This is a genomic window from Clostridium sp. CTA-17 (genome assembly GCF_054767895.1).
Map to the genome: position 1 here is coordinate 115,343 of NZ_BAAABF010000001.1, position 230,686 is coordinate 346,028.

191 protein-coding genes, 1 tRNA gene, 1 pseudogene and 2 other annotated features are annotated in these 230,686 nt (G+C 27.2%); of the genes and pseudogenes, 158 read left to right on the plus strand and 35 right to left on the minus strand.

Going from position 1 to position 230,686, the window contains the following annotated elements:
* Positions 1-67: 67 nt before the first annotated feature.
* From thiC to purD, 9 genes are all read left to right on the plus strand, one after another.
* Positions 68-1,378 (plus strand): phosphomethylpyrimidine synthase ThiC, encoded by a 1,311-nt coding sequence (gene thiC, locus ACYUCG_RS00500; RefSeq protein WP_460267835.1) that lies wholly within the window; start codon positions 68-70, stop codon positions 1,376-1,378.
* A 237-nt stretch (positions 1,379-1,615) separates the two neighbouring features.
* Entirely contained in the window at positions 1,616-5,416 is a 3,801-nt protein-coding gene (locus ACYUCG_RS00505) for a phosphoribosylformylglycinamidine synthase (protein ID WP_460267836.1), read from the plus strand.
* A gap of 310 nt (positions 5,417-5,726) precedes the next feature.
* Positions 5,727-6,206 carry a 5-(carboxyamino)imidazole ribonucleotide mutase gene (purE, locus tag ACYUCG_RS00510; RefSeq protein ID WP_003453078.1) on the plus strand — a complete coding sequence of 160 codons (480 nt, stop codon included), beginning with the start codon at positions 5,727-5,729 and terminating at the stop codon, positions 6,204-6,206.
* Positions 6,206-6,913 (plus strand): phosphoribosylaminoimidazolesuccinocarboxamide synthase, encoded by a 708-nt coding sequence (gene purC, locus ACYUCG_RS00515; RefSeq protein ID WP_060797059.1) that lies wholly within the window; start codon positions 6,206-6,208, stop codon positions 6,911-6,913. The genes purE and purC overlap by 1 nt, the downstream gene beginning before the upstream one ends.
* A 318-nt stretch (positions 6,914-7,231) precedes the next feature.
* On the plus strand, positions 7,232-8,677 hold the full coding sequence (gene purF / locus ACYUCG_RS00520; RefSeq protein WP_283678541.1) for an amidophosphoribosyltransferase: 1,446 nt from the start codon (positions 7,232-7,234) through the stop codon (positions 8,675-8,677).
* Positions 8,678-9,679 carry a phosphoribosylformylglycinamidine cyclo-ligase gene (gene purM / locus ACYUCG_RS00525; RefSeq protein ID WP_004460005.1) on the plus strand — a complete coding sequence of 334 codons (1,002 nt, stop codon included), beginning with the start codon at positions 8,678-8,680 and terminating at the stop codon, positions 9,677-9,679.
* Positions 9,667-10,281, plus strand: a complete 615-nt coding sequence (purN, locus tag ACYUCG_RS00530) for a phosphoribosylglycinamide formyltransferase (protein ID WP_460267837.1) — start codon at positions 9,667-9,669, stop codon at positions 10,279-10,281. Before purM ends, purN begins: the two co-directional genes overlap by 13 nt.
* A 12-nt stretch (positions 10,282-10,293) precedes the next feature.
* Positions 10,294-11,799: a bifunctional phosphoribosylaminoimidazolecarboxamide formyltransferase/IMP cyclohydrolase gene (purH, locus tag ACYUCG_RS00535; protein ID WP_460267838.1), complete on the plus strand. Its 1,506-nt coding sequence runs from the start codon at positions 10,294-10,296 to the stop codon at positions 11,797-11,799.
* A gap of 115 nt (positions 11,800-11,914) precedes the next feature.
* Positions 11,915-13,165 carry a phosphoribosylamine--glycine ligase gene (gene purD / locus ACYUCG_RS00540; RefSeq protein ID WP_460267839.1) on the plus strand — a complete coding sequence of 417 codons (1,251 nt, stop codon included), beginning with the start codon at positions 11,915-11,917 and terminating at the stop codon, positions 13,163-13,165.
* A 435-nt stretch (positions 13,166-13,600) separates the two neighbouring features.
* On the opposite strand, the gene ACYUCG_RS00545 is transcribed toward purD, so the two are convergent.
* Positions 13,601-13,689 (minus strand) — tRNA-Leu (locus tag ACYUCG_RS00545).
* A gap of 389 nt (positions 13,690-14,078) precedes the next feature.
* On the opposite strand from ACYUCG_RS00545, the gene ACYUCG_RS00550 reads away from it, so the two are divergent.
* Positions 14,079-14,441 (plus strand): YccF domain-containing protein, encoded by a 363-nt coding sequence (locus ACYUCG_RS00550; protein ID WP_003456973.1) that lies wholly within the window; start codon positions 14,079-14,081, stop codon positions 14,439-14,441.
* A 540-nt stretch (positions 14,442-14,981) separates the two neighbouring features.
* The gene (locus ACYUCG_RS00555; protein WP_003457010.1) at positions 14,982-15,524 is read left to right on the plus strand and encodes an NADH peroxidase; all 543 of its coding nucleotides are present in this window, start codon (positions 14,982-14,984) and stop codon (positions 15,522-15,524) included.
* Between the two features lie 137 nt (positions 15,525-15,661).
* On the opposite strand, the gene argH is transcribed toward ACYUCG_RS00555, so the two are convergent.
* Positions 15,662-17,062: an argininosuccinate lyase gene (gene argH, locus ACYUCG_RS00560; protein ID WP_460267840.1), complete on the minus strand. Its 1,401-nt coding sequence runs from the start codon at positions 17,060-17,062 to the stop codon at positions 15,662-15,664.
* A 93-nt stretch (positions 17,063-17,155) separates the two neighbouring features.
* Positions 17,156-18,367, minus strand: coding sequence for an argininosuccinate synthase (locus ACYUCG_RS00565; protein ID WP_283683979.1), 1,212 nt, complete (start codon positions 18,365-18,367; stop codon positions 17,156-17,158).
* Between the two features lie 595 nt (positions 18,368-18,962).
* Here ACYUCG_RS00565 and fsa point away from each other — a divergent pair.
* From fsa to ACYUCG_RS00670, 21 genes are all read left to right on the plus strand, one after another.
* Positions 18,963-19,610 (plus strand): fructose-6-phosphate aldolase, encoded by a 648-nt coding sequence (gene fsa, locus ACYUCG_RS00570; RefSeq protein WP_003453088.1) that lies wholly within the window; start codon positions 18,963-18,965, stop codon positions 19,608-19,610.
* A 410-nt stretch (positions 19,611-20,020) separates the two neighbouring features.
* Positions 20,021-25,081, plus strand: coding sequence for an endo-alpha-N-acetylgalactosaminidase family protein (locus ACYUCG_RS00575; RefSeq protein WP_460267841.1), 5,061 nt, complete (start codon positions 20,021-20,023; stop codon positions 25,079-25,081).
* Between the two features lie 165 nt (positions 25,082-25,246).
* Entirely contained in the window at positions 25,247-25,378 is a 132-nt protein-coding gene (locus ACYUCG_RS00580) for a hypothetical protein (protein ID WP_003452864.1), read from the plus strand.
* Positions 25,379-25,543: 165 nt separating this feature from the next.
* Positions 25,544-26,557 carry a 3-deoxy-7-phosphoheptulonate synthase gene (gene aroF, locus ACYUCG_RS00585; RefSeq protein ID WP_460267842.1) on the plus strand — a complete coding sequence of 338 codons (1,014 nt, stop codon included), beginning with the start codon at positions 25,544-25,546 and terminating at the stop codon, positions 26,555-26,557.
* A 120-nt stretch (positions 26,558-26,677) separates the two neighbouring features.
* Positions 26,678-27,730 (plus strand): 3-dehydroquinate synthase, encoded by a 1,053-nt coding sequence (gene aroB, locus ACYUCG_RS00590; RefSeq protein WP_003461393.1) that lies wholly within the window; start codon positions 26,678-26,680, stop codon positions 27,728-27,730.
* Between the two features lie 248 nt (positions 27,731-27,978).
* A complete protein-coding gene (gene aroA / locus ACYUCG_RS00595) occupies positions 27,979-29,253 on the plus strand; it encodes a 3-phosphoshikimate 1-carboxyvinyltransferase (protein WP_460267843.1) in 1,275 nt (424 codons plus the stop codon).
* A 63-nt stretch (positions 29,254-29,316) separates the two neighbouring features.
* The gene (aroC, locus tag ACYUCG_RS00600) at positions 29,317-30,390 is read left to right on the plus strand and encodes a chorismate synthase (RefSeq protein WP_460267844.1); all 1,074 of its coding nucleotides are present in this window, start codon (positions 29,317-29,319) and stop codon (positions 30,388-30,390) included.
* Between the two features lie 168 nt (positions 30,391-30,558).
* Positions 30,559-30,852 carry a chorismate mutase gene (locus tag ACYUCG_RS00605; RefSeq protein WP_003457089.1) on the plus strand — a complete coding sequence of 98 codons (294 nt, stop codon included), beginning with the start codon at positions 30,559-30,561 and terminating at the stop codon, positions 30,850-30,852.
* A 755-nt stretch (positions 30,853-31,607) separates the two neighbouring features.
* Positions 31,608-32,423 carry a shikimate dehydrogenase gene (gene aroE, locus ACYUCG_RS00610; protein ID WP_460267845.1) on the plus strand — a complete coding sequence of 272 codons (816 nt, stop codon included), beginning with the start codon at positions 31,608-31,610 and terminating at the stop codon, positions 32,421-32,423.
* A gap of 255 nt (positions 32,424-32,678) precedes the next feature.
* Positions 32,679-33,194 carry a shikimate kinase gene (locus ACYUCG_RS00615; RefSeq protein ID WP_460267846.1) on the plus strand — a complete coding sequence of 172 codons (516 nt, stop codon included), beginning with the start codon at positions 32,679-32,681 and terminating at the stop codon, positions 33,192-33,194.
* Between the two features lie 195 nt (positions 33,195-33,389).
* On the plus strand, positions 33,390-33,830 hold the full coding sequence (gene aroQ, locus ACYUCG_RS00620; RefSeq protein WP_060797068.1) for a type II 3-dehydroquinate dehydratase: 441 nt from the start codon (positions 33,390-33,392) through the stop codon (positions 33,828-33,830).
* Positions 33,831-33,908: 78 nt separating this feature from the next.
* Entirely contained in the window at positions 33,909-34,424 is a 516-nt protein-coding gene (locus ACYUCG_RS00625) for a hypothetical protein (protein ID WP_283704066.1), read from the plus strand.
* 125 nt (positions 34,425-34,549) lie between these two features.
* Positions 34,550-34,882: a PadR family transcriptional regulator gene (locus ACYUCG_RS00630; protein ID WP_139932938.1), complete on the plus strand. Its 333-nt coding sequence runs from the start codon at positions 34,550-34,552 to the stop codon at positions 34,880-34,882.
* Position 34,883: 1 nt separating this feature from the next.
* Positions 34,884-35,741: a permease prefix domain 1-containing protein gene (locus tag ACYUCG_RS00635; protein WP_460267847.1), complete on the plus strand. Its 858-nt coding sequence runs from the start codon at positions 34,884-34,886 to the stop codon at positions 35,739-35,741.
* 226 nt (positions 35,742-35,967) lie between these two features.
* Positions 35,968-36,810, plus strand: coding sequence for a hypothetical protein (locus ACYUCG_RS00640; protein WP_460267848.1), 843 nt, complete (start codon positions 35,968-35,970; stop codon positions 36,808-36,810).
* 126 nt (positions 36,811-36,936) lie between these two features.
* On the plus strand, positions 36,937-37,827 hold the full coding sequence (locus tag ACYUCG_RS00645) for an ABC transporter ATP-binding protein (RefSeq protein ID WP_060797039.1): 891 nt from the start codon (positions 36,937-36,939) through the stop codon (positions 37,825-37,827).
* Between the two features lies 1 nt (position 37,828).
* Positions 37,829-39,040 carry an ABC transporter permease gene (locus ACYUCG_RS00650; RefSeq protein WP_240297766.1) on the plus strand — a complete coding sequence of 404 codons (1,212 nt, stop codon included), beginning with the start codon at positions 37,829-37,831 and terminating at the stop codon, positions 39,038-39,040.
* Positions 39,041-39,154: 114 nt separating this feature from the next.
* Complete coding sequence (bsh, locus tag ACYUCG_RS00655; RefSeq protein ID WP_415341420.1) at positions 39,155-40,144, plus strand: choloylglycine hydrolase; 990 nt, start codon at positions 39,155-39,157, stop codon at positions 40,142-40,144.
* Positions 40,145-40,285: 141 nt separating this feature from the next.
* Positions 40,286-40,627: a binding site (T-box leader), on the plus strand.
* A 92-nt stretch (positions 40,628-40,719) separates the two neighbouring features.
* Complete coding sequence (locus ACYUCG_RS00660; protein ID WP_060797036.1) at positions 40,720-41,202, plus strand: Lrp/AsnC family transcriptional regulator; 483 nt, start codon at positions 40,720-40,722, stop codon at positions 41,200-41,202.
* Entirely contained in the window at positions 41,199-42,377 is a 1,179-nt protein-coding gene (locus tag ACYUCG_RS00665) for an aminotransferase class I/II-fold pyridoxal phosphate-dependent enzyme (protein ID WP_283678649.1), read from the plus strand. Before ACYUCG_RS00660 ends, ACYUCG_RS00665 begins: the two co-directional genes overlap by 4 nt.
* Positions 42,378-42,491: 114 nt before the next feature.
* On the plus strand, positions 42,492-43,517 hold the full coding sequence (locus ACYUCG_RS00670; protein ID WP_060797034.1) for a phospholipase C: 1,026 nt from the start codon (positions 42,492-42,494) through the stop codon (positions 43,515-43,517).
* A gap of 56 nt (positions 43,518-43,573) precedes the next feature.
* On the opposite strand, the gene ACYUCG_RS00675 is transcribed toward ACYUCG_RS00670, so the two are convergent.
* Both ACYUCG_RS00675 and ACYUCG_RS00680 read right to left on the minus strand, forming a co-directional pair.
* Positions 43,574-44,047, minus strand: coding sequence for a hypothetical protein (locus ACYUCG_RS00675; protein WP_460267849.1), 474 nt, complete (start codon positions 44,045-44,047; stop codon positions 43,574-43,576).
* A gap of 49 nt (positions 44,048-44,096) precedes the next feature.
* Complete coding sequence (locus tag ACYUCG_RS00680; protein WP_460267850.1) at positions 44,097-45,239, minus strand: MGDG synthase family glycosyltransferase; 1,143 nt, start codon at positions 45,237-45,239, stop codon at positions 44,097-44,099.
* A gap of 491 nt (positions 45,240-45,730) precedes the next feature.
* On the opposite strand from ACYUCG_RS00680, the gene ACYUCG_RS00685 reads away from it, so the two are divergent.
* From ACYUCG_RS00685 to ACYUCG_RS00770, 18 genes are all read left to right on the plus strand, one after another.
* Positions 45,731-46,234, plus strand: coding sequence for a GNAT family N-acetyltransferase (locus ACYUCG_RS00685; protein WP_060797031.1), 504 nt, complete (start codon positions 45,731-45,733; stop codon positions 46,232-46,234).
* Between the two features lie 214 nt (positions 46,235-46,448).
* Complete coding sequence (locus tag ACYUCG_RS00690; protein WP_240297771.1) at positions 46,449-46,967, plus strand: RNA polymerase sigma factor; 519 nt, start codon at positions 46,449-46,451, stop codon at positions 46,965-46,967.
* 76 nt (positions 46,968-47,043) lie between these two features.
* Positions 47,044-48,456, plus strand: coding sequence for a DUF4179 domain-containing protein (locus tag ACYUCG_RS00695; protein WP_460267851.1), 1,413 nt, complete (start codon positions 47,044-47,046; stop codon positions 48,454-48,456).
* Between the two features lie 220 nt (positions 48,457-48,676).
* Positions 48,677-49,879, plus strand: coding sequence for an alanyl-tRNA editing protein (locus ACYUCG_RS00700; RefSeq protein ID WP_460267852.1), 1,203 nt, complete (start codon positions 48,677-48,679; stop codon positions 49,877-49,879).
* Between the two features lie 54 nt (positions 49,880-49,933).
* A complete protein-coding gene (locus tag ACYUCG_RS00705) occupies positions 49,934-50,938 on the plus strand; it encodes a glycosyltransferase family 2 protein (RefSeq protein ID WP_139932948.1) in 1,005 nt (334 codons plus the stop codon).
* A 151-nt stretch (positions 50,939-51,089) separates the two neighbouring features.
* Complete coding sequence (locus ACYUCG_RS00710; RefSeq protein WP_060794536.1) at positions 51,090-52,265, plus strand: AI-2E family transporter; 1,176 nt, start codon at positions 51,090-51,092, stop codon at positions 52,263-52,265.
* 197 nt (positions 52,266-52,462) lie between these two features.
* Positions 52,463-53,302 (plus strand): zinc transporter ZupT, encoded by an 840-nt coding sequence (gene zupT, locus ACYUCG_RS00715; protein ID WP_283704074.1) that lies wholly within the window; start codon positions 52,463-52,465, stop codon positions 53,300-53,302.
* 187 nt (positions 53,303-53,489) lie between these two features.
* Positions 53,490-54,254, plus strand: a complete 765-nt coding sequence (locus ACYUCG_RS00720) for a DeoR/GlpR family DNA-binding transcription regulator (RefSeq protein ID WP_460267853.1) — start codon at positions 53,490-53,492, stop codon at positions 54,252-54,254.
* A 132-nt stretch (positions 54,255-54,386) separates the two neighbouring features.
* On the plus strand, positions 54,387-55,175 hold the full coding sequence (locus ACYUCG_RS00725; protein ID WP_003457026.1) for an HAD family hydrolase: 789 nt from the start codon (positions 54,387-54,389) through the stop codon (positions 55,173-55,175).
* Between the two features lie 205 nt (positions 55,176-55,380).
* A complete protein-coding gene (gene splB / locus ACYUCG_RS00730) occupies positions 55,381-56,403 on the plus strand; it encodes a spore photoproduct lyase (protein WP_460267854.1) in 1,023 nt (340 codons plus the stop codon).
* Positions 56,404-57,068: 665 nt separating this feature from the next.
* On the plus strand, positions 57,069-59,156 hold the full coding sequence (gene nanI / locus ACYUCG_RS00735) for an exo-alpha-sialidase NanI (protein WP_460267855.1): 2,088 nt from the start codon (positions 57,069-57,071) through the stop codon (positions 59,154-59,156).
* Positions 59,157-59,203: 47 nt separating this feature from the next.
* Positions 59,204-60,358: a cyclically-permuted mutarotase family protein gene (locus tag ACYUCG_RS00740; RefSeq protein ID WP_460267856.1), complete on the plus strand. Its 1,155-nt coding sequence runs from the start codon at positions 59,204-59,206 to the stop codon at positions 60,356-60,358.
* Positions 60,359-60,767: 409 nt separating this feature from the next.
* Positions 60,768-61,568 carry a helix-turn-helix domain-containing protein gene (locus ACYUCG_RS00745; RefSeq protein WP_460267857.1) on the plus strand — a complete coding sequence of 267 codons (801 nt, stop codon included), beginning with the start codon at positions 60,768-60,770 and terminating at the stop codon, positions 61,566-61,568.
* 222 nt (positions 61,569-61,790) lie between these two features.
* Positions 61,791-61,994, plus strand: a complete 204-nt coding sequence (locus tag ACYUCG_RS00750; RefSeq protein WP_283691688.1) for a hypothetical protein — start codon at positions 61,791-61,793, stop codon at positions 61,992-61,994.
* Positions 61,995-62,061: 67 nt separating this feature from the next.
* Positions 62,062-62,295 (plus strand): hypothetical protein, encoded by a 234-nt coding sequence (locus ACYUCG_RS00755; protein ID WP_283691687.1) that lies wholly within the window; start codon positions 62,062-62,064, stop codon positions 62,293-62,295.
* Between the two features lie 78 nt (positions 62,296-62,373).
* Positions 62,374-62,814 (plus strand): N-acetyltransferase, encoded by a 441-nt coding sequence (locus ACYUCG_RS00760; protein ID WP_283691686.1) that lies wholly within the window; start codon positions 62,374-62,376, stop codon positions 62,812-62,814.
* A 369-nt stretch (positions 62,815-63,183) separates the two neighbouring features.
* The gene (locus ACYUCG_RS00765; RefSeq protein WP_003477030.1) at positions 63,184-63,360 is read left to right on the plus strand and encodes a hypothetical protein; all 177 of its coding nucleotides are present in this window, start codon (positions 63,184-63,186) and stop codon (positions 63,358-63,360) included.
* Between the two features lie 127 nt (positions 63,361-63,487).
* The gene (locus ACYUCG_RS00770; RefSeq protein ID WP_460267858.1) at positions 63,488-64,186 is read left to right on the plus strand and encodes a Dph6-related ATP pyrophosphatase; all 699 of its coding nucleotides are present in this window, start codon (positions 63,488-63,490) and stop codon (positions 64,184-64,186) included.
* Between the two features lie 214 nt (positions 64,187-64,400).
* Here ACYUCG_RS00770 and ACYUCG_RS00775 read toward each other — a convergent pair whose 3' ends face one another.
* Positions 64,401-65,297: a LysR substrate-binding domain-containing protein gene (locus ACYUCG_RS00775; RefSeq protein ID WP_460267859.1), complete on the minus strand. Its 897-nt coding sequence runs from the start codon at positions 65,295-65,297 to the stop codon at positions 64,401-64,403.
* A 349-nt stretch (positions 65,298-65,646) separates the two neighbouring features.
* Between ACYUCG_RS00775 and ACYUCG_RS00780 the strand changes: the two genes are divergently transcribed.
* The 3 genes from ACYUCG_RS00780 to ACYUCG_RS00790 all read left to right on the plus strand — a co-directional run bounded on the left by ACYUCG_RS00780 (position 65,647) and on the right by ACYUCG_RS00790 (position 70,155).
* Positions 65,647-67,347, plus strand: coding sequence for an FAD-dependent oxidoreductase (locus ACYUCG_RS00780; RefSeq protein WP_003477035.1), 1,701 nt, complete (start codon positions 65,647-65,649; stop codon positions 67,345-67,347).
* Between the two features lie 105 nt (positions 67,348-67,452).
* Entirely contained in the window at positions 67,453-68,739 is a 1,287-nt protein-coding gene (locus ACYUCG_RS00785; RefSeq protein ID WP_060794549.1) for a YeeE/YedE family protein, read from the plus strand.
* An 87-nt stretch (positions 68,740-68,826) separates the two neighbouring features.
* Positions 68,827-70,155 (plus strand): APC family permease, encoded by a 1,329-nt coding sequence (locus ACYUCG_RS00790; RefSeq protein WP_460267860.1) that lies wholly within the window; start codon positions 68,827-68,829, stop codon positions 70,153-70,155.
* Between the two features lie 161 nt (positions 70,156-70,316).
* Here the strand turns inward: ACYUCG_RS00790 and ACYUCG_RS00795 are convergent, their stop codons facing one another.
* Together ACYUCG_RS00795 and ACYUCG_RS00800 are read right to left on the minus strand one after the other, a co-directional pair.
* On the minus strand, positions 70,317-70,979 hold the full coding sequence (locus ACYUCG_RS00795; RefSeq protein ID WP_460267861.1) for a FusB/FusC family EF-G-binding protein: 663 nt from the start codon (positions 70,977-70,979) through the stop codon (positions 70,317-70,319).
* 274 nt (positions 70,980-71,253) lie between these two features.
* Positions 71,254-71,532, minus strand: coding sequence for a CD3324 family protein (locus tag ACYUCG_RS00800; protein ID WP_003461479.1), 279 nt, complete (start codon positions 71,530-71,532; stop codon positions 71,254-71,256).
* A 347-nt stretch (positions 71,533-71,879) separates the two neighbouring features.
* Between ACYUCG_RS00800 and trxA the strand changes: the two genes are divergently transcribed.
* The 7 genes from trxA to ACYUCG_RS00835 all read left to right on the plus strand — a co-directional run bounded on the left by trxA (position 71,880) and on the right by ACYUCG_RS00835 (position 79,280).
* Entirely contained in the window at positions 71,880-72,194 is a 315-nt protein-coding gene (trxA, locus tag ACYUCG_RS00805) for a thioredoxin (RefSeq protein WP_283678733.1), read from the plus strand.
* Positions 72,195-72,501: 307 nt separating this feature from the next.
* Complete coding sequence (locus ACYUCG_RS00810; RefSeq protein WP_003457093.1) at positions 72,502-72,834, plus strand: winged helix-turn-helix transcriptional regulator; 333 nt, start codon at positions 72,502-72,504, stop codon at positions 72,832-72,834.
* A gap of 25 nt (positions 72,835-72,859) precedes the next feature.
* Positions 72,860-74,071 (plus strand): cytochrome c biogenesis protein/redoxin, encoded by a 1,212-nt coding sequence (locus ACYUCG_RS00815; RefSeq protein ID WP_221389125.1) that lies wholly within the window; start codon positions 72,860-72,862, stop codon positions 74,069-74,071.
* A 522-nt stretch (positions 74,072-74,593) separates the two neighbouring features.
* The gene (locus ACYUCG_RS00820; RefSeq protein ID WP_460267862.1) at positions 74,594-76,315 is read left to right on the plus strand and encodes an alpha/beta hydrolase fold domain-containing protein; all 1,722 of its coding nucleotides are present in this window, start codon (positions 74,594-74,596) and stop codon (positions 76,313-76,315) included.
* Between the two features lie 457 nt (positions 76,316-76,772).
* Positions 76,773-78,224: a carbon starvation CstA family protein gene (locus ACYUCG_RS00825; protein WP_460267863.1), complete on the plus strand. Its 1,452-nt coding sequence runs from the start codon at positions 76,773-76,775 to the stop codon at positions 78,222-78,224.
* A 130-nt stretch (positions 78,225-78,354) separates the two neighbouring features.
* Positions 78,355-78,774 (plus strand): YmaF family protein, encoded by a 420-nt coding sequence (locus tag ACYUCG_RS00830; RefSeq protein WP_265923843.1) that lies wholly within the window; start codon positions 78,355-78,357, stop codon positions 78,772-78,774.
* Between the two features lie 203 nt (positions 78,775-78,977).
* On the plus strand, positions 78,978-79,280 hold the full coding sequence (locus ACYUCG_RS00835; protein ID WP_003453115.1) for a hypothetical protein: 303 nt from the start codon (positions 78,978-78,980) through the stop codon (positions 79,278-79,280).
* 87 nt (positions 79,281-79,367) lie between these two features.
* On the opposite strand, the gene ACYUCG_RS00840 is transcribed toward ACYUCG_RS00835, so the two are convergent.
* Entirely contained in the window at positions 79,368-79,922 is a 555-nt protein-coding gene (locus tag ACYUCG_RS00840; protein ID WP_124042083.1) for a TetR/AcrR family transcriptional regulator, read from the minus strand.
* 397 nt (positions 79,923-80,319) lie between these two features.
* Between ACYUCG_RS00840 and ACYUCG_RS00845 the strand changes: the two genes are divergently transcribed.
* The 6 genes from ACYUCG_RS00845 to ACYUCG_RS00870 all read left to right on the plus strand — a co-directional run bounded on the left by ACYUCG_RS00845 (position 80,320) and on the right by ACYUCG_RS00870 (position 87,271).
* Entirely contained in the window at positions 80,320-81,021 is a 702-nt protein-coding gene (locus tag ACYUCG_RS00845) for an ABC transporter ATP-binding protein (RefSeq protein ID WP_003457044.1), read from the plus strand.
* A 16-nt stretch (positions 81,022-81,037) separates the two neighbouring features.
* Positions 81,038-84,436, plus strand: a complete 3,399-nt coding sequence (locus tag ACYUCG_RS00850; protein ID WP_460267864.1) for an FtsX-like permease family protein — start codon at positions 81,038-81,040, stop codon at positions 84,434-84,436.
* 224 nt (positions 84,437-84,660) lie between these two features.
* Positions 84,661-85,026: a DUF6483 family protein gene (locus tag ACYUCG_RS00855; protein WP_057257973.1), complete on the plus strand. Its 366-nt coding sequence runs from the start codon at positions 84,661-84,663 to the stop codon at positions 85,024-85,026.
* 142 nt (positions 85,027-85,168) lie between these two features.
* Positions 85,169-85,690 carry a GNAT family N-acetyltransferase gene (locus tag ACYUCG_RS00860; protein ID WP_460267865.1) on the plus strand — a complete coding sequence of 174 codons (522 nt, stop codon included), beginning with the start codon at positions 85,169-85,171 and terminating at the stop codon, positions 85,688-85,690.
* Between the two features lie 246 nt (positions 85,691-85,936).
* Positions 85,937-86,275 carry a bacteriocin immunity protein gene (locus ACYUCG_RS00865; protein WP_003461567.1) on the plus strand — a complete coding sequence of 113 codons (339 nt, stop codon included), beginning with the start codon at positions 85,937-85,939 and terminating at the stop codon, positions 86,273-86,275.
* Between the two features lie 51 nt (positions 86,276-86,326).
* Positions 86,327-87,271 carry a hypothetical protein gene (locus tag ACYUCG_RS00870; protein WP_338912713.1) on the plus strand — a complete coding sequence of 315 codons (945 nt, stop codon included), beginning with the start codon at positions 86,327-86,329 and terminating at the stop codon, positions 87,269-87,271.
* A 136-nt stretch (positions 87,272-87,407) separates the two neighbouring features.
* On the opposite strand, the gene cls is transcribed toward ACYUCG_RS00870, so the two are convergent.
* The gene (gene cls / locus ACYUCG_RS00875) at positions 87,408-88,865 is read right to left on the minus strand and encodes a cardiolipin synthase (RefSeq protein ID WP_460267866.1); all 1,458 of its coding nucleotides are present in this window, start codon (positions 88,863-88,865) and stop codon (positions 87,408-87,410) included.
* 46 nt (positions 88,866-88,911) lie between these two features.
* Entirely contained in the window at positions 88,912-89,094 is a 183-nt protein-coding gene (locus ACYUCG_RS00880) for a hypothetical protein (protein WP_235424397.1), read from the minus strand.
* A gap of 742 nt (positions 89,095-89,836) precedes the next feature.
* Between ACYUCG_RS00880 and ACYUCG_RS00885 the strand changes: the two genes are divergently transcribed.
* Positions 89,837-90,331, plus strand: coding sequence for an NAD(+) diphosphatase (locus ACYUCG_RS00885; RefSeq protein ID WP_060796501.1), 495 nt, complete (start codon positions 89,837-89,839; stop codon positions 90,329-90,331).
* Positions 90,332-90,391: 60 nt separating this feature from the next.
* Here ACYUCG_RS00885 and ACYUCG_RS00890 read toward each other — a convergent pair whose 3' ends face one another.
* The 3 genes from ACYUCG_RS00890 to codA form a co-directional block, all read right to left on the minus strand.
* A complete protein-coding gene (locus ACYUCG_RS00890) occupies positions 90,392-91,846 on the minus strand; it encodes a hypothetical protein (protein ID WP_460267867.1) in 1,455 nt (484 codons plus the stop codon).
* Positions 91,847-92,061: 215 nt separating this feature from the next.
* A complete protein-coding gene (locus ACYUCG_RS00895; RefSeq protein ID WP_060796499.1) occupies positions 92,062-92,694 on the minus strand; it encodes a hypothetical protein in 633 nt (210 codons plus the stop codon).
* 189 nt (positions 92,695-92,883) lie between these two features.
* The gene (codA, locus tag ACYUCG_RS00900; RefSeq protein ID WP_460267868.1) at positions 92,884-94,146 is read right to left on the minus strand and encodes a cytosine deaminase; all 1,263 of its coding nucleotides are present in this window, start codon (positions 94,144-94,146) and stop codon (positions 92,884-92,886) included.
* A 445-nt stretch (positions 94,147-94,591) separates the two neighbouring features.
* On the opposite strand from codA, the gene ACYUCG_RS00905 reads away from it, so the two are divergent.
* Together ACYUCG_RS00905 and ACYUCG_RS00910 are read left to right on the plus strand one after the other, a co-directional pair.
* On the plus strand, positions 94,592-95,347 hold the full coding sequence (locus ACYUCG_RS00905; protein WP_003457004.1) for a creatininase: 756 nt from the start codon (positions 94,592-94,594) through the stop codon (positions 95,345-95,347).
* A gap of 48 nt (positions 95,348-95,395) precedes the next feature.
* A complete protein-coding gene (locus tag ACYUCG_RS00910) occupies positions 95,396-96,322 on the plus strand; it encodes a DMT family transporter (RefSeq protein WP_060796497.1) in 927 nt (308 codons plus the stop codon).
* 127 nt (positions 96,323-96,449) lie between these two features.
* Here ACYUCG_RS00910 and ACYUCG_RS00915 read toward each other — a convergent pair whose 3' ends face one another.
* Positions 96,450-97,649: a PucR family transcriptional regulator gene (locus ACYUCG_RS00915; RefSeq protein WP_057230904.1), complete on the minus strand. Its 1,200-nt coding sequence runs from the start codon at positions 97,647-97,649 to the stop codon at positions 96,450-96,452.
* Positions 97,650-98,441: 792 nt separating this feature from the next.
* Between ACYUCG_RS00915 and ACYUCG_RS00920 the strand changes: the two genes are divergently transcribed.
* Together ACYUCG_RS00920 and ACYUCG_RS00925 are read left to right on the plus strand one after the other, a co-directional pair.
* Complete coding sequence (locus tag ACYUCG_RS00920) at positions 98,442-99,020, plus strand: nucleoside/nucleotide kinase family protein (protein ID WP_057230906.1); 579 nt, start codon at positions 98,442-98,444, stop codon at positions 99,018-99,020.
* A gap of 234 nt (positions 99,021-99,254) precedes the next feature.
* On the plus strand, positions 99,255-99,665 hold the full coding sequence (locus ACYUCG_RS00925; protein WP_197907977.1) for a peptide deformylase: 411 nt from the start codon (positions 99,255-99,257) through the stop codon (positions 99,663-99,665).
* A 255-nt stretch (positions 99,666-99,920) separates the two neighbouring features.
* Here the strand turns inward: ACYUCG_RS00925 and ACYUCG_RS00930 are convergent, their stop codons facing one another.
* From ACYUCG_RS00930 to ACYUCG_RS00940, 3 genes are all read right to left on the minus strand, one after another.
* The gene (locus ACYUCG_RS00930; RefSeq protein WP_460267869.1) at positions 99,921-101,186 is read right to left on the minus strand and encodes a cation:dicarboxylate symporter family transporter; all 1,266 of its coding nucleotides are present in this window, start codon (positions 101,184-101,186) and stop codon (positions 99,921-99,923) included.
* A 420-nt stretch (positions 101,187-101,606) separates the two neighbouring features.
* The gene (locus ACYUCG_RS00935) at positions 101,607-101,735 is read right to left on the minus strand and encodes a hypothetical protein (RefSeq protein ID WP_283701548.1); all 129 of its coding nucleotides are present in this window, start codon (positions 101,733-101,735) and stop codon (positions 101,607-101,609) included.
* A 327-nt stretch (positions 101,736-102,062) separates the two neighbouring features.
* The gene (locus ACYUCG_RS00940; RefSeq protein ID WP_003456922.1) at positions 102,063-102,755 is read right to left on the minus strand and encodes a YjjG family noncanonical pyrimidine nucleotidase; all 693 of its coding nucleotides are present in this window, start codon (positions 102,753-102,755) and stop codon (positions 102,063-102,065) included.
* Between the two features lie 225 nt (positions 102,756-102,980).
* Here ACYUCG_RS00940 and ACYUCG_RS00945 point away from each other — a divergent pair, with 225 nt between their 5' ends.
* Positions 102,981-103,934 (plus strand): hypothetical protein, encoded by a 954-nt coding sequence (locus ACYUCG_RS00945; protein WP_460267870.1) that lies wholly within the window; start codon positions 102,981-102,983, stop codon positions 103,932-103,934.
* Between the two features lie 233 nt (positions 103,935-104,167).
* Here ACYUCG_RS00945 and ACYUCG_RS00950 read toward each other — a convergent pair whose 3' ends face one another.
* A complete protein-coding gene (locus tag ACYUCG_RS00950) occupies positions 104,168-104,797 on the minus strand; it encodes a GNAT family N-acetyltransferase (RefSeq protein ID WP_460267871.1) in 630 nt (209 codons plus the stop codon).
* 153 nt (positions 104,798-104,950) lie between these two features.
* On the opposite strand from ACYUCG_RS00950, the gene ACYUCG_RS00955 reads away from it, so the two are divergent.
* Complete coding sequence (locus ACYUCG_RS00955) at positions 104,951-105,754, plus strand: MerR family transcriptional regulator (protein WP_460267872.1); 804 nt, start codon at positions 104,951-104,953, stop codon at positions 105,752-105,754.
* 163 nt (positions 105,755-105,917) lie between these two features.
* On the opposite strand, the gene ACYUCG_RS00960 is transcribed toward ACYUCG_RS00955, so the two are convergent.
* On the minus strand, positions 105,918-107,273 hold the full coding sequence (locus ACYUCG_RS00960) for a DUF4317 domain-containing protein (protein ID WP_460267873.1): 1,356 nt from the start codon (positions 107,271-107,273) through the stop codon (positions 105,918-105,920).
* A 307-nt stretch (positions 107,274-107,580) separates the two neighbouring features.
* Between ACYUCG_RS00960 and ACYUCG_RS00965 the strand changes: the two genes are divergently transcribed.
* On the plus strand, positions 107,581-107,736 hold the full coding sequence (locus ACYUCG_RS00965) for a zinc-ribbon domain-containing protein (protein WP_139932974.1): 156 nt from the start codon (positions 107,581-107,583) through the stop codon (positions 107,734-107,736).
* 338 nt (positions 107,737-108,074) lie between these two features.
* Positions 108,075-109,439, plus strand: a complete 1,365-nt coding sequence (locus ACYUCG_RS00970; protein WP_283678808.1) for an MFS transporter — start codon at positions 108,075-108,077, stop codon at positions 109,437-109,439.
* A gap of 104 nt (positions 109,440-109,543) precedes the next feature.
* On the opposite strand, the gene ACYUCG_RS00975 is transcribed toward ACYUCG_RS00970, so the two are convergent.
* Positions 109,544-110,383, minus strand: coding sequence for an AraC family transcriptional regulator (locus tag ACYUCG_RS00975; RefSeq protein ID WP_460267874.1), 840 nt, complete (start codon positions 110,381-110,383; stop codon positions 109,544-109,546).
* A 364-nt stretch (positions 110,384-110,747) separates the two neighbouring features.
* On the opposite strand from ACYUCG_RS00975, the gene ACYUCG_RS00980 reads away from it, so the two are divergent.
* Entirely contained in the window at positions 110,748-113,777 is a 3,030-nt protein-coding gene (locus ACYUCG_RS00980) for a glycoside hydrolase family 2 TIM barrel-domain containing protein (protein WP_460267875.1), read from the plus strand.
* 425 nt (positions 113,778-114,202) lie between these two features.
* A complete protein-coding gene (locus tag ACYUCG_RS00985; protein ID WP_460267876.1) occupies positions 114,203-115,642 on the plus strand; it encodes an FAD-dependent oxidoreductase in 1,440 nt (479 codons plus the stop codon).
* Positions 115,643-115,993: 351 nt separating this feature from the next.
* Here ACYUCG_RS00985 and ACYUCG_RS00990 read toward each other — a convergent pair whose 3' ends face one another.
* Positions 115,994-117,373, minus strand: a complete 1,380-nt coding sequence (locus ACYUCG_RS00990; protein WP_460267877.1) for a GntP family permease — start codon at positions 117,371-117,373, stop codon at positions 115,994-115,996.
* Between the two features lie 578 nt (positions 117,374-117,951).
* Between ACYUCG_RS00990 and ACYUCG_RS00995 the strand changes: the two genes are divergently transcribed.
* From ACYUCG_RS00995 to ACYUCG_RS01050, 12 genes and pseudogenes are all read left to right on the plus strand, one after another.
* On the plus strand, positions 117,952-118,734 hold the full coding sequence (locus ACYUCG_RS00995) for an alpha/beta fold hydrolase (RefSeq protein WP_460267878.1): 783 nt from the start codon (positions 117,952-117,954) through the stop codon (positions 118,732-118,734).
* A gap of 70 nt (positions 118,735-118,804) precedes the next feature.
* Positions 118,805-119,029 (plus strand) — a binding site (T-box leader).
* A gap of 155 nt (positions 119,030-119,184) precedes the next feature.
* Positions 119,185-120,474, plus strand: coding sequence for an aspartate--tRNA(Asn) ligase (gene aspS / locus ACYUCG_RS01000; protein ID WP_460267879.1), 1,290 nt, complete (start codon positions 119,185-119,187; stop codon positions 120,472-120,474).
* Between the two features lie 487 nt (positions 120,475-120,961).
* Entirely contained in the window at positions 120,962-122,611 is a 1,650-nt protein-coding gene (locus tag ACYUCG_RS01005) for an isopeptide-forming domain-containing fimbrial protein (RefSeq protein ID WP_004459559.1), read from the plus strand.
* An 89-nt stretch (positions 122,612-122,700) separates the two neighbouring features.
* Complete coding sequence (locus ACYUCG_RS01010; protein WP_004459553.1) at positions 122,701-123,540, plus strand: class C sortase; 840 nt, start codon at positions 122,701-122,703, stop codon at positions 123,538-123,540.
* Positions 123,541-123,548: 8 nt separating this feature from the next.
* Positions 123,549-124,391 carry a class C sortase gene (locus tag ACYUCG_RS01015; protein ID WP_283704107.1) on the plus strand — a complete coding sequence of 281 codons (843 nt, stop codon included), beginning with the start codon at positions 123,549-123,551 and terminating at the stop codon, positions 124,389-124,391.
* A 163-nt stretch (positions 124,392-124,554) separates the two neighbouring features.
* Positions 124,555-127,341 (plus strand): vWA domain-containing protein, encoded by a 2,787-nt coding sequence (locus ACYUCG_RS01020; protein ID WP_460267880.1) that lies wholly within the window; start codon positions 124,555-124,557, stop codon positions 127,339-127,341.
* Between the two features lie 235 nt (positions 127,342-127,576).
* A pseudogene (locus ACYUCG_RS01025) lies at positions 127,577-128,056 on the plus strand (helix-turn-helix domain-containing protein); the annotation flags it as partial.
* A gap of 267 nt (positions 128,057-128,323) precedes the next feature.
* Positions 128,324-129,034: a hypothetical protein gene (locus ACYUCG_RS01030; protein WP_252597713.1), complete on the plus strand. Its 711-nt coding sequence runs from the start codon at positions 128,324-128,326 to the stop codon at positions 129,032-129,034.
* 349 nt (positions 129,035-129,383) lie between these two features.
* Positions 129,384-130,196, plus strand: a complete 813-nt coding sequence (locus tag ACYUCG_RS01035; protein ID WP_283678859.1) for a DUF438 domain-containing protein — start codon at positions 129,384-129,386, stop codon at positions 130,194-130,196.
* Between the two features lie 177 nt (positions 130,197-130,373).
* Complete coding sequence (gene ric / locus ACYUCG_RS01040) at positions 130,374-131,072, plus strand: iron-sulfur cluster repair di-iron protein (protein WP_283678866.1); 699 nt, start codon at positions 130,374-130,376, stop codon at positions 131,070-131,072.
* 158 nt (positions 131,073-131,230) lie between these two features.
* On the plus strand, positions 131,231-131,548 hold the full coding sequence (locus tag ACYUCG_RS01045; protein WP_164800289.1) for a hypothetical protein: 318 nt from the start codon (positions 131,231-131,233) through the stop codon (positions 131,546-131,548).
* 163 nt (positions 131,549-131,711) lie between these two features.
* Complete coding sequence (locus ACYUCG_RS01050; RefSeq protein WP_460267881.1) at positions 131,712-132,422, plus strand: Crp/Fnr family transcriptional regulator; 711 nt, start codon at positions 131,712-131,714, stop codon at positions 132,420-132,422.
* A 254-nt stretch (positions 132,423-132,676) separates the two neighbouring features.
* Here the strand turns inward: ACYUCG_RS01050 and rd (ACYUCG_RS01055) are convergent, their stop codons facing one another.
* On the minus strand, positions 132,677-132,838 hold the full coding sequence (gene rd, locus ACYUCG_RS01055; RefSeq protein WP_116485082.1) for a rubredoxin: 162 nt from the start codon (positions 132,836-132,838) through the stop codon (positions 132,677-132,679).
* 649 nt (positions 132,839-133,487) lie between these two features.
* Between rd (ACYUCG_RS01055) and ACYUCG_RS01060 the strand changes: the two genes are divergently transcribed.
* On the plus strand, positions 133,488-134,189 hold the full coding sequence (locus tag ACYUCG_RS01060; protein WP_283680124.1) for an FAD-binding oxidoreductase: 702 nt from the start codon (positions 133,488-133,490) through the stop codon (positions 134,187-134,189).
* A 218-nt stretch (positions 134,190-134,407) separates the two neighbouring features.
* Entirely contained in the window at positions 134,408-135,118 is a 711-nt protein-coding gene (locus ACYUCG_RS01065; RefSeq protein ID WP_003461384.1) for a Crp/Fnr family transcriptional regulator, read from the plus strand.
* A 54-nt stretch (positions 135,119-135,172) separates the two neighbouring features.
* Here the strand turns inward: ACYUCG_RS01065 and rd (ACYUCG_RS01070) are convergent, their stop codons facing one another.
* On the minus strand, positions 135,173-135,334 hold the full coding sequence (rd, locus tag ACYUCG_RS01070; RefSeq protein WP_003452884.1) for a rubredoxin: 162 nt from the start codon (positions 135,332-135,334) through the stop codon (positions 135,173-135,175).
* 26 nt (positions 135,335-135,360) lie between these two features.
* Entirely contained in the window at positions 135,361-136,581 is a 1,221-nt protein-coding gene (locus ACYUCG_RS01075; protein WP_283683928.1) for an FprA family A-type flavoprotein, read from the minus strand.
* 215 nt (positions 136,582-136,796) lie between these two features.
* Here ACYUCG_RS01075 and ahpC point away from each other — a divergent pair, with 215 nt between their 5' ends.
* Both ahpC and ACYUCG_RS01085 read left to right on the plus strand, forming a co-directional pair.
* Positions 136,797-137,360: an alkyl hydroperoxide reductase subunit C gene (gene ahpC, locus ACYUCG_RS01080; RefSeq protein WP_003477110.1), complete on the plus strand. Its 564-nt coding sequence runs from the start codon at positions 136,797-136,799 to the stop codon at positions 137,358-137,360.
* A 486-nt stretch (positions 137,361-137,846) separates the two neighbouring features.
* Complete coding sequence (locus ACYUCG_RS01085) at positions 137,847-139,517, plus strand: FAD-dependent oxidoreductase (RefSeq protein ID WP_460267882.1); 1,671 nt, start codon at positions 137,847-137,849, stop codon at positions 139,515-139,517.
* A gap of 120 nt (positions 139,518-139,637) precedes the next feature.
* Here the strand turns inward: ACYUCG_RS01085 and cplR are convergent, their stop codons facing one another.
* On the minus strand, positions 139,638-141,290 hold the full coding sequence (cplR, locus tag ACYUCG_RS01090; protein WP_283704114.1) for an ABC-F type ribosomal protection protein CplR: 1,653 nt from the start codon (positions 141,288-141,290) through the stop codon (positions 139,638-139,640).
* 763 nt (positions 141,291-142,053) lie between these two features.
* Here cplR and ACYUCG_RS01095 point away from each other — a divergent pair.
* From ACYUCG_RS01095 to fliB, 10 genes are all read left to right on the plus strand, one after another.
* Positions 142,054-143,112 carry a PTS transporter subunit IIC gene (locus ACYUCG_RS01095; protein WP_240297813.1) on the plus strand — a complete coding sequence of 353 codons (1,059 nt, stop codon included), beginning with the start codon at positions 142,054-142,056 and terminating at the stop codon, positions 143,110-143,112.
* Between the two features lie 35 nt (positions 143,113-143,147).
* Positions 143,148-144,077 (plus strand): 2-dehydropantoate 2-reductase, encoded by a 930-nt coding sequence (locus ACYUCG_RS01100; RefSeq protein WP_315632102.1) that lies wholly within the window; start codon positions 143,148-143,150, stop codon positions 144,075-144,077.
* 230 nt (positions 144,078-144,307) lie between these two features.
* Complete coding sequence (locus ACYUCG_RS01105) at positions 144,308-144,733, plus strand: MarR family winged helix-turn-helix transcriptional regulator (RefSeq protein WP_060796624.1); 426 nt, start codon at positions 144,308-144,310, stop codon at positions 144,731-144,733.
* A 225-nt stretch (positions 144,734-144,958) separates the two neighbouring features.
* Positions 144,959-145,462, plus strand: coding sequence for a hypothetical protein (locus tag ACYUCG_RS01110; RefSeq protein ID WP_460267885.1), 504 nt, complete (start codon positions 144,959-144,961; stop codon positions 145,460-145,462).
* Between the two features lie 102 nt (positions 145,463-145,564).
* Complete coding sequence (locus ACYUCG_RS01115) at positions 145,565-146,008, plus strand: MarR family winged helix-turn-helix transcriptional regulator (RefSeq protein ID WP_003480535.1); 444 nt, start codon at positions 145,565-145,567, stop codon at positions 146,006-146,008.
* Between the two features lie 84 nt (positions 146,009-146,092).
* Positions 146,093-146,974 carry a pirin family protein gene (locus ACYUCG_RS01120; RefSeq protein WP_460267886.1) on the plus strand — a complete coding sequence of 294 codons (882 nt, stop codon included), beginning with the start codon at positions 146,093-146,095 and terminating at the stop codon, positions 146,972-146,974.
* A 33-nt stretch (positions 146,975-147,007) separates the two neighbouring features.
* A complete protein-coding gene (locus ACYUCG_RS01125) occupies positions 147,008-147,604 on the plus strand; it encodes an FMN-dependent NADH-azoreductase (RefSeq protein ID WP_060796621.1) in 597 nt (198 codons plus the stop codon).
* A gap of 246 nt (positions 147,605-147,850) precedes the next feature.
* Entirely contained in the window at positions 147,851-148,372 is a 522-nt protein-coding gene (locus tag ACYUCG_RS01130; RefSeq protein ID WP_460267887.1) for an NUDIX hydrolase, read from the plus strand.
* A gap of 68 nt (positions 148,373-148,440) precedes the next feature.
* On the plus strand, positions 148,441-149,181 hold the full coding sequence (locus ACYUCG_RS01135; RefSeq protein ID WP_415319304.1) for a hypothetical protein: 741 nt from the start codon (positions 148,441-148,443) through the stop codon (positions 149,179-149,181).
* Between the two features lie 180 nt (positions 149,182-149,361).
* Complete coding sequence (fliB, locus tag ACYUCG_RS01140; RefSeq protein WP_460267889.1) at positions 149,362-150,618, plus strand: flagellin lysine-N-methylase; 1,257 nt, start codon at positions 149,362-149,364, stop codon at positions 150,616-150,618.
* Between the two features lie 92 nt (positions 150,619-150,710).
* Here the strand turns inward: fliB and ACYUCG_RS01145 are convergent, their stop codons facing one another.
* Positions 150,711-151,238, minus strand: a complete 528-nt coding sequence (locus ACYUCG_RS01145; protein WP_460267891.1) for a hypothetical protein — start codon at positions 151,236-151,238, stop codon at positions 150,711-150,713.
* 511 nt (positions 151,239-151,749) lie between these two features.
* Here ACYUCG_RS01145 and ACYUCG_RS01150 point away from each other — a divergent pair.
* From ACYUCG_RS01150 to ACYUCG_RS01170, 5 genes are all read left to right on the plus strand, one after another.
* Positions 151,750-152,217, plus strand: coding sequence for a hypothetical protein (locus tag ACYUCG_RS01150; protein ID WP_460267892.1), 468 nt, complete (start codon positions 151,750-151,752; stop codon positions 152,215-152,217).
* A gap of 128 nt (positions 152,218-152,345) precedes the next feature.
* The gene (locus tag ACYUCG_RS01155) at positions 152,346-153,059 is read left to right on the plus strand and encodes a M48 family metallopeptidase (protein ID WP_060796615.1); all 714 of its coding nucleotides are present in this window, start codon (positions 152,346-152,348) and stop codon (positions 153,057-153,059) included.
* Between the two features lie 183 nt (positions 153,060-153,242).
* Positions 153,243-155,117, plus strand: coding sequence for a histidinol-phosphatase HisJ (gene hisJ / locus ACYUCG_RS01160; protein ID WP_460267893.1), 1,875 nt, complete (start codon positions 153,243-153,245; stop codon positions 155,115-155,117).
* A gap of 295 nt (positions 155,118-155,412) precedes the next feature.
* Positions 155,413-157,245: a glycoside hydrolase family 13 protein gene (locus ACYUCG_RS01165; protein ID WP_460267894.1), complete on the plus strand. Its 1,833-nt coding sequence runs from the start codon at positions 155,413-155,415 to the stop codon at positions 157,243-157,245.
* A gap of 243 nt (positions 157,246-157,488) precedes the next feature.
* Positions 157,489-158,772 (plus strand): L-cysteine desulfidase family protein, encoded by a 1,284-nt coding sequence (locus ACYUCG_RS01170; protein WP_460267895.1) that lies wholly within the window; start codon positions 157,489-157,491, stop codon positions 158,770-158,772.
* Positions 158,773-159,046: 274 nt separating this feature from the next.
* Here the strand turns inward: ACYUCG_RS01170 and ACYUCG_RS01175 are convergent, their stop codons facing one another.
* Positions 159,047-159,550: a hypothetical protein gene (locus ACYUCG_RS01175; protein ID WP_283704125.1), complete on the minus strand. Its 504-nt coding sequence runs from the start codon at positions 159,548-159,550 to the stop codon at positions 159,047-159,049.
* Positions 159,551-159,917: 367 nt separating this feature from the next.
* Here ACYUCG_RS01175 and ACYUCG_RS01180 point away from each other — a divergent pair, with 367 nt between their 5' ends.
* Entirely contained in the window at positions 159,918-160,463 is a 546-nt protein-coding gene (locus tag ACYUCG_RS01180; protein ID WP_240297830.1) for a YdgA family protein, read from the plus strand.
* Between the two features lie 37 nt (positions 160,464-160,500).
* Here the strand turns inward: ACYUCG_RS01180 and ACYUCG_RS01185 are convergent, their stop codons facing one another.
* A complete protein-coding gene (locus tag ACYUCG_RS01185) occupies positions 160,501-161,121 on the minus strand; it encodes a YdcF family protein (protein ID WP_004458910.1) in 621 nt (206 codons plus the stop codon).
* A gap of 262 nt (positions 161,122-161,383) precedes the next feature.
* Between ACYUCG_RS01185 and ACYUCG_RS01190 the strand changes: the two genes are divergently transcribed.
* The 7 genes from ACYUCG_RS01190 to ACYUCG_RS01220 all read left to right on the plus strand — a co-directional run bounded on the left by ACYUCG_RS01190 (position 161,384) and on the right by ACYUCG_RS01220 (position 166,824).
* Complete coding sequence (locus ACYUCG_RS01190) at positions 161,384-162,328, plus strand: iron-hydroxamate ABC transporter substrate-binding protein (RefSeq protein WP_415348939.1); 945 nt, start codon at positions 161,384-161,386, stop codon at positions 162,326-162,328.
* A gap of 99 nt (positions 162,329-162,427) precedes the next feature.
* Positions 162,428-163,441 carry a FecCD family ABC transporter permease gene (locus ACYUCG_RS01195; protein ID WP_415348940.1) on the plus strand — a complete coding sequence of 338 codons (1,014 nt, stop codon included), beginning with the start codon at positions 162,428-162,430 and terminating at the stop codon, positions 163,439-163,441.
* 3 nt (positions 163,442-163,444) lie between these two features.
* Positions 163,445-164,458 (plus strand): FecCD family ABC transporter permease, encoded by a 1,014-nt coding sequence (locus tag ACYUCG_RS01200; RefSeq protein ID WP_415348941.1) that lies wholly within the window; start codon positions 163,445-163,447, stop codon positions 164,456-164,458.
* 163 nt (positions 164,459-164,621) lie between these two features.
* On the plus strand, positions 164,622-165,404 hold the full coding sequence (locus ACYUCG_RS01205; protein WP_415348942.1) for an ABC transporter ATP-binding protein: 783 nt from the start codon (positions 164,622-164,624) through the stop codon (positions 165,402-165,404).
* 327 nt (positions 165,405-165,731) lie between these two features.
* Positions 165,732-166,220 (plus strand): GNAT family N-acetyltransferase, encoded by a 489-nt coding sequence (locus ACYUCG_RS01210; protein ID WP_139933003.1) that lies wholly within the window; start codon positions 165,732-165,734, stop codon positions 166,218-166,220.
* 78 nt (positions 166,221-166,298) lie between these two features.
* Entirely contained in the window at positions 166,299-166,514 is a 216-nt protein-coding gene (locus ACYUCG_RS01215; RefSeq protein ID WP_087326810.1) for a DUF4177 domain-containing protein, read from the plus strand.
* Complete coding sequence (locus tag ACYUCG_RS01220; RefSeq protein WP_415348943.1) at positions 166,507-166,824, plus strand: hypothetical protein; 318 nt, start codon at positions 166,507-166,509, stop codon at positions 166,822-166,824. The genes ACYUCG_RS01215 and ACYUCG_RS01220 overlap by 8 nt, the downstream gene beginning before the upstream one ends.
* Before the next feature lie 211 nt (positions 166,825-167,035).
* Here ACYUCG_RS01220 and ACYUCG_RS01225 read toward each other — a convergent pair whose 3' ends face one another.
* Complete coding sequence (locus ACYUCG_RS01225) at positions 167,036-167,362, minus strand: hypothetical protein (protein ID WP_003449181.1); 327 nt, start codon at positions 167,360-167,362, stop codon at positions 167,036-167,038.
* 415 nt (positions 167,363-167,777) lie between these two features.
* Here ACYUCG_RS01225 and ACYUCG_RS01230 point away from each other — a divergent pair, with 415 nt between their 5' ends.
* A complete protein-coding gene (locus ACYUCG_RS01230; protein ID WP_460267896.1) occupies positions 167,778-171,161 on the plus strand; it encodes an endo-beta-N-acetylglucosaminidase in 3,384 nt (1,127 codons plus the stop codon).
* A gap of 164 nt (positions 171,162-171,325) precedes the next feature.
* Here the strand turns inward: ACYUCG_RS01230 and ACYUCG_RS01235 are convergent, their stop codons facing one another.
* Entirely contained in the window at positions 171,326-171,565 is a 240-nt protein-coding gene (locus tag ACYUCG_RS01235; RefSeq protein WP_240297839.1) for a hypothetical protein, read from the minus strand.
* Positions 171,566-171,825: 260 nt separating this feature from the next.
* Here ACYUCG_RS01235 and ACYUCG_RS01240 point away from each other — a divergent pair, with 260 nt between their 5' ends.
* From ACYUCG_RS01240 to ACYUCG_RS01285, 10 genes are all read left to right on the plus strand, one after another.
* Complete coding sequence (locus ACYUCG_RS01240; protein WP_460267897.1) at positions 171,826-172,734, plus strand: D-alanine--D-alanine ligase; 909 nt, start codon at positions 171,826-171,828, stop codon at positions 172,732-172,734.
* A gap of 146 nt (positions 172,735-172,880) precedes the next feature.
* Complete coding sequence (locus ACYUCG_RS01245; protein WP_240297841.1) at positions 172,881-173,708, plus strand: HAD family hydrolase; 828 nt, start codon at positions 172,881-172,883, stop codon at positions 173,706-173,708.
* Positions 173,709-174,035: 327 nt separating this feature from the next.
* A complete protein-coding gene (locus ACYUCG_RS01250) occupies positions 174,036-175,016 on the plus strand; it encodes a mannose/fructose/sorbose PTS transporter subunit IIA (RefSeq protein WP_460267898.1) in 981 nt (326 codons plus the stop codon).
* Positions 175,017-175,057: 41 nt separating this feature from the next.
* On the plus strand, positions 175,058-175,861 hold the full coding sequence (locus ACYUCG_RS01255) for a PTS mannose/fructose/sorbose transporter subunit IIC (RefSeq protein WP_003449250.1): 804 nt from the start codon (positions 175,058-175,060) through the stop codon (positions 175,859-175,861).
* A 19-nt stretch (positions 175,862-175,880) separates the two neighbouring features.
* Complete coding sequence (locus tag ACYUCG_RS01260; protein WP_060796597.1) at positions 175,881-176,792, plus strand: PTS system mannose/fructose/sorbose family transporter subunit IID; 912 nt, start codon at positions 175,881-175,883, stop codon at positions 176,790-176,792.
* A gap of 159 nt (positions 176,793-176,951) precedes the next feature.
* Positions 176,952-177,326 carry a DUF956 family protein gene (locus tag ACYUCG_RS01265; protein WP_060796596.1) on the plus strand — a complete coding sequence of 125 codons (375 nt, stop codon included), beginning with the start codon at positions 176,952-176,954 and terminating at the stop codon, positions 177,324-177,326.
* A 329-nt stretch (positions 177,327-177,655) separates the two neighbouring features.
* Entirely contained in the window at positions 177,656-178,003 is a 348-nt protein-coding gene (locus tag ACYUCG_RS01270) for a hypothetical protein (protein WP_139933009.1), read from the plus strand.
* A gap of 240 nt (positions 178,004-178,243) precedes the next feature.
* Positions 178,244-179,161 (plus strand): polysaccharide deacetylase family protein, encoded by a 918-nt coding sequence (locus tag ACYUCG_RS01275; protein ID WP_460267899.1) that lies wholly within the window; start codon positions 178,244-178,246, stop codon positions 179,159-179,161.
* Between the two features lie 401 nt (positions 179,162-179,562).
* Positions 179,563-180,345: a YwaF family protein gene (locus tag ACYUCG_RS01280; protein ID WP_283683918.1), complete on the plus strand. Its 783-nt coding sequence runs from the start codon at positions 179,563-179,565 to the stop codon at positions 180,343-180,345.
* A gap of 256 nt (positions 180,346-180,601) precedes the next feature.
* Positions 180,602-181,543 (plus strand): hypothetical protein, encoded by a 942-nt coding sequence (locus ACYUCG_RS01285; protein ID WP_460267900.1) that lies wholly within the window; start codon positions 180,602-180,604, stop codon positions 181,541-181,543.
* 64 nt (positions 181,544-181,607) lie between these two features.
* Here ACYUCG_RS01285 and ACYUCG_RS01290 read toward each other — a convergent pair whose 3' ends face one another.
* Positions 181,608-182,963, minus strand: coding sequence for an MATE family efflux transporter (locus ACYUCG_RS01290; protein ID WP_460267901.1), 1,356 nt, complete (start codon positions 182,961-182,963; stop codon positions 181,608-181,610).
* Between the two features lie 228 nt (positions 182,964-183,191).
* Between ACYUCG_RS01290 and ACYUCG_RS01295 the strand changes: the two genes are divergently transcribed.
* The 14 genes from ACYUCG_RS01295 (at position 183,192) to ACYUCG_RS01360 (ending at position 200,046) form a co-directional block, all read left to right on the plus strand.
* On the plus strand, positions 183,192-185,606 hold the full coding sequence (locus ACYUCG_RS01295) for a glycoside hydrolase family 2 protein (RefSeq protein WP_460267902.1): 2,415 nt from the start codon (positions 183,192-183,194) through the stop codon (positions 185,604-185,606).
* Positions 185,607-186,392: 786 nt separating this feature from the next.
* Positions 186,393-187,346, plus strand: coding sequence for a CAP domain-containing protein (locus tag ACYUCG_RS01300; protein WP_460267903.1), 954 nt, complete (start codon positions 186,393-186,395; stop codon positions 187,344-187,346).
* 269 nt (positions 187,347-187,615) lie between these two features.
* Positions 187,616-188,332 (plus strand): hypothetical protein, encoded by a 717-nt coding sequence (locus tag ACYUCG_RS01305; protein ID WP_060794400.1) that lies wholly within the window; start codon positions 187,616-187,618, stop codon positions 188,330-188,332.
* Positions 188,333-188,383: 51 nt separating this feature from the next.
* Positions 188,384-189,124: a cell shape determination protein CcmA gene (locus ACYUCG_RS01310; protein ID WP_164787281.1), complete on the plus strand. Its 741-nt coding sequence runs from the start codon at positions 188,384-188,386 to the stop codon at positions 189,122-189,124.
* Positions 189,109-189,738 carry a DUF4004 family protein gene (locus ACYUCG_RS01315; protein ID WP_415302514.1) on the plus strand — a complete coding sequence of 210 codons (630 nt, stop codon included), beginning with the start codon at positions 189,109-189,111 and terminating at the stop codon, positions 189,736-189,738. Before ACYUCG_RS01310 ends, ACYUCG_RS01315 begins: the two co-directional genes overlap by 16 nt.
* 51 nt (positions 189,739-189,789) lie before the next feature.
* Complete coding sequence (locus tag ACYUCG_RS01320; protein WP_240297849.1) at positions 189,790-191,601, plus strand: ABC transporter ATP-binding protein; 1,812 nt, start codon at positions 189,790-189,792, stop codon at positions 191,599-191,601.
* Positions 191,601-193,391, plus strand: coding sequence for an ABC transporter ATP-binding protein (locus tag ACYUCG_RS01325; protein WP_283683906.1), 1,791 nt, complete (start codon positions 191,601-191,603; stop codon positions 193,389-193,391). Before ACYUCG_RS01320 ends, ACYUCG_RS01325 begins: the two co-directional genes overlap by 1 nt.
* A 215-nt stretch (positions 193,392-193,606) precedes the next feature.
* Positions 193,607-194,110 (plus strand): PH domain-containing protein, encoded by a 504-nt coding sequence (locus ACYUCG_RS01330; protein ID WP_283679006.1) that lies wholly within the window; start codon positions 193,607-193,609, stop codon positions 194,108-194,110.
* A gap of 2 nt (positions 194,111-194,112) precedes the next feature.
* A complete protein-coding gene (locus ACYUCG_RS01335; RefSeq protein WP_283683904.1) occupies positions 194,113-195,735 on the plus strand; it encodes a PH domain-containing protein in 1,623 nt (540 codons plus the stop codon).
* 368 nt (positions 195,736-196,103) lie between these two features.
* Positions 196,104-196,388 (plus strand): ArsR/SmtB family transcription factor, encoded by a 285-nt coding sequence (locus ACYUCG_RS01340; protein WP_060669892.1) that lies wholly within the window; start codon positions 196,104-196,106, stop codon positions 196,386-196,388.
* Positions 196,389-196,506: 118 nt separating this feature from the next.
* Complete coding sequence (locus ACYUCG_RS01345; RefSeq protein ID WP_279880306.1) at positions 196,507-196,905, plus strand: arsenate reductase ArsC; 399 nt, start codon at positions 196,507-196,509, stop codon at positions 196,903-196,905.
* Positions 196,906-196,921: 16 nt separating this feature from the next.
* On the plus strand, positions 196,922-198,244 hold the full coding sequence (locus tag ACYUCG_RS01350; protein WP_283683900.1) for an MATE family efflux transporter: 1,323 nt from the start codon (positions 196,922-196,924) through the stop codon (positions 198,242-198,244).
* 126 nt (positions 198,245-198,370) lie between these two features.
* The gene (locus ACYUCG_RS01355; protein WP_224380701.1) at positions 198,371-199,039 is read left to right on the plus strand and encodes a response regulator transcription factor; all 669 of its coding nucleotides are present in this window, start codon (positions 198,371-198,373) and stop codon (positions 199,037-199,039) included.
* On the plus strand, positions 199,036-200,046 hold the full coding sequence (locus tag ACYUCG_RS01360; RefSeq protein WP_460267904.1) for a sensor histidine kinase: 1,011 nt from the start codon (positions 199,036-199,038) through the stop codon (positions 200,044-200,046). Before ACYUCG_RS01355 ends, ACYUCG_RS01360 begins: the two co-directional genes overlap by 4 nt.
* A 558-nt stretch (positions 200,047-200,604) precedes the next feature.
* On the opposite strand, the gene ACYUCG_RS01365 is transcribed toward ACYUCG_RS01360, so the two are convergent.
* A complete protein-coding gene (locus tag ACYUCG_RS01365) occupies positions 200,605-200,997 on the minus strand; it encodes a DUF5684 domain-containing protein (RefSeq protein WP_078233468.1) in 393 nt (130 codons plus the stop codon).
* 313 nt (positions 200,998-201,310) lie between these two features.
* Here ACYUCG_RS01365 and cloSI point away from each other — a divergent pair, with 313 nt between their 5' ends.
* The 10 genes from cloSI to ACYUCG_RS01415 all read left to right on the plus strand — a co-directional run bounded on the left by cloSI (position 201,311) and on the right by ACYUCG_RS01415 (position 216,430).
* Positions 201,311-202,879, plus strand: a complete 1,569-nt coding sequence (gene cloSI / locus ACYUCG_RS01370) for a clostripain (RefSeq protein WP_078233469.1) — start codon at positions 201,311-201,313, stop codon at positions 202,877-202,879.
* Between the two features lie 270 nt (positions 202,880-203,149).
* The gene (locus ACYUCG_RS01375; protein WP_078233470.1) at positions 203,150-203,917 is read left to right on the plus strand and encodes an ABC transporter ATP-binding protein; all 768 of its coding nucleotides are present in this window, start codon (positions 203,150-203,152) and stop codon (positions 203,915-203,917) included.
* Positions 203,907-205,955 carry an FtsX-like permease family protein gene (locus ACYUCG_RS01380; protein ID WP_460267905.1) on the plus strand — a complete coding sequence of 683 codons (2,049 nt, stop codon included), beginning with the start codon at positions 203,907-203,909 and terminating at the stop codon, positions 205,953-205,955. The genes ACYUCG_RS01375 and ACYUCG_RS01380 overlap by 11 nt, the downstream gene beginning before the upstream one ends.
* Positions 205,956-206,103: 148 nt before the next feature.
* A complete protein-coding gene (locus tag ACYUCG_RS01385; RefSeq protein WP_283704150.1) occupies positions 206,104-207,903 on the plus strand; it encodes a sensor histidine kinase in 1,800 nt (599 codons plus the stop codon).
* 27 nt (positions 207,904-207,930) lie between these two features.
* Positions 207,931-209,505: a response regulator transcription factor gene (locus ACYUCG_RS01390; protein ID WP_460267906.1), complete on the plus strand. Its 1,575-nt coding sequence runs from the start codon at positions 207,931-207,933 to the stop codon at positions 209,503-209,505.
* Between the two features lie 78 nt (positions 209,506-209,583).
* Positions 209,584-210,852 (plus strand): ABC transporter substrate-binding protein, encoded by a 1,269-nt coding sequence (locus tag ACYUCG_RS01395; protein WP_315632056.1) that lies wholly within the window; start codon positions 209,584-209,586, stop codon positions 210,850-210,852.
* A gap of 89 nt (positions 210,853-210,941) precedes the next feature.
* Positions 210,942-211,847, plus strand: a complete 906-nt coding sequence (locus ACYUCG_RS01400; RefSeq protein ID WP_003455692.1) for a carbohydrate ABC transporter permease — start codon at positions 210,942-210,944, stop codon at positions 211,845-211,847.
* Positions 211,848-211,862: 15 nt separating this feature from the next.
* Positions 211,863-212,738, plus strand: a complete 876-nt coding sequence (locus ACYUCG_RS01405; RefSeq protein ID WP_003455814.1) for a carbohydrate ABC transporter permease — start codon at positions 211,863-211,865, stop codon at positions 212,736-212,738.
* Positions 212,739-212,765: 27 nt separating this feature from the next.
* Positions 212,766-214,307, plus strand: a complete 1,542-nt coding sequence (locus tag ACYUCG_RS01410) for a glycoside hydrolase family 31 protein (protein WP_460267907.1) — start codon at positions 212,766-212,768, stop codon at positions 214,305-214,307.
* Between the two features lie 23 nt (positions 214,308-214,330).
* Positions 214,331-216,430, plus strand: coding sequence for a family 16 glycosylhydrolase (locus tag ACYUCG_RS01415; RefSeq protein WP_060795695.1), 2,100 nt, complete (start codon positions 214,331-214,333; stop codon positions 216,428-216,430).
* Between the two features lie 75 nt (positions 216,431-216,505).
* Here the strand turns inward: ACYUCG_RS01415 and ACYUCG_RS01420 are convergent, their stop codons facing one another.
* The gene (locus ACYUCG_RS01420) at positions 216,506-216,808 is read right to left on the minus strand and encodes a Dabb family protein (RefSeq protein ID WP_003455731.1); all 303 of its coding nucleotides are present in this window, start codon (positions 216,806-216,808) and stop codon (positions 216,506-216,508) included.
* A gap of 146 nt (positions 216,809-216,954) precedes the next feature.
* On the opposite strand from ACYUCG_RS01420, the gene ACYUCG_RS01425 reads away from it, so the two are divergent.
* From ACYUCG_RS01425 to ACYUCG_RS01440, 4 genes are all read left to right on the plus strand, one after another.
* On the plus strand, positions 216,955-220,941 hold the full coding sequence (locus tag ACYUCG_RS01425; protein ID WP_460267908.1) for a discoidin domain-containing protein: 3,987 nt from the start codon (positions 216,955-216,957) through the stop codon (positions 220,939-220,941).
* A gap of 206 nt (positions 220,942-221,147) precedes the next feature.
* Positions 221,148-222,290 carry a pyridoxal-phosphate-dependent aminotransferase family protein gene (locus ACYUCG_RS01430; protein ID WP_460267909.1) on the plus strand — a complete coding sequence of 381 codons (1,143 nt, stop codon included), beginning with the start codon at positions 221,148-221,150 and terminating at the stop codon, positions 222,288-222,290.
* Positions 222,291-222,477: 187 nt separating this feature from the next.
* Positions 222,478-223,017 (plus strand): rubrerythrin, encoded by a 540-nt coding sequence (rbr, locus tag ACYUCG_RS01435; protein WP_060795689.1) that lies wholly within the window; start codon positions 222,478-222,480, stop codon positions 223,015-223,017.
* A gap of 484 nt (positions 223,018-223,501) precedes the next feature.
* Positions 223,502-226,570, plus strand: a complete 3,069-nt coding sequence (locus ACYUCG_RS01440; RefSeq protein ID WP_460267910.1) for an alpha-mannosidase — start codon at positions 223,502-223,504, stop codon at positions 226,568-226,570.
* 247 nt (positions 226,571-226,817) lie between these two features.
* Here ACYUCG_RS01440 and ACYUCG_RS01445 read toward each other — a convergent pair whose 3' ends face one another.
* Entirely contained in the window at positions 226,818-227,375 is a 558-nt protein-coding gene (locus ACYUCG_RS01445; protein WP_460267911.1) for a GNAT family N-acetyltransferase, read from the minus strand.
* A gap of 226 nt (positions 227,376-227,601) precedes the next feature.
* On the opposite strand from ACYUCG_RS01445, the gene ACYUCG_RS01450 reads away from it, so the two are divergent.
* From ACYUCG_RS01450 to ACYUCG_RS01460, 3 genes are all read left to right on the plus strand, one after another.
* Complete coding sequence (locus tag ACYUCG_RS01450; RefSeq protein ID WP_460267912.1) at positions 227,602-228,774, plus strand: iron-containing alcohol dehydrogenase; 1,173 nt, start codon at positions 227,602-227,604, stop codon at positions 228,772-228,774.
* A 98-nt stretch (positions 228,775-228,872) separates the two neighbouring features.
* Complete coding sequence (locus tag ACYUCG_RS01455; RefSeq protein ID WP_460267913.1) at positions 228,873-229,259, plus strand: hypothetical protein; 387 nt, start codon at positions 228,873-228,875, stop codon at positions 229,257-229,259.
* A 257-nt stretch (positions 229,260-229,516) separates the two neighbouring features.
* Positions 229,517-230,578, plus strand: coding sequence for a CdaR family transcriptional regulator (locus ACYUCG_RS01460; RefSeq protein WP_060795680.1), 1,062 nt, complete (start codon positions 229,517-229,519; stop codon positions 230,576-230,578).
* The last annotated feature ends 108 nt before the right edge of the window (positions 230,579-230,686 follow it).

The window sequence follows — 230,686 nt, forward strand, 5'->3', positions numbered from 1 at the left end:
TATAAAAAAATAGGATCCTATATTAATTTAACTGCGCAGTTAAAAAATTAAAATAAGGAGAACTAATATGAATTATACAACTCAAATGGATGCTGCTAAAAAAGGAATAATAACAAAGGAAATGCAAGTAGTTTCAGAAAAAGAAGGAATTAATATTGAAACTTTAATGAATTTAATGGCTGAAGGAAAAATTGTAATACCAGCTAACAAAAATCATAAGAGTATAAGTGCAGAGGGTGTTGGACAAGGGTTAAGAACTAAAATAAATGTTAACCTAGGAATTTCAAAGGATTGTGCCAATATAGAATTAGAGTTAGAAAAAGTTAAAAAGGCAATAGATATGAATGCAGAATCTATAATGGATTTAAGTAATTATGGTAAAACTTATGATTTTAGAAAAAGACTTGTAGAAGTTTCTACGGCTATGATAGGAACTGTACCAATGTATGATGTAGTAGGTTTCTATGATAAAGAGCTTAAAGATATAACTGTTGATGAATTTTTTGAAGTTGTAGAAAAACATGCAAAGGATGGAGTTGACTTTGTTACTATACATGCTGGATTAAATAGAGAAACAATTGAAACTTTTAGAAGAAATAAAAGACTTACTAATATAGTTTCTAGAGGAGGATCTCTTCTTTTTGCATGGATGGAATTAAATAATAGAGAAAATCCTTTTTATGAATATTTTGATAGATTATTAGATATATGTGAAAAGTATGATTTAACTTTAAGTTTAGGGGATGCTTGTAGACCAGGTTCAATAGCTGATGCAACTGATGCTGTACAAATCAAAGAATTAATTACTCTTGGAGAACTAACAAAAAGAGCTTGGGAAAGAAATGTACAAGTAATAATAGAGGGACCAGGTCATATGGCAATAAATGAAATTGAAGCTAATGTTTTATTAGAGAAAAAATTATGCCATGGAGCACCATTTTATGTTTTAGGACCAATAGTAACTGATATTGCACCAGGATATGATCATATAACAAGTGCTATAGGAGGGGCTATGGCGGCTTCTTATGGAGCAGATTTTCTTTGTTATGTAACACCAGCAGAACATTTAAGACTTCCTAATTTAGATGATGTAAGGGAGGGAATAGTTGCCACAAAGATAGCGGCTCATGCAGCTGATATAGCAAAAGGAATTTCAGGAGCAAGAGACATAGATAATAAAATGAGTGATGCTAGGAAAAGACTAGATTGGGACGAGATGTTTTCTTTAGCAATAGATAGTGAAAAGGCCATTAGATATAGAAAAGAATCTACTCCTGAACATAAAGATAGTTGTACAATGTGTGGAAAAATGTGTTCTATAAGAAATATGAATAAGATTCTAGAAGGAAAGGATATAAATCTTTTAAGAGAAGACTAAAAATATTGGAGATATATTAAAAAATATTATTCGAGACTTTTAATATATCTCTATTTTTATTCTTAAATACGAACTTTAATTAATAAAAATAATATAAATACGTCTAAAATCATCTGAAAAACGAATGTTTAAATAATTTTAAATATTGACAATACGTATTTAAGGTGGTAATGTTTAATTAACGAATGATTAATTTTTAATCATTAATAATGTTCGTGTTTTGAATGGGGGATTAAAATGTCTGGTATTAGAATGGTATTTGTAGAAAAAAAAGCTGGTTTTAATGTGGAAAGTCAGATATTACTTAAGGATTTTAAAGATAATTTAGGAATTGAAGCTTTGGAGGATGTAAGAGTTTTAAATAAATACATATTAGGAGATATGGAAGAAGAACAGTATGTAAGAACTGTAAATACTATTTTGTCAGAAGCTCCAGTAGATAGAGTATATGAGGAAAATTTTGAAATAGGACAAGATGAAATTGCTTTTGGTGTTGAATATTTACCAGGACAGTATGATCAAAGAGCTGATTCAGCTTCAGAGTGTATAATGCTTCTTACTGAGGAGGAAAAAGTTCCTGTTAAATCATCAAAAGTAATTATTTTAAAGGGGAATTTAAATCAGGAAGAGATAAAGAAAATAAAATCTTATTACATTAATCCTGTTGATTCAAGGGAAGTTAGTCCACTTTCAAAAGTCTTAGAAGAAAACTTAGAGGAACCTAATGAGGTTGAGGTTTTAAATGGCTTTTTAGATTTAAATGAAGAGGGACTTAAAAATTTCCACAGAGAAAAATCTTTAGCTATGAGTTTAGAAGATTTAAAAATGATAAGAGATTATTTTAAATCAGAGGATAGAAATCCAACAATAACTGAGGTTAAGGTTATTGATACTTATTGGTCAGATCATTGTAGACACACAACTTTTGAAACAATAATTAAAGATGTTTATATAGAAGAGGGCAAGTATTCAGAACCTATTAAAAAGGCTTATGAAGATTATAAAAATTCAAGAGCCTATGTTTATGGGGAAAACTTAAATAATAAAGAAGTTAAGTTAATGGATTTAGCAACAATAGCCATGAAGGAGCTAAGAAAAAGAGGAAAACTTGATGATTTAGATGTTTCAGAAGAAATAAATGCTTGTTCTATAAATATAGAAATAGAAACAGATAAGGGAACTGAAGAATATCTTTTAATGTTTAAAAATGAGACACATAATCACCCAACAGAAATAGAACCTTTTGGAGGGGCAGCCACTTGTTTAGGGGGAGCTATTAGGGATCCCCTTTCAGGAAGAAGTTATGTTTATCAAGCTATGAGAGTTACAGGTTCAGCAGACCCAACAGTTGAAATTTGTGAAACTTTAAAGGGAAAATTACCTCAAAGAAAAATAACTTTAGGAGCTGCTCATGGATATAGCTCATATGGAAATCAAATAGGCCTTGCAACTGGACAAGTATCAGAAATTTATCATCCAAATTATGCGGCTAAGAGAATGGAAGTAGGAGCAGTTATAGCTGCCACGCCAAAGGAAAATGTAATAAGACTTGAACCTTCAAAGGGAGATATTGTAATACTTCTTGGAGGAAGAACTGGAAGAGATGGTATTGGTGGAGCTACAGGTTCTTCAAAGGAACATACAGAGGAATCAATAAATCAATGTGGAGCAGAAGTTCAAAAAGGAAATGCTCCAACAGAGAGAAAAATTCAAAGACTTTTTAGAAACAAAGAAGTAGCTCAAATGATAAAAAGATGTAATGATTTCGGAGCAGGTGGAGTATCAGTAGCAATTGGAGAATTATGCAGAGGAATTGATATAGATTTAAATAAAGTTCCTAAAAAATATGAGGGATTAGATGGAACTGAACTTGCTATATCAGAATCTCAAGAAAGAATGGCTGTTGTTATTTCCTCTGAAAATGCAGATAGATTTATAAAACTTTCGGAAGAAGAAAATTTAGAAGCTACAATTGTGGCTGAAGTTACAGATACTGATAGGTTAAGAATGAATTGGAAGGATAAAACTATAGTTGATATAAAGAGAAGTTTCTTAGATACAAATGGGGCAAAACAAGAAATTTCTTTAAAAGTAAAATCACCAAGTGTTTATCCATATGAAGTTAAAAACTGTGACGTTAAAGAGGAATGGATAAAATCTTTAAGAAATTTAAATGTTTGTAGTCAAAAAGGATTAATTGAGAGATTTGATTCAACTATAGGTGGAGGAACAGTTCTTATGCCTTTAGGTGGGAAATATCAATTAACACCAGCAGAGGGCATGGCTGCTAAAATTCCTGTCTTAGGAGGAGAAAGTAAAGATGCTTCTTTAATGACATATGGATTTAATCCATATTTAGGAGTATGGAGTCCATTCCACATGGCATTTTATTCAGTTATTGAATCAGTAACTAAAATAGCTGCTATGGGAGGAGATTATAAAAAAGTTAGATTAACTTTCCAAGAATATTTTGAAAAATTATTAAGAGATGAAGAAAAATGGGGTAAGCCATTTGCAGCATTACTAGGAGCTTATAAGGCACAAATGGATTTAGGATTACCTGCAATAGGTGGAAAAGATTCAATGTCAGGAAGCTTTGGAGAGTTAAATGTTCCACCAACTTTAGTTTCCTTTGCAGTAGGTCTTGAAAAGGCTTCAAGAATTATTTCACCTGAGTTTAAAAATATAGGATCAACTTTAGTTCTTATGAAAGGTGAGAAATTAGAAGATGGAACTTTAGAAATAGATGGATTTAAAAATAACTTAGAAAAACTTTATGAGTTAATAGGAGAAGAAAAGGTAGTTTCAGCATGCTCTCTTAAGTTTGGTGGAGTATCAGAGGGAATTACTAAGATGTCACTAGGAAATAGAATTGGGGCAACATTAAATAACATTTCTAAAGACGAGCTTTTAGGATTTAATTATGGAAGTTTAATACTAGAGGTTAAAGAAGGGGTTAACCTTGAGGATGAATTTAAGGGAACTAATTATAAGGTTATAGGAAGAACAATAAAAGATGAGGTTATAAAATGTGAAGAATATGATTTTATGGTTTCTCTAAAGGAATTAGAAAAAGCTTATGAAGAAAAGCTTGAGGATGTATTTAAATCTAAAACTGAAGATAAAGAAGAGTGCGTTTCAGACTTAATAAGTAATGATAAAGATGGGGCTAGTATTTTAGATAATGGACAAGTGCATATAGAAGAAAAACTTAAATCAAAGATAACAAGGGTAGAAAAGCCAAGAGTAGTTATACCAGTATTCCCTGGAACTAACTGTGAGTATGATTGTAGAAGGGCATTTGAAAAAGAAGGTGCTGAGGTACATGAAGTTATAATAAGAAATTTAAATAAGGAAGCCTTAATTGATTCAATAAATATGCTTAAAAAAGAAATTGACAAATCTCAAATAATTATGTTGCCAGGGGGATTCTCAGCAGGGGATGAGCCAGATGGATCAGCTAAATTTATAGCAACAATATTTAGAAATCCTAAGATAAAAGATTCAGTTATGAAGCTTTTAAATGAGAGAGATGGATTAATACTTGGAATTTGTAATGGCTTCCAAGCCTTAATTAAGTTAGGACTTCTTCCATATGGAAAAATAATTGATATTGAAGAAGATATGGCAACCTTAACTTATAACAATATAAATAGACATATGTCATCCATAGTTAGAACTAAAATTATATCTAAGAAATCTCCTTGGTTTAATGAGGTTTCTCTTGGAGAGGTACACAGTATTCCAATATCCCATGGAGAAGGAAGATTTGTTGCACCAGAGGCTTTAATAAAAGAGTTAGTAGAAAATGATCAAATAGCTACTCAGTATGTAGACTTAGAAGGAAATATGGCTATGAATATGCCATATAATCCAAATGGTTCATCTTTAGCAATAGAAGGAATAACAAGTAGAGATGGAAGAATCCTAGGTAAGATGGGTCATTCAGAGAGAATAGGAGAAAATCTTTATAAAAATATACCAGGAGAATTTGATCAAAAACTATTTAAATCAGGTGTAGATTATTTTAGAAAATAAGTTTATAAGTTTTAAATTATTTCTTAGATAGAACTAAAGGACTAGCTTAATTAAGAAATTACGGTTTTATGTTATATATTATCTCTAACTTTTTAAGAAGATTATAAATTTCTATCTTAAAAATTTCATAAAGCATATATTTCATAATACAGGTATAACCAGTTAAGAAATTAAATTTTCACTTGAGTTTTAAGCTTTATATTCATATGTGATGATATAGCTATATAGCTTTAAAAAATTAAGTTAGGTCTTTAGGGTTATCTAGAAAATAAGTACTATTAAAACTTTAAAATATAGGGAGGAAATTTTAATGAAGGTAGCAATATTTTTTGGAAGTAAATCAGATATAGATGTTATGAAGGGAGCAGGAAATGCTCTTAAAGAGTTTGGAATTCCTTATAATGCTTATATTTTATCAGCTCATAGGGTTCCAGAAAAACTTATTGAAACTTTAGAAAAAATTGAGAAAGAAGGCTGTGAAGTAATAATAGCTGGAGCAGGATTAGCTGCCCACCTTCCTGGAGTTATAGCTTCTCATACTATACTTCCTGTAATAGGAGTTCCAGTGAGAGCAGCCGTAGAGGGAATGGATGCATTACTATCAATAGTCCAAATGCCAAAATCAATTCCTGTAGCCACTGTTGGTATAAATAATAGTTATAATGCAGGAATGTTAGCGGTCCAAATGCTTTCATTAAAATATCCAGAACTAAGAGAAAAATTAATACAATTTAGAATCGACATGAAACATAAATTCATAGCAGAAAATGGAGAAGGAGTGGAATTATAATGGTAAATCAACTAGAAATGTTATATGAGGGAAAAGCTAAAAAAATATATGCAACAGATAAAGAGGATATGGTAATTGTTCATTATAAGGATGATGCTACAGCTTTCAATGGAGAAAAAAAGGCTCAAATAGAAAGTAAGGGAGTATTAAACAACGAAATTACTAGTCTTATCTTTGAGATGTTAAATAAAGAAGGAATAAAAACTCACTTTGTAGAGAAGTTAAATGATAGAGATCAATTGTGTAAGAAAGTTGAAATAGTTCCTTTAGAAGTAATAGTTAGAAATGTGGCAGCAGGAAGTATGGCTAAGAGATTAGGTCTTGAAGAAGGATATGAATTAAAAACTACAGTTTTTGAATTATCATACAAGGATGATTCTTTAGGAGATCCGCTTATAAATGACTATCACGCTGTAGGAATTGGAGCTACAACTTTTGAAGAATTAAATAAAATTTATGAAATAACTGCTAAAGTAAATGAAATTTTAAAAGAAGCTTTCAAAAAACAAAATATCAACTTAATAGATTTTAAATTAGAGTTTGGAAGATATAAGGGAGAGATATTATTAGCTGATGAAATTTCACCAGATACTTGTAGATTTTGGGATGCTACAACAGGAGAAAAAATGGACAAAGACAGATTTAGAAGAGATATGGGGAATGTAATCAATGGCTATAGAGAGGTTTTAAATAGACTAAGAGGATAAAATGTTATAAGTTTTTTAGATAGGCTCCAAGAACTACTTAATTTCGCAAAGTATTTCTATCATATACTCCAAAATAATATCTAAAGCTTCGAAACTTAAGTGAAAGTCCAAATTTTTAATTTGGCATCTTGAACTTATGCAATCGAACTTTTGTGAGATTGTATTCAGTGTAAAAACATATCAGCTTCTTAACGATATTATTTTTCCATATATGATGAAATACTAAATGCTCATTAAGATGTTCTTATACGCTCTATCTAAAAAATCTTTATAAAACATTAATTTCTTAAAAGTAATTAGGTAAGAGGAGTAGAAAATATGGTGAAGCCAAATTTTGATATTATGGATCCACAAAATGATAAATTCAAAGATGAATGCGGAGTTTTTGGAGTTTTCGCAAATAAACCAATAGATGTTGCTTCTATAAACTATTATGGACTTTATGCTCTTCAACATAGAGGACAAGAAAGTGCTGGCATTGCAGTGGCAAATGGAGATGATATAAAAGTTCATAAGGGATTAGGTGTTTTAACAGAAGCTTTTGAAGCTGAAGATTTAAAGAGACTTAGAGAATTTAATGGTTATATATCAATAGGACATGTTAGATATTCTACAGCAGGAGCTAAAACTGTTGAAAATGCACAACCTTTAGTTAGTAATACTAAGCTTGGTCCTATATCTACTGCTCATAATGGTAATCTAGTTAATGCAGATGTAATAAGAAGTCTTTTAGAGGATGGGGGACAAGTTTTCCATACTAGTGTTGATTCTGAGGTGATTACAAGCTTAGTTGCTAGAGGCGCTAAAAAAGGGATTGAGAGGGCTGTAATTGATGCTATATCAGCGGTTAAAGGTTCTTTCGCTATGGTAATAATGACTAAGGATAAGCTAATAGGTATAAGAGATCCGCATGGAATTAGACCTTTATGCTTAGGAAAATTTGAAGAAGGATATATATTAACTTCAGAAAGTTGTGCTTTAGACACAATTGGAGCAGAATTTGTGAGAGATATAAAACCGGGAGAAATCGTGGTTATAGATAATGATGGGATTAAAAGTTATAGATATTCAGAAAATACTGTTTGTCAAACATGTGCTTTTGAATATATATACTTTGCAAGACCAGATTCAGTAATTGATGGTTTAGATGTTCAAACTACAAGGGTTAAGCAAGGAGAAATATTATTTAAAGAATATCCAATAGATGCTGATATTGTGGTAGCTGTACCAGATTCAGGAATACCAGCTGCTATGGGATATGCTAAGGCTTCAGGAATTCCTTATGAGGTTGGATTTGTGAAAAATAGATATATAGGAAGAACATTTATATCACCATCACAAGAAATTAGGGAGAGAGCTGTAGCTGTAAAGCTTAATCCTTTAAAAGTTAATGTAAATGGAAAGAGAGTTATTTTAATAGATGATTCTATTGTTAGAGGAACAACTTCAAAACATTTAATTGAATCTTTAAGAAGAGCTGGTGCTAAGGCAGTTCATTTTTTAGTTGCATCCCCAATGGTTAAATATCCATGTTATTTTGGCATTGATACACCATACAGAAGTCAATTAATTGGAGCAAGTAGAAGTGTAGAAGAAATTAGAGAGATGATAGGTTGTGATTCTCTAGGATATTTAAGTTTAGAAGGAATGTACGAAAGTTTTGAAGGTAGAAGAAATTTCTGTGTAGGATGCTTTAGTGGGGTTTATCCAGTTGCAGCGCCTATGGAAGCTTTAGAGGATAATCTTGAAAGGGTGGAGAATTAAATGCTAACTTACAAAGAAGCAGGAGTAAATATTGAAGAAGGATATAGATCAGTAAAATTAATAAAAGAATATGCAAAAAAAACAATGAGTGAATATGTATTAAACGGATTAGGATCTTTTGCTGGCATGGTTGAACTTCCAGAGGGATATAAGAAACCAGTTTTAGTTTCTGGAACAGATGGAGTGGGAACAAAACTTGATATTGCTTGTAAAAAAAGAAAGTTTGATACTGTTGGAATTGACTGCGTTGCAATGTGTGTTAATGATATTTTATGTCATGGAGCTAAACCATTATTCTTCTTAGATTATATAGCTTGTGGAAAACTTGAAGCTGAGGTTTCTTCTGATTTGGTAAAGGGAGTGGCTGAAGGATGTATTAAGTCTCAGTGCTCTTTAATTGGAGGAGAAACTGCTGAAATGCCAGGTATGTATAAAGAAGGAGATTATGATATTGCTGGTTTTGCAGTAGGAATAGTAGACAAGGATAAAATAATAAATGGCAAAGATATAAAGAGTGGTGACAAGCTTATAGGAATTGCTTCTTCAGGAGTTCATTCAAATGGATATTCTCTTATAAGAAAGGTGTTTAAAAACTTAGATGAAGATTTTAATGGAAAAGCTATTTGGGAAGAATTATTAACTCCTACAAAGATTTATGTTAAACCTGTATTAAGTCTTTTAGAAAAATTTAATATTAAGGGTATGGCTCATGTAACTGGGGGAGGATTTTATGAAAATCTTCCAAGAATGTTAAGCGAAGAAGGACTTAGTATAGTAATAAATAAAAATAGTTATGAGATTCCAGAAATATTTAAAAAGCTTATGGAACTTGGAGTTCAAGAAGAGGAAATGTATAACACTTTCAACATGGGTATAGGGTTTGTTTTATGTGTTGAGGAAAATGAGGTTGAAGAGGTTTTAAAAGAACTTTCAAAGCAAGGAGAAAAAGCTTTTGAGATTGGGTATATAAATGCTGGAGGTGAAGGAGTTTGTATAAAATAGCTGTATTAGCTTCTGGCAGTGGATCTAACCTTCAATCAATTTTAGATAATATAAATAATGGAAATATAAATGGAGAAATTTCTTTGGTTATTGGAAGTAAGGAGGGTATTTTTGCCTTAGAAAGGGCTGAAAAACAGGGTATAAAAACATCAGTTGTTTCTAAAAAAGAGTTTGGAGATAAAACTTCAGATGAAATCTTAAGACTTGCTAAGAAAAATAATATTGATTTAATTGTGCTAGCAGGCTATCTTTCAATATTAAAAGGAAAACTTTTAGAAGAGTATGGAAATAGGATAATTAATATCCATCCATCTCTTATTCCTTCTTTCTGTGGAAATAAAATGTATGGAATAAATGTACATAAGGCAGCTATAGAAAAGGGAGTGAAATTTTCTGGGTGTACAGTTCACTTTGTTAATGATGAAGTTGATGGAGGAGCTATTATTGCACAAGAAATAGTTGAAGTTAATTTTGAAGATACTCCAGAAAGTCTTCAAAAAAAGGTTTTAGAGAAGGAGCATATATTGCTACCTAGAATTGTTAAGTGCTTATGCGAAGAAAAAATAGAAATTCATAATGGAAAAGTGAAAATATTAAACTAGGGAGGTCTTTTAATGAAAAAGAGAGCTTTAATAAGTGTTTTTGATAAAGATGGAGTTTTAGAACTTGCAAAATTTTTAAGAGATAGAGATGTAGAAATAATATCAAGTGGTGGAACTTATAAATATTTAAAAGAAAATAACATAGAGGTTAAAGAGATAAGTGAAATAACTGACTTCCCAGAAATGCTAGATGGAAGAGTAAAAACTCTACATCCTTTAGTTCATGCTGGAATATTAGCAATAAGAGATAATAAAGAGCATATGAAAACTTTAGAAGAAAGAGGAATAAATACTATAGATTATGTAGTTGTAAATTTATATCCTTTCTTTAAAAAAGTTAGAGAGAATTTAAGCTTTGAAGAAAAGGTTGAGTTTATTGATATAGGTGGACCAACAATGTTAAGAGCGGCAGCTAAGAATTTTAAAGATGTAGTAGTTCTTTCAGATAAAAAAGATTATGAAAAAGTAATGAATGAAATTAAAGAAAATAATTGTGTTTCATTTAAATTAAGAAAAACTCTTGCAGGAAAAGTATTTAATTTAATGAGTGCTTATGATGCTGCAATTTCTAACTTCTTATTAGAGGAAGAAGAGGAATATCCAGAATATCTATCAGTTTCATATAAGAAAATTCAAGATCTTAGATATGGAGAAAATCCACATCAAGGAGCTGCTTATTATAGTTCAACAGAATTTGATGGAGCTATGAATAGCTTTGAAATTTTAAATGGAAAAGCTTTATCTTACAATAATATAAAGGATTTAGATATAGCATGGAAGGTTGCTTGTGAATTTGAAGAAACAGCTTGCTGTGCATTAAAGCATAATACACCTTGTGGGGTAGCTGTAGGAGAAAGTTCAAAAGAGGTTTATTTAAAGGCTTATGATGCTGATCCAGTTTCAATATTTGGTGGAATAGTTGCTATAAATAGAAAGATAGATAAGGCTACAGCAGAAGAAATGGTTAAAATTTTCTTAGAGGTGGTAGCAGCACCAGATTTTGATGAAGATGCTTTAGAAGTATTAAGAACTAAAAAGAATTTAAGAGTTATAAAATGTAAGAATACTCCTCAGGCTAAAAATTACATGGTAACAGTAGATGGTGGAATATTAGTTCAAGGAGAAGATAATAAACTTGCTAATGAGTATAAAGTTGTAACTGAAAAAGAGCCAACAGAAATGGAATTAAGAGATATGATCTTTGGAATGAAGGTTGTGAAATATGTAAAATCTAATGCTATAGTAGTTGTAAAAGATGGAGTTGCCACTGGTATTGGTGGAGGACAAGTTAATAGAATTTGGGCTACTAAAGAAGCTTTAGAAAGAGGAAAAGGTGGAGCCGTTTTAGCATCAGATGCTTTCTTCCCATTTAGAGACTGTGTTGACGAAGCGGCTAAAAATGGAATAAAAGCAATAATTCAACCAGGCGGATCTATTAGAGATGAGGAGTCTATAGAAGCTTGTAATGAACATGGAATAAGCATGGTATTTACAGGAGTTAGACATTTTAAACATTAGAAATAAATAGATTTTAGGAGGTGAATTAGGTCATATAGTTAATTTGAATTTTAAATAGTTAATTATATAAGTTAAAACTATTTAAACTAAGCTTAATTTATATGACCTTTTATATATGAAGATACTTTTAGTTGGATCTGGTGGAAGAGAGCATGCTTTAGCATGGAAATTAGGAAAAAGTCCTAAAGTAGAAAAAATTTATGTGGCTCCAGGAAATGGAGGAACAGCTAAGGAAAATAAATGTGAAAATATAGAGCTTACTAAGATTTGTGATTTATTAAAATTTGCTAAAAATAACAATATTGATTTAACTGTTGTAGGACCAGAAGAGCCGCTTATTAATGGTATAGTTGATGCTTTTAAAGAGGAAGGATTAAAAATATTTGGACCTGATAAAGCTGGAGCTATGCTTGAAGGTAGTAAAAGTTTTTCTAAGGATTTTATGAAAAAGTATGGTGTTAAGACAGCTGATTACGAAGTTTTCTATGATTATGAAGAAGCTAAAATTTATTTAGAAAATTGTAAGTATCCAAGAGTCATAAAGGCTGATGGATTAGCTGCTGGTAAAGGTGTTGTAATATGTGAAAATAAAAATGAAGCAATAGAAACACTAGATTTATTTATGATAGATGATGTATTTAATGGAGCAGGAAAGAAAATAGTAGTAGAAGAATTTTTGCAAGGGATTGAGGCATCAATACTTTCAGTTACAGATGGAAAAGTAATATTACCATTTTTATCTGCTAAGGATCACAAACAAATATTTGATGGAAATAAGGGTAAGAATACAGGAGGAATGGGAGTTATTTCTCCTAATAAATATGTTACTGAAGAGGTTTTAGCTGATTTTTATGAAAATATATTAGAGAAAACTTTAATAGGTATAAGAGAAGAAGGTTTTGACTTTAAAGGAGTTATTTTCTTTGGAATAATGATAACAGAAGAAGGGGCTAAACTTTTAGAATATAATGTTAGGATGGGAGATCCAGAAACACAAAGTGTTTTAGCTTTAATGGAAAGTGATTTAGTAGACGTAATACTAAATGCACTAGATGAAAAATTAAATGAAACAACTATTAAATGGAATGAAGGATATTGCGTTAATGTTGTTTTATCATCAAAGGGATACCCAGAGGCTTATGAAAAAGGTTATGAAATAAGTATAGATGAAAGTCTTAAGGGAGAATTTTTTATAGCTGGAGCAAAAAAAGAAGGAAATACCTTAGTAACTAGTGGAGGAAGAGTACTTTCTGTAGTAGGTAAAGGAAAAACTTTAGAAGAAGCTAAAGAAAATGCATATAAAAATATAGAAAAAGTTAATTTTGAGGGAATGTATTTTAGAAAAGACATAGGTACTGCTAAATAGCTCTTAGAAGTTAGAAAATTTTAATATATTATAATCATAAGTTATATATTTAGTATTTAATATTTTTAGATAGAATTTAAACAATACAGTTTAATTTATAACTATAATTACAATAAAAATTAAGTATTTAAATATAAACTATCTAAAGTTTAGATGGTTCAATATTTTTTTAATAAGTATAAAGGAGCTTTAGACAGAGTTACTTTAAAATGTGTTTAGAAGGTTTAATATTTCCTTAATAAGAAAAATTATTTGATAGAAACTAAAAGGCTTTATTAGAAAAAAATATTAGATATAGGTAAACAATCTAACAGCAGTGAAATTAGTTTGTTTTATCTATATCTAATAAAAATACTCTAATAGAGCTTTTGTGTTTGGACTTTTTATTTAGTTTTATCAAAAATAAAAAAACTCTTAAACTATGTTTAAGAGTTTTGGTGCCGAAGACCGGAATCGAACCGGTACGGTGTGTTAGCACCGCAGGATTTTAAGTCCTGTGCGTCTGCCAGTTCCGCCACTTCGGCATGTCCTGTTGACAATAATTATTATATATACATAAAAGAAAAATGTCAACAAAAAAATTAAAAAATTTAGTATATAAATTTAAAAAGATTATAAATCATTAAAAAATATATAAAAATCAGTTGAATTTGAAAGAAAAAGATGATATTTTATTTAAAATACTTTTTGATTTTATTATATAAAATTTAAGTATAAATAAAATGGAGTTTAAAATTAAAAGGGTATTTGGAGGTAGATTAATTTTAAATAATTACTGTATTAAGATGATTTTGTTATTTTATATAAAATTAGCTTATTTAAAAAGATTAAGAAGGAATAGAACATTTTTTTTATATAATCAAAGTAAATATATTATAAAAATTAAATATTTATTATACAAGGAGGAAAAATAGTGAGTTGTTTAGGAAATCTTATTTGGATGATATTTGGTGGATTTTTTAATGCTTTAGGATGGTTATTTTGGGGTTGTATATGGTGCATAACAATAGTAGGAATACCTGTTGGATTACAATGTTTTAAATTAGCAGGGTTACAATTAGCTCCTTTTGGCAAAGAAGTAGTAACTGTTGACGATGGAGCAGGAAATCTTATTCTTAATATATTATGGATAGTTTTTGGTGGATTTACATTAGCTTTAGCAAATTTAATAAGTGCAGCTATATTTGCTATTACAATAATAGGAATACCTTTTGCAATACAGTCGTTGAAATTGGCTAAATTATCTCTTATGCCTTTTGGTAAAGTGGTAAGATAATATGCCTTTTATAAGAAATACATTATGAAATATTTCGTTAAAATGATTAATATAGTCAAGAGTTTTGAAGTTGTTAATTTGTTAGAAAAATTTTAACTACTTTTAAGACTAAGCATTAATTTATTAGGAGAAGGGCTTATATCAAAATAACTTTTTATAAAACTTACAAACATTATGAAGCAAAATCTAGTAATTTTCGAAATATGTTTGTAAGTTTTTATTATATTTTTATAAAAATACCTTCTTTATTTGTATGAAAAATTGAAATGATAAAATATGAATAGTTTTATTACAACAAATAGTAATTTGAACTTTAAATTTTAATATAAAAAAACTGATAAAGGATTATTTTTTATTAAAAGTATAAATTATTTAAAATATGTTGATAATGGAAAATTATTATTATATAATATTGATAAAGGTTAAGAAAAAATTAACAGCTTAAATCTATAGATTATAAAGAAAGAGATTTAGTAGGATAATTTTCTTAATAACCTATGGATGAAAAATATGGAGACATAATATTAGGAGGATTTTATTATGAAAAAATTTGTTTGTACAGTATGTGGATATGTTTATGAAGGAGAAAAAGCACCAGAAAAATGCCCAGTATGTGGAGTTGGAGCTGACAAATTCGTAGAACAAAGTGGAGATTTAGCTTTCGCTGATGAACATAGAATCGGAGTTGCTAAAGGTGTAGATGAAAGAATAATAGAAGGATTACAAGCTAACTTTACTGGTGAATGTACAGAAGTAGGAATGTACTTAGCTATGTCAAGACAAGCTGATAGAGAAGGATTCCCAGAAGTTGCTGAAGCTTATAAAAGAATAGCTTTCGAAGAAGCAGAACATGCTGCTAAATTTGCAGAAATGTTAGGAGAAGTTGTAGAAGCTGATACTAAAGCTAACTTAATGGCAAGAGTAAATGCTGAACATGGAGCTTGTCAAGGTAAAAAAGATTTAGCTACTTTAGCTAAACAATTAAACTTAGATGCAATCCATGATACAGTTCATGAAATGTGTAAAGATGAAGCTAGACATGGAAGAGCTTTCGAAGGATTATTAAAAAGATATTTTGAATAATTAAAATAAAAGATGATTTCTACATTTGTAGAAATCATCTTTTTTATTTTAATCTATATTTAAAAATATAGATTAGCATTACTTGTTAATTTAAATTTATCTTATAATTTATAAAAATTAATTATTATATTTTAGTACTATTTTAAAAGATTAAGTTTTTCATTACTTTCTTGTATAAAATTATTTAAATGTTCAATTTGAATGTTTATAGATGAAATACTTGGTCCACCTATTACTTTTCTTTCTTCTATACAAGTTAAAAGATTAATAGCTTTATATATATCATTTTCAAACTTATTTGAGAAAGTTTGAAATTCAGATAGAGATAAGTTATCAATAGATTTCCCTTCATCTATACAATAAAGAATTAAATTTCCTACAATCTCATGAGCATCTCTAAAAGCTACACCTTTTTTTACTAGATAATCAGCGACGTCAGTGGCATTAGTAAATCCAGAAGAAGCTGAAGTTTTCATAATACTCTTATTAATTTTCATTGTTTTTATCATTCCATTAAAAGTTTTTATGGAAAGTAGAGTAGTATCTAATCCATCAAATAAAGCTTCTTTATCTTCTTGCATATCCTTATTATAAGCTAAAGGAAGTCCCTTCATAACAGTTAATAGCGTCATTAAATCTCCATAAACACGTCCAGTTTTTCCTCTTACTAATTCTGCAACATCAGGATTCTTTTTTTGTGGCATAATACTGCTTCCAGTACTATAACTATCATCTAATTCAATAAATTTAAATTCATCAGTAGACCAGATGATTATTTCCTCTGAAAATCTAGAAAGATGCATCATAAGTAAAGAGAGGCAAGAAAGTGTTTCAATAGCATAGTCCCTATCAGAAACAGAATCTAAACTATTTAGTGTAACTTTTGAAAAGCCTAGTAACTCCGAAACTTTTTCACGATTTATAGGGTAAGTAGTAGTTGCTAAAGCCCCACTGCCTAAAGGCATTTCATCAAGTCTTTTATAACAATCCAGTAATCTAGAGATATCTCTTTTGAACATTTCACTATATGCTAAAATATGATGAGCAAAGGTAATAGGTTGAGCCTTTTGCATATGAGTATAGCCTGGCATAATAGTTTCTTTATTTTCTGAAGAAAGATTTAATAGAGTTTTTTCAAGGTTTAAAATTTCACATATTAAAATTTTAATATAGCCTTTTAAATATAATTTAGTGTCTAAGGTTACTTGATCATTTCTACTTCTACCAGTATGTAGTTTTTTTCCTTCTTCACCAATGTAATCTGTAAGAGTACTTTCTATAAAACTGTGTATATCTTCTGATGAGTTATCTATTTTTAATACTCCTTGATTTAATTTATCTAATATTTTATATAAACCAGAAGCAATTTTTTTGCTATCTTCCTTTGGAATAATTTTTTCTTCACCAAGCATAGTAACATGAGCTATACTTCCAATTATATCTTCTTTATACATTCTTGAATCAAAAGAAATAGAGGAATTAAAAGTGTTAACTAGATCATCAACTTGGTGAGTGAATCTTCCGCCCCATAATTTCATAATAAATTCACCTCATTTATATAGTATGTTAGAGCATAAAATATTTAGCTCTAATTTTAATATTAGCTATGTATTAAGTACATAGTTATCTCTTTAATTTAACTTTTGGGCCATTTTAGCTTGTACTATAGATGGTAAGCTAAAAAGATTAATAAAGCCTTCAGCATCCTTTTGATCATATATTCCATCTTCACCAAAAGTAGCGTATTCTTCGCTGTATAAAGAATATGGTGATGTCATTCCAGCATTTATTATGTTTCCTTTATATAATTTTAATTTTATTTCGCCAGTTACAGTTTCTTGAGTTTTTGATATAAAGGCAGATAAGGCTTCTCTCAATGGGGTAAACCATTGACCATTATAAACTAAATCAGCGAATTTTAAGGAAACTATTTCTTTATAATGGGAGGTTTCCTTATCTAAACATAATTCTTCTAAATCTTTATGAGCTTTATATAAAATAGATCCTCCAGGAGTTTCATATACTCCTCTTGATTTCATACCAACCAATCTATTTTCAACCATATCTATAATTCCAATACCATGTTTTCCACCAATTTTATTAAGTTCCTGTAAAAGAGTGACTCCATCTAGTTTTTCACCATTTAATGAGGTTGCAATTCCTTTTTCAAAACCTAAAGTAATATATTCAGCTTCATTAGGAGCCTTTTCTAAGGTATTACATAATTCAAGAATTTTATCATATTTAGGTTCATTTTCGGGAAACTCTAAATCTAAACCTTCATGGCTTAAATGCCATAGATTTTTATCTTTACTATAATTTGTTTCATAAGTAATATTTATAGGAACTTCATTGTCTATAGCATATTGGATTTCTTCTTCTCTAGATTTAATTTCCCAAGTTCTCCATGGAGCAATAATTTGCATTTCTGGATTAAAAGTTTTAATTGCTAATTCAAAACGAACTTGGTCATTTCCTTTTCCAGTACATCCATGACAAATAGCATCTGCATCTTCAAGTTTTGCAATTTCTACTAATCTTTTTGCTATTATAGGTCTAGCAAAAGAAGTGCCTAGTAGATACTTTCCTTCATATTTTGCCCCAGCTTGTATGGTAGGAAAGATGTAATCTTCTACAAATTCTTTAGTTAGATCCTCAATATATATTTTAGACGCCCCAGTTTTTATAGCTTTTTCTTTTAATCCAACTAATTCATCAGATTGTCCAACATTTCCTACCACTGCAATAACTTCACATCCATAATTTTCTTTTAACCAAGGAATTATTATTGAAGTATCTAACCCGCCTGAATAAGCTAAAATTACTTTATTAAATTTTTTCATATACATTCCACCTTTAATATTTATTGTTTATTGCTTGTTCATAATTATACATATTAAAGTGTATTTATGCAATAATTATTTGAAAAATAAATGAAATGATGAATTTTATGCAGTTTATTGTGAATATTATGCATAAAAATTTGAGCTATAAGAGTTGGCAAATAGAATTTAGAGTTTTGGAATAGATAGTTAAAATATATTTTTAGATAAATATTAAAACATTGTATAAAATATTATTTTGAAAATAAGTTTAAGAGAATAGATTTTGAATTAAAACTTAATTTATTTAGATTAAATAGTATTTATGATTTTTATACAAAATAAATAAGGGAAAATTAATTATATTATTTGTATATACTTTAGATGATAAAGATTACATAAATGATACTCTAATCATTCAATATGATATATTAAATTTCTGAAATATTATATTATAGCATAATATATAGAAAAAATAAATTAATAAAATGTAAATTTTAAATAAATATATTGAATAATTCTTTTTGTAATGTTAATATCTATCTGTGGAAACGATTAATAGAAAAGTATGGAATTCAAATTAATATTTTTAAAGTAATGAAAAGGAGATTATGAAATGAAAATATTTATCGATACTGCCAATGTAGAAGAAATAAGAAAAGCTAGTAAATTAGGAGTTTTAGCTGGAGTAACAACTAATCCTTCATTAATAGCAAAAGAAGGCAGAGATATTAAAGAAGTAATTGAAGAAATATGTAGCATAGTAGATGGACCAATAAGTGCTGAAGTTATGGCTTTAGAGTGCGATGAAATGGTTAGAGAAGGAAGAGAATTAGCTAAAATACATAAAAACATAGTTATAAAAATACCTATGTGTGAAGAAGGTTTAAAAGCTGTAAAAGTATTAGCTAGTGAAGGAATAAGAACAAATGTTACTTTAATCTTCTCACCATTACAAGCTTTATTAGCAGCTAGAGCTGGTGCATCATTCGTAAGTCCATTCTTAGGAAGACTTGATGATATCGGAAATCCAGGAATTGAAATTGTAACTCAAATCGCTGAAATGTTTGCTTTACATGGAATAGACACTGAAATAATATCTGCAAGTGTTAGAAACCCAATGCATGTTTTAGATTCAGCTATGGCAGGATCACACATTGCAACAATTCCTTATAATGTTATACTTCAAATGGTAAAACATCCTTTAACTGATGCTGGTATGAAAAAGTTCATTGAAGATTATAACAAAGCTTTCAATAAATAATACAATCTGCATTTACAATATAAATTAATACACTAAATTGAATTTTAGCAATTTATAAAAGAATATATTTTACTTATAGTCAACAATTAACCCTTAAAAGAACTATCTGAAAAGATAGTTCTTTTATTTTGAAATGTATTATAGTTTTATACTAAATAAAATATTTATAATTAAGTTTTAATAATAAGTTTAGTTTATATTAAGTTATTTAAATTTTAATATTATATCATATGAAAAAGAGTTATCTATTTTTTAGATAACTCTTTTACTTATAAAAAATAATTTAATCTTAAATAAATTATCTGTAAATAAAATACATGCTAAAGTAGAAAATGTACATGTAAATTATTGTATTTAAGGTTTAAAATTACAAATGTAAACATTTAACATGAAATTATGGGGGGAGAAAAATGGGTAGAAAATGTATGAACAAGAAAATTGCTGCAATAATAGCTGCTGCTGTTATTGTTGGACAATTACCAATTTCAGTACTTGCTACACCTGTTAATGAGGCTGGAGATGAGATTAATAGTGAATCAGTTGAAACTTTAACTAATAGTGATGAAGAGGCCGAGGCTTATATTCAAAACTATGATAGACCAGAAGGAATTACATGGACAAAATTAGCAGGCTCAGGAAGTGTTGAGGTAACTGATGGATTTTTATCAGTTACTAATAATGGAGATTATAGAATTATGGAAGATCAATCGCCTAATATAAAAAATGGTGAGTTAGAAAGTAAATTTACAGTTGGAGGTTCTCAAACTGGAATAATATTCAGAGCAACTGAGTCAAACTATGGAATGATCAACTATAACTCAGGTACTGGCTGGGTTATAGAAAATAAAAATAGTTGGGAGGATATTACAGGACCAAGACTAAATAATGGAGATATTGTAACAGTTAAGGCTACTTTTGTTGAAAAGCACTTAACTGTTAATGTTTCTGTAAATGATGGAGAATTTGAAACTATATATGATAAAGAGTCAGATTTAATTCCATTACACGCTGGTAAAGTTGGATATAGAGGATGGGGTAACTCTAAAACTACTAAATTTGATTATATTAAGTATGCTCCTATGACTGTAGATAAGGGACCTATAGTATCAATAAATGAAGTGAATGTAGAAACTTATCCAAGGGTTAAGCCTATGTTACCATCAAGTGTTACAGTAAATCATGAAAATGGTATGTCTAGTATCAAGGAGGTTTCTTGGAATTATATATCTAAAGAAAGTTATTCAAAGCCAGGTACATTCAAAGTTGAAGGTACAGTTGAAGGTACAGAGGTGAAAGCAATAGCTAATGTAACTGTAAGTTCAGATTTGGCATATTATGAAACTAATTTTGACACGGAAGAAACAAGGGGGGATTGGCAAATTGTAAAAGGAGGCGGATCTCCAAGTTATGAAAATGGTAAAGTTACAATACCTATGAATGCAGTATCTATGGCTGTTGATATGAATTCTCCAGAGGTTAAGAACTTTATTTATGAAACTGATTTTTCTGTTGATAATAATGGAGGAAGAATAGGTTTATTATTCAGATATATATCAGAAACTGAATGGGGAGCTGTTTGTTACGATAATGGTTCTTGGGTATGGAAAACTGGAGATGGTAAATATGGTGCATTCCCAGGATCATTTACACCAGAGCCAGGAAAAACTTATAAAATAAAGCTTAAAGTAGAAGATACAAATATTACTATGTGGGTTGATGACGAGAAAATAGGGCAAGTTGCAGTATCTAATTTACCAGATGTAAGAGGAAAAGTTGGTTTAACTGGATGGTATGGAAATAAAAATGTTACTTTAGATAATCTTGTTGTTGAGGAATTAGGTGGAATAATGGCACCAGAAGTAGGTCCATTAGAAGAACAAACTATAGAGTCAGATTCTATGAAAGTTGTTTTAGATAATAGATTCCCAACTGTAGTTAGGTATGAGTGGAAAGGAACTGAAGATGTTTTATCAGGAGCACCTGTAGATGATTTAGAAGCTCAATATATTGTTGAAATTAATGGTGAGAAGAGAATTCCAAAAGTAACTAGCGAATTTACTAATAATGAAGGTATATATATATTAAACTTTGAAGATATAGGAATGACTATTACTTTAAAGATGACTGTTAATGAAAATAAATTAAGAATGGAAGTTACTGATATTCAAGAAGGGGATGTTAAACTTCAAACATTAAATTTCCCAAATCATAGTTTAGCTTCAGTAAGCAGTTTAAATAATGGTAAAACAGCCTCTGTTCTAACAACTGGTGACTGGAATAACATAAATGAAGAGTTTACAGATGTTGCTAAGTCAAAACCAGGGGTTAAGGGTAAAACTTATGCATTTATAAATGATGATAAGTTTGCTGTTACTATAAATAATAATACTATTGAAGGTGGAAATAGGGTTGTATTAACAACAGAAAATGATACTCTTCCTGATAATACAAACTATAAGAAAGTTGGAATTTCAAACGGTACTTGGACTTATAAAGAAATTCTTCAAGATACAACAGATCAAGGAAGTAAGTTATATCAAGGTGAAAAGCCATGGTCAGAAGTAATTATAGCAAGAGATGAGAATGAAGATGGTCAAGTAGATTGGCAAGATGGTGCTATTCAATATAGAAAAAATATGAAAATTCCAGTAGGTGGAGAAGAAATAAAAAATCAAATGTCATATATTGATTTTAATATTGGATACACTCAAAATCCATTCCTAAGATCATTAGATACAATTAAAAAGCTTTCAAATTACACAGATGGATTTGGCCAATTAGTTCTTCATAAAGGATATCAAGGAGAAGGACATGACGACTCTCATCCAGACTATGGCGGACATATTGGTATGAGACAAGGTGGTAAGGAAGACTTCAATACCTTAATAGAACAAGGTAAGGAATATAATGCTAAAATAGGTGTTCATATAAATGCAACTGAATATACTATGGATGCGTTTGAATATCCAACTGAATTAGTTAACGAAAATGCTCCGGGATGGGGATGGTTAGACCAAGCTTATTATGTAAATCAAAGAGGAGATATAACTAGTGGTGAATTATTCAGAAGACTTGATATGTTAATGGAAGATGCACCAGAGCTAGGATGGATTTACGTTGACGTTTATACAGGTAATGGATGGAATGCTCATCAATTAGGAGAAAAGATAAATGATTATGGAATTATGATTGCAACAGAAATGAATGGACCATTAGAGCAACATGTTCCATGGACTCACTGGGGTGGAGATCCTGCATATCCAAACAAGGGAAATGCAAGTAAAATAATGAGATTTATGAAAAATGATACTCAAGATTCATTCTTAGCAGATCCATTAGTAAAAGGTAATAAGCACTTATTATCAGGAGGATGGGGAACTAGACATGATATAGAAGGTACTTATGGAACAGAGGTGTTCTATAACCAAGTATTACCTACTAAGTATTTACAACACTTCCCAATAACTAAGATGAGTGAAAATGAAGTATTATTTGAAAATGGAGTTAAGGCTGTTAGAGAAGAGTCTAATATAAATTACTATAGAAATGATAGATTAGTTGCTACTACTCCAGAAAATTCAATTGGAAATACAGGTATAGGAGATACTCAATTATTCTTACCATGGAATCCTGTTGATGAAGCAAATAGTGAGAAGATATATCACTGGAATCCATTAGGAACTACCTCTGAGTGGACTTTACCAGAAGGATGGACTTCTAATGACAAAGTTTATTTATATGAATTATCAGATATAGGAAGAACTTTAGTTAAGGAAGTACCAGTTGTAGATGGAAAAGTTAATTTAGAAGTAAAACAAGATACTCCTTATATAGTTACTAAGGAAAAGGTTGAAGAGAAGAGAATAGAGGATTGGGGATATGGCTCAGAAATAGCTGATCCAGGATTTGATTCTCAAACTTTTGATAAGTGGAATAAAGAATCTACTGCTGAAAATACAGATCATATAACTATTGAAAATGAAAGTGTTCAAAAGAGATTAGGTAATGATGTTCTTAAAATAAGTGGAAATGAAGGCGCTGATGCTAAAATTTCTCAAAGCATAAGTGGATTAGAAGAAGGAGTAACTTATTCAGTATCTGCATGGGTTAAAAATGATAATAATAGAGAAGTTACACTAGGAGTTAATGTTGGTGGAAAAGATTTCACTAATGTAATAACAAGTGGTGGTAAAGTAAGACAAGGAGAAGGTGTTAAGTATATTGACGATACTTTCGTGAGAATGGAAGTAGAATTTACTGTACCTAAAGGAGTAAATTCAGCTGATGTTTACTTAAATGCTTCAGAAGGAGATGCTGACTCAGCTGTACTAGTTGATGACTTTAGAATATGGGATAATCCAGGACACACTAATAGAGATGGATATGTATTCTACGAAGATTTTGAAAATGTAGATGAAGGTATATCACCATTTTATTTATCTCCAGGAAGAGGACATTCAAATAGATCTCACTTAGCTGAGAAGGATATATCTATAGATGCTAATCAAAGAATGAACTGGGTACTTGATGGAAGATTCTCATTAAAATCTAACCAACAACCAAAGGAAATAGGTGAAATGTTGACTACAGATGTTTCATCATTCAAATTAGAACCAAATAAAACTTATGAATTTGGATTCTTATATTCATTAGAAAATGCTGCTCCAGGATATACTGTTAATATTAAAAATAGAGATGGTGAAAAGATTGTAAACATTCCTTTAGAGGCTACTGGTTCAAATTATGCACAAGATATTTTCACTAAAACTAAATCTGTAACTCACGAGTTTACAACTGGAGATTTTGCTGGAGACTACTATATTACTTTAGAAAAAGGTGATGGATTCAAAGAAGTAATCTTAGATAATATTTATGTTAAAGAAATAGATAAGTCAATTGAATCACCAGAATTAGCTTATGTAAACTTAAATACAGTAGAACATGACTTAGAAGTTGGACAAAGCGTTCCATTTGCTATAAATGCATTAATGAATAATGGTGCAAATGTTAACTTAGAAGAAGCTGAAGTTGAATATAAAGTTTCAAAACCAGAAGTTTTAACTATTGAAAATGGAATGATGACTGGAGCTTCTGAAGGCTTTACTGATGTCCAAGTAAATATTACTGTTAATGGAAATAAAGTTTCTTCAAATACAGTAAGAGTTAAGGTTGGAAATCCAGAAGTTGAGGAAGAAGAAGTTATAGTAAACCCAGTAAGAGACTTTAAGGTTACTGATAAGACTAAGAAAAATGTAACTGTAAGCTGGGAAGAGCCAGAAAAAACTTATGGATTAGAAGGCTATGTTCTTTATAAAGATGGTAAGAAAGTTAAAGAAATAGGTGCTGATGAAACTGAATTTACATTTAAGGGATTAAACAGACACACTATTTATAACTTTAAGATTGCTGCTAAATATTCTAATGGTGAACTTTCAACTAAGGAATCAATAACTGTTAGAACTGCAAGATAATAAGTTTTAATTAGATTGAAGTAAATTTTAAGTAAGTAGTATAAGATTTTATATAGAGTCTTATACTACTTTTGTTTTAAAATTTATTGACTTTGAAATTACAAAGTGTATAATAAATTTAAAAAAGTTTAGAAATAACTGTTTAAAAATTTTTTGGAGGATGTTATGCTAAATTTATTAGTAAAGGGATTAGTAGCACAATTTTATAGCTTTTACTCTAGCTGGGGCTTTCATTTTAGCGCTGGATCTTTTATGTGCAACAAAAACTATGCTCTTTTAACTAATGGGTTTGTATAATTAGTGTGATAGATATTAATATTATAGTAATATTATATTATAATTTATTTGATAGAACTCATTAAAGTGGGTTCTATTTTTTTGCAATAGTATAATTTAAACAGTTTAATTTTACATTTAGACTATTTTAAATAAAAAGGTTAAAATAAAAAAGGAGGGCGAATTATGATAGTTATATTAAAACCAGGAACAAAGGAAGAGGAGATTTTAAAATTGATAAAAAAGATAGAATCACTTGGAGTTGAGACTCAAAGAATTTCTGGAAGTGAAATGTGTGTAATTGGTTTAGTTGGAGATACAAGCAAAATAGATCCTGCTAAAGTAGAAGCAAACAAAAATGTAGAGAGAATAATGCCTGTTCAAGAGCCCTTTAAAAAGGCAAATAGATTATTCCATCCAGATAACTCTATAATTGATGTCTTAGGAAATAAAATTGGTGATAAGAAAATAGCATTAATAGCTGGCCCTTGTTCCGTAGAGAGTGAGGAGCAAATAACTGAAATAGCCGAAGAAGTTAAGGCATTAGGGGCAAGTTTCTTAAGAGGTGGTGCATTTAAACCAAGAACTTCACCATACAGTTTCCAAGGGTTAGAACTTGAAGGATTGGAGCTTCTAAAGAAGGCTAAGGAAAAAACAGGCCTTCCTATAGTTACGGAAATAATGTCAACTAGTATGATAGAAAAGTTTATTGAAGATGTTGATGTTATTCAAGTTGGAGCAAGAAATATGCAAAACTTTGATCTTTTAAAAGAGCTTGGAAAGACAAAAAAACCTATTCTTTTAAAAAGAGGATTGTCAGCTACAATAGAGGAACTTATAATGTCAGCAGAGTACATAATGGCCGGTGGAAATGAAAATGTAATTCTTTGTGAAAGAGGAATTAGAACCTTTGAAACTTATACAAGAAATACCTTAGACTTAAGTGCAATACCTGCTATTAAAAAACTAAGTCATTTACCAGTAATTGTTGATCCAAGTCATGCAGCAGGAAAGTCATGGATGGTAGAACCATTATCAAAGGCAGCCATAGCTGTAGGTGCAGATGGATTAATAATAGAAGTACATAATGACCCTGCTAATGCCTTATGTGATGGTCAACAGTCAATTAAACCAGAAGAGTACGGAAAGCTTTTAGAAGATTTAAGAGCTATCGCAAAGGCTGTTGGTAGAGAGTTATAGAATATTATTTAATTTAGTGGGAGTGTTTAAACTCCCATTAAATTTATACTTAAATAGAAATAACATAATAAAATCAATATTTTTATAAAACATAAAATTAAAGGGTTTGGAGTGATAAAAATGAAAGTTTTAAGAGTAAATTTAGATGAAAAAAGTTATGATATAGTAATTCAAAAGGATTTAAAAGATTATTTTGGAGAATACATAAAAACTGTATTTGATGGGAAAAAAGTAGCTATTATAACTGATGATAATTTAAATGATATATATGGAGAGGCTATAAAGAAAAACATAGAAAATGAAGGCTTTGAAGTTGAAGTTATTTCTGTTGCACCAGGAGAAAAGAGTAAATCTTTTAGCGTATTACCAGGAATATATAATAAACTTTTAGATTTTAAATTAACTAGAAGTGATTTAATCATAGCTCTAGGTGGCGGTGTTGTTGGAGACCTTGCAGGTTTTGTTGCATCAACTTTTTTAAGAGGAATTAGCTTTATACAAATACCTACATCATTATTAGCTCAAGTTGATTCTAGCGTTGGTGGTAAAGTAGCTGTTGACTTAGAAAGAGGGAAGAATTTAGTAGGAAGCTTTTATCATCCTGAATTAGTATTAATAGATCCAAATATGCTTGGAACACTTCCAGAAAAGTATTTTAATGATGGCCTTGGAGAGGTAATAAAATATGGATGTATTAAGAGTAAAGAGTTATTTGAAAAGTTAGAGGGCTTTGAAAATAAAGAGGATCTAAAAGAGAATATTGGAGAAATTATTTATGAATGTTGCAATATAAAAAGAGAAGTGGTTGAAAATGACGAAAAAGATTTAGGAGAAAGAATGGTTCTAAACTTTGGCCATACTTTAGGTCATGCCATAGAGCAAATTTATAATTATGAAACTTATTCTCATGGGGAAGCTGTTGCCATAGGAATGAATATGATAAGCAAGATTGCAGAAGAAAAGGATCTTACTAAAAAAGGAACAGCAGAAAGAATTGAGAGTTTATTAAAGAAGTATGGATTAAATACTGATGTTAACATTGAAGATAATGGATTAGCTAGAGAAGCTATAAAATTAGATAAGAAGAATTTAAATGGAAATTTAAATGTTATCCTTTTAAAAGATATTGGGGAAGGATATATATATAATACAACTGTAGAATTTTTTGAATAAAGGCATAGGGGGTTAAGTGAATATTAATTTAAAGTTATTACTTTATAAATAACTTAACAACTTGGCTTCATAAAGGAATTTAGAGCTAATTTAATTATTTCTCTAGTTTCTAAATTTAGAAATATATTAATTTTTTAAAGAATTTCCTTAGAAAGGCTTTAGGGTTATATATGAAATTAATATGGGTTTAAAATAGAGGATAAAATTTATAGTGTAATTTAAAAATAAGTATAGGGAGCGGTTAAAAAGTGAAAAAGGTAATTATAACTCCTAGTAAGTTAAAGGGAAGTGTAAAAATACCACCTTCTAAAAGTATGGCTCATAGAGCTATTATTTGTGCTTCTTTAAGCAAAGGAGAAAGTGTTATTTCTAACATAGATTTTTCAGAAGATATTATTGCAACTATGGAAGGTATGAAATCTTTAGGAGCAAATATAAAAGTAGAAAAAGATAAACTAATTATAAATGGAGAAAATATTTTAAAGGATTCTAATTATAAAGTTATTGATTGTAATGAATCAGGTTCCACTTTAAGATTTTTAGTTCCAATTTCTTTAATAAAAGATAATAGAGTTAATTTTATCGGTAGAGGGAATTTAGGGAAAAGACCATTAAAAACTTATTATGAAATATTTGATCAGCAAGAAATTAAGTATTCCTATGAGGAAGAAAAGCTTGATTTGAATATAGAAGGAAGCTTAAAAGGTGGAGAATTCAAAGTTAAGGGAAATATAAGTTCTCAATTTATAAGTGGTTTATTATTTACTCTTCCTTTATTAAAAGAGGATTCTAAAATAATAATAACTACAGAACTTGAATCTAAAGGATATATAGATTTAACTTTAGACATGATAGAAAAGTTTGGAGTTACAATAAAAAATAATAATTATAGAGAATTTTTAATAAAAGGTAATCAAAGTTATAAGCCTATGAATTATAAGGTTGAAGGTGATTACTCACAGGCTGCTTTTTATTTTTCAGCAGGGGCTTTAGGCTCAGAAATAAATTGTCTTGATTTAGATTTAAGTTCTTATCAAGGAGATAAGGAATGCATTGAAATATTAGAGGGTATGGGTGCTAGGCTTATAGAAAATCAAGAAGAGTCTTTAAGTATAATTCATGGGGATTTAAATGGAACAATTATAGATGCTTCACAGTGCCCAGATATAATTCCAGTTTTGACAGTGGTTGCTGCTTTAAGCAAGGGAGAGACTAGGATTATAAACGGAGAAAGACTTAGAATAAAAGAATGTGATAGATTAAATGCTATATGCACTGAGCTTAATAAACTAGGTGCAGATATAAAGGAATTAAAAGATGGACTTATAATAAATGGAGTTAAAGAGTTAATAGGAGGAGAAGTATATAGTCATAAAGATCATAGAATAGCTATGAGTTTGGCTATTGCTTCTACAAGATGCAAGGAAGAGGTTATTATAAAAGAACCAGATTGTGTTAAAAAATCTTATCCAGGATTTTGGGAAGATTTTAAGAGCTTAGGTGGAATTTTAAGAGAAGAATAATATATAAAATATTTAACAGAAAGGAGGAAGCTTTTAGAGATAAGAAGCTTTAAAAGCAAATAAATGGGAGGAGTTTGGGGTAATAAAATAAAATTATCTATATTTGGAGAATCTCATGGAGAAGGAATAGGAATAGTAATAGATGGAATAGAACCTGGAATCAAAATAAATATGGATAACATAGAAAAAGATATGGAAAGAAGAGCACCAGGAAGAAATAGTTTATCAACTCAGAGAAAAGAAGGGGATAAACCAGAAATTTTAAGTGGAATATTTAATGGAATCACCACAGGGGCTCCTATTTCAATGATAATAAGAAATACAGATAAAAGATCTAGGGATTATTCAAAAATAAAAGATGTAATGAGACCAGGCCATGCAGATTTCCCAGGATACATAAGATATAATGGCTTTAATGATTATAGAGGGGGAGGACATTTCTCAGGAAGAATAACAGCTCCATTAGTTTTTGCTGGAGCCTTAGCTAAAGAAATACTTAAGGAAAAAGGTATAACTATTGGTTCTCATATTAAGCAAGTTGGAAAAGTTAAGGATTCTTACTTTGATTCATTAAAATTAAATAAAGAAGATTTAGAAGAACTTTTAACTAAAGAACTTCCAGTAATAGATACAAATAAAATAGAAGATATTAAGGAAGAGATTACTTCATATAGAATGGAAGGAGATTCTATTGGAGGAATTGTTGAGTGCGTCATAGTAGGATTAGAGGCTGGTATAGGAAATCCATTCTTTGATTCTTTAGAAAGTACCATAGCTCATTTAGCTTTTTCAGTACCAGCTGTAAAGGGAATTGAATTTGGAGCAGGTTTTGACTTTGCAAATATGAAAGGTTCAGAAGCAAATGACGAATATTTCATAGAAAATGAAAAAGTTAAGACATACTCTAATAATAATGGAGGAATAACTGGGGGAATATCAAATGGAATGCCAGTTATATTCAGAGTTGTTATAAAACCTACACCATCTATTTCTAAAGAACAAAGAACTATAAATATAAAAAATATGACAGAGGAAGTTCTAAGTGTAAATGGTAGACATGATCCTTGTATAGTTCAAAGAGCCTTAGTTGTTATAGAGGCCATTGCAGCTATTTCTATATTAGAGTTAATAAAATAAAAAGTTTAAAGTATAGTAGACTTTTATGAGAAGGGGATATTAATTAAAGTTAATCTTTGTCTACTATATTTTAAAATATTTCAAAGTGATTCATTTTATCAAAGTTCTAGATTAAATTAATATTTACTTAAAACATAGTAAAGAAGTTAAAAGAAAAGAGGTGAAATTTTGAGTGACAAGTTAGCTCAATGTAGGAAAGAAATCGATAGAATAGATGGGGAACTTATGAAACTTTTTGAAGAAAGAATGAATGTTGTTTTGGATGTTGCAAGATACAAAAAAGAAAATAATATGGAAATTTTTCATAAAGATAGAGAAAATCAAGTTATAGAGAAAAATCTAAGTCGAGTAAAAAATAAAGAACTTTTACCTTATGCAGAGGAGATGCTTCATGCATTAATGGATATAAGTAAAGAATATCAACAATATAAAATAGGGATGAGAGAAAATTTCATTAAGTAAAATGAAATAAAATTATTTTTTAGTGGGAAAAAGGATTATTTAGAGGGGTTAAGAGATTCAATAGTCAATTATAGGATTTTAGTATGTTATAAAAAAGCGTAATTTTAAAATGTTAATAATAATGGGTGTCAAATTAACAAGACATCCATTTATTTTAATAAAGCATAAACTTTTTTTGAAATACCCTATAGAAAATGGATAAGAGAGTAGAATAATGATTGTCAACAAATAATTACTATAGAAAAAGAGGGTATCAAATTTGGAAATTAAAGCTTTGATTAAATTTTTAAAATTGGTAATGGTAATAACTCTTATATATACGTTAATTACTACTAATTTTGCCATAAGGGCATTTTTAATTGTTGTAGAAGTGATTTTTATTATTATATTTTATAAGGTGAAAAATATATAAATAATTTACTTAATAAATATTCTATGATTAAAAAGCTAGAGCTTTTTATAAAATACTATTTAAAATGTAAAAGACACCTAGTAGGGTAACTAAGTGTCTTACATGAACTTGTGTATTTGGTTTTGGATATTTAAACAAAAACTTAAAATTATCATTAATCTTTCAACAGGGGATGTAAAAAGATTATTATAAGTTTTGTATGGTAATTTAATCATAGAATTATGAATTAATTATGGAGTTTTATTATTAAAGTTTAAATCTTAATTATTGTATAGTGTAAGAGTTTTATCTTTATTCAATGTTTTTGTTAGAATTAAATTGTAAAGATTAAGGAGGTGGAGTTTTGAAGTTATTTGGATTAATAGGTGAGAAGTTAGGACATAGTTTATCTCCAGAGATACATAATAAAGTTTTTAAAGATAATAATATAGATGGATTATATAATCTTTTTTCTGTAAAAAAAGATTTTGAAAATAATATTGTAGAAAGTCTAAAATGCTTAGGAGTAAAGGGAGCCAATGTTACAATACCATATAAAGAGAAGGTTATGGATCAGCTAGATATTATTTCACATGAGGCCAAAGCTATAGGAGCAGTAAATACTATTTTAATAAAAGATGGAAAATCCTATGGTTATAACACTGATTATTATGGATTTGGTAAAATGCTAGAAAGAGCAAAGGTTAATATTGAAGGAAATAGCTTTTTTGTTTTAGGAGCAGGGGGAGCTGCTAGAAGTATTTTGAAATATCTACAGGATAGCAAAGCTAAAAAAATAGTTTTGGTTTCTAGGGACAAAGAGAAAGCTTTTAAAAAATTTAAAGATTTCAATATTAATTTTATGAGTTATGGTGATCTTGAAGAAATTCATGAGGAGTTTGCTTTAATTAACACAACTCCCTGTGGAATGTATCCTAATATAAATTCAGTAGCTGTTTCAGAAAAGGTAATTAAAAAGTTTAAGGTTGCTGTAGATATAGTTTATAATCCTTTGGAAACTAAGTTTTTAAAAATGGCAAAGAATAATGGTCTTAAAACAGTGGATGGATTATTTATGTTAGTTGGACAAGGGGTTAAAGCTGAAGAGATTTGGAATGGAATAAAAGTAGATAAGTCTACAGAAGAAGAGATATATGAAGAATTGAAATGTAGATTTTAAAGTTAATTTTGTAATAAGAAAATGTTAATTCGAATACTAAATTTAGCCAAATATGATATAAAATAAGTATAGATTACATTTTTAAATTATACTTAATTTTATAATTAATAGAATTAAGAGTTTCTTTTTAAAACAGTAATTATTTCTAGGTATTATTATAAATAATTACTGTTTTAAAATAGGAATAAAAGCTAAAATGAATTTTAAAAGTTTAAATAATATTATTGGGTAAAATACAAAAAAGGGGATTAGGATATGAAAAAAAGAGGAGTACTTTTAATTGGAATGCCTGGAGCAGGAAAAACAACCATAGGAAGAGAGCTTTCAACGGTATTAAAGATGAATTTTTTAGACGTGGATGAATTCATAGAAAGAAGTACAGGAAAAGAAATAAAAGAACTTTTTGCTCAGGGAGAAGAGGTTTTTAGAGATTTAGAAAGTAAAAGTTGTGAACTTTTATCAACCTTAAAAAATGTGGTTATATCTTCTGGTGGTGGAATAGTTACAAGAGAAGAAAATATGGGGAATTTTAAGGAGTTTATAACTGTTTTTATAAACAGGCCTTTAGATTTAATTATGGAAGATATAGACACAGAAGGAAGACCTCTTTTATGGGATGGTAAAGAAAGACTTACTAATTTATATAGAGATAGAATTGATTTATATAAAAAGCATAGTGATATAGAAATTATAAATGATGGTACTACTAAAGAGGCTATTAGAGAAATAGTTAAAGCTATTTCTGATTTTGGTTTACAAGAGAAAGAATAGTTTTTTTATAGATAAGAATTTTTTCAGTGATTTAAGATTATAAATTGTAATCTTTCAAGAAATTATTATTAAATAAACTTGTGAAATTTTCTATGAAAAAGTTTGTTTTTAATAGTATTATTCTATTAAAAATCCTAAATGGAAAGTAGGTGGATTTTAACCAAAGAAAAAATTAATAATTTGGTTAGAGATATTATGAAAATAATGGTTATAAATGGACCTAATTTAAATCTTTTGGGGATTAGAGAAAAAGAAATCTATGGTGCTAAAGATTTTAATCAGGTCATTGATTATATAAAAGAGGAAGGAAAAGAATTAGGGTTAGAGGTAAATTGCTTCCATAGCAATATAGAGGGAGAAATAATTAATTTTATTCATAATGCATACTTTGAAAAGTATGATGGGATAATTATAAATCCTGGAGCATACACACATTATAGCATAGCTATTTATGATGCTTTAAAAGGAGTTGAAATACCAACTGTTGAGGTGCATTTAAGCAATATTCACAAAAGAGAAGAGTTTAGACATAAATCAGTTACAGCCCCAGCTTGTATTGGGCAGATAAGTGGATTTGGTGAATATGGATATATTATGGCAATGAATGCATTAAAAAATCATATTAGATCTAAATAAGATTAAAAAAATAAAATCTATTTAAATTAATAATATGAATGCTTCAGTTATAAATTTAATGGTTAAAAGGGGATTTTTATGGAGGAGAGAATTGAGAACTTACAGAGAATAATAAAAAATATTTTGGCATCTACAGATGATCAAATTCAGGGTGATTTAAGGGATTCCTTAAGGTTAAGAATGTCTGTATCAGAAAATTTACATGGGGAAGTAAGATATTTAAAATGTTTAAGAGCTTTAGTAGAAGAAAAATTTCAAGAATTTTTTAAGAAGAAAAACTTTCCGAAGGATTATAATGATTTTGTAGGAATATGGTCAAGTTTATCAGAAGAAGCAAAGTCTTTATGTAATGATCCAAAATATGATTATGATGAAGAAAAATATAAATATGAATTTATATATTTTGAGGTTTATTGTAATGTCTATTTAAGATATTCTTTAGGACTACTTTTTAATGGTAATAATAAAGATACAATTGATGAATTAAGCCAATATAATAGTTTAGAAATAATTCAGCTGTATAGGTATTATCTTCATCAAATAACTCTTAGAAAGTTAGAAAAAAGTTTAAAATCAGATAAAGTTAATAGTTAATATAAAAAGAAGTTGTATTCTTATTTGGAATACAGCTTTTTTTATTATGTTTTTGTGAATTATACCATAAAGTATTCTATAGTATAGAGTACTTTATGGTATAATTATACTTGGGAGGGATAATATTGGAACTTAATAAAGAGATTATAAAAGGACATGTGGAAAGTATAATATTATCACTTTTACTAGAAAAAGATTTATATGGGTATGAGATTTCAAAATTAATTAGAGAAAATAGTAAAGAAGCCTTTGAGGTCAAGGATGGAACCTTATATGTTGTTTTAAAAAGGTTAGAAAAATTAGGACTTGTAATATCATACTGGGGTGATTGTAAAAGTGGTGGTGGAAGAAGAAAATATTTTAAAATTACAGAGGATGGAGTTAATTATCTAAAAGAAAAAAAGAGTGAATGGGAATTTCTAAAGAGTATTATGAATATTTTTTTGGGGGGAGAATAAAATGAGAGAGATAGATAATTATATTGACTCTTTATATAAGAATATTGATGGAATTTCAAAAGAAAATAAAGAGATAAAGGAAACTATGAGGACTCATTTAATAGAATCTGTAGAAGAATTAAAATTAGAAGGGTTTAGTGAAAAAGAGAGTGTTAAGATCGCTTTAGAACGATTTGGAGAAATAAATGAAATTAGAGGAGAACTAAAAACTGTAGTGGAAAGAGGGGTAAAACCACTACTATATACAGTGGGAATTTCATTAATAATACTTATAGCTTTCTTTACCCATCTAATATTTATGAGATTTGATTATATAAAATTGCTAGCTTTAATAATTATTGCTGTTCCAATGTATATAATAATTAGAGGTGGAGTTTTAATATATTATAAAGTAAAGGGTGTAAAATATGATATAGATTGGAAAAAGGAATTATATAAATTTTTATTTGCTAATTATTTTATATTTCTAGTTGGATGGTATATATTCCCTATAGAAGTTGGAGGAAGCTCAAATGTTAGTTTTCAAGTAGACTTAATTCCTTTTAAAAGTTATATTGAATTAATGAATAGGGGAATAACTATAGGATATCTTATGAAATGGATAATTATTAGATTGATTTTATTTATACCTTTAGGATTTTATCCAGCATTTCTAAAAGGAAAATTTAATAATATAGCCGGCTGTGTATTAATAGCTTCTGTAGTTTATCTTATAATTCCAATATTAGAATTAATATTAAGTTTTGGATTAATTTCTGTACCAGTAATTTATATTGGAATAGATTATTGGGTGATAAGTATAATTGGAGTTTTACTCGGTTATTTTTTATACAATTCAATAGCTAAAAAACATATTTAAATTTTTAATAGAGCGTATTTAAATAAAAATTAAGACAGATTAAAAGTTAGACTAAATATGTATTAGTGATTTTAGATATAAATTAAAATAGATTAGAGAAAATTAAAAAGTTGAAAATAAAAGTATAAGTTAATACTTTATTCTTGATTTGAATAAAGTATTAACTTTTTTTATTTGGTATTTATGGAATTTATTGAGATGATAAAATAGAAAAAAGGAGGTTGAAATGGTTACAATTAATAAAAAAGTAATTTGGATATTTATGATTATTGGAATTATATTTGTGGGAATTAGTTCTAATTATTTAGTTGAAGAAAATGAAACTATAAGTTTTCCTTATGAGTTTGAGGTTGATAATTACAACATTGAAATTGAGTATTCTAAGCTTTATGATAATTATTTGCTCACTAAATATAAGATAAGTAGAAAAGATGGTTCTTATATAGGCGAAACTGAAGCAAATTTATCTACATTCATAACTAAATATGATAGTGCGTTTAGTTTTGGACCACATATTATTTCATCAAAAGTAATTGATAATAAAATTAAAGAAGAAATAAGTATAGATTTTGTTGCTGCAATAGAAAAGCCCTTAGAAAAAGTGAAAATTAGACATGCCTTAGCTGGAAAGTATATTGATGGAACTAAAGAGATTAAAAAAGAAGGAATTGTTAACCTAAGTAATGATAATTATATAAATTTAAATACCAAAATTAAAATAGATGATATAAATTTAACTGTTAGAAATTTGGGGAATTTTGAATTTGGATCTATTTTAAATTTATTTACTGAAAACTTAGAAGATGAAGAGATAGAAAATTTTCATGAAAATTATAGTATTAAATTAAAATCAAATGATTTTAGTAAAATATATGAAATTAAGCAAATGATGGTTCTCGATGGGAAGGCTGTAGATGCTGTTATTGAATGGAATAAAATAAATAAGGATACTAAGCTTGTAGAATTTTTTGTAGTTGACTTATTATATGATGTAGATTCAATTGATTTTAATAATTTTGAGCTTTTTGTTGTTAATAAAAATACCAATGAAGAAACAAAAATTTATTAAGTAGTTAAAGAGTAATACTTTTAGTGCTATATTATTTAATATGTTTAAAAATAGTGCGAAAAATGGTAATATTTTATGTAACAGTAAAATTTAACATGTTTATTAAAATGAAAAGGGGGATTTTTAGTGAGAGTTGAGGCTCAAAGCATAAGCAAAACCTTTGGAGAGGTGCAAGCTTTAAAAGATTTAAGCTTTGTCATTGAAAAAGGAAAAGCTTTAGGGTTATTAGGGAGAAATGGAGCAGGAAAAACTACTGCAATAAGAATACTACTTGGAATATTACCAAGTGATACGGGAAAGGTTTTAGTGGATAATAAAAAGCTAAGCTTTGATGAAAATGCTTTTGGATATTTACCAGAGGAGAGAGGATTATATCTTAAATACACAGTTAAGAGTCAACTTATGCATTTTGCTTCTCTTTATGGAATGAAGAAAAAAGAGGCATTAAATAGCATAGAGTATTGGCTTGAAAAGTTTGAAATAAGTGAGTATCTAAATAAAAAGGTTGAAACTTTATCAAAAGGTAATAAACAAAAAATACAGTTAATAGTTGCAGTAATGCATAATCCAGAAGTCATAATTTTAGATGAGCCATTTAGTGGACTAGACCCTGTAAATGTGGAATTATTTAAAACTGTAATAAGAGAATTATTAGCTAAAGGCAAAACATTAATTTTTAGTAGTCACAGAATGGCTGATGTGGAAGAATTTTGTGATGATATAATAATGCTTAAAAAAGGGGAAACCATACTTCAAGGAAATCTTAATAGGATAAAAGAAGACTATGGAATTAAAGGTCTTGTAGTTGAAGGAGAAGAAAAAGTACAAGATTTATTAAAAGAATTAGGATTTGAAGCTTTAGAATTCAAAAAGGGAAGTTATAGAATAAATCTTAAGGATTTAGAAAAAGGAAAAGAACTTTTAAGAAAAATCACTAACACAGATTTAGATATAAGGGGATTTTATTTTGAAAGACCATCCTTAAATGATATTTTCATAGAAAGGTTAGGTGATTAGTATGAAAAAGTTTTGGAGTATTTTTAGTTTTACCTATAAAGAAACTATTAGAAATAAAGCTCTTATAATATCAACAATAATTACTTTAATTGTAATGCTAGGATTCTTTAATATGGATAAAATAGTAGGACTGTTTAATAGAGAGGGATCAAAAGATTTAATAATGATAAGCACAGAAGCTAATAATAAATTTTTTGACTCTAATACTTTAGAAAGTTTAAATGATGATGATTTTAAAGTTGTTTTAAGCAAAGATTCAGAAGAAACTAATAAGGTTAAAACGGAAATAGAAAATGGAAAGTCAGATTATAAGGCTTTACTTGAAGTTTCAACAGGTCAAGAGGTATCAGGAAAATTATATGTTAATGAATTACCTGGAGATTCTTTAATGAAGAAAGTAAATACAATTTTAAATGACACTAAATTTGTATTTTCAATGGAGAAGTTTAATATAACACCAGAAGAGTATGCTAATATAATGACTCCAGCTCAGCTTGATGTAGTTCAAACAGGAAATGCTTCACATGAGAGAATGACTTTAGTTTATGCCCTTGTTTTTGGAATTTATATAATAACTCTTACTTTTGGTTCTATGGTTGCTAATTCAGTTATAGAAGAAAAGAGTAACAGAATAATGGAAACCTTAATAACTATGGCTAAGCCAATGGAGCTTTTCTTTGGTAAGGTATTAGGAGTATGTGCTGTAGGGCTTACACAGATAGCGGTGATTCTAGGTGCTGGCTTAATAATGCTTAAAACATCAGGTATAAGCTTAGAAGCTTTAAGTTCATTAAATTTAAATGCTAGCATAATATTTGCATTTGTTGCCTATTTCCTTTTAGGATATTTAACATTCTCAATGCTTTATGCAGCAGTGGCTTCCCTTGCTACAAGTGCTCAAGATGTAAATTCATCAATGGGAGCAATTACATTAGTCTTTGTTGGAGTCTTCTTACTTTCAATAAACTGCATGTTTAACATTGAGTCAACTTTAGCTAAGGTATTTAGTTATGTACCATTTGCTTCTCCTTTAATAATGTTTGAGAGAATAGTTTTATCAAAAGTTACTTTTATGGAAATTTTAATAACTACTATTATCAATGTTGGATTCATAATTTTAGTTGGATTCTTTAGTAGTAAATTATATAAAAAAGGAACTTTACATTATGGTAAAAAGGCTTCATTAATAAAAATTATAAGAGGTAAGGAATAAAAAAATAATAATGGACTTAAAAACTTGTTAATATGGTAATTAAGTATAATATAAATTTTAAAATAAATATAGTATTATTTACCTATATAACAAGCCAATGAGGAGAGAGGATTTATGTGTACAGGATTAGCATTAGAAACAAAAGAAGGATTGCATTTATTTGGAAGAAATATGGATATTGAGTATTCATTTAATCAATCTATTATATTTATTCCTAGAAACTTTAAATGTGTAAATAAATCAAATAATAGAGAATTAACAGCAAAATATGCTGTCCTTGGAATGGGAACTATTTTTGATAACTATCCTGCATTTGCAGATGGTATGAATGAAAAGGGGTTAGGATGTGCTGGGTTGAATTTTCCAGTTTATGCAAGTTATTCTAAAGAGGATATAGAAGGTAAAACTAATATTCCAGTATATGATTTTTTATTATGGATTTTAGCAAATTTTAGCTCAGTTGAGGAGGTAAAGGAAGCATTGAAAAATGCTAATATAGTAGATATACCTATTAATGAACATATTCCTAACACAACTCTTCACTGGATGATAAGTGATATAACAGGAAAGTCTATTGTAGTTGAGCAAACAAAGGAAAAATTAAATGTATTTGATAATAATATTGGAGTATTAACTAATTCACCTACTTTTGATTGGCATGTAACAAATTTAAATCAATATATAAGTATGAAATATAATCAAATTCCAGAATTTAAGTTAGGTGATCAGTCTTTAACTGCCTTAGGGCAAGGGACTGGTTTAGTAGGATTACCAGGAGATTTTACACCTGCATCTAGATTTATAAGAGTAGCATTTTTAAGAGATGCAATGATGAAAAATGATAAAGATTCAATAGATTTAATTGAATTTTTCCATATATTAAATAATGTTGCTATGGTAAAAGGATCAATTAGAACTATAGAAGAAAAAAGCGATATTACTCAATATACAAGTTGCATGTGTTTAGAAAAAGGAATTTATTATTATAATACCTATGAAAATAATCAAATTAATGCAATAGACATGAATAAAGAAAACTTAGATGGAAATGAAATTAAAATATATAAATATAACAAAACTTTAAGTATTAATCATGTAAATTAGTTTGTTGCATGGGCGTGTATCAAAAGTTATTTTGATACACGCCCTATTTTTATATAAAAAAACAAATTTGCATTAATTTTTATAAAAAAATATTGAATTTATTAAATTTTGTGTATATAATTATAAAAAACGAAAAAATGATAAAAAACAGTGAAGAGAAAGAGTAAATTAGGTGGACTTTTCAGAGAGCTAAAGTTTGGTGAGATTTAGTAAGAAAGCTTAATTGAAGCAGTCTCGGAGTTTCTTGTTGAGAACTAAAGGTTAAATAGAGTATTTTAGTAAGTATGTTTTAAAATTAAAATGTACACAACTTTTAATTAGATTAAGACGATTTCCTCCCGTTAAAGAGGATAGAAATTGAGTAATAAGTAGGGCATAAATTTATTAAATTTTGTCCATACTATTAAAGATTTCTAACTGAGGTGAGTAAAAGTAATTTTACTTATTAGGGTGGTACCGCGAAGTAGTTCCTTCGTCCCTTTTTAGGGATGAAGGAACTTTTTTTATTAATTATGCTAAACACAATTAAACAATTTAAATAAAAAATAAGCAATAACAAAGGGGGCCAATGTGTCATGGAAGAAATTTTAGAAGTTTTAGAAAAAAACAGTAGATATACAGATCAAGAAATTGCGATTATGACAGGGAAAACTGTGGAAGAGGTTAGAGAGGCCATAAGAGATTATGAAGAAAGAAGCATAATCGCTGGCTACACTACTCTTATAAATTGGGAGAATACAGGAAGAGAGACAGTTACAGCCTTAATAGAAGTACAAATAACTCCTCAAAGAGGTGTTGGTTTTGATAAGGTTGCAGAGAGAATATACCAATTTCCACAGGTTAAAGCTTGTTATTTAATGTCTTCAGGTGGATTTGATTTAACTGTTATAGTAGAAGGAAAAACAATGAAAGAAGTGGCAATGTTTGTTTCAGATAAACTTGCAATTCAAGAATATGTAACAGGAACAGCAACTCACTTTGTACTTAAAAAATATAAAGATCATGGAACAATATTTAGAGAAAAGAAAACAGATGATAGGGAGATGTTATTTATATGATACTAGAGAATATGATATTAGATAATGTGAAAAATATGCCACCTTCAGGTATTAGAAAATATTTTGATTTAATAAATGAAATGGATGATGTTATTTCTTTAGGGGTTGGGGAGCCTGATTTTGTAACTCCTTGGAATGTTAGAGAGGCTGGAATTTATTCTCTAGAGCAAGGACATACTCACTATTCATCAAATGCAGGATTTATAGAATTAAGAGAAGAGATATCAAAGTATTTAAATAGAAGATTTTCTCTTAGATATAATCCAAAGGATGAAATACTTGTTACTGTTGGAGGAAGTGAAGGGATAGATTTAGCTCTTAGAGCTTTAGTAGGTCCTGGAGATGAGGTTATAATACCTGAGCCAAGCTTTGTAGCTTATAAGGGATGTACAGCATTTACAGGAGCAATTGCTAAGACAATAGATTTAAGAGCTGAGGATGATTTTAAATTAACTCCAGAACTTTTAGAAGAGGCTATAACTGAAAAAACAAAAGTGGTAATAATTCCATTCCCTAATAATCCTACTGGAGCAATAATGAATAAAGAAGAGCTTCAAAAGATTGTGGATGTTTTAAAGGATAAGGATGTAATAATTATTTCTGATGAAATATATGCAGAATTATCATATGATGAGGACCATGTTTCAATAGCTAGTTTCCCGGAGGTAAAGGAAAAAACTATAGTAATAAATGGATTCTCTAAAGCTTATGCTATGACTGGATGGAGATTAGGATATGTATGTGCTCATAAAGTTTTAATAGATGCTATGAAAAAGATACATCAATATGCAATAATGTGTTCACCTACAACAGCTCAGTATGCTGCTATTGAGGCTCTTAAAAATGGTGATGAGAGCGTGGCGGAAATGGCAAGGGAATATAATAGAAGAAGAAGAGTATTAGTTGATGGATTTAGAAGTATGGGATTAGATTGCTTTGAACCATTAGGAGCTTTATATGTATTCCCATGTATTAAGTCAACGGGTATGAGTTCAGATGAATTTTGTGAAAAACTTCTTCTTGAAGAGAAAGTGCTAGCTGTTCCAGGAAATGCTTTTGGAGAGTGTGGAGAAGGTTTTATAAGAGCTTGTTATGCTGCTTCAATGGAAGATATAATGGAGGCTATAAAGAGAATAAGAAGATTTGTTGAAAGAAATAATATGCAAGGGAAATAGATAAATCTTTTTAATAGGTAGTAGAGGCTTAAATTTAGCTTTTACTGCCTTTTTTAACGTTAAATATTTTCTATGTCTGGTGCTATAATTGTATTTAGGTGGGAGGCGACAGTCATGGATAACATGAAAAAGATATTGAAGAAAATGCCAAAGGTTATGAAAAAGTCTTTAAAAAAATCTAATACCCATGATGTGTTATTAGAACAAGCAAATAGAATGGTGATTAATGATAATAATTTGTATTTAAATAATAAGTGGTTTTCTAAATCACTTAAATGGTGTATGGATATACTTGAACTTAATTACAATGTTAGTAAGAGCTTAGGATGGATTAGACCATCATACTCTAGAAAGCCAGACATAATGATTAGGTCAGTCTTAACTTTATTCTCTTTTCATTTTTATCATGGTGAAGATAAGGATAATTACTTTGGAAGAATTGGAAAAGGTAAAACAGCAATGTGTAAATTTATTTTTTTTGGACGAAAAGCCTTAAAGTATAGAGATAAAGGTAAGAGAAGAAAATGTATGAAGTATTTAAGTTATTCTTGTCACTATTTAGCTGATATGAGTGAACCACACCATGTTACTCATCACATTGCTAGTCCAAATGAAAAAATAATGAATGTATTAAAAAAATTTGATATAAATAAAATAGGAAAAGGAAATTTTTCTAATCACCGTAGGTTTGAAAATTTAGCACAAGCTTGGATAAAAGGAGATGAAGATATAACTCTTTTATTAGATAAAAATAAGGATAAAGATGAAGATATTCTTTTAAAAGGAGTACCAACTAAAGGAGAAATTTTTTCTTATATACTAAAGGATGAAGGTAACAATGTATTTAATGAAGATGATAAGAAAAAGGTTTTAGATATATATTATAAAAATAGCAATTTTGATTTTGATGAGTATTGTAGATATTTAGGTAATGAAAGTTCAGAATATGCAAAAGAATTAATTCATGATGCCTTTAAGGATGATACTAGAGAACAAGCTTTGGCAGCTATTAGAGCACTTAATATGGCAGAGATTCAGTTAGCTAGATTTTTATATTATTTCTGTAACTATAATCTTAAGGAAGAAAAATTTGTTGAGCCTAAATTAAAATTATATAATTTAAGTTTAGGAGTAAGTTAATAAGAAAGACTATCTAAACACATTAATATTTGTAGTGTGTTTAGATAGTCTTTTGTTTATAAATTTATACATAGAACCTTACCGTGAAGAGCATTTAAAAGCTTTTTCTTTTTTATATAATCTAGCTTAAAATATAATGGATTGGCTCCTTTTATGTATATTGTTATAGTAAACTTATTTTTAACCTTTTCAATTTCTATTTTGTGTATATCTTTAAACTTATAGCAATTATATCCATAGATTATAGTATCTTCAGTTACATAAAAACATATTAATTTGTAAGATATAAAAACTAGAATAAAGAAATAAATAATTGAGATTATTAAATTTAGCATGTTCTTATGATGTAAATAAGACATACCACCAAATAAAAGTATTAGCAATGACAATATGAACATAATTATAGAAATAAGGCTCATTATTTTTATAGTTACGGTCTTCTTACCTTTTCTAGCTTTTTTTGTCCCATGAAGTAAAACTATATTTATTAAAATATATATTCCTAAAATAATAAATGCCAATAGAACCACCTGTATTCTTAGATTTTATTTATAAGTTTACAATAATTTTTTCAAGGAGTCAAAGACTATTATTGTCACTGTTGTATTGAATTTCATGGTATTTTGTTATTAAAAATTTACATATATCATCTGCAGCATTTATATTAGAATTAAGTTTTTGAGACGATACGATTTCTTCATAGAATTTTTTATCAGAAATAAGTTTTTCACAAACTTTTAAAGTTTCATGAAGTGAGTTAGATTTAATGCCTAAGTTATGCTTCATAAAAAAGTTGCAATTTGCACTTTCAACTCCTGGAATAGGATTAATCATTATTATTGGAAGTGACTTATTCATGGCTTCTGTAGAGGTTAAGCCACCTGGTTTAGTTATTAATATATCAGCAGAATCCATAAGTTCATTCATCTCATTAGTAAATTGAAGTACATGAATTTTAGGGCTTGATTTTTTTATTTCAGATATTTCTTTAAATAATTCTTTATTGTTTCCACATATAGTTGTTATATTACATTCTTTAAGATGCTTACTTATATAAAGTGTAGTATCTTTAACTGAGCCTGCTCCCATACTTCCACCCATTATTAAAATATGAGGTTTGTCTTTTTCAAGACCTAAGTTAAATTTAGCTTTTTCTTTAGGAGTCTTTACTTTAAATTTAGAATCAATAGGTAATCCAAAAGCTATTAGTTTTGAGGAGTCTAAACCTTTATCTTTAAATTCTTTTATTAAATCTTTATGTGGTAAGAAATAATAATCTAAATCAGTTTCTTCCCAAAATGGTGCACAAGTATAATCAGTTACTATTGATGCTGTTAAAGCTTTTACTTTGTTTTTCTGCTTTAAATAACTAAGACTTTGAGTAGCAAAGATATGAGTTGAGATTATTATATCAGGTTGTTCTTCTTCTAAGACTGTTAATATATTGTCGGCATAAAAAGAATTTAATTTATAAATTATAGATTTTTTATTATGATCACTAATCTTTTCGCCGGCATTATAAAGAGCACCAAAAAGTTCAGGAACAGATTTAACTATATAATTATAAGCAGAACATATTTCTTTAGATACAAGATGACCTGCAAATTCTAGAGAGTCTAAAGTTACTACAGGTATATTCATTGAGTTTAGACTTTCCTCTAATGATTTACAAGCAGATAAATGTCCACCACCAGTTTTTGTATAAAAAATTATAACCTTCATAATGAACCCTCCTTTTTAAGTATCTTTTGATAAATTTTAACAGAAAAATTGTCTTAAGAGATTAAGAAAATATTAAAAATGTGAATAAACTTTTAATAAATGATAAAGCAATTCAGTTAAATTTATAGCTTAAATATTATAAAGATTTTTATTGTTATAGCTTTAAATAAATAAATTATTATCTTTGATAAGATGTGTTAATGAATTTGGCATGAATACTCAATTTGTAGCATGAAACTATTAGTTTCATAATGTTTACAATAAAGAGAAAAGGTGTATAATAAATTTTATCATAAGAGAGAAGTTCGTAAATTTATCTAAAAATGATAAATTTACATTGGATTAGATATTAAAAGTGAGTTTTCTTAACTTTATTAACAGTTTAATATTAAAAATAAATCTAAGATAAGTATAGTCTTAAAGTAGGTTAAAAAACTCAATTAATATATTTTAGGGTAATTATTAATTTAGGAAGTAAGGTGAATTGTTTAATGGAGGATTTAAAAATACGAAGATTTGAGGAAAAAGAAGGGGGAGAAGTTTCTAAAATTATTGAAAGAAATTTTGGGGATGTAAATGTAAAAGGTTATTCAAAAGATGATATGAGAATTTTAGCTTCTCATTATAAAGATAATAAAATTTTTCATATAGCAAAAAACTCACATATATATGTAGCAGTTTTAAAAAATAAAATAGTTGGTTGTGGAGCAATAGTTAGTTTTTTAGGTGAAGAAGATGAAAGTATATTATTACCTATATTTGTTCTACCAGAATTTCAAGGTAAGGGAATAGGTAAAAAAATTATGGAAGCTCTAGAAAAGGATGAATATTATATAAGAGCAAGAAGAATTGAAGTTAAATCATCAACTATGGCTTGTGATTTTTATAAGAAAATGGGATTTAATCATAAATATAATCTTAAAGAACTAGATAAGGATGGAAACTATAAATTAGAAAAGTTTAGATATAGACTTCAGTACGATCAAAATTACTAGAATATAAAGAAATGAATTAAAATATAAAGATAAAACTTATAATTTCTTAGTGAATTTCAATAATTCTAAGAATATATTTGTAAGTTTTATCTTTTTTTATTGATTTAAGTTTCATAATTATAAAAAAAGTATTTTTTTAGGGAGCATTTTTATTAATTAAACCATCTAATAAGTATAAAGCTTAGCTAAGTTATTAAAGTTTAGGAGGAAAGTTGTGGAGTTATTATCATTTTTAGAATATAGAAAAACTTCAATGGTTTCTCAAGCAAAGAAAGGAGATAAGGATGCCTTTTTAAGTCTTATAGATGAGAATAGATTAAGTATCTATAGGGTTGCTAGAGGAATTTTAAATAATAAGGAAGACATAGAAGATGCAATTCAGAATACAATAATAAAATCTTATGAGAAGATAGGAACTTTAAAAAAGGATGAATTCTTTAAAAGTTGGATAATAAGGATTTTAATAAATGAGTGTAATTTGATATTAAGAAGAAATAAAAAGACCATATTTTTAGATAAGTTAGAAAATGAAGAGTCTTACAGTGATGACTATGGAAATATTGAGTTAACATCTGTAGTTAATTCATTAAGTGAGGATTTAAGAATAACTACAGTATTATATTATTTTGAAGATATGTCTACTAAAGAGATATCAGAAATGTTAAATATAGCTGAAGGAACAGTAAGATCAAGACTAGCTAGGGCAAGGGAAAAGCTTAGAGATTTTATATAACATAATTGTATTTAAAAATAGCTATTTAATAGATTAGACTAAATTTTAATCAACTTATTTTATGGAGGGTTAATTAATGAAAAATAATGATGATTTATTTGATAAAGATATTAGAAATAGATTAAAAATGGAAAATATGAAAGTACCAGAGGAAATTAATAAAAAAATAGATGACACCATAAATAATTTAGGAAAGAGAAAAAGAAATTATAAAAAAGCTTCAGGCATATGTGCAGCTTGTATAGCAGGAACTATTATTTTGGGAGTGACAATGCCAACATATGCACAAAATATTCCTGTTTTGGGGAAAATATTTGAGAGGTTTGATAGTATGACATATGAAAATTATGATAAATATGCTTCAGATTTAAATATTACTAAAGAAAGTAATGGGTATAGGGTTACAATAAATAAAATTGTTTATGACACCTTAGATTTAGCAGTTTTTTATACTATTCAATCAGATAAGCCTTTAGAAGATGGACTAGATTTATTAGATGTTAAGTTAGGAATAAATAATAATTTTATAAGTTCTGGGAGTAGAGGAGAAGGGGAAAAGCTAGATGATTTCACCTATATTGGTGTTAAAAATTATTCTATAGCTAGTGAAAAGTTTGCTCCAGAAGAGCTTAAGAAAAATATATTGGGAGGAGATATAAAAATTCCTAATAATTTTGATTTAAACATAAACATAAGTAGTTTAGGAAATATTACAGAGAATGTTAAGGTAGAGGGAAATTGGAATTTTAATATACCTATAAGTGATGAGTTAGTTAAAGAAAATATAAAAGAACAAAATCTTAACATAGATTTAGGAGAAGAATTAAAGGGTGTAGAATTAAATAAATTAATAAAAACTCCTATAAATACAGTTCTGCAAGTTACAGAAACAAGGGATTTACATGATTATAACAACTTAAGTTTTGTTATTTTTGATGATAAAGGAAGATACTTATATTCAAAAAGTGGTACTGGAATTGGAGATATTGAAAAAAATGAAAATTCTAAGTTATTCACTAGTTATAGTTTTAAAGAGGTCTATGATGATAGTAAGAGTTTAACTATAATTCCATATATTCAAAGAGAGAATATGAATAAGAAAGATGATTCTAATGAAGTTACTTTCCCTAAGGAATTTAAAGAAAAATTAAATTTAAATGGAGAAACAGAGATTAAATTAGATAATGGAGAAATTTATTCTAAAATTAAAAAAATAGAAAGTGTTGAAAAGGGAACAAGATTATATTATGAATCTAAGTATTCAATCTATGGAGCACCTAGTTATATTATAAATAATGAAACTGGAGAGAAAATTGAACCTATAGGAAGTAAAGAGGGGGGATATACAGAGAATATTAAGTATGTAAGTGGAAATGAGTTCTATATAGATTTCAAAGAAGAATTAGTAGGAAATAATTATACCGTTGTATTTTCAGATAGAAGCAATTATGAGCTATGTGGGGAGAGTATTAAAATAGATTTAAAATAATTTTATTAAATAGGCCAGAGAGTTTTTAAAATTCTCTGGCTTTTGATAATTTTATGAATTAATATAATTATTAATTTTTAAGTTTAGAAGTTTGAATTTAGTAAATATTTATAAGTTTTAATTTAATAAATAAATGATATAATTTATTTTAGAGCTAATTTTTATAAAAGTTGAGTTTAAGCTCTTATTATTAAGAAGACAATTGAGGTGTTGATATAAAATGACAAAACTTTATTATGAAGATCAATATATAAAGGAGTTTAAAGGGGAAATAATTGAGGTTAAAGAAATTGATGGGAAATTTCATGTTCTTTTAGACCAAACTGCCTTTTTCCCAGGAGGGGGAGGACAGATGGGAGATTTAGGACTTATTGATGGAATTAAAGTGCTTGATGTTTATGAAGAAGAAGGAAAAGTATATCATATTCTTGAAAAAGAACCTAAAAAATTAAAAAATCTACAATGTGAATTAGATTGGGAAAGAAGATTTGATGGAATGCAACAACATTTAGGGCAGCATTTACTTTCAGGATGCTTTTATGATTTATTTGGTGCCAATACTTGTGGATTTCATTTAGGAAAAGAAATAAGTACAGTTGATATTGTAGGTTTTTTAGATGAAAAAACTATAAGAGAAGCTGAAAAAGAGGCAAATAGATTAATATTTGAGAATTTAGAAGTAAAAAGTTATGCTCCAAGCAAAAAAGAATTAAAGAAAGTAAAAACTAGAAGAGCATTGCCTAAAACTGATGAAGAAATAAGAATTGTTGAAATTGTAGGATTAGATTTAAATGCTTGTTGTGGAGTTCATCCAAGAAATACTAGAGATCTTCAAGTCATAAAGATAAGAAGATGGGAAAAGCATAAAAATGCTACAAGAATAGAATATGTAGCTGGAAATAGAGCTGTATCTGACTTTTTCACTAAGGATGAAATTTTAGGAGAAATATGCAAGATTCTAAAATCAGGAGAAGGTGATACTTTAAACGCTGTTAAGAATCTTTTAGAAAATAATAAAAATCTTGCAGATGAAAACAGAAAAGTTAAAGCTGAAATAGGTGATTACAAGATAAAAGAGATGTTAAATAAATCAGAAAGAATAGGAAGTATAACTTTAGTTAATGAAATTTTTGATGGTGAGGATACAAAACATATAGGTAAGTTAGCTAATAAAATAACTGAGGAATATGAAGCAATAGTTTTATTTGCAGTGAAAAATGGAGATAGAGTAAATTTAATTTTCAATAGTTCTAAAGATATGAAAAAAGTTAATATGAGTGATATATTAAAAGATACCATAACTTTAATTGATGGAAGAGGTGGTGGAAATCAGTTTGCAGCTCAAGGTGGAGGAAAAAATAATGGAAATACAGAAGTTGCAATTGATTATGCTACTAATAAAATAAGAAATATTTTAATTTAAATTTTAAAACTATTTATAAGCTTAATTTAAAAACTATAATGGAGTTGAAGTGAGATGGCATTAATGAGTGATAAGTTTTTAAGTATAGTAATTCCTGCATATAATTCAGAAAAGTATATTGAAAAAAATCTTATGTTTTTATCAAGACAAACATCAAATAATTTTGAAGTAATAGTTATTGATGATGGTTCAACAGATAATACATGTGAAGTAAGTGAAGCCTGTTTAGAAAACTTTAAAATAGATCATAGAGTAATTAGATGTGAAGAAAATAGAGGGCAGAGTGTTGCTAGAAATATTGGGATTAATTATTCAAGAGGAAAATATATCTTATTTTTAGATTCAGATGATTTTGCAGAGAATAATTTAGTTCAGATTTTAGAAAGAAATATGTTTAATGAACCTGATATAGTATTTTTTGATTATAAAAGAATCAAAGAGGATGACAGTGTAAATGTGAATATAGCTCAAAACTTTGAGTTTGGAAAAATAAAATCAGGTGAAGAAGTCTTTAATGCTTATAAAGATAATAAAATAAGACTTTGGACTGGAAGTCTTGTATATAATAAGGAGTTCTTAAATAAAAATAATCTTAGATTTTTAGAAGGCGCTCATGGAGCAGAGGATCTAAATTTTATATTTAAGGCACTTTTAAGTTCAAAAAAGGTTAGAGGAATAGAAGACAGTTTAGTATTTTATTGTCAAAGGGGAGATTCCTTAACTAATAATCCAGACATATATAAGAATATAACTGTAGTAGAATCAATGGAGGATGTAGCTAAATTTATTGATGAAAATAAATTAGATAAAAAGTTGAAAGAAGCTATAGAAAAAGAATTTACTAGTGAGCATATTATGTATCAAATATTAGGATATTTGAATAGTGAAACAAAGGAAGATACTTTAAGTATTCTTAAAAATAAAAATGTTAAAAAGTACTTAAAAAAAGCAACTATTAAAACAAATAGATATGGAAGAAGCATGTACACTTATATGAAGATGGCTGCATATTTGCCAAATTTATTTATAAAAACATATTTAAAGAATACAGGAAAATAGAGAAGTACATATTTTATTAATTATAAAAGAAATATTATTAACAAAAAATTAACAATATGGTATATTTAAGTAGAAGTAAGTTATTTTCATTAATAATAAAATTATTTTTTTAGAAAAGATGAAAAATATCTTAAAATAAGGAAGTGAAAATATGTTTTTTAATGATAAAAAGTTAAAAGGTGCCCTAATAGTTGTTACCTATGCTATAGTTTTAGCTTTTGTATTTATGAAATACTCTACAATTTTTGGAGGCGTAGGTTATATTACAAGTCTTATTAAACCATTAATTTTAGGTATAGCGATAGCTTTTGTATTAAATATACCTATGAAGTTTTTTGAGAGAAAGTTATTTGGAAATTTAGAACATAGTAAGAAATCATGGGTTAGAAGTTCAAAAAGACCTTTAGCTATTACAGTAACAATAATAGTTTTAGTTGGAGCCATAAGTGCTATAATCCTATTTGTTGTTCCTCAACTAACTTCAAGTGTAGTTAAACTTACAGAAAGTATTCCTAGTTATTTAAAATCATTTGAAGTTAATATGAATAATTATGCTGATTCCACAGTACTTTTAAGTAAAGTTTGGGATCAAGTTATGAATGCTTGGCAAGAAATATTAAAAACAGTTACTCATTTATTTGGTGGACTTGCATCTTACCTTGTTGGTTTAACAGTTGATGTAACAACAGCTATAATTGATTTTTGTTTAGCTTTTGTATTAGCTATATACATGCTTTCAAGCAAAGAAAAATTAATATGTCAAATAAAAAAAGTTATGTATGCATATCTTAGAGGAGATATAGCAGATAAAATATTAGAGATTGGACAAACTACCAATAGAGTGTTTTCAGGTTTTATTATTGGCCAATGTACCGAAGCACTGATAATAGGTACTTTATGCTTTTTAGGTATGTTATTATTAAGAATGCCATATGCTTTCTTAATAAGTGTTCTTGTTGGTACAACAAGTTTAATTCCTATTTTAGGAGCTTTTATAGGAACAATACCTTCATTTTTCTTAATATTTATAATAAATCCTATTAAAGCATTTTGGTTTATTGTATTTATATTATGTCTTCAAAGAATTGAAGGGGATTTAATTTATCCAAGAGTTGTAGGAGGATCTGTAGGATTATCATCCTTATGGGTAATGCTTGCAATTATGATTGGTGGTAGTGCCTTTGGATTTATTGGAATGTTAGTAGGAGTTCCAACAGCTGCTGTTATATACTGCGTATTTGGAAGTGTTACTAATAAGAGATTAAGCAAAAAAGGTATAAAAATAGATGAAGAAGAAATAGAAGACAGTGGAAAAATTCACGTATAAATAATAAAAGAAGGAATTATATCTACTTTATAATAAAGTCTTGATAAAATTCCTTCTTTTTATTTTTTTGCATATAGTATCTTAAATAAGGTTTTATGGAGAGAGTAATTAAATAAGTGGACAAATGCAGAGTTATAGTTTATAATTGAAAATAATTATCAATTGATTACGGAATAATTATGAAAGGAGGAGATAATATGAATAATGTACTTATGGCTTTTCTATTAACTTTGTTGGCGGGATTAGCTACAGGAATAGGCAGTTGCATAGCTTTTTTTGCAAAGAAGACTAATAAAAAGTTTTTGTGTGTAAGTTTAGGGTTTTCTGCTGGAGTTATGATTTATGTTTCAATGATAGAAATGTTTCAAACAGCTAAGGAATCCCTTGTTGGGGCTATGGGTATTAAGGAGGGAAATTGGATTACTGTTATTTCATTTTTTGCTGGTATAGCAATAATTGCTTTAATAGATAAATTTGTACCTGAAGAAGAAAATCCTCATGAGGTTAGAAGTGTTGAAGAAGTGGAAAATGAAATTGAGGAATATAAGGGTGAAAATAAAGAGGACAAAGCAGATATTAAAGATAAAACTCTTATGAGAACAGGAATAGTTACGGCTTTAGCTATAGCAATACACAATTTCCCAGAAGGATTAGCTACCTTTGTTTCTGCACTAGAAGGAGCAAGCTTAGCAATTCCAATAACTATTGCTATAGCAATTCACAACATACCAGAAGGAATATCAGTATCGGTTCCTATTTTCTATGCTACTGGAGATAAGAAGAAAGCTTTTTTATATTCTTTCTTATCAGGTATGTCAGAACCAATAGGAGCAATAATAGGATATACTTTACTAAGAAATATTTTTAATGATATAACTTTGGGAATATTATTATCAGCAGTGGCTGGAATAATGGTTTTTATATCTTTAGATGAATTATTGCCAACAGCAAGAAAGTACGGGGAGCATCATTTGGCCATATATGGTCTAATTGCAGGAATGGTTGTTATGGCAGTTAGTTTATTATTATTTATATAGATTAATTTAAACCTTCGTTGATTTAAGGAGTTATTTCAACGGAGGTTTTTATTCATTATTGCTTTTTTGAAAATAAAAGAATATAATAATAAATAAGAATAAATGATAATAAAAGATATTAAATAATAAAAGATTGTTCTTATTAGTAAGGGGTTACTTAAGTGTAAAGGAGTAGCGGTATACTATAATGTTTATGGAAGAAAGATTAGAAGAAATTTTAAGAATATTAAAAAGGGATGGAAAAGTTTTAGTTAAAGATTTAAGTGTTAGATTTAATGTTACTGAAGGAATGATCAGAAAAGATCTACAAAAACTTGAGCAAGAAGGATTGCTAAAAAGAACTTATGGTGGGGCTATATTAGAAAGACAAACTGTTCATGATGATAATATAATACCTAGATTAATAAAAAACTTAGATGAAAAGGACATTATAGCAAAATTAGCATTAAATGAAATTAAAGATGGAGATTTTATATTTTTAGATGCATCAACAACGAATTATTCAATTGCTAGTATGCTTTTAAATACAAAAAAGCAGTTAATTGTAGTGACAAATATGAATAGGATAGCAATACTTTTTGATTCACATCCATCTATAGATGTAATTTGTATTGGTGGTATTTATAATAAAAACTTAGGGGGAACTATAGGAAGTAAAGCTATAGAGGATGTTAAAAGTTATAGATTTCATAAGGCGTTTGTAGGGGTTGGAGGAATAAATTTAGTAGAAGACTTCATAAGTAACTTTAACTTAGAAGAAGCTAGTATGAAAAATGCTATAATTAAATCTAGCTTAAAAACTTATTTAGTTGCTGAAAATGAAAAGTTTTATACTGATGGTGTTTGTGAATTTGCTAAATGTGATGATATTGACTTTATAATAAGTGATAAAAAGCCTAATGAAGAAATTTTAAAGCTTTTAAAAGAAAGAAATATTTCTATAATATACTAGGACTTAATACTTTACATCTAATTTTATACTTTGATTATTTTAAATAAATTATTTTACAATTTATATTAAATATATAGAATTGAACATAAAATTAACTTTAATTTATACTTTTACTTAGGAGGATATATATATATGATAAAATTTATAGCAACAGATATGGATGGAACTTTATTAAATAGTAAGAAAGAGTTAAGTCCAGAATTCTATGATGTATTTGAGGAACTAAAGAAAAGAAATATACTTTTTGCAGCTGCAAGTGGAAGACAATATTATACTTTAGCTAAAGAGTTTAATGATATAAAAGAGGACATGCTATTTATTGCTGAAAATGGAACTTTCGTTGTTTATAAAGGAAAAGAGCTTGTTGTTAATGGATTAGATAGGGAATTAGCTAATGAACTTATAAGAATAGGAAGAACTATAGAAAATTCAAATGTAGTTTTATGTGGAAAGAATTCAGCATATGTTGAAAGTAGTGATGAAAGATTCTTAGGTGAAGTTAGAAAGTACTATGAAAGATGCGAAATAGTAGATGATTTAGAGAAAGTTGATGATACAGTTTTAAAAGTTACTATGTGTGATTTTAATGGTTCAGAAGAAAATAGTAATAAATATTTCGATAAGTATAGAGATGAACTTCAAGTAACTGTTTCAGGTGATATATGGTTAGATATAACTGCTGGGGGAGTTAATAAAGGAGTGGCAATAAAAGAAATTCAAGATCTTTTAGGAATAGACTTTAAAGAAACTATGGTATTTGGAGATTATTTAAATGATTTAGAAATGATGGAAAGTGCTTATCATAGTTATGCAATGGAAAATGCTCATGAAGATTTAAAGAAGGTTTCAAGATTTATAACTCATAAAAATAATGATGAAGATGGAGTTATGCATCAAATAAAAGAAGTTATAGGATTATAGAATTAATTAAAGAGTTGTGTTAAAGCAACTCTTTTTTATTTTAATACAATTAATAGTATTTACTTTATATATAAATTTTCTATATAGCATATAAAATATAATACATTTTATATCTTAAAATTAAGAATAATAGTAGTGTTTACTACTATTATTTTTTTATTTATATTTAGTAAATTAAAAAGTATTATGAATGGAGATAATGTTTATGTTTAAGCCAAAAAGAATTTTATTTGAGAAAAACTCATTAAATTATGAAATGGGAAGAAATATCTATAATTATTTTAAGGAATATAAAGATATAGAGATTATTGAGCTTAAAAATAACAGAATAAAGCAAAATATACCTGGAGATGATATAAAGGAATTTTACAAAGAAGGAAAGAGTACAATTGTAGTTGGAGTTAAGAGAGTAGGAAAATTTCAGTCTTGTAAACCATCAGCACATTGGCAATTACCATTACTAAGTGGCTGTGTTGGCAATTGTCAATATTGTTATTTAAATACTAATTTAGGGGATAAACCTTATGTAAAAATAAATGTTAATGTAGAGGATATATTAAATCAAGCTCAGAAATATATTGATGAAAGAAAACCTAATATCACCATATTTGAAGGTTCAGCCACATCTGATCCTATACCAGTTGAGCCATATACAAATTCCTTAAAGAGAGCAATAGAATTTTTTGCAAATAATGATTTTGCAAGATTTAGATTTGTAACAAAATATACAGATGTTGATTCATTATTAGGTTTAGATCATAATGGCAAAACAGAAGTAAGGTTTACTATAAATACTGATTTTGTAATAAATAATTATGAGAGAAGAACAGCATCTCTTTGTGAAAGAATAAATGCCAGTGTGAAAATAGCTAAGGCTAATTATCCATTAGGATTTATAATTGCTCCGGTATTTATATATGAGGGATGGAAAGAGGATTATGATAACTTATTAAAGGATTTAAAAGAAAAATTACCAAGGGATTTAAAACACAAATTAACTTTTGAGGTTATTTCCCATAGGTATACTACAAGGGCTAAAAATATAATAATGGATATATTTCCAGATAATAAATTGCCTATGGATGATGAAAAGAGGACTTTTAAATATGGTCAATTTGGTTATGGAAAATATGTTTATAAAAAAGAAGATATACTTGAGATAAAAGAGTTTTTTATGGAAATAATAGATAAATATTTTCCAATGAGTGAAATAAAATATATTATTTAAAAAATTAGTACACTTAGAGTATTTAAAATAAGCTTATTTATTATGATTTTGTAAAAGTAGCTAAAAGTTAAAACTAATTAAAAAAATACCTTCAAGTTTTAAGAAAATTATTTTCAATAAATTTTATTTGCGAAAATAATTTTCTTTTTATTTAGAGTTAAGGATTATTTTATTGGTTTAAATACAAGAATATTTGTTTGAATAGTGTTAAAGTCAGATGATAAGTATTTTGAAATAAAATTTAGATAACAATAATTAAAGAATAGTAAGAAAGAATAAGAAAATTTTATAGAAAAAGTTACCATAAAAATATCTTTATTATATTGAAATTTTTTTAGAAAAGGATTACAATGTTAAATATAAGAAAAATATTTTCAGATTATTCTTATTTTGAAAATACTTTTCATAAAAATGAAATATTTTAGTATTCAAATTTTAATCGTTGCATTTCAAGAAGTATATTCATAAAAGATTTAAGGAGAGCTAAGAGTAAAAAATCTTTTTTCAAATTAAGGCAAAATTCTACTAAAAGAAGCATTTAAAATATTCTATATTATAAATCCAAAGTTATAAATACAATAATAAAAATTTTACTTCGTATGTCATAGTATTTTAAATTAATACTATTTCAAAATAATAAAAAATTATTTATGGGAGGATGTAAAATGAATTACAAAGGGATAACTTTAATTTTAACAGCTGCTATGGTTATAAGTGGTGGTAATTATGTATTGGTTAAAGGAAGTACTTTAGACTCAGGGAAAAATAATAGTGGGTATGAGATTAAAGTAAATAATAGTGAAAATTTAAGTTCACTAGGAGAATATAAGGATATAAATTTAGAAAGTTCAAATGCTTCTAATATTACTTATGATTTAGAAAAATATAAAAATTTAGATGAAGGTACTATTGTTGTAAGATTTAATTCTAAAGATTCTAAAATACAAAGCTTATTAGGAATAAGTAATAGCAAAACTAAAAATGGATATTTTAATTTTTATGTTACTAATTCAAGAGTTGGTTTTGAGCTTAGAAATCAAAAAAATGAGGGAAATACACAAAGTGGAACTGAAAATCTAGTACATATGTATAAAGACGTTGCTTTAAATGATGGTGATAATACTGTCGCCTTAAAGATTGAAAAAAACAAAGGTTATAAGCTCTTCCTTAATGGAAAAATGATAAAAGAAGTTAAAGATACAAATACAAAGTTTTTAAATAATATAGAAAATTTAGATAGTGCTTTTATTGGAAAAACTAATAGATATGGACAATCTAATGAATATAATTTTAAGGGCAATATAGGTTTTATGAATATATATAATGAACCTTTAGGCGATGATTATTTACTTAGTAAGACTGGAGAGACAAAAGCTAAAGAAGAAGTTCTTGTAGAGGGAGCTGTAAAGACAGAGCCAGTTGATTTATTTCATCCAGGATTTTTAAATTCTAGTAATTACAGAATACCGGCCTTATTTAAAACAAAAGAAGGAACTTTAATAGCTTCAATAGATGCAAGAAGACATGGTGGGGCTGATGCTCCTAACAATGATATAGATACAGCAGTTAGAAGAAGCGAAGATGGAGGGGAAACTTGGGATGAAGGACAAATAATAATGGACTATCCTGACAAATCCTCTGTTATAGATACAACTTTAATTCAAGATGATGAAACAGGAAGAATATTCTTGTTAGTAACTCATTTCCCTTCAAAATATGGTTTTTGGAATGCTGGATTAGGAAGTGGATTTAAAAATATTGATGGAAAAGAATATTTATGTCTTTACGATTCATCAGGTAAAGAATTTACTGTAAGAGAAAATATAGTATATGACAAAGATGGCAATAAAACGGAATATACAACAAATGCTTTAGGAGATTTATTTAAAAATGGAACTAAGATAGATAATATAAATTCTAGTACAGCACCTTTAAAGGCAAAAGGGACAAGCTATATAAATCTTGTATATAGTGATGATGATGGAAAGACTTGGAGTGAGCCACAAAATATTAATTTCCAAGTTAAAAAGGATTGGATGAAGTTTTTAGGAATAGCTCCAGGTAGAGGAATACAAATAAAAAATGGAGAACATAAAGGAAGAATAGTAGTTCCTGTTTACTATACAAATGAAAAAGGTAAACAATCTAGTGCTGTAATATATAGTGATGATAGTGGTAAGAATTGGACAATAGGAGAATCTCCAAATGATAATAGAAAATTAGAAAATGGAAAGATAATAAATTCTAAAACCTTATCAGATGATGCACCTCAATTAACTGAATGTCAAGTAGTAGAAATGCCAAACGGTCAACTAAAATTATTTATGAGAAATTTAAGTGGATATTTAAATATTGCTACAAGTTTTGATGGGGGAGCTACTTGGGATGAAACAGTAGAGAAAGATATTAATGTTTTAGAGCCATATTGCCAACTAAGTGTTATAAATTATAGTCAAAAGGTAGATGGAAAGGATGCTGTTATTTTCTCAAATCCAAATGCAAGAAGTAGATCAAATGGTACTGTGAGAATTGGATTGATTAATCAAGTTGGAACATACGAAAATGGTGAACCTAAATATGAATTTGATTGGAAATATAATAAATTAGTTAAACCAGGTTATTATGCTTATTCTTGCTTAACAGAATTAAGCAATGGAAATATTGGATTATTATATGAGGGTACACCAAGTGAAGAAATGTCTTATATTGAAATGAATTTAAAATATTTAGAGAGTGGAACTACTAATAAATAAGAAATTATTAAAAATATTATTTTATGGTTTGAAAGGGGTAACAGATTATGAAAAAGATATGGAAGTATGGGGTACTACTTGCATTACCATTAGTTTTAGCTGGATGTGGAAATAAGCCTTCAGAGGGGAGTAATAAAAATAAAGAAATTACTTCAATTAAGTGGACTGTTGATGGAGAGTTAGAGGCTCAAAAAGGTCAAAGTAAAAATATAGGAACAGCAGGGTTACTTTATGGTAAAACAAAAGATTATATAGTTGTTGGAGGTGGAGCAAACTTCCCAGAGGAGCCAGTAGCAAAAGGAGGAGCTAAAAAGCTTTATCCTGATATATATGTATTAAAAAATGAAAATGGAAGTTTAAAGCAAGTAGATCATACAACATTGGATTATGAAATAGGTTATGGAAGTTCAATAACTACTGAGGAAGGAATTTATTATGTAGGTGGAAGCCCTAATAAAGAAGAAGGAAATAATGTTTCTCTTATTACAACCGATGAAAAAGGTAAAATTGGTTTAAAGCATATTGGAGATTTACCTTTTACATTTAGTGATGGCTTTGCTGTTAAAAAAGATAAAGATATTTATTTAGGACTTGGAAAACAAGATGGAAAAGCTAGTAATAAGGTTTATAAATTTAATGTTGAAACAGGAAAAACAGAAGAATTAAAGGAAATACCAGGAGAACCTACTAGAAATCAAGCTGTTGCTCAATTATTAGGTGATGATATATATGTATTTAGTGGTGGAGATAAGATTGCTTACACAGATGGTTATAAATATAGCATTAAGGATAATTCATGGACTCAAGTAGCTGATGTTAAGATAGGAAATGAAGAAATTTCACTTTTAGGTGCTAATTCAGTTAAATTAAATGAAGATGAAATGCTTGTTATAGGTGGATTTAATAAAGCAGTTTATGATGATGCTGTAAAAAATTTAAATACATTAAAAGATGAAAGTCTAGCTGAGTTCAAGAAAGAGTATTTTGGAAGAGATCCTCAAGATTTTGCTTGGAATACAAAAGTACTAATTTATAATTCAAAAAATAATGAGTGGAAGTCAATTGGAGATGTACCATTTAATGCTCCATGTGGAGAAGCTTTAATATTAGATGGAGATAATATCTTCTCAATAAATGGAGAAATCAAACCAGGAATTAGAACAAATAAAATTTACTCAGGTGAATTAATCTATAAAAAGTAAATAAAATGAGAGTAAAAAAGTAAACAAAATAGGCGTGTATCAAAATATAATAAAACCTACAACTATTTCTAATAGTTATTAGATGAGCTTTAGAATGCATGTAAGTTTTAAGGGATTTTATTTTGATACATGCCTTTTTAGTCGTTCAATTATAATGTTTAATATTTTAATTAATAACTTAAGAGAAAATAATATTTTGTAAAATTTTCCTGAGAATAATATTAAAGCTAAAAAATAGCAAGTATAATAGTGACCATAAATATTATAATTAAGAATATTTCTATTAATTATAATTTATAGCTGAAAGCTGATGAATAAAGGGATGCAACTAATAGTTGACAAAAAGAAATTGTTGGTTGGTAGACCAATATATATAAATTTTGTATAGTTTTCCACGGAGGTGAAAAATATGAAGTTAGCTGAAAAATTACAATTAATGAGAAAACGAGAAGGATTATTCCAAGAAGATTTAGCAGAGAAATTAGGTATATCAAGACAAGCCGTTTCAAAATGGGAATCAGGTCAATCAGTACCAGATCTAAACAAGCTAATAATACTTTCTGAATTATACAATGTTACAATAGATTATCTAGTTAAAGAAACTTACGAATTTGAGGGGAGTCAAGGAAAAGAAATAGGTAATACAGGGAAACAAGATGGAGAAAACTTAGAGAATAAAGAAACACAGTTGATTATTCACTTTAATAATAAATATTCCTTAGAATATGAATACAAGAGTAAAAAAAACATATGTGGGGTACCTGTTGTTCATATTAACTTGGGAAGAGGATTGAGAAAGGCAAAGGGGATAATTGCTATAGGAAATATATCTTGTGGAATTATATCTATAGGTTTTGTTTCTCTTGGAATTTTTAGTTTGGGATTTTTATCAATAGGGTTAATCAGTATTGCACTTTTAGCAATCGGATTTTTACTTTCAATAGGTACTATTTCATTAGGCGGTTTTTCAATTGGTGCAATAGCTGTAGGAAAATATTCAATAGGTGCAAGTGCAATAGCATCAGATATAGCTATAGGAGATTATGCAAAAGCCAATATAGCCATAGGAAATATAACTGAAGGATCAAATTTGATTCCATTAGGTACATCTGGAGAAGAGATAGAAGAATTAATTAGACATGAATATCCTAATTTAGGACAATGGTTTATAAATAAAATTAAATTTTTTCTTGGGTGTATTAGAATATAAAATTAGAGAGCTTTAATAAATTCATTTATTGGTTTTTTAGTTTATAGGGATAGAACTTGTTGTTATAGGAAAAATAATTTCATTATATGAAGTAAGTAATAGGGGTATTAAAGGTGATTTTTAGTAAGGTTTTAGACTTATATATTAATATTTTTAGTAGAAGGATAAAATGATAAGGCATCTAAAACAAAAAATGCAAAATTTTATAAGAAAGAGTTTTATATGTTTAAAAGAAGTGCTACTAAATTGATTAATAATGCACCACAACCAATTAAGGTAGCAAAGGTTGTATCAAAAATAATATCTACTAAAAATCCTAAAAAACAGTATTCAGTAAATATTGATTGTGTTTTATGTAAGTTAATAAAAAGATTTTGGGGAGATTTATCTATTGATAAATTAATGATTAGAAGGTTTTGGAAATAAGGTGTTGAATATACAAATAATTTTTTTGTAATATAATAATATAGAGTATAAAAAGGGGGGGATTCTTATGAATGAAATTGCTGGGGTTATATTTGTGTTTGTAGTGTCAGCTTTAATTGCAAAGGTTATACAGTTATCATTAGGAGGAAATAACATATCTTCTAGTAACTATTCTGTAGATAATTACGATAGTGATAATTGCAATGACTTTTGGGATGACTATGGGTGTGATGATTCATGGGGAAATTGTGATTCAGACTGTGGATGTGATAGTGATGGTGGAGATTGTGGATGCGATTAAATTAAAAATCAAGTTGTCCTAGCATAAAATTTAAATAATTTACATGTAATTATTTATAGAGTAAAGAGGAAAATATTTGTGGGAATTAGAAAATTAAAAGAATGTGAAATAGATTGTATTATGAAAATTTGGCTAGAAAGTACCATAGAAGCACATAATTTCATTGGGAAAAAATATTGGAAGAAAAATTATAATATCGTAAAGGATCTTTATATTCCAATGGCTGAAACATTTGTTTTTTGTGATAAAAAAGGAATACATGGTTTTATAAGCATAATTAATGATGGATTTATTGGTGCATTATTTGTTGATACTAAAAGCCAAGGAAGTGGAATAGGAAAAAGCTTAATTGAATACATTAAAAATAGATATGAAAATATAGAATTAGCTGTTTATAAAGATAATAAAAAGGCAGTTGAGTTTTATAAGAAACATGGTTTTAAAATAATAAAAGAGCAAGAAAATGAAGATTCAGGTTATTTAGAATATTTAATGTCATATTATAAAAATAGAATTTAGGACTAATAAATATTAGTAACACTTAAGCTTATTGTAAAGGGCTTAGGTGTTTTTTTTGTTAGTATTTGTAATGAAGAAATTAGATTTAGCAAAGAGGTAAAAGTGATTAGAAATTAAAAATATATTTATACAGGCAATTAGTATAGGATTTAATTAATAATTTTTTATAGGAATATAGAAATATGTAGTGTAATTGTGCAATAATTTACATATAGGAAAAATTATATGGAATGTATCAAAATAAATTTTATTATTATATTTTTATAAAGTATTTATGTATAAATTAAGTAAAATACAGAATTAGGTTATGAAATGCATGATATATAAATAGGCTATGAAATACATGAGATATAAAAAGGAGAGAGAAAAATGAAAAAATGTTTATATTGTGGAAAAGATTTAGAGAAAGAACCAAAAGAAAATTATATAGAAAATAAAGTAGGATATTTTTGTAATGAAGATCATTTTGATAAATACATACTTTCCTTAACTCCTGAAGAGTACATAGAAGTTCAAAACTCCTTCTGCGTATGTAGTGATGATTAATAAAGATAGGTTTTATACTTGAAGAAAATTTGAGTTTAGAGAAAATTTAAATTAAAAAACTATTTTTTTATAAGGAAGGAGAAGCTACTTAATAGATAATATATTTTTTTAGTAGCATTAGTAAAGTATGAAAAAATGGAGTAATGGTGCAAAGAATAAAAAGTTTGTAGCATCATATAGTGGGGGTAAAGATAGTACTTTAGCTTTATATAAAGCTATGCAAGAAGGAACAGCTATAGGGATAATTGTAATGATGGAGGAAGATGGAAAGAGATCAAGAGCACATAGTTTATTTCCATCTGTATTAAAAGCACAAGCAGAGGCTATTGGATTACCTTTGTTTACAGCAGCTACAAATTGGGAGGACTATGAAAAAATTTTTGTTAAGAAATTAAAAGAAGCAAAAGATTTAGGGGCAGAAGTGCTTGTTACAGGGGATATTGATGTTCCAGAAGAGGAATGTTGGCATGAAAGGGTTACTAGTGATGTTGGACTTGGACTAGGTATGCCACTTTGGAGAAAGAATCATAAAGAAGTAGTGGAAGAGTTTATAAATTTAGGCTTTGTAACAAAAATTGTTACTGTTAACCTAAGTAAAGGAATGAAAAAAGAAGACCTTGGAAGGATTCTTACTTTTGATTATATTAAAGAGTTAGAAGAAAGAGGAGTTGATCCTTGTGGTGAAGCAGGTGAATTTCATACAACAGTTATAGGTGGTCCACTTTTTAAAAAAGAATTAAGAGTTAAACATGGAGAAATTATATCAGAGGGAAACTATATGTATTTAACTTTAGAGTTAGATGATTTTAAGTTGGCAGATGAATAAGGAATCAAATAAAAGTCAAGGTAAGCTAAATTAAACTTGCCTTGACTTTTTATAATTAAATAATAAAAAATATGATTTTAAATATATCTTTTTACATAGTTTACACAATTTTATGATAAATATCTTTTAATAATTAAGAATTATGCCTAATAATACTATAAGTTCCTTTAAATAATGGTGTAACTTTTTTATTTATCTGAAAAGATGTTTTTATTTAATAGCAAAAGCATCTTTTTTTTGAGGTTAGAAAATCTACAAACTTTTGTTCATAATAATCTAATTTATAGTTTTTTCTAAGTGCAATATAGTATTGGAAAGGAAGTCTTAAATCATTTATATCGATTTTCTTTAATTCACCACTTCTCAATTCATGGTTTAAAGAAATTGCAGGTAAAAATGAATATCCTTGTCCAAAAGATACAGAAGATTTTATTGATTGAGGAGAATTAAGTGATAAAACAAAATTAAGATTATCTATATTAATTTTATTTTTCTTTAAGCTTGATTCTACCAATAATTTATTAGCTGATCCATCTTCTCTTGTTATTAAAGGAAGTTTATAAAGTTCTTCAACATTTACTGATTTAAATGAAGTATTTCTACCACCAACTAAAACTAGATTATCAGTCATCAATGGAATAAGTTCTAAGTTTTTACAATCACTAGGTTTACCTTGAATAATGCCTATATTTGTTTCATGATTAGTTAATTTTTTTAATATATCTGAGGTATTATCTATTTCCATAGAGATATCAGTCTTATAATGAATTTCTTTAAATGTATATATACTGCAAGGCATTACATGCTCACCTAAACTTTTACAACAAGAAATAATAAGTTTTGAATTAATATTTTTTAATTCATCTAATTTTTTTTGTAAGTTATCTTCTATGGATAACATTGATTCAGCAAATTCAAAGATTATTTCACCAGCACTTGTTAAACTTACTCCTATATTACTTCTATTTAAAAGTTTAAAATTTATATCATTTTCAAGTTTTTGAATTTGCATACTAACTCCTGGTTGAGTTAAATGCAATTGTTTCGCAGCTTTAGAAATACTATTACACTTAACTGTTGTATAGAAAGATCTAAGATAAGTTAAATTCATGAGTTCACCTCCTAAATATTGTTTTACTATTTATATTAAAGGTAGTCTTTTTATTATTTCATACTTTTATATAAAAATAATGAAGTTTTTTAGATAATTTTAAAAGTTTAGTTTGTTAAAATAATTAACATTAAAAAATAAATAGTATTATATAAGTCAATTTTAAAGTAAATTCTTTGTTTAAAGCAAGGTATATAACAAAGTGTTATTAAGTATAACATACTTTTATTATGGTATAAACCTAGTTATATGATACTATCAAGTAGAGGTAATTAAATTATGCGCATGTTAGATAAAAATTTAACAAAGAAAATTTGTTTAGATATTCACTAAGAAAGGTGGAAATATAATGAGTAAAAAGATAGTTATTGTTGGAGGAGTAGCAGGTGGAGCTTCAACAGCAGCAAGACTTAGAAGATTAGATGAAAACAATCAAATAATAATGTTTGAAAGAGGGCCTCACGTATCCTTTTCAAACTGTTGTCTACCATACTATTTAAGTGGAAAAGTTGAAAATCATGAAGATTTAGTTCTTATGACTCCTGAAAAATTTTATAGCCAATATAGAATTGATGCGAGAGTTTATACAGAAGTAGTATCAATTAATAGAAAAGCTAAAGAAGTAACAGTAAGAAATGTAGTAAGTGGACAAGAATATACTGAAAGCTATGACAAATTAGTTCTTTCACCAGGAGCAAAGGCTATAGTGCCACCAATAAAAGGAATTGAAGATGTTAATGTATTTACAGTTAGAAATGTTGTGGATATAGCAAAATTAGATTCTTTTATAAAGGATAATAATAGTAAGAACATATCAGTAATAGGTGGAGGATTTATAGGAGTTGAAGTTGCAGAGAATTTACATGAAGCTGGATATAACGTAACTTTAATAGAAGCAATGGATCAAATAATGAAGCCATTTGATTATGATATGGTTCAAGTTTTACATAAAGAAATGTATGATAAGGGCGTAAATTTAATAGTTGGAGATAAAGTAAGCTCTTTTGAAAGTGGAAAAGTAGTATTAGAATCAGGAAAGAAAATAAATTCAGATGCAGTTGTTATGGCTATAGGGGTTGCACCTGAAACAGATTTAGCTAGGGAAGCTGGTTTAGAAATTGGACAAACTGGAGCAATAAAAGTTAACCAAAATTATTTAACTAATGATAAGGATATCTATGCAGTTGGAGATGCTGTGGAAGTTTATAATTCATTAACAAACTCAATATCTAGATTACCATTAGCGGGACCAGCACAAAAACAAGCGAGAGCAGTAGCAGATCATATAAATGGAAGACCATCAAGAAATAGTGGATATATAGGTTCATCATGTGTTCAAATATTTGATTATAACGGAGCTTCAACGGGATTAACAGAAGGTCAAATAAAAGCTATGAATTTAAGATTAAACTATGATGTTGTAAGGGTTATACCTCAAGACAAGGTAGGATTAATGCCAGGCAGTGAGCCATTACACTTTAAATTAATATTTGAAGTTCCAACAGGAAGAATTTTAGGAGCACAAGCAATTGGTAAAGGAAATGCAGATAAGAGAGTTGATATAATAGCTACATTAATAAAAATGGGTGGAACTGTAGAAGACTTAAAAGATTTAGAGCTTTGTTATGCCCCTCCTTTCGGAACAGCTAAGGATGTAGTAAATCATGCTGCATTAGTTGCATCAAATCTTTTAGAAGGAACATTTAAACAAGTTTATGTACATGAGGTAAGGGATTTAGTTGAAAGTGGAGCATGTATAATAGACGTTAGAGAAGTAAGTGAATATGAAGCAGGACATATAAAAGGAGCCAAAAATCTTCCTTTAAGTGAAATAAGAGATAGATTAGATGAAATACCAACTGATAGACCAGTTTATTTACATTGTAGAAGTGCTCAAAGAAGTTATAATGCATGTTTAGCATTACAACATTTAGGATTTGATAACATTTATAATGTATCAGGTGGATTCATGGGAATAAGCTTCTATGAATACTATAATGATAAAGTTCAAGATAGAGAGCCTATAGTTACAGAATATAATTTTAATTAAAGTAAATACATGGTGTTTTAATTAATTTTAAAACACCATGATAAAAAATAATATTATTAAAAATAAAATAGTTTGTTAATTAACAAATTAATAGGGGGAATTAAGTTGAAGAAATATACGGAATATATTATTGGATTCATATTACTAGCAGCAATAATAATAATAGGTAAAATTAATCTTGGTAGTTCAATGCTATTTTTTAGATTACTTGCAGGTTTAGGATTAGGATATGCTCTTACAAGATCATTCTTTGGATTTGCTGGTGGAGTAAACAGAAGTTATAAGACAGGATCTACAAAATTAATGAGAATGTTAATGATATTATTTGTAGGAACAGCAATAGTAAGTGTTTGTTTCTTTATAGGACAAGACCCTACAGAGTATGACTTATGGGTTAATCCAATTAACTTAGGACTTATATTAGGTGGATTATTATTCGGATTTGGTATGGCATTCTCTAGTTGTTGTGCATCAGGGGTTCTTACTGACGTAGTAACAGGATTACCACGTGCTTTCATAACATTAATATTCTTTGGAATGGGAGTATATTTAGGATTCCCAGTTCAAAACTCAGCATCTTGGGTAAAAGATACAATGATATGTACAGGAACATTTGAAAATGGTGTATTCTTACCAGACCTATTTAAATGGGATGGTTTAGAAGGATATTTAGGAGCAATAATAGTAACTATTATCTTAGCTTGCTTAACAATTTGGGTAGCAAAGCTATATGAAGAAAAGAGAAAAGCAAATAATACTTATACTGGAGTTGACACAGAAATTCTTCAAGAAAAGAAACATGAAGAAAAAGGTGAATTTAAACTATTTAGTGAAGCTACATATGAAAAGTTATTTGTAAGACCATGGACACTTGCTACTGGAGCTTTAGTAATAGGTGGTATATTCATACTATTAATGGGAGTAACTAAAGCTGGATGGGGAGCATCAACACCTTATGGATTCTGGTTTGGTAGAGCACTTGTAGCTGTTGGAGTTTCACCAGAGAGTGTAGCAACTTTTGCAGGAAAACCAGTAGAAATGTTTACAGCTCCATTTTTCTCAAATGGAATGAATGTACAAAACTTTGGTATAATATTAGGAACATTAGTTGCATTACTTTTAGCTGGAAGTTTCAAGAAAACTTTCAAAGCTGGTTTACAAATAAGCTTTAAAGAAGCTTTATTATACATAGTTGGTGGTTTTGCCATGGGATTTGGAACAAGATTATCAAATGGATGTAACGTAGGAGCACTTTATACACCAATAGCTAACCTTTCATTATCAGGTTGGATATTCCTTGTATTCCTAGTTGCAGGAGGAGTTTTAGGAAATATAGTTTATAAAAAGATTATGGGAAATAAGTGCTGCAAAGTAGAAATTAATAATAAATAGAGATAAAAATAGTTTAAAAAGCTATAATTGGTTAATATAAAATAAAACTAATTATAGCTTTATTTTCTTAAATGAATGGAGATAATGATGAAAGAAATTAAACTAAATAGAATAGATATATTTTCTATAGTTTTAGGAGCCATAATTGGATGGGGATCATTTATGCTACCTGGAACTAAATTTTTAAAGGAGTCTGGGGTAATAAATACTTTCTTAGGTCTCTTTTTAGGGGTAATATGTATAATTATTATTGAAAAAAATTATTTAATAATGATGCAAACTCACGATGAAGAGGGAGGAGAATTCTCTTTTACTTATAATAATTTAGGAAAAAAACATGGATTTATTGTGGGATGGTTTTTAACTTTGGCTTATTTTACAATGATTCCATTAAATGCAACTGCATTTCCACTTGTAATCAAGAAGATATTTGGGGGGATTTTAGAATTTGGTTATTTATATAATGTAGCTGGATATAATATTTATATAGGAGAAATATTAACATCAAGTATAATAATAATTGCTTTTGCAGCATTAAATTTAAATGGGATAAAGAAAACAAGCAAAGTTCAGAACTTAATAATTTTTAGCTTAATATCAATGACTTTTATTGTTTTAGTTGGAATGATAATTAAAGGAAACAGAACAGATTTTATTAATACATATATTAATAAATATTCTTTTGATTTAAATCAAATAATAAAAGTATTTGCTATAACACCTTTTGCTTTTATAGGATTTGATGCTATTCCACAATTAAGTAAAGAATTAAACTTTTCTAAGAAAAAGGCATCAAGGGTAGCAGTGATTTCCTTAGTTATGGGTGCATTAATTTATAATATATTAAATATTATAACTGCCTTAGCGTATTCACCAGAACAAGCAAGTTCTTTAGAATGGGCAGCAGGAAGTGCTGTATTGAGTACTTTAGGCAAAGGAGCCTTCTTTTTACTTATAATAGCTTTAACTGCCGCTGTATGGAGTGGAATAAATGGATTTATGATTTGTAGTTCTAAATTATTAGGATCTATAGCAAATTATAAAATGCTTCCTTCTAAGATGGGAAAGGTAAATAAAAATGGAGTCTTTAGCAATGCTATAATTTTCATAACTATAGTGAGTTTAATAGCACCTTGGTTTGGGAGACAAGCAATAATTTGGATTGTAGATATGTCCTCTTTAGGAGCATCAGTTGCATATTTTTATGTTTCCTTTATAGTTTTAAAAGAATATAAAAACACTAAAGATAAAATTTTAGCAGGAATAGGAGTGGTAATAAGTATAATTTTTATGCTTTTATTAATTTTACCTATGTCACCAGCAGCTTTGTCTAAAGAATCTTTAATAGCTTTAATAGTATGGTGTATAGCAGGTTTTATTGCGTACTACAAAATTCAAAAAGATAATGTAGAATAATAATCTTTATTTTATAATATGTAAAAAGGTCACATATATAAAGTTATTTAAAATAGAAAATATCATCTTAAAATAAACATGAAAACAACCTAAGGCGTATAATCCTAACACCTTAGGTTGTTTTTAATATTATATTAATATCATACTTTGTAAGGTTTCAATTATTTCTTAATATTATTAACATCTTTCAAAAGTTTTTCAAGCTTATCAGTTGAGGTAATTCTTTCATTACATTTTTCACTGTCTAGGCAAACATCAAAACCTATAGATCTATAAGTTCCTTGCTCTGGATTAGAAGTTTTGCAGAGTGCTGAAACAAATGCTACTTCAGTATCATTTCCAATATGATTGCAAAGAGTACAAATATGATTATTGTTTGAATTATAGCTTGGTATTTTACATGACATACCAGTAAGCTTACCATTTAAGTTATATGCTATAAATAACTTTCTACTTCCCTCATCAATCCATCCTAAGTAAACTTTTTTGGAGTTTTCAAAGTCTAAATTAGGAATTTTTAATTTTTTTTCTTTTCTAAATAATTTAGTAATTGCATTGCTTTTAATAGCGGTCATTCCATAGACATATTCATTTAAATCCTCTAAATATTTATCAATATGTAGGGGATCAGTTATTTTATTAATATCAATTAATTCTTTTTCTTCATTAGATAATTCTGAAAATCTACTTAATATTTTTTCATTTATATACGCTTTATTTGTTTCTATAATATTAGGGTCAGTACAGTTTTTTAGGGTACCATGTAAATCAGTGATGCATTTTTTTATGAAATTAAAATCTTCTTTTTTTATAAAAGGTTTCATTAAAATATACCTCCTTTTAGAAATTTGATTTTTTATATTATATATTAACTATTAAATTCATATATAAAATTAAATAATAATTAAAATAAAAAATGATTATTATTACTCAAAGTAGAGAAATAATAATCATCTATATTTAAAATGTAATGAATTCATAATCATATTATTTAATAGCTTGTTTTAAATTTAAATGTTATTACTTTAAGTACTGCTTTAATGAGATAATAACATCTTTTAAAATAAGTATTCAATCTAATAATTAATTCTGTAATGATTATGAGCATAGTTTCTTTTTGTCACTTATAATTCTTCTTATACTTTTCTCAGAAAGAAAGTACTCTTTTGCAAGAGTATTTATGGAGGTTCCGTCTTTATATTTTTTGAATATTTCAGTATTTCTAGCATTAAGGCTTTTTCTTATTCCACTGTTTTCACCCCAAGCCTTTTGATTTTCATTCTTTCTTGGAATATAAAGATATTTTCCATCCACATATTTTTGTAATATTTCAATTATTTCCTCTGGTAACACATCTTGGGCTTTTACATATTTCATTTCCTTGCTCCTTTAATTTACGTAATATTATTAAAGCAAAGAATACTAAAAGCTATGTGTCACAGAACCTAATTTATATTCAGCTAACTCAATACATTAGGCTCCAAACAAAGCATAGCTTACTTTTAGTAATCTTTGCAAGGAGCAAGATGATTTATAACTGAATGTATTATTTACCTTCAAGAAAAACACCTCCTTTATTTAATGTGTATTATATCATATTAAATTTAAGTGGTAACTAAAAAGTGCCTAATTGTTAAAAAATTATATGTTGATAGAATTAAGCTAGAGATTAAAGAGATTCTGTTTTAGAGATGAAATATGAATTTAAAAATGGAGGTATGAAAATGGTAAAACATATAAATCAAGATGAATTTGAAAAGGAAGTACTAAATAAAGAAGGAGTAGTTGTTGTTGATTTCTTTGCAACTTGGTGTGGACCTTGTAAAATGCTAGCACCAGTTTTGGATGAAGTACAAGATGAAATGAAGAATGTAAAAATAGTTAAAATAGATATAGATGAAAATTCAGATAAGGCTTCTGAATATGGAGTTAAAAATATACCAACAATAAAAATATTTAAAAATGGAGAAGAGATTACTACAAATGTAGGATTTGTACCTAAAAATTTATTAAAAGAGATGATAGAAAAAACTTTATAATTACTTATTAAGTTATATAAATATTTATTTTAGATAGTCTTTTAGATATTAAGATATTTTTCATTTGTTTAGTCAAAACTACTTTGAAATATGGTATATAATCCACATTTAATATAGATATTGATTTAATTAGGAATATGGCTTTGTTTTAGAAAAAAGTTAATTTATTAAGTTTAACTAATAGCTAATACAAGGCCATAAGTAATATGTGGACTTATTTAAAATAAATTCATAATATTTACATATACTTTTAGTAATTTTAGGTTAAATTTTAATTATGTTTTATAAGGAATTGAGGAGGATAAAAATGTATAAAGTAGAGAATGATACTTATGAGTGTCCAGTTGAAGCCTTATCAAATATTTTAGGAAGAAAATGGGTTGCTGAGATAATATGGGGAATTAAAGATAATAAGGTTAGGTTTGGAGAATTACAAAGATTATTAAAGGGATGTAGCAAAAAGATGCTAAGTCAACAATTAGAATTATTAATGGAAAATAACATAATAATTAATGATAAAAAAACTATAAATAATATAGTTGAATCAACTTATTATTTAAGTGAATCTGGGATGTTGTTATTACCTATTTTAGAGAAGATGATATCTTGGGGAAACATAAATTTATCCTGTGAGGGATAAGTAGAAATAAAGGGGGAAAGGTTTAGTGGAAAATATTAATTTCTTTATTGTTTTTATAGAGGGAATCTTATCAATTTTCTCGCCGTGTATATTGCCAATATTACCTATATACTTAAGTATGTTATCTAATAGTAGTGTAGAGGATATAAGGGATTCTAATTTTAAAAGTGGTGTTTTAATAAGAAACACATTATTTTTTACTTTAGGAATATCAACTACATTTTTTATATTAGGTTCATCAATAAGTGCTTTAAGCTCATTCTTTAATACTAATAAGAATATTATAATGATTTTAGGTGGAGTTATTATATTATTCATGGGCTTATTTTATTTAGGTGTAATAAATTTAAATATATTAAACAGAGAAAAAAGATTAAATTTTAAATATAAAAATATGTCACCAGTATCAGCCTTTGTGTTAGGATTTACATTTAGTTTTGGATGGACACCATGTATAGGGCCTATATTAGCATCAGTACTTGTAATGGCATCAAGTTCAAAAAATTTATTAATGTCTAACTTATTAATACTAGTTTATACAATTGGTTTTATATTACCATTTATAATAGCATCATTATTCTATGGTAAATTATTTAAAAAGTTCGATGGAATAAAGAAGCATATGGACTTAATTAAGAAGATAAGTGGAATTTTTATCATAATAGCTGGTTTAATAATGCTTGTAGGTGGAATAAGAAATATGAATAATGAGATAAAGATTAATAATAACCCTCAGATAAATAAGAGCGAAAGTGTAAATAAAGATAGTAAAAATGAAAGTGACAATAAGAAGCAAGAAGAGGAAAATAAAATTCTTCCAATAGATTTTACCTTATATGATCAGTATGGGAATAAACATACTCTTAGTGAATATAAAGGAAAAACTATATTCTTAAATTTCTGGGCAACTTGGTGCCCGCCATGTAGAGGAGAAATGCCTTATATAGATGAGCTTTACAAAGAATACAATGAAAATAAAGATGATGTTGTAATCCTTGGAGTAGCTTCACCTAATTTAGGAAGAGAAGGTTCAGAAGAGCATATAAAGAATTTCTTGAAAGAAGAAAATCATGTATTCCCAGTTGTACTTGATGAAAATGGATCTATGGTTTATCAATATGGAATAAATGCTTTTCCATCAACTTTCATTATAAATAAGGAAGGATATATAACTAAATATATTCCAGGTGCAATGACAAAGGAAACCATGAAAACTTTAATTGAAAGTGAAAGATAACAATGGGATTATTACAGTATTATTAAGTTTCAAGTTTGCTTTATTTAACTTAGAATCTTATTTGGATATCTTAATTTATTGTTATTAAATCTTAAGACAATTATATAAAAGAGATTAAATCTCATATAGAAATAGAATTTATAAGAGCTTAAGTAGTGTCTTATATCCTAAATAGTTATATTTAGATAGTTAGTTAAAACTATTAAGAATTTATAGTTATACAAATTTAAAATTTTCATATCAATATTTCATTTAAAAGTACTGTATCAAAACAATTTAATAAAACCTATAAATTAGTATTGAAAAAATTTTTATCAGTACAATATATAGGTTTTATAATTGAGTTTTGGTACAGTTTTTTATTATACTTAAATAAAGATTAGTTATAATAAATTAATTGTAAGCTTAGTAATAGTACTAAAAAATCATCGTTAACTAAACGGGTATAATAAAATGGTTTTAAGATGGTTAAATAATTAAAAGGCTAATAGTTTTATTTATAAAGAGAGGATATGAGGTTAGATGGACAAAAATTTAAAGAGTTTTGATGAGGTTAAAGGCAAAGAGAACAAATTAACTGGAATAGCTAAAGCAAATTTTAATACTGAACATGGAATTAGAAATTTAGTACTTTGGGGAAAAGAAGTAGATGAAAATTCTTATTTATCTCTAGGAATTTTAAAAAGATTGCATAAATATTATGGCACTGATAATTCAGAAATAAAATTTGAAAAAGTATTATCTGATAGATTTGATGAAGAGGTTTTCGATAAAAATAATGCTAATTTAGTTTTAGTTGTAAATAGTGTTAGTGACTTAATTAGGTTAGAGTGCAATAAATTAAAAGAAGATGAGGAAAATTTAAATCTAATTATAAAAAAATTTGTGAGATTAATAGAGATTGCTCATAAGAATAGGGCGAGAATTATATTTACAACAATACCTCCATTTAGTGGTGAAAATAAAAATTTAGAGGATGTAAGAAATGAGATAAACTCTTGGATTAGAAATAGCACATTTTTAGATGGATATTTAGATTTAGACAAAATTGTTGAAAAGAGACTAGATGTTTCTAAATATAAGAAAGAGATTAATTATGATAAAGAATTAGAAGAATATATGGTAGAAAATATTTCTTTAGATTATATTGTAGAGAGACTTAACCCTTCTGAGCTTGACCACATGAGCCAAAGCGATTTAATAAAAGTCATGAATGAGAATTCAAAATTTATTAATGAAGATGGTGTTGATATTTTAGTTAAGCCAATACCAGATCCAGTTGAAGGGACAAGAATAGATAGAAGAATTAAATATTTTGATGAGTATAAAAGACCTAAAAGATCAGGAAATCCTTATGTATTCGCAGGGGAAGCAGTTGGAGATATGAGAGATAATATGGGATTATTAAATTTAAATCTCTGCAAAAGTAATATATTGATGAGTAAAGAAAATATAAATGGAGTTAATTGCAGAGTTTATAAGAAAGAAGGATTAAAAGAAAATTTACCATGTATAGTTTATATACATGGAGGTGCATTTATTGGAGGAAGCTTAGATGTTTCTGAAAATCCTTGTAAACTTATAGCTGAGGGAATTAATGGGATTGTAATAAGCATTGATTATTCTTTGGCACCAGAAAAGCCATATCCTCTAGGATTAAATGATTGTAGAAAAGTTGTTGAATATATTGAAGAAAATAATTTTTTATATGGAATAGATAAAAGTAAAATAGGAATAGTAGGGGAAAGTGCAGGAGCTAATTTAGCAACAATTGTAGCTAATGAGAATTCAAATATAAAGTTTCAAGGGCTTGTATATCCTGTAGTTACTTTTGTAGAGAAAAATCCATTTTTTAATTGGGATATAGATTTATATAAGAATCCATATAAGGAAGAAAAAATATATAATTTTATTAATTCTTTGAGAAATTGTGAGGATTTAGTACAAAAACTTTACATACAAAGAACGTTAGATCCTAGAAGAGAAGATTTATCACCAATATTTAATAAAAATCTTTCAAAGGCTAAAAAAACATTAATTGCAGTTTCTGAATACGATTATTTAAGAGTACAGGGAGAAGCTTATGGTAAGCTTATTCATAAAGCAGGAGTAGAAACAAAAATAATAAGATATGAAGGGGTAAACCATGCGTTTTTAGATAACCTTGGAATATACCCTCAAGCAGAAGATACAATAAATGAAATTGTAAAAGAGTTTCTAGATACTATAGGAAATAAATTTTAATTGAAGTTATAAAAATAATGTGTGTATTAAAAGGCTACAAGAAAACTTATAGTGGTTTGTGGATTATTAAAGACTATTAATAAGTTTTGTTTACTAAGCTTTTAATATACACTTTTTTATTATTAGAATTATCTTGTAAACTAAGATGGTTATTTTTATCTAATAGTATAGAGAATTTTAAAGGAGTTATAAATGATTTTGTTTTAAAGTATAATATTAAATTTAAATAAATAGAAATCACATTAAAGCAGCATAAATAACAAGGAGTGAATTAACTTTAAAAAGCAACTTTGAAAAAAATAGTAAATAGTCAAAATTTAAAGTTATTACCTAAAATTTCAAGAGTATTCAGTCTGAAAAGGCTATTTTATGGTAAAAAAGAATTATGAATACGTTTTCTAAAAGAGGTATAATTAAATTGTAACAATTAATTCAATTAACGAAGGGGATGAGAAAAATGATATCATTTTTATTATCATTAGTATTATTAATTGTGGGCTACTTTACTTATGGAAAATTTGTGGACAAGACCTTTGGTACAAATGATTCAATTGAAACACCTGCTGAGTCTATGGCAGATGGAGTAGACTATGTACCAATGAGTTGGCCAAGAATTTTTTTAATTCAGTTTCTTAATATTGCTGGGCTTGGACCTATATTTGGAGCCATAGCTGGAGCATTATGGGGACCTGTAGCATTTTTATGGATAGTTTTTGGATGTATATTCGCAGGGGCTGTTCATGACTATTTCACAGGAGTTTTATCTATAAGAAATAAAGGGGTATCAGTTGCTGAACTTGTAGGTAAATATCTTGGAGAAATACCAAGAAAAATAATGGTTATATTTTCTGTAGTATTATTAATTTTAGTTGGGGTAGTTTTCTTAACAGGCCCAGCAGATCTTTTAAAAACTTTAACAGGAATAGACAGAGATATATTTATAGTTATTATAGTAGTATATTATATAGCCGCCACTGTTTTACCAGTAGATAAGGTTATAGGAAAAATTTATCCTATATTTGGACTTTGTCTTTTAATAATGGCTGTAGGAATAGGTGCTGGAATTGTAATTGAAGGATATAATATTCCAGAAATTCAATTAGCAAACTTCCATCCAGAGGGAATACCAATATTCCCATTCTTATTTATAACAATAGCTTGTGGAGCTATATCTGGATTCCACGCTACACAATCACCTATTATGGCTAGATGTGTAAAAAAAGAATCAGAGGCAAGAAAAGTATTCTATGGTGCAATGATTGCAGAGGGAGTTATAGCCTTGGTTTGGGCAGCGGCAGCTATGTCCTTCTTTGGTGATACAAATGGATTACAAGAAATTTTAAAAGCTGGAGGACCAGCCACTGTAGTTAATACTATTTCTAATACAGTAATGGGAAAAGTAGGTGCCGTATTAGCAATATTAGGGGTAGTAGCTTGTCCTATATCCTCAGGCGATACAGCTTTCAGAAGTGCTAGACTTACAATTGCTGATGCTTTTAAACTTAAACAAGATAAGGTTATTGATAGATTTAAGATAGCCATACCACTATTTGTTGTGGGTATAGCATTAACTTTTATTGATTTTGGCATAATATGGAGATATTTCTCATGGTCAAATCAAACTTTAGCAATGATAATGCTTTGGGCAGCATCTGCTTATATGTTAAAAGCTCATAATAATTATTGGATAACCTTAGTGCCAGCAGTTTTCATGTCAGCAGTTACTTGCTCATATATATTACAAGCTCCTGAAGGATTTAGATTAAATGCAACATTTTCTAATATAGCAGGTGTGGTATTTGCTTTGGTTCTTTTTGGAATTTTCATTAAGTATTGTAAAAAAGAAAATAATGAAAATTGTGAGATTGTAGAAATTGAGGAAGTAGAAGAGGTGATTAAAAATAAATAAGACACCAAACAATTAAATATATTATAATTCTACAAATAATAAGAACAAATTCAGCTAATATTTACATATTGTATATTAAGAGATTTTTAGATTAATTTCTTAAATATATAGTATAGAGGAGATATTTGAAATGGGTTATCAAAATTATAAGTGTAGAAGAGACTATCATGACAATAATGAATATGACTGTTGCCACATGAAATATCATTGTGAAAAATGCTGTGATGAAGAAAGACAGACACATGTTCATGAATATGGAGAAAGCGTAAAATTGGCTGAAGAAGGAGATGATAGGCATAATCATCGTGTTGCAGGTGTTACAGGTGAAGTTATACTAATAAATGGTGGAACAAATCATATTCATAAGATTAATAATGACAAGACAGATTTTCTTGATCATTTTCACAGAATATGTATTTTTACTGGTCCTGCAATTCCAATACCAGGCACTAATAAACATGTTCATTTAGTAGTTGGAAGAACTAGTATTAATGATGGACATTTTCATGAATTTCTTTTTACAACACAAATTAATGCACCTTTAGTATAATAGCTATTGAAATAGATAAATATTTATTGCGTTTAAGAATATAATTATCTATTTAGTTCATTTGTGGTAAAGTAAATAATAAAACTAAGAGGGGATTATGAAAAAACTCATAAATCCCTCTATTATTTTGAATTTATATTAGAATTATATAGATAAATATAGTATTATAAGGGAAATGAAATTAAATTAATGGAGTAAAGATTATGTCATTAGAAAAGAATTTTGAAAAAGAGCTTATTAAGAAATGTGAAATAGCAGAGAAAGAGTGTGGTTGTCCTCAAAAAAGACTTTTATTAACAATAGAGAAGTTTGGTGGAGTAAGAACAGTTCAAGAAATTTTACGTAAAGGTAGAGTTTCAGATGGTTTTGATAAATTACAAAAGGCAAATCGTTTAGATCTTACCATGGAAGCTACTATTGTTGAAAGTAAATACAACGAACTTTTCACTGATGAGGAAGTAAATAGTTGCCATGAGCTTCTTTGTGAGTATGGATATTACAGATAAATAAAGAAGATATAGAAATTGGTTGAGACTATAGAAAGTTTTGTTTTATGGAAAGCTTACTATAGTCTCCATTATTTTGAATATATTTTAGCTACTCATTTGATTTATACCATTAATTATTTGAACAAGTTCCTCTGGAGATTCAGGAAGATCATTTTCTAACCAAGTCTCAATGATTGAAATACACCCACCAACAGAATATCTCATATAGTAATTAGCAATGGTTTTATTGATTAAATTATGATTATTAAATAGTTCCATTACATCTATTTGATCTGCAATATTTAAAATACGATTTAATATACTACTATCTCTCTGATTGCAAAATAGAACTTTGCACAAATCTTTATTTTCCTTAATTAATTCAAGTACCTTAAGAAGCAGTAAACTATTATATTCTTCTATGGGAATTTCTTTTATATATTTTAAAATTTGATGGAATAACTCGTCTTCCATAGATTGAAATAAGTCAAAGGCATCTTTATAGTGAGTATAAAATGTTCCCCTATTAATATCAGCTTTTTTACAAATATCAGTAACAGTAACTTGATGAATTTCTCTAGTTTTAAGAAGTTCTATTAAACTTTCCTTAATAACCTTCTTAGTATATAAAGTTCTACGATTTCCACTAACACCAGCCATATATACCTCTCCTTTTAACATCTCATTTATATAATGACAATATATTTCTTTTAGTTTATATATTTTAAAAAATTATTGACTTTAAAGAAATTTTTAGACTTACGTAATTTTTAAAGAAAGTGTTTACTATCTATTAAAACTTGTCTTTAAGATAAATTTGAAAATAAATTTTACCTTAAAACATAATTTAGATAATTTAATGTTAAATGTTATTAAATCAACAAATTAATTTTAAATGTGCATTTAATAACGTTAAGAAATTATGTGATTATTGTTTAGCATATTTTCTTAAATTATACTATTTATTATAAAATTAAACGAACAAAGTGTCTATTTAATAACTTTGAGTATATAGTAAATTTTTTATGATGTAATTGTTAGTTTAGGGAGGAATAAGATGGCATATATAGATGTAATAGATGTTCATAAGAGATATAAAATTGGGGAAAACATAGTTGTTGCTAATAATGGAATTAATTTTTCTATTGATAAGGGAGAATTTGTTGTTATTTTAGGACCTAGTGGAGCAGGCAAATCAACTACCCTTAATATTTTAGGGGGAATGGATAGCTGTGATGAGGGAAAAATAATAATTGATGAAACTGATATATCTAAATTTAGTAATAGAGAGCTCACTAAGTATAGAAGATATGATGTTGGATTTGTATTTCAGTTTTATAATTTAGTACAAAACTTAACTGCAAAGGAAAATGTGGAGCTTGCCACTCAAATTTCAAATAATGCCTTAGATGTTGAGAAAACTTTAGAGTTAGTTGGACTTGGGCACAGAAAAGATAACTTTCCAGCACAATTATCTGGTGGAGAGCAACAAAGGGTTTCTATTGCGAGAGCTATTGCAAAAAATCCAAAACTTTTACTTTGTGATGAGCCAACAGGAGCTTTAGATTATAGTACAGGTAAGCAAATTTTAAAAATACTTCAAGATACATGTAGAAAGATAGGAACTACGGTAATAATAATAACTCATAACTCAGCAATAGCACCTATGGCTGACAAGGTTATTAAGATTAATGATGCAAAAGTTAGAAGTATTGAGATTAATTCTAATCCAATCTCAGTTGAAGAAATAGAGTGGTAGGAGTGAATAGTTTTAGATGAAGGCATATAAAAAGTCCATAGTAAGAGAAATTCTATCATCAAAAGCCAGATTCTTTTCTATAATGGTAATTATATTTTTAGGGGTTGCCTTTTATTCTGGAATAAAATCAGCAGGCCCAGATATGAATAAAACCATAAATAAGTTTTATAATAATGAAAATCTTATGGATAGCAAGGTTATTTCAACTTTAGGATTAAGTGATAAAGATTTGGATTTACTTAAGAATGATCCTAAGATTTTAGATTATTATGGTACTCATAGTATAGATGCAAACTTAACTAATATGAGCAATGTGGTTAAGTTTATGGAGTATGATGGAAAGAACAATATAAATAATTTAGTTGTATTAGAAGGTAAGTTACCAGAAAAAAGTGGTGAAATAGCTTTAGATGAAAGAGCTTTTAAGCTTAATAAAAACTTAAAAATCGGTGATGATTTTATAATTGAGACTGATGAAAATACAATGAAGAACTTTAAAGAAAGTAAGTTTAAAATAGTTGGAATTGTAAAAAGTCCAATGTATATTGAAAAAGAGTCAAGAGGATCAACCACTGTTGGAAAAGGAACTATTGATTACTTTGGTGTATTAAATAGTGAAGATATAAATATGGATGCTTACACTGAAATATATGTAAGATTTAAGAATGTACAAGGTCTTGATGCTTATGGAGATAAGTACAAGGAATTAATGGAAGAGAATAATAAATATCTTGAAGATTTATATTCTAATAGAGAAGTAGAAAGAGTTGAAGAGATAAAAGAGGAAGCTAAAAAAGAGTTTAATAAGGCTTATGAAGAGTTAAATGAAAATGAAAAGTTACTTTTAGATAAGGAAAAAGAATTACAAGAGGGGAAAGCACAATTAGCAGAAGGGAAAAAACAATATAGTGATAAAAAATTAGAGTTTGAAAAGGGAATTAAAGAAGGAGAAGCCAATATTCTAAAGGGTGAAAAGCAATTAGAAGAAGGGCAGGCTGAAATTAAAAATCAAAAGTCTAATATGGAAGAGGGAGAAACAAAGTTAAATGATGCAAAAACTACCCTTCATAATAGTAGACAAGAATTTTTAAATCAGGGAATTAATCCAGATGAAAGTACAAATGGATTAAAGGAGAAAATAGAAAATCTAAAAAGTTTATCTAAAACAATGACTTCTCTATCTAATGATATAAAAAATACAGTTAATAATCTTTCAGGAAATGAAAAAATACCAGCTGAAAAGATTCAGTACTGGAAAGGCATAGTGGCTAACTTAGGATTAAATGAGTTAAATGGAGCCATAGGGGAATTAGAAAAAAATCCAGAAAATAAAAATATTGCTTTAGGACTTTCTGATTCTCTAGGTAAAAATGTTAAGTCAATTAATGATAATACTTCAAAATTACAAGTATTATTGGATGGAATAATTAAATATCAAGAAGGAAAAAATCAGTATGAAACTCAAGTGGCTTTATTTAATGAAGGTAAAAGTAAACTTTATGAAGCTGAAAAACAATTAGAAAATAGCAGGGCAGAATTAGCTAAGGGGAAAAAATCTCTTGAAGAAGGAAAAGCTAAAGGAGAAAGAGAACTTCAAAAGGTAAAGGAAAAGTTAGATGAATCAGAAGAAAAGTTAAGAGAGGGCCAAAAAGCAATAGAAGAAAATAAGGAAAAATTAGCAGAAGGAAGAAAAGAAGTTGAAGAAAAAGAAAAATCAACTTTAAATGATTTGGATGAGTGTAATTACTACGTATTTGATAGAACTGATAATCCAGGATATTCAGGATACAAGGATTCTATTAATAGTTTAGATAGCATTGCATCAGTATTACCTGTGTTTTTCTTTATAGTGGCAGTCTTAATTTGTTTAACAACAATGACAAGAATGGTAGAGGAGAAGAGAATAGAAATAGGTACTATGAAGGCTTTAGGATATGGAGATTTTGAAATTTCCTTAAAGTTTGTAATATATGCAGCCTTAGCAAGTATTCTAGGATGTCTACTTGGAATATTAGTTGGAAGCAACATTCTTCCTAAAATAATAAGTAATGCTTATACAAGTGTATATGCTCTTCCGAATATAGATACTTATTACTATTCATCTTATATAATTCAAGCTTTAGTAATATCCATATTATGTACAGTGGGAGCAGCCTTATTTGTTGTAAGAGTTGAGCTTAAAAATAAGCCATCAAATCTTATGAGACCAAAAGCTCCAAAACTAGGTAAAAAGATCTTATTAGAAAGAATTACACCAATTTGGAAAAGATTAAACTTCAATCAAAAGGTAACATTTAGAAATATATTTAGATATAAACAGCGTATGCTTATGACTATCTTTGGTATAGCAGGATGTATGGCACTTCTTGTTACTGGTTTTGGACTTAAGGATTCAAATACTGGAATGGTTGAAAAGCAATTTGATAAGTTATGGAAATATGAAACTATGGTAGTCTTTGGAGATAATCCTACAGAAGCAGAGATTGAAAAATATAATGAAACTTTAAAAGAATTACCTGGATATGAAAATAATTTAAGAATGCACCAAGAATCAGTAACCTTTAGCAAAGAAGGAATGAACAAGCAAACAGTTAGTCTATATGTACCACAAAATAAAGATGAGCTAGATAAATTTATACTTTTAAATGATAGAATTTCAGGAGAAAAATATGAAATTCCAGATGAGGGTGTTATTATTAATGAAAAATTAGGAAAACTTTTAGGGGTATCGCTTGGGGATACAATAACCTTTAAGGATGAAAATAATAATCCTCATGAGGTGAAAGTAGAGGAGATAGCTGAAAATTACCTTATGCATTCAATGTATATGTCACCAGAATATTATGAAAAAGTCTTTGGGAAGAAAGCTATCTACAACACAGATCTTATAAACTTTGATAAGAGTAAGATCAATGAAGATGAAATATCCTCAAAACTTATGGAATGCAAGGACGTTGTGAATGTAACAATGACATCACAAATAGAAAAGACAACTAAAGAGTCAGCAGCTAACATGAATGTAGTAATGCTAGTAATAATATTATCAGCAGGATCATTAGCTTTTGTAGTTCTATACAATCTAAACAATATAAATGTATCTGAGCGTATAAGAGAACTATCAACCATAAAAGTTCTTGGATTCTTTGATGATGAAGTTACAATGTATATATTAAGAGAAAATATAATCTTAACCTTATTAGGAATATTGGCAGGATCAGTTTTAGGAAAGATTCTACATGCCTTCATAATAAGGACATCAGAAACAGATACTATGATGATGTATCCTAAGATACATATAGCAAGTTATATATTCTCAGCTTTAATAACTATACTTTTCACAGTAATAGTTATGATACTTATGCATGTTAAGTTAAGAAAAGTTAATATGATTGATGCATTGAAATCAAATGAATAAAAAAGAAAATGGGATGTATTAAGGTATAAAAATAAAACTTACAAACATATTCATACTGTTTGTAAGTTTTATTAATGTTTATTTTTGTATACGCCCTTTTGCTTTAATTACTTATAACCAAGAAAATATATATGAATCTTTTAGTTAATTTGAAAGCCATAAAATTAAATAAATGTAATTAAATGTTTAAGTGGTGATATAATAAATACTGGGAGGGATTTATTATGCGCTTTGAACAGGATTATATTAAACGAGTTATAGATTCTATAGGGAAAATGTGTGTTGCTATTGTGGCTGGGAAGAATGCTATTGAAAGTAATATAGAAGATAACAATTATGATATGAAAATTTCAGAAGATGATTTATTAGAGATTATGGTTAAAAAATATGTTGATGAAGGAAATATAAATGAAGCTGAAAATATAATTTTTGAAGCTATAAAAAGTCATAAGACTAAAAAGAGTTATGAAATTGCTTTAGATTTTTATAAACATATAAATGACTATAGTGATGAGAAATTAAAAGAACTTAATTTTTCAAGAGAAGAAATAGTAGATGGTTTAAATGAAATTAAAAATACATTTAGATAAGTTTTTGATTAATCCTTAAGTGGGGAAAGATTTGAAGATAAATTAAAAGTTAAAGTTCAGATGATGAATTTTTAATATATCCTTTAAAAAAATGAAGTGCATTTAATTTATTTTTAAGTGAATTGTTGAAAGGGATGGTATTATGAGATTAGAAACTGATAGAATAATCCTTCGTAATTTTAGGGAGGAAGATTTAGAAGATTTTCATGAATATTGTGGCCAAGAGGGAGTTGGAGAAATGGCTGGATGGAAACATCACAGCGATTTATTAACTTCAAAGGAAGCATTATATAGGAATATTAAAAATACAAATATTTTTGCAATAGAGCATAAAAAAGATAGCAAGGTAATTGGGCATATATCAATAAATGAAGATTCTGAGGATGGAAGAGATGACACAAAGGAACTTGGTTTTGTATTGAATCGCAATTTTCAGAATAAAGGAATAATGACAGAAGTAGTTTATGAAATTCTTAATTATTTATTCACTAATGATATAGAATATGTGTATGCTTGTTGTTTTAAAAATAATAAGGCATCTAAAGGTTTAATTGAAAAGTGTGGGTTTATTTTAGAAAATGAAGGATTGTTTTACTCAGAATCACTTGATAAAACTTTTGATTCATTTGAATATGTTTATAGAAAAAATGAGTGGACTAGATAAAAATAAAATTTGTAAAAATACAAGACTTCTAAAATTATGAAATTAATGTTAAAATTATACTGTTAAGTGTTTTGATTTTATTAACAAATAAAATAGATATTGATAAATAAATATAAAAAAATAATCAGCAATTATGATAAATATGCTGATTATTTTTATAATATCTTGATTTTATGAGTATAAAAACTATGTAAAGGAGATTGCATTATGGATGCAATATTCTAAGGAGTTTTAGGAGGTGTTTTTATGGAAAATTCAGAGAAATTAAGCAGAAAAGAAAAAAGAGAATTAGTAGAAAATAATTTACTAGCACGAGTTTATGATTTAATTCTAAATGAACAAACTTCTGAAGAAGAACGTAGTAACTTAGTTGAATTTAAAAATGCAGTTGAAAGTGGAAAAGATTTTCAATTAGAAACAATGAAATTAGCAGAAACTTTAAGACAATTAGCACTTCGTAAGTTTAAACATAAAGAAAAACTTAGTGATGAAGTTAGTAAGTTTTATATGGACATTTCTACTACAGGACTATTCGAGAAAAATTTAGCTATTGGTTTGTGTGCAACTAAACTTTGGTTTCAATAAAATTGAAAATTACTCTAGTTACTTTAAAAAGAAATTTGGGGGATATCTATTATGATATTAATAGAAATAGTATGTGTTTTAATAAATTTAATAAACTTGACATTAGCTTTAAAGTTAAAAAATATAGTTGTTGAAGGAGAATATATAAGAGAAAGTCAAGAAATTAGAAGAGTATTAGTGGGGCCCATAGTAATTTTTATTTTTTTAATAACTTTAATTTTAGTCAAGCAAACAATGATCATACCACTTTTATTAGTTTTTGAGAGTTTCTATTTAATTAGTTTAAGATGTAAACTTTACGACTTAGAGTTTTTATCAAAAGATAGGAGAAAGTACATAGATATAAATAAATTAATTTTTAAAGATATGGATAGTAACGAAAATTCTGATATTAGTATGACAAAGGAATTTATAAATATAATAAATTCTAATGATATGGTAGAAAATTTAGATGAATACAAATATAAATATAAACTAACAGATATCCAGATGAATTATTTATTAGAATCCTTAATTTGTGAACCTAATAGTATATATACCAAATATAATGCTTATATTTATGTTAATTATGATTTGAAATTACTAGAAATAAATAGTAGCTTTAAAAAAAGTAATATAAGGGAATTTGAATTTAGAAATATATTAATGGTAAATGAATATGAGATTCTTGAAAAAATTAGAAATATAAATGAAATTTCTGAAGAGAGTAAATTAGAAAGTAGTGTATATTTTTTATTAATGAATTATTTTAAATTAAAAGAATATACTACAAAATTAGATGAGAATAACTATATTGAATATAGTAATAATAATTTAAAGTTATTTGATATATATTTTAATCATTTAGATGAATGTATAAATAAATTAAGTGATCAATCTATAAAAATTTCTTTAAAGGCTATAGAAGCAGGAATACCTATAGAGACTATTAGTGATATAACAGGTGTATCATTATTAAAATTAAAGAAGTTTGTTGATGATAAAATAGATAAATAATATTTTATTGAATTTATTAATATGAAAAAAAGTTATTATAATTAACCTTGGAATTAAAAAATAATTTTATAGGATTCTTTTGAATAATTAAAAGAATCCTATAAAGATAGATATTTTTATTAAGCTTTATTTTAGATTAAAGTAAAGCTGAGAAGAGCTTTGAAAATGATTCTTTAATTTTCACTGAAGTTCCTCTCTTAAGATACTCTTCCCTAGTCAATTCTTTTGAAATAAGCATGTCCTTTTCAAACTGTTTACGTTGTATTTTTGCTATTTCATCTGAGTATAGCATAGCAATTACTTCAAAGTTTAGTTCAAAGCTTCTTGTATCCATATTGGCAGTTCCTATTGAACATACTTCATCATCTATAACTAGGGTTTTAGAGTGAAGGAAAGCATTTTTGTCATAATGATATATTTTTACTCCAAAGTTTAGTAAATCTCCAGCGTATTTTAGGTTTGCCCAATAAACAAAGGGGTGATCACCTTTACCAGGTATCATTATTCTTACATCAACTCCAGAAATAGATGCAAGTTTTAAACTATCAGCTATACTATTATCTAAAATTAAGTATGGTGATTGTATATAAATATATTTTTTAGCTTTTTGAATCATTTCTAAATATGATAATTTGATTTCATAAAAGTTATCAGGGTTGGGACCACTAGATATTATTTGCATACCACATTTTGAATAATTAGCCATTGTAGAAGGGGCTTGTTCATTTTTATAATCTATTAAGTGGCTTAAATCAATATCTTCCTTAGTAGCATATCTCCAATCAGCCCAAAATCTTAAATCTAAGTCTCTTACTGAGTCACCCATAAATTTTATATGAGTATCTCTCCAGTAACCAAACTTAGGATCTTTACCTAAATATTCATCTCCCACATTAAAGCCACCAACATATCCTATTTTATTATCTATAACTATTATTTTACGATGGTTTCTAAAGTTCATGTTTATGTTTATTAATCTAAGTAGAGAAGGGAAGAATTCACCAACTTTTACACCAGCATCAATTGCAGATTGAAGTTTTTTTCTATTGGTAGTTCTACTTCCTACAGAGTCATATAACAATCTTACCTCAACGCCAACTTTAGCTTTTTCTTTAAGAATATCTAATACTTTTGAACCAATATCATCATTTTTGAATATGTAAAATTCTATATTTATGCTTTTTTGTGCTTTCTTTAAGCTTTCTAAAATATCATCAAATAATTCCTTACCATCAAAAAATACTTTAGTTTCCACATCTTTTCTATAAGGTGAGTACTCCATACTTTCAATAGCTTTAATCATATCAGAATGCTTGGTTCTTTTTAAATCATTATTTGAATTATCAGCACTTTTTAATTTTTTTATATATTTATCAAAGAGAGTAAGTTCAGATTTTTTCATTATAAAAATATCTTTAGTATTAACTTTTCTTCCTAGCATTAAAAATAGAATAAAACCTATGTATGGTAATATAATTAATACTAATGTCCAAGAAATTATACTCTTAGAAGAACGATTCTCTTTAAAAATCATATAAAAAATAGTTAATAAGTTTACAATATGAACTAAATTAGAGAAAAAAGTAAAAATCATAATTAATAAATCCTTTCTATGGTTCTTATTATTTTATAAATTCATTTTAGTTATTTTGTTTTTGAATTGAATCTACAAAATTTTTAATATAATCATTATATAAATTATCATTAGTTATAAAGTTTTCTGGATTTCTATCTTCTAGCAAGATATTATTAATAATCCTATTAATATAATACTTATTATTTTCTTTTTGAATCAAACAGGTATAATCTGTTTTAATGTCCATTTTTTCTCCCTGTAAAACCTGTAACTCCACTATATAGTTATTAGAATCTTTTTCATATATACTATTTATTTTAACTTTAAATTTTTTATATTTATATTTGTAATCAAGAAAACGATTTTTATTTAAAGTTAGCAAAGTAATTAATCTATGATTATTTACAACATTTGAATAATCTAAAGGCTTATTATTATAATCAATTTCAAAAAATTCAGTTAAAAGATTATATATAGGTTGTTCTATTTTAGCATTATTCTTTAAATTTTTATTTTTAAATAAATAAAAGTAAGAAAGAGTAATTACTAAAAAAATTATAATTATGGTAAGCAATTTCTTTTTCGTAATAATTCACTTCCCTTATTTTAAAATTTTTATATTAATGAGAATTTCAATATATTTTCCATTAGCAAATTTTTAGCAAGTTAAATTATAAAAATTGCTGTTTAAATAAGAAAACCTAGTGGCTTTTAGAATCATAAGAATTACTAATATTATATACTATTTTAACAAAATATTTTTAACTAGGGACATATAAATTGATATTTTCTTTAAAGAAGATCTTGTTAAAAAATAATATGAGAAAATATATTTAATATCTGGTGTGTATTATTTATACTATATATTTTTGACTAAGCTATAGAAAAGAAATATAATAAAAGGTAAATTCTCACTGTAGTGGGGAAATAAGAGACTAAGGATAAATCAACTAGTATAATCTATATACTAGATATAAGGAGTAAATACTATGAATTATTGCTTTCAGTGTGGCACTAAATTAATAAATAAACAATGTAATAATGAGGGGGAGGTTCCATATTGTAATAAATGTGAAATGTTTCGTTTCCCAACATTTAGTTCGGCTATAAGTGCAATTGTTTTAAACCCTGATAAAAATAAAGTGTTGCTTATACAACAGTATGGAAGAAAAGATAATATACTTGTAGCAGGATACATTAGTAAGGGTGAAAATGCAGAACAGACTTTAGTAAGAGAAATAAAAGAAGAAACAGGTCTTAATGTTAAAGAGTATCAATATATGAAGAGTAGTTATTATGAAAAGACTAATACATTAATGTGCAACTTTATTTGTGTGGTAGATAGTGAAGATTTAAGTCAAATTAATGAGGAAGTTGATAAAGCAGAATGGTTTTCTTTTGAAGAGGCATTAAAAAATATTAAAAGCAAAAGTTTAGCTGAGGAGTTTTTAATATATGCCTTCAAAAAGATCAATTACATATAACTAAGAAAGGGCAGTATATAGCTTTGCTTTTAGAAAGAACTATATACTGCTTAATATTTATTAATTTTTTATGATAGAACTAATTTTATCAAAGAATTTTTTAAAGTTAAAACACTTAATTTCATCTGTTTTTACAGTATTTAATGTGTCTTTTAAAATATTTAATTCTTCTTCTTTTTTTATATACAAATCTTCTAATTCATTCAACTTTTTCTCTTTAGCTGCAAGGCTATCTTGAAGAAATTCTATATTTATACTTAACTGAGCTTTATTTTCATTAAAACTCAATATGCTATTATTTATTTTATTAAATTTATTTTCATAATATAGTAATTTATTTTCTTGTTCTTTTATTTTCTTATGAAGTTTTTCAACTAAAATATCTTTATCTGATGTGTTTAATTCACATATATATTTTTTATAATCAATATTTTCTTTTCTAAGTGCAGATATAAAATATTGAAAATAATATAGGGAACTATTATCATATCTATTAACTATTTTATAAATATTATCAATTACCAATAATCTTGGTGTATCATCATTTACAAAGAATGCTTCACCTTTGCATAAACTCGTCTTATTTTCTAAGAAGTTTGAAAAATATGTTGCTTTGGATATATTTAAGTACTCTATAGAGTCAACTTGTGGTGGAGAAGTAAAAATATTTCCACCATCAATGGAAACCGTACTAAGAAGTTCATTATTACTAATCCATAAGCACCAAATATGTTCATCTATCATGAAAAAAGCAGAATAACTTATATCTTTATCTTTAAAAATAGTGGTATAATTATAAGATGATAAATTGCCTTTACAATAAGTAAGAGAATAAATATTATTACAATCCTTTTTTATATATAGACATTGAATCTTATCTTCATAAGACATTAAGGAATACTCTTTAAATGGAGAAAGAGCGTCATCAATTATATAGAACTCAGACCAATCTTCAGAATAATAATCTAATAATCTATATCCTAAAAGATAATTATTTTCTTGCTTTTGATAAGCAATATACAAAATATCATTATTAGAAGTATAAACATAAAATGGAATTTCGTGGATGGCTTTAAATTGATCAATTAATTTAGGGGAAATTAATTCTCCGTTTTTGTCAATTATTTGAGATACTAATGTTAGAATATTAGTACATTTATTATAAATACTATAAAGTATTAATAAATCATTTTTGAGGAAAAGAGTTTTAAAGTAAATATCAAATTTTTCATTATCTTCATTTTCAAGGAGATTAAAATGGCTCCATTTTGTATTATCAAATAACTCCATAATTAAGCTTCCATGTAAATCTTCATATATAATAGATATGTTATCGTTAGGTAATAGGGTTACTGAAAATTTTCCAGTAGTTTTATTGGTAAATACAATATAATTTGACCACACATTTCTTTTACAAATCTTGTACATAATACCGAATATCTCATCATATAAAAAGTTCCATATAGTACCATCAGATTGTTTTAAAACATACGTATTTTGTTCTACTGATACCATGAATTTTACCTCTCAGAATAAATTTCTTTATATATAATATGCATATTTAACTTAATGTCATAACACTAATATTAGTAAAACATTAAAGTCTTTATTATAAAAAATGTCCCTACAAAGGTGTAGGGACATACCTATATCATATTATTGGTAATTTGTTAATAAAATAATATTGGACTAAAATAGATTTTTATTTCCTTAGTTTAGTGTTTTTATAACTAGGAAGGATTACAGTTTCCTGTAGTAGGTTGATTACAATTTGGAAGTATAAATTGACCAGTTACTTTTACTACACAGTTATCACGAACAGGTGGATTCAATGTTACAGTTATGCAAGAACAATTTTTCAACTTATTTTTTACAATTTCTCTTGCGATAATAGCTTCTTCATAAGTGCATTTATTACAAACAATATTATCTACACATACACTACTATGACAAGATAAGAATATAGGACTATTAGGAGGATATACACATTGTCCTGATTGACCTGTAACAACGGAAATATTAGTAATAAATGGAATACATCCAACTATTTTTATATCATACCTAGGAACTCCAGCACAGCAACATGGAACAATAATAACGTTTAAACAATTTAAATCATATAATATTCTAGTTCCAGGATTATTTGAATTAAAATGGAAAGTATTTGGGAAATTTATAGCGCAACAAAAGGCTACAGTATTATCAGTAGGATCACAAGTAGTGGTAGTAGTATCACAACTAGGTCTTTGACAACTAACTTGTGGTAATATATCCTCAGTTACTGAATCTTCATTATTTAGTGTAACAGCGATTTGTTTACTTAAACCAGTCATTTCAGACATTATTTCTTTTATATTTTTCATTTAACTTTTCTCCTTTTTGTATATTAAGATAAATTTCTATAAGATATAGTATGAGATTATATGAAGAAAAGTTACTAGAGTAAATTTTAATTAATAGGAAATAATGGATATAGAATTGTTTTTACATTAAAATAAATTAAGGGCTATATCAAAATAATTTTTGATATAGCCCTTTAATTTATATGGTGACTATCTTAATAAAGTTATTTTTGTATCTATTACTTCTGGTTCTCTCTTAAATAGGAATTCTCCTCTTCTTACAGAGCAGTTAACTCCAACTCTTTCAAGGATTGCATCAAATTCATTTTTAGCATTTAAAACTATGAAGTTAGCATCTTTGCCTACTTCTATACCATATTTGTCTTGTATGTGAAGAGTTTTAGCACCATTTGTTGTAATTAAATCTAAGGCATTATTAATTTCATCAACAGACATCATATGACATATGTGAATACCAGCATCTAATATATTCATTAGGTTACCATTTCCTAATGGGTACCATGGGTCTGAGATTGAATCTTGAGCAAAACAAACATTAATTCCTGCATCATTTAATTCTTTAACTCTTGTAAGACCTCTTCTCTTTGGATAAGTGTCATATCTTCCTTGTAAGTGAATATTTTCTGTTGGACATGATATGAAGTTCATTTTTGATAATTTTAAAAGTTTGAATAATTTAAATGCATAAGCATTATTATATGAACCCATAGCACAAGCGTGGCTTGCAGTTGTAAGTTCTCCAATTCCATTTAAATAAGATTCTGCTGCTAATAATTCAACAAATCTTGATTGATCATCATCAGTTTCATCACAGTGAACGTCAATTAATTTATTATATTTCATTGCAAGCTCTACAGTTTTCTTAACTGATTTTTCTCCCATTTCTCTTGTGAATTCAAAGTGAGGAATAGCACCAACTACGTCAGCACCCATTTTTAAAGCTTCTTCTACTAATTCATCTCCACCTTTATAAGAATACATTCCTTCTTGTGGAAAAGCTATAATCTGGATATCTATAATATCTTTATATTCTTCTTTTAATTCCATAATAGCTTTTAATCCTGTAAATTTAGGATCTGTTACGTCAACATGTGTTCTCATATATTGAGTACCATATAAAATCTCTTTTTTAAGAGCTATTCTTGCACGTTCTTTAATTTCATCTATTGTCATGTTTCCTTTTGTTTCAGACCATCTTTGAATTCCTTCAAAAAGAGTTCCTGTTCCATTATTTGCACCAGGCATACGAGCTGTATATACATAGTCTAAATGAATATGTGGATCAACATAAGGTGGTACAACAAGATCTCCTTTTAAATCATAAGTTTCTACATCTTTATATTTTTCAGAAAGATTTGGACCTATTTCCTTATAAACTCCATTTTCAACAAGTAAATCAACTAGTGTTTCATTTCCTTTTAATCTAGCATTTTTAAATAAAATAGCTTTCATTTAAATAATCTCCCTTCAGTTTTGGTATTTTACTAAAAAAATTTACTTATATCATTATTAATAAATTGAAATTTCTATTATTTTTAGTAATGACTTGTCAATAAGGAAAGTTTAGCATGAAAGATTTATCTAGTCATTGTATCAAATATACAATAATAGATTAGGATTACTGTGCACATAAAGAACATATTTTGGTAAATAGATTTGTATTTTTAGTACATTGTCACTAAAAAATACTCATTGTATACTGAGAGCATAGCAAAATTCACATAAAGAATTTTCAATTAAAGCTACATTTAATGAAGTTTTGATTTTTAGCTAATTCTTTAGGAATATTTAAATTTGCAAAGGATTACTTTGTAGAAATGTTTCTTATAGTTCTAGCTAAAAATCAATCTTTAATAAAGATAAGCTGAATAATAAGACAAGAAAAGGGGACTTTATTATGTATGAAAATGTAAAAATGGAAAACATGACATGGAGAGAATTTGCGAAGAAAAAAGATGATGTAATTATATTACCAATAGGATCTACAGAACAACATGGACCTCATCTTCCAACTTGTGTAGATACTGTAATAGCTAATGGATTTGCTTATAGAATTGCTGAAAAAATAAATGGGGTAGTTGCTCCTGCTTTATCATATGGATACAAATCAAAACCATTAAGTGGTGGTGGCCCATTATTCCCAGGAACTATAGATTTAAATGGAGCTACATTACAAGCTTTAGTAATGGATATAATAGACGAATTTGTTCGTGATGGATTTACAAAAATATTTATATTAAGTGCTCACTTTGAAAATGAAGCATTCATAGTAGAAGCTATGGATTTATGTTCTGCAAAATATGGAGATAAAGTACAATTACTTCTTACTAACTGGTGGGATCCAATGTCACCTGACGTAATTGATAAGGTATTTGATGAAGTGCCATTCCCAGGTTGGGCTTTAGAACATGCTGCTGTTACAGAAACATCATTAATGATGTATTTTGCACCAGAACTTGTTAGAGAAGATAAAATCATGGATACAGAAAATGCTAGCCCTGCAACTTACTATAGATACCCAATAGAAAAAGATATTGTTCCTGAAACTGGAATACTTGCGTCAGCTAAATCTTCATCAGCTGAAAGAGGAAAAATAATAGTTGATGATGTTATTCCAAACATTATCAAGATTATTGACAAAGCTTTTAAATAATATTAAATTAGTATTTGATAAATTTAAGCAGAAAAAGTAGGGGATACTATGAAATTAAAAGGAATTATTTTAACTATGCTATCTTCAATTACCTTTGGTTTTGCCTTTACACTTGGGCCAATGACCTATGGTCTTGAAGGAAGCAACCCTGTGACATTAACTTTTTTAAGAAACTTTTTAAGTTTGCCATTTTTATTAGTAATTATTTTACTTTTAAAAATAGATTTAAGAGTAACAAAGAAACAACTTAGAGATCTAATAATACTTGGTTTCGTTGGGAATGCAATAACAACTTTAATGTTAAATATGGCATTTGCTTATATAGATGTTGGAATAGTTACACCTATACATTTTACTTATCCAATATTCGTAACATTAGGATGTGTAATATTCTTCCACGAAAAATTAAGTAAACAAAAAGTCTTTGCATTAATTATTGCTATGTCAGGTATAGGATGTTTCTTTATTACAGCGTTAAATTCAGCATCTTTTGGAAAAAGTACATTGTTAGGATTAATTTTAGCCATAGCATCTGGAATGTTTTATGCATTCTATATTATATTTATGGATAAAAGTGGTTTGAAAAGTGAGCCACCTTTTAAAATAACATTCTATGTAGCAATAGCCTCAACAATAGGTATGCTTATATATGGAATGGTTACAAAGGAACTTGCATTATCTTCATTAACACCTAAAGCTTGGGGATTATCAGCAATATTTGCTTTCTTATGTACAGTGGTAGCATTATCATTATTACAAGTGGGTATAAAATATATTGGTGCCAGTGAAGCTGCGGTTATAAGTACATTTGAACCTATAACAAGTGTTATCTTTGGAGCTATACTTTTAGGCGAAGAAATAACAGTGATGAAAATAATTGCATGTTCATTAATATTTGCGGGAGTATTAATACTATCCTTTGCAAAGGAAAAGTCAAAAGCTAATATTAAAATAAAAGAATCAGTTACCAATTAATATAATTTGATAATTAATTGTAATAAAATATGGACTATATAAAAATTGTTTTTAGAATTTTTATATAGTCCATTTTAATATTTTAAATATATAGTACTTAATATTTATTTAAAGGGTAAGTCCATATTTATAACTTATTTTGTAAATTAAGAAATTCAAAAATTAATATGCTATTAAAAAGTTCTAAGTCAGTCATAGCATCATCTAAATCTCTTTGCAAAAGATTTTTAATTGTTGATAATCTGTAAAGTAAAGTATTTCTATGAATAAAAAGTTCCTGGGAAGTTTTTAATAAATGTCTATTATTTTTAAAATAGCACTTTAAAGTCTCCAATAAATTCATTCCATGACTTTTATCATATTCTAAAATAGGACCTATATTTTCATAACAATATTGTTCAACGTCTTTAATTTCAGCTAATTCAATAAACAATCTTATAATACCTAGTTCGTTATATTTAATAATTTTTGAATCGTTATCATACATATCAATCATGGATAAAGCTTTAAAGGCCTCTTTATAACTTGCTTTGATATTAGAATTAGTTTCTCTTATACGGCTAAAGCTTAAGTTCATTTCAATATTTTCTGAATATCTAGAGCACATAAGGTTAAAGCCAGATTCAATATATTCTAAAGATTTTTTTGCTTCTTCATAATTATTAGCAAATACCAAACTCAATAAATGATTTGCATATTCCATATGTATTAAAGTATAATTTTTTTCTTTTAAGCCATCATCCAAAGAATTTGCTATATGCTTACTAATATTCTCTGTATCATAAGGTGTATTTGAGGCTTTTTTCATTTTAAGTATGCAAATATAATGAAAGGGTCTTAACCTTATATTATAAAATTCAGCTAAGGCATTTATGTCCTCATGTAATTGATCTTGTGAAAAAAGAAGTGATTCAAGAAAATGCTTACCATTTTTTGCTTCCTCCCTTTTTTGTTCTATTTTTAGAAAAATTTCCTGTATAATATCAATTAGTTTTATATTCCAAGGCATTATGAATAAGGGAAGAGCTTGTTTGTTTGCTCTATCAATCATGCTATCTGTTATTTTATTTATATTTTTATCATCAATTAAGATAACAATACCTGCAAGTTTCTTTTGAATACATTCTTCAAGTAAAAGTGAGAGATTTTCATCATTATCTTTGTAAATAACAAAGAGTAACTCTCCTCCATAAAGCCAATTTGAAATAGATTCTGTTGTCCTTACATAGGGCAAAGAAATTTGGTTATCCAGTCCACTTTCTCCAGCTAGCAATTTTGCTTTTGAAAAATACTTAAGTTGAAATAAATCTTTGCAACAAAAACTCATAAAGTCACTCCTTTTAATCCCATTTCATTCCATCTTATTTATTTTACCATTTTTTATAAATATATTAAATGTTAATTAATATATTTACATATTTGTTTATTACATTTATATTTTAAGTATGATTTTTTAAAAAGATTCTTAATTTTAGACCTTATTAGGGCTAATAATTAAGAGAGGGCGATATTAAAATAGAAAAGATAATAGAACCAATATTAACAGCTTTAACTTTAGGAATAGTTGGAGTTATTTTAGCTATTATTAAAAGTGTTGGAGATGTTACTATTCAATATATAGCTAAGAAAAAAGAAATGGTAGAACAAAAACTAAAGCTAGATCAGTATGAAGAAGAAATTAAAACAGATAAACAAATATAGAATATTGTTGAGGAAAAATATCGTATAACAGATAACATAAAAGACTTAGCAAAATCAAAAGCAGATTATTTCGATAAATTACTTTTAGAAAAAATACCATATTTAACTGAAAAATAAGTAAGGATGTTACGTTAGGCTATAGCTGGAGAAGTTAATAAAGGTAAAAAACAATTATTTGAAGATAGTTTAAAACAACAAGCTATACAATTAGTAGAAGAAAATAAAAAACTTAAAGAACAATTAGAAATCCTTATAGGTAAGTTATATGAAAAAATGTAATATACACAATTTGATTATATTGTGTATTAAGCAATAAAAATGTTCTTTGAAAATTGAATAGTATGATATTGGGAAGATATGTTATAATTGATTCCTAATAGTATTACTATGCGAAGTAAATATTAGTGTATATGAGAAGGTGATTATTATAAATAAAACAGTAATAATAGCAGTGTCAGGTGTTACAGCAAGTGGAAAAACAACTATTATAAACGAACTTAAAAAAAATATAAAAAGTGCTAAATCACTTCATTTTGATGATTATGATTTTGAAGGAGAAGTTGAAGATTTTTATCAATGGGTTATTAATGGAGCAGATTATAATGCATGGAATTTAGAACCACTAAAAGAAGATATATTGAAATTTAAAAGAGATAATGAGACTCAATACATTTTATTGGATTATCCATTTGCATATAAAAATAATTTGATTAAACCATTTATAGATTGTGCAATTTTTATTAATACTCCATTAGATATAGCAATGGCAAGACGTGTATTACGTGATATGCATAGTAGTACTGGGGATGAAATCAGGGAAGACATGAGTTTTTATTTGAAATATGCGAGAATTGCATATGAAGAAATGTTAAATACTATTCTTCCAAATTCAGATTATGTTATAGATGGCAATATGCAGTTAGCAGAAATTGTCAAACAAATCATGGATATAATAAAAATAAATTATGAGTGCAAAACTAAAGAAAGTAAGTCGTAATGTTAATTATGCCACTGACATAAAATTAAATATTAATTAATGAAGATGCTGTATTATTCGAAAAGAATATGCGGTATTTTTTAGTACGCAATTCAAAGAAATTGTGTGCTAATATAATCCTAAAATAATTTCATTATAGATTAGATAAATTATATGTAGTCTATGTGTAAAGTTAGTAAAATAAAGCAGTGTATTGATATATACACGAGATATATTAGAAAGGTTGGAATAAATATGATAAGACCAATTGTTAAGGATGTATTATTTTTAGGGCAAAAATCAGAACTTGCAACTAAAGAAGATATAGGAATTATTGATGATTTAGTTGATACCCTAAGAGAAAATTTAGAGAGTTGTGTTGGTATGGCTGCTAATATGATAGGAGTGAAAAAGCGCATACTTGTATTTAGTATAGGAAATATTATAGTTCCTATGGTTAATCCAGTTATACTAAAGAAAGAGAAAAGTTATGAAACTGAAGAGAGTTGCTTATCTTTAACTGGCTTCAGAAAAACAACAAGATATGAAATAATTGAGGTGGAATATCTTGATAGAAATTTCAAGAAACACAAAGAAATATTTTCAGGATTTACTGCTCAGATTATTCAACATGAAGTTGATCATTTTGAGGGCATAATAATCTAAGACATGATTCGGATTAGTGAAGGAGAAAGCAATTTTATATTAATTATATAACAAACCACGTTTAGAAATGATATAAAGAGCTGTAATCATAAATAATAGATATTTTTTATACCAAGAATAAATAGAAAGGTATTCCCTTGTCTTCCATATGGGTAACCGCATTATAAAGAAATATTAAAATAGTCTTAGATATTGATATAACTTCTCTAAGACTATTTTTATAATTAAATAAAATCATAATTTAGTAAATTAAAATTATGCTATTTCACTAACTGATTTCATATATTTTTGTCCTTCTTCAGCGTTAAATTCCTTTTCCCATTTAGATATAACAACAACAGCTAATGAGTTTCCAAGTACATTAACAAGAGTTCTCGCCATATCAACGATACGATCTATACCAGCAATAAATGCAACTCCTGCTACTGGAATTCCTAAAGAACCAACAGTTGCTAAAAGTACTACAAAAGATGCACCAGGAACTCCAGCCATACCTTTTGAAGTAAGCATTAATACAAGCACTAAATTAATTTGAGCAGAAAGTGGTAAGTGAATTCCATATATTTGAGCAATAAAAAGTGCTGCAATAGATTGATATAAAGTAGATCCATCTAAGTTAAATGAATATCCTGTTGGAATAACAAAAGATGTAATTGCCTTAGGACAGCCAAACCTCTCCATCTTTTCCATAAGCTTTGGTAAAACGGCTTCAGAACTTGCTGTAGTATAAGCTAAAATAAGTTCATCCTTTAAAAGCTTTATAAGTGATATAATGCTTGTTCCAGCCATTTTTGAAATAAAGCCAAGAACAAAAAATACAAAGAAGAACATGGCACCATAAACAGTAATTATTAACTTTCCTAAAGGAATTAATGAAGCTAATCCAAATTTAGAAACTGTTACACCTATTAATCCAAATACGCCAAGTGGTGCAAGCTTCATAATTTGATTAGTAATCCAAAACATTGAATCAGCTACACCTTGACATATTGCAAGGACAGGTTTTCCTTTTTCTCCAATTGCAGCTACACCTAATCCAAACATAACTGAAAAGAAAATAATAGGAAGTAAATCTCCTTTTGCAAGAGATTCAAAAATATTAGTTGGAACAATATTTATAAATGTATCCATAAATCCATGGTTAGATGCAGCTTCTGCTGTACTCATATATTTATCAATATTAGTAGTTGCAAGAGTACTAATGTTTACTCCGCTTCCTGGATGAAATAAATTAGCTATAACTAAACCTATTATAATAGCGAATGTAGTTACAATCTCAAAGTAAAGTATTGTTTTTCCCCCGATTTTCCCTAATTTTTTAACATCTCCAACTCCAGCAACACCAACAACAAGTGATGAAAAGACGATAGGTATGACAATCATTTTAATTAATCTTATAAAAATATCTCCAAATGGTTGTAAATATGAAGTAACAACTGGATTACCATAAAAAACAGCTCCTACTATAATACCTAGTACAAGTCCAAGTATAATTTGAAATGCTAGTCCTAATTTTTTCATTTGTTTAATAGCCTCCTTGAGTAGTTTATAACTTAAAAATCATTTGTTTGAAATTTTGCTAAATTAAATATATGCAAGAAATGAATAATGTAAATTTCATTTTATAGCATATAGTATATCACAAAAAAATAAATTCAGCTTTATATTTTTTAAAAAAAATAATTTAATATATGTATTTGTGAATTGAAATTGAAAAAAATCAAATTGATATAAAAATAATTGATGGAAATCTTTCGTTTGATTAAAAAAATGCAAGTTTTACATTAATAAATAGAATAGCATAACGAATATTATGTAAAAATATAAATGTTTTATACGTTTTGATATTAAATTCTGATTTGATGTGCTTATGAAGTTTTTATATAATATTTAATACAAAATTGCAGCTTTGTTATATAGAAAATTGCAATTATAATTAAATTATCTAAGCAATTTATTCACTTGTTCTTTTATTAATCCGTTGTTAGACTCTGTTTCTAACATATATTCTACTTCTTCTTTTGTTAATTCATGTATTTTTTTATCATATATTATTGTTGCTCCTTTCATTTTTTCTCACTAATATTTACTAAATTAGATAATCTTAGTACTCTAAAGCGTAAGGTGTAATTAAATATTTATGATCTCACTTTTTATACCAAAAATAAGTATATTATGCCTTGAAAAGGGCAGAACTATAAAATGGTATTTAAATATTAAACATCATTTTACTTATATTAATAATTTATGTTAGGGTGAGAAGTTTATGAAAGAAGTATTACACTTAGTAGTTGATATAGGATCAACTACTATTAACCATATAATAAATGAATAAGTCTTTTACAAATATTTAAAAGGTATAGAATTAGATCTAATTCTATACCTTTTTGTTATTATTTATGAATTAATTAGTAAAGATTTTAGTTCATCAAAGCTAGAAATTTCATAAGTAGGTTTTATTGATGTTTCGTTTTTTATCTTGTTAGGGTTGTACCAACAAGTATCTATACCAAAGTTTATACCACCTTGTATATCAGAAGTTAAGCTATCTCCAACCATTAATACTTTACTCTTATCAGAAAAATTCATATGTTTTAGAGTATGCTCAAAGATTTTTGGATCAGGTTTTGAGATTAGTATTTCTTCAGAAATTACTATAGGGTCAAAATATTTTGCTATAGTAGATTGTCTTATTCTTTTATCTTGAACAGAAATAAGACCATTAGTTATTATAGAAAGTTTATAAGATTTATTAAGATTTTCTACAAGGTCAGTACTATCTTCATATAGAAAAGAAGCATCAGCTAAATGATTCATATATGATTTAGCAAAGTTAGCTGCATCAAAATTTATATTTAATTTATCTGATAATCTTTTAAATCTTTCTATTTTTAATTTCTTTTGTGTAATAAGTCCTTGCTCAAACTCTTTCCATATAGCAGTATTTATTTCTTTATATACTTTTAAATGGTAGTTTTCGTCATATGCTATATTAAAGTCAAGCATAGCATTTTTAAAGGCTTCCTTTTCAGATTTTTTAAAATCAAATAGGGTTTCATCTGCATCAAATAGTATAACTTCATATTTCATAATATATCCTCCAGCTTTTGTATTTTTATATAAATAGTTTCATTATTAATTGAATAAGAGATTGTTTATTTATCTTTTTATGATATTTTACATTAAAAGGAATGATTATTAAAGGGATTTTTGATTTATATCTATTTACAAATTTATATAAATAAAATAATATATTTGTAAAATATAACACTTAAGCTATATTAAGTTATTTATATTTTTAGGGGGAGGAGTTACATGAAGGGGAAGAAATTAAGTGTTTCAGGAGTTATTTTAATAATAAGTTTTTTTATTTATATTGTTTATTTGGTTTCAAGCAATATTTTATTAAACTATGGTATGGAGTTTAGAGAAAGTGTTAAGAATTTTATACTTTTAGATAAATTTGTATTTATAGCTTTTGGTAATATAATATTTATTAAAATAATTTGGAAAGAGAAAGGAATAGGGGGATTTGCTAAGACGTTTACTACATTTTTATCTTTTATAATAAGTTTTGTTTTAATATTTGGTTTTATTTTAATACCTTATGTTTTTGAGTCAAGAGTGGAAGCTTTAGCATATAAAGAAGGAAGATTAGTAGTAGCTACTTCTAGTGATGGATTACATGATTCAAGGATAAGTTTTTATGAACCTATAAATTCTATTGTTATGAAGAATAGTGATATTGAGGATATACATCATAATGCTCCTAACAATTGTTATTATTATGGAAAATCTAACTTTTTAGAAAATCCTGATTTTGATATAAGGGAAGAATCTAATTTTGAGGATTTAAAGCCATGGAGTGCAAAGGAAAAATTTAGCCATGAAGTGTTTAATTATTTAGGAAATCAAACTTACGATTTTGGTGGTATAGTAATTAAATTTAATAAAAAAGAAACCTGGGTGAAAGAAGCTTATATAGAAAGAAATATAGTTAAGTATGAGGGTGTAAATATAATAGGTGGAAATATTGATACTATTAAAGAAAATATAAGTAAAGCGGAGAAAGATCATGATGACAGTACTATATATGAAGAATTTTTAGATGAAAAAGGTAATAGGAATGTTAGAATTGATAGGAAATACAGATTTAATACTGAAGATGAGTATAGAATATATTATTATGACACGACTCTAGTTCTTAATGATAATGGCATAGTTACTTCAGTTAAATATTTAAATAGGAATTTTGAAGATGGAGATTAAAATTTATACTTAGTAAATAAAAACTGATTAATTTATTAAAATATAATTTATATAAAAACATAAATACAAATGAGGTTTTTTATTAGGTTTTGATTTAATAAAAATTTTTTTTCACCTTAGTTTTAAGGAGCTTTTATAAGTCATCACTAAATTTTAAGGTGGATTTATTTAACTTTAAATCAGATATTTAATGGATTTAACCTCATTTGTATTTTTTATTTTCAAGAGAATTTTTAATAGGAATAGGTATATAAAAATGTTTTTAAATTTGAGTCTACAGTTTTTAAATAAACATCTACTTCATCTAAACAATTAAAACCTTGGCTCTTATAAAATCCATAATTACATCTATCATCTGTAAATAAGTAAAGAGAAGAGGATTTCATAGAGTTCATATATTTTAAAGAATAATTAAGAAGGTTTTTTCCAATTCCAAGACCTCTAGCATCTTTAGATACAATAAATAAATTAATGCAACTATCAAAAAGATTTTCCTTCCCATTTAATAATTTTGAGTAGGCTTCTTTTATTTTAATGAATTCAGCTATTTCATTTTCATCTTTAATATTTTCTATAGGAAGAGTAGTTGGATATTTTTCTTCATTTAAAGGGGTGAAAAGATGGTTATAATTAGTCTTATCTCCATCAGCTTTACACAATATAAATCCTAAAACTTTATCACCTTTAGATGCCACTTTAATAAATGAACTTTCACAAATACTTTCCTTAAGGTAAGAGCTTGTTATTACTTTTAAAAGATCTTTATTATGGATAAATTTATCAAAGTTAAAGGCATCTTTGATTAAGTTTTCAAACTCACATAAATCCTCTTTTTTTACATCTCTATATATTACATCTTTCATAAATATATCATCCTTTCTAAATAAATTTTATCTACAATAAGAAAGTATAAAGAGTGGAGTAACTCCAATGTCAATACCTATTTTGAAAATACATTCATATGGATGATTTAATGAGATATAATTGAATATATAGTGAGTATAAGAGGTGGGAATATGAAGTTATCTATAGGTGAGGTAGCTAGGTTATTTAATATAAGTAAAGATACATTAAGATACTATGATAAGATAGGAATTTTGAAACCAGAGATTAATAAAGAAAATGGTTATAGATTTTATGATATAAGACATTTAGAGCAATTAGGATTAATATTAGGAATAAAATATTTAGGTATTTCATTAAGTGAAATCAAAGAGATTATAGAAAATGGGGACATAGAGGATTATTATAATTTGATGCAAAAACAAAAAAAGATAATAAAAGATAGGATTTTGGAGCTGAAAAAATTAGAGAAATCCTTAAATAATAGTGAGCTATTAATAAATAGAATAGTCAATTGTAAAAATGAATATGATTTTTCTAAACTTAATGTGAAAAATTTAGATTTAAAACTCTATGAAGTGAAGGTAAGAAGTGCTTTAGACTTAGAGAATGAATCTAAAGTAGAAAAAAAATTAATAGAATTAAAAGATGAAGCATATTTTTATTTCTATGAAATAAAGGATAATAAACACATTATAGAAGAAGAAAACTTACTTTTTATAAAATCTAATGAGAATATAGAAAAATTCTTAGAAAAATCAAAGATTAAAGATAAAATTACCTTTAAAAGCATACAGGGAAAGTTTGCTTTAGTAGATTTTTATGGAACTGTAGAAGAAATTCATAATTATATACTTAGCATGAATAAATATTTTAGAGTGGATGAAGATAATTATGCCTTTATAGAATATGAATTTTACTTGCCTAAAAAAAGAGAGGAAGTAAAGTACTTTGTAAGAATATACTTAAGTTTATAGAATAGTGAATTATGGTCTATTTCAAAATAACTTTTGATATATGATATTATTTAGAGTGAAAAATAATAGTTGAAGAAAAGAATAAAAATATAACTGGAAATAAATTTCCAGTTATATAACCAATATAGGGTATTAAATTCATATTACCTTATTTTCAACTAATCTAAATTAAATCATCTAATCCATTAACTGTAGTTTGTTCATCATCATTAATAGGAATAACTATGCATTTTTGACCATCAATTATTTGAGATTTTATTTCAGGTATTTTTTCAGGTTTTACTTGAAGTACAATATCATATTCACTATTAATAGTAGTATTATCTTCAGATTCTTCTAAATTACTTTTTAAGATTTCTTCTGAGTTATTTTCTAAAGTTTCATCAGAAACTAAATCATCATTTTCTGTAAGAGAATCGTCTTCCTTGTCCATGGCAGCTTCTTTTTTCACTTCTTCAAGTCTAGTTTTTAGTATTGCCACTTGTTTTTCAAGATGTTCTTCTTTTTTTCTCTGTTCATTTGCTTTTAGAGTTTTATTATCAATTAAGTTTTCAGCTAAAGGAAGATCTTCTCCAAAGCTTTCTACATAAGATTTTTCAATCTGACTAGTGATATCTTCAGAAATTCCACTTTCTATTAATATATTTTGAACATCTTTATCTGTTAAAGCTATAGGTTCACAGTCAGGAGTATCTTCATACATAGAATTATGTTCTTCTATCATATTATTTAAATTTTCTTGTACTTCCATAAATACTTTTTCTGCTTTTTCTTCATCTAAGAAAGAATCCTTAATAATTGATTGGAATGTTTGCTTTTGAATAGTAGCAGTTTGTTTTGAAGTACAACCTAATACATTTTCCATTAATTCTGGATGAGTATCCTTAGCATTTTTAGTATAATACATAACAGAATTCACATCTGAGCTACGATCTATAAAAGCAGGGAATACAAATCCATTAGCAGGGGCTTCAACCACCCAGTCTCTAATACGTGCTTTTATTTGATTTTCTTCTTCAAAATATCTAAGACCAGGACCAGAAAGAGAAACTGGACATACTGCACATAAAATATATTCATATACTTCTTCAGATTCATCTACCTTAAGGTTATCCTTAGTTTTAGTGATAACATCATAAGCATCATGGAAAAGAAGTATTAAAAAGTTACCTGTGTAATCATAATTATCTATGACTAATTTATAAAAATCATTAAGAAGTTCATCATCCTTTAATTGACTATTTTTTAATTGCATAAGGGAAACTTGTCTCTCATTAACAAGATAATCATTTAGTGGAAAGTTAAGTTCTAAAATATTGTTTCCAATAGTTCCAGACATTACTTTTTTAGCAATTTCTAAATATTTAAAGTATTCATCTTCATCTAAGTTAAGAAAAGTTTCTCTAAATTTTAATATAATATTTTTTTCTCCATTGACATAGCATCCACACATTTTAGTAAAAGTGCAATGGTCTTTTTTAAGACGTTTTTTTAATTCAAGTATATCTTTTTTTCTCATATATAAACTCCTCAATCTAAACTAATTAATATATTTTCATTATTAAGTATAGTATTTTTTATACATTAATTAAAGATTTTATTAAATGAATTCTATGTAGATTACACAATATTAGATAAATATAAAATGGCAAAAAACTTTTTATTAATAATTATTTTTAAAAAACAATTGCATTAAAGTAAATAGTGTGTTACTATAAGAGAGTAGCAAAAATGCTAACAAAAAAAGTTTCATTTAGGTAAATAGTTTCTCGTAAATTAGAGATTATTATATCGATTTAGAATCTTTAATTTCAGGAGGAATGTTTATGTCAGATAAAATAATAACATGTAGAGATTGTGGAAGTGAATTCGTATTTTCAGTAGGAGAGCAAGAATTCTACAAAGAAAAAGGATTCGATAACGAGCCAACAAGATGTATGTCTTGTAGAAGAGCTAAGAAACAACAACAAAATAGAAGATAATTTTGAAATGTTATAGGCTGTAGTTTTAAACTACAGCCTTTTTTATATTTCAATAATTTAAGATTCATTAGCAATACACTTATCATTATTTAATTAACTTTTAAATAAATTTCTAAAAACAAATATTACAAAAGGTTTTATTGAAAATAATTGTCTGAAAACTTCAAAGAGCAAATTAATTAGGAAATATAAATCAATATTTTAGAAACTTAATTCTATTTGATTAATAGAAAAATTTTGTAATAATATAAACGAAGATTAAGAAATCGATTTCTTTTTAATAGTTTAATTAAACGGGTATTTATAAGATTTTATTATTGGAATATAGAGGTGATGGTTTGAATACATTAATAAATAAAAAAGCAGACAAAAGTGATGATGTTTCCATAAAAACTTTAATTACTTATAGTATGGGAAGTTTAGGAAATAATATGATATATGCATTGATTAGTTCCTATCTTTTAATCTTTTTAACAGATAGTTTTAAAGTAGGGGCAGCTGCCATAGGAACGTTGTTTTTGGTGGCAAGAGTTATAGATGCAATAACAGATCCTATAATGGGGGTTATAGTTGATAATACTAATACTAAAATAGGAAAGAGTAGACCGTATCTATTTATTGTTCCTATTTTCATGGGAATAGCAACAATCATGTGCTTTTCAGCACCAGATTTAAGTTATAGTGGTAAAATAATATGGATATACATAGCATATATTTTCTGGGGAATATCCTTTACTGCAATGGATATACCATATTGGTCATTATCTGCCAATATTACAAGATCTTCAGAAGGAAAAACTAAGATTGTTACATCAGCAAGAACAGTAGCCTATGTAGGTAATTTTATAATTTTAACTTCAACAATTCCGCTTGTATCAATAATTGGAAACTGGCAAACTGTGGCTATAATATATGTTTGTTTTGCTACTATATTTACTTGGATTACTGCCTTTGGAATTAGAGAAATTAAGGATAATGTTGTAAAGAAAAAAGAAAAACAAGGATTTAAACAATTTATAAGTTTATTAAAAACAAATAAGCCTTTAAGAATAGTTTTATTATCAATGTTAGTATTAGAACTAAGTGGATCAATAAAAAATACAATAGCTATATATTATGTAAAATATAATTTTAATGCAGAAATGATGATTCCAGTAGTTAGTTCAGTTGGTATGGGAGCAAGTATATTAGGTGGAGTAATGTCACCATTTTTAACAAAAAGATTAGGGAAAAGAAATACTGCCCTTTTAGGATTATTGGCTGGTGCAGCAGGATCATTTTTAGTATTTTTACTATCATATTCTTCACTACCTTTAATGATAGTAATAAATTTTATAAGTGGAATTTTTGATGGAGCAGGTTATATTACATTAACATCAATGGTTGCTGATTGTGTTGAATATGGTGAATGGAAGACAGGAAAGAGATCAGAAGGAATGATATTCTCATTAAATATATTTAAAAGTAAGATTGCTAGTGCTATTGGGGGATCCTTATGTGGATACATATTAGCATATATTGGTTACACAGCAGATTCAAGTCAATCTACATTTACTTTAAATGGAATTCATTTAATACAGACTTTAGTTCCATGTGCCATTGTAATAGTAAGCTTTATGCTACTAAGAAGATATAATTTATCTGAGGCAGAATATGAAGCTATAGTTGATGACTTGAAAAATGGTGTTACAAGAATAGGTTAAGATCAATATAAAATATTTAAAAAGTATAACAGAGGTTTTAATTTACGCCTCTGTTATACTTTTTATTTTTGAAATTTTATGTGTTTTAAAGCGGTATTTTAAAGTTATATGCTTGGTTTATTTACTTGATTATTTCTATAATTTAGTGGAGACATTGAAAAATGTTTTGAAAAAGTTTTTGAAAATAACAGGGAGTCACTATAACCTACACTATTTGCAACTTCTCCTATAGGAAGTTTAGTGCCTTTTAATAAAAGAGTGGCTTTGTACATTCTAAGATTTATTAAATATCTTTGAGGAGAAATTCCAAGGTTTTTTATGAACATTTTATATAAATAACTTCTGCTTAAGTTTACATAATCAGCAATTTCTTGAACAGTTATGCTATGCATATAATTAGAATTAATAAAATTAAGGGCATCTTGAATATATGTGTGTAATTCCTTATCTTTGTATTCAAAAGGTTTTGGAAATTCTTCTATAAGTGCGTACAATAATGAGTAAAGTTCTTTTAGTAATAGTATGTCATCAGATCTTGAAGGATTATAAGTTTTTGATATTTCGCACATATTTAATATTATTTGTGGAATTTTTGAGTTTTCTTCACAATTAGCAACACAAGAGTCAGTAATAGAAGTTCTATTTAAATATTCATTAGCATTTGAACCACTAAATCCTATCCAGTAGTATTCCCAAGGATCATCAATAGAAGCCACATACTCAACTTGCATACCTTTTAGTAGTATAAAGATATCACCTTGTTTTAAATTATATACTTTACCATTAAATTTAAAAGTACCATATCCCTTAGTTACGTAATGAATAACAGCATTTTTCAATACTTCATAGTTATATCCTAATCCTGGTATACCTTGTTCTATACCACATTCATCTACATTCATTTCAAAGTTTTCTTTAACATACTTTTTCCACAATATTTGCATTTGTACCTCCTAACCTATAAAATTAATTAATTTTATAGTAGTCTTATATTAAACATTTACATGAGAGTTTTTCAAAGTAATATATTCGTATACAATCTTTTTTATTTTAAAATAAATTCTTCTGAATATAAGAATATTTCAAAGAAACATATTTATATATTAGTTATTAAAATTTATAAGATTATAAGAAACATTATAACATATTTTAGAACTTTTTAACTATTCTAAAAGATTAATTTACATATTAACATTTAATTATGGGTAAAAACTATTTTGAAAGATGATTTATATGGAATTATGTTTCTTAAATATATAATCATGTTTCATGAATACATAATTATTTTAAATGTATTGGGAGGGTAAAATGATATTAAAAAATGAATACCATGAAGATATTTCTAAGCTACATGTAAATATGATGCCAAGAAGAAGTTATTATGTTCCTTTTGTGGATACTGAGGAGGCTTTAAATATTAAAGATAGAAGTAAGCAAGTTAACTTCTTTTCACTTAATGGTAAATGGGAATTTAATTACTTTGATAGCTTACAAAAAGTGAAAGAGTTTGATGATATAAATCAAATTAGTTTTTCAGATAATATTGATGTGCCATCTCTTTGGCAATTAAATGGATATGATTATAATCAATATACTAATGTAAAATATCCAATTCCTTTTGATCCACCGTTTGTTCCTATAAACAATCCATGTGGAATTTATAAGAGAGATTTTGAAATTGAAATACTTCCTGAAAATTATGATTATAATATAAACTTTGAAGGCGTTGATTCCTGCTTTTATTTTTGGATAAATGAGAACTTTGTTGGGTATAGCCAAATATCTCATAGCATATCTGAGTTTGATATTACAGAATTTTTAGTAAAGGGTAAAAATACAATTACAGTCTTAGTTTTAAAATGGTGTGATGGAACTTATTTTGAAGATCAAGACAAGTTTAGAATGTCTGGAATTTTTAGAGATGTATATATATTAAGAAGAGCAAAGGAAAGAATAGTTGACTATAAAATAACTCAAAGTATAGATTTTTCAGTTAAAGAAGGAAAGTTAGATCTTGAAGTTTTATCTAATATAGAAAATCCAAAAGGGAAATATTATTTGTTAAATCCTAATAATCACATGATAGCATCTGGAGATATAGATAATAATAAAGTCCAAATCAATATTAAAGATGTAGAACTTTGGAGTGCTGAAATACCTAATTTATATACCTTATTAATTGAAACAGAGCATGAGGTTATAAAAGAAAGAATAGGTATGAGAGAAATTAAAATAGAGGACTCTGTTTTAAAAATTAATAATAAAAAAATAAAGTTAAGAGGAGTTAATCATCATGATAGTAATCCAACTAAGGGATATGTTATGACATATGATGATATGATTCTAGATTTAAAAATAATGAAAGAGTGTAATGTTAACTCTATAAGAACAGCTCATTATCCTAAATCTCCAATTTTTTATGAGTTATGCGATGAATATGGTTTTTATGTTATGAGTGAGGCAGATATTGAAATTCATGGGGTTGTTGAACTATATGGATTAGGATATTTAGATAATTATAATATGATAGCTGATGATAAAGTTTATGAAAAGGTTATTATTGATAGAGTTGATTCATCTATAGTTCCTTTTAAGAATAAATCTTGTATTTTCATGTGGTCTCTTGGAAATGAGTCAGGATTTGGATGTAACTTTGAAAGGGGATTAGAATATGCTAGAAAATTAGATCCTACACGTCCATTTCATTATGAAGGTGCTCATTATGCTAGCAAAGAAAGAGAAAATGACTTTACAAATATTGATGTTATTAGTCGTATGTATATAAGTATAGAGGAAATCAAAGATTATTTTGAAAAAGGAATAGACAAGCCATTAATATTATGTGAGTATGCACATGCTATGGGAAATGGTCCTGGTGGATTACAAGATTATGATGAAATGATACAAAAGTATGACCAGTTTGCAGGGGCATATGTTTGGGAATGGTGTGACCATGCAATACTTATTAATGAAGATGTTAATGGTAAAAAAGCATATGGATATGGAGGAGATTTTGAAGAGGAAAATCATGATGGAAACTTCTGTGTTGATGGTTTAGTTTATCCAGATAGAACTCCTCATACTGGATTATTAGAATATAAAAATATCAATAGACCTATAAGAGCCATAGAATTTGATGAAATTAAGAAAAGAGTTAAGCTTAAAAATATGCTTGATTTTAGGGATGTTGGTGAATTCTTAGATGTTACCTATAAAGTATTTTTAGATGGAGAAATAATTTTCGGAGATGATATAGATATAGAAAGCTTAAAAGCAAAAGAAGAAAAATGGTATGATTTAAGCCTATCAGAATTACCAAAGGGAATTATCACTATATTATTTGAGTATAAAGTGAAAAATAATAATCATCTTTATGAAAAAGGTGAAGTTCTAGGCTTTGACAATTTTATCATAAAAAATGGAGTAGATAATATCTCATCTGTTGATAAAATCTTAAAAAGTACTATTAATGAACAAAAATTTTATGTAGAAGAAACAGTTAATAAGATTAAAGTTATAAATAATGAGTTTATTTATAATTATAATAAAAATACAGGTTCCTTTGATTTTATTCAAGCATTAGGAGAAACATTTATAGATAATCCAATGAAATTTATTATTTGGAGAGCACCTACAGATAATGATAGAAAGATTAAAAATCTGTGGATTGAAGCTGGCTTTAATCAAATTACTACAAGAGTGTATAATAGTAAAATTAAGGAGTTTTCAAATAGGGTGGAGATAACTAGCGATTTAAGCTTGATACCACCATATAGAGAAAGAGTCCTTGATATTAATGTAACATGGAGTATCTATTCAGAGGGGTTAATTAAGTGCAATGTTAAAGGAAATAAAAATATGAAAACACCTTATTTACCAAGGTTTGGTGTAGAGCTTAAGCTTAATAAATCCTATGAAGAGGTAAGTTACTTTGGATTTGGACCACATGAAAATTACGTGGACAAAAATTCATCTTGTTATTTAGGAAGATTTAATTCTAAGGTTTCTGAAATGCATGAAGACTATATAAGACCTCAAGAAAATGGAAGTCATCATTATTGTAGAGAAGTAGCTATTAATAATGAAAAAGGAAAGGTTTATGTTTTATCAGAAAATGACTTTACCTTTAATGTTTCACACTTTTCTTTAAATCAATTAACTAATGCAAATCATAATTTTGAGCTTCATGAAGAGGAGGCAACTTATTTAATTGTAGATTATAAACAAAGTGGTATAGGATCAAATAGTTGTGGCCCTGATTTAGATGAAGAATATAGACTAAATGAAAAAGAATTTTCTTATGATTTTTACTTAAAATTTGTAAAAGAAAATATATAGGATAATTAAATATAATAATTTTTAAGAATAATTGCTGTCTTATATAGTGCTTGAAAACACTATATAAGATAGCATTTTTTATTTTAGTCTTAATACCAAATTTAAATTTATTTTCGTATATAGGTCTAATTAATAACTAGATTTTAAAATTACATAGGAACTCTAAATTTGTTAGCTGAATTATTAAATTTGAATATTGTTGTCAGTTTATTTTTAGTAATTGTTTATATGAAAAATTTTAGCTTATTTTTAAAGCATATCACATTAACACATAGGACAATTTCAGAATAAGTTATTAGTTTATATTATGTGTGAATTTAATTTTAAAGGATATTCTCCTTTAAAATTTTTGTGGTATTTTAAATATATTTATGTAAATATGCAAAATATATCTTATATATTATAAAAATAAATGAGGTGAACTTATGAAATCTGTATGGAGTGAAAGTTGTAAATTTAGAAAGAGAGAAGCTTTAAATAAAGATATAAAAACTGATGTTTTAGTTATTGGAGCTGGAATAGCAGGGATATTGACAGCATATATGTTAAAGCAAAAGGGGAGAGAGGTAGTTGTAATTGATGCAGCTGAAATAGCAAGTGGTAATACAAAAAATACCACAGCGAAGATTACATCTCAACATGATTTAATTTACAGTAAATTAATAGCAGAGTTTGGAGAAGAAAAAGCTAGACAGTATGCAAAAGCAAATGAGCTTGCAATAAAAAAATATAAAGAAATCATTGAAGATAAGAGAATAGAATGTGATTTTGAAGAAAAACCAGCATATGTTTATTCTTTAAATGAAGTAGATGTTCTTAAAGAAGAGACAAAAGTGGCTAAAAACCTTGGCATTGATGCCGAATTTGTTCAGGAAGCAAATTTACCTTTTAAGATTAAAGGAGCTGTTAAATTTAATAATCAAGCACAATTTAATCCACTTAAATTTTTAAGAGGTATCTCAAATGAATTAGTTATTTATGAAAATACTAGAGCTTTAGAAATAAAAGAAAATCTAGTAGTTACAAGTGGAGGAAACATAACTGCGAATAATATAGTAGTAGCCACTCATTATCCAATAATGAATGCTCCTGGATATTATTTTATGAAAATGCATCAAGAAAGATCCTATGTTTTAGCCTTGGAAAATACAAGTGAAATTGATGGAATGTATATAGACCTTAATAAAGAGGGCTATTCTTTCAGAACTTATAATAATTTATTATTACTTGGAGGAATAAGTCATAGAACAGGAGAAAATGAAGAGGGTGGAAGTTATGATGAATTAAGAAAAGTTGCTAAAAGGTTATATCCAAAGGCAAAGGAAAAATATTATTGGTCAGCTCAAGATTGTATGACTATAGATGGAATACCTTACATAGGAAGATATTCTAGTGAAACTCCAAATATATATGTTGCTACAGGATTTAATAAATGGGGAATGACAAGTTCTATGGTTTCAGCCATGATAATATCAGATATGATATTAGAAAAAGAGAATGATTTTTCAGAAATATTTTCTCCAAGAAGATTTGATTTATCTTTATCAATAAACAATATTGCTAATGATTTAATTGAAACAGCTAAGAATTTTATTGCTCAAAAAGTATATATTCCAAGTAGCGAAATAGAGCATATTAAAAATGGGCATGGAGGAATTATTGAATATAATGGTGAGAAGGTTGGGGTTTATAAAAATAAAGAGGGAAAAGAGTTTTTTGTATCAACAAAATGTACCCATTTAGGATGCCAACTTAGTTGGAATGCAGATGAATTAACATGGGATTGCCCTTGTCATGGGTCAAGATTTGATTATAAGGGAAGATTAATAGGAAGTCCAGCTACTAAAGACCTTGTAGGTGATTAATAATATTATGAATGTAAATAATAATACTAACCAAGAAGGTACTACTTCAAGGGCTAGATAAGTGAAGGATAGTTTTTAATTGGTTAATATTTAACTAATTGAAACCTATTATGACAATAGTAAAAGATTTAGCTAAAGAACTTAATAGCATTTTTTTAATAGAATAAAAACTGTAAAAGAGCTGTATCAAAATATAAAAATAAAACTTACAAATATGATAAATAGAATTTCTAGCTAAGATTTATGAACACATGTAAATTAATATAATTATTATGTGAAGCTAGTAATTTTAAAAATATATTTGTAAGTTTTATTGTTAAGTTTTAAAAAATAATATTTAAAATTTTAGTATTAAACAGCAAATTTCATAGAAACTAATAAGACTATTACAGCTGTTGTAAATATAGGAATAAGGACAGAGGTTACAAACATATCCTTATAAGCTTCTTTATGAGTTAAACTACAAATGGCTAAAGTAGTAATAACTGCTCCATTATGAGGAAGAGTATCTAACCCTCCAGAAGATAGAGAGGCTATTCTATGAAGGATTTCTGGTGAAATTTTCATAGCCTGACTCATCTGTAAGTATGTTGGAGCAAGAGCATCTAAAGATATTCCAAGTCCTCCAGAGGCTGAGGCTGTAAGTCCACATATTAAGTTAACCGATAAAGCTTCAGAGATTATTGGGTTTGATGAAACTCCAAATATAACTGATTGTATAAGAGTGAACACAGCTAGTGATTTTATTACACTTCCATATCCAACTATGGCACTAGAATTTAATAGTGGTTTAAATGAGTTAGTAACTCCTTTATCTAATACTGATTTTAAGTTTTTTATTTTTTTAAAGTTAGTTATTATTAAAAATAAGTCTGCTAAAACTATAGCAATTATTACACTCCAAGTTCCAGAAACATTACTTAAAGTTGTATTAAATTCTTTAAGGTAGCTTCCATCTATATTTTCATAGTAAACTTTTGAAAAGAATAAGTTAACTATAAAAATTATTATTATAGGAATTATTGCTTTAAATATACTAGGTAAGTTTTCATAGTTTTCATTAACCATTGAATCATTATGATTTCCATATCCCTCACCCTTAGCTTTAGCTGATTTTGCACGTCGTGTAAGCCATATCATGCCAAGAGTTAGCATCATAATACTTGCTAATAATCCTATAAATGGTGCTGCAAAAGTATCTGTACCAAAATATTTCATTGGTATAACATTTTGAATTTCTGGTGAACCTGGCAGAGCAGTCATTGTAAAAGTAAATGCTCCAAGAGCTATTGTTCCAGGTATAAGTCTTTTAGGAATATCAGCTTCTCTAAATAATGTAGAGGCAATTGGATAAAGAATAAATGCCACTACAAATAAGGAAACACCACCGTAAGTAAGTAATGCTCCAGAAAGAACAACGGCTAGTATTGATTTTTCTTTTCCAAGTTTTTTAGTTATAAAGTGAGCTATAGATTTAGCATAACCTACCTCTTCCATTAACTTTGCAAAAATTGCTCCTGTCATAAAAAGAGGGAAATAATTTTTTATAAAACTTGCAAAGCCAGACATATATATTTCAGTATAACTAGCCATTAAATGTCCATTTAATCCAGTAGTAAGAAGTATAGTTACTAATGCTACAATGGGAGCTGTTATTATTGTTGAGTACCCTTTATAAGCAAGATACATTATAAGTATTAAGGATAATATTAAACCTAAGATATTTGTCATTATGATTAAATAGCTGCATCTAAAAAATAACCTTTTTATAAAACACACAAACATATTCCTATAATTACTAGATTTTGCTAAGAATTTATAATTATTACTCCGAAGATATTACTAAAGTTTCGAAACTTAAGTGAAAGACCAAATTTTTAATTTGGAATTTTGAACTTATGCAATCGAACTTTGAGAGATTGTATTCCTAAGAAATTAACAGTCTCAGCTTCTTAACGTAATATCATCTACGTAATAATTTTAATTCTAAAGCTTATCTAGATATTCTCTTCATACTATTTTTGAGTTTTATTTTTATATTTCTATACAGCTCTATCTCCTTTCTTTAGTTAAATTCATTTATTATTTTTTCTATTTTATATTTATAAATTCATCAAATCAAATTAATAATTTTGATTTGATAAAATATTATATCATATAATAATTTATATTAAATAAAATTAAGAGGTGAATAATGGCAAATAGCTTCTTTATTAATCGTTTACTAAGCTGTGTTATAATATTATTTGTATAAAAGTTGTTTATAAATGATTTATTTTAAAAGAAAGTATTCTAAAGGGTGTTTGAGTATGGCATATTTTAAATATAAAAATCAATCTTGTTATTATGAAGAAATAGGTGAAGGAAGACCATTATTATTTTTGCATGGTAATACGGCTTCTTCAAAGATGTTTTCTCTTATTGTTGATAAGTATTCATCAGATTATAAGGTGATTTTATTAGACTTTTTAGGACATGGAAAATCAGATAGACTTGATAAATTTCCAATAGATTTTTGGTATGATCAAGGAGAGCAAGTTATTGAATTTTTAAGACAAAAGAAATATAAAGATGTTTACATAATAGGGAGTAGTGGAGGAGCATTGGCAGCAATTAATGCCGCTTTAGAGGCACCAGATCTAGTTGATAAATTGATTGCTGATAGCTTTGAAGGAGAAGTACCTTTAAAAGCATATACTGAAAACATAGTCAAAGAAAGAGAATTTTCTAAAAAGGATGAAAATGCTAGAGGGTTTTATGAATACATGAATGGAGATGATTGGGAAAGCATAGTGGATAAAGATACTGAAATGACTTTAGAGCATGAAAAGAAAATAGGTAAGTTTTTTCATAAACCGTTAAATGAATTAAAAGCTGAAATACTTATGACTGGAAGTAGAGAAGATGATATTTTAAGCTTAAATAATAAAGACTTTTTTAATAATACCTATAAAGATCTTATTAAAAAGATAGGACATGGTCAATATTACATTTTTGAAAAAGGTGGACATCCTGCAATGTTTTCAAATTATGAGAAGTTCATTAAAATAAGCAAAGAATTTTTTTATAATAATAGAGTAAATATTAAATAAAATTAATATATATTTAGTAGAAAAATAAATATTGACAAATTGAAATTATTCTAATAAAATATACAAAAAAGTAAATTCTTTGAAAGGAAGAGTAAATATATACTTAGTATGCAAAGCGAGTAGGGTTGGTGTGAGCCTATGAGAAAGGTAATATTGAAAGACATTCTGGAGAAGCTTATCTGAAGTGTTAAGTAGGATGAGACGGTTTTCCTCCGTTACAGGGATCTGAGATGATAATGTATTAATACATTGTTGAATTAGGATGGCACCGTGAATATATGCATTCGCTTCTATTATGAGAGTGAGTGCTTTTTTTATATAGAAAAGAGCTCATTCTATATAGTGTTTTTATTTTAATTCAATTAAACATTATTAAAAAGGGTGGTACCGCGAAATTATTTTGCCCCTTGAGTTTTTACTCAAGGGGATATTTTTTTGGAGGTAAAAATTATGAAAAGAAGTTTAATAAATGAATTAAAAAATCATTTGAATGAAAATGTGTGTATTAAGGGATGGATATATAAAATTAGAAGATTAAAATTTATAACGTTTATTATTATAAGAGATAGGTCTGGATTAGTTCAGTGTGTTGCTGAAAATGAAAAACTTGATTTATCAAATTTAACTGTAGAATCTGTAGTTTCTATTGAAGGAACATTAAAAGAGAGTAAAAATTCATTAAATTCCTTTGAAATACAGGTAGAAAATATAGAGATTATAAATAAGGCAAAAGAAGAGCTAAAAATAGAAGTAAATAAAGAAACTTTAGATATAAATTTAGATACTATGCTCAATAATAGAATGTTAAGTTTAAGGCATAAAAAGATAAATGCTATTTTTAAAGTTCAAAATATAATAACAGACTCATTTAGAGAGTTTTTAAATAAAGAAGGTTTTACAGAAATTCATACCCCTAAGATTGTTAAAGAGGGAGCTGAAGGTGGAACAGAAGTTTTTGAGGTGAAATATTTTGAAAATAAAGCATATTTAGCACAAAGTCCTCAATTCTATAAGCAAATGATGGTTGGTGCAGGGTTTGAAAGAGTTTTTGAGATTGGTCATGCATATAGAGCTGAGGAACATAATACCAATAGACACCTTAATGAATATGTAAGTATGGACTTAGAAATTGGATTTATTGAAAATGAGTTTGACATTATGAATTTAGAAGAAAATTTACTTAAATTTATATTAAACTCTTTAAGAATTAAAGGAAAAGAATATCTAGAGTTATTACAAGTTGAATTGCCTGTTATATATGAGGAAATACCTAAAATAGAATTTAATGAGGCAATAGAGATATTAAAAGAACAGTATAATAAAAATGACTTAGATGGTGACTTAGACCCAGAAGCAGAAAAACTTTTATATAAGTATGCAAAAGAAAAACTAAATAGTGATTTTCTATTTTTAACTAATTATCCAAGAAAAAAAAGACCAATGTACACAATGCCTAAAGGAGAGAATGGAACTCATAGTTTTGATCTATTGTTTAGGGGAATAGAGATAACAACAGGTGGACAAAGAATACATGACTATGGAATGCTAGTAGAAAATATGAAATATAAGGGGCTTAACCCTAATAGTTATGAAAGTTATTTAGAGTTATTTAAATTAGGAATGCCTAAACATGGTGGATTGGCTATCGGTCTAGAAAGAATAACAGCAAGAATTTTAGGGTTAGAAAATGTTAGAGAAGCAACCTTAATTACTAGAGATAGAAAAAGGCTTGTTCCATAGAAATAATAGAAGTATTTAAGAATATTACTTTTTAATGAAATATATTAATAAATTAGACTTAGAAAATATTGTTTTAATTGGAGAATAAAAAATTTAAAATAAGAAATATAAAAATTATTAAAAATATGCAATGTATAAAAATATATTAGATTTAAAAATTCATTATATTAAAATTAAATTTTAAGAAAAAATAAGATTTATAGTATGCTGATTAAATAATCAGCATACTTTTTTTATGAGAAATTTTATCAGATAAAGTTCTTTTTTTTTCTTTCTAAAAAAAAAAAAAAGAACTAACTATAATTCAAATTAATAATATAATGTGTATAAATAGTAAATATTGTTTAGTATACAATGTTATTTAGGAATTTTTATTTGAGTTTAGTCAATTGGTAGTATAAAAAATGTACATTAGAATATTCCCTACATATTTTTAATGTTATATTTTTGAATCTATTTAAATAAAAATAAGAAAGGGTTATTAAGTATGGATAAGAGAAATTTTTTAATTAAAAAAATGATTTCATTTTTAGCTGTTTTTGCTATGTTTCTTAGCTTTGGCTCGCCATTAACAAGTAAAGTAGTAAAAGCTGCTGGACAAGCTCCTAGTGATAATGATAAAGCATTGGGAACAGTACATAATGTAGCAGAAGGAAGTACAGTAACTGCATATCAAATTGTAAAAGGAAATTATAATGAGAATGGGTTTATTAGTTATGTTTTCAATAGTGCTTTGGGAAATGGATTAAATATTAAAGATCCAACAAAACCAACTCAAGAAGAAATTCTTGCAATTGCAAAAGATACTAATGCTTTAAATAGTTTACCATCTAATGAAAAAATTACAATGACTCCTGGAGAAGATAAAACAACTTATACAGCAAATTTAAATGCAGGTTATTGGTTAGTAATAGCTACTCCTAAAGATGAAGGTACTACTATTTATAATCCAATGTTATTAGGTATTTATTACAATAAAGGTGGTAGCGATAATTCAATGGAACAAGGCTTAATTGATGCTAATACAAATTGGAACCTAAATGGTACTGAAGCATGGGCTAAAAAAATAGAGCCTACTATAAAAAAGGAAATTGAAAATCCACACAATGGTAATAATAAAGGTGCAGACCAAGCTGTTGGTGAAAATTTTAATTTCAAAGTAACTGCACTTATTCCAGGATATTCAAAAGAATATACTAATGTAAAATATATTATTACAGATAAATTAAGCGAAGGATTAGATTACAATGATGATTCTATCAAAGTGACTGTAAATGGACAAGTCATTCAAGAAGGAGAAAATACTTTTAAATTTACAAAAACAGATGCTCAAAACATAAAAATAGATTTCAATTCTAATTATATTCTTGCAAATGGTGGAAAAGAAGTTATTGTTACATATAGTGCAAAATTAAACAATGATGCAAAATACAACTTTGATCCAAACACAAACGATGTTACTTTAGAATATAGTAATAATCCAGATACAACAAAAGATAGTACTAAGATACATGATCGTACTTATCAATATACATTTGGTATAGATGCTGATTTATTTGCTTCAAGACAAGATAAAAATAAGGTAACAAGAGAAATTATAAAAGTTGATGAAACTGGTAAAGTTTTAGATCAACAAACAGAAAATGTAATGGAAACTGGTCAAAAGGTAGAAGGGCCTTTATCTGGGGCTGAATTTACATTAACACCTAAAAATGGAACGCCAGGAAAAGTACTTACTGCAACTTCAGATAATAGTGGTAAATTAAAATTTACTGGTTTAGCTACTGGTGAGTATGAGTTAGTGGAAACTAAAGCTCCAGAAGGATATGCTTTAAATAACACACCTCAAAAAGTAAAGATTACTGCTACATATAATCCAGAAGGTACTTTAAAGAGTTATAGTATAACAATTAATGATCAAAATACATCAACATATACAGCAACCTATGAACAAGATGGAAGCATTAAAGAAATTAAAGATGATACAAAAACTTCAATAATCAAAAATACAAAATTAAGTCAATTACCATCTACAGGTGGAATGGGTACATACATATTCACTTTTGTAGGAGTTACTTTAATGGCTGGTGCTATAGGAAGCCACTTCTTATTTGGTAAGAAAAAATCAAGAGTATAGATTTACATGGAGTAATTAATATTACTTAGGTAATTAAATAAATTCGTACTAGGTAATTCTAGTACGAATTTTTTCTATAGGAGGAAATATTGAAAGGCGTTAAGAAGATTTCTATTGTTTTAATATTTATACTTGGATTAAGCATAGCATTTTATCCATTGATAAGTGATCAATGGAATAAATATAGGGCTAATAAATTAATTGCTAATTATGATAATGTTGTTAAAGAAATAAAACCTGATGAAATTAAAGAGAAAATAGATGATGCTAGAAAGTACAATGAAACATTAATTGGTGGGGTTGTACCAGATGCTTTTTCTGTTAGAAATGGTATTAAAGATAAGGAGTATGAATCATTATTAAATATAAATAATGATGGAATAATTGGAAGTGTTGAAATTCCATCAATTGATGTTAACATACCAATTTATCATTATACTACAGATGAAGTATTGGCTAAGGGGGCTGGTCATCTTTTGGGTAGTTCGTTACCTGTAGGTGGAGAGAGCTCACATACTGTTATTTCAGCTCATAGGGGATTACCAAGTGCTAAGTTATTTACTGATTTAGATCAACTTAAAGATGGAGATTTATTCTATTTTCATGTATGCGGTGAAACTTTTGCATATAAAGTAGATCAAATATTAGTTGTTGAGCCAGAACAAACTTCTGAATTAGCAATTAAAGAAGGTAAAGACTTGGCTACTTTATTTACATGCACCCCGTACTCAATTAACTCACATAGATTATTAGTTCGTGGACATAGAGTTCCATACGATAAAAAAGAAGAACTTCAAGAGAAAGAAAAAGTAAAAAATGTACAACCATATTTCTTAATAGTAGAAATTGCATGTATTATTGGAGGAATATTATTAGCTTTAATTTTGGTTAAATTACTTGACTTTATTAAAAAAAGACGAAAAGAGTGATTAATTTTATGAATAAAAAAAATAATAAATTAAGTTTAATTTTTTCATTTTTAATTTTCTTTATTGGAGCTAGTATATTTTTTTATCCAACTATTAGCGACTTATGGAATAAACATATAAATAATCAATTAGAAGTAAAGTATAGTGAGAAAATCTCAAAAGAAAATACTGTTGAAAAAGATAGAATTTTAAATAAAGCAATAGAGTACAATAAACAGCATTTAGTCAATATGGTTAAAGATGTATTTAGTAATAATGAATATTCAAAAGATAATGTATATTATTCATTACTTAATCCTAATAATGATGGCGTTATGGGGATTCTAGAAATACCTAAAATAAATCAAAAACTAATTATTTGGCATGGAGTCGGAAAGGAAGCTCTTGAAAATGGGTGTGGACATATTGAAGGAACATCACTTCCAGTTGGTGGGGAAGGAACTCATGCAGTTTTAGCATCACATAGTGGTTTTACAAATGCACGTTTATTTACTGATTTAGATAAGTTGAAAAAAAAAGATTTATTCTATATTAAAGTTTTAGATAAAAAGCTTGAATATGAAGTTGATAAAATTTCAGTTGTATTACCATCAGATCTTTCTCAGCTAGCTATAGAAAAAGGAGAAGATTTTGTTACATTAGTTACTTGTACCCCATATGGAGTAAATAGTCATAGGTTATTGGTTAGAGGAAAACGAGTGAATCATTCTAATGATTATAAACAGATAAAAAATAGTTATATAGACAACTCTAATAAAAATAAGAAAACTTATATTTCTATAGTATTAATAGCAATTATCTTAATAGTAATTATTACTATTAAAAAGATAGTAAGAAATAAATCTAAATAAAAAAGACAGTGCTAATATTTTTACTAAGATAAAATAGTTGTAACTTGAAAAATATGGTATTGTTTTGACTTAATTTTATTAAAGTAGTGTATTAATCTTAGTCTTAGCTATTTTGTTTATACTTTCACTATTAAGTGGAGTAAATATGGAGGTGATTTAATTTATGAATAGTAAGGGTATAACTACGAAAAAATTAACGTCAATTATAAGTTTAATAATGACAGTTGTATTTTTAAGTATTTTATTGCCTACTAATTTAATAAAAGCAGAAGAAAATTCTCATAGCATGTCTGTTGAAAAAGTATTAAATTCAGAAATGTATAATAATTTCAATAATGAAATATTAAACAATAAAAGTAGTATTAATTACACTACTGATAATAATAAAGGTACATGGCCAGAATATTGGGAGTATGGAAATGTAAGTAATAAAAATAAAATAAACAAAAGTGTATATGGTAAGAATCAACCATTAGAATATAATGAAGGTTTTTTGACAAAGAAAGCTTATACAACAGATGAAGATAATGTATTTGACATTAATCTAAAGATTCAAGGGAAAAAAAATCAATCTTTAAAAAAAGATGTGGTTTTCCTTTTAGACAATTCAAATTCTATGACAACAAATAATCGTGCAATAAAGATTAAAGAACAAATTAAAAATGTTATGGATAAGCTAAATACTAACAATACACGTTATGCACTTGTTACGTATGCCTCAACAATTTTAGATGGAAGGTATTATCATTTAATTGATAGATCTATAGGGGATAATCAATATACAGTTTATAAAGGTTATACAAGTAACCAGTGTTATCTAAATTTTACTAGTAATATTCAAGAGATTTATAATAAAATACCTGCTACTGTTCCAAATCAGAGAAATAATGGTTATGTAGGGGGAACATTTACTCAAGAAGGATTATTGAAAGCAATAGAACTTTTGAAAAATAGTGATGCTGATGAAAAAATTATTATTCATCTCACTGATGGGTTACCAACATTTTCTTTTCTTTTAAAAGAGTTTGGGGGAAATGAAAAAGCTATTTTTGATTATAACACTCAATATAATGGTATTGGTGTACGTGGATTTGGGACATCATACTTTTTTAATACTAAAACTCAAAAGCCGTATATATATTCTAGAGAAGAAGTATATTCTGCTTTAAATCGTTCAACAAATAAAAATGAAGCAATATTGAATAATGGTTTTCCAACTACTTTAGAAGCAGAGAATATTAAAAAGGAGAATCCGGACATTAGTATTTACACTATTGGGATAGAACTTAAAAAAGAGGTATATAAATGGGATGATTACAGAAAATATTATAATGCTGAAGGTGTCGCTGAACTTCCAGAAATAAAAAAATTCTTAGAATCAATTTCTTCTAGTCCTGCTGAAGCTTTTGTTAATGATAGTGTTGATGATATTGATGAGATTATTAATAAAATTATTGACAAAATAAAGAACTCAATAAATGATGGTACGGTTATAGATCCTATGGGTGATATGGTTGATATTATTAAAAATGGAGAATTTAATAATGAGGATTATAAGTTAACAGCATCTAATAATAAGTTATTAGAAGGTGTAAAAGTAGGATATAATGAAAAAAATAGACAAATAATTCTTACAGGGTTAAATTTAGGTGAGAATGAATGGGTTGAATTAAATTATAAAGTAAGATTAAATACAAGCAACCCTGACTTTAATGGAGATTTTTGGTATCAAGCTAATAAAAGAACTGTTTTAAACCCTAATAGTAAAGAGCCAAATGTTTTTCGTGACTTTGTGATACCTTCTGTTTATGGAAAAAAACCATCAATAGAAGTTAAATTAAAGAAGATATCGAGTGAAACATCAAAACCACTAGCTAATGCACAATTTAATCTTTATAATTCAAAGAATGAAAATTTAGGTTCCTTTACAACACAAGAAGATGGAGAAGTAAGTCTTGGGTATTTACCAGAAGGAGAGTATAAGTTAAAAGAAATAAACCCACCAAAAGGGTATATTTTATCTAAAGACTTTATTAATTTTAAGGTTAAGAATGGAAAGGCTATACAAGATGGAAATGAAGTAGAATTTATTACTGTAAGTAATAAAGTTAATAGTATACGTATAAAGAAAACTGATGATGCAAAGTTAGAAGCTGATGCTAAATTTTTAAGTGGAGCAAAATTTGAATTAAATAAAGCTAATGATAAAAATTTTAAACCTTTAGTAAAAGAAACTGATGATAAAGGAGAAATAGAATTTAAAGAGATTGAACCAGGTACTTACTATTTAAAGGAAGTTCTTGCTCCAAATGGATATGAATCAATTAAGGAAAATATCGGACCAATTGTAGTTGATAATACTGGTGTAGTAACAATTCCTTGGGAGAAATTAAAAAGTAATGATGTAGAAAAGTGGAATAATCAAGAGATTATTCGTATAAAAAATAAAAAGTTGAAATCAGCTGTATACATAGATAAAGTAGATGCAATAAATCCAGGAATAAAGCTAAGTGGAGCAAAATTTTCACTTTATACTAATGATGAAAATTATAAAAATAATAAAAATCTGGTAAGAAATGGTGTTAATTATTATTTAATAAGTGAAAAAGTATCCAATGATGAAGGGAGAATTGAATGGGATAATCTTAATTCAGGACAAGAATATAAATATCTTATTCAAGAGACTGAGGCACCAAAGGGATACACTGTAAGTGGAAAAGAAATATTATTCCATTTTAAAGATAATATTGTTGTTATAGATAATGATAAGGATGTACAAGCACTTGCTAATGTAAATGGACAAACTATTTTTATTAAAAATGCTAAAATATATAAGCTTCCGTCATCTGGCGGTATCGGAGTGTATCCTTTCTTACTTATAGGAACAATATTAATTACATTAAGTTTAAGTTTTTATTTTAAGAGTAAGGCTTTAAATAAAAAGATATAAAATACTTAATTTAAATATATTAAATGTTATTTAAAATAAATTGAAAAGAGCGAATCAAAAATTAATACTTTGATTTGCTCTTTTCATTCTAAGATATAAAATATTATATCTTAATCTAAAATAAGCTCTCTTAGACTAATAGCCTTAATCTTTTATAAATTTGGTTACAAAAAATTATATATAATAGCCTAAATTTTTTTGTAATTAGATAAGATTAAATATGAAAGGAGTATAAATGTTTAAAGAAGAATTATTAGAAAGGTCAAAAAGAATTCAGTTAAGTATATTAAAAAAAATTTGTTTTAATAATGGGAAAATATCTAAAAATGATCTGTGTAACAATTTAAATATTTCATTCCCTACATTAAGATCATATATAAAGGAAATCGAATTCTTATTAAAGAGTAATAATTGTAAAAATACTCAGATAATATGTACTAAAAATTATGTTTTATTAAAATGTGATAAACATTTTAATTTAGATAAATTAACATCAAAATTAATAGAAAATTCCTTAAAGTTTAAACTTCTTAAATATTTATTTGAAAAAAATTCATCCATGTTAAGTACTATAAAAATATGTAATGAATTGAATATTAGTAAGTCTACTTTAAATAAAAATATTATTGAATGTAATAACATTTTACATAACTTTGATATATGTATAAAAAAATTTAAATTTATAGGCTCACCGATTCAAATTATATATTTTTTTTATTTGCTTTTTATAAATACTGGAGTGATTTTAAATGATGAAAGTTTTTTATGTAATAATTTAGTTGTTTTTTTTTATGAAAAATTTAATATTTCTTTAAATTCAAAACAAAAATATCGGTTAAGTGTATGGTTATTTACTATTAATAAAGGATTTTCTTTTTTAAAAAAGGATTACAAATTTATTAATCTTCATAAAGAAATTCTAGAAAGCTTAAATAATAATATATTATTCTTAGATTTTAGAAAATTTTTTGAAGAAATTTATTTGAATAAAAGTTTAAATCAATACTTAGCTTATATAACAACATGTTTCTTATTAAGTTTTAATATTTTACCTAGTGATTTTATTTACAAAAATTACGAGTTTAAAAATAGTAAATCTTATAAAATATATGATTTTATAATTAATGAAATTAATCAATTATATGTATATCCTATACATATAAATAATATTTTAAAAGAAAATATATTAAGTATATGTTATAGGTTTTATTTCTTTAAAGGAATTTTTTATTCAAATGACTATATAACAAGGAAATATTACTTAAACAAATTTTCAAATCACTCTAGGATAAAGTTTGTTGAAAATCTATTGTTGAAATTACATAATTTAGATGGGTATGATAAGACAAATGATGAGTTCTTTAAATTTGTAATAATTATTACTTTAAGTTATATAAATGGAAAAACTAAAAATTCAATAACTATAGGTATATTATCATATAATGAAGATTTAGTTTTAATACCTAAAATTATTAACTTAAATGATTATCTAAGAAAAAAATTTGATATAAATATAGAAATATATAATAAAAACAAAAATTATGATTTAGTATTATCAAATATAGTTTCGAACAATGATAAACTATCTAATAACTACCGAAAAATGTATTTTTTCACAAATTTAGATGAACAATATGATTTAAATAATATTGTAGAAATATTAAAAGAAATTGATAATAGTATTGAATACTAAAATTATGAATAGGAGTATTAACAAAGTTTATGCAGAGAATTATATAAAAATTCAATCAAAAATATCAGAATTTTTTAAAGTGGATAATTTAAGAAAATCATTTTTGAAGGTTCCATCATTATTTATTACGTATGGACGAAAATAAGATAAAAGGTAAAACTGTAGATTAAATATTCTACAGTTTTTTTATTTAATTTTTCTAATGTGACCCCGGTCATATTTAAGATAAGCACTTTGAAATTATAATAGCATCATAAGAGAGAGGCGATAAGCCAAATAAATAATAAGAAATTTTTATTTATAGGAGGAAGTAGTTAGCATAAATTTATTATGCTATTGAAATTTATATATGGAAAATAAAAAAGTAATATTAAAAGATGGACAAGCAAAAGTTATTGATTCTAGAAGAATAAACATGTTAACTGACTTTTTAAGAAGAATAAATAAAGAAGGTATAACTAAAGAATTAAGAGAAGAAGGATTAGATATTGTAAAGTCAATTGATCCCTTAGAATTATCAATTGCAGAGCAAAACTTAATAGATGATGGAATGGAACCCAGTGAATTAAGACATTTATGTGATATACATATGGAAATACTTAAGGACGAACTTGAAAGGTTAAAAAGCAATATATCAAGGGGGCATATCTTAGATACTTTAGTTGAAGAGCATACAAAAATATTAGGATTATTAGAAGAACTTGAGGTGGTTACTAGTAAAATAGTAAAAATGGATAAGTATAATAAAGAAAATGCAGAATTTTCAAAGGCTTTAGAAATAGTACAAGGTATTTTAGATGCAGAACTTCATCATAAGAGAGAAGAAGATGTATTATTTCCAGAGTTAGAAAAGAGAGAGATTACTGGTCCAACAAGAATAATGAGATTAGAACATGATCAATTAAGAGAGAAAAAGAGAAGATTAAAAGAATTAATAAAAGTAGTTGAATATCTTGATTTTGAAGACTTTAAAGATAATCTTCAATCTTTATCTAAAGAAATTTGTTTTGAACTTAAGGATCATATATTTAAAGAAAATTATATTTTATATCCAACAGCTTTAGAGGTTATAAAAGATGAAAAACTTTGGAAGAGTATGAGAGAAAAATGTGATGATATAGGATATTGTCCATTTACTCCAAAGGAATGTATAGAAAAATAGGTTAAGATTATATTTCGGTTGAATGTTGATTTTAGCTGGTTCTTTAGATGAAATTTAGTTTATTAAAGTATTTTTATTACTTTATTATTAAGATTAACTTAAAGTTCTATGTAAAAATCAACACTAGCAAAAATAGTTTGTTATAAATGTGTGATTAAAAATTAGGAGGAAAGCACTATGGAAAAATTAATTAGAAAAGACTATAGTTTAGGAGAAGTTGTTACTGTTTATCCAGTAGTTGTTAAGAAATTTAATGATATGGAATTAGATTATTGTTGTGGTGGAAGTAAGAGTTTAGAAGTAGCACTTAAAGAAAAAGGTATTGATGTTGATAAATTTGTTGAAGATTTAAATAAAGAATTCAAAGAGTTTAAATTTGAAAATTCTCAATATGTTGATTGGAGAGAAAAATCTTCAGAAGAGTTAATAAGTCATATAGTTGAAACTCATCATGGAGAGACTTTTAGATTATTAAAAGAAATAGATCCATTGATGGTTAAGGTATTTAGAGTACATTTTTCACATGATCCAGAACTTTTAATGAAAGTTCATAGCCTTTTTGGAAAGTTAAAATGTGAATTAGAAGAGCATCTACTTAAAGAAGAGAATATTTTATTCCCACTAATGATTAAGTATGATAAAGCAAAGGATAAAGAAGAAAAGAAAGAAATAGAAGAGGATATAAGAATCATAGTTAATGAACATGAAGCTGCTGGTGACATATTAAAAGAATTAGCAGAAGTAACTGCTGATTATAAAGTTCCAGAGTGGGGATGCATAAGTTTTAAGTTACTATATGATTATTTACATGACTTAGAAAAAGATTTATTTATACATATACACAAAGAAAACAATATATTATTCCCAAGATATTAATAGTTATAAAGATTATTATAATTATATATGAAAAGTAAAAATATTGAAAATATTTTCTGAATATGATATTTTTAAATAAAGAAAATAGATTGTGTTTAATGATTAATTTACACAGAAAGAAGTTTTAGTTATTTAATATTTTTTCTAAGGAGGTATTTATGAGCTTTCAGTTTAAATTAAATTTAGTTATTTCAAAAATAATAGCTTTTTTAGGGGTATTAAGTATATTAACTATAATTTTAGAGCTTTTAAAAATACTTCCTCGTGAAATAATGTCTTATTTAGTTGGATTTAGTTTTGTAGTATCTCCAATATTATTTATATCATCATTGATTAATTATATATTAATATTATTTATTAAAAATTATAATTATGAGAAAAGCTACGCTAATATGAAGTGGAGTATAGGGCTTACTTTCATAGGATTAATACCATTTATGTTTTATTTTATTATGATATTGATCTTTGGTTTTTAATATTGGTATTTTGGATTAGAAAATCAAATGTTTTTATAAATTTTAAGTTTAAAAGAAACATAGGAATAATTCCTATGTTTCTTTTTTTATTAAAGATTAAGTTTTATAGTAGAATATTAAATAAAGAAAAAGGATAAATAAAATAGTAAGGAGGAAGATATAAATGGAAAAGACATGTACATGTGGATCATGTAAAGAACCTTGTGCTAAAAATATATCTATTTTCTCAACATTATCTAATGAAGAGTTGTTAAAAATAGTTAATATGACTCAACATAAAAGTTTTAAAGAAAATGATGTTTTATGTAGAGAAGGGGAAAAATCAGATAAGCTTTTCTTAATTAGAGAAGGCAGGGTAAAGATATGCAAAATAACTAAAGAGGGAAAAGAACAGATAGTGTATGTACTATCTAAAGGAGATTTTTTTGGAGAAAATAATATCTTTACTAGCAATAATATTAGCAACTTTTCAGCTTATGCAATAACAGATGTAAAGCTATGTATTTTAAAAAAAGAGAATTTAGAAAAAATACTAATAAAAAATCCAGAGATATCATTAAAAATAATACAAGAGATGGCAGATAGAATAAATTCTGCTGAGAATTTAGCACAAACCTTAGCTACTAGGGATGTAGAAGCAAGATTAGCCACTGTATTAATAGAATTTATGGATAAGTATGGTGAGAAGAATAAAGAAGGAATATACATAAGTTTACCTCTGAATAGAGAACAGATAGCAAATTATTGTGGTATAACAAGAGAAACTGTAAGTAGAAGACTTTCAAAATTTGATAAGTTAGGAATAATAAAGTTACAGGGGAATAAGGGTCTTATTGTTAAGGACAAAGAAGCGTTATTTAGCTTAGCTGAATAGTTAAAAGGGTATTATATATTAGTAAGTTGAAAATATTTTAACAAGGCTATATTTTTAAGTCTGATTTGATTTTAGACTTCACTTAATGATTTAGTTATTAATAAGTGGTTTATAGCTTTAATCAAATTTACTTTAAAATATAGCCTTTAAATAGATAATAATCTTTATAAAACTTTTGATTTTTATAATAGAACTAATTAGATATACTGTCTTAGTTTAGGAGTGTATTATAAGGTTTTATATACACTTCTAAATTATTCAACTTTAGAAAAATGAGTTTTATCTAGTTTACAAAGTGGACATACCCAAGTATCTGGAATATCTTTAAATTCGGTACCAGGAGCCACACCATTATCAGGATCTCCTACAACTGGATCATAAATATATCCGCAAACATCACATACAAATTTTTCCATTATTAAAACCTCCTTAGAATTAATAGATATGTTATTTTATTATGTTTAATTATTAAATAAATTATGTCTAAAAATATTAATTAGTATTAGATTTATTAGAAATTATAATATATGTAATTTTAAAAATCCCAATAAGTATAGAAGAATTAGTATTTTTATATTTGGATAGTATATTATTAAAGTCAAAGACTTGTTTTGGGTAAATATAATTTTTAAATGTGATGCCAGTCATATTTCGTAGCAATTATTGTAGATATAATAAATCTATAATAGAGAAGTAAAGACTAAGATGTTAATATTAATAGCATATAAACACATATTAATAGCTTTATATATATATAATATTTAAATAAACTTATAATTTTCGTTTTTATTTTTATAAAACCCTAAAGTAATATATAAAACCTATAAATTAAGAATTTCGATGTACAAATATAAATTAGTTTCTACTTACTCTATTAAATTTATATAAAAATATAAATTTAAAATTATAGGTTTAACTGTAAGTAACAATATATGAAGTTTCATTAAGTATTAATTTAAGTCATATATTGTTACTTATTTAATAATTATAAACTTATGATAAGTGTAATGAGGTGATAATATAGAAAATGTTTGGAATGGATTTAGACAATTAGAAATATTTAAAATAGAAGAAGAGGCAAAGGATATAAAATCATTTTACCTAAGAGCTACTGATGGTAAACCATTAAAAGAATATAAATGTGGTCAATTTTTACCTCTTAAAATAGAAACTGATGATGAAGTTATAAAAAAAGAAATGAGAAGATATAGTTTATCAGGTGATCCCAAAAAGAATTATTATAGATTAACAATAAAAAGGGTGCCTAATGGAAAGGTAAGTGGATATTTTCATGAATCTATTAATGTAGGTGATACAATATTAGCAATGCCTCCATTTGGGAATTTTACATTAACAGAAGATAGTAATAAGCCTTTAGTTTTACTATCAGGAGGTATAGGAATAACACCTATTTTATCAATGCTATATGGAGCTAAGGAACAAAGCAGAGATGTATACTTTGTGGAAGCTGTATTAAACTCAGATAATCTAGCTTTAAATTCAGATGTTCAAGGAATTAAAAAAGTAAAGAATTTTAAGGAAATAAAGATATTTAGTGAGCCATTAGAAAGTGATATAAAAGGTAAAGATTTTGATGAAGAGGGATTTATAACAAAAGAATGGATAAAAAATAACTTGCCTTTAAATGGAGAATTTTTCTTTTGTGGTCCAACTTTATTTATGAAAAGTATAAGAAATAGTTTAAAAGATTTAGGCGTTAAAGAAGATAATATTAATTTTGAATTCTTTGGAAAAGAAGAGTTTTAATAATTATTTTTTAGATTTTAATATAATAACACTTAGTATATTAAAAATTTGGATTTAAAATGTTATAAAAAGTAGTTAATTCTTAAGAATTAACTACTTTTGTTTTTAATAATATTATATGCTTATATTTTTAAAAACTTATGATATATTGATAGTTATTAATAGCATTTGTTAAAATTGATATGAAATACCAAAAGATAAAAGGAGCGTATAAATTTGTGATTAGATTATGTAATTGTGCATCAGATAAAGGACCATGTGCTAGGAATATAGCTATTTTCTCATCATTATCAGATGAGGAACTATTCAAAATAGTCCATATGACAGAACATAAGGAATTTGATGAAAATGATACATTATGTAGGGAAGGTGAAATATCAGACAAGCTTTTTTTAATTAGAGAGGGAGAAGTGAAAATATGTAAAATTACTAAAGAAGGAAAAGAACAAATAGTATATATATTATCCAAAGGAGATTTCTTTGGAGAAAATAATCTTTTTGTTAATAGTAATATTAGTAATTTTTCAGCTTATGCAATAACTTCAGGTAAGATGTGTGTATTAAATAAAAAAAGTTTAGATAAAATACTTTTAGAAAATCCAGAAATATCAATAAAAATAATAGAAGAGATGGCTAATAGAATAAACTTAGCAGAGAATTTAGCACAAAATCTAGCAACTAAGGATGTAGAAGTGAGAATAGCATCAGTGTTAGTAGAATTTATGAATAGATATGGAATTGAAAAGGAAGAAGGAATATATGTAAAGTTACCACTTAATAGAGAACAAATGGCAAACTACTGTGGTGTTACTAGAGAAACTGTAAGTAGGAAACTATCTAAATTTGATAAAACAGGAATAATAAATTTACATGGAAATAAGGCAATTATAATTAAGGATATAGAAGCTTTATTAGATTTAGCAGAGTAAAGTAAAAAGCCTAATAAATCTATATGATTTATTAGGCTTTTTACTAATATAATATTATTCAGTTTCAGAGAATTGAGATTTATCTACTCCACAAAGAGGGCAAACCCAATCATCAGGTATATCCTTAAATTCAGTTCCAGGTTCCACACCATTATCAGGATCTCCTACAGCTGGATCATAAATGTATCCACAAACATCACATATAAATTTTTTCATAATTAATTCCTCCTAAAATTTAACGATTATATTATTGAACTGATATAATCAGCAGCTCTTACAACTTCTTTTTCTGATTCTTCATTTAGTGAGAATCTAATTCTTACTGGGAAATGAACATCAATCATACCAGTAGATTTTATTATTGATGAAGTATTTAAAACATTACCATTTGTAGAGTTTAAGTAATCCTGAATTATTTCTATAGGTTCACCACTCCATCCAAATGAACCAAAAGCACCTAAAAGTTTATTGCTTAAATCTAATTTAGGTAATTCTTTTAATATATCTTCAATAGAACCTATTAAATCTCCATATTTAGTTGAAGTACCAAATAGTATTGAATCTGATTTTTTTATTGAAGCTAATATATCTTCTGTAGTACTTTTATCTGCATTAAATATATAAACTTCAATATCCTCATTTTCTAATTCAGATTTGAATTTTTCAGCTATTTTTTTTGTTGCATTTCTCATTGTAGTGTAAACTATAGTAGCTTTTTTCCCTTTTTTAGTTTCTTTACTATATTTATCATATATATCAATATATGATTGAATATTTTCATCTAGTATATAACCATGTGATGGAGCAATAACTTCTATATCTAAATCTTTTAATATATCAATCAGTGGTCTAATGTATTTTCTATGTGGTTCCATTATAAGTTTATAGTAAGTTAAAAAGTCCTCTGTAATATCTTCATTTGATTTACTTGAGAAATGTTCCTTGGCAGTAAGATGAGTACTAAAAATATCACAAGGGAATAATATTTTATCTTCTACATCATATGTAATCATTGTTTCCTCAGTGTGAAGATAAGGAGTCATTTTAAATAATAATGTTTTTCCTCCTATATCAAGGGTATCCCCATCATTTACTACTATAAAATCTCTATCATGTAATTTATATAATTCTTTTAGATGATATACGGCTTTTTCACTGCAAACTATTTTAGCATTAATAGCTTGTCTAGCTAGTCCACCTAATGCACCTGAATGATCTGGTTCTGTATGATTAATAACTATGTAACTTATATCTTTTAAATCAATAATCTCTTTTAAATTATTTAAAAAATCTTTTGTATATATTAAATCTACAGTATCAATAACTGTTGGCTTTTTAGTTTTTAATAAATAACTATTGTATGTAGTTCCTTTTTCTAATATTAATCTGTGAAATGGAACAGGTCTATTGTCAATTACTCCTACTGAGTAAATATCATTTCTTAGTTTAATTTCTTTATTCATAAGTACCCTCCTTATTAAATTTCTTTTGTGAAAATCTACAACCTTAGTTTAAAACATAATAAAATATCTGAATGTGATTGCACACACATGATAAAAATAATATAAAAATTTTTCTAAAAAGTATTGACTTTTTATTAAATAATAATTATTATTGATTATAAGAAATAAATGATAAATAGAATCAATTGAAAATAAATATCAAGGAGGAAGTGCAAATGTCATTAATAAACAAAAAAGTTTCAGATTTTAAAGTGCAATCATATCAAAATGGAGAATTTAAAGAAGTTACATCAGAGGATTTAAAAGGACACTGGTCAGTATTCGTATTCTATCCAGCAGATTTTACTTTTGTTTGTCCAACTGAGTTAGGGGAGTTAGCAGACAATTATGAAAGCTTTAAAGAAATAGGATGTGAAGTCTACTCAATATCAACAGATACTCACTTTGTTCACAAAGCATGGGCAGATGCTTCAGATACTATAGGAAAGATTAAATATCCAATGTTAGCAGATCCAACAGGAAAATTAGCAAGAGATTTTGAAGTTATGATAGAAGAAGAAGGATTAGCATTAAGAGGATCTTTCGTAATTAACCCAGAAGGAGAGATAAAAGCATATGAAATCCATGATAACGGAATTGGAAGAAATGCTGAAGAATTATTAAGAAAGGTTCAAGCAGCTCAATTTGTTGCAGAACATGGAGATCAAGTTTGTCCAGCTAAATGGAAACCAGGTGAAGAAACATTAGCACCAAGTTTAGATTTAATAGGAAAACTTTAATAAAAATAAATAAAGTGGTTTTGTAAAAATATAACAATAAACTTACAAACATATTCAGAGAATTACTAGATTTTAAGTGAAAGTCCAAATTTTAATTTGGAAACTTGAACTTATCCAATGGAACTTTAGTTACATTGGAGTCATTTGAATAATTATTACTCCGAAGATATTACTAAAGCTTCGAAACTTAAGTGAAAGACCAAATTTTTAATTTGGAATCTTGAACTTATGCAATCGAACTTTGTGAGATTGTATTCCTAAGAAATTAACAGTCTCAGCTTCTTAACGTAATATCTTCTCCGTAATAATTTAAATTCTAAAGCTTATCTAGATATTCTCTTCATATTGTTTGTAAGTTTTATAAGAATTTATTTTAGGCAAATTTTCAATGCTAATCAATTGAAGTTAAAATATTTTTAAGTTATTTCAAAGTAGATAGTTTAAAAATATTTTGAATAGTAAGGACTAAGGAGGAGGCGTAAATTTATGAGTAAAATATATGATTTGGTTATTATTGGGGGAGGGCCTGCAGGACTTTCAGCAGGTATATATGCAGGAAGAGCTAAGATGAATACCTTGATAATAGAAAAGGGAGAATTAGGAGGACAAGTCAATAAAACCTTTGATATATCTAATTATCCTGGATCTAGAAATACAAATGGTCCTAAACTTATGAGTGAAATGAGAGCTCAGGCAGAGGATTTTAAAGTTAAGTTTATGAATGGAGAAGTCCTTGAAGTAAGTTTAGAGGGAGATATTAAGGAAATAAAAACTGACAAAGGTTTAGTTAAGGGAAGATCTGTAATAATTGCTACTGGGGCAGCACCTAGACAACTTGGATTTAAAGGGGAAGAAGAATTTACAGGAAGAGGAGTTGCATATTGTGCAACTTGTGATGGTCAGTTTTTTGAAGGATTAGAGGTATTTGTAATAGGAGCTGGTTTTGCAGCAGCTGAGGAAGCAATATTCTTAACTAGATTTGCATCAAAGGTAACTGTAATAGCTAGAGAACCAGAATTTACTTGTGCAAAATCTATAGCAGATAAGGTTCTTTCTAACCCTAAAATTGAGGTGAAATTTAATACTGAAATAATTGAAGCTAAGGGCAAAGACATGGTAAACTATGCTAAGTTCAAGAATAATGTAACAGGAGAAATTTTTGAATACAGAGCAAAAAAAGAGGATGGAGCCTTTGGAATATTTGTATTCGTTGGTTATGCCCCTAAAAGTGAATTGTTTAAAGATATTTTAGAGTTAGACAAGCAAGGATATATTATAACTAATGAAGATATGGAAACTAATATTAATGGGGTTTATGTTGCTGGAGATTTACGTCCAAAATCTTTAAGACAAATAGTTACAGCTGTATCAGATGGGGCTATTGCTGCCACTACAGCAGAGAGATACGTTAAAGAGATAAAAGAAAAGCTTGGTATAGAAGATGAATATTTAGAAGAAGAGGAAAATATTCAAGAAGAACAAAATAGTGATGAAAATAATGATTTAGGAAATATATCAAGAAAAAGTTCCCTATTAAATGATGGATTAAGAGCTCAGCTAAAAGGAATTTTAAGCAAAATAGAAAATGAAGTAACTTTAGTTTCTATAGTTGATAGAAATAATACAAAATCTATAGAACTTAGAGACTTAGTACTAGATATATCAGATTTAGGAGAAAAAATTAATGCTAAGATATTTAATAGAGGCGAAAATAAAGATGTTGAAGAGAAGATAAATGCTGATAAATATCCAATAGTTGCACTTTTAGACGAAAATGAAAATTATAGTGGAATTAAGTTTCATGGTGTTCCAGGAGGACATGAGTTAAATTCATTTATTTTAGCTATATATAACTTAGGTGGTCCAGGTCAAGGTATTGATGAAGGAGTACTTGATGAAATAAAGAAATTAGATAAAAAGACTAATATTAAGGTTTGTGTATCACTATCATGTCATTTATGCCCTGATGTTGTAGCTAGTGCACAAAGAATAGCAAAAGAAAATAAAAATATAGAAGCTGAAATGATTGATTTAGCTAATTTTAAAGATATAAAAGATGAATTTAAAATAATGAGTGTACCAGCTCTAATAGTCAACAATAAAGATGTTTACTTTGGAAGCAAAAAAATAGAAGAAATTTTAGAGATAATAAAATAATTTTATTATAAAACACCACAAAATAACCTTAACAATTTAATTTTGTTAAGGTTATTTTTATAGATTTAAGTTAATAGTTCTGCTTTAAGTGAATATTTGTTTCTACATAGTTTTCTAGATTTAACTTAATCTTTTTCTTAAGTTTTTTAATTCTTTAAGTAAATTATAATATTCATTTTCTAATAAACTTTTTTTATTGTTGTCAGGTTCTATTGAAAGGAGCGATATTACATTAGAAAGTCTGTTTTCTAAGATAAGAAGACTATCTTTATTAGCTCTTTCTTTATCATCTAACTTAGGTTTTTTCTTAAATTTTATATATTCATTATAGGTACCAGAAAATTCATGAATTAAATTGTTATCTATTTCTAAAATATAATCGCATACATTAGAAATAAAGTTTCTATCATGAGAAACTACAATTAATGTTTTATTACAATTAATCAATGCAGTCTCTAGAGATTCCATAGATTTTATATCAAGATAGTTTGTTGGTTCATCCAATATTATCAAGTTATTATCAGATAATAATATTTTACAAAGTGCTACTTTTACTTTTTCACCACCACTTAATGATGAGACTTTCTTAAATACATCATCTCCTTTAAAACCAAAACCATCTAGATTTATTCTCACGAAATTTTCATCATAAGAACAATTTTTAAGAATATTTTTTAGTATTGATTCATCATCTTTTAATATCTTTTGAGATTGATCAAAGTAGCCTATAACAACATTATCTAAAACTTTTATATTCTCTTCTTTTGAAACAATATTTTTTAGTAATGTACTTTTACCACAACCATTATCACCAATAAGTGCTACTTTCTTACCATTCTTTATTTTAAATTTAATATCTTTAAGTAGAAGCTTATTACCTGCAAATAATGTGAAATCTTTAGCTTCTATAAGATTTTTAGAAGCTATTTTTAAATTATCTTGAACTCTAATTTTAATCTCTTTTATGGTTTTAGGCTTTTCCTTAATGTCAAGATGATCAATTCTACTTCTTAAGGCCTTTATATTATTATCTAGATTTTTCTTTGCTCTTTGAGGCCCCATTTTGTGTAATCTAGCTTCAGAATTACCCATTCTTTTAGGAGTTTTTCTAAGACTATCTTTTAAGTTTCGCTTATTAAGGATAGCATTTTCAAGATGCTTTTTTTCATTTATATAAGAATTATACTCAATTTCAGCTATTTGCCTCTCTAAAGTTTTTAGCTCTAGATATTTAGAGTAATTTCCTTTATAAGCTTTAATTTTTCCATCCTCAATTTCAATAATAGTGTTACATAGTGAATCTAGAAATCTTCTATCATGTGATACTAGAAGTAATGAACCATTATAGTTTTTTAGCATGTTTTCAAGAGTTTCAATACTGCGTTCATCTAAATTCGCAGTAGGCTCATCAGCAATAATTAAATGTTTATTTTCACTTAGAGCCTTAGCTATCTTAAATTTAACCTTTTCCCCACCAGATAAAAACTCATGGTATTCAAAAGGAGCATTGAATATATTCTTAAAATTATTATTTAAAGTTTCTTCATTAGAATCTTCACTTTGACTTATATAAGCAAAGCTTTTAGTTATATATACATTTCCTTCATCAATAGGAATTTGACCTAATAAAGATTTAATAAGTGTAGTTTTACCAGCACCATTAACCCCAACTAATCCAATTCTATCTCCATCTAAAATTTCTAGTTTATCTATATCTATAATTAATCTGTCACCATAATATTTTTTTACTTTACTTAATCTTGCTAAAGACATAAAAAATCCCTCCTATAAATTACAGGAGAGTATATATAGTCATAAAAAGTCAAAAATATACCTATCTCACTATAATCTACTCTCCATAAAGTTAAACACAACAAAAAAAGCTAAAAACAAATCATTTTTAAAGCTAAAAATAAATACTTTTTTGTTGTAATTAAAATTTGAAAAATAGATTATATTTCCATTGTTGAAACTACCTCTGTCTTTCTTAAAGTCTTAGTTTATAGATATTATTATATCACTATTTACTATAAGTATCTAATAGATAGTAGAATCTATTAATAACTTATATTCTTTTCATAATAGGGGTTAGGTTTATATAGATAGTTTTTATTAGTAAATATTTTATAGAATTAAATTTTTAACTTAATATACAATCTATATTTATGTATAAAATTCCATAAATGTTTCTAAAGTGTTAATTTAGTGCATTTATTTGTTATATTTTTAACTTTTGTGTCTTAAATATATTGCAATTTATATTTATATTGTGATATATTGATAGCACAAAGTTAGTTGTACATACAAATGATAGGGGATTTATAATGAATTTGTAATAAAAACAATTAACTTTTTGCAGATTACTAGTAATTTTTCAAAAAATAGAGTTTAAGATGAAAATCTATAAAAATATAAATGATAAAAAATAAACAAAGCTATGGAATAATAAATTTTTTTAGAGCAATAATATTTAATGAATTTTGTATTGTTATGGATTTTAACTAACAAAAAATTTTATAATAGGAAGAAGAGAGATATGACACAAAAGAATGTTTCAAAAAAAGATAAGTTAACGCCAAAAGATTATTTAAACAAAGTTTTGGCAGGAACTGCAACAGGGATAGTTGTAGGGTTAATTCCTAATGCAATTTTAGGATCAATATTTAAAGGACTAATAGGTGTTTCACCTATATTTGCTACTTTTTATAATGCTGTGAATATTATGCAGTTTATAGTACCTGTACTTGTGGGAGTCTTAGTAGGATTACAGTTTGAATTAAATGCTATGCAATCAGTTATAGTTGGAGCAGCAGTATTTTTAGGTTCAGGGGCATTTAAGGTTACTGAAGCTGGCGTACAAATGGTTGGTATTGGAGACTTAATAAATATAATGTTAGTTTCTTGTATAGCTGTATTTGTTATTAGATTAATAGGAAATAAACTAGGATCTTTAACTATATTATTATTACCAATTATAGCTGGAGCTGGAGTTGGTATAATAGGAATGTTTATGTTACCTTATGTAAGACAGATTACTATAGTAATCGGAGATTTAATGAATAACTTTACTACTTTACAGCCATTATTAATGTGTATTTTAATAAGTGTTTCATTCTCAATATTAATTATTTCACCAATTTCAACTGTAGCAATAGGTATAGCTATTGGAATAACTGGCTTAGGAGCTGGAGCAGCTGCTATAGGAGTTACTGCTTGTACAGCAGTTTTAGTTGTAGGATCAAGAAGAGTAAATCAAAGTGGGGTTACTTTATCAGTATTATTAGGAGCTATGAAAATGATGATGCCAAACCTAGTAAAATACCCAATAATAGCAGTACCAATAATAGCAAATGGGATCCTAAGTGGAATAGGAGCTTATTTATTTAATATATTAGGTACACCTAATAGTGCAGGATTTGGTATAGTTGGATTAGTTGGACCTTTAGCGGCTATAAACACTCCTGGGGCTACAAATGCTATATTTGGAGTAATAATGGCATTCTTCGTAATACCTTTTGTAGGAGCATTTATTATCGAATGGTTCTGTAGAAAAGTTATACATTTATATGATGAAAATATTTTTAAATATATTTAATTTACAAAAAAGATAAAAGAGGAGAGTTGATTGAAATGAAAATCGCAATTGTTGGAGCAGGAGCAATGGGCTCACGTTATGGATATATGCTACATGAAGCTGGAAATGAAGTTATGCTAATAGATGCATGGAAGGATCATGTAGATACTATAAACAAAGATGGATTAACTGTTGAGGAAAATGGAGAAATTAAAAAAGTAAAGATACCAGCAATGCTACCTCAAGATGCTAAAGAAATTCCAGAGTTAATAATATTATTTACTAAATCTATGGGATTAGAACCAATGTTAGAATCTATAAAAGATATATTAGGAAAAAATACAAAAGTATTATGTTTATTAAATGGATTAGGACATAATGAAACTGTAGCAAAATATGTTGATAACAAAAACATACTTATGGGAGTAACTTTATGGACAGCTGGGTTAAAAGGTCCAGGACATGTTGTATTAACAGGAAGCGGAAGCCTAGAAGTTCAAAATATTGATCCAAGTATGGAAGCAGAGGCAAAAGAAATTTGTGATATATTAAGTAATGCTGGATTAAAAGCTCACTATAGTGAAAATGTATTATTTTCAATATGGCGTAAAGCTTGCGTAAATGGAACTTTAAATAGTGGATGTACAATTTTAGATTGTAATATTAAAGAATTTGGTGAATTAAAGGAAGCTCCACAACTTATACGTAATATCATAAAAGAATTTGCTGATATTGCAGCTGAATATGGAGTAAAATTAGATGTTGAAGAGGTTGCAAGAGGCATAGAGGCAATATATGATCCAAGTCAAGCTGGAGCTCACTATCCATCAATGCATCAAGATTTAATACAAAATCATCGTCTTACAGAAATAGATTATATAAATGGTTATGTATCAAGAAAAGGTAAAGAGTTTAATATAAATACACCATATAATGATTTACTTACTACTTTTGTTCATGCAAAAGAGCAATTACTTATTAAATAAGAATATGTAATAAATGTAGTTATTTTAAAAAGTTGATTTTTATGTTTTATAGAAATCAACTTTTTATATTTTATAACTACATAATTAAATAATTATTTTAATTATAAAATAATAGTATAATAAAACTTCATTTAATTGAAAATAATGGAATTAATTTGGTTGCAAATTTTAAAATTTATATTTAATATAATATATAGACAAAATTTTAAGAGGTTAGGACTGAGGATATAATGCTTGAAGAAAATTTCTGCCAGTGCTTGTTTTTCACTGCAACCAGATTGAAAAAAATAGCAGCTAAAATAGCTGAAGATGAATTAAAACCATTAGGAATGTCTCCGACATATGTATATATACTTCTCGGTGTAAAATTTAAACCAGGAATAACTCAAAAAGAATTATGTGAGGAACTTCATTTGAAGCCGTCTACAATAACTAGACTTATAGATAAATTAGTTATAAATGGATTGGTGGAAAGAAGATCAGAGGGGAAATTATCTCATATATATCTAACTGAGAGTGGAGAAAAAATACAAGAGAATATACAAAAATACAGATTAAAATTACATAATCGTTATAAAGAAATACTTGGAGAAGAGGAATATAATTTTTTAACTAAACTAACAAATGACTCTGCAAGAATATTAGAGTCTAAGTAAACATACTCTTGTTAAATAAAAGAGTAAGCTTTTAACGTTTTAATTTATGTAAAAGCAAGTAGTAATGCACAACTTCTTACAATTTTTATTATAAGAAGCTGTGCATTATTATATATAGAAGTACTTATTTTAGATTAATAATGATATAATAAACTTATTATTTTTAATAAGAGATTAGAATATTGATTTAGTGATTTAAAATATTCAAAAAGGAGATATACATATATGAAAGAATTAAGAATAAAGAAATTTACTGTAGAAGAATTTAAAAATAAGTTTAACTTAGATAATATAGAAAATATTTCATCTTATGAAATAAGTGAATTAGGAAATCTTTTTGAGAATTCATCTGAAGAGGTTTATTTCTTAATTGAAGATAAATTATATGCTGAGCCAAAGGAAGTTATAGGGGAAGGAGAACTTTCTAGAGAGGATATTGAAACTATAGAAAAATTAAATGAAGAATTTAGAGATTCTTTAATAAGCTTAAGAGAGTTTTTATATCATAGAAATGGAAAATTAGATTCAGAAGAGGCTAGAGCTATTCAAGTTTCAATGAATAATAATATAAAATCAGCTAAAGAAATTTTAAATAGACATAATATAGTTGATAAAGACCAATTAAAGAAAATGAGTAAAAAATACTTTATGCCAGACTTCTTAAATGGAGTATTTGGCAATGAAGAGTATAACTTTGAAAATGAAGTAGAAATAGACTGCGGATTATAAGAGAAAGCTATATCAAATCTTTACTTGGTTTGATATAGCTTTTTTATTTAAATAATTATATTTAATGTTGACAATATCACTAATTAGTGATAAATTTAAAGCATGGATAAGATAAAAGATTTAATTAAAGAAAATGAATTAGAATTATCAACATTAGTTGTCTTTACAAGAGCAGAGCATACTATTCATAAAAAAGAATTTCAGACAATCAAGGAAAGTGGATTAACCATAGCTCAATTTGGAGTTTTAGAAGCTCTATACAATAAAGGTGACTTGAGAATATGTGAAATAATCGAAAAAATCTTAACAACATCAGGAAATATAACAGTTGTTATAAAAAATCTAGAAAAGGATGGACTAGTGAAAAAAAATGCAGATCCAGAAGATAAGAGATCTTGTATAATATCATTGACAGATGAAGGTAGAAAGGTTATAGAAAATATTTTACCTAGTCATATTAATAATATTAAAAATATTTTTGAAGTCTTAACTGATGAAGAGAAAATAACATTGAAGAATATATTAAAAAAATTTAAAAATGTATAGTCATCAATATAAAATAAAAAATTTTTAGGTATTTATCACTAATTAGTGATAAATGTTATTTTAGATAAGAAGGGGGCAAAGTAAATGAAAAAATTCAGAACTATAGAAAATATATTTAAAGCGCCAGAACCACATATGGTTGGGGATGGATTTAGAGTATCTCAGTATATACCAACAGGAATAAAAAGTATGGAGCGTTTATCACCATTTTTATTATTAGATTATAATGCACCATATTATTTTAAGCCTTCAGAGACTAGATTAGGTGTTGGAGCTCATCCTCATCGTGGATTTGAAACAGTAACAATTGCTTATGATGGAAAGGTTGAGCATCATGATAATAAAGGAAATCATGGGATTATAGGACCCGGGGATGTTCAGTGGATGACTGCAGCATCAGGTATTATGCATAAAGAATATCATGAAACTGAATTTAGTAAGAATGGTGGTATCTTTCATATGGTTCAACTTTGGGTGAATCTACATAAAGATAAAAAAATGATAGAACCTAAATATCAACCTTTATTAAAAGAAGAAATGGGAGTTTTAAAACTTGATAATGATAAAGGAGAAATAAGTATAATTGCAGGAGAAGTTAATGGGGTAAAGGGGCCAGCTAATACCTTTACTAATATAAATCTTTATAATATAAATTTAAAGAATTATGGCAATACTACATTAAGTGAACCAAAGAATTTTAATACTGCAATTCTTATATTAAAAGGTGAAGCTAAAGTAAATGAAAATAAAATATGTAAAGAAGGAGATTTTATCATATTTGATAATGTTGACGGAGAGATTTTACTAGAGTCTTTTACTGAAGAGTCACTATTTTTAGTTCTTAGTGGAGAACCAATAAATGAGCCTGTTGTTTCACATGGACCATTTGTTATGAATACACTAGGAGAAATACTTGATGCATATGAGGATTTTAGAAACAATAAGTTTGGAACAGAGAATTTTTAATAATTTATATATAAATTAGAAGGAGTGAATACAATGAGTAAAGTATTATATATTAAAGCAAATATAAAAAATGAGGGAGAATCAAGAACTTTTAAAGTATCTGATAGTTTTGTAGAAGAGTATAAGAAAAATAATCCAGAGGATGAAATAATAACATTAGATTTATATAAAGAGAATATAGATTTTTTAAGAGCTGATGATTTAGGAAAATTATTTGGACCTAAAGATGAAGAAAGTAAGAATAATTCAATATTAAAATATGCATATCAATTTGCTGATTCTGATAAATATATAATTGCAGCACCTATGTGGAATTTAAGCTTTCCAGCTATACTAAAAGCTTATATTGATTATGTAAGTGTTTCTGGAATAACATTTAAATATACTGCTGAAGGACCAGTTGGTTTATTAAATAATAAAAAGGCAGTACATATAGTATCTAGAGGTGGTGGATATGATAATTCACCATATGAAATGGGAGATAGATATTTAAGAACTATATTAGGTTTCTTTGGAATTAAGGATATAGAAACTATTGCCATAGATAATTTAGATGTTATGGGCGTAAATGTTGAGAAAAAGGTAGAAGAAGGTATAGAAAAGGCTATTTCACTTGCAAAGAAATTTTAAATTAAAGCTAAATATTAGAACATAAAAAATAGTAAATTTAAATAGAAGACTTCTTGATAATTATATAATTCATAAATATGAGATATAAAGAGATAAACTAAGGAAATTTGATTTACATATAAAGTATTTAGATGTAAAATAAAATTATAATATTAAAATGCAGATGATTATTAGGGGAGTTTAGGGAATAAACTCCCTTCTTTTTTGTATTTATGGATATATTAATTTCATTAAAGGGGTGAAGATATGTATTTTAATAAAGTTCTAGGGATGAAAGAGTTTGGAAAAGATGAAAAGGTGTTTTATAGAGTTGCCATAAGGGCAATTATTTTACAGGGTGATAAAATACTTATGGTAAAATCTAATACAGGAGATTATAAGTTCCCAGGTGGCGGAGTTGAAAAAGGGGAGACTCCAGAGGAAACTTTAAGAAGAGAAGTTCAAGAAGAAACAGGATACATATTAAATGAAGTTAAAGAAAAATTTGGAGTTTTAATTGAAAGAGATAGAAGAAGGAGAATGGGTTGTACAATTTTTGAAATGACCTCTCATTATTATCTTTGCAGTGTTATTGAAGAAAGAGGAGAACAACATTTAGATAAGTATGAGGAAGAGCTAGGTTTTACTCCTGTATGGATTTCTTTAGATGAGGTAATTAGAGAGAATGAAAACGTACTTAATCAAAAAGGGAAAATTAATCCATGGGTGAAAAGAGAAACTTTTGTACTTAAAAAGATTAAGGAATTTTTATATAAAAATAAAGAATAATATATGTTGAATTGAGATTATATTATTACTATATTTATTTTATAAGAATATTATTTGGAGATGTTAATATGAAAAAGACCTTATACGATTATGAAGAAGCAATTAAAAAACTACCTTTAAAAGATAAATATACAAAAGAAGAACTTTTAATAGATGATTTTCTTGTTGATAAAGAGGGGAATATTGAAATTTATTATGCTCCACATAATGAATATATAAATCCTAAGGCTAAAGTGTTTATAATTGGTATAACTCCAGGTTTTAATCAAATGAGTACAGCTATAGCTACAGCAAGAAAGGAATTAGAGATTGTAGATAATATTAAAGAAATTCAATATAAATGCAAGGTGGCAGGACGTTTTAGTGGAACCTTAAGAAAAAATATAATTAGCATGTTAAATGAGATAGAGCTTAATGAGGCTTTGAAAATAAATGATTGTGGAGAACTTTTTGGAGAAAAGGATTATCTATTACATACGGTATCTTTAATTCCTTACTCTGTTTTTGTTAAGAAAGCAAATTATACAGGCCATACTCCAAAACTTATAAAAAGTGATTTTTTAATGAAATATGTTTATGAGAATTTTATTGAGGAAATTAAGAGCTTAGATGATTTTGAAAATATATTATTAATACCCTTAGGAAAAGCAGTTGAGGAAGTGCTATTTAAGCTTAAAGAAGAGGAATTTATAAGTGAGAGACAAATACTTAAGGGATTTCCACATCCATCAGGTGCAAATGTAAATAGAATACCTCAATTAAAAGAAAATAAAGAAATTATGACTAAAAAAATTAAAGAATTTTATTAATTTACACTAATTAAATTCTAAGTGCTTATTATGGAGATTTCATTTTTATATTTAATTTTGAAAATTTACTTATAAGAGTCTTTAATATAAAAAGCTTTAATTTAAATTTTCAATGGGATAATATGGTGTGATAAAATAATAAAGTAAATTAAATTATTTTATCTAAGAGGGAAGTATATAATGAAGAATATTAAAATGAGATATCCAATATATCTTAAAGAGTTTAAGTGTATTGGGGGAGAATGTGAAGATAGCTGTTGTATAGGCTGGGATGTTGATATTGATAAGTTTACTTTTCAGCAATATGAAAGTGTAAGTGATAGTGGCATGAAGAATATACTTGAAAGTAATCTTATTAAAAATAAGAAGTGTCAATGTGAAGAAATTGATTTTGCTAAAGTGAAGCTAGGAGAAAGTAAAAGATGTCCATTTTTAAAGTGTGATAACTACTGTGTTATCCATTCTAATCTTGGAGAAGAGTATCTTTCAAATGTTTGTACATCATTTCCTAGAGTAACTAATAAAATTGATGAAATTTATGAAATGTCTCTTGCTGTAGCATGTCCAGAGGCTGCAAGAATCCTTTTACTTAAGAAGGAAGGTATTGAGTTCTCAGAAAGTGATGAAAACTTAGGGAAACACATAATATCAAGTGAGGTTAATACTAAACTAAGTGAAGAGTCTTATCTTCCAGTAGAGTTTCTTAAGGAAATTAGAGAGACTAGTATAAAGATAATGAAAAATAGAAAGTTTTCATTAGACAAAAGGCTTTACATATTAGGTGAATTTATAAATGCTTTAGAGGATGAGTATGAATATAATTACCATAATACTTTAAATTTTATAAGGGAATATGATATAAATACTGTTGAAGATTCATATGAAGAAAATTCTATGAATTATGTTATTCAGGTTGATTTCTTTAAGAAATTACTTACTATGCTTAGGGTAGAAAAAGATATAGATAGTGATAGATTTAAGGAATACTCAAAGGAAGTTAAAATTGGTCTTAATTTAGATGAAGAAAATTATTTAGCTAAAAATGCTCAAATGTATATAAAGGCTTTTGAAGAATATGAAAAAGAATTTATAGAAGAAAATACTTATATATTTGAAAATTACATAGTTAATTTTATTTATAGCAATTTATTCCCATTCTGTGAGAGAGAATCAATATTTGATAGCTATATTATGTTGATTATAAGATATACATTTATGAGATTTTATTTAGTTGGTATGTATATATATCATAAGAAAAATAAAGAGGTCTTAAATAAAGCTCTTTCAAAAGAAGAAGTAGTAAGATTTATTCAGTGTTTCTCAAAGGTAGTAGAACATCATAAAACTTATTTAATTGACTTACTAAATTATATAAAAGAGCATGATTTTAATAATTTAGAATTTGTGAAAACTTTACTACCTGCATTAAAAAATTAAAGAGATAGGTAGAAATGAGGAATTTTAACTTCGTCCTATTTATATTTAGGATGGAGTTTTTTATTACATATTTTAATAATTTATAATATAAACTAATATGCAAAGATATGGGTATCTTGTCTATCTTTTAAGTAGTTTTTTAAAGTTAAGTATGTTTCAGCTGAAACTTTTGATTTTATGGTTACATTTTGAGCAAAGTTTACTTCTACAATTAAATCATTACTGCTTTCAATTAAGTTTTTTATTGCTTCATATGAACTATAAGATGTTTCTATGAAGATAGAAAGCTTTTCTTCTTCATCTTCTGAAATACTTTCATCCCTATAGTTTGCTCTACAAGTACTTTGATCTTTTGTTTCTAAAACATATACTCTAAGTTTATTACTTCTAGGAAATTCAATTTTTTCTATGCTTCTTAAAAGTTTTTTTAACTCTTCTTTTGAAATATTAAGGAATTCTCTTTTTTCATAGCCATCTTCATATACATTGAATGTATTTTCAAGTTTTTCTATAATCACTTTTCTATTTTTCTTATAGGATCTTATATCTAAACAGTTATATAATTTTAATTCATCTAATTTTCTTATAGAATCAAAAGCGAAATTATTAATTGTAAACATAAATATTCACCTCACTTTAAGAATCTTTCCTAAAGTATATCATTTTTTAGTTTAGACTAAAATAAATTCACTTATTTGATTTATTTATAGTTATTATAGGTTTTTATAAAGTTTAATATTAATATGATTTTATTTATACAAATTTATTTTTATATCATGATACAGTTAATAGGATTATGCAATAACAAAGAATTACTGAACAAAATACCAATAAATCCATAGTAATAGTCACTTCCTTAAACATTAAATAATTTGAAAAGTTTTAAAATGGGAGTTTTAAAAAAGGTTTGTTAGGATTAAGTTAATAGTATATTGTAAAATAAGAGAGTTATATTATTAACTTTAAATTGCATATTATTTTATTTTATGAAAGAAAGTTTTAATTTAGAACTTTATGGTTGGGTGAAAAAGGATAAATTAAAGTATATATAGCCAACAGTTTAAAACTTATTTACAAAGAAACTTTAAATTGATAATATTTATATAGGATTTAAAAGTTTTGGAGGAGAGAATGAAGAGTTACGAGAGAAAACTAAAGATTGAGATTATTACTATTTTGGTAATGATTGATTATATACTTATGATAAGAAGAGCAAGTAGTGAGTTAGAAGAGTCAGTATTAGCAGGAATTGCTCTTTTATGGACAATTTTTGCTTTAGGATACCATATATGGGATTTAAAGAAGCGAGGATTAACTTTTACAGCTTGGATTAAAAGTTTTACTGATAGAATTAAAGGACTTAAGTATTTTAGTAGAATCTACACAAAAATGTTTAAATACGGTACAAGTATAATAATTATTTTAGGCATGGTATTAGTTGCTTTAAATGTAATTAATACTGATGTTTTAAATACTTCATTTATAAAGTACATTATAAACATAGGAATGTCTTTAGCTTTTTCATTAGGAATGACAGAAGCTATAGTATTTTGTATGGCTGGTATAGTAAGAATTATGGAAGAAAATAAAGAAATATAAAAAATGCTTCACAATTTTGTGAAGCATTTTTTATTTATATGATTTTTGATATAGAAATAAAATTAAAATAGCACTATTTAGTATAATTAATATTATCTAAAGATTTAAAAGTTACAGAGAGGTTTTTTATGATATTAAAATTTCAATATGAAGAGAATTTTATAGACTTTGAATTAATATTAAGTAAAAGAAAAACTATGAGCATAGAGATTTCAGCTGAGGGAGAGGTAAAGGTAAGAGCACCTATTGGTATTTCAGAGGAAGTAATTATTAGTCAGGTTAGGGAAAAAGGAAAGTGGATTATTGAAAAGAAAGATCAGGCTTATAAACGCAACTCGAAAAGAATTGAAAAAAACTATAAAGATGGAGATTTATTTATGTATTTAGGAAATGAATATACATTAAAAATAAAGTTTAGTCCATTTTTAAAGAAGACTTCTGTTAAGATAATAGGAAAAGAATTAGTTGTTTATATGACTGAATATAATAAGGAAAAACTAATAAAAGCAATTGAATTATGGTATAGGGAGGAAGGGTTAAAAATAATTAAAGAAAGAGTTGAGAATTATTTGAAATTTTATCCTTTGAAGCCAAGAAGCATAAAGGTTAAAGAACAAAAAAGAAGATGGGGTAGCTGTACATATTATAATGATTTACTTTTTAATTGGAGATGTGTAATGGCACCTTTAGAGGTAATTGATTATATAGTTGTCCATGAAATGACCCATATGGTTCATAAGGATCATTCAAAAAATTATTGGAATTTTGTTTCAAAAATTATTCCAAATTATAAAGAACAAAAAATATGGTTAAAAGAAAATGGTATTATAATGGATATATAATAGGAATAAATAGTATTAAGATTAATATTTAGGATAATTTTAGCATTTTATAATTAATAAGATAGAAATTATTCGGTTAATATTATATACTGTATATGGATAAAATGTTAAAATTTTTATCAAAATATTAATTAATATTTGTTATGATTGTTAAATCATATACTTCACAAGTGAGGGTAAGATATGAAAAACTACTATTTAGAAAAGGCTGTGGATGAAATTTACTATAAAGAAGGCAAAGAAAATAGAGAATTAAAAATTGATATCTTAAATGTTAAGATAGAAAATGAATTGAAGTTAATAGAAAATTTATGTGGTAATTGTAAAAGAAAAAATGCCTTATATGAAGCTATAAAGAATATAAAAGGTTTATTAAAACAATATTATATAGTTTTTAATGGAACTCAAGATGCTTTATTTTTAGTTGAAATGCTTAAGGACGGAAATTTTAGATATGTGAGAAATAATAACGCATATCTTGAGAAATTTGGACTTAAAGGAGAAGAAATTATAAATAAGACTCCAAAACAGGTTTTTGGTGAAGAGCTTGGAAAAAGATTCTGTAGTTATTATAAAGATTGTGTACAAGCTAAAAAAGTAGTTATATTCGAAGATGATTTGATTTTAAATGGAAAGAGAAAGGTGTTCTTAACTAAGTTACTTCCTATTTTAGATGAAGATGATTGTGTTTTTATTGTAGGTTCAAGAGAGGATATCACAAAGAGAAAAGAAATGGAAGTAAAATTAGACAGAATGGCTAATTATGATGAATTAACTAATATTCCTAATATAAGATTGTTTTTTAAATCTTTTAGAAATACTATAAATGAAAGTAAAAAGCTAGGTAAAAAATTTGCAGTTTTGTTTATAGATTTAGATTGGTTTAAAGAAATAAATGACAATTATGGACATGAGGTAGGAGATACAGTTTTAGTTTGTGCAGTTAAAAGAATATATAAATGTTTAAGAAAAGGTGATATTCTTGGAAGAATAGGTGGTGATGAGTTCGCAACAATATTAAAAGATATATATGATAGAAGAGAAGTTGAAAAAGTAGTTAAGGATATTCAGACTTCTTTAAGAGAAAAAATAACAATAGGAGATATTACTTGCAATATTGACTCATCCATAGGTATAACGATATTTCCAGATGATGGAGAGAAGATAGATATACTTATGAGGAATTCTGATAAGGCTATGTATAAAGTCAAAAATAGAGAAAAGGGAGGATATAGATTTTTTAATGATATGATTAGAGAATATAATTTTCAAAATAAAGATGGTCATGTTCATACAAAATATTGCCCTCATGGTAGTGATGATAATATTGAAGATTATATTGATGAAGCTATAAAATGCAAATTAGATGAAATAACTTTTACTGAGCATCTACCCCTTCCTGAAAATTTTATTGATCCTTCGCCTTTGAAAGATAGTGCTATGAATTTAGAAGAAATGGAATCCTATTTAAAAGAGGGACATGATTTACAAGAAAAATATAAGGATAAGATAAAAGTAAATGTTGGAGTAGAAGTAGATTATATAGAAGGCTATGAAATTGAAACAGAATTACGTTTAAATAAATATGGTAAGTATTTAAACGATGGAATTTTATCAGTTCATATGATAAAAGGAAATAAAGGATACTATTGTATTGATTTTAGTGCAGAGGAATTTAAAAAAATCATAGATGACTTAGGTTCTTTAGAAGAAGTATATAATAAATATTACGATACATTAATTATGGCATTAAAAAGTGATTTGGGACCATACAAACCAAAGAGAATAGGTCATTTAAATCTAGTAAGAAAATTTAATAAAGACTTTCCTTATAATTATGAAAAATATATTCCAAAGATAGAGAAGATATTAGATCTTATAAAAGAAAAAGGATATGAGCTTGATTTTAACATTGCAGGTTTAAGAAAAAAAGAGTGTAATGAATTCTATATAGAAGGAGAAGTTTTAGAAATGGCAATTGAGAAAGGAATACCTATGGTTTTAGGAAGTGATTCTCATTCTGCTAAATATATAAAATGTATAAAAGAATTCTTATAAACAAGATATGATTTAAAGTAGTGTTTGGTTTAGATAGTAATTATATATCTAAATTAAACACTTACCTAAAACAAAATCTTATAGTAATTTTTAATTTCATTTAAATATAAAATTTAAAACTTTTTTGGGGACTTATACAATAAAAATATTAAAAAACATTGAACGTTTTCATAAAGGGGATTATAATTACATACAGAGAAGATATACATATAAATATTTTTTTGATTTGTTTTGGTACCGTTACCAAAATAGTTTATAACAATTTATGATTATAATATTATGGAGGGTTAAATTTATGGGTAAAATTACAAGAGAGGCAATACATCATATAGCTCAAAGCAATTATTCTTATGGATATGATAATGAAACTTTGCATTTAAGAGTTAAGACTAAAAAAGGTGAAGTTAATAAAGTGGAAATAAGAATTGGAGATCCTTACATATGGGATGAAGGTGGTTGTGATGGAGGAAATATGAATGCCACTGGAGGACTATGGACAGGTGGAAAAAGTTATCCTATGAGAAAGGAATGTGAAACAAAATACTTTGATCACTGGATAGTTGAGTATAAACCATTAACCAAACGTTCAAGATATGGATTTATATTATATGGAGATGAGGAAACTCTTTTATTCACAGAAAAAAGAATAGAGGAGTTAGATGGAAAGTATGATGAAGCAAAATTAAGTGCTATAGGAAACTTTTATTGTTTTCCATATTTAAATGCCATAGATGTTGCTAAGACACCTCAATGGGTAAAAGATACTGTTTGGTATCAAATATTTCCAGATAGATTTTGTAATGGAGATAAATCAATAGATCCACAAAATGTTAAGCCATGGGGAACAGAGCCTACTAAGGATAATTTCATGGGGGGAGATTTACAGGGAGTTTTAGATAAATTAGATTACTTATGTGATCTTGGAGTTAATGGATTATATTTTTGTCCTGTATTTGAAGCTACTGAAAATCATAGATATGAAACTATAAATTATTTTAAAGTAGATCCAGCCCTTGGTGGAAATGAAGTCTTTAAAAAACTTGTAAGTGAAGCTCACAAAAGAGGCATGAAAATAATGTTAGATGCAGTATTTAATCATATAGGTTATTTTTCACCTCAATGGCAAGATGTATTAAAGAATAATGAAAAATCAAGATATAAGGATTGGTTTTGTATAAAGAAGTTTCCAGTACTTGAAAATGGCTTAGAAAATGTTGATGGAAATAATTTGAATTATGAAACCTTTGGAAGAATAGCCACAATGCCTAAACTAAATACTGAAAATCCAGAGGTTGTAGAATATTTATTAAAAGTCGCTAAGTTCTGGGTTGAAGAAATGGATATAGATGGTTGGAGACTTGATGTATGTAATGAAGTAGACCATGTATTTTGGAGAAAATTTAGGGAATTAGTAAAGGGTACTAATAAAGGTGTTTATATATTAGGAGAAGTTTGGCATGATGGACTTCCATGGCTTATGGGAGATCAGTTTGATGCAGTTATGAATTATCCTGTTACAGATGCAGTAAAAGAATATTTTTGTTTAAATCAATCTAATCCAGAAGATTTTAAATATATGATAGAAGCTAATAAGGTTAGTTATTTAAGACAAATAGGAGAAACAATATTTAACTTGTTAGATAGTCATGATACTCCAAGAATATTAACTGTAGCTGGAGGAAATAAGGATAAGATGAAACTAGCTTATCTGTTTATGTTTACTCAAGCTGGCTCTCCATGTATATATTATGGAGATGAAGTTGGTATGGAAGGAAATCAAGGAATGGGTATGGAATTCCATAGAAGATGTATGATTTGGGATGAAAATAAACAAGACAAAGATATGCTTAAGTTTATGAAACAAATAATAAAAATAAGAAAAGAAAATAAGGAATTAAATTTATTAGATAATAATTGGATAAGAGCTAATAGAGATGAAAATATACTTATATATTCAAAGGAAAATATATTTATAATTATGAACAATTCAGAGAATGAAGAAAAGATATATTTACCTGAGGAGATTAAAAATAATAAGGTTAATGATTTATTTGAAGAAAAAATTGAATTTTTAAAAGAAGATATAGACTTAAAACCCTTTGCATTTAAAGTTTATAAAAAGCTTTAATATTTAATAAATTAAAAAAAGAGTAAGAATTTTAGAATGTATTATATTTTATAATTTTTACTCTTTTTATTTATACTTAGAAAGGATAAAATCACTATAGTTCTAAGGTGTTTTGTAAGCAATAATTAAAAGTGTAATTAAAACATTATAATAAATAAATTTGAATTTTCTTGTAAATGATTACACAAAGTAAGATATGGTGTTATAATAAAAATATAGAGGAATTTATAAGAAGGTGAGAAAATGAGAGAGTTATATTTAAAAACATTAAAAAAGGAAGTAGTACCATCAGAAGGCTGTACAGAGCCAATAGCAATAGCTTACGCAGCATCTATAGCAGCAGAACATTTAAAGGGAGAAATAAAAGAAGTAAATATTTATTTAAGTAAAAATGTAATAAAAAATGCCTTAGGAGTTGGAATACCTGGGACTGGTGGAGTTGGAATAGAAATAGCAGCAGCTTTAGGAATCTCAATTCAAAAATCCTATAAAAAGTTAACCATATTATCTAATTTTACAGAGAATGAACTTAAAAAAGCTAAAGAAATTGTAGATAAAAATATAATAAATATAAAGCAAAAAAATACCAATAAAGCTCTTTATATAGAGGTAGAGCTTTTATCTGAAACTTCAAAATCTAAAGTTATTATAGAGGATACTCATACTAATGTAACCTTAATTGAATGTGATGATGAAATAATAATGGATAACAATAGTGAGGTAAGTGAAGATTTAGAGGAAGACTATAAATTATTTAAGATAGCAGATATATATAACTTTGCTAAAGAGGCAGATTTTGATGACATAAAATTTATTTTAGAAAGTGCAAAAATGAATGAAAAGGTGTCAGAAGAAGGATTAAAAGGAGATTATGGCCTTCAAGTTGGAAGTAAAATAATTCAAAAGGGTAATTTTAATTTATTTTCTAATGATGCATCTAATAAGATAATTGCAGCCTCAGCAGCAGCCTCAGATGCAAGAATGGATGGGTGTGCAATGCCTATAATGACCACTGCAGGAAGTGGAAATCAGGGAATAGCTTGTTCAATACCAGTAGCTCAAACTGCTAGACTTTTAGATAAGTCTGAAGAGGAATTAGCAAGAGCTTTAGTTTTAAGTAATTTAGTTACAATAAGAATAAAAAAACACATGGGAAGACTTTCGCCTTTGTGTGGAGCAGGAATAGCAGGGGCAACAGGGGCTTCCTGTGGAATAACTTATCTTCTTGGAGGAGATTTAGAAAATATAAATTATTGTATAAATAATATGATTTCAGATCTTTCAGGTATGATATGTGATGGAGCAAAGGAAACCTGTGCTTTAAAGATTGCCACAGGAACTAATGCTGCAATACAATGTGCCAACTTAGCCATGAATGGCATATCAGCAACAGCCAATGATGGAATAGTAGCAAAGGATGTAGAAGAAACAATTGAAAGTATAGAAACCTTAATACAAAATGGCTTTAAAAATGTTGATGATACTATACTTAACATAATGCTTGAAAAGAAAAAGAATAATAAGTAATTAAGATAAAAGATTAATATTAATAATTAAGAAGTACTTAAGAGCCTAGCTAAAGTTAATATTTGCTTTAGAAGCAGTTAAAAGAAAAGATAAATGGAAAAAAGATTGTATTAATTTACTTTATAAAACTTTTAAATATTTTTTGGTATAATTATAAGTTTGGTTTAAAGTTTTTAATGCAATCTTTTTTTATACTTTAATAAAATAATAATTATATATTTTTTAGGTGAGTTTAGATAATAAAATTAGTTTAAAAATTTTTTTATCTAGAACTTTATATATTTTTAAATAAATTTTTCTTAGAAGCTAATTTTATTAATAAAGTTGTTATTAATAAGGATAGTAATAATATAACTAATGGACTTAGTCCGGTTGCTTCTAGTAACTCATCTAGTTCAGTATGTAATCCAAGATCAGTAAATAATGATATTAATGGATAGAAAATTAAGCATACTGAGATACTTAATACTGAACACATAAAAAATATAAGAGTGAATTTATGATATAAGCCATTTCTTAGTGAATTATTAAATATAAGTACTAGTACAAATAAGAATAATACTGGTATTGATATTCCTAGTATAAGATTAAGGATATAAGAAAAATTGCCATAATTAGCATTTACTATTTTAATTCCATGATTAAATTCTAAATTTCCTCCACATAATAATCCAACTATAGCTTTTGAAATATCATGTAACAAGTAGATTATTAAAAATGATAAAGCAATCATAATTAATGTTGAAACCGTGCTTTTAAATTTGTTTGTTTTATTCAATTTTTTTCAACTCCTTAATATAATTAAATATTGAATATGAAATAGCTTTTTATTATTAAATTAAAAGTTATTGAGTAGTCAGTGAGTTTAGAAATAATAATGAAGTATTATCACATTAAATGAACAAAATGTTAATTAATCCTATATTAATATAAACTTTTTGTGAATATAAGTAAAGGGTTAAATACAATTTTTGATATTTAATTCCATTTAAGGAGGAAATAAAAGGGGATTTAGTGGATTTAAAGTATGAATAGATACAAATAGATAAATGAATATTCCTTTGTGTACAAACGTTTTCAATAATGCTATAATGATAGTGAACAAAATGTAAATGGGTTTTGTATCTTTAAAGGTGGAGATTTGTATGAAGAAATTGATTGCAATTTTATCAGTTATTATATGTTTAGGATTAGGGGGATGGTTAATAGCCAGTCATTATACAAATTTAAAAGAAGAAAGATTTAATAATATTATAGAAAATGCTAATAAGGCTATTGAAAATAAAGAATATGAGACAGCTGAAGTGCTATTAGAAAAGGCTAAACTTATGAATAATAAGACACAGGTAATATGCAAAAAAATACAGAATTTAGAGTTTCATAAAGAACAACAGGAACTTTATGATCAGGGATTAAGATTAGAAAAGTTAAAAAGGTACTCAGAAGCAATAGATGTTTTTAGTGAAATTGATGTTGACTCAAATGATTTAAAAAGAAATAGTGAGAAAGAAATAGAAATTTGTAAGAAATGTATAATAGATGATTTTTCAAATAAAGCAGATAAGGCTATAAGAAGAGGTGATATAGAAAAAGCAAAATATATTATAGCTAAAATTGAAAGAGTAGATAGTGATAGTCCTGAAATAAATATATTAAATATGAAAATAGAAAGTTTTAAATCAGCCAAATAAATATCAAGAGTACTTGATATTTATTTGGCTGATTTTTTTAAACAATATCTTTTGTATCTAGAAAAGCTTCTTGCAGAAGTAATTTAATCATAGCAGGAAACTCTCTAACCATATATTGAACTCTTAAAGATATAGGAGTTTTTGAAGGAAGCCCTTCATTTTTAATATTAAGGTAATCTGCGATTTCCTTAGCTCTAAATAAATGAAAATCACTTGTTACTATTAATACTTCATCTTTATCCGCATGCCTTTCTTCAAGAATTTTTTTACTGAATTCTAAATTTTGAAAGGTTGATTTAGATTTATCTTCTTCTATAATTCTATTAGGATTAATTCCTTTATTAACAAGAAAATTTTTCATAGCCTCAGATTCTGGTATTGGCTCGTTACTTCCTTGTCCACCTGAAACTATTACTTTAGTATTAGGGTGTAATTCTAAGTATTTCAAGCCTTCCTCCAACCTTTCCTGTAAAATTGGGCTTGGCTTGTCTCCGTATAATCCTGCACCTAAAATTATTTCATATTCTACATCCTTAAGTTGATTTATATCTTTAAAATTCATCATTTTATATGTTAAAAAAACTTCAAAAATAAGGAAAACTAGGATAAGTAGCCCTATTAAAATAGATATTCCAACTAAAATTTTCTTCTTTAGCAAATAATCACTTCCTATGTTTATTCTTTGAATTAATATAAATTTTATCCTTAATCTTATTATCTCATATATAACTTACATAATTATGATTTAAATGTTAAGGAACTATTACAATAATATGTAGGTAAAAATTGGAGTTGTGAAATTTTTGATAAGTATATTGACTAGGCAGAATCTGATGATATAATAAATCATGTTTATATGAAAATGATTATCGTTAACAGGTGTTTAGGATAGTCAAATAAGGAAATTGGGAGGACTAAAGATGAAAGGACTTAAAAAATTAGCGATTTTAGGGATCGCAACACTTACGGTTGGAATGTTTGTAGGATGTTCTAGTAGTAAAACTAGTGAAGAGGGCAACACTAGTAATGAAAAAAGGATTGTTCAATCTGTAAAAGGAGAAGTTGAGATACCAGCTAATCCTAAAAAGATAGTAGACATTTCAGGAAGTTCAGAAGAGTTAGTTTTATTAGGACATACTCCTGTAGCTACGGCAAATGTAGACTCATATAAAACTGATCAAGTACCAGAATATATGGCTGAGAAGTTAAAGGATACAAAAATAGTTGGTCATTCTATGATGGATACTGCTGATATAGAAGGGATATTATCAGTAGAGCCAGACTTAATAATAATGTCACCGAGACAAGAAAAAATATATGATCAATTAGCAGAAATAGCTCCAACAGTTATAATTAATGATAATGCAAATGATTGGGAAGCTAAGTTTAAAGAGGTAGCAAAATTATTTGATCAAGAAGAGGAAGCACAAAATTGGTTAGATAATTATTATAAAAAAGCAAAAGAAGTTGGAGAAGAAATAAAGAAAGCAAATGGTGATGGAACTTATTTATCTGTTTTAGCTTCATCAGGACAATTCATGGTATTTACTGAAGGGGGAATAGGAACAATCTTAAAGAGTGACATGGGATTACCTCAACCAAGTAAAATGCCAGAACAAGATAGCATAACATTACCTACAGTTACACTTGAAGGACTTACTGAAATAGATGCAGATCATATTATAGTTTTAGGAACAGAGTCAGATAAGGCTAATTTAGAGTCAAATAGTGTTTGGAATGAAATGAGAGCTATTAAGAATGGAAAGGTAACAATACTTGATGTAAGTCCATATTTTAGCCAAGCTTATAACCCAATGGGAAGAGAACTTTTATTAGAGTCAATAAAAAATGAACTTGTAAAATAATTAAGATTTTTAGTAGGGGCTGTATCAAAGTATAAGGATACAGCCCTACTATTTCAGTTTAAATAGAAATTTTTGGTGATACTTTAAGGAGGACAACTTATGAAAATACGAAAGAAAAAGACCTTAGCTTATGGATTAATGTCTATAGGTTTATTATTTTTGCTTAGTGGAATCATTTTATCTATATCTATAGGAGCGAAAGAAATTGATTTTTCTATGATAATAAATGCTATTTTTACAAATGATGCAGATATAAACACTAATATAATTAGGGATGTAAGAATACCTAGAGCACTTGCAGCAACTTTAGTAGGGGGATTTTTAGCAGTAGCTGGTGCCATTATGCAAGGAATAACTAGAAATCCAATTGCAGAACCTTCTGTAATGGGTATAACTCAAGGAGCTACATTTATGATATCTGTAGCATTTGTTTTACAAAGAATATATCCTAATTTAGTCATAAATAGCTTTGCTCTTATGATTTTTGCATTTTTAGGAGCAAGTATAAGTGGTCTTTTAGTATATTTTATAAGCTCTAGAGCATCTAGAAAAGTTGATCCTGTTAAGTTAGCCCTTGCAGGGACAGCCTTAGGAACTTTACTTATATCCTTAGCAATGGGAATATCAATGTATTTTAATTTATCTCAACAGTTAAGTTTCTGGGTATCAGGTGGATTAGTAAGTGCTAAATGGGAAGGGGTAATTTTATTAGCTTTAATAGGAGGAATAGCATTTATTGGGGCCATGATTATGTCACCTAGAATAACAATTTTGAGTTTAGGAGAAGAAGTAGCCATAGGACTTGGAGAAAAAACCAATCTTGTAAGGTTTATATCCATAATGATAGTTATATGTTTAACAGGTGCTTCTGTTTCGGTAGCTGGTAATATTGTCTTTGTAGGATTAATAATTCCTCAAATATGCAAAGGAATAGTAGGTTCAGATTATAGATATATAATACCTAGTTCAATGATATTAGGTGCTGTTTTATTAGTGTATAGTGATATACTAGCAAGGATTATAAACCCTCCTTATGAAACACCAATAGGATCTTTAACTGCCTTATTAGGAGTTCCAGTGTTTATATACTTAGTTAGAAAGGGAGGTAAGTAATTTATGAATATAAAAAAGAACCATAAATTTATATGGGTAACGGGAATTTTAATAGGTTTAATTTTTATTACCTTCTTAATAAGTTTAAACATGGGTTCACTTTCAATAGAGCCAGGAGAAGTTATTAAAACTTTAATTGGACAAGGTACAAAAAGTAATGAAATAGCTATATTTAAGCTTAGACTTCCTAGAATAGTCATAGGAATATTAGTAGGAACAGCTTTAGCAACTGCAGGTACAATCCTGCAAGGGGTTACTAAAAATGATTTAGCTGATTCAGGAATACTTGGAATAAATTCAGGAGCGGCCTTATTTGTTGTAGTTTATATATATATAATGAATGGAAATGTATATGATGGTGTAAGTAATTTAACTATTTTTACTATGCCTATAGTAGCTTTAAGTGGAGCTATATTTGGAGCATTTTTAATATACATATTAGCATGGAAGAATGGAATAAATTCATCAAGACTATTATTAATAGGTATAGGTATAAATATAGCTTTTACATCCTTATTAACAATATTTCAGTTAAGATTTACTACTCAAGAATTTAATAGAGTTATGGCTTGGATATCAGGAAGCATATGGGGAGCAAGTTGGAAATATGTATTAGCAATATTACCATTTATAATTATATTTATGGCTTTAACTATATATAAATCAAGATATTTAGATGGATTAAATTTAGGAGACAAAGTTGCCACAGGTATAGGGATTGAAGTAGAAAAAGAAAGAAGAAAACTAATTATATATGCAGTTATATTAGCAGGGGTAGCTACATCAGTTGCAGGTAGCATAGGTTTTTTAGGTTTAGTATCTCCTCATATAGCAAGAAAATTAATAGGGCCAAAGCATAAGAAATTAATTCCTGTAGCAGCCCTTATTGGAAGTTTAATATTATTAGTGTCAGATACTATAGCAAGAAATTTAATTGCACCAATGGAAATGCCAGTAGGAATAATAGTTTCTATAATAGGAGTTCCATATTTTGTTTATTTAATGTTATCAAAATAGATATTTATATACCTAGGCATAAATTAATATTTATAAATAAAAGGTAATTAAAATTAATTTTTACCTTAGATAAATGGATTTAAAATAAGATATAAGAATTAAAGTAGCAAGTATTTTAAAATCTTATAATTAAAAGTTTTCACGAAAGTAGAAGGAGATAATTATGAATTGTATAACTACTGATAATTTAAATATTTCATATGGAAGTTTAGATATAGTTAAAAATTTAAACTTAAAGATACCAAAGGGGAAAATAACTACAATAATAGGTGCAAATGGATGTGGAAAATCTACAGTTCTAAAAACAATAGCTAGAATTTTAACTCCTAAAAGTGGGGAAATATATATAAATGAAAAAAACATAAAAGAGCAGGGAGCTAAGGAGTTAGCAAAGGTTATGGCAGTTTTACCTCAAAGTCCTCAAGCACCTAATGGGCTTACTGTTGAAGAGTTAATATCCTATGGAAGATTCCCTCATCAAAAAGGATTCGGTAAATTAAAAAAAGAGGACAAAAATATAATTAAATGGGCTTTAGAGGTTACAGGATTAATTGAATTTAGGGAAAGAGACATAGAAGATTTATCTGGAGGGCAAAGACAAAGAGCTTGGATTGCTATGGCCTTAGCACAGCAAACAGATATATTAATACTTGATGAGCCAACAACTTATTTAGATTTAGCCCATCAATTAGAGATTTTAAGTTTACTTAAGGAATTGAATGAGAAGCATGGGACAACTATAGTTATGGTTATTCATGAACTTAATAATGCTGCTAGATTTGCCGATTATATGATAGGTATGAAAGCAGGAAAAATAGCTTGCCAAGGTACAGCATACGAAGTTATGACAAAAGAAAATCTTAAAGCGCTGTTTAATATAGATGCAGAAATTATAGAGGATCCAAGAAATAAAAGACCAGTCTGTGTAACTTATGATATGTTGTAAAATTAAGATGACAATTTTTCAAATATAAATGTAATTCTAATAATAGTATAAGTATAGTTTAATAAAAATGAATCTTAGAGAATATTTTATTTTCTAAGATTTATTTTATTTATTAAAGTTTTTATGATCAATGGAATCTTTGATATGATATAATAATACTTAATTGGTTTAAATTGGAATTTAAATGAGGTGTAATATATATAAATGTAGATATATTAAAAAGAATTTTTATACGAAAGTATATTTATTAATTAGTATGAAATAAAGGTATAAGTATATTAATTAATTTTTAAATTGACTTATTATAAAGAGTAGAGGGGGTAATTTATGAATTTAAAGATTAGAGATATTAAGATAGAAGATTATAAAGAAATTAGTAAAATTAGAAAAATGCCTGGAGTTATGGAAAATATACTTTCCAATAAGGATGAGGAAGAGGAATTAATTAAGGAAAAGATTATAAATAGAGGCAAGAATCAATACTGGTATGTTGTTGAAGAAGATGGGAAAGTTATAGGATTAGGAATATTAATGAATCATGGCAATTTAAGAAAGAAACATGTTGGAGTAATAACATTAATGGTCAATAGTGATTATCAAAATAAAGGTGTAGGAAGTTTATTAATGGATAAGTTAATAAATTTAAGCGAAAGTCTTAATATTATAAGGTTGGAATTATGTGTATTTAGAGATAATTATAAAGCAATAAACTTATATAAGAAGTTTGGATTTAAAGAAGAGGGAATAAAGGTAAAATCAGCTTTGAAAAATGGAGAATATATTGATGAAGTTATGATGGCAAGGATAATCTTGTAGAGTTAATTATAGGGATAATATATATTTATAATTTTAAATAGTATAAATAGGTTTAGAGAATAAAGGGGGAGAGGTTATATGTATGAATATAAATTTATAAATGTGCCTGTTGACAAATCATTTAAGTGCAAAAGGGGAGACTCCTTTGAAAAATGTAAAGATATTATAAAAGAAGAAGCTAAAAATGGATGGAGGTTAAAGCAGATTGTTACTCCAATTAATGAAAAGTCAGGAGTTAATAGTACTTATGCTTATGAAATAATCTTTGAAAGAAAAGTAGAAAATTATGCTTAATAAAGAACTTTTTAATAAGAGAAATTTAAGAACTATAATTTTAGCTATGGTTCTTTTTATTCCTTTTATATGGGGAACCAATTTAGCTGCAATATGGTTCAGTGATATGGGAAAAGAAAAAATATCTATTATTAAGAAAATAGGAATTTCATTTTTAATATTAGGACCTTATTGGGTAGTGGCTATAAGTGGATTTTATAAAAGATTAAGAGGAATATTAAATTACAAATTATTTAATTTGATGTTCTTTATTATATATTTTTATTATTTCTTTCTTATAGATAGTATTGTAAATAATTTAAGTAAGTAGATTGTAATTAAAAATATATATAGTTATATATTAATAAAGTTATTGGCGAAGTTTCTTAAATAAAACATTTAAAGATGGTATTACTATATTCTTTGTAGGTAATTACATTATAGAAACTTATTTGACATTAATATAAATTATATGAAATTTAGATAGATAATAAAAATAGTTGCTAAATAAAAGCAACTATTTTTGTTTATTTAAATATTACTTAACTGATTTTTTTATTGATTTCAAACATTTCTGATACATAGTATATAAAGCAACCTACAAGAGGTATTAATAAATAAGCATCTTCAAATTTAAAAACAAAAAATACACACTCTGTTAAAACTAAAATGGTACCAATAATTATAAACGTTATACCTATTAAGTCTGCAATATGATCTTTATTTTTTATTTGGTTCACATCATAGTAGTTTTCAATTCTTTTGAAGTAGAAAAGATAATATCCAAGTTTAAATTTCTTATTTTTAAATACATAAAGACCTACAAATAAAAATATTAATCCAACTATAAGAATAAGAATTAAAACCATAATATTTTCTCCTTTCACACTTACTTTTTATTACTAAACTTTTATTATAAAAAACTTTAGCAATAAAAAATAAGCGTATATGAAATATTATTTTTTTAGTATTTTTAAAAATTTAATAAGGGTTAAATTTAACAATAGTGTTTTTTAATAAGTTTACATATTAAATAAAAACTTAAATTTAATTTTAGCAATATTAAATAACAAGTAATATTTAAACAATAATATATTTATAATTATATTACTATTTTGAAGCAATTTAAACATATTAGGACAATATTTTCCAATAAGGAGGAAACAGATTTGAAAAAATAAAATTTTTCTAAAAAAAGTTTTATTTTTTGTCATATTATATGATTTTACCGAATATAAATATAAAGTCATAAAATTAACACTAGATTTTAGGGGGAAAAGGGAAATGAGAAAAAGAGGTATTATGAGTAAACGTTTGCTAGCTGTTTTATGCCTAGCATCAGTGACAACATCATTATTGGGTTTTAGCGGATTAGAAGTTAAGGCTTCACCAAATGTGCCATATGATCAAAAAGAATCATTAGCACCATTAGGAGAAGTTTATAGCATTGAAACTTTATTAAATTGGACACCGGAAAGTGATCCAGATGCTAAGTATAATAGAGCAAGCATTGAGCTTCAAGATAGGTTTATGGGAGACATTGTAAATGAAAATGCTAATCCAGAAGCTAAAATAATGAATGTTGCTTTAACTAATCCATATGTTGATAGAGCACCATCACAAGGTAGTGATTCAATGGATGCTTATGTGTTTTCATATTGGCAGTATGTAAATTCATATGTTTATTGGGGAGGGTCAAGTAGAGGAATATTTGCACTTCCAACTCCAGACGTAGTTGATAATGCACATAAAAATGGTGTTCCAGTTTTAGCTACAATAGGATTCCCATGGGGGCCAGGAGAAGGGTATGTTGAACAAGTAAGAGCATTCCTTCAAAAAGATAAGGATGGAAACTTCCCAGTTGCAGACAAAATGATTGAAATAGCTGAGTATTATGGCTTTGATGGATATTTCTTTAACCAAGAATCCTATGGCTGTGTAAAAGATGATGCAGATAGAATGGTAGAAATGCTTGAGTATATCAAAAAGAAAGCTCCAAATATGGTTATAGGTTGGTATGATTCTATGACTGTTGATGGAAATGTTAAGTGGCAAGATGCTTTAAATGATAAGAATGCTGCTTTCTTCCAAAATGGAGAAAATAGAACAACTGACGAATTCTTTTTAAATTATAATTGGACTCCAGAAAAAATAGAGACTACAGTTAATACTGCTAAATCATTAGGAAGAAGTCCTTTTGATGTTTATGCAGGATTAGATGTTCAACAAAATGCATATAATACTCCATTTAATGATGATTACTTATTAGATGAGAATGGAAAGCTTAGACTTTCTTTAGCTATGTATACTCCAAACTCAACATTCTCAATGGCTAAGGATGTTTATGATTTCTATAAGCATGATCAAAAATTCTGGGTAGGACCAACAGGAGACCCATCAAAATCAGATACAGAGCAAGATTGGACAGGATTAGCTAACTATGTTCCAGATAGATCAGCAATAAATGATTTACCATTTGTGACAAACTTTAATTTAGGACATGGGGAAGATTATTATATAGATGGTTCACTTTCAAGGGATGAAGAGTGGAACAATAGAGCAATGCAAGAATATTTACCAACTTGGAGATGGATAGTTGAATCAAATGGTTCAAAACTTACTCCAGATTTTGACTTTAAAACTGCATACAATGGAGGAAGTTCATTAAAGGTTGAAGGTAAGTTAGAGGCCGCAAATCCAAACCACATTAAGTTATACAGCACTGATTTAAATATAGAGAATAACTCAACAGAATTATCAATTGTTTATAAAACAGAATCAGCTCCAAACATGAAAGTAGGATTATGTTTTGGAGAAAATTATGATGAAGAAAACTTTACATTCTTTGATGTAAATAAAAATAGTAATGGAGAATGGACAGAGGTTAAAATACCTTTAGGTGACCATGTTGGAAAAACAATTTCTGCAATATCATTAAAGTTTGAAAGTGGTCAAGATGTTGAAAACTTTAAGATAAATGTAGGACAAATATCCATAGAAGAAACTGATGAAAATAATAAAGGATTAAAAAATAGTGATGTTATTCTAGAAGAAACAATGGTTCATAATTCAAATAGTGCAGAGGCTAGAATTTACTGGAATGGATTAGAATCAGGAAATGAAGATGATTTAGCATTCTATGAAATATACAGAATTAAGCCAGACGGATCTAGAGAACTTATGGGAGCAACTCCAAATGATGCTTACTATGTTCAAGAGTTTGAGAGATATGGAGAAGAAATGGAGTTTGACATTGAAGTAGTTCCTGTAGATGTAAATTACAATAGAGGAGAAGGAAAGAGAGTAACATTCAATTGGGGAATTCCTCATGATGCTACACAAATTCCTGATAAAAAGGTTTATGAAAACCTTGCCTTATATAAATCAGTTCAAACTAGTGCAGAGGGTGCTGCAGAACCAGGTCTTAAAGCCGTTGATGGAAAAGTCGATAATAATAGTAAATGGTGCGCCGCTGGAGCTAATAGTGGTTGGTTAACAATTGATTTAGGAGAGCCAAAAAATATTCAAAGATGGGTTGTTAAACATGCTGAAGCTGGTGGAGAAGCAAAAGATATGAATACAAGAGATTTTGCTTTAGAAGTTTCATATGATGGAGGACAAACTTATCAAGAGGTTGATGTTGTAACTGGAAATGAGGAGGCTATTACTGATAGAAATCTAGAAAATCCAATAGTTGCACAACATTTAAGACTTAGAATTGATAATTCAGGAAATTCACCTTGGGCAGCTATAAGAGTATACGAGTTCCAATTATATGAAGAAACATTTACAGATCAAACAACTGAGATTCCAATGAGATTTGTAAATGCTAAAAATAATAAAGGGGCTAATGACTCTGTATTATTTACAAGAGGTAAAGAAGGACAAACTGTTAATCTTTATAAGGGATTAAATGATGAAACTCCTTTTGCTACAGCTACTATAGATTCTAATGGAGAAGCTAAATTTGAAGGATTAGATTTTGGTGAAGATGGTGGAAGAGTTTACTATGGAACAGTTGAAGAAGGTAAGAGAGAAAGTTTAAGAATGAGTGCTGCTTTTGAAGGAGAAAATTGGGAATATTCAAAGGTTCCAGAAAGATTTGAATTAACTCCTTACAAGGCACCAGGAATGAATGGAGAAAATCATAATTATAGTACTTTAAAAATAAAGGATTTAGAAGCTGGAGATATTGTAAGTATATTTAATGACAAGGATTCAATATTCCCAGAGAAGGTTAGTGTTCCAGTAGCTAAAGGGGGAGATACAGCTATTTTAGATAGAATATCTATTAATCCAGATGGAGGAGTATTAACATTAGAGATTAAATCAGAAGGTAAGAAAGCTAGAAGAATTGAAGTTCCATATTCAGGTTTTGGCGAAATAGAAATGAAAATAGAAAATGAAGCACCTACTAACTTAAGAACAATAGATGTTCAGAAGAAGAGTGTAAGTCTTGCTTGGGATTCACCAGAAAATACTTATGGATTAGAAGGATATATAATCTATAAGGATAACAAGAAAGTTGGAGAAGTTTCAGCAGATGAAACTGAATTTACAGTTGGAAAGTTAAACAGACATACAATTTATAACTTTAAAGTTGCTGCTAAGTATTCTAATGGAGAAATTTCAAAAAGAGATACAATAACAGTAAGAACAGCTAGATAGATAAACTAAATAATTAATTATAAATGATATTAGATAGATTTAAATATTTTATATTCTATCTAATATCATTTTTTATTAACTGAGGAATATTTTAAAAATAAATGTCTATTTTCTTTCTTGATATAACTAAAAATAAGTGTTCTTTTAAATTTTAATTATAATTATTAATTTAGAAATTTTATGTTTTTAAATATTAGTGTAATTGAGAAGATTATTAAAAGTATTGTGCCAATAAATGATAATAGATTTTTTAAGTTATACAAAACAATAGTAAACATATTTGCTCCACTTCCTCCACCAAATATGTTAAAAAGTGCAGTATGAATTATTGGCAATTGCAAAAGTATTAGTATAATACTTCCTAAAATGCATAGCAGTAATTTTTTGTTTGCTTCTTTGTTCATAGCTTAACTCCTTTGAAATTTTTATCGAATTTAAGTTATTTATATTAATGTATGCTTAATTTATGATATATAAGACCGTCTTACAATATATTATTGGACTTTAGAAAGGTATAATATAAGTTTATAAATATGTTAGTAAGCCACTATTATATAAAATTAAAGACTATGTGGTTCTTACATTTATATGCAAAAATTCTATAATAATATTATAGAGTTAAATTTGGATTTACTTATAATGATTATAGTTGGAGGACAATAATATGAAGGTTGGAATAATAATGGGAGGAATTTCTTCAGAGAGAGAAGTTTCATTGGCAAGTGGAGAATCAATTTTTAATCATATAGATAAAGAAAAGTATGAAGTTATTAAAATAATTATAAATAATAAAAGAGATATATTAGAAAAAGTTAAAGGGTTAGATTTTGCTTTATTAGCACTACATGGTAAGTTTGGGGAGGATGGAACAGTTCAAGCTTTCTTAGATATAATGGATATACCATATTCAGGATGTGGAGCTTTAAGTAGTTCTTTATGCATGGATAAAAATCTAAGTAAGAAGGTTTTAAAAGCTGAAAACATAAGAACAGCAAAATGGATAACTGTGAAGTCTATAGAGGAAATAGATTATGACAAGATTGAGGAAATTAGCTATCCAGTTTTTGTTAAACCTAATAATGGGGGATCAAGTGTAGCTACATTTAAGGTTTATAAAAAAGAAGATATAAAAAATGCTGTTAAGGAAGGATTGAAATATGATGAAGAAGTAATAATTGAATCCTTTGTAAAAGGAAGAGAAATTACTTGTCCTATATTTAATGGAGAGCTTTTTCCTATTCTTGAAATAAAGAGCAAAGCAGATTTTTATGATTATAAGCAAAAGTATGCATCTAATGGAGCAGAACATTTACCAGTTCAGTTAGAAAAATCTTTATATGATGAAGTTAAGGAAATGGCTTTAAAAACTTTTGAATTATTAAAATGTGAAGTTTATGCTAGAGTGGATATGATAATTACAGAAGAAGGAGTTCCATATATACTAGAAGTAAATACATTACCTGGTATGACAGCTACAAGTTTATTTCCACAAAGTGCAGAATCTAGAGGAATATCATATTCAAAATTTATAGATTTAATAATAGAAACATCATTAAATAAGAAAATAAAATAAATATAAGTTTTCAATGGTCATTTGTTGAAGAATAATTCTTTTAATAAATGGCTTTTTATTTAGTACCTTTGAATAATATTTAGATATATTGTATATTAGATAAAAAAGGTAATTAATGTTTAGGACATTAGAGAAAGAGGTAGTAAATGGAGTTATTTGTTTCAGATTTAGATGGAACTTTATTAAATAAGGATCAAGTTATATCAGATTATTCTAAAAAAGAATTAAATAGACTTATAAACACAGGGGTTAATTTTGCAATTGCAACAGCTAGGAGTCCAGCTACTGTTTCAGATATTTTAGATGGAATAGATATAAAAACACCTGTTGTTCTTATGAATGGAGTTATAATTTTTGATATTGAAAAGAAAAAATATATAGATGTTAAAGAGATAAACAAAGAAAGTGTTAAAGAGATTATCAAAATACTTCAAGAATATAACAAAACATTTTTTCTTTATGGGATAAAAGATGATTATTTGTGGGTTTATCATAAAGATTTTACTTATGATTTTGAGAGAGAATATTATGAGGAAAGATGTAATAAGCCACTTAAGTCTTTTAAAAGAGTTGAAAATTATTTAGATGTTTTAGAGGATAATCAAATAATAAATTTTGTATTTTTTGAAGATAACAAACTTATAGCTGAGGAATTATTTGAGAAAATAATGAGAGTAAAAGGTGTTACTGGTAATTGTTATAAAGATATATATAACGAAGGAGCTTTTTTCTTAGATGTATATAATGAAGATGCTTCTAAGGCTAATGGAATAAAATTTTTAGCAGATTATGTAGAGCATAGCAAAGTTATAACTTTTGGTGATGGAGAAAATGATGTTCCTATGTTTGAAATTGCAGATGAATGTTATGCTTTAGAAAATGCTTCAGATGAATTAAAGGCTATTTCTACGGGGATTATTGGAAATAATAATGATGATGCAGTTGTTAAATTTTTGATTAAAAGATTAAAATAGAAAAAATGCAAAATGAATATAAAAAATATAAAAGAAGTATAATTAATAGGTGTACTTCTTTTATAATTTGTCAAAATAAAGTTTGAATTTTTTGAAAATTTTTTAAAATGGTTTAAGGTATTGCTGTAAATAAGAAAAATGTCCTTTATATAGATAAATACTTGCTTAAAGAGGTGTTATTTATTTAATAGAATTTGTATTTTTAAAAAATAAATATATGTTTAAAATTTACATAAGGCTTGTAAAACTGATGTAAAAATTGTAAAATTAACGTAAGATGATAATGAAAAATTTGTCTTAAAAAATAAAAAAATAGGAGGTATACATATGGTAGGAATTATTCTTGCTAGTCACGGGGAGTTTGCAAAGGGAATATTGCAATCAGGCTCAATGATTTTTGGAGAACAAGAGAATGTAAAAGCAGTTACATTGATGCCTAGTGAAGGACCTGATGATATTAAAGCAAAAATGAAAGAAGCAATTGCTTCCTTTGACAATCAAGATGAGGTTTTATTCTTAGTTGATCTATGGGGAGGAACACCATTTAACCAAGCGGATAGCCTAGTTGAAGAACATAAAGATAAATGGGCAATCGTAGCTGGTATGAATTTACCAATGGTTATTGAAGCTTATGCTTCACGTTTTTCAATGGAATCAGCACAAGAAATTGCTGCTAATATTCTAAAGTCAGCTAAAGAAGGAGTTAAAGTTAAGCCAGAATCATTAGAACCAGCAGAGTCTGTTCAACAAGCTAATACGAATTCTGCTCAACAATCTAATGTGGGTGCGCCTGGATCTTTTGAATACGTTTTGGCACGTATTGATTCACGTTTACTTCATGGTCAAGTAGCAACTGCTTGGACAAAAACTGTAAAACCAACAAGAATTATTGTTGTTTCAGACGATGTAGCAAAAGATGAACTTCGTAAGAACTTGATTCAACAAGCTGCTCCTCCAGGAGTTAAAGCTCATACTGTTCCCGTTAGTCAAATGATTAAACTTGCAAAAGATGATCAGCACTTCGGAGGACAACGTGCATTACTTCTTTTTGAAAATCCAGAAGATGTACTTAGAGCAGTAGAGGGAGGAGTACCTATAAAGACAGTTAATGTTGGTTCTATGGCTCACTCTCCAGGTAAGGTTCAACCAAATAAAGTACTTGCTTTTAATCAAGAAGATATTGATACTTTCAATAAGCTTAAAGAGGCTGGATTAGATTTCGATGTTCGTAAAGTTCCAAATGATACAAAAGGAAATATGGATGAAATTCTTAAAAAAGCACAAGAGGAATTAAATAAATTAAAATAATTTAACATAAGTTATTTTAATGAAAAGGAGGATTAATAACAGTGGATTTAAATATAATTCAAATAATATTAGTTATTATTATTGCATTTTTAGCTGGTATGGGAGGGATCCTAGACGAATTCCAATTTCATCAACCATTAGTTGCTTGTACTTTAATAGGTTTAGTTACAGGTAATTTAATACCATGTTTAATCCTAGGCGGTAGTCTTCAAATGATCGCTTTAGGTTGGGCAAACATAGGTGCTGCCGTAGCACCAGACGCAGCATTAGCATCTGTTGCAGCTGCAATTATCTTAGTTCTTAGTGGAGAAGGTCAAGCGGGAATATCTTCAGCTATCGCTATAGCAATTCCACTAGCTGTTGCTGGATTATTATTAACAATTATTTGTCGTACAATAGCTACAGCATTTGTACACCTTATGGATGCTGCTGCTAAAGAAGGTAATATAAGAAAAGTTGAAATGTGGCATTTCATTGCTATCCTTATGCAAGGTGTACGTATAGCATTACCTGCTGCATTAATTTTATTAATCGGTGCTGGTCCAATAAGCGCATTACTTGCTTCTATGCCTGCTTGGTTAACAGATGGTTTAGCAGTAGGTGGTGGAATGGTTGTAGCTGTTGGTTATGCAATGGTAATTAACATGATGGCAACAAAAGAAGTATGGCCATTCTTTGCAATCGGTTTTGTATTAGCAACTATTCCTCAACTTACACTTATAGGATTAGGTGCAATTGGTGTAGCTTTAGCTCTTATTTACTTAGCACTTAGCAAAAAAGGTGGCTCAGGTAACGGTGGATCAAACATAGGAGATCCAGTAGGCGATATTATCGATAGATACTAAGAAGGGAGAGAAGACGAAAATGGAGAAAAATTTAAAATTAACAAAAAAAGATCGTCTTTCTATTTGGTGGCGTTCAACTTTCATTCAAGGATCTTGGAACTATGAAAGAATGCAAAATGGTGGTTGGGCATTCTCATTAATTCCTGCAATCAAAAAATTATACAAAACTAAAGAAGAAAGATCAGCGGCATTAACACGTCACTTAGAATTCTTCAATACTCACCCATATGTAGCTTCACCTATCATTGGAGTAACATTAGCATTAGAAGAAGATCGTGCAAATGGAGCTCAAGTAGATGATGTAACTATTCAAGGGGTTAAAGTTGGTATGATGGGACCTTTAGCAGGTATCGGAGACCCTGTATTTTGGTTTACTGTTAGACCTATATTAGGAGCATTAGGTGCTTCACTTGCTATGGCTGGTAACATATTAGGACCAATAATATTCTTCTTAGGTTGGAATATTATTCGTATGGCATTTACTTGGTATACACAAGAGTTTGGTTATAAAGCTGGTTCTCGTATTACAGAAGACTTATCAGGAAACTTATTACAAGATATTACAAAGGGTGCATCTATACTTGGTATGTTCATACTAGGATCATTGGTTAATAGATGGGTATCTATTAAATTTGCTCCAGTAGTATCAACTGTTCAATTAAGCCCAGGTGCTTATATTGATTGGAATAGCCTTCCAGCAGGTGCAGAAGGTATTAAGCAAGCCTTATTACAACAATCAGCTGGATTATCTTTAACTGCTGAGAAAGTTACAACATTACAAGGAAACTTAGATTCATTAATTCCTGGACTTGCAGGATTATTATTAACATTCCTTTGTATGTGGTTACTTAAGAAGAAAGTATCTCCAATTGTAATTATTCTTGCTTTATTCGTAATCGGTATTGTTTTCCACGTAATAGGATTAATGTAATATTTTTATTTAGCCTAGGTTAGTATAATATTTTTTACTTAGCCTAGGCTTTTCTTAAACATAAATAAATTAAAGTAGAATAAGAAAAAATTTCTTATAAATTTTAAGAAATATATAGATAAAATAAATGTATATATTAAGTAGAAAAGAGGTATATCTATGGTTCAGTCGCTTAATACAAAAGTTGATTTAGTAGTTGATGCAACATCTTTTTCAGGACTCGCTGATTATGGACAAATAATGATTGGTGATAAAGGTTTTGAATTTTATAATTCTAATGATTACAGAAAGTTTATTCAAATTCCTTGGGAAGAAGTTGATTATGTTATTGCATCAGTAATGTTTAAAGGAAAGTGGATTCCACGATATGCAATTAAAACTAAGAAAAATGGTACATATTCATTTTCTTCTAAAGACACAAAGAAAGTACTTCGTACTGTTAGAAAATATGTTGATCCAAATCATATAGTTAAGTCATTAAGTTTCTTTGATGTTGTGAAAAGAGAGATAAAATCACTATTTAAGAAGAAATAATTTTAAGAAGTTTTTATTTAGTGTGATAAATTAGATAAAAATTCAGAAAATAAAATATATAGTTATATAAATATGATTGAATATCTATTTTAAATTAAATAAAAGAGTGCTTAAAGGAATATTTTTATTTTTAGTATAAAAGTAAACAAATATTAGCGTGAATAAGAATATTGATTAATTTTAATGATTTAAGCTTTCTATGTAGGTTTGATTGAAAAAATATAGAGGAGTATAATAAATTTTAAGATACATAAGTTAATTAATGTATGAAATCTTTGCTTAAAGGATATAAATGTAATGATATGTTTATACTTAAGGGGGAGAATTTTATGTTTAAAGAGAAACTTAAAAATTTATTAACTAAATGTGGCACTATAGAGCTAGTTCTTTACGATGATGAGCTAAACTTATATGCCATGACACTATGTGAAGAGTGCCAATGCGATGTAATAAAGGAGCTAGGTATAAGGGGAACTGGAATAGAAAATTTAAAAGATACGGTAAATTCCTTAGGATATGATTTTATTTCTTTAAAAGAATATTACGAAAAAGGAATCTATGATGAATATGGTAATAGAATGATTTGTTGCTGTAATGATAGTTCTTATAAGGTTGTTAAGGTTAATTTTAATAAGGATAATGAAGATGACTATTATATGGCATGGGCAACCGTCTAAAAAGCTACTTAAATTAGTGGCTTTTTATTTTTTATTAAATTTATTTTAATTATAGATTATAAAAGTATGTTAAGATAGTAATTGAGTATATAAAGTTTGTAGGTTTAAATATTTTATTCTTTAAAATAACATAAAAAAGTAAAATAATTTTAAACGCTTTGTTTCTATTTTGTATTTTTTTATATTTTATATTTTTATATAATAAATTTGCAATAATCAATAAACATGGGGGATAAATAGATGAAAAAAATAATTAAAATTGGTCTTGTTTTTAGTGTGTTAATATGCTTAGGAGCTTTTGTAGGATGCAACTCACTAAATAAAAAACAGGTTGAGGCAACAGAAAATAAAGAATCTGTAGAAGCTAAGGATACAGCAGATGAAAAAAATACAGAAGGTAAAGATAAATCAAAGACAAATGAATTAGAGTATTTACCTTTTGATAAAGATCCAAATGCTGAGGATGGAAAAGTTGTATCAGAACACACTAACGGTCTTCTAAAAGGAACATTACAGTATCCAGTTAGAAAAGATGGTAAGAAGATAGCATATTTAACTTTTGATGATGGTCCATCAACAACTAATACACCAGAAGTTTTAAAGATTTTGGATAAGTATAATATAAAAGGAACTTTCTTTGTAACAGGAAATTCTATAAGTGCTGGAGAGAAATCAAAGGAATTATTAAAGCAGATTGTTAAAAATGGACATGCTATAGGAAATCATACATATAGTCACGATTACAAATATCTTTATCCTAATAGAAAGATGAATGTAAATAACATAATGTCAGACATAAATAAGAATGAAAATCTAATGAAAGAAGTTTTAGGTGAAGATTTTTCAACAAAAGTAGTTAGATTCCCAGGTGGATACTGGTCTTGGCAAGATAGAACACCTATGAAGGAAAAAATGATTCAAGAGGGAATAGAAAACATTGATTGGAATGCATTAAATGGAGATGCAGAAGGGAAAAAGAAAAATGCAGATGAATTAGTTGAATTTGCTAAGAAAAGTGTAGAAGCTTTAGGACCTAATGCAGATAGTGTAGTAGTTTTAATGCATGATACTTATGGAAAAGAAGAAACAGTTAAAGCCTTACCAAGAATAATAGAGTACTTACAAAGTAAAGGCTTTGAATTTAAGAGCATTAAATAAGAATATTATAAGGTTTATTTGAAAGATAAGATTTACTAAAGTATATAAATAAAGATAATATTAAAAATAATTCAATAATAGAAATAAGAAGCTACTAATTTTATGAAGAAATGATTTAAGTAATAAATTAGTAGCTTTAATTTTTTATAATAAAAAGAATAAAGAAAATATTTTAAAGAATAAATTAAGAAATAATTTGTTTCTTATGTGATAAAATAGATAATATAATAAACAAAATAAATTTGTTAAGTTAAAGAAGGATGTGATTATATAAGGTATTATTAAGTATATGAGTATAAATTCTAGAAGATATATAAATTAATAGAGTTTTAGAATAGGGTTTAAAAATAAAGTCAAGGAGGAGACTACTCAGCATAATATTTTTGAGTAGATATAATACTTTGAATAGATTGTTAGCGTTTAGCAATGAAATATTTAGGATAGAAACAGATGATTATACTTTCCCGTTATTTTCATCTTTACATTTTAAAATTATTTTATGTGTAATAATAACCATATTTATAGGGATTATATTTAAAGAAAAAATAAAGACATGGAAATATAGGAGAGTATTTGAAATATCTATAGCACTTATTTTAGCATCAACTCAAATATTTTTAGCAATATGGTATTTAAGGTTTCCTAATTTTTATTTAAAAGAAAGTTTACCTTTGTATCCATGTAGAATTGCAATAATTATGGCAGCAATAGGATTAATATGGAAAAGTAATGACTTTGCAAAGTCAATAGCTTATTTTTGGGGAACAATAGGATCCATAGGAGCATTAATAATCCCTATAACTAATTCTTATATTTTTCCTCATATAACTTACTATACATTTTTTATAGGGCATTATTTTTTATTGATAGCATCATTATATATAATATTAATAGAGGAATTTAGAGTAAAAAGAAAAAATGTAAAACAAGCACTTATTTTTTCTTTTATATTTGCAATTTGTGCTTTTATAGCAAATTATTTATTTAATGCCAATTATGCTTTTTTAAATCCACCAAATGGATATGAAATACTTAATCTCATAAATGTTGAAAATAATATTATTACAACGTCAATCTTTGCATATTTTATTTTTGTATTAGGAATATTTATTATGTATTTGCCATTTAATATGAGTAATTATAAAAAAGATAGCTTGTTTGAATATTCCTTAATTAAATATTAGGATTAATCAATAAAATTTTATCAAGAATGTGGGTTTGATCATTTTAATTCAATATAACTTAGAAAGAATTATAATACTAAGTTATATAAAAATGAGGATATAAATATATTAGGGTTTAATTTAAAAATTTATTAAATATATGTAGAAGATTTTAGGGAGGTGAAAAGGGGCATATTAAAAGTTTTATATAAAGATTATGAATGTATTATCTTAATATTTTTTATAAGGCTTATTTTTATATACCCCAAAATAAATTATGCTTAAAGATTTAAATGAAAAAATAAAAGAATGTCGTGAAAATATGGCTTTAAAGGAAACACTTGAAAAGAGGAATTTATCACTTGAAAATGAATTGGATAATAAGGAGAAAGAATTACTAGAGCTTGAAAAGAGTTTAAATAAGGAGCTTAATGATGTTCAAAAGTTAAAGAGTTTATCTTTTTCTAATTTAATATCTAATATATTAAGGAATAAGGATGAGAAGTTAGAAAAAGAGGAAAGAGAGTATTTAGAGGCAAAACTTAAGTATGATAACTTTAAGTTTAAAGTGGAAAAGTTAAGATATGATGTAGAAGAAAACAACAATAGATTAGGGCAGTTAATTAATATTGAAGGTAAGTATAAAGATCTTATAAGTGAAAAGAGAGAGTTAGTTAAAAAGTTTAATCTAAATATAAGAGACGAAATAATTGAAATAGAAAATGAAATAAAGGACTTACTAAGCGATAAGACAGAAATTTCAGAAGCCTTAAGAGAAGCTAATAATTGCTTAATGATTAGTGAAGAAACCTTAAAATCCTTAAGGAGTGCTAAAAATTGGGGAATATATGATATTGTTGGGGGAGGAATGATTTCTTCAGCAATCAAACATAATAGAATAGATGATGCTAAAACTTATATGGAGAGACTTAGTTATTCAGTAGATAGATTAAATAAGGAATTAGGGGATGTAGATACCTCTATATTTAATGAAGGCTTAAATATAAGTGGATTTTCTTATACCTTTGATATTTTCTTTGACAATATATTTAGTGATTTTTCAGTTCAAGGAGAAATCAATGATTCTTTATATAAGATTGAGGAGTTTCGTAATAATGTTTTAAATTTAATAAGAAAATTAGAGGAAAAAGAAAATAGTATCGGTTTAAAGGTAAATCTACTAAATGAGAGATTAGAAAGATTAATAGAAGAAAATTAATTATTATAGATATTTTAAAAGAGATATTTGTGTGGCTTAGTCACATAAGTATCTCTTTTAAGGTTTAATTTATAATTTTAGGGTTTATAGCTTTTTTATTAATGGTTATTTTAGCAATTACTAATGTACATATGAATGCTAAGAAGTCTGAAATAGGAAATGCCAACCATATGCCCCATATACCAAGATTAAATAATGATGGTAATATTATTGAAAGAGGAATAAAGAAAATAAATTGTCTAAGTAAAGATAAAATTAATGATTCTTTTCCTTTGCCTGTTGATTGATAGAAGCCAATAGATGTTAGATATATACCAATAAATGGATACATAATTATATTACTTTTTAATACTTTACTTCCTTCATTTATTAGATTTATATCTGTTGTAAATAATTTCATGAACATATCAGTTTTTATTAATATTATTAGTGTTAGAGTTGTAGCAATAAAGGTTGATATTATTAAAGTTAATTTAAAAGTATTAATAACTCTAGTTCTATTATTGGCTCCAGTACTAAATCCAATAATAGGTTGCATACCTTGTACTAGTCCAGATAAGGGCATTTGTATGAATAAGGTAAGTTTATATATTATTCCGTATATAGATAAGGCAAAGTTGCCGCCATATTTAACTAAAGAATGATTTAGTAGAAGTGCAACTAAACTAATAGATACTTGAGTTATAAAGGCAGATGTTCCTATAGAAATAATTTTTTTTAATATTGAGAAATCAAATTTTAAATACTTAAGTTTTAATTTTACAGATGACTTATTTAAAATATAATAAGTTAAATATGAAAAGCTTAATGATTTTGAAATTGATGTTGCTAAACCAGCTCCAGTTATGCCCATGTTTAATTTGCATATGAATAGATAATCTAGAAATATATTTGAGATCATACCAATAGACATACAACACATAGCATCCTTTGCACTTCCTTCGGCTCTTATTATATTATTAGCTGCTACACAAATTGGGAAAAATAAAACACCAGGAAGTATTGATCTAGCATAATCTATTGCATAAGGTAAAACCTCATTACTAGCACCAAGAAATCTTACAAGTTCCTCAAGAAATATAAATCCAAATATAAATGTAAATATGGAAAATAAGTAAACTAATAGAATTAAATTACCAAAAGCCTTATTAGCTCCTTCTAAATCATTATTACCAATTTTTCTTGAAAAAATTGAGGCTGTACCAACACCAATTAATGATGCCAAGGACATCATAATCATTTGTAAAGGAAGATATACTGAGACACCTGCTATTCCTAATGCTCCAATTTCACGACCTACAAAAATTGTATCAACAATATTGTATATAGCATTGATAAGCATAGCTACGGTTGCCGGAATACTTAATTTCATTAGAGCAGTGAAAATTTTTTCTTTACCTAAAATATAGTCATGATTCATATAATACTCCTAAGTTAGCTTTAATATACAATTATTATATTTAATTTAATTGTAAAATGAGATTAGTATACTTGAATAAAATAAATCAATAAATGAGATAAATTTATTTAAAAATTTCATTACTTTTAATTGTTAAAAGAAAGTTCATAAGAAAACATGTATAATGTATATATGGTAATAATTAACTTAAGGTTTATATAATTAATCGTAAAATTAGGAGGAGAATTTATGAGGAAAATAATTCATATCAATGATCAATGGTTTTATGCAAATGATTACAAAGGTGAGTATTTAAAAAATGAGTTTGATTTTAGTAATTTTGAAAGGGTAGATTTACCTCATACAAATATAGAGTTACCATATAATTATTTTGATGAGAAATCATATCAATTTGTTTCTACTTATGTTAAAACTTTAAAATTTGATAATAGTGTTAAAGGGAAAAAGGTATTTTTAGATTTTGAAGGAGTTATGATAGCCGCAGAAGTATATTTAAATGGAATTCATGTTGGTGGACATAAGGGTGGTTACACTAATTTTTCAATAGATATTACTGATGCTTTAAAAATTAATGAAGATAATATATTAAAAGTTGTTGTTGACTCAACAGAAAGACCAGATATACCTCCTCATGGATATGTTGTTGATTATTTAACCTATGGAGGAATATATAGAGAAGTTTCCTTAAGAGTAGTTGAACCTATATTTATAAATAATTTATATGCAAGGGCATATGATTGTTTAAAGGAAGAAAAAAGATTAGAACTTGATATAGAAATAAATAATTTTGAAGAGCATAGAGATGATTTAGAAATTGTTGTAGAGTTTGGTGATGATACTTTTGAAGAAGCTTTAAGTACAAAGTTACCAATTGAAGAAGGAACAAGTATTAAAAATATAGAAATAGACCAATTAAATATGGTTAAGTTATGGGATATAGAAAATCCTGAGCTTTATGAAATAAAAATTAAGTTATTAAAAGGTTCAGAAGTTATAGATGAATATAAAGATAATTTTGGATTTAGAGAGGCTGAATTTAGATCAGATGGTTTCTATTTAAATGGAAGAAGAGTTAAACTTGTTGGATTAAATCGTCATCAGGCTTATCCATATGTAGGATATGCTATGCCTCAAAGAGTTCAAGAAAAGGATGCTGAGATTTTAAAATATGAATTAGGACTTAACATAGTTAGAACATCTCACTATCCGCAATCAGTACACTTCTTAAGAAAATGTGATGAGATTGGACTATTAGTTTTTGAAGAGATACCTGGTTGGCAACATATAGGTGATGAAGCTTGGCAATCAGAATCTATTAAAAATGTAGAGGAAATGATAAAAAGAGATTACAATAGACCTTCCATAGTTTTATGGGGCGTTAGAATAAATGAGTCTCAAGATAGTCATGAGTTTTATGTAAAAACTAATGCTATGGCAAAGAGTTTAGATCCTATTAGACAAACTGGTGGGGTTAGATACTTAGAAAATAGTGATTTCCTAGAAGATGTTTATACCATGAATGATTTTATACACAGTGGGGGAGAAAAAGTATTAAGAACTCAAAGTGAAGTAACAGGACAAGTAGATAAAGTTCCTTATTTAGTAACTGAGTATAATGGGCATATGTATCCAACAAAAAGCTTTGATCAAGAATGTAAAAAAGTTGAACACGCTTATAGACATTTGAGAGTTATTAATGAATCCTTTGGCTTAGATGAAATAAGTGGAGCCATAGGATGGTGTGCTTTTGATTATAATACACATAGTTCCTTTGGTTCAGGAGATAAAATTTGTTACCATGGAGTTTCTGATATGTTCAGAAATCCTAAGTATGCAGCTTATTCATATGCTAGCCAAAAGAAAGTAGAAGATGGTGTGGTTTTAGAGCCTATTACTTTAGGGGCTAAGGGAGAAAGGGATGGAGGAGCAATACTTCCATTTACAGTTCTTACAAACTGTGATTATATAAAAATATTTAAAGATGGAATATATATAGATACTTATTATCCTAATAAAGAAAAGTTCCCTAATTTACCACATCCACCAATAGAGGTTTCACATATTTTATCTATGGATTCAGAAATACCTCTTACTGAAGAAGCAAAAAAAGAAATTAAAGACTTTGTATTAAATAAATTAAAAGATTCTAATTTAACTAATTTAGCTGAAGAAGATTTTAAATATATTGAAGAATTTAGTGAAAGAGTAAATATACCTGTATTTAAAATAATGTCTTTAGTTTATAAATTAGCTGGAGGTTGGGGAGATAAGGAAAACTCCTTAATAATAAAAGGCTTTATAGATAATAAAGAGGTTGCTTCAAAAGAAATAGGTGAGCTTAGAAGCATGAATAAGTTAGAAGTTACACCAGATGATTTAGAACTTTCATTAGAAAAAACAAGTTATGATGCTACTAGAATCGTGGTTAAACTTTTAGATAATTTAGGAGAGGTTCTTTTCTTAAATAATGATTTTATTGAAGTAGAAATAGATGGAACTTTAAGTATAATGGGACCAAGTAAGTTTGGAATTTCTGGTGGAGCAACAGCTTTCTGGGTAAGAACTCAAGGGAAAAAAGGTATTTGCAAAATAAAGGTTAAGAGCATGTACTTTGAAGAAGAAATTTCTATAGAAGTTAAGTAGAGTTAACTTATTAGTATTTTTATAGGAAGAATTAAGTAATTTTAAATTAAAGAAATAGATTATATTTTAAAGTGAAGTTTTGCTTTAGATTAATTTATGATTAAAGATATATTTGAAATTTAGTTAAGGAATTTAAAATAAAAAGAGGGAGTTATATCAAAACTTAGATATAAGAATTATAAATATATTTGGAGAATTAGTGAATTTCACTAAGAATTTATAATTTTTATTTATAAGTTTAAATTGATATAACTCCTTTTTATGTAACTTTTGAAAGGACGACAACTGTCGAAATTATAATTTTTAAGAGTAAGAGGGTCCATTAATATTATTAGCTAAATTAAGAACAAATATCCTTATAATTTATATAGGAATTAATAGGAAAAAATAGGGGGGAGGTGAATAATTTATTATTGTAGAGTTATTTTTACTTTATAACCAGTAATAATATTGGGGAATTTTAGGAGAAAAACTGGAGATTGATTAAATATTCATATATAATTCATTTAAAGTCTATGGACAAGACTTTATAATTTATTCATTCCTAAGCTAGAAAAAAGTGTTGATCTTAAAGGTTACAAGAAGATGTAAAAGCCAAGATGACTTATACATATAGAGGTAGTTAAGATAGAACACTTTTTTTATTTAATAGCTAAATGATTTTTAGTTTTATTCTTACTTAAATATAATAAATTATTTAAGTAGTAATAGCCTCTACAAAGAAAGACTAAAAGGATTTTAGTTATACTTATTAGGAAAAACAAAGGATAACTAGGAGGGAAAAACATGAGTAAATTTTTAATTTCTATATTATTATCTTTAGGATTATGTTCTGGAGGTGCTGGGGTGAGATATTTTAATAGTAATAATATATCTCATAAAAATGTACAAGCTAATCAAAGTGTTTCAAATGAAAGTTCAGAAAAGGTAGAAGCACAACAAGGAGAGGAATCCAAGGAAGAAACTAATATTTTAAGCAGTAATCCTTTTACTAAAGTTTTTGAGAATATAAGTAAGAATTTTTCTAAGGATAAAGTAACAGATACTACTAAAAAAGAAGAGAGTGTTAAAAATACTCCACAAGATGAAGAGACAAAGGTAGAATCTAATTATGAAAATGGAAAGTTAGAGATTATTCAATCAAATAATGAAAATAAAGAAGTTGCACAAAGTGACAATAAAGAGGCAAATCCTTCAAAGGATAAACAAGAAGAAAAACCAGTTGAAAATAATAAAGTAGAGAAAGAAACTAATAAGGAATCTGTGCAAAAACAAGAAAATAAGCCTGTAGAAAATCAAGTTGAGAAACCAGTAGAACAATCAAATAATAGTAGTTCTTATGCAACTCAAATTGAACAAATGATATTCAATAAGGTTAATGAAGAAAGAGCTAAGGCAGGGGTTGCTCCTTTAAGTTATAGTAACACTATGCAAAAATATGCTCGTATTAAGTCAGAGGATATGGGAGTGAGAAAATATTTTTCACATGAAGATCCAAATGGACAATTAATAACAGCTAAAATGAAAGCTGATGGAGTTTCATATAACGCATGGGGAGAGAATATAGCTTACATAAGTGGATATTCAGGAGATTCAAATATAGCTAACCAATTTATGACTAATTGGATGAACTCATCAGGACATAGAGCTAATATACTTTCTCCTAACTTTACTTCTATTGGGGTAGGAGTTTATAAAATAGGAAATACATATTATGCTACACAAGAGTTTATGAAATAGAATAGCAATTTTATAATATGAACTGTATCAAAATAAGTTTTATTACGATATTTTGATACAGTTCTATATTTTTACAAAAATGTTGCGGTAAGGTATTTACAAAACATGGTATGTTGTATATACTAAAAATATAAAGAAGTTTATATTTTTTAATAGTGTTCGTAACAATGTTTCATTAATTTATTGATTAATCTTTAAATTAAAATAAAAATCTTTTTATATTTTACATATCAACGTAACAATGTTTTATTGAAGGGAGTGTTGATACAATGTCTAATAATATAGATATATCTGGATCAGGAAAAGTTACAGGTGGAGATTATAACAATATAAATATATCTGGTAGAGGAAAAGTAATTGGGGATGTTAAAGCTAATAATATTAACGTATCTGGTATGGCAAAGGCTTTAGGAGATATGGAATTTAGGGAGATGGTAATATCAGGTTCTTTTAAAGCTTTAGGAAATTTGAATGCTACTGAAAATATTGGGGTTTCTGGAAGGTTTAAAGGTGAAAAGAATATAGTTACCAATAGGTTAAATATTGCTGGTTATTTTATTTGTTTAAATGAAATAAATTTTGATTTACTTGAATTTGGAGGATATATCAAATGCATAAATAACTGTGAAGGAAGAAAAATTTGTGGCGAAGGCAAATTAAGAATTGATGGATTACTTTCAGCAGATGATATTGATATAAGATTAATAGGACAATCTAGTATAAATGAAATTGGTGGAGAAAATATAAAAATTAAATCTGGAAAAGATAATAATTTTAAATTATGGATTTTTAATTATAAACAAAAAAATCAACTGACTTGTAACCTTATAGAAGGAGATAATATAGAGATTGAAAATACTAGAGCAAAGGTTGTTAGAGGAAAGAATATAATTGTAGGAAAAAATTGTACAATAGAGAGAATTGAATATTCAGGAGAGTTTAAGATAGATGAAAAGAGTTTGGTTAAGGAGAAAATTTTAATTTAAATCAATTGAATAGGATTTCTAATTAATTTCATAAAAGGAGGATTTAGTTTTATGGAAAACAAAGAGAATTTAAATGATGTTAAGATATTAGGTTCTGGAAGTATATCACAAGGAGAATATAATAATGTTAAAGTGGCAGGATCAGGTCAAATTTTAGGAAATATAAAGGCTAATGATATTAAAGTAAGTGGAAGTGGAGATTTTCAAGGAAATATAATTACAAAAGAAATTAAATGTTCAGGTAGTATGTCTTGTAATGGAACAGTAAAGTCAAGGGATATATTAAAAGTAAATGGATCAGGGATATTTAAAGAAGATTTAACAGGAAAGGAAATTATATTGAATGGAGGAAGTTCCATTAGTGGAAATGTAAGTTTTGAAAATATGATTTCTAGAGGAAGTTGTGAAATAAATGGGAATTGTGAAGGTGAAGAGTTTAATAGCTTTGGCTATATAAGAATAAATGAACTTTTAGCTGCAGATAAGATAAATATAGTACCAGAAGGAGAGTCATATATAAAAGAAATTGGTGGGGAAGAAATTACTATTAAATCTGAACAGAAGAAAAAGTTTATGTTTTTAAAGTTTTCTTTCTCTTCAGATGGTTTTATAAATTGTGATATTATTGAAGGTGATAAAATTACTCTAGAAAATACTAAATGTAAGATTGTTAGGGGTGAGAATATTACTATAGGGAGAGGATGTGAAATAGGAAAAATAGAATATACAGGAGAATTGAATATAACAGATGAAAAAAGCATAGTAGGTGAGAAAGTATGCATGAAGAATTAATTTCAAAAAAAGATTTATTAGTCCTGATGAATATATCATATGGACAATTATATAGATGGAAAAGAAAAAATTTAATTCCAGAAGAGTGGTTTATAAAAAAGAGTGTTTCTACTGGACAAGAGACCTTTTTCCCTAAAGAAAAAATTATAGCTAGGATAAACAACATAATAGAGCTTAAAGATGAGGCTTCATTAGATGAATTAGCAGAAAGATTTTCAAATAATTCTATTAAAAATGTATATTTAAAAAGAAGTTATATATTAGAGCATAATATTGTTTCAGAAACTGTATTAAATATGTTTGATGATTTTTCTGGAAGAGAAGAAAATTATAATGAGATTAGCTTATTTTCTTTATTAATATATAAGGATTTAATATTAAGTGGAATCATTAATGGAGATGAGGCAAGGGATATATCACTTGCTTTAAAAAAGGAATATGGAAGAATTGAAGAAGAAATGATCTTAATAATAAAAAGAAAGTTAGGGGTTTGTTTTTATTATTTAGTTAGTGAAGGAAAGGAGATAGACTTAGATGAAATTGCTGTGGTAGTACAAAAAATAAATTTAGATAGGGTAAAGGAGAGGGTTAAAAAATATAGTTTAATAAATTAGAGCTAAAGATGAGAAATAAGTGGGTTTAATTGGAATTAGGAGATGGAATTTATGAGGGGTAATAAGAAAAAGGGTACTCTTTTAAGTAATCTCAAGTATATTATGGGATATGCTTGGAGTCAGGATAAGGTTTTGTTTGCGCAATGTGGTGTTTATACTATTTTGGCATCTATTTCACCTTTTCTAGGAATTTTTTTACCAAAATTTTTGATTGATGAGCTATTAGGACAGAGAAGAGTAGAAATAATCTTAATGACTTTAATTGGATTTTTTCTTTTATCTTCAGTTATGAACTACTCTATAGCTTGGCTTAGATGTGTATATAGTCCTAGGGTTACTAAAATTAGATGTGACTATATGACCATGATAAGTGAGAAAATAATGAAAATGGATTTTAAAAATACGGAAGATCCTGAGGTTCTAAATAAAATAAAAAGTGTTATGAATGCAGTTATGAGTAATAATACAGGGGTTGAAGGAGTATATCACACAATTTTAGGACTCTTTGGAAAGTTAACTGCCTTTGTGGGATATATATCTATAGTATTATTTTTAAGTCCATGGATTTTATTATTTTTAATAATAAATGTTTTAATAAGCTATGCTTTAACTATGAGGGTTAAAAAGTATGAGTATAGCCAAAAAGAAAAGGCTGCTGATAAGGATAGAAGAACTTTCTATGTCTTTGATACAATGTATGATTTTGCCTATGGTAAAGACATAAGAATATATGACTTAAAAAATATACTCATTGAAAAATTTAAGAAATTTAGGGGAGAGAGAATAGATATATCTAGGGACGTCCAAGGAAAACAATTAAATGTTAAGATTGTTGATGTAGTACTTCTTGTAATAAGAGAATGTGTAGTTTATGGATATTTAATATATAATGTGCTTTTTACTGGAATGGGCATAGGGGATTTCACAATGTATTTTTCAACAATAAATGGCTTTGGAGATTGGATGAAAGGTATATTAGATGACTTAGCACATATTAAGGCACAAAATATGTATTTAGATGATATGAGAGAGTTTTTAGAAATTAAGAGTGAAGATAAAGAAAAAACTAGGGATATACCTATTGATAGTTCTTATGAAATAGAATTTAAAAATGTATCATTTAAATATCCAAAAACAGATAAATATATTTATAAAAATCTTTCATTAAAGATTAAAAAGGGGCAAAGACTTGCTATTGTTGGAATTAATGGAGCAGGTAAAACAACCTTTGTTAAACTTTTATGTAGACTTTATGAGCCAACAAGCGGAGAGATTTTAATAAATGGGGTAAACATACAAAGTTTTTCTAAGGAAGAATATTATAAAATCTTATCAGTAGTTTTTCAAGATATTAAAACCTTTGCATTTACTGTGGCAGAAAATGTTTCTCTAGAGAATTTAGAAGATGTTGATAGAGAAAAAGTTTTACATTGCATAGAAAAGGCTGGAGTAGGAGATAAAATAAATTCTCTTCAAAAGGGAATAGATACCTCTCTTTTAAAAATTTTAGATGGAGAAGGGGTTGAATTATCAGGAGGAGAAAATCAAAAGTTAGCCCTAGCTAGAGCCTTGTATAAAAATGGAAAAATAGTAATCTTAGATGAACCAACCTCAGCTTTAGATGCTGTAGCAGAATATAATATTTATAAGGGATTTGATGAGCTAATTGGAGATAAAACAGCAATTTATATATCTCATAGACTTGCAAGTACAAAGTTTTGCGATGTTATAGCCTTCTTTGAAAATGGTGAAATTGTTGAGTATGGAACTCATGAGGAATTATTAAAGAAAAATGGTAAGTATAGTGATATGTTTAATATACAAGCACAATATTATAAAGAAGAAAGTGGGGCTTTAGCATAATGGAGAATAAAGAAAAGTACACAAGTGATTTATATATAATAAAGCATTTCTTAAAATTAGCTCATGGAATATCAAAGACCTATATACCAACCTTATTCTTTTCATCTTTATTTGCAGCAGCAGTTCCTTTCTTAAATATAATAATGCCAAAGTATATTATAGATGAACTTTTAGGAGCGAGAAGAATAAAGGTTCTTATTTTATTAGTTTTATTAACTGTAATAGGTAATGGAGTATTAAACTTAATAAATAGAGTTTTAGAGAAAAAATGTAATATTAAAAATGAAGAGGTAGTAGCAGGATTTGATTTGCTTATAGGAAAGAAAGTTATGGACTTGGATTTTGAAAATATTGAAGATCCAGAGATTTTAAACTTAAAGGAAAGAGCCTTATTTCCCATAAGAAATCAGGGAGCTATTTGGCAACTTACCTACAATATATCTAAGGGATTAACAGAGATATTTAAAGTAATTGGATTAATAGGTCTTATTTTAACCCTAGATTGGATTATTATAGCCCTAATAATTTTAATTGTTCTCTTAAGTTCATTTATGTATAAGAAATCTCAAAGGTTACAGCATAAATTTTTTGATTCCTTAATTCCACTAAATAGGGAGTTTGGATATTATATTAATACAATAAATGATTTTTCAGCAGGTAAAGATATAAGACTTTATAATGTAGCCCCTTTATTTGTAAAGAAATTAGATCAGTTTAATATAAATAGCACCAATGCATTTATTAAGATATTTAGTAAAGTAGGTAAGTATGAAGGATTCAATGAAATAGTATTACAATTACAAATGGTTATAGTTTATGGATATATAACTTATAGAGTTTTAATAAATAGTATAGGAATTGGTGACTTTACTATGTACACTAATGCTGCAATAAATTTTAGTAACTCCATATCTAATCTTTTTAGAAGTTATGTAATGGTAAGACAAATGTGTAGATATCTTCAGGCTTTTATGGAATTTGAAAATATAGAATCTAAACACACTAAAGAAGGTAAGAAGATTGGAAATTTAGAAAAGGTTAATATTGAATTTAAAGATGTATCCTTTAAATATCCAAGAAGTAAAGAATTCACCTTAAAAAATGTTTCAATAAAAATAAATGAGGGTGAAAAGTTATCAGTAGTTGGATTAAATGGTGCTGGAAAAACCACTTTTATAAAGCTTTTAGCAAGGCTTTATGATCCAACAGAGGGTGAAATTCTATTAAATGGAGTTAATATAAATGAATATGATTATGATGAATATATGAAACTTCTATCAGTAGTATTTCAAGATTTTAAACTAATGTCCTTTTCAATTAAGGAAAATATAGCTTTAAATGATTTTAATAAGGTTAAGGATGAGGAAATAGAAGAGGTTCTAATAAAGAGTGGCTTTGGAAAAGACTTAGAAAAGTTACCAAAGGGAATAAATACTCCTGTATATAAAAACTTTGATGAAGGTGGAATAGAGTTTTCTGGGGGACAAGCACAGAAATTAGCCATAGCTAGGGCAGTTTATAAGGATGCACCAATAGTAATCCTTGATGAGCCAACGGCAGCTTTAGATCCAAAAGCTGAGTATGAAATATATAGTAAGTTCAATGAGCTTATAGGAAAAAAGACAACAATATATATTTCTCATAGATTATCTAGCTGTAGATTTTGTGACAACATAGCAGTATTTCAAAAAGGAAAACTTATTCAATATGGAACTCATGATGAACTTGTAAAAGATAAAGGCAATGAGTATGAAACTATGTATAGTGCTCAAGCACAATATTATATTTAATATTTATATTTAAAAGACAAAAAGATAGAGTTTAATCACTTTCTTAGGTATATAGAAGAAAAAAGCTTCTATTAAATACTTAGGAAGGTGATTTTTTATATTACAATAGATTCTTTCTTAAACTTTGCTTAATTCTTAGGTTTTAAATTGACTTAATAAGACTAGTTATGATATTTTAAGGAAAAGTTAACAAAATTTGAATGGGGGATGGACTAATGGACAAAAAGCTAAGCAATAAAGCTATTAAGTCATGGATTTTAGGGAGAACAATAGGGTTAATTGTTTTAGTGGTTATTTACTTAGGAATTGTATTTGTTTTACCTAAAATGGAGATTCAATGGGCTGATTATATTTTGAATAATCACATGAAAATAGTGAATATTTTAAGCTTTATAATTATAGGGTTAACAGCTTTAAGCACTTATATTGAGCCTTTTTTTGAATACAAACAGTGGAGTTACAGAATAGATGAGGAAGAGATATTCTTTACTGAGGGAGTTTTTTTCAAAAGAAGTGTAACTATTCCTATAGTTAGAATTCAGAATATAAACTTAAGTGAAGGGCCAGTAAATAGAAAGTTTAATTTAGCAGATGTAAAGATAGGAACTGCTGGAGGAAGTTATAAGATTCCTAATCTTGATAAAGAGGAAGTTGAAAAGATTAGAGAGTTTTTAAGAGTTAAGATTAATGAGAATGTTAGAGAGGAGCTTGAAGCATAATTATGAATGAAAAATTAGATAATAAAGAAATAAATCAATGTAATTATGAAAAAGAGAGCCTTAATAACAGGGAAATAAAAATAAAAAATAGTGTAAGAAGTTTACTTTATAATATAGTTAAAGAAATAATAAGTGATTTGGGGTTAGCAGTTATATTTGTAGTGCTTTTAAAGCAATGGTTTTACATAGTCATAATAGGTGTAGTACTTTTAGCAATTATAGTTTCAATCCTTAAGTGGAATAGGGAGTATATGATTTTAAAAGGAGATGAAGCTTATTATCATAAGGGGATTTTTTCTAAAAAAACTACAATAATTCCAAAGAAGAGCTTTAAATCTATGGATATTTCACAAAACTTAATAGAGATGATTTTAGGATATAAGATTGTAAAAATTGAAAGTCCCTCTAGAGAGGTTGGAGAAGAAGATATTAAAATGAGCTTAAGTAATGAAGATATAGCTTTGCTTAAGAGCTTTGCCTTTGGAGCTAACAAAGAGCTTAATAATGAAGTAAGTGAAGGCTTTGACTTAGAGGAGAATATACTTAGAAAAAGTTTTTTAGATTCTGAATTTGAAAAGTTAAAAGAGGATTATGAGAGTAATTTAAATAATAGGAAAAATATAAATGAGAGTGAAAAGGTACATATAAATAATAGTGAAGAAGTAAATGTTAAAGAAAAGAAAATAAGCAATAAAGATTTAATTTTATATGGATTTACAAGCTTTAATCTATTTATAGCTATTATTTTTATATTTAATGCTTGGGGTAAGATTGAAAAATTTATAAATTCAGAGTATGTGGATAGTGTTATAAATGGATATATTGCAAATGAGGCTTCAAAAATAGGGATTATATTTGCAATAGTTGGATTATTCGTAGCTTTAATTATATTAAAAGCTATAGCTACAGTATATTATTTTATAAAATATTATAATTTTACTCTTTCAAAAGAAGGAGAAAATATAAAAATAAAATATGGACTCTTTAGCACAAAGGAATTTTCTTTTAAGGAAAATAGTATAAAGCTTATAAAACTAAAATCAAATCCTTTGAGACAACTTTTAAAAAGATATGAAATAAATGTAGTTATAAAAGGCTATTCTGGAGAGGGAAAAGAGCAGATAATAATGTATCCCATAGGAAATTCTAAAGAAGTTCAAAATATAATAAGAGAATTTATACCTCAGTGGAGCATAGAAAATGAGGGAGAAGGAATAAGACATGGGAAGATATTTATGATTATAAAACCAGTTTTAATAGTATTCCTTATATCTTTAGTAGCATATTTAATATTACCAATAAAATGGGTATGGCTTATTAATATAATTAGTTTTATAATAATTCCTTCATCAATTTTAAAAGGAAGAAATATAAATCTTAAGGTTGATGAAAATAAAGTTCGTGCAGTAACAGGAGGATTTTTTAGAACAATACATATTCTTAAGGGAAAGGACATACAAGCTGTAGGCTTTAATACAAATCCCATACAAGAAAAAAATAATATAGGCAAAATTGTAATTGATTATTATAGTGAAAATTCAGAGGAAATAAATTTACCTTATATGAATAAGAATTATGTGGAAGTATTATTAAATAGTTCTAAAGGAATTATGCATAGAAGATAATAAAAAATGTAACTACAAAATAAGTAAATACCAACATAGGTAATGCTTCATAATCAAGTAAGACAAGTTCATTTATATTCAACAAATAAGGAAACAACGGTTTGCATAATGTGTAAGAGATAACAATTCATAGTAATAATTTTTCTAAAAATTCCATAAAAGGAGAAATAAAAAGGTTGTATAAGTTAATTTAACTTTGCAACTTTTTTTAGTTTTTTTAAAATTGGAGATTTAAAAATGAAATAAAAACTATAAATATATTTTAAGAATTATTCCCTAAGTTTAAAATGCATAACATTGACAATTATCGATATATAGCTATAATGAAATATAGTTATAAAAGTTTTAGTATTAGGAAGTGAAGAAATATGGAGGATAAGTTTGAAATAAATTCAAGGGTTTTTAAAGCTTTAGGAGATTCAAATAGATTAAAAATAATAGATTTGTTATCAAGTGGAGAAAAGTGTGCCTGTGAAATATTGAAATTTTTCGATATATCTCAATCTACACTATCACATCATATGAAAATTTTAAGTGAATGTAGCCTTGTTAAATGTAGAAAAGAAGGAACTTGGAATCATTATAGTTTAAATTTAAATAATGCAAATAAATCTATATTATTTCTTATGGAAATAATAACATCTTTAGATTAGTATGAACTATTTAGAAAATATAATAAATGGTGAAAATTATTTTAAATTAATCAGAATTAAAATGTTTAAAAAGATATTAGTTTATTATGAAAAATAGTTTAGTAAAAGGGGAAGAATTATGAAAAAAGTAGCATTTATATGTGTACACAATTCTTGTAGATCACAAATGGCAGAAGCCTTTGGGAAAATACTGGGATTAAATATTTTTGAAAGTTATTCCGCAGGTACTGAGGAAAGAAATAAAATAAATCAAGATGCTGTTAGAATAATGAAAGAAATTGGAGTGGATATGGAATTAACTCAAAGACCAAAATTATTAAGAGAAATTCCAGAGGTAGATATAGTTATAACTATGGGATGCAATGTTTCTTGTCCAACATTACCTTGCAAACATAGGGAAGATTGGGGCTTAGATGATCCAAGTGGAAAGAGTGATGAAGAGTTTATATACACAAGAGATAAAATAAAAGAAAAGGTAGAAGATTTAGTAAGTCGTATAAAAAATGGGCAAATTTAAATAGGAGAAAGGGTAAATGAAGAAAATAGATTTAACCAAGGGTAATGTACTAAGTGTCCTTACCACCTTAGCTCTTCCTATTATGGGAAGTTCATTCCTTCAGTTTGCTTATGGGCTTATAGATATGTTTTGGGTTGGAGGTCTTGGAAGTAGTGCAGTGGCTAGCATTGGCTCTTCAAGCTTTTTTTTAGGACTAGGATATTCTATAAATGCCTTAGTAGTTACGGGGACTGGAATTAAGGTTTCTCATGAAGTAGGGAGAAAAAATGAAATAGAGACAGAGGATTATATAAGAAATGGTCTTATAATGAATTTTCTTATAGGACTAATATATGCATTAGTATTAGTGGTTTTTGGAAAAGGATTCATAGGATTTTTAAATTTAAATGATACCTTAGTTGAAAGAGATTCTTATATATACTTAGCTGTAAGTGCCCCAGTATTATTCTTTAGCTTTTTTAATTATCTTTTTACTAGAATATTAGCTAGCTTTGGTAATAATAAATTAGCTTTAAAAATAAGTGCTACAGGTATAATTTTAAATATGATATTAGACCCAATATTAATATATGTTTTTAAACTTGGCGTTTTTGGAGCGGCAGTGGCAACATTATTAGCCAATATACTTATGTTTTTTATGTATATATATTATGGAAAAGGAATATTTAAAATAGATTTAAAAAAGAAAGTAAACTATGAAAAAGTAAGAGAAATAGCTAGATTAGGATTTCCTATGGCATCTCAAAGAGTACTTTTTACCTTGGTGAATATTATATTAGCTAGAATTATAGCTAGCTTTGGAGCTGATGCTATAGCAGCTCAGAAAATAGGTCTTCAAATAGAATCTGTAAGCTTTATGGTAATTGGAGGATTAAATGGGGCTATAGCAGGATTTACAGGACAAAATTATGGAGCAAAAAAACTAAATAGAGTAAATGAAGGATATAAGAAAGCCTTGCTTTTAGGATCTATCTACTCAATACTTGTTTCAACCTTATTTATCTGTATTCCAGGATTATTAGTAGGATTATTTGTTAAGGATGAGGCTACAATAATAATTGGAAGCAGTTATTTAAGAGTACTTGGAATAGTTCAGATATTTAGTAGTTTTGAGATGATATCAAATGGAGTATTCTCAGGATTAGGACTTCCTAAAATACCATCAGCTATAAGTATAATCTTTACTATGTTAAGAATTCCTATGGCCTTAGTTTTAGTTAAGTTTTTAGGCATAAATGGAGTTTGGTGGAGCATTGCAATATCAAACATCTTAAAAGGAAGCATATCTTGTATAATTTATAGATTAAAAGTTTATAGAAAATATATATTTTGTAATTAATAGTATTTTTAATTATAACTGTATTAGAGAACTTAAATTAAAAAGAAGTGCTTTAATACAGTTTTTTTTATATAATAAATGTAAACAGAAGTTATATTCACTATTTAAATGGAAGGGATGGTTATTATGAAGAGAATTCTTATAATTGAAGATACAGATACCATAAGAGAAGAACTTACAAAACTTCTTATTAGGTATGGTTATGAAGTTTTAGCTCCAACAGATTTTGAAAATATATTAGAGTATGTTAAAGAAAATAATTCAGATTTAATCCTATTAGATATAAACTTACCTTATTTTGATGGATATCATATTTGTAGAGAAATAAGAAAAGATTCTAATGTGCCTATAATAATAGTTACAAGTAGAGATAGTGATATGGATGAAATTATGAGCATGAATTTAGGAGCTGATGATTTTATAACAAAGCCTTATAATACTCAAGTTTTATTAGCTAGAATAGCCTCATTACTTAGAAGAACCTATTCTTTATCAGAACAAGAAGTTTTAACATATGGTGATTTAAAGCTTAATTTATCTAATGGAACAATTTCTTGCAGAGGAAAAGAAGAAGAGTTAACTAAAAATGAACTTAAGATATTATCACATCTTTTAAAAAACAAAGGAAATGTTGTTTCAAGGGAAGATCTTATGGATTATATGTGGAACTCAGACATTTTTGTGGATGATAACACACTTTCAGTAAATGTAACTAGACTTAGAAAAAAATTAGAAGAGGTTGGAGTAAAAGGAGCCATAGAAACTAGAAGAGGATTAGGGTATATTATGCCATGAAACTAAGGGATTACTTTGAGGATAAAATATTCTTTTTAATTGTAAACTTTATAATTTTTGCTACCATAGCAGTTTTATTGTTCATAGGCAATGTCGGTTCAGGAATAATATTTTTAATAGGATGTTTTTGGTTTATTCCTCTTTTTACATATATAATTTTAGATTTTTACAAGAGTAAAAAATTTTATGATAACATAAGTGGTATTTTAGATAATTTAGACAAAAAGTATTTACTACCTGAGGTAATAGAAGAACCAAATTTCTATCATGGTAAATTTTTGTATGAGGTTTTAAAAGAAACTGACAAAGATATGCATGAGAATGTTAAAAAATATAGACTTGAGCAAAAAGATTATAGAGAGTATGTGGAAACATGGGTTCATGAGATAAAAACTCCAATAGCTTCCACTAGGCTTATTTTAGAAAATAATGAGAGTGAGTCTAGTGAAAATATTAAAAAGGAAATAAAGAAAATTGAAGAATATATAGATCAAGCGTTATATTATGCTAGAAGTACAGATGTTAGCAAAGATTATATTGTAAAAGAATTTTCCTTAGGGAAAAGTGTAAGAAATGTAATTAAGAAAAATTCTAGGGATTTCATAAACAAAAGAATAGCTATAGACTTAGAGGATTTAGATTACAATGTTTATAGTGATGAAAAATGGGTTGAATTTATAATAAATCAAGTTATAAATAACGCAATAAAATATAGTGCTAAAAATAGTAGAGTCAAAATATTTGTAAATAAATCTAAAAACAGCATAACTCTTAGAATAAAAGATAATGGTGTTGGAATACCTAATAAAGACTTAGGTAGAGTTTTTGAAAAAGGCTTTACTGGAGAAAATGGAAGAAGATTTACCAAGTCTACAGGTATGGGATTATACCTATGCAAAAATCTTTGTGATAAATTAGGCTTAGGCTTAAAAATAACTTCAAAAGAGAATGAAGGAACAGAAGTTAGCATAATTTTCCCAATAGGAGATACTATAATAGCCAATTAGATAACTAATTAAGACTATTGAAGTATATGGATTATAATGATATGATTTACAAAATATTACATATATAAATGGGGGATTGGGAATTGTTTAAGATGATTTTTAAGTCAATTGGATTAGCAATAGTTATAGTATTTGCATTTTTTTTGTTTTAGGAAGCATACTCAATGGTAAAGATGCAGGAATAATGATTATAGGATGGGCTACAATATCAACTGTTATTTTTGCACATATACTGTTATAGATAAAATAGATAAGAACTTTAATAAATAAAGAATTATTTATACCGTATTATTCTATATTGGATATGCGGTATTTTTTTATCTAAATTTAGAAATTAAGAGAAGTGAAATATATGATAAATAATCAAATAAGTTTTTTTGATAAACCTAAAATAAAGTTACTAGAAGATTAAACAAGGCTCCATCATCTATTAACTAAAAATAGCGTTCATGAGGTTTTTATGGAGAAAAATGATAGTTATATTGTGTGTTAATATATAGAAGGTTCTACGGAGGTTATAGGAGAGGTGTTAAAGTTGAATAAAAAAAGCAGGGCAATTTACCCTACTAATTCATTTTGATATTCCCAAGGTATGGATCCTACAAACTTTCTATCAGATAGGACTATATACCAGAATGCTATAAGTGCAAATATTATTCCTATGATTGTAGAAAGTAATCCGAATCCAAAATTTTTAAAAATTTTATAAAGTACAATTATAGTAATAATAATATTTAAAATTGGTATAAATGTAAGAATAAAATACCAATAAGACATACCAGCTAGGTGAAACATTTGTAATTCACCGAGGATTGGTATAAGCATCATCCAAGGATTTTTTAAATTGGCCTTCTTAGCCATGGCATAAGAAGGATAAACTTTTATTAAATAAATAATTAATAAGATAAGAAAACTACTTGAAGTGTAAGTAAATTCTTTAAAGTAATACATATAATCAACCTCCTATTTGGTTGATTATATAATAAATGTAAATAAAATGTAAATAATTGCGATTGTATAATTTTTAATATTAAGGAATGAAAGAATTGGAATTGTTATATGAACTAATAGCTGTTCATAATATTCCCGAAAAATTAAATACTTTTTGTATATTTATAAACTTAAATAATAGATTATTATAACCAGTTATGTATAAATTTTGACCAGTTATGCAAATTGTATTGAAAATTTCATATATTAAATTAATATTAAATTAGTATTAACTTAATGTTAACTTAATGTTAATTTTCAGAGGGGGATGTATATGTTTAAGAAAAAGTTATCATTATTGATGGCTACTATTACCATTGGTAGCGTTCTATTAGGAGGAGCTTCAACAGTAAGTGCTGCTCCAAGACACAAGCATAAAACTGTATCAGAGAAAATTAAAGAGGCTGAAAAAACTGAAGGTGATAAAAAACTAACGGTTATGGTATATGCTGATTGTGATAATAACCTAGAAGAGTACATACTTAATGATATTGAAGAAATGAAAGAGGGTTATAAAAATAATCCTAATCTAAATATTATAGTATTAGTTGATAGAATTCCTGGTTATTCTAACGATTCAAAAGTGTTAGGTTCTAATTTTGAAGACACAAGACTTTATAAAATAGGTGAAAATTCTGCTGAAAGAATTAGTGGAAAAAGTGAATTTCCAGAGATAACTACTACAAGTAATTATGAAGCTAACATGGGAGATGCAAATACTTTAAAAAAATTCATTAAATTCTGTAAAAAGAACTATGAAGCGGATAAGTATATGTTAATCATGTCTAACCATGGTGGTGGGGCTAAGGATGATAAAGATATAGCTAGTACTGTAAATAAGGCAATATGCTGGGATGATAGTAACAACAAAGATTGTCTTTATACTGGAGAGTTTTCAGATGTACTTACTAAAGATGAATCTGTTGATGTTTTAGTATTTGATGCTTGTTTAATGGGAACTTCAGAGGTAGCTTATCAATATAGACCTAATAATGGAAGTTTTGAAGCAAAAACACTTGTTGCATCATCTCCAGTTGTTTGGGGGAATGGATATCCTTATGACAAAATATTTTCACGTTTAAGATCTACTAAAGGTGAAAATGGAGAAGTTGATTCCACTTTAGGAGGCAAAGAAAAAATATTTAATCCATCACTTGTTACAAATAATGAACTTGGTGCATTATTTGTAGAAGAGCAGCGTGATTCTGTAAATAGCTATGGAGTAACTAGTCAACAGCTAAGTTGCTACGATCTTTCAAAAATTGAAAAAGTTAAAAAATCAGTTGATGCTTTAGCTAGAAATTTAAGTAAGAATAATAAAAAGGATGCTATTGAAAGTTTAAGAGGTACAGGGAAAAATGCACCAACTATGCATTATTTTAAAGCATATGATGAATATGAATGGATTGAATATCCATATTTTGATTTATATGATTTATGTGAAAAAATTAGCTTAAGTAATGAATTTGATGAAACAACTAAAAAATTATCAAAGAATGTTATGAAAAATGTTGACCAATTAATTTTATATTCATTTGGAGGAAAAGAGTTTAAAAATTTCAAAGAAGGTAAAAATGGTATAAGTATTTTCCTTCCTGATGGTAATAGAAATTATTATGATCAATATTCAGGACAAGCAATACCACATTGGGCTATTCAAAGATGGTACAATCCTTTAGACACTAATGCTTATAGATTAAGAAGTGGATATGGAAAACTAGCATGGTGTAAAGATGGATTAGATTCAAAAATAAATAAAGTTGGTAACTGGTTTGAACTTTTAGATTCTTGGTTTGATAAAGATAATACTTCATTTGGTGGATATAATAGATATAGATATTAAAAGATGATTTCTTAAGATTACATAAAAGAAATTAAGTTAATTAATAACTCTACTTATAAGATTTAAGTAGAGTTATTTCTTTTTTGTAATTTTTATAATAATATCTTGAATATCACAATGATTTTCTCATTTGAACTTCTATTATTTATTAAATATTTTCTTCTAAGGAAACCTTACAAAATTGTAAGGTGTATGAAAGATAAATAAATATGTGATTTCTATTAAAGAGGATAAAATAACATTGTAAGATGAAACGAGGAGGAACAGGATATGAAAAATATTTTAAGTGTAGAAAATATAGAAAAGTATTATGGAAACAAAGATAACATAACAAAAGCAATAGACAATATTAACTTTAAGGTTGATAAGGGTGAGTTCGTTGGAATAATGGGACCATCAGGAAGTGGTAAAACAACATTACTTAATTGTATATCAACTATAGATAATGTTACTACAGGAAGTATAGTTATTAATGGAAAGGATATTACAAAATTAAAATCAAAGCAATTAGAGAAGTTTAGAAGAGATGAATTAGGATTCATATTCCAAGATTTTAATTTATTAGATACCTTAACAGCTTATGAAAATATAGCTTTAGCATTAACAATACAAGGTAAAAAGCCTAAGGAAATAGATGCTCTTATTAAAAAAGTTGCAAAGAGTTTAGGGATAGATGGAATATTAAATAAATTCCCATATCAAATATCAGGTGGACAAAAACAAAGGGTTGCTTCAGCTAGAGCAATTGTTACTAATCCATCATTAATATTAGCAGATGAGCCAACAGGAGCTTTAGATTCAAAGTCAGCTAGAATGCTTTTAGATTCTTTTGAAAGTTTAAATAAGGACTTAGAAGCTACAATACTTATGGTAACTCATGATGCTTTCACAGCAAGCTATGCTCATAGGATTTTATTTATAAAAGATGGAAAAATATTTAATGAATTAGTAAGAGGAACAGATTCAAGAAAAGAATTTTTTGATAGAATTATTGAGGTTATAACACTTCTTGGAGGGGATGATAGGGATGTATTTTAAGATTGCTTTAAACAATGTTAGAAAGAGTTTTAAAGATTATTCAATATACTTTCTAACATTAACTCTTGGAGTATGTATATTCTATGCATTTAACTCCATAGGAGATCAAAAGGCCTTTTTAGAATTTGGAAAAAGACAGGCTGAGTATATAAAAGTATTACAAGGATTAATATCTGGAATATCTGTATTTATATCTTGTGTTTTAGGTGGATTAATTCTTTATGCAAATAACTTTTTAGTTAAAAAACGTAAAAAAGAATTAGGTATATATATGACCCTTGGTATGGGAAAAAACAAAATTTCAAAAATACTTACATATGAGACAGCATTAGTAGGAATTATATCATTAGTTGTAGGTTTAGGAGTAGGTATAATAGTTTCTCAAGGAATATCTGCTTTTGCAGCTAAATTATTTGAGGTATCTCTAAGCAATTATAAATTCTTATTATCAACTGATGCTATTTTAAAAACTATTTTATACTTTGGTATAATTTTTATCTTAGTTATGCTTTTTAATACTTTTGTAATTTCAAAATATAAACTTATAGATATGTTAACAGCTGCTAAGAAGAATGAGGATATAAAAATAAAGAATCCTATATTAACAGCAATAATATTCTTTATATCTTTAGGATTATTAGGAGTTGCGTATAAATTAGTAATTAAAGTTGGATTAGATCCTACAAATAGTATGTTCTTAGTGTCAATAGTATTAGGAGTTTTAGGAACATTACTGTTATTCTTTAGTTTAGCAGGATTTGTTTTATATGTTTTACAAAAGAATAAGAATGTTTACTTAAAAGGATTAAATATTTTTGTGTTAAGACAAATGAATAGTAAAATAAATACTAACTTTTTATCAATGACAGTAATATGTCTTATGTTATTCTTAACAATAAGTACATTATCAACTGGATTAAGCTTTAAAAATGCTTTAGAAAAAGGATTAGAAGCTACAACTCCATTTGACGCATCTGCTACTTATTATGTTAATGAAGATAATAAAATAAAAACTGCTGAAGAATCAATAAAAGAGTTAGGATTTAAATTTAATCCAGAGGATAAAATTGTTTCATATAATGAATATAAACTAGAAAAAACTAATTTAGAAAGTTTATTGACTAAAAATTCACATGGAAAAAATGCAGAAAAATTAGCACCAACATTTTCTGAGTATGGTGTAAATGCCATAAGTGTAAGTTCATATAATGATATAAGAGCTTTAAGTGGTGAAAAATCAGTAAGTTTAGCTAATAACGAAGTATTAATTTCATCTAACTTAAGTGAATTAGAAGGTACTTTAGAAAATCTTCTTAAGAATAACAAGGAAATAGAAATTGATGGTAAGGAATATAAGATTGCTAATAATGCCTTAATTGGAGAAGGAAAAGTTATAAAAGAGGCATTTCAAAGTACTGGAATTACAGATAACTTGCTTACTTTAATAGTTCCAGATAATGTTCTTTCAAATTTAAATCCTACTTCAAATAAAATAAATATAAACTTCCCTAAAAATTCTAAGGAAGAAGAACAAAGAGTGCAAAAGTTATTTGATGAATATAGAGATGGAATTGTGGATTTAGATAAATATGGTTTTGTAAATGGATATACAAGGGAACGTATATATGAAGAGAATAATGGAATGACAAATATAGTATTATTCATAGGAATATACTTAGGAATAATATTCTTAATTTCAAGTACTGCAGTACTTGCTCTTCAACAATTATCAGAAGCTAGTGATAGCATTGATAGATATAAATCATTAAGAAGAATTGGTGTATCTCAAAAGATGATAAATGAATCAATATTTACACAGGTAAGTATTTATTTTGGATTACCATTAGTTGTAGCTTTAGTTCACTCAGTAGTGGCAATAAAAGTTGTTAATGGATTCCTAACTATGTTTAATAAGCCAGATATAGGAGCTTCATCCTTAGTAACTACCTTAATAATGGTAATTGTCTATGGTGGATATTTCTATGCAACATATTCTGGATATAAATCAACAGTAAAAAATGCTTTAAAGCAAAAATAATATATAATTAACAAAAAAAATCTTAAGTTGTTTGACTTAAGATTTTTTTTGTTAATTTGTTAAAAGTATATTAATATTAGGTTTATTATGGTAAATTTGACCTATTAATGATAAAAAATATTATATAATGTAAACGTATTGATTAGGGGTGAGAAGATTGAGATTTAAAAATATATTTATGAGCATTAGATATAAAATAATGATTATTTTTGTTCTTATAGTAATAGTGCCAGTAATTATAATAGCAATTTATTATGATTACACTTCTTATAAGAATATGAAAGAAAATGTTGAGTTACTATCTAATAAAATCGTGGAACAAACTAGTTTAGGAATAAATTATAGGATGAAAATGTTAGAAAAAGATTTGCATATGTCTGTTAATAATCAAGATATTTTAGATATTTTAATGAATATGAATAATTATGATGCTATTGAAGTTACTTTTGAAAAAGAAAAGTTAAATAAGTATTTTGATACCATAATTTATAATACGCCATATTTAGATTCAATAGTTATAGATTTATATGATTCTGAAACATTAATTTATGGCAAAGAGAAACAACAGGAAAGTTCAAGAGATAGAAGAGATTTCTTAACGGGAGGTAAATTTTATAGTACGAAAGAATATAAAGAGATTACAAGTAATAAAAATAAACCTGTTTGGATCTCTAGTATTTATGATGATGATAATAAAATATACTTAGTCAAAGAATTTAAGTATTTTATGTATGCTAAAAAGATAGGAATTATAACTTTTATTATAGATAAAAAAATGATTACAGACTATACCAATCAAGATCAGGAAAATAAAAATGTTTATGCAATAATTGATAATGATTATAGGAATGTAATAAATGGAGATTCGTACAATGAAGTTTATAAAATGAAAGCATATAAAGATGCTAGCAATAAGAGTGTAAAAACAATTAATTTTGACAATAAAGTAATATCATTTATTAAACTAGATAATAATTGGATGTTAATCAATGAAATATTAGAAAAAGATATTTTTAGTACTATTAATAAAGCAAGGGTCAGCATAATAATATTTATGATAATTGGAGCTTTAGCATCTATTGTCGCGGCATGGGTTATATCAAAAAATACTGGAAATAAGGTTGAACGTATATTAAGTAAGTTTGAAAGATTGGAAAAAGGTGATTTTACTGTTGATAGACAAATAAAATCAGAAGATGAATTTGGAATTCTAGAAAGTAAATTTAATAATACGGTAAAGGAATTAGAAATTCAGATAAAGGAAAATTATTTATGTAGCTTAGAGGCAAAAGAAGCTCATCTTAAAGCTTTACAATATCAAATTAATCCTCATTTTTTATATAATACTTTAGAAGTTATAAATTCAATAGCAGTTACATATGGCGCAGAAGAAATAAGAGAAATAACTCAAAAATTAGGAAGGATGTTTAGATACAATATAAATAGAGATGGAAGTGATATTACTACTTTAGGAAGAGAAATTGAGCATATAAATGATTATATTTATTTACAACAATTACATTTATCATATAATTTAATGGTTTTTTATGATATTGAAGAGGAATTATATGATATTAAAGTAATTAAGTTTATATTACAACCTATAATAGAAAATATAATAAAATATGCTTTTAAGGATAGGGAGTCAGATGCATGTATAGAAATAAGTGCTATTGTTATAGAAAAAGATTTTTATAAAAATATTGAAATAATTATTCAAGATGATGGGATAGGTATGAGTGAAGAGGTACTAAATCTAGTAAATAAAAATTTATATTCAAAAAAGAGCTTAGGAAATAACTCTGATGAAGTTGGTAAAGGAGGAATAGGCCTTAAAAATATACAAGAAAGAATAAGTTTAAGTTTTGGTGAGAACTATGGAATTGTGATTAATTCAGTTGAAGGTGAAGGAACTAAAATAATAGTTACTTTACCATATATTGCATAGGTTTTGTTATTTGGGGGGGAATAATATATGTTGAGAGTTTTAGTAGTTGAGGATATGGTCATTATAAGAAATGGAATAGTAGCTTTATTAAAGAAAAAGTATAATTTTGATGTTTTGGTAGCTAGTAATGGGTTAGAGGCAATTGATATATTAAATGAATTTAAAGTGGATTTTATATTAACTGATATAAAGATGCCTAAATGTGATGGAATAGGATTAATTAAGAAAATTAGAGATGAAAATTTAGAGATTCCAATAGTTATTATAAGTGGATATGGTGAATTTGAGTATGCTGAAAAAGCTATAAATATGGGGGTTAGTGGATACTTGCTTAAACCTATAGAAGATAGTGCTTTTGAGAAAACAATAAATAAGATATTAAAAGAAATAGAAGATAAGAAAAAACAAAAAAATATACTTGATGAATATAAAGGAGCTAAAGAAGTTATAAGTGAGTTAGGCACTACATTATTAATTCAAGATGCAATTTTTAGAGAAATCGATATAACTGAATTTGATGAAGTTAAACATTTAAAAGGATTAAAATTTTCAGTTGCTATATTAAATATTAATTTACAAAACAATGAAGAAAAAGCCTTTGATTATAATGATTTAAATTTAGTTAAATATTCAGCAAAGAAAATAATAAGTGAGATGGACAAAGAAAGTAATTTTTATTTGATAGATAGTCTAAATTGTGCTAATCAGATAATAATATTTTTTTATGATAAGGATGAAACCAATTTAGAAAATAATACTTATAAATTCTGTCAAAGTATTAGTGAAAACTTAAAAAAGTTTATTAAATTAGAAGTTTCTATAGGAATAAGTGACGTATCTTCAAAAATAGAAAAGAAATTATATCAACAAGCTGAAGATTATTTACAAATGAGATTTTTCAGAAATGATAGAAATGTTTTTAAATATAACAAAATAAAAACTTCAATTATTACAGATGGAATTATAGAGAGAATTGCATTAATTGAAAAATACATACAAAGAGGAGACCTTATAAATCTTAGATTAATTATAGAGAGCTTATTTGTGGTAAATGTATATGATGTAAATCCAAAATGTTATATAAGTACAATTTTAAATGAAATTATAGAAATAATTATAAAATTATATGGTTATGATGTTTATAATCTTATAAATTCAAAGATAGGATTAAGTAGGTATATTTATGAAGTTAAAGATACGGAAGCTTTGGTGAACTTTATAGTGAAGTTTATTGAGGAGATATATGAAATTAAAAATATAAAAAAAGCTAATAATGAAAATATTCCTGTTCAAGTGAAAAAGTATATAGAAAAAAATTATTCAGAAGATCTTAGTGTCAAGAAGCTAGCAGAATTATTTAATGTAAATTATTCGTATCTGTCAGCAATATTTACTAAGGAGATTGGTGAGAGTGTTGTTTCTTATATAACAAAAGTTAGGATAATGAAAGCAAAAAAACTTTTAGAAAATACCAGTGCTGATATAGGAACTATAGCAGAAAGTGTTGGATATAGTGATTTGCAGTACTTTTATAGAGTATTTAAAAAAAATACACAAAAAACTCCTATGTCATATAGAAATATTACAAAAAAAGTACAATAAATACCTAAAAAACGTCTATTATTTATAATTACACATTTTTGTATAATCAAGTAAAGAAGGTTTAAGGGGGTATTAAATATGTTTAAGAAAAGGTTTTCTATTATGTTATTAGCAGGTATTTTAACACTTGGAATGACAGGATGCGGAGGACAAGCTAATAATAGTAATGGCGCTAACAGTGGAGGAGAAGAAAAGGTTAAATTAACCTTTGGTATATGGGATAAAATACAAGAGGATGGAATGAAGTCGCTTGTAGAGAAATTTAATGAAAAAAATCCGAATATAGAAGTAGAAGTTCAAGTAACACCTTGGGATGAATACTGGACTAAGATGGAAGCAGCCGCTACAGGCGGAGAATTGCCAGATGTATTTTGGATGCATACTAATGAGTTTTTAAAATATGCAAGCAATGATATGTTAATGGATTTAAGCAATTTAGAAGGAACTAATGGATACAAAGATTATCCAGAAAGTTTAGTTAGTTTAGCAAGCTATAAGGGCGCGGTTTATGGAGTACCAAAAGATTTTGACACAATAGCTCTTGTTTACAATAAAGAAATTTTTGATGAAGCAAATGTACCATATCCAGATGAGAGTTGGGATTGGGACAAACTTGTAGAAGTTTCAAAACAACTTACAAATAAAGAGAAAGGAATATATGGATTTGCAGCAGCTCTTGAAGATCAGCAAGGATATTTACCACCGATAGCACAAGCAGGAGGGTACGTTCTTAAAGATGGAAAATCAGGATATACAGACCCAAATACAATTGAAGGATTACAATTTTATGTTGACTTAGCAAATAAGTATGATATTTCACCAACTTTAGCACAACTTGCAGATACAAATGTAGATACATTATTTCAATCAGGAAAAGTAGCAATGAGCTACTTAGGAAGTTGGAGAATGAGCTCATATGTAGCTAATAAAGATATAGCTGATAAATTTAACGTTGCAGTGTTACCTAAAGGAAAAGAAAGAGCTAGTATAATAAATGGGTTAAGCTTTGTTGGAAATGCAAGTACAAAGCATCCAGAGGAAGTTAAAAAATTCTTATCATTTTTAGCATCAGAAGAAGCTCAGGATTTACAAGCTTCAAATGGAACTGCTATTTCCGCTAGAAATGGTTCTGCAGAAGAATGGGTTAAAACTTATCCAAATCATAATGTACAAGTATTTTTGGATATGAAAGAATATTCAGTACCTGTTGCTACTTCTTTAACTAAAGCTAAATGGGGTAAAACAGAAAGAGAAATGATTAAAAAGATGATGATGGGAGAAATAACAGTTCAAGAAGGTTCAAAAGTTATTTATGATGAAATGACTAAAGATTTAGCAACTGAGTAAAATCAAAGTATATTAGTTTTTTAAGAGTTGGTTTGATGCATATAGCATAAAACCGACTCTTAAATATAAATTGATAGGGGTAGGTATTTATGAGAAGTAAATTTAAATTTAAAGAAAAATATAAAGTTTCAGAAAGTTTATGGGCATATGCATTTATAGCACCAACAATAATAGGCCTTATAATAATAAATGTAATACCTTTTTTTGATACTATATTTTTATCATTTAATAAGACTGGTGCTTTTGGAAAGATGACATGGGCAGGAGTGGAAAATTATTTAAAATTTTTTAATGATCCTACTGTTTGGCAAGCAACAAAAAATACTATAGTGTATATGCTTTTATCAGTACCTTTAGGAATATTATTGGCACTTATATTTGCAGCATTACTTAACTCAAAGATAAAAGGAAAAAGTATATATAGAGCTATATATTTCTTACCTATAGTTGTTGCTCCAGCTGCAGTAGCAATGGTTTGGAAATGGCTATTTAATACAGATTATGGTTTGATAAATTATTTATTAAGTTTAGTAGGAATAGAAGGTCCTTCCTGGTTGACAAATCCAACTATGGCTATGATATCTATATCAATAGTGACAATTTGGAGTAGTGTTGGATATGATATAATTCTAATTTTAGCAGGTTTACAAGGAATACCAAAAACATATTATGAAGCTGCTAAAGTAGATGGAGCTTCAAGTATAGTTCAATTCTTTAAAATAACAATTCCTCTTGTCTCACCAACTTTATTCTTTGTTTTAGTATTAAGGGTTATGGCGGCACTTAAACAATTTGACTTTATGTATATGCTTATAGGAGAAGGAAATCCTGCTTTAGAGGGCACTCAAACTTTAACATATTTATTTTATAGACATGCTTTTGAAATAGGCGATAAAGGATACGCTTCAGTAATAGTATTATGGACATTTTTAATAATAGCTATGATTACAGCAATACAGTTTAAAGTTCAGAAAAAATGGGTTAATTATGAATAAAGGAGGAGCACAAAAGTGAATGTTTCTAAAATTAAAAATAAAATAGCAAGTGAATATAAGATTAATGATGGAGAAAAATTTAATAATAAGAAAATATTAATACATGGTGTTTTAATATTAGGAAGTATAGCAATGATATTTCCTTTTTTATGGATGGTTTTGACTTCTTTAAAAACGTTTTCTGAAGCTATAAAAATACCTGTAACTTTTATTCCAGAAAATTTTCAATGGGATAATTATGTTAAAGCGTGGAATACATTACCATTTGCTACTCTTTTCTATAACACAATTATAATGATGTTATTTAGAATACTTTTTGCAATAATATTTAGTTCTATGGCTGGATATGCTTTTGCTAAGTTAAATTTTCCAGGTAAAAAAATATTATTTACTTTAGTTGTTATTCAGCTTATGTTACCAGCTCAAATATTTATAATACCACAATATTCAATGGTTGCTGATTTAGGGTGGTTAAATACTATTAAAGCGCTAGTTTTTCCAGGTATAGTAAGTGCTTTTGGTGTATTTTTCTTAAGACAATTTTACATGAGTTTACCTAATGAACTATCAGAAGCAGCTAAAATTGATGGATGCAATCAATGGCAAATATTTAGCAAAATAATGTTGCCACTTACAAAAACTCCTTTAATGGCTCTTTCAATATTTACAGCAGTATTTGCTTGGAGTGATTTAATGTGGCCTCTAATAGTTAATATGTCAATGAACAAAATGACTTTAGCTTCAGGGTTAGCTTCATTAAGTGGACAGTTTAGTACAGATTATCCAGTTATGATGGCAGGAGCATTTATAGCTATGTGGCCAATGATGATTATCTATTTATTATTCCAAAAACAATTTGTTGAAGGTATAGCTTTAACTGGTGGTAAATAATAAAAATATATTTAAGAGGTATAGGTTATGAATAATTTTAAAAAATATATATTTGAAATGTTAGAAGATGAATATTGGTATGGTCCAATAGTTAATGATGGAGTTAAATATCCATTGAACAATAAGTCAGCTTATGAAGCTGACTTATATCCTAATGCCAGTCCAAATCAAGCTAACACCATATTGTTTTCTAATAAGGGTAGATACATATGGTGTGATTGTGGATTTAAATTAAAAGTATTTGATGGGGTAATAGAATTATATAGTAAATTTCAGGAGCCAAGATTATATTGTGCTGGATCAACTTTAAAAGAAGCTTTTTTAGATGCAAGTAATAGATTTATTAAACCAAATGGTATTGTTCCGCCAGAATTGTTTTTTGCAAAACCTCAATATAATACATGGATAGAGTTACTTTACAATCAGACAGAAGAAGGAATACTTAATTATGCAAATAAAATTCTAGAAAATGGTATGCCTAATGGAATAATAATGATTGATGATGGTTGGAGTGACTATTATGGAAAATGGAAGTTTAGCAAAGAAAAATTTAAAGATCCTAAAAAGATGATAGAAAAATTACATGAGTTAGGTTTTAAAGTTATGCTTTGGACATGTCCTTTTATAACTCCAGATACTCAAGAATTTAGATATTTAATGAATAAAGAATTTCTAGTTAGAAATCAAGATGGAGAAGTTTCTATTAAAAAATGGTGGAATGGATACTCAGCAGTTTTAGATTTAACTAATCCCAATGCCGTTAAGTGGTATTGTGATCAAAATAATTTCTTAATTAAAGAATATGGAGTAGATGGATTTAAATTTGATGCTGGAGATGCGAATTTCTATAGTGAAGATGATTTAACTTATGGAGAAATAGATGCTAATGGTCAAAGTAAATTGTGGGCTGAATTAGGAGTTAACTATGAATACAATGAGTTTAGAGCATGTGTTCAATGTGCAGGACTTCCTTTGGTACAAAGGTTAGCAGATAAAAATCATAGTTGGGAAACTAATGGGGTTGGTTCACTTATTCCTAATCAGTTAATACAGGGATTATTAGGATATGCTTATACATGTCCAGATATGATTGGAGGAGGAGAATATCTTAATTTCTTAGAAAATAGTGAGAATTTAGATCAAGAGTTATTTGTAAGATATGCTCAATGTGCAACATTTATGCCTATGATGCAGTTCTCAGCAGCTCCATGGAGGGTTTTATCAAAGGAAAACTTTAATATTTGTAAAGATGCAGCATGGAAGCATGTTAAATATTCAGATTATATATATGATTTAGCAAAATATGCAAGTATTACTGGGGAACCTATTGTTAGGTATATGGAATATGAGTTTCCAAATGAGGGATTCGAAGGAGTTAATGATCAATTTATGTTAGGTAGTAAGTATTTAGTTGCTCCAGTAATTAAAAAAAATTCTAATAAAAAATTAGTAAAGTTTCCAAAAGGAATATGGTTAAGGGGGGATAATGGTAAGGTATATGGTCCAACAACAAAAGAATTTGAAGTACCATTGGATAAAGTATTATTTTTTGAAAAAATAAGTGAATAAATAATATTTCAGGGGGTAAAAAGATGAAGAAAAAAATTGCTTTGGCTATGAGTTTAATTTTAGGATTCTGTGTATCTACTCCAGTTTGGGGAAAAGAATTAGTAAAAAGAGATTCTAATATTATAGAGTTAGAGATAGAAGCAGAATCAGGTAATACAAATGGCTCTGTAAAAGTTGAATCAGGATTTTCTTGGGCATCAGGTCAAAAGAAGGTTGGATGGTTTAAAGACAATGAAAGTAATAACTTAATTTTAAAAGCAAATAATATACCAGAAGATTATCTATATGATATGGATATTGTATTTGAATCAGGAGAAACTAGACATTTATGTTATAAAGTAAATAATGGTGAGAAAAAAGTTATTTATCCATTAAATTCAGGGGCGTGGAATAAACCAAGTGTACAACAGGAGAAAATAGAATTAAAAAAAGGAGAAAATGAAATAAAGTTCTTTGCTGATTCATCATTAGGATATGGACAACATGGAGCAAATATAGATAAAATTATTTTAAGAAGAGAGATGTCTATAAGAATGCAGTTAAAAGTAAAAATAGATGAAGCTCAAGAGCTTTTAAATAATTCTATAGTAGGAGATAATCAAGGAGAGTATCCAGAAAATGCCGTTGAAAAGTTAAAACAAGATATAAATAGTGCTAAGAGTGTATATAATAATGAAAATACAGATGATTCTAAGTACCAAGAGGCTATTAATGCCTTGATATTAGGTATTACTACATTTAAAAGTAGTGTAAATAGAGGTGATTCTAAGCCAAACCCATCAGAAAAAGAAGGATATAGATTAATCTTTGAAGACAATTTTGATGGAGAAAAATTAGATGAAAGCAAGTGGGTAAATAGTTATTTAACTTCTTGGGCAAGTAATCCAGAAAAGGCTAAGCCTGTTTATAAAATGAAAGATGGAAAACTTTCTTTAATATTAAATGAAGATACTGAGCCATGGTGTCCAGAGTTTGATGGTGATACAAGGGTAACTGGGTTCATGACAGGAGATAGATCAGGACTTCATAATTGGACAGGAAATAATACTGTACTTAATCCAACTGAAAAAAATATAACTAATATAAATAAATATGGTTATTATGAGATGAGAGCTAAGATGCAAGTTGGTGGAGGTATGCATACTGCTTGGTGGATGACTGGATTTGAGGATAAGCCAGAGCAGAGTGCAGAAGTTGATATATTTGAGATATTAGGAAGAAATCCAAATGAAATTCAATCTACTAAACATGCATGGAAAGATCCAAATATAAAGAAAGAACATTTGTCATTTACTCCTAAGAATGTTGACTTAGCAAATGAATTTCATAATTATGGATTAAAGTGGACTCCAGAGGAAATGATATTTTATTTTGATGGACAAGAATATGGTCGTATGAAAAGTGATATTGACTATCCTATGACTATGCTTATTTCTTTTTATGAAAAAAGAGGGCCATCATGGACAGGTCCTTTTGATCCTAGTATTCCATATCCAAAAACTTTTGACATTGATTATGTAAGAATATACAAAGAAATTCCAAGAGGATATGAGAATATAAAGGAAGATAGCTTAGAAATTATTTCTCAGGATGAACAGGTAATAGATGTAATACCAGGCGAATATGAAATCGTAAATAATGAGATTAAAGGAACACCTTCATGGGTTACTTTAAGATATAATGATGGTACAGATACGCAGCAATGGGTTAAATGGGAGCCTATAACAGAAGAAATAGAAAAAAAATTAAATATTCCTGGAAGTGAATTTTATATAGAAGGAGAAATAATGGGATTAGCTGATAATTTAATAAATGGAAGAAAAGCTAAGCTCAAAGTAAAAGTTTTAGGAGAAACAGTTTCTCCAGTAAAAAATTTTTTAGCTGAATCAGTGAACAAAAATAGCATTAAAGTTAAGTGGAATTCACCAGAAACAGTTGGAGGATTGGAAGGATATGTTCTTTTTAAGGATGGAAAAAAGGTAGCTGAAATATCCCAAAATAATTTAGAGCACACTTTTAAAAATTTAAATAGACATACGATTTATAATTTTAAAATAGCTGCCAAATATTCAAATGGAGTTTTATCTTCAAAAGAATCGGTAACAGTTAGAACTATAAGATAAATGTAATTTTGATAGTCCCCTCAAATTAAATAAATAAAAACAACCTAGATAGAAAAATCTAGGTTGTTTTTTTATTTATAGTTCATAATCTACAACAACTCTTGATGATGCTACTTTTTTTACAAAAGAACCTGCTTTAACATGGTCAGGATTCTTTTGATATGAATCTAAATCCTCTAAAGAATTAAATGTTGAATATAAAACTACATCATAAGCTTGTTCTGATTTATTAACATCTATTCCTACTTCAATATGAACTATTTCATTAATTTTTTCTTTTAAATCTTCTAGTGAGTTTTTTATTATTTGAGCGTTTTCAGCTTTAGAGTTTCCTTCAGCTTCATCTTTTAATTTCCACATTACTATATGCTTTATCATAAAAATCATCTCCTAGTTTAAATGTATCTATATAAATTAATTATATAATAATATTTTCTAGAATAAAAATATATAGGAAGTTTTTTTTATTAACTTATTAATGATATGACAAAAGAATTTTTAAAATATCATAGGGGGGATAAAGAATGAATAAAAGGAAAATAGGAGCTTTGCTCTGTGGAATTTTTATTGCAAATTTCATAGGAAGTTCTGCTACGATTACAGTTAAGGCAAAGGATAAAGTTGATGATTTTAAAGAAGAATATGTGAACTTAGCTTTGGAAAAGGATGTAAAGGTTTCAGGTTTGGAGTCTGCTAATAGCTGGAAAGGGGATAAGGCAGTAGATGGAGACTACATTACGGAAGATTCAAGATGGTCAAGTGGAGAAGTAACTTCAACAAATCCTCAATGGTTAGCTGTGGATTTAGGAGATGAATATGTTATAGACCATTTAAATATAAGATGGCAAAACTTTGCCTATGCAACTGAGTTTAAGATTCAAAAATCTTCAGATAATAAGAATTGGACTGATATAACAGGCATTTTAACTAATCCTCTAGGTAAAAATGAAGCGGATAGAAACAAAGTTAATAGAATTGATTTAGAAAATGAAGAAACAGCAAGATATATAAGAGTATTAATAACTAAGAAAAATCAATGGAAGAGCGTAAGTATTAGAGAATTTGAAGTTATGGGTTATAAACTTTTTAAGGGGAACGTAGCTGAAGGTAAGGAAACAAAGGCATCTGCTGTAGAAAATAATAATTCAAATTGGGGAGCTAATAAGGTAGTAGATGGAGATAAAACAAGTGATGATTCTAGATGGTCAAGCCCTTCCATGCCAGTTATACCTACTGATGATAGTCACCAATGGGTTTATATTGATTTTGGGAAAAATCTAGATATTGAAAGTACAAAGATTCATTGGTATAAGAAGGCCTTTGCTGAAGACTATAGCATTGAAGTTTCTGATGATGGTAAGGAATGGAGAGAAATTAAAAAGGTAACTCATGATTCAGGAAATAATATGAATATGGTTGATGAGATAAATTTTGACAACAAAGAAAATGCTAGATATTTAAGAGTTTATATAAGAGAGAGAAATGCTAATGCATATAATAATGTCTCTATACGTGAGATAGAAGTTTTGGGAGAGGAAAAAATAGTACCGGATTTTACTCCTTCTTTAGAACAAATTGCAAATGGAATAACCTCTCTTCCAGAAGTGACTATAAGTGACGAAATGATTAAATTGCCAGAAGTGCCTGAGGGATTTGGAATTAAATTAAAAGGAAGTGAATTTGAAAATGTAATAACTCACGGAGGAGAAATTACTGATTCCAATATAGTTGATAGAGATGTAAGTTTATTATTTGAAATATATAAGGAAGATGAACCAGAAAAGACTGTGGAAAAAAGTTTGACATTAAATATACCAGAAAAAACATCTTTAAATGAGGAATTTTTCCCTAAGGTGGATAATGGAAATAAAGAGCCAAAGGTTATTCCAAGCCTTCAAGAATGGTATGGCTTAGAAGGAAACTTTAATTTAACAGAAGGGTCAAGGATTTTAATTAATGATAAAAATAATGTTGACTTAATGAAAGTTGCTAAGCTTTTTAATGAAAGTTTAAAGGATTTTAAAGGAATTGAATTAGAAATAGTGGAAGTTTCTTCAGATGAATCAGTTAAAGAAGGTGATATTTATATAGAGTCTCAGCTAGAAGATAAATATGAGGTTGGTAAAGAAGGATACTTTACTAAAGTTCAAGATTCTATAAAGATTTATTCAAGTTATTATACTGGTGCCTTATATGGTACAACAACTTTACTTCAAATATTATGGCAAGATGAAAATCACAGTTCTATTCCATGTGGAGTTATAAGAGATTTCCCTAAGTATGAGATTAGAGGAGCTATGCTTGACGTGGCTAGAATGCCAATGAGGATGGAGTTTTTAGAGGACTATTCAAAGATATTATCCTGGTATAAGATAAATGAATTCCATATTCATTTAAATGATAATCAGTGGGCTCCTCAAGGTACTAATTTTAATAAACCTGAAAATTGGGATTCAGTTTATAGTGCATTTAGACTAGAAAGTAAAAATCATCCTGGACTAAAGCCTAGTAATGATGATTTGAATGATCCATATTACACTCAAGAAGAATTTGTGAACTTGCAAAAAGATGCAATGAATAGGGGAATGGAGGTTGTTCCAGAAATAGATACTCCTGCACATTCACTTCCTTTTACAAAATATAATAGGGAAAAAGGAACACCAATAAACTCAGAAAAGTATTGGTTTGATCATATTGATATAGATAATCCAGAGGGAGCTAAATTTATAAAGGGATTATTTGATGAATTTTTAGATGAAGAAAATCCTGTATTTTTAGGAGATACAGTTCATTTAGGAATAGATGAATATGATACGAGAGTTGGAGACAAGTTTAGGAAATATGCAGCAGATATGTCTCAATATTTAATAGATAAAGGTAAAACACCTAGAGTTTGGGGTTCTTTAAAACCATTTAATGGAGAAACAATGTTACCAAAGGATACAATCATAGATGTTTGGAGTTTAGGATGGGAAGATCCTAAAGCTAGAATTGATGAAGGATATAAATTAGTAAATGTTCCTCAACCATATACCTATATAACACCATCAAGATGGCATAAGGATTTTATGAATACTCAATATGTATATAATAATTGGGAGCCAGTTCAGTTCGATGGAAATATATCTTTACCTTTAGGAGAGCCTAATCTTTTAGGTGGAAAAATGGCTATTTGGGGAGATGAATCAATGGAAGGAATAGTCGAAATGGACTTACATGAAAGATTGCTTCCAGCTGTTGCAACTATTGGTGAAAAAACATGGAGAGGAAATAGAGAAGATAAAGATTACACTGAGTTTATGAAAATATTTAACTCTCTTGATGAAGGACCTAATACTGAAGTTTCAAGAGAAGTCGAAAGTAAGAGTGATATTGTTTTAGAATATGATTTTAAAACTTCAGATGGAAGGGATACTAGTGGTAATGCATATAATGGAACAATTGAAAATGGAGAGTTTAAAGAAGGCGAGTCAAATAAATATTTAAGTTTAAATGGAGAAACAGTACTTGAAACTCCTTTAAAAGCAATAACTTATCCATATACAGTTTCCTTTGATCTTAAGGTTGAGGAATTAGGTAATGTAATGAATATTTTTTCAGGTTATGAGGGAGAGTTAAAAGTTTTAGAAGATGGAACTTTATCAATAAGAAGAAGTTTTTATGAACAAAATTTTGATTACAAACTACAAAAAGATAAGTGGACAAATATAACTTTAGTTGGTACTTTTGAAAATTTAGCTTTATATGTTGATGGAGAGTTTGTTCAGCAACTTCATAGTAATAGAAAGCATGATAATTCTATAGTAAGTGGACAAGAATTTTATACTACTTTCGTTCTTCCACTAGAAAAGATAGGAGAAGGACTAAAGGGAGGAATAGACAACATCAAACTATATAATAGAGTATTATCTGATGAAGCTATAGGAGGAGAAAAGAATTCTAAAGTCAATTTGGCTTGTGGAAAGGATGCATATTCTTCTTCAAATGATTTATTATACACAAATGAGTGGAGAGCAACAGATGGTAATATTAAAAATGAAGGCTCTAAATGGGTATCAAAAAATTCTGATAATCAATGGCTTATGGTTGATTTAGGAAAAGTTACTGATATAAATGAAGTTTTAGTAAGATGGAATAATCCAGCAAGTGAATTTTCAATTGAAATATCAGAAGATGGTGAGAACTGGAGTAAGATTTCAAGTGTAACTAATAATTTAGAAAATATTAATAGTATAGAGTTTGGAAAAGAAAAGGCAAGATATGTAAGAGTAAATTGTACTAAGAGAACTAATAATTCTCCATATTCAATTCTTGAATTAGAGGTATATGGTGAACAAGAAAAAGCAGATAGTTTACAAGGAGATTTTAATGAAAATGGAAAGATAGATTTAGGAGACTTAGCGTTAGCATCTAAGTATTATGGAAAAGAAAAAGAAGAATGGGATTTAGATGGAGATAAGGTTATAGGTGAATATGAAATTAACTTTATATCAGAAAAAGTTTTAGGTTAAATTAAAAAGAATTAAATTAAGAGTTGGGATGTATTAAAGGTAAATATGAAAACTTATAAAAGTGTTTATTTATGAGTTTTATTGACTGGTTGCTTTTATATACATCCCTTTTAAGTTTTTACATTGTATCGATTCTATTGGTGATTTTGAATAGTTGTGTTATTTTTTATACAAGAGAAAAATGAGAGTGTTTGGAGGAATGAATTATGAATTGTAATAAAATTATTTATACACCAGGTCCTACTAATTTAAGAGAAAATGTAAGAAGAGCAAGAGCTTTAAAAACTACAAATCCAGATGTTGATGTGGATTTTGTTGAGTTTTATAAGGAAACTTGTGATAGATTTGGAGAAATTATAAATACTAAAAATGATTGCTATATACTTTCTGGAGAAGGAATTTTAGGATTAGAAGCTGCTTGTGCATCCTTAACTGAAAAAGGAGATAAGGTTTTAGTAATTGATAATGGCTTATATGGAAGATGGTTTGATGGTTTTGTAACCATGTATGGAGGAGAGGTAACTTATTTTTCAGGAGATTATACTAAAGAGATTGATGTTGAAGCTTTATCTAAGTTTTTAGAGAATAATAATGATTTTAAATATGCCACAGTTGTTCATTGTGATACTCCAACGGGGGTATTAAATCCTGTTGATAAAATTTGTCCATTACTTAAGAGTTATGGAATTTTGACAGTTGTTGATTCTGTATCAGCTATGGTAGGAGAAGAATTTAAAGTGGATAAATGGCAAATTGATATAGCCCTAGGTGGATCTCAAAAGGCATTTTCAGCAGAGCCAGGACTTACTATGGTTAGTATAAGTGATGATGCAAGAAAGGTTATGGAAAATAGAGAAACACCTATTGTAGGTTTTTATTGCAATCTGAATATATGGAAAAATTATTACAAAGATAAGTGGTTCCCATATACAATGCCAATAAGTGATATTATTTCTCTTAGGGTTGCTATAGACAATGTTCTAGAGGAAGGAAAAGAAAAAGTTATTGAAAGACATAGAAAAATTGGAGAAGCAATTAGAAAGGCAGTAAAAGAATATGGGGTAGATTTATTCTTAAAAAATGGATATTCAAATACAGTTACAGCTGTGGAAATACCAGAAGAAATAGGTGCTTTAAACTTAAGAAACCATCTAAATAAAAAATATAATGTACTAATGTCAACATCTTTAGATAAATATGAAAATAAATTATTAAGAATTGGACACATGGGGGAAAATGCAAATATAGAAGATTTAACTTATGTTCTAAATGCTATAGACAAGGCTTTAAAAGATTTAGGATTTTCAAGTGAAAAACATTTAGATAAATTATTTATAGAAAATATTTAGTTTTATTTATAAATTTTTAAGGTGAATTTTATTAAGTTTGTATAATGAAAACTTTGTTTTATTTTAGCTAAAAATTTTAGCCTCAAATTTAGAATATAAAACCTCAAAAAGGGAAAAATTAAATTGTATTGATGTTTATTAGAAATAAGATCGATAGACTATAAATTTAAATTTTGAGGTGGAGTTCATGGATTTAAAAGGAAGTAAAACAGAGAAGAATCTTTTAACAGCCTTTGCTGGAGAGTCACAAGCTAGAAATAAATATACTTTCTATGCAGAGAAAGCTAGACGAGAAGGATACAATAAGATAGCTGATATCTTTGAAGAAACTGCTCACAATGAGATGGCTCATGCAAAGATTTGGTTTAAGTTTTTAAATGATGGTACAGTTGGAGAAACTGTAGATAATTTAAAAGATGCAGCTGGTGGAGAAAACTATGAATGGACAGATATGTATGCTGAATTTGCTAAAGAAGCAAGAGAAGAAGGATTTAATGAAATAGCATTCATATTAGAAAAAGTAGGAGAAATAGAAAAGCACCATGAAGAAAGATATTTAGAATTACATAATCTATTGAAGAATGGTGAAATATTTAAAAAAGATGAAAAACAATTATGGAGATGTCAAAACTGTGGATTTATTTTAGAATCAACAGTAGCACCAGAAAAGTGTCCTGTTTGTCATCATCCCAAAGCATACTTTGAACTAGTTTGCGATAAATTCTAATTATAGTATTTAATAAGGATTAAATTATATTGTTTTATAGAATTAACTTCTTCCGCAAATTAGCATATTACCTATAAAAGATTTATTTTAATCCTTTTTAAATAAATTGAGATCAAGGTTTAGGTTTTAAGATTTCTTCCTAGCCTTGGTCTTATTTATTTTATGACTTTTTATTTATTTTTAAGATAAAATTAAAAAGTTTTATTTGAATGTAACTTGAATTATAGAAAACCCCTAAAAATTAAACAGTTAGAAAAGATAATATAAATTTAATAGTCAAATTTATAATTAAAGAGATTTTAAACTATTAAAAATATGAACTATAAAACTAATATTTGTCCACTTTACACTTAATTGCTTATAAGATATCTTTAAAATATAGAATTTAGATGAATCGAAAGAAAAGAAGCCCATTAATTTGATTATTAAGGTATGATTCTAAGATTTATTTTATGATTTTTAAATTTATCAAGGGGTGAGATGAATGTTATTTCAGATAAATGAACGCAAGAATATTGTAAACGGTTTGTGTGAAAAGCTAGAAAAGGCAATATACAATGTAGTTGCGCCTTTAGAAATAGATATGTATATAACTAAGGAGCCAGTAAGTTATGAAAATAGACTAACTGGAGAGTATAAAAAAGGAGTTATAGGAGAGTCTTGGGGAGAACTTTGGGACTGTGGTTGGTTTAACTTTAAGGGAGAGGTACCTGCAAGTTATGAAGGAGAAAAAATTGTTCTTTTAATAGATATAAGCGGAGAAGCTTTTGTGGTAGATAAGAATGGAAATCCTATGAGAGGGCTTACAACTTTAAATTCAGAGTTTGATTTAAGCTTAGGAATGCCAGGTAAGAGAGAGGTTCCTATGTTTGAGAGAGCGCAAGGTGGAGAAGTTATAGATATATGGGCAGATTGTGCATGTAACGATTTGTTTGGTAAATATCGAGATAATGGAATTATAAAAGATGCATATATTGCAACTTGTAATGAAGAAGTAAAGGCTCTTTACTATGATGTAGAAGTTTTACATGAACTTATGAATCAATTACCAGAAGATAGTGCTAGATATCATACTATATTAAGTGCTCTTTATGAAGCATCAAAGGTATTAAGTATTAAAACTGGAATGAGTGGATGTGATTTTTTAAAGGATGGAGTTGTTACTCAACAGGAAGTTACAATCTTAAATGAAGAAGAAGTTAAAAAAGCTAGAGAAATCTTAAAGAAAGAATTAGACAAAAAAGGTGGAGATCCTTCACTTTCAGTTTCAGCTATTGGACATGCTCATATAGATTTAGCTTGGTTATGGCCAATAAGGGAAACCATAAGAAAGGGAGCTAGAACATATTCAACAGTTTTAGCCAATATGGAAAAATATCCTGAGTATGTATTTGGAGCAAGCCAACCTCAAATTTATCAGTGGATGAAAGAATACTATCCAGATTTATATGGAAGAATTAAAGAAAAAATAGAAGAGGAAAGATGGGAAGCTCAAGGAGGTATGTGGGTTGAACCAGATACTAATGTTCCATCAGGAGAATCTTTAGTAAGACAATTATTATATGGAAAGAGATACTTTAGAGAAGAATTCAAAAAAGAGATGGATACTTTATGGCTTCCAGATGTATTTGGATATTCAGCAGCTCTTCCACAAATTCTTAAAAAGAGTGGTGTAGATTATTTCATGACAATTAAATTATCATGGAACAATCATAACCAATTCCCACATCATACCTTTGTATGGGAAGGATTAGATGGAAGTAGGGTATTATCACACATGCCACCAGAAGGAACTTATAATAGTTCAGCTGCACCAAGGGCTGTTGCTAAGTCAGAGAAAGCCTTCTTAGATAAAGGCTTATCAGATGAATGCTTAATGCTATTTGGAATTGGTGATGGAGGCGGTGGCCCAGGAGAAGAGCATTTAGAGAGATTAAGAAGAGAAAGAAATATAAATGGAATAGCTCCTGTTAAGCAAGAACCTTCAAGCAATTTCTTTAAGAGAATAGAAAAAGATATAGATAAATACAGTGTGTGGAGTGGAGAGTTATACTTAGAGAAACATCAAGGAACTTACACTACACATGGTAAGAATAAAAAATATAATAGAAAGATGGAAATAGCTCTTAAGAACTTAGAGTTAGCAGCAATGCAAGCTAAAGTTTTAGGAAAGGGAGAATATCCTCAAGATGAAATAGAAAAAGTTTGGAAGGAAGTTCTTTTATATCAATTCCATGATATTTTACCAGGGTCATCAATAGGCAGAGTTTATGACGAGTCAGTAGAAGCCTATGAAAAGATGCTCGCTAAGGTAGAAGGAATGACTGAAAAGTTATATAGAGATATTTTAGAAAGTGCAGATAGCAAAGAAGAGGGAGCTATATTAATGAATTCTTTATCATGGAGTAGAGAGCAATGGATTAAGCTTTATGATAGATGGACAAGGGTTAACTTAAACTCTTTAAGTGGAAAAACAATAAGAAAAGAAGAAATTGAGCCATATTGTGAAATTTCAACTTTAAAAGTTTCAGAAACTAACTTAGAAAATGGATTAGTTAAAGTTGAGTTTAATGAAAATGGAACAATTGCAAGAATTTTTGATAAAGAATTAAATAAAGAAGTCTTAAGAGATGACAAAGGAAATGAACTTAGAGTTTATGAAGATAATGGAGATGCTTGGGATTTCTCAGGAGTTTATGAAGATAGACCATCTGAAATTTTTGAGTTAGTAAAATCAGAAGTTATTGTAGATGGACCAAAGGCAACTATTAAGCAAAATTATAAATATGGAGATTCTACTTTAGTACAAGAAATAAGCATTTTAGAAGGTAGTAAGAGAATCGACTTTAAAACAAAGGTTGATTGGAAAGAAAATGGTAAGATGCTTAGAACATCTTTCAATACTAATGTTTATACTAGAGAGGCAGATTGTGAAATACAATTTGGTACAATAAAGAGACCTACTCATGGAAATACTTCATGGGATATGGCTAAGGGTGAAATATGTGCTCAAAGATGGATAGATTTATCACAAAGGGATTATGGAGTTGCTTTAATAAATGACTCTAAGTATGGACACAATGTTTCAGAAACTAAAATAGACCTAAATCTATTAAGAAGTCCAGGATATCCAGATCCAAATGCTGATAGAGGAGAGCATGAGTTTACTTATTGCTTATTCCCACACAGAGGAGACTATATCGAAGGAAATGTAGTTCATGAAGCTCATGAAGTTAATGCTCCAATACAAGTAATTTATAGTGAAAACTTAGGTGAAAACCTAGTTAAAGAAGCAATGGTTTCAATAGATTGTGAAAATGTAATAATTGATACAATTAAAAAAGCTGAAGATGGTGACCAAATGATAATCAGATTATATGAGTGTCATGGAGAAGATGCTAAGGCTAAAGTTAATATAAATCTTCCATATGAAAAGGTAGAAATGGTTAACTTAATAGAAGATAGCATAGATGAAAAAGAATTAAACAAAGAAACAATGCACCTTACATTTAAACCATTTGAAGTTCATACTTTAAAAGTAACATTAAAGTAATTAAGTATTTAAAGCATATTGAAACTTTTATAGAAGTTTAAGCTTTAAAATATAATTAAGAATTTAAGTAATATTTATATAGAAGATAATACTAACAGACAATAAGGGAATTAAAAGAAACACTTCTTATTACTTAAAGAAATTGGTAAGCATAACTTGCCAAGGGGGAAATTAGGTATAAGGAAAAGGCAACCTTTGAGGGAGGGTTGCCTTTTTTGTTTAATTAAAAAATCATATTATATATTATTTATTTTAAATCTGTTTTTAATATAGCATATTGAGCTATATCACAGAATTGACCTTTATTATCTTTTCCCCCTTTTCTAAGTATACCCTCAAACTTCATACCACATTTTTTCATAACTTGTCCAGAAGCAGGGTTAAGAATATGGTGTATTGCTACTATTCTTGTAAAACCACATTGGAATAAATAAGAAAGAACTTCTTTTAAAGATTCACTTACTATTCCTTTATTCCAATATTTTCTGCTAAGACAATAACCTATGTGAGCTTGTTCTAAATAATTATCAATAAATACTACACCAATACTTCCAATAACCTCATTTGGATTTTTTTTTAAGGTTATTGCCCAGTGATAGTTTTCATCAGACTCATAGTCTTTAATCCAATTATCTAAGCATTCCTTAGTCACATTTAAATTTCCGTGAGGAGTCCAAGATAAATATTTTGTAACTTCAGGGTCGTTTACCCAATTTTTAAACATGTTTTCAGCATCATCATAATAAAAAGGTCTAAGAGTTATTCTTCCCGTTGTAATGCATTTTGTTCCTTTATGATTTATCAAATTAATCACCTCTCATAAGAATAATTTAAATATATTATATACTTAAAAATTTACATTTCAATATTTTCTGATTTTTTACTTTAAACTTATATGGATATACATATTTTAAACATAATTAGAGTTTAAAAATATATTTATAGAATCTTTTACTTAAAATCAAAAGTGATATATAATATTGTAAATGTAATTAATTAAAAATATGGAAAAAAGAGAAAGGGTGAGTTAAATGAATAATTTTACTTTTTATAATCCTACTAAAATTAACTTTGGTAGAGGGGTTGAATCCTCTGTTGGAGAAGAAATTAAAAGCTTAGGAGCTAGTAAAGTACTTTTTCATTATGGTGGAGGAAGTATTAGAAAAAATGGGTTATATGATAGAATTTTAGATTCTTTAAATAAAGCAGGATTACATGTAATAGAACTTGGAGGAGTTAAGCCTAATCCTAGATTAAGTTTAGTTAAAAAGGGAATCGAGCTTTGTAAAAATAGTAAAGTTGACTTTATACTTGCTGTTGGGGGAGGAAGTGTTATTGACTCAGCTAAAGCCATAGCTCTTGGTGTTCCTTATGATGGAGATGTATGGGATTTCTTTACTAAAAATATTAAAATAGAAAAAGCTTTACCATTAGGTACAGTATTAACAATACCAGCGGCAGGAAGTGAATCAAGTTCAGGAACTGTTATAACTAATGAAGATGGATGGTATAAGAGATCAACAGGATCACCACTTTTATATCCTAAATTTTCAATGTTAAATCCAGAACTATGCTTTACTTTACCAGAATATCAAATAGCAGCTGGAAGTGCAGATATTTTAGCACATTTAATGGAAAGATATTTCACAAACACAAAGAATGTTGAACTTATAGATAGATTAATTGAGGGAACAATGAAAACAGTAATAAATAATGTTCCTAAGGTATTAAAAAATAAGGAAGACTATGATAGCTTTGCAGAGGTTATGTGGGCTGGAACAATAGCACATAATAATCTTTTAAGCACAGGAAGAGAAACAGATTGGGCATCACATAATATAGAGCATGAATTAAGTGGAATATATGATGTTACTCACGGAGCAGGATTAGCTGTTATATTCCCAGCTTGGATGAAGTTTGTTTATAAACATGATTTAGATAGATTCAATCAATTTGCTACTAGAGTATTTGATGTTAAAGTTGAAGATAAAACTAAGGAAGAGGTTGCCTTAGAAGGAATTAAGAAACTTGAAGAATTCTTCAAATCAATAAATCTTCCAGTAACTTTAAAAGAGCTAGAAATAGGTGAAGATAGATTAGAAGAAATGGCTAAAAAATGCACAGATAATGATGAGCATACAGTAGGTCATTTTGTAGAATTAAACACAGAGGACATCCTTGAAATATATAAATTAACTTTATAAAATTCTAATACTTCATATAGATTTTTATAAAATAATAAAGATGAAATTTTAATATAGAGCCTTATTCAATAGTATAAATTAAGGGAGTTTTTATCAAAATGAATCATAAAAAGCGTTCAAAAATATTATTGGTATCTGGAATAATAGGGACTATTTATTCATTGCTTTTGATTAGATTTTTTTTAGCATATTTTTCTGTAGGGATTATAAGCGATGTTGATATAGAAAAGGCTGTATCAGCTCTAGCGGTTATTATTGTTATACCACATATGGTTTTATTTGTTTTAGCTACAATATTTAATTGGGTTTCTTATATAAAAAATAAAAGAGGATTTGCTTTAAGTGCAGGAATACTTTATTTAATATCACTTATTGTATTTCCAATGGATTTAATTTTTGTTGTTCCAAGTACGATTTTAAGCTTTATAGGATATTTTAGACTTAAGAAAGTAAATAATAGCAAGCAGGAAAATAACTGTATGTAAAATAGTATGGTATGTATCAAAATAATTTTTTAATAAAACTTATAAGTATATTAAGAGAATTAATAGATTATATCTTTTACAAGTTTTATTATTTAGTTTTGATACATATCCTTTTTATTTTAAGTATTGTAAATGTTTAAATATTTTGCTAGTATCAGTTTATCTAAGCTTATAGAGAATATTGCAAATTGTAATTGTAGGAGGGTTAAAGAGAGGAGGAGCTAAGTGTAAACAGGGCATATACTTAGCGAAATATAATGTTAAATAGGGAGCTGGCTCAAAATATAGTTAATAAAATGATGGAGGTTATTCCTTATAATGTAAACATAATGAATCATAAGGGAGTAATAATAGGTAGTGGTGACTCAAATAGAATAGGAATGATACATAATGGGGCTTTAGAAGCCTTAAGGGTAAAAAAGGTTGTTGAAATATCTAAGGATGGGGATAGGGTGAAATCTGGAGTTAATTCACCTATATTTTTTAGAGAAAAAGCTATAGGGGTTATTGGTATAACAGGAAATCCTAAAAATGTTAGGCAATTTACACAGCTTGTAACTGTTACTGCTGAACTTTTAATAAATCAAGAATACACTTTGAATAAACATATAGTTAAAGAAAGATTGAAAGAAGAGTTTATTTATGAATGGCTTTATTCAAAAGAGGCCTATGACTTAGAATTCATTCAAAGGGGAGCCAATGTAGGTATTGATATATCATTAGATAGAATAATACTTGTATTGGAGTTTCAGAAAGATCAATTTAAGGAAATAATTAAAAAAATAAAAAGGTTCATAAAAGAAGATGAGTACTATATAAATTTAACTTCAAATAGAATAGTTGTAATTTTGTTAGATAATAATTTGCTCTTTAAGAGGTTAAAAGAATTAAAGGAAATTATGAGTGACACAAATTCGAAGATAGGATTAAGCTCAAAACATAAAATTATATCAAAATCTATGAATGAGGCAGTGGAAGCAGTAGATATAGGAAATAAATTATATAAAAATGAGTTCTTTTATGATTATAAAAAAGTAAAGGTTTTTAGTTACTTAGATAATTTTTTAGATGAAGAGGAATGGAAAATTATTAAAAACAAGATATTAGAGGAAAATATGGGAGAAGAATTATTAGAAACCTTTATATCTTATATGAAGCATAGTGGAGAGAGAAAGAAGACAGCAGAATCCTTACATATACATAGGAATACATTGAATTATAGACTAGAGAGAATTGAGGAAATAACAGGCTTAAGTTTTGATAATTATTTAGATTTATTTCAATTTTTGATTGCATATATAGTAAGTCAATTAAAATAAAAAAAGGTTTTCTTTGTGCATTTGCATAAAGAAAACCTTTTTATTTTAGTGATATTAGATAATGATTTTGAATATGAAAACTTATACAATGAAAATCGTCAATATAAA

Coding starts and splice junctions, on each gene's coding strand:
- ACYUCG_RS01005 (WP_004459559.1), top strand. CDS start 120,962: ATGGATAAGAGAAATTTTTTAATTAAAAAAATGATTTCATTTTTAGCT.
- ACYUCG_RS01110 (WP_460267885.1), top strand. CDS start 144,959: ATGAAAGAATTAAGAATAAAGAAATTTACTGTAGAAGAATTTAAAAAT.
- ACYUCG_RS00615 (WP_460267846.1), top strand. CDS start 32,679: ATGAAAAAAAGAGGAGTACTTTTAATTGGAATGCCTGGAGCAGGAAAA.
- ACYUCG_RS00700 (WP_460267852.1), top strand. CDS start 48,677: ATGACAAAACTTTATTATGAAGATCAATATATAAAGGAGTTTAAAGGG.
- ACYUCG_RS01020 (WP_460267880.1), top strand. CDS start 124,555: ATGAATAGTAAGGGTATAACTACGAAAAAATTAACGTCAATTATAAGT.
- ACYUCG_RS00705 (WP_139932948.1), top strand. CDS start 49,934: ATGGCATTAATGAGTGATAAGTTTTTAAGTATAGTAATTCCTGCATAT.
- nanI (WP_460267855.1), top strand. CDS start 57,069: ATGAATTACAAAGGGATAACTTTAATTTTAACAGCTGCTATGGTTATA.
- thiC (WP_460267835.1), top strand. CDS start 68: ATGAATTATACAACTCAAATGGATGCTGCTAAAAAAGGAATAATAACA.
- ACYUCG_RS01430 (WP_460267909.1), top strand. CDS start 221,148: ATGAATTGTAATAAAATTATTTATACACCAGGTCCTACTAATTTAAGA.
- ACYUCG_RS00775 (WP_460267859.1), bottom strand. CDS start 65,297: ATGAATTTAACTTATCTTAGATCTTTCTATACAACAGTTAAGTGTAAT.
- ahpC (WP_003477110.1), top strand. CDS start 136,797: ATGTCATTAATAAACAAAAAAGTTTCAGATTTTAAAGTGCAATCATAT.
- ACYUCG_RS00925 (WP_197907977.1), top strand. CDS start 99,255: ATGATAAGACCAATTGTTAAGGATGTATTATTTTTAGGGCAAAAATCA.
- ACYUCG_RS00745 (WP_460267857.1), top strand. CDS start 60,768: ATGAAGTTAGCTGAAAAATTACAATTAATGAGAAAACGAGAAGGATTA.
- ACYUCG_RS00895 (WP_060796499.1), bottom strand. CDS start 92,694: ATGAAAAATATAAAAGAAATAATGTCTGAAATGACTGGTTTAAGTAAA.
- ACYUCG_RS00825 (WP_460267863.1), top strand. CDS start 76,773: ATGATATCATTTTTATTATCATTAGTATTATTAATTGTGGGCTACTTT.
- ACYUCG_RS01270 (WP_139933009.1), top strand. CDS start 177,656: ATGTTTAAAGAGAAACTTAAAAATTTATTAACTAAATGTGGCACTATA.
- ACYUCG_RS01215 (WP_087326810.1), top strand. CDS start 166,299: ATGTATGAATATAAATTTATAAATGTGCCTGTTGACAAATCATTTAAG.
- ACYUCG_RS01105 (WP_060796624.1), top strand. CDS start 144,308: ATGCTTGAAGAAAATTTCTGCCAGTGCTTGTTTTTCACTGCAACCAGA.
- ACYUCG_RS01165 (WP_460267894.1), top strand. CDS start 155,413: ATGGGTAAAATTACAAGAGAGGCAATACATCATATAGCTCAAAGCAAT.
- ACYUCG_RS01345 (WP_279880306.1), top strand. CDS start 196,507: ATGAAAAAAGTAGCATTTATATGTGTACACAATTCTTGTAGATCACAA.
- rd (WP_003452884.1), bottom strand. CDS start 135,334: ATGAAAAAATTTATATGTGATGTTTGTGGATACATTTATGATCCAGCT.
- ACYUCG_RS00830 (WP_265923843.1), top strand. CDS start 78,355: ATGGGTTATCAAAATTATAAGTGTAGAAGAGACTATCATGACAATAAT.
- ACYUCG_RS01135 (WP_415319304.1), top strand. CDS start 148,441: ATGAAAAAGACCTTATACGATTATGAAGAAGCAATTAAAAAACTACCT.
- ACYUCG_RS00720 (WP_460267853.1), top strand. CDS start 53,490: ATGTTTATGGAAGAAAGATTAGAAGAAATTTTAAGAATATTAAAAAGG.
- zupT (WP_283704074.1), top strand. CDS start 52,463: ATGAATAATGTACTTATGGCTTTTCTATTAACTTTGTTGGCGGGATTA.
- ACYUCG_RS01425 (WP_460267908.1), top strand. CDS start 216,955: ATGAATAAAAGGAAAATAGGAGCTTTGCTCTGTGGAATTTTTATTGCA.
- cls (WP_460267866.1), bottom strand. CDS start 88,865: ATGATTTTTACTTTTTTCTCTAATTTAGTTCATATTGTAAACTTATTA.
- ACYUCG_RS01120 (WP_460267886.1), top strand. CDS start 146,093: ATGAAAAAATTCAGAACTATAGAAAATATATTTAAAGCGCCAGAACCA.
- ACYUCG_RS01400 (WP_003455692.1), top strand. CDS start 210,942: ATGAGAAGTAAATTTAAATTTAAAGAAAAATATAAAGTTTCAGAAAGT.
- aroC (WP_460267844.1), top strand. CDS start 29,317: ATGGGAGGAGTTTGGGGTAATAAAATAAAATTATCTATATTTGGAGAA.
- ACYUCG_RS01420 (WP_003455731.1), bottom strand. CDS start 216,808: ATGATAAAGCATATAGTAATGTGGAAATTAAAAGATGAAGCTGAAGGA.
- ACYUCG_RS01130 (WP_460267887.1), top strand. CDS start 147,851: ATGTATTTTAATAAAGTTCTAGGGATGAAAGAGTTTGGAAAAGATGAA.
- ACYUCG_RS00770 (WP_460267858.1), top strand. CDS start 63,488: ATGAAAAAATGGAGTAATGGTGCAAAGAATAAAAAGTTTGTAGCATCA.
- ACYUCG_RS01200 (WP_415348941.1), top strand. CDS start 163,445: ATGAATATAAAAAAGAACCATAAATTTATATGGGTAACGGGAATTTTA.
- ACYUCG_RS00625 (WP_283704066.1), top strand. CDS start 33,909: ATGGAGGAGAGAATTGAGAACTTACAGAGAATAATAAAAAATATTTTG.
- ACYUCG_RS00860 (WP_460267865.1), top strand. CDS start 85,169: ATGAGATTAGAAACTGATAGAATAATCCTTCGTAATTTTAGGGAGGAA.
- ACYUCG_RS01320 (WP_240297849.1), top strand. CDS start 189,790: ATGAGGGGTAATAAGAAAAAGGGTACTCTTTTAAGTAATCTCAAGTAT.
- ACYUCG_RS00850 (WP_460267864.1), top strand. CDS start 81,038: ATGAAGGCATATAAAAAGTCCATAGTAAGAGAAATTCTATCATCAAAA.
- ACYUCG_RS00575 (WP_460267841.1), top strand. CDS start 20,021: ATGGGTAGAAAATGTATGAACAAGAAAATTGCTGCAATAATAGCTGCT.
- ACYUCG_RS01395 (WP_315632056.1), top strand. CDS start 209,584: ATGTTTAAGAAAAGGTTTTCTATTATGTTATTAGCAGGTATTTTAACA.
- ACYUCG_RS00740 (WP_460267856.1), top strand. CDS start 59,204: ATGAAAAAGATATGGAAGTATGGGGTACTACTTGCATTACCATTAGTT.
- ACYUCG_RS01240 (WP_460267897.1), top strand. CDS start 171,826: ATGAAGGTTGGAATAATAATGGGAGGAATTTCTTCAGAGAGAGAAGTT.
- ACYUCG_RS00910 (WP_060796497.1), top strand. CDS start 95,396: ATGAAATTAAAAGGAATTATTTTAACTATGCTATCTTCAATTACCTTT.
- trxA (WP_283678733.1), top strand. CDS start 71,880: ATGGTAAAACATATAAATCAAGATGAATTTGAAAAGGAAGTACTAAAT.
- ACYUCG_RS01245 (WP_240297841.1), top strand. CDS start 172,881: ATGGAGTTATTTGTTTCAGATTTAGATGGAACTTTATTAAATAAGGAT.
- hisJ (WP_460267893.1), top strand. CDS start 153,243: ATGAAAAACTACTATTTAGAAAAGGCTGTGGATGAAATTTACTATAAA.
- rd (WP_116485082.1), bottom strand. CDS start 132,838: ATGGAAAAATTTGTATGTGATGTTTGCGGATATATTTATGATCCAGTT.
- ACYUCG_RS01045 (WP_164800289.1), top strand. CDS start 131,231: ATGAGCTTTCAGTTTAAATTAAATTTAGTTATTTCAAAAATAATAGCT.
- ACYUCG_RS01225 (WP_003449181.1), bottom strand. CDS start 167,362: ATGGTTTTAATTCTTATTCTTATAGTTGGATTAATATTTTTATTTGTA.
- ACYUCG_RS01035 (WP_283678859.1), top strand. CDS start 129,384: ATGGAAAATAAAAAAGTAATATTAAAAGATGGACAAGCAAAAGTTATT.
- aroQ (WP_060797068.1), top strand. CDS start 33,390: ATGAAAATAATGGTTATAAATGGACCTAATTTAAATCTTTTGGGGATT.
- ACYUCG_RS00695 (WP_460267851.1), top strand. CDS start 47,044: ATGAAAAATAATGATGATTTATTTGATAAAGATATTAGAAATAGATTA.
- ACYUCG_RS00950 (WP_460267871.1), bottom strand. CDS start 104,797: ATGAAAGATGTAATATATAGAGATGTAAAAAAAGAGGATTTATGTGAG.
- ACYUCG_RS00555 (WP_003457010.1), top strand. CDS start 14,982: ATGAAAAAATTTGTTTGTACAGTATGTGGATATGTTTATGAAGGAGAA.
- purH (WP_460267838.1), top strand. CDS start 10,294: ATGAAAAAGAGAGCTTTAATAAGTGTTTTTGATAAAGATGGAGTTTTA.
- purC (WP_060797059.1), top strand. CDS start 6,206: ATGGTAAATCAACTAGAAATGTTATATGAGGGAAAAGCTAAAAAAATA.
- fliB (WP_460267889.1), top strand. CDS start 149,362: ATGAAGAATATTAAAATGAGATATCCAATATATCTTAAAGAGTTTAAG.
- ACYUCG_RS01415 (WP_060795695.1), top strand. CDS start 214,331: ATGAAGAAAAAAATTGCTTTGGCTATGAGTTTAATTTTAGGATTCTGT.
- cplR (WP_283704114.1), bottom strand. CDS start 141,290: ATGTCTTTAGCAAGATTAAGTAAAGTAAAAAAATATTATGGTGACAGA.
- ACYUCG_RS00870 (WP_338912713.1), top strand. CDS start 86,327: ATGATATTAATAGAAATAGTATGTGTTTTAATAAATTTAATAAACTTG.
- ACYUCG_RS01390 (WP_460267906.1), top strand. CDS start 207,931: ATGTTGAGAGTTTTAGTAGTTGAGGATATGGTCATTATAAGAAATGGA.
- ACYUCG_RS01295 (WP_460267902.1), top strand. CDS start 183,192: ATGAGGAAAATAATTCATATCAATGATCAATGGTTTTATGCAAATGAT.
- purE (WP_003453078.1), top strand. CDS start 5,727: ATGAAGGTAGCAATATTTTTTGGAAGTAAATCAGATATAGATGTTATG.
- ACYUCG_RS00865 (WP_003461567.1), top strand. CDS start 85,937: ATGGAAAATTCAGAGAAATTAAGCAGAAAAGAAAAAAGAGAATTAGTA.
- ACYUCG_RS00505 (WP_460267836.1), top strand. CDS start 1,616: ATGTCTGGTATTAGAATGGTATTTGTAGAAAAAAAAGCTGGTTTTAAT.
- ACYUCG_RS00795 (WP_460267861.1), bottom strand. CDS start 70,979: ATGAAACCTTTTATAAAAAAAGAAGATTTTAATTTCATAAAAAAATGC.
- ACYUCG_RS00725 (WP_003457026.1), top strand. CDS start 54,387: ATGATAAAATTTATAGCAACAGATATGGATGGAACTTTATTAAATAGT.
- ACYUCG_RS00670 (WP_060797034.1), top strand. CDS start 42,492: ATGGATAACATGAAAAAGATATTGAAGAAAATGCCAAAGGTTATGAAA.
- ACYUCG_RS01310 (WP_164787281.1), top strand. CDS start 188,384: ATGGAAAACAAAGAGAATTTAAATGATGTTAAGATATTAGGTTCTGGA.
- ACYUCG_RS01145 (WP_460267891.1), bottom strand. CDS start 151,238: ATGTTTACAATTAATAATTTCGCTTTTGATTCTATAAGAAAATTAGAT.
- argH (WP_460267840.1), bottom strand. CDS start 17,062: ATGAAATTATGGGGCGGAAGATTCACTCACCAAGTTGATGATCTAGTT.
- ACYUCG_RS00995 (WP_460267878.1), top strand. CDS start 117,952: ATGGCATATTTTAAATATAAAAATCAATCTTGTTATTATGAAGAAATA.
- ACYUCG_RS01180 (WP_240297830.1), top strand. CDS start 159,918: ATGAAGAAATTGATTGCAATTTTATCAGTTATTATATGTTTAGGATTA.
- ACYUCG_RS01205 (WP_415348942.1), top strand. CDS start 164,622: ATGAATTGTATAACTACTGATAATTTAAATATTTCATATGGAAGTTTA.
- ACYUCG_RS01100 (WP_315632102.1), top strand. CDS start 143,148: ATGAAAATCGCAATTGTTGGAGCAGGAGCAATGGGCTCACGTTATGGA.
- ACYUCG_RS01380 (WP_460267905.1), top strand. CDS start 203,907: ATGTATTTTAAGATTGCTTTAAACAATGTTAGAAAGAGTTTTAAAGAT.
- purD (WP_460267839.1), top strand. CDS start 11,915: ATGAAGATACTTTTAGTTGGATCTGGTGGAAGAGAGCATGCTTTAGCA.
- ACYUCG_RS00580 (WP_003452864.1), top strand. CDS start 25,247: ATGCTAAATTTATTAGTAAAGGGATTAGTAGCACAATTTTATAGCTTT.
- ACYUCG_RS00800 (WP_003461479.1), bottom strand. CDS start 71,532: ATGAAATATGTAAAAGCCCAAGATGTGTTACCAGAGGAAATAATTGAA.
- ACYUCG_RS01155 (WP_060796615.1), top strand. CDS start 152,346: ATGATATTAAAATTTCAATATGAAGAGAATTTTATAGACTTTGAATTA.
- ACYUCG_RS00940 (WP_003456922.1), bottom strand. CDS start 102,755: ATGAAATATGAAGTTATACTATTTGATGCAGATGAAACCCTATTTGAT.
- splB (WP_460267854.1), top strand. CDS start 55,381: ATGTTTAAGCCAAAAAGAATTTTATTTGAGAAAAACTCATTAAATTAT.
- ACYUCG_RS01350 (WP_283683900.1), top strand. CDS start 196,922: ATGAAGAAAATAGATTTAACCAAGGGTAATGTACTAAGTGTCCTTACC.
- ACYUCG_RS00960 (WP_460267873.1), bottom strand. CDS start 107,273: ATGAGAAAAAAAGATATACTTGAATTAAAAAAACGTCTTAAAAAAGAC.
- ACYUCG_RS01290 (WP_460267901.1), bottom strand. CDS start 182,963: ATGAATCATGACTATATTTTAGGTAAAGAAAAAATTTTCACTGCTCTA.
- ACYUCG_RS00945 (WP_460267870.1), top strand. CDS start 102,981: ATGAAGGGGAAGAAATTAAGTGTTTCAGGAGTTATTTTAATAATAAGT.
- ACYUCG_RS00765 (WP_003477030.1), top strand. CDS start 63,184: ATGAAAAAATGTTTATATTGTGGAAAAGATTTAGAGAAAGAACCAAAA.
- ACYUCG_RS00835 (WP_003453115.1), top strand. CDS start 78,978: ATGTCATTAGAAAAGAATTTTGAAAAAGAGCTTATTAAGAAATGTGAA.
- ACYUCG_RS01265 (WP_060796596.1), top strand. CDS start 176,952: ATGGTTCAGTCGCTTAATACAAAAGTTGATTTAGTAGTTGATGCAACA.
- ACYUCG_RS01115 (WP_003480535.1), top strand. CDS start 145,565: ATGGATAAGATAAAAGATTTAATTAAAGAAAATGAATTAGAATTATCA.
- ACYUCG_RS01190 (WP_415348939.1), top strand. CDS start 161,384: ATGAAAGGACTTAAAAAATTAGCGATTTTAGGGATCGCAACACTTACG.
- ACYUCG_RS00790 (WP_460267860.1), top strand. CDS start 68,827: ATGAAAGAAATTAAACTAAATAGAATAGATATATTTTCTATAGTTTTA.
- ACYUCG_RS01050 (WP_460267881.1), top strand. CDS start 131,712: ATGGAAAAGACATGTACATGTGGATCATGTAAAGAACCTTGTGCTAAA.
- ACYUCG_RS00980 (WP_460267875.1), top strand. CDS start 110,748: ATGATATTAAAAAATGAATACCATGAAGATATTTCTAAGCTACATGTA.
- fsa (WP_003453088.1), top strand. CDS start 18,963: ATGAAAATATTTATCGATACTGCCAATGTAGAAGAAATAAGAAAAGCT.
- ric (WP_283678866.1), top strand. CDS start 130,374: ATGGAAAAATTAATTAGAAAAGACTATAGTTTAGGAGAAGTTGTTACT.
- ACYUCG_RS01015 (WP_283704107.1), top strand. CDS start 123,549: ATGAATAAAAAAAATAATAAATTAAGTTTAATTTTTTCATTTTTAATT.
- ACYUCG_RS01365 (WP_078233468.1), bottom strand. CDS start 200,997: ATGTATTACTTTAAAGAATTTACTTACACTTCAAGTAGTTTTCTTATC.
- ACYUCG_RS00685 (WP_060797031.1), top strand. CDS start 45,731: ATGGAGGATTTAAAAATACGAAGATTTGAGGAAAAAGAAGGGGGAGAA.
- ACYUCG_RS01315 (WP_415302514.1), top strand. CDS start 189,109: ATGCATGAAGAATTAATTTCAAAAAAAGATTTATTAGTCCTGATGAAT.
- ACYUCG_RS01260 (WP_060796597.1), top strand. CDS start 175,881: ATGGAGAAAAATTTAAAATTAACAAAAAAAGATCGTCTTTCTATTTGG.
- ACYUCG_RS01375 (WP_078233470.1), top strand. CDS start 203,150: ATGAAAAATATTTTAAGTGTAGAAAATATAGAAAAGTATTATGGAAAC.
- ACYUCG_RS00885 (WP_060796501.1), top strand. CDS start 89,837: ATGAATTATTGCTTTCAGTGTGGCACTAAATTAATAAATAAACAATGT.
- ACYUCG_RS01285 (WP_460267900.1), top strand. CDS start 180,602: ATGCTTAAAGATTTAAATGAAAAAATAAAAGAATGTCGTGAAAATATG.
- ACYUCG_RS01360 (WP_460267904.1), top strand. CDS start 199,036: ATGAAACTAAGGGATTACTTTGAGGATAAAATATTCTTTTTAATTGTA.
- ACYUCG_RS01220 (WP_415348943.1), top strand. CDS start 166,507: ATGCTTAATAAAGAACTTTTTAATAAGAGAAATTTAAGAACTATAATT.
- ACYUCG_RS00890 (WP_460267867.1), bottom strand. CDS start 91,846: ATGGTATCAGTAGAACAAAATACGTATGTTTTAAAACAATCTGATGGT.
- ACYUCG_RS00635 (WP_460267847.1), top strand. CDS start 34,884: ATGAGAGAGATAGATAATTATATTGACTCTTTATATAAGAATATTGAT.
- ACYUCG_RS00820 (WP_460267862.1), top strand. CDS start 74,594: ATGGACAAAAATTTAAAGAGTTTTGATGAGGTTAAAGGCAAAGAGAAC.
- ACYUCG_RS00975 (WP_460267874.1), bottom strand. CDS start 110,383: ATGCAAATATTGTGGAAAAAGTATGTTAAAGAAAACTTTGAAATGAAT.
- ACYUCG_RS01125 (WP_060796621.1), top strand. CDS start 147,008: ATGAGTAAAGTATTATATATTAAAGCAAATATAAAAAATGAGGGAGAA.
- ACYUCG_RS00955 (WP_460267872.1), top strand. CDS start 104,951: ATGAAGTTATCTATAGGTGAGGTAGCTAGGTTATTTAATATAAGTAAA.
- ACYUCG_RS00650 (WP_240297766.1), top strand. CDS start 37,829: ATGAAAAAGTTTTGGAGTATTTTTAGTTTTACCTATAAAGAAACTATT.
- ACYUCG_RS00565 (WP_283683979.1), bottom strand. CDS start 18,367: ATGAAAAAATTTAATAAAGTAATTTTAGCTTATTCAGGCGGGTTAGAT.
- codA (WP_460267868.1), bottom strand. CDS start 94,146: ATGAAAGCTATTTTATTTAAAAATGCTAGATTAAAAGGAAATGAAACA.
- ACYUCG_RS01455 (WP_460267913.1), top strand. CDS start 228,873: ATGAATCATAAAAAGCGTTCAAAAATATTATTGGTATCTGGAATAATA.
- ACYUCG_RS01440 (WP_460267910.1), top strand. CDS start 223,502: ATGTTATTTCAGATAAATGAACGCAAGAATATTGTAAACGGTTTGTGT.
- ACYUCG_RS01460 (WP_060795680.1), top strand. CDS start 229,517: ATGTTAAATAGGGAGCTGGCTCAAAATATAGTTAATAAAATGATGGAG.
- ACYUCG_RS01250 (WP_460267898.1), top strand. CDS start 174,036: ATGGTAGGAATTATTCTTGCTAGTCACGGGGAGTTTGCAAAGGGAATA.
- aroB (WP_003461393.1), top strand. CDS start 26,678: ATGAAAGTTTTAAGAGTAAATTTAGATGAAAAAAGTTATGATATAGTA.
- cloSI (WP_078233469.1), top strand. CDS start 201,311: ATGTTTAAGAAAAAGTTATCATTATTGATGGCTACTATTACCATTGGT.
- ACYUCG_RS00880 (WP_235424397.1), bottom strand. CDS start 89,094: ATGGACATTAAAACAGATTATACCTGTTTGATTCAAAAAGAAAATAAT.
- ACYUCG_RS00680 (WP_460267850.1), bottom strand. CDS start 45,239: ATGAAGGTTATAATTTTTTATACAAAAACTGGTGGTGGACATTTATCT.
- ACYUCG_RS00905 (WP_003457004.1), top strand. CDS start 94,592: ATGTATGAAAATGTAAAAATGGAAAACATGACATGGAGAGAATTTGCG.
- ACYUCG_RS00915 (WP_057230904.1), bottom strand. CDS start 97,649: ATGAGTTTTTGTTGCAAAGATTTATTTCAACTTAAGTATTTTTCAAAA.
- ACYUCG_RS01355 (WP_224380701.1), top strand. CDS start 198,371: ATGAAGAGAATTCTTATAATTGAAGATACAGATACCATAAGAGAAGAA.
- ACYUCG_RS01095 (WP_240297813.1), top strand. CDS start 142,054: ATGACACAAAAGAATGTTTCAAAAAAAGATAAGTTAACGCCAAAAGAT.
- ACYUCG_RS01230 (WP_460267896.1), top strand. CDS start 167,778: ATGAGAAAAAGAGGTATTATGAGTAAACGTTTGCTAGCTGTTTTATGC.
- aroF (WP_460267842.1), top strand. CDS start 25,544: ATGATAGTTATATTAAAACCAGGAACAAAGGAAGAGGAGATTTTAAAA.
- ACYUCG_RS00755 (WP_283691687.1), top strand. CDS start 62,062: ATGAATGAAATTGCTGGGGTTATATTTGTGTTTGTAGTGTCAGCTTTA.
- ACYUCG_RS00660 (WP_060797036.1), top strand. CDS start 40,720: ATGGAAGAAATTTTAGAAGTTTTAGAAAAAAACAGTAGATATACAGAT.
- ACYUCG_RS01325 (WP_283683906.1), top strand. CDS start 191,601: ATGGAGAATAAAGAAAAGTACACAAGTGATTTATATATAATAAAGCAT.
- ACYUCG_RS00855 (WP_057257973.1), top strand. CDS start 84,661: ATGCGCTTTGAACAGGATTATATTAAACGAGTTATAGATTCTATAGGG.
- purF (WP_283678541.1), top strand. CDS start 7,232: ATGGTGAAGCCAAATTTTGATATTATGGATCCACAAAATGATAAATTC.
- ACYUCG_RS01300 (WP_460267903.1), top strand. CDS start 186,393: ATGAGTAAATTTTTAATTTCTATATTATTATCTTTAGGATTATGTTCT.
- ACYUCG_RS01410 (WP_460267907.1), top strand. CDS start 212,766: ATGAATAATTTTAAAAAATATATATTTGAAATGTTAGAAGATGAATAT.
- ACYUCG_RS01075 (WP_283683928.1), bottom strand. CDS start 136,581: ATGAATAAAGAAATTAAACTAAGAAATGATATTTACTCAGTAGGAGTA.
- ACYUCG_RS01450 (WP_460267912.1), top strand. CDS start 227,602: ATGAATAATTTTACTTTTTATAATCCTACTAAAATTAACTTTGGTAGA.
- purM (WP_004460005.1), top strand. CDS start 8,678: ATGCTAACTTACAAAGAAGCAGGAGTAAATATTGAAGAAGGATATAGA.
- ACYUCG_RS01085 (WP_460267882.1), top strand. CDS start 137,847: ATGAGTAAAATATATGATTTGGTTATTATTGGGGGAGGGCCTGCAGGA.
- ACYUCG_RS00990 (WP_460267877.1), bottom strand. CDS start 117,373: ATGACAAATATCTTAGGTTTAATATTATCCTTAATACTTATAATGTAT.
- ACYUCG_RS00985 (WP_460267876.1), top strand. CDS start 114,203: ATGAAATCTGTATGGAGTGAAAGTTGTAAATTTAGAAAGAGAGAAGCT.
- ACYUCG_RS00710 (WP_060794536.1), top strand. CDS start 51,090: ATGTTTTTTAATGATAAAAAGTTAAAAGGTGCCCTAATAGTTGTTACC.
- ACYUCG_RS01235 (WP_240297839.1), bottom strand. CDS start 171,565: ATGAACAAAGAAGCAAACAAAAAATTACTGCTATGCATTTTAGGAAGT.
- ACYUCG_RS00665 (WP_283678649.1), top strand. CDS start 41,199: ATGATACTAGAGAATATGATATTAGATAATGTGAAAAATATGCCACCT.
- ACYUCG_RS00810 (WP_003457093.1), top strand. CDS start 72,502: ATGTATAAAGTAGAGAATGATACTTATGAGTGTCCAGTTGAAGCCTTA.
- ACYUCG_RS00640 (WP_460267848.1), top strand. CDS start 35,968: ATGGTTACAATTAATAAAAAAGTAATTTGGATATTTATGATTATTGGA.
- ACYUCG_RS01210 (WP_139933003.1), top strand. CDS start 165,732: ATGAATTTAAAGATTAGAGATATTAAGATAGAAGATTATAAAGAAATT.
- ACYUCG_RS00930 (WP_460267869.1), bottom strand. CDS start 101,186: ATGAAAAAATTAGGACTAGCATTTCAAATTATACTTGGACTTGTACTA.
- rbr (WP_060795689.1), top strand. CDS start 222,478: ATGGATTTAAAAGGAAGTAAAACAGAGAAGAATCTTTTAACAGCCTTT.
- ACYUCG_RS00780 (WP_003477035.1), top strand. CDS start 65,647: ATGAGTAAAAAGATAGTTATTGTTGGAGGAGTAGCAGGTGGAGCTTCA.
- ACYUCG_RS01170 (WP_460267895.1), top strand. CDS start 157,489: ATGAGAGAGTTATATTTAAAAACATTAAAAAAGGAAGTAGTACCATCA.
- ACYUCG_RS01305 (WP_060794400.1), top strand. CDS start 187,616: ATGTCTAATAATATAGATATATCTGGATCAGGAAAAGTTACAGGTGGA.
- ACYUCG_RS01275 (WP_460267899.1), top strand. CDS start 178,244: ATGAAAAAAATAATTAAAATTGGTCTTGTTTTTAGTGTGTTAATATGC.
- ACYUCG_RS00845 (WP_003457044.1), top strand. CDS start 80,320: ATGGCATATATAGATGTAATAGATGTTCATAAGAGATATAAAATTGGG.
- ACYUCG_RS01340 (WP_060669892.1), top strand. CDS start 196,104: ATGGAGGATAAGTTTGAAATAAATTCAAGGGTTTTTAAAGCTTTAGGA.
- bsh (WP_415341420.1), top strand. CDS start 39,155: ATGTGTACAGGATTAGCATTAGAAACAAAAGAAGGATTGCATTTATTT.
- ACYUCG_RS00840 (WP_124042083.1), bottom strand. CDS start 79,922: ATGGCTGGTGTTAGTGGAAATCGTAGAACTTTATATACTAAGAAGGTT.
- ACYUCG_RS01335 (WP_283683904.1), top strand. CDS start 194,113: ATGAATGAAAAATTAGATAATAAAGAAATAAATCAATGTAATTATGAA.
- ACYUCG_RS01195 (WP_415348940.1), top strand. CDS start 162,428: ATGAAAATACGAAAGAAAAAGACCTTAGCTTATGGATTAATGTCTATA.
- ACYUCG_RS01150 (WP_460267892.1), top strand. CDS start 151,750: ATGAAGAGTTACGAGAGAAAACTAAAGATTGAGATTATTACTATTTTG.
- ACYUCG_RS00965 (WP_139932974.1), top strand. CDS start 107,581: ATGTCAGATAAAATAATAACATGTAGAGATTGTGGAAGTGAATTCGTA.
- aspS (WP_460267879.1), top strand. CDS start 119,185: ATGAAAAGAAGTTTAATAAATGAATTAAAAAATCATTTGAATGAAAAT.
- ACYUCG_RS00750 (WP_283691688.1), top strand. CDS start 61,791: ATGTTTAAAAGAAGTGCTACTAAATTGATTAATAATGCACCACAACCA.
- ACYUCG_RS00935 (WP_283701548.1), bottom strand. CDS start 101,735: ATGAAAGGAGCAACAATAATATATGATAAAAAAATACATGAATTAACA.
- ACYUCG_RS01330 (WP_283679006.1), top strand. CDS start 193,607: ATGGACAAAAAGCTAAGCAATAAAGCTATTAAGTCATGGATTTTAGGG.